General features: G+C 31.3%; 214 protein-coding genes and 1 other RNA gene (2 of these 215 cut by a window edge). 76 read left to right on the forward strand and 139 right to left on the reverse strand.

What is annotated here, in order from left to right:
* Positions 1–667, forward strand: the 3' portion of a protein-coding gene (locus D1816_RS04345; RefSeq protein WP_118501325.1) for a M48 family metallopeptidase. Its footprint begins 206 nt before the window's first position; the window shows 667 of its 873 coding nt (coding positions 207–873); the start codon falls outside the window, past its left edge; the stop codon is at positions 665–667.
* Between the two features lie 51 nt (positions 668–718).
* Here the strand turns inward: D1816_RS04345 and D1816_RS04350 are convergent, their stop codons facing one another.
* Both D1816_RS04350 and D1816_RS04355 read right to left on the reverse strand, forming a co-directional pair.
* The gene (locus D1816_RS04350; RefSeq protein ID WP_118501326.1) at positions 719–1,429 is read right to left on the reverse strand and encodes a LytTR family DNA-binding domain-containing protein; all 711 of its coding nucleotides are present in this window, start codon (positions 1,427–1,429) and stop codon (positions 719–721) included.
* Entirely contained in the window at positions 1,426–2,439 is a 1,014-nt protein-coding gene (locus tag D1816_RS04355; protein WP_118501327.1) for a sensor histidine kinase, read from the reverse strand. Before D1816_RS04355 ends, D1816_RS04350 begins: the two co-directional genes overlap by 4 nt.
* A gap of 203 nt (positions 2,440–2,642) precedes the next feature.
* Between D1816_RS04355 and D1816_RS04360 the strand changes: the two genes are divergently transcribed.
* A complete protein-coding gene (locus tag D1816_RS04360) occupies positions 2,643–3,497 on the forward strand; it encodes a DUF5694 domain-containing protein (RefSeq protein WP_118501328.1) in 855 nt (284 codons plus the stop codon).
* Between the two features lie 70 nt (positions 3,498–3,567).
* Here the strand turns inward: D1816_RS04360 and D1816_RS04365 are convergent, their stop codons facing one another.
* The 7 genes from D1816_RS04365 to D1816_RS04390 form a co-directional block, all read right to left on the reverse strand.
* The gene (locus D1816_RS04365) at positions 3,568–3,942 is read right to left on the reverse strand and encodes a DoxX family protein (RefSeq protein WP_066310034.1); all 375 of its coding nucleotides are present in this window, start codon (positions 3,940–3,942) and stop codon (positions 3,568–3,570) included.
* A 38-nt stretch (positions 3,943–3,980) separates the two neighbouring features.
* Positions 3,981–4,373 carry a hypothetical protein gene (locus tag D1816_RS04370; RefSeq protein ID WP_118501329.1) on the reverse strand — a complete coding sequence of 131 codons (393 nt, stop codon included), beginning with the start codon at positions 4,371–4,373 and terminating at the stop codon, positions 3,981–3,983.
* A gap of 9 nt (positions 4,374–4,382) precedes the next feature.
* On the reverse strand, positions 4,383–5,036 hold the full coding sequence (locus tag D1816_RS04375; RefSeq protein WP_118501330.1) for a peroxiredoxin-like family protein: 654 nt from the start codon (positions 5,034–5,036) through the stop codon (positions 4,383–4,385).
* A 98-nt stretch (positions 5,037–5,134) separates the two neighbouring features.
* Positions 5,135–5,998: an AraC family transcriptional regulator gene (locus D1816_RS04380; RefSeq protein WP_066310028.1), complete on the reverse strand. Its 864-nt coding sequence runs from the start codon at positions 5,996–5,998 to the stop codon at positions 5,135–5,137.
* 63 nt (positions 5,999–6,061) lie between these two features.
* Positions 6,062–6,883 carry a GNAT family N-acetyltransferase gene (locus tag D1816_RS04385; protein ID WP_118501331.1) on the reverse strand — a complete coding sequence of 274 codons (822 nt, stop codon included), beginning with the start codon at positions 6,881–6,883 and terminating at the stop codon, positions 6,062–6,064.
* A 12-nt stretch (positions 6,884–6,895) separates the two neighbouring features.
* Complete coding sequence (locus tag D1816_RS25575; RefSeq protein ID WP_158597775.1) at positions 6,896–7,069, reverse strand: hypothetical protein; 174 nt, start codon at positions 7,067–7,069, stop codon at positions 6,896–6,898.
* Positions 7,070–7,080: 11 nt separating this feature from the next.
* The gene (locus tag D1816_RS04390) at positions 7,081–7,791 is read right to left on the reverse strand and encodes an aspartate/glutamate racemase family protein (RefSeq protein WP_118501332.1); all 711 of its coding nucleotides are present in this window, start codon (positions 7,789–7,791) and stop codon (positions 7,081–7,083) included.
* A gap of 168 nt (positions 7,792–7,959) precedes the next feature.
* On the opposite strand from D1816_RS04390, the gene D1816_RS04395 reads away from it, so the two are divergent.
* Complete coding sequence (locus D1816_RS04395) at positions 7,960–8,844, forward strand: LysR family transcriptional regulator (RefSeq protein WP_118501333.1); 885 nt, start codon at positions 7,960–7,962, stop codon at positions 8,842–8,844.
* A gap of 42 nt (positions 8,845–8,886) precedes the next feature.
* On the opposite strand, the gene D1816_RS04400 is transcribed toward D1816_RS04395, so the two are convergent.
* The 13 genes from D1816_RS04400 to D1816_RS04460 all read right to left on the reverse strand — a co-directional run bounded on the left by D1816_RS04400 (position 8,887) and on the right by D1816_RS04460 (position 19,121).
* Positions 8,887–9,225, reverse strand: coding sequence for a hypothetical protein (locus D1816_RS04400; protein ID WP_118501334.1), 339 nt, complete (start codon positions 9,223–9,225; stop codon positions 8,887–8,889).
* A complete protein-coding gene (locus D1816_RS04405; RefSeq protein ID WP_118501335.1) occupies positions 9,222–9,788 on the reverse strand; it encodes an RNA polymerase sigma factor in 567 nt (188 codons plus the stop codon). The genes D1816_RS04400 and D1816_RS04405 overlap by 4 nt, the downstream gene beginning before the upstream one ends.
* Positions 9,781–10,107 carry a DUF6249 domain-containing protein gene (locus D1816_RS04410; RefSeq protein ID WP_066310005.1) on the reverse strand — a complete coding sequence of 109 codons (327 nt, stop codon included), beginning with the start codon at positions 10,105–10,107 and terminating at the stop codon, positions 9,781–9,783. The genes D1816_RS04405 and D1816_RS04410 overlap by 8 nt, the downstream gene beginning before the upstream one ends.
* A gap of 10 nt (positions 10,108–10,117) precedes the next feature.
* The gene (locus tag D1816_RS04415) at positions 10,118–11,233 is read right to left on the reverse strand and encodes a serine hydrolase (RefSeq protein WP_118501336.1); all 1,116 of its coding nucleotides are present in this window, start codon (positions 11,231–11,233) and stop codon (positions 10,118–10,120) included.
* A 133-nt stretch (positions 11,234–11,366) separates the two neighbouring features.
* The gene (locus tag D1816_RS04420; RefSeq protein ID WP_233565299.1) at positions 11,367–12,473 is read right to left on the reverse strand and encodes an alanine racemase; all 1,107 of its coding nucleotides are present in this window, start codon (positions 12,471–12,473) and stop codon (positions 11,367–11,369) included.
* Positions 12,474–12,550: 77 nt separating this feature from the next.
* Positions 12,551–13,000, reverse strand: coding sequence for a DUF4440 domain-containing protein (locus tag D1816_RS04425; RefSeq protein WP_118501338.1), 450 nt, complete (start codon positions 12,998–13,000; stop codon positions 12,551–12,553).
* 28 nt (positions 13,001–13,028) lie between these two features.
* Entirely contained in the window at positions 13,029–13,445 is a 417-nt protein-coding gene (locus D1816_RS04430) for a nuclear transport factor 2 family protein (protein WP_118501339.1), read from the reverse strand.
* Between the two features lie 19 nt (positions 13,446–13,464).
* Positions 13,465–14,229: a type 1 glutamine amidotransferase domain-containing protein gene (locus D1816_RS04435; RefSeq protein ID WP_118501340.1), complete on the reverse strand. Its 765-nt coding sequence runs from the start codon at positions 14,227–14,229 to the stop codon at positions 13,465–13,467.
* A gap of 101 nt (positions 14,230–14,330) precedes the next feature.
* Positions 14,331–15,377: an AraC family transcriptional regulator gene (locus D1816_RS04440; protein WP_118501341.1), complete on the reverse strand. Its 1,047-nt coding sequence runs from the start codon at positions 15,375–15,377 to the stop codon at positions 14,331–14,333.
* A 94-nt stretch (positions 15,378–15,471) separates the two neighbouring features.
* Entirely contained in the window at positions 15,472–16,872 is a 1,401-nt protein-coding gene (locus tag D1816_RS04445; RefSeq protein ID WP_118501342.1) for a S9 family peptidase, read from the reverse strand.
* Between the two features lie 93 nt (positions 16,873–16,965).
* Entirely contained in the window at positions 16,966–17,580 is a 615-nt protein-coding gene (locus D1816_RS04450) for a hypothetical protein (protein WP_118501343.1), read from the reverse strand.
* Between the two features lie 4 nt (positions 17,581–17,584).
* The gene (locus D1816_RS04455; protein ID WP_118501344.1) at positions 17,585–18,070 is read right to left on the reverse strand and encodes an RNA polymerase sigma factor; all 486 of its coding nucleotides are present in this window, start codon (positions 18,068–18,070) and stop codon (positions 17,585–17,587) included.
* 229 nt (positions 18,071–18,299) lie between these two features.
* On the reverse strand, positions 18,300–19,121 hold the full coding sequence (locus D1816_RS04460; protein ID WP_118501345.1) for a universal stress protein: 822 nt from the start codon (positions 19,119–19,121) through the stop codon (positions 18,300–18,302).
* A gap of 259 nt (positions 19,122–19,380) precedes the next feature.
* On the opposite strand from D1816_RS04460, the gene D1816_RS04465 reads away from it, so the two are divergent.
* Complete coding sequence (locus D1816_RS04465; RefSeq protein WP_118501346.1) at positions 19,381–19,827, forward strand: hypothetical protein; 447 nt, start codon at positions 19,381–19,383, stop codon at positions 19,825–19,827.
* A 2-nt stretch (positions 19,828–19,829) separates the two neighbouring features.
* Positions 19,830–20,264 carry a hypothetical protein gene (locus D1816_RS04470; RefSeq protein ID WP_118501347.1) on the forward strand — a complete coding sequence of 145 codons (435 nt, stop codon included), beginning with the start codon at positions 19,830–19,832 and terminating at the stop codon, positions 20,262–20,264.
* Positions 20,265–20,311: 47 nt separating this feature from the next.
* Here the strand turns inward: D1816_RS04470 and D1816_RS04475 are convergent, their stop codons facing one another.
* Positions 20,312–20,656, reverse strand: coding sequence for a hypothetical protein (locus tag D1816_RS04475; protein ID WP_066309970.1), 345 nt, complete (start codon positions 20,654–20,656; stop codon positions 20,312–20,314).
* A gap of 374 nt (positions 20,657–21,030) precedes the next feature.
* Here D1816_RS04475 and D1816_RS04480 point away from each other — a divergent pair, with 374 nt between their 5' ends.
* Entirely contained in the window at positions 21,031–22,119 is a 1,089-nt protein-coding gene (locus tag D1816_RS04480) for a M57 family metalloprotease (protein WP_118501348.1), read from the forward strand.
* A gap of 59 nt (positions 22,120–22,178) precedes the next feature.
* On the opposite strand, the gene D1816_RS04485 is transcribed toward D1816_RS04480, so the two are convergent.
* Positions 22,179–25,805: a M1 family aminopeptidase gene (locus tag D1816_RS04485; RefSeq protein WP_118501349.1), complete on the reverse strand. Its 3,627-nt coding sequence runs from the start codon at positions 25,803–25,805 to the stop codon at positions 22,179–22,181.
* Between the two features lie 64 nt (positions 25,806–25,869).
* Complete coding sequence (locus D1816_RS04490) at positions 25,870–26,748, reverse strand: ABC transporter ATP-binding protein (protein WP_066309962.1); 879 nt, start codon at positions 26,746–26,748, stop codon at positions 25,870–25,872.
* Positions 26,749–26,954: 206 nt separating this feature from the next.
* Here D1816_RS04490 and D1816_RS04495 point away from each other — a divergent pair, with 206 nt between their 5' ends.
* The 12 genes from D1816_RS04495 (at position 26,955) to D1816_RS04550 (ending at position 42,469) form a co-directional block, all read left to right on the forward strand.
* A complete protein-coding gene (locus D1816_RS04495; protein ID WP_233565278.1) occupies positions 26,955–28,157 on the forward strand; it encodes a sensor histidine kinase in 1,203 nt (400 codons plus the stop codon).
* The gene (locus D1816_RS04500; RefSeq protein ID WP_118501350.1) at positions 28,154–28,858 is read left to right on the forward strand and encodes a LytTR family DNA-binding domain-containing protein; all 705 of its coding nucleotides are present in this window, start codon (positions 28,154–28,156) and stop codon (positions 28,856–28,858) included. Before D1816_RS04495 ends, D1816_RS04500 begins: the two co-directional genes overlap by 4 nt.
* A 300-nt stretch (positions 28,859–29,158) precedes the next feature.
* On the forward strand, positions 29,159–29,722 hold the full coding sequence (locus D1816_RS04505) for an RNA polymerase sigma factor (protein ID WP_118501351.1): 564 nt from the start codon (positions 29,159–29,161) through the stop codon (positions 29,720–29,722).
* Positions 29,719–30,405: a tol-pal system YbgF family protein gene (locus D1816_RS04510; RefSeq protein ID WP_118501352.1), complete on the forward strand. Its 687-nt coding sequence runs from the start codon at positions 29,719–29,721 to the stop codon at positions 30,403–30,405. The genes D1816_RS04505 and D1816_RS04510 overlap by 4 nt, the downstream gene beginning before the upstream one ends.
* Before the next feature lie 63 nt (positions 30,406–30,468).
* Complete coding sequence (locus tag D1816_RS04515) at positions 30,469–32,085, forward strand: S8 family peptidase (protein ID WP_147405077.1); 1,617 nt, start codon at positions 30,469–30,471, stop codon at positions 32,083–32,085.
* A 166-nt stretch (positions 32,086–32,251) separates the two neighbouring features.
* A complete protein-coding gene (locus D1816_RS04520) occupies positions 32,252–35,101 on the forward strand; it encodes a CHAT domain-containing protein (RefSeq protein ID WP_118501354.1) in 2,850 nt (949 codons plus the stop codon).
* Positions 35,102–35,243: 142 nt separating this feature from the next.
* Positions 35,244–36,071 carry a DUF2490 domain-containing protein gene (locus D1816_RS04525; protein ID WP_158597753.1) on the forward strand — a complete coding sequence of 276 codons (828 nt, stop codon included), beginning with the start codon at positions 35,244–35,246 and terminating at the stop codon, positions 36,069–36,071.
* Positions 36,072–36,129: 58 nt separating this feature from the next.
* A complete protein-coding gene (locus D1816_RS04530) occupies positions 36,130–37,173 on the forward strand; it encodes a hypothetical protein (RefSeq protein WP_118501356.1) in 1,044 nt (347 codons plus the stop codon).
* A 3-nt stretch (positions 37,174–37,176) separates the two neighbouring features.
* Complete coding sequence (locus D1816_RS04535) at positions 37,177–37,638, forward strand: hypothetical protein (RefSeq protein WP_118501357.1); 462 nt, start codon at positions 37,177–37,179, stop codon at positions 37,636–37,638.
* Positions 37,635–38,972 (forward strand): DCC1-like thiol-disulfide oxidoreductase family protein, encoded by a 1,338-nt coding sequence (locus D1816_RS26015; protein WP_233565280.1) that lies wholly within the window; start codon positions 37,635–37,637, stop codon positions 38,970–38,972. Before D1816_RS04535 ends, D1816_RS26015 begins: the two co-directional genes overlap by 4 nt.
* A 118-nt stretch (positions 38,973–39,090) precedes the next feature.
* Positions 39,091–40,764: an ABC transporter ATP-binding protein gene (locus tag D1816_RS04545; protein ID WP_118501358.1), complete on the forward strand. Its 1,674-nt coding sequence runs from the start codon at positions 39,091–39,093 to the stop codon at positions 40,762–40,764.
* Positions 40,765–40,900: 136 nt separating this feature from the next.
* Positions 40,901–42,469: a M28 family peptidase gene (locus D1816_RS04550; RefSeq protein WP_118501359.1), complete on the forward strand. Its 1,569-nt coding sequence runs from the start codon at positions 40,901–40,903 to the stop codon at positions 42,467–42,469.
* 65 nt (positions 42,470–42,534) lie between these two features.
* Here D1816_RS04550 and D1816_RS04555 read toward each other — a convergent pair whose 3' ends face one another.
* Together D1816_RS04555 and D1816_RS04560 are read right to left on the reverse strand one after the other, a co-directional pair.
* A complete protein-coding gene (locus D1816_RS04555; protein WP_118501360.1) occupies positions 42,535–43,272 on the reverse strand; it encodes a LytTR family DNA-binding domain-containing protein in 738 nt (245 codons plus the stop codon).
* A complete protein-coding gene (locus D1816_RS04560; RefSeq protein WP_118501361.1) occupies positions 43,269–44,405 on the reverse strand; it encodes a sensor histidine kinase in 1,137 nt (378 codons plus the stop codon). Before D1816_RS04560 ends, D1816_RS04555 begins: the two co-directional genes overlap by 4 nt.
* A 254-nt stretch (positions 44,406–44,659) precedes the next feature.
* Between D1816_RS04560 and D1816_RS04565 the strand changes: the two genes are divergently transcribed.
* Together D1816_RS04565 and rlmF are read left to right on the forward strand one after the other, a co-directional pair.
* A complete protein-coding gene (locus D1816_RS04565) occupies positions 44,660–47,098 on the forward strand; it encodes an outer membrane beta-barrel family protein (RefSeq protein WP_118501362.1) in 2,439 nt (812 codons plus the stop codon).
* An 88-nt stretch (positions 47,099–47,186) separates the two neighbouring features.
* Positions 47,187–48,044 (forward strand): 23S rRNA (adenine(1618)-N(6))-methyltransferase RlmF, encoded by an 858-nt coding sequence (rlmF, locus tag D1816_RS04570; protein ID WP_118501363.1) that lies wholly within the window; start codon positions 47,187–47,189, stop codon positions 48,042–48,044.
* 1 nt (position 48,045) lies between these two features.
* On the opposite strand, the gene D1816_RS04575 is transcribed toward rlmF, so the two are convergent.
* The 10 genes from D1816_RS04575 to D1816_RS04620 all read right to left on the reverse strand — a co-directional run bounded on the left by D1816_RS04575 (position 48,046) and on the right by D1816_RS04620 (position 58,421).
* Entirely contained in the window at positions 48,046–49,599 is a 1,554-nt protein-coding gene (locus D1816_RS04575; protein WP_066309937.1) for a DEAD/DEAH box helicase, read from the reverse strand.
* 133 nt (positions 49,600–49,732) lie between these two features.
* The gene (locus D1816_RS04580; RefSeq protein ID WP_118501364.1) at positions 49,733–50,305 is read right to left on the reverse strand and encodes a uracil-DNA glycosylase family protein; all 573 of its coding nucleotides are present in this window, start codon (positions 50,303–50,305) and stop codon (positions 49,733–49,735) included.
* A 155-nt stretch (positions 50,306–50,460) separates the two neighbouring features.
* Positions 50,461–51,513, reverse strand: coding sequence for an AraC family transcriptional regulator (locus tag D1816_RS04585; protein WP_066309934.1), 1,053 nt, complete (start codon positions 51,511–51,513; stop codon positions 50,461–50,463).
* Positions 51,514–51,642: 129 nt separating this feature from the next.
* On the reverse strand, positions 51,643–53,829 hold the full coding sequence (locus D1816_RS04590; protein WP_118501365.1) for a TonB-dependent receptor: 2,187 nt from the start codon (positions 53,827–53,829) through the stop codon (positions 51,643–51,645).
* Positions 53,830–53,887: 58 nt separating this feature from the next.
* Positions 53,888–54,205 (reverse strand): DUF6660 family protein, encoded by a 318-nt coding sequence (locus D1816_RS04595; protein ID WP_118501366.1) that lies wholly within the window; start codon positions 54,203–54,205, stop codon positions 53,888–53,890.
* Positions 54,206–54,294: 89 nt separating this feature from the next.
* A complete protein-coding gene (locus D1816_RS04600) occupies positions 54,295–54,486 on the reverse strand; it encodes a cold-shock protein (RefSeq protein ID WP_066309925.1) in 192 nt (63 codons plus the stop codon).
* A 95-nt stretch (positions 54,487–54,581) separates the two neighbouring features.
* The gene (locus tag D1816_RS04605) at positions 54,582–55,892 is read right to left on the reverse strand and encodes a DEAD/DEAH box helicase (protein WP_118501367.1); all 1,311 of its coding nucleotides are present in this window, start codon (positions 55,890–55,892) and stop codon (positions 54,582–54,584) included.
* 23 nt (positions 55,893–55,915) lie between these two features.
* Positions 55,916–57,229 carry a DEAD/DEAH box helicase gene (locus D1816_RS04610; protein ID WP_118501368.1) on the reverse strand — a complete coding sequence of 438 codons (1,314 nt, stop codon included), beginning with the start codon at positions 57,227–57,229 and terminating at the stop codon, positions 55,916–55,918.
* A 54-nt stretch (positions 57,230–57,283) separates the two neighbouring features.
* Positions 57,284–57,808, reverse strand: a complete 525-nt coding sequence (locus tag D1816_RS04615; protein ID WP_066309917.1) for a GNAT family N-acetyltransferase — start codon at positions 57,806–57,808, stop codon at positions 57,284–57,286.
* 76 nt (positions 57,809–57,884) lie between these two features.
* Positions 57,885–58,421, reverse strand: a complete 537-nt coding sequence (locus D1816_RS04620; RefSeq protein ID WP_066309915.1) for a Crp/Fnr family transcriptional regulator — start codon at positions 58,419–58,421, stop codon at positions 57,885–57,887.
* 611 nt (positions 58,422–59,032) lie between these two features.
* Between D1816_RS04620 and D1816_RS25580 the strand changes: the two genes are divergently transcribed.
* The gene (locus tag D1816_RS25580) at positions 59,033–59,290 is read left to right on the forward strand and encodes a hypothetical protein (protein ID WP_147405078.1); all 258 of its coding nucleotides are present in this window, start codon (positions 59,033–59,035) and stop codon (positions 59,288–59,290) included.
* Positions 59,291–59,313: 23 nt separating this feature from the next.
* On the opposite strand, the gene D1816_RS04625 is transcribed toward D1816_RS25580, so the two are convergent.
* Positions 59,314–60,054 carry a toll/interleukin-1 receptor domain-containing protein gene (locus D1816_RS04625; protein WP_118501369.1) on the reverse strand — a complete coding sequence of 247 codons (741 nt, stop codon included), beginning with the start codon at positions 60,052–60,054 and terminating at the stop codon, positions 59,314–59,316.
* Between the two features lie 161 nt (positions 60,055–60,215).
* Between D1816_RS04625 and D1816_RS04630 the strand changes: the two genes are divergently transcribed.
* Together D1816_RS04630 and D1816_RS04635 are read left to right on the forward strand one after the other, a co-directional pair.
* Positions 60,216–60,641, forward strand: a complete 426-nt coding sequence (locus D1816_RS04630; protein WP_066309909.1) for a DUF4231 domain-containing protein — start codon at positions 60,216–60,218, stop codon at positions 60,639–60,641.
* Positions 60,642–60,894: 253 nt separating this feature from the next.
* The gene (locus tag D1816_RS04635; protein ID WP_118501370.1) at positions 60,895–61,665 is read left to right on the forward strand and encodes an N-acetylmuramoyl-L-alanine amidase; all 771 of its coding nucleotides are present in this window, start codon (positions 60,895–60,897) and stop codon (positions 61,663–61,665) included.
* 63 nt (positions 61,666–61,728) lie between these two features.
* On the opposite strand, the gene D1816_RS04640 is transcribed toward D1816_RS04635, so the two are convergent.
* The 3 genes from D1816_RS04640 to D1816_RS04650 form a co-directional block, all read right to left on the reverse strand.
* Positions 61,729–63,180 carry a metallophosphoesterase gene (locus D1816_RS04640; RefSeq protein WP_118501371.1) on the reverse strand — a complete coding sequence of 484 codons (1,452 nt, stop codon included), beginning with the start codon at positions 63,178–63,180 and terminating at the stop codon, positions 61,729–61,731.
* 91 nt (positions 63,181–63,271) lie between these two features.
* A complete protein-coding gene (locus D1816_RS04645) occupies positions 63,272–64,882 on the reverse strand; it encodes a D-arabinono-1,4-lactone oxidase (RefSeq protein ID WP_118501372.1) in 1,611 nt (536 codons plus the stop codon).
* Between the two features lie 6 nt (positions 64,883–64,888).
* A complete protein-coding gene (locus D1816_RS04650) occupies positions 64,889–65,272 on the reverse strand; it encodes a hypothetical protein (protein ID WP_147405079.1) in 384 nt (127 codons plus the stop codon).
* A 556-nt stretch (positions 65,273–65,828) separates the two neighbouring features.
* Between D1816_RS04650 and D1816_RS04655 the strand changes: the two genes are divergently transcribed.
* Positions 65,829–67,382, forward strand: a complete 1,554-nt coding sequence (locus D1816_RS04655; protein ID WP_118501374.1) for a DUF5018 domain-containing protein — start codon at positions 65,829–65,831, stop codon at positions 67,380–67,382.
* A 376-nt stretch (positions 67,383–67,758) separates the two neighbouring features.
* On the opposite strand, the gene D1816_RS04660 is transcribed toward D1816_RS04655, so the two are convergent.
* Complete coding sequence (locus D1816_RS04660) at positions 67,759–68,115, reverse strand: hypothetical protein (RefSeq protein WP_066309892.1); 357 nt, start codon at positions 68,113–68,115, stop codon at positions 67,759–67,761.
* A gap of 112 nt (positions 68,116–68,227) precedes the next feature.
* Here D1816_RS04660 and D1816_RS04665 point away from each other — a divergent pair, with 112 nt between their 5' ends.
* Positions 68,228–68,437, forward strand: coding sequence for a hypothetical protein (locus tag D1816_RS04665; RefSeq protein WP_066309890.1), 210 nt, complete (start codon positions 68,228–68,230; stop codon positions 68,435–68,437).
* A gap of 97 nt (positions 68,438–68,534) precedes the next feature.
* Here D1816_RS04665 and D1816_RS04670 read toward each other — a convergent pair whose 3' ends face one another.
* On the reverse strand, positions 68,535–69,836 hold the full coding sequence (locus D1816_RS04670; RefSeq protein ID WP_158597754.1) for a S41 family peptidase: 1,302 nt from the start codon (positions 69,834–69,836) through the stop codon (positions 68,535–68,537).
* Between the two features lie 139 nt (positions 69,837–69,975).
* A complete protein-coding gene (locus D1816_RS04675; protein ID WP_118501376.1) occupies positions 69,976–70,764 on the reverse strand; it encodes a helix-turn-helix transcriptional regulator in 789 nt (262 codons plus the stop codon).
* A gap of 169 nt (positions 70,765–70,933) precedes the next feature.
* Here D1816_RS04675 and D1816_RS04680 point away from each other — a divergent pair, with 169 nt between their 5' ends.
* Positions 70,934–72,043 (forward strand): hypothetical protein, encoded by a 1,110-nt coding sequence (locus D1816_RS04680; RefSeq protein WP_118501377.1) that lies wholly within the window; start codon positions 70,934–70,936, stop codon positions 72,041–72,043.
* A gap of 30 nt (positions 72,044–72,073) precedes the next feature.
* Positions 72,074–73,132, forward strand: a complete 1,059-nt coding sequence (locus D1816_RS04685; RefSeq protein ID WP_118501378.1) for an Ig-like domain-containing protein — start codon at positions 72,074–72,076, stop codon at positions 73,130–73,132.
* Between the two features lie 160 nt (positions 73,133–73,292).
* Here the strand turns inward: D1816_RS04685 and D1816_RS04690 are convergent, their stop codons facing one another.
* Positions 73,293–76,514, reverse strand: a complete 3,222-nt coding sequence (locus D1816_RS04690; protein ID WP_118501379.1) for a M14 family zinc carboxypeptidase — start codon at positions 76,512–76,514, stop codon at positions 73,293–73,295.
* A gap of 132 nt (positions 76,515–76,646) precedes the next feature.
* On the reverse strand, positions 76,647–77,537 hold the full coding sequence (locus D1816_RS04695) for a CPBP family intramembrane glutamic endopeptidase (RefSeq protein WP_118501380.1): 891 nt from the start codon (positions 77,535–77,537) through the stop codon (positions 76,647–76,649).
* Positions 77,538–77,826: 289 nt separating this feature from the next.
* Here D1816_RS04695 and D1816_RS04700 point away from each other — a divergent pair, with 289 nt between their 5' ends.
* Together D1816_RS04700 and D1816_RS04705 are read left to right on the forward strand one after the other, a co-directional pair.
* Positions 77,827–78,789 (forward strand): sensor histidine kinase, encoded by a 963-nt coding sequence (locus D1816_RS04700; RefSeq protein WP_158597755.1) that lies wholly within the window; start codon positions 77,827–77,829, stop codon positions 78,787–78,789.
* A complete protein-coding gene (locus D1816_RS04705) occupies positions 78,786–79,511 on the forward strand; it encodes a LytTR family DNA-binding domain-containing protein (RefSeq protein WP_233565281.1) in 726 nt (241 codons plus the stop codon). The genes D1816_RS04700 and D1816_RS04705 overlap by 4 nt, the downstream gene beginning before the upstream one ends.
* A 20-nt stretch (positions 79,512–79,531) precedes the next feature.
* On the opposite strand, the gene D1816_RS04710 is transcribed toward D1816_RS04705, so the two are convergent.
* Complete coding sequence (locus D1816_RS04710; RefSeq protein WP_232517335.1) at positions 79,532–80,296, reverse strand: SDR family NAD(P)-dependent oxidoreductase; 765 nt, start codon at positions 80,294–80,296, stop codon at positions 79,532–79,534.
* Positions 80,297–80,473: 177 nt separating this feature from the next.
* On the opposite strand from D1816_RS04710, the gene D1816_RS04715 reads away from it, so the two are divergent.
* Together D1816_RS04715 and D1816_RS04720 are read left to right on the forward strand one after the other, a co-directional pair.
* Positions 80,474–81,997: an aldehyde dehydrogenase family protein gene (locus tag D1816_RS04715; protein ID WP_118501383.1), complete on the forward strand. Its 1,524-nt coding sequence runs from the start codon at positions 80,474–80,476 to the stop codon at positions 81,995–81,997.
* Positions 81,998–82,009: 12 nt separating this feature from the next.
* Positions 82,010–82,387, forward strand: coding sequence for a DUF779 domain-containing protein (locus D1816_RS04720; protein ID WP_118501384.1), 378 nt, complete (start codon positions 82,010–82,012; stop codon positions 82,385–82,387).
* Between the two features lie 63 nt (positions 82,388–82,450).
* Here D1816_RS04720 and D1816_RS04725 read toward each other — a convergent pair whose 3' ends face one another.
* Positions 82,451–82,882: a lipocalin family protein gene (locus tag D1816_RS04725; protein WP_066309862.1), complete on the reverse strand. Its 432-nt coding sequence runs from the start codon at positions 82,880–82,882 to the stop codon at positions 82,451–82,453.
* Positions 82,883–83,957: 1,075 nt separating this feature from the next.
* Between D1816_RS04725 and D1816_RS04730 the strand changes: the two genes are divergently transcribed.
* Together D1816_RS04730 and D1816_RS04735 are read left to right on the forward strand one after the other, a co-directional pair.
* Positions 83,958–84,383, forward strand: a complete 426-nt coding sequence (locus D1816_RS04730; protein ID WP_118501385.1) for an SRPBCC domain-containing protein — start codon at positions 83,958–83,960, stop codon at positions 84,381–84,383.
* Entirely contained in the window at positions 84,373–84,696 is a 324-nt protein-coding gene (locus tag D1816_RS04735; protein ID WP_066309855.1) for a helix-turn-helix transcriptional regulator, read from the forward strand. Before D1816_RS04730 ends, D1816_RS04735 begins: the two co-directional genes overlap by 11 nt.
* Positions 84,697–84,704: 8 nt before the next feature.
* Here the strand turns inward: D1816_RS04735 and D1816_RS04740 are convergent, their stop codons facing one another.
* The 24 genes from D1816_RS04740 to D1816_RS04855 all read right to left on the reverse strand — a co-directional run bounded on the left by D1816_RS04740 (position 84,705) and on the right by D1816_RS04855 (position 106,454).
* On the reverse strand, positions 84,705–85,109 hold the full coding sequence (locus D1816_RS04740; RefSeq protein WP_066309850.1) for a hypothetical protein: 405 nt from the start codon (positions 85,107–85,109) through the stop codon (positions 84,705–84,707).
* A gap of 156 nt (positions 85,110–85,265) precedes the next feature.
* Entirely contained in the window at positions 85,266–86,015 is a 750-nt protein-coding gene (locus tag D1816_RS04745) for a hypothetical protein (protein ID WP_118501386.1), read from the reverse strand.
* A 43-nt stretch (positions 86,016–86,058) separates the two neighbouring features.
* A complete protein-coding gene (locus tag D1816_RS04750; protein ID WP_118501387.1) occupies positions 86,059–86,514 on the reverse strand; it encodes a hypothetical protein in 456 nt (151 codons plus the stop codon).
* A 2-nt stretch (positions 86,515–86,516) separates the two neighbouring features.
* Entirely contained in the window at positions 86,517–88,424 is a 1,908-nt protein-coding gene (locus D1816_RS04755; RefSeq protein WP_118501388.1) for a hypothetical protein, read from the reverse strand.
* Between the two features lie 15 nt (positions 88,425–88,439).
* A complete protein-coding gene (locus D1816_RS04760; RefSeq protein ID WP_066309838.1) occupies positions 88,440–88,847 on the reverse strand; it encodes a hypothetical protein in 408 nt (135 codons plus the stop codon).
* Between the two features lie 32 nt (positions 88,848–88,879).
* Positions 88,880–91,357 (reverse strand): hypothetical protein, encoded by a 2,478-nt coding sequence (locus D1816_RS04765; RefSeq protein WP_118501389.1) that lies wholly within the window; start codon positions 91,355–91,357, stop codon positions 88,880–88,882.
* On the reverse strand, positions 91,357–92,091 hold the full coding sequence (locus tag D1816_RS04770) for a hypothetical protein (RefSeq protein ID WP_118501390.1): 735 nt from the start codon (positions 92,089–92,091) through the stop codon (positions 91,357–91,359). The genes D1816_RS04765 and D1816_RS04770 overlap by 1 nt, the downstream gene beginning before the upstream one ends.
* A gap of 5 nt (positions 92,092–92,096) precedes the next feature.
* Complete coding sequence (locus D1816_RS04775; RefSeq protein ID WP_118501391.1) at positions 92,097–93,173, reverse strand: hypothetical protein; 1,077 nt, start codon at positions 93,171–93,173, stop codon at positions 92,097–92,099.
* 12 nt (positions 93,174–93,185) lie between these two features.
* Positions 93,186–93,884 carry a hypothetical protein gene (locus tag D1816_RS25955; protein ID WP_199729957.1) on the reverse strand — a complete coding sequence of 233 codons (699 nt, stop codon included), beginning with the start codon at positions 93,882–93,884 and terminating at the stop codon, positions 93,186–93,188.
* Positions 93,871–94,164: a hypothetical protein gene (locus D1816_RS04785; RefSeq protein ID WP_066309821.1), complete on the reverse strand. Its 294-nt coding sequence runs from the start codon at positions 94,162–94,164 to the stop codon at positions 93,871–93,873. The genes D1816_RS25955 and D1816_RS04785 overlap by 14 nt, the downstream gene beginning before the upstream one ends.
* 1 nt (position 94,165) lies before the next feature.
* A complete protein-coding gene (locus D1816_RS04790) occupies positions 94,166–94,414 on the reverse strand; it encodes a hypothetical protein (protein ID WP_066309819.1) in 249 nt (82 codons plus the stop codon).
* 2 nt (positions 94,415–94,416) lie between these two features.
* Positions 94,417–95,148, reverse strand: coding sequence for a hypothetical protein (locus D1816_RS04795; protein WP_118501392.1), 732 nt, complete (start codon positions 95,146–95,148; stop codon positions 94,417–94,419).
* A gap of 12 nt (positions 95,149–95,160) precedes the next feature.
* The gene (locus D1816_RS04800; protein WP_118501393.1) at positions 95,161–96,477 is read right to left on the reverse strand and encodes a hypothetical protein; all 1,317 of its coding nucleotides are present in this window, start codon (positions 96,475–96,477) and stop codon (positions 95,161–95,163) included.
* Entirely contained in the window at positions 96,470–97,045 is a 576-nt protein-coding gene (locus tag D1816_RS04805; RefSeq protein WP_233565282.1) for a DUF6046 domain-containing protein, read from the reverse strand. Before D1816_RS04805 ends, D1816_RS04800 begins: the two co-directional genes overlap by 8 nt.
* 27 nt (positions 97,046–97,072) lie before the next feature.
* Positions 97,073–97,552, reverse strand: a complete 480-nt coding sequence (locus D1816_RS04810; protein WP_066309809.1) for a hypothetical protein — start codon at positions 97,550–97,552, stop codon at positions 97,073–97,075.
* 3 nt (positions 97,553–97,555) lie between these two features.
* Positions 97,556–97,780 (reverse strand): hypothetical protein, encoded by a 225-nt coding sequence (locus D1816_RS04815; protein WP_118501394.1) that lies wholly within the window; start codon positions 97,778–97,780, stop codon positions 97,556–97,558.
* A 304-nt stretch (positions 97,781–98,084) separates the two neighbouring features.
* Entirely contained in the window at positions 98,085–98,438 is a 354-nt protein-coding gene (locus D1816_RS04820) for a hypothetical protein (protein ID WP_118501395.1), read from the reverse strand.
* Between the two features lie 112 nt (positions 98,439–98,550).
* Positions 98,551–99,258, reverse strand: a complete 708-nt coding sequence (locus D1816_RS04825) for a hypothetical protein (RefSeq protein ID WP_118501396.1) — start codon at positions 99,256–99,258, stop codon at positions 98,551–98,553.
* A complete protein-coding gene (locus D1816_RS04830) occupies positions 99,258–103,181 on the reverse strand; it encodes a hypothetical protein (protein WP_118501397.1) in 3,924 nt (1,307 codons plus the stop codon). Before D1816_RS04830 ends, D1816_RS04825 begins: the two co-directional genes overlap by 1 nt.
* 82 nt (positions 103,182–103,263) lie before the next feature.
* A complete protein-coding gene (locus D1816_RS04835; RefSeq protein ID WP_118501398.1) occupies positions 103,264–103,611 on the reverse strand; it encodes a hypothetical protein in 348 nt (115 codons plus the stop codon).
* Positions 103,612–103,700: 89 nt separating this feature from the next.
* A complete protein-coding gene (locus D1816_RS04840) occupies positions 103,701–104,126 on the reverse strand; it encodes a hypothetical protein (protein WP_118501399.1) in 426 nt (141 codons plus the stop codon).
* 25 nt (positions 104,127–104,151) lie between these two features.
* Positions 104,152–105,420 (reverse strand): DUF2586 family protein, encoded by a 1,269-nt coding sequence (locus tag D1816_RS04845; RefSeq protein WP_118501400.1) that lies wholly within the window; start codon positions 105,418–105,420, stop codon positions 104,152–104,154.
* A 112-nt stretch (positions 105,421–105,532) separates the two neighbouring features.
* Positions 105,533–105,712: a hypothetical protein gene (locus tag D1816_RS04850; RefSeq protein WP_118501401.1), complete on the reverse strand. Its 180-nt coding sequence runs from the start codon at positions 105,710–105,712 to the stop codon at positions 105,533–105,535.
* Positions 105,713–105,755: 43 nt separating this feature from the next.
* Complete coding sequence (locus tag D1816_RS04855) at positions 105,756–106,454, reverse strand: hypothetical protein (RefSeq protein WP_118501402.1); 699 nt, start codon at positions 106,452–106,454, stop codon at positions 105,756–105,758.
* A gap of 168 nt (positions 106,455–106,622) precedes the next feature.
* Between D1816_RS04855 and D1816_RS04860 the strand changes: the two genes are divergently transcribed.
* Positions 106,623–106,988 carry a helix-turn-helix transcriptional regulator gene (locus D1816_RS04860; protein WP_066309778.1) on the forward strand — a complete coding sequence of 122 codons (366 nt, stop codon included), beginning with the start codon at positions 106,623–106,625 and terminating at the stop codon, positions 106,986–106,988.
* 134 nt (positions 106,989–107,122) lie between these two features.
* Positions 107,123–107,551, forward strand: a complete 429-nt coding sequence (locus tag D1816_RS04865; RefSeq protein WP_118501403.1) for a hypothetical protein — start codon at positions 107,123–107,125, stop codon at positions 107,549–107,551.
* A 47-nt stretch (positions 107,552–107,598) separates the two neighbouring features.
* Here D1816_RS04865 and D1816_RS04870 read toward each other — a convergent pair whose 3' ends face one another.
* The gene (locus tag D1816_RS04870) at positions 107,599–108,198 is read right to left on the reverse strand and encodes a hypothetical protein (RefSeq protein ID WP_082832306.1); all 600 of its coding nucleotides are present in this window, start codon (positions 108,196–108,198) and stop codon (positions 107,599–107,601) included.
* A 205-nt stretch (positions 108,199–108,403) separates the two neighbouring features.
* On the opposite strand from D1816_RS04870, the gene D1816_RS04875 reads away from it, so the two are divergent.
* The gene (locus D1816_RS04875) at positions 108,404–109,666 is read left to right on the forward strand and encodes a response regulator (RefSeq protein WP_118501404.1); all 1,263 of its coding nucleotides are present in this window, start codon (positions 108,404–108,406) and stop codon (positions 109,664–109,666) included.
* Positions 109,667–109,673: 7 nt separating this feature from the next.
* Here the strand turns inward: D1816_RS04875 and D1816_RS04880 are convergent, their stop codons facing one another.
* A complete protein-coding gene (locus D1816_RS04880) occupies positions 109,674–110,621 on the reverse strand; it encodes a peptidoglycan DD-metalloendopeptidase family protein (protein ID WP_198403792.1) in 948 nt (315 codons plus the stop codon).
* A 326-nt stretch (positions 110,622–110,947) separates the two neighbouring features.
* Here D1816_RS04880 and D1816_RS04885 point away from each other — a divergent pair, with 326 nt between their 5' ends.
* A complete protein-coding gene (locus D1816_RS04885; RefSeq protein WP_066309768.1) occupies positions 110,948–111,781 on the forward strand; it encodes an OmpA family protein in 834 nt (277 codons plus the stop codon).
* A gap of 121 nt (positions 111,782–111,902) precedes the next feature.
* Positions 111,903–112,313, forward strand: coding sequence for a DUF2541 family protein (locus D1816_RS04890; RefSeq protein WP_118501405.1), 411 nt, complete (start codon positions 111,903–111,905; stop codon positions 112,311–112,313).
* A gap of 68 nt (positions 112,314–112,381) precedes the next feature.
* Here D1816_RS04890 and D1816_RS04895 read toward each other — a convergent pair whose 3' ends face one another.
* Positions 112,382–113,599 carry a class I SAM-dependent rRNA methyltransferase gene (locus D1816_RS04895; RefSeq protein WP_066309763.1) on the reverse strand — a complete coding sequence of 406 codons (1,218 nt, stop codon included), beginning with the start codon at positions 113,597–113,599 and terminating at the stop codon, positions 112,382–112,384.
* A gap of 291 nt (positions 113,600–113,890) precedes the next feature.
* On the opposite strand from D1816_RS04895, the gene D1816_RS04900 reads away from it, so the two are divergent.
* Positions 113,891–114,202: a helix-turn-helix transcriptional regulator gene (locus D1816_RS04900; protein ID WP_118501406.1), complete on the forward strand. Its 312-nt coding sequence runs from the start codon at positions 113,891–113,893 to the stop codon at positions 114,200–114,202.
* Positions 114,203–114,239: 37 nt separating this feature from the next.
* Positions 114,240–115,025 carry a PhzF family phenazine biosynthesis protein gene (locus D1816_RS04905; RefSeq protein WP_118501407.1) on the forward strand — a complete coding sequence of 262 codons (786 nt, stop codon included), beginning with the start codon at positions 114,240–114,242 and terminating at the stop codon, positions 115,023–115,025.
* A 17-nt stretch (positions 115,026–115,042) separates the two neighbouring features.
* On the opposite strand, the gene D1816_RS04910 is transcribed toward D1816_RS04905, so the two are convergent.
* On the reverse strand, positions 115,043–116,557 hold the full coding sequence (locus D1816_RS04910) for a DEAD/DEAH box helicase (RefSeq protein WP_082832304.1): 1,515 nt from the start codon (positions 116,555–116,557) through the stop codon (positions 115,043–115,045).
* 169 nt (positions 116,558–116,726) lie between these two features.
* Between D1816_RS04910 and D1816_RS04915 the strand changes: the two genes are divergently transcribed.
* The 5 genes from D1816_RS04915 to lpdA all read left to right on the forward strand — a co-directional run bounded on the left by D1816_RS04915 (position 116,727) and on the right by lpdA (position 120,630).
* Complete coding sequence (locus D1816_RS04915) at positions 116,727–117,596, forward strand: alpha/beta hydrolase (RefSeq protein ID WP_118501408.1); 870 nt, start codon at positions 116,727–116,729, stop codon at positions 117,594–117,596.
* A 71-nt stretch (positions 117,597–117,667) separates the two neighbouring features.
* Positions 117,668–118,162 carry a peptide-methionine (R)-S-oxide reductase MsrB gene (gene msrB / locus D1816_RS04920; protein ID WP_066309754.1) on the forward strand — a complete coding sequence of 165 codons (495 nt, stop codon included), beginning with the start codon at positions 117,668–117,670 and terminating at the stop codon, positions 118,160–118,162.
* Positions 118,155–118,550, forward strand: coding sequence for a peptide-methionine (R)-S-oxide reductase MsrB (msrB, locus tag D1816_RS04925; RefSeq protein WP_066309751.1), 396 nt, complete (start codon positions 118,155–118,157; stop codon positions 118,548–118,550). The genes msrB (D1816_RS04920) and msrB (D1816_RS04925) overlap by 8 nt, the downstream gene beginning before the upstream one ends.
* Positions 118,551–118,577: 27 nt before the next feature.
* Positions 118,578–119,078 carry a hypothetical protein gene (locus tag D1816_RS04930; protein ID WP_066309748.1) on the forward strand — a complete coding sequence of 167 codons (501 nt, stop codon included), beginning with the start codon at positions 118,578–118,580 and terminating at the stop codon, positions 119,076–119,078.
* 160 nt (positions 119,079–119,238) lie between these two features.
* Positions 119,239–120,630: a dihydrolipoyl dehydrogenase gene (gene lpdA, locus D1816_RS04935; RefSeq protein WP_118501409.1), complete on the forward strand. Its 1,392-nt coding sequence runs from the start codon at positions 119,239–119,241 to the stop codon at positions 120,628–120,630.
* 82 nt (positions 120,631–120,712) lie between these two features.
* Here the strand turns inward: lpdA and aroQ are convergent, their stop codons facing one another.
* The 3 genes from aroQ to D1816_RS04950 all read right to left on the reverse strand — a co-directional run bounded on the left by aroQ (position 120,713) and on the right by D1816_RS04950 (position 122,470).
* On the reverse strand, positions 120,713–121,135 hold the full coding sequence (aroQ, locus tag D1816_RS04940) for a type II 3-dehydroquinate dehydratase (protein ID WP_066309745.1): 423 nt from the start codon (positions 121,133–121,135) through the stop codon (positions 120,713–120,715).
* A complete protein-coding gene (locus tag D1816_RS04945) occupies positions 121,132–121,758 on the reverse strand; it encodes a porin family protein (protein ID WP_118501410.1) in 627 nt (208 codons plus the stop codon). Before D1816_RS04945 ends, aroQ begins: the two co-directional genes overlap by 4 nt.
* A 121-nt stretch (positions 121,759–121,879) precedes the next feature.
* A complete protein-coding gene (locus tag D1816_RS04950; RefSeq protein ID WP_066309740.1) occupies positions 121,880–122,470 on the reverse strand; it encodes a porin family protein in 591 nt (196 codons plus the stop codon).
* 296 nt (positions 122,471–122,766) lie between these two features.
* Between D1816_RS04950 and D1816_RS04955 the strand changes: the two genes are divergently transcribed.
* The 4 genes from D1816_RS04955 (at position 122,767) to D1816_RS04970 (ending at position 126,233) form a co-directional block, all read left to right on the forward strand.
* Positions 122,767–123,348, forward strand: a complete 582-nt coding sequence (locus tag D1816_RS04955; protein WP_118501411.1) for a porin family protein — start codon at positions 122,767–122,769, stop codon at positions 123,346–123,348.
* Between the two features lie 99 nt (positions 123,349–123,447).
* Complete coding sequence (xerD, locus tag D1816_RS04960; RefSeq protein WP_118501412.1) at positions 123,448–124,344, forward strand: site-specific tyrosine recombinase XerD; 897 nt, start codon at positions 123,448–123,450, stop codon at positions 124,342–124,344.
* Positions 124,322–125,299, forward strand: a complete 978-nt coding sequence (locus D1816_RS04965; protein ID WP_147405104.1) for a hypothetical protein — start codon at positions 124,322–124,324, stop codon at positions 125,297–125,299. Before xerD ends, D1816_RS04965 begins: the two co-directional genes overlap by 23 nt.
* The gene (locus tag D1816_RS04970; RefSeq protein ID WP_118501414.1) at positions 125,292–126,233 is read left to right on the forward strand and encodes a leucine-rich repeat domain-containing protein; all 942 of its coding nucleotides are present in this window, start codon (positions 125,292–125,294) and stop codon (positions 126,231–126,233) included. The genes D1816_RS04965 and D1816_RS04970 overlap by 8 nt, the downstream gene beginning before the upstream one ends.
* A 65-nt stretch (positions 126,234–126,298) precedes the next feature.
* Here D1816_RS04970 and D1816_RS04975 read toward each other — a convergent pair whose 3' ends face one another.
* Both D1816_RS04975 and D1816_RS04980 read right to left on the reverse strand, forming a co-directional pair.
* Entirely contained in the window at positions 126,299–127,171 is an 873-nt protein-coding gene (locus tag D1816_RS04975) for an anti-sigma factor (protein ID WP_118501415.1), read from the reverse strand.
* 112 nt (positions 127,172–127,283) lie between these two features.
* Positions 127,284–128,819, reverse strand: coding sequence for an NAD(P)H-hydrate dehydratase (locus D1816_RS04980; RefSeq protein ID WP_118501416.1), 1,536 nt, complete (start codon positions 128,817–128,819; stop codon positions 127,284–127,286).
* Between the two features lie 339 nt (positions 128,820–129,158).
* On the opposite strand from D1816_RS04980, the gene thrA reads away from it, so the two are divergent.
* The 4 genes from thrA to thrC are packed head-to-tail and all read left to right on the forward strand — an operon-like array spanning position 129,159 to position 134,217.
* Entirely contained in the window at positions 129,159–131,603 is a 2,445-nt protein-coding gene (gene thrA, locus D1816_RS04985) for a bifunctional aspartate kinase/homoserine dehydrogenase I (RefSeq protein WP_118501417.1), read from the forward strand.
* A gap of 7 nt (positions 131,604–131,610) precedes the next feature.
* Complete coding sequence (locus D1816_RS04990) at positions 131,611–132,540, forward strand: homoserine kinase (protein WP_118506211.1); 930 nt, start codon at positions 131,611–131,613, stop codon at positions 132,538–132,540.
* Between the two features lies 1 nt (position 132,541).
* Positions 132,542–132,904 carry a RidA family protein gene (locus tag D1816_RS04995; RefSeq protein WP_118501418.1) on the forward strand — a complete coding sequence of 121 codons (363 nt, stop codon included), beginning with the start codon at positions 132,542–132,544 and terminating at the stop codon, positions 132,902–132,904.
* A gap of 23 nt (positions 132,905–132,927) precedes the next feature.
* Entirely contained in the window at positions 132,928–134,217 is a 1,290-nt protein-coding gene (thrC, locus tag D1816_RS05000) for a threonine synthase (protein ID WP_118501419.1), read from the forward strand.
* Positions 134,218–134,265: 48 nt separating this feature from the next.
* Here the strand turns inward: thrC and D1816_RS05005 are convergent, their stop codons facing one another.
* On the reverse strand, positions 134,266–135,150 hold the full coding sequence (locus tag D1816_RS05005; protein ID WP_066309711.1) for a M28 family metallopeptidase: 885 nt from the start codon (positions 135,148–135,150) through the stop codon (positions 134,266–134,268).
* A 96-nt stretch (positions 135,151–135,246) separates the two neighbouring features.
* Between D1816_RS05005 and D1816_RS05010 the strand changes: the two genes are divergently transcribed.
* The 4 genes from D1816_RS05010 (at position 135,247) to D1816_RS05025 (ending at position 139,003) form a co-directional block, all read left to right on the forward strand.
* Positions 135,247–135,834 (forward strand): hypothetical protein, encoded by a 588-nt coding sequence (locus D1816_RS05010; RefSeq protein WP_118501420.1) that lies wholly within the window; start codon positions 135,247–135,249, stop codon positions 135,832–135,834.
* A gap of 90 nt (positions 135,835–135,924) precedes the next feature.
* A complete protein-coding gene (gene gshB, locus D1816_RS05015) occupies positions 135,925–136,956 on the forward strand; it encodes a glutathione synthase (protein WP_082832301.1) in 1,032 nt (343 codons plus the stop codon).
* The gene (locus tag D1816_RS05020) at positions 136,949–137,779 is read left to right on the forward strand and encodes an N-formylglutamate amidohydrolase (RefSeq protein WP_118501421.1); all 831 of its coding nucleotides are present in this window, start codon (positions 136,949–136,951) and stop codon (positions 137,777–137,779) included. Before gshB ends, D1816_RS05020 begins: the two co-directional genes overlap by 8 nt.
* 66 nt (positions 137,780–137,845) lie before the next feature.
* Positions 137,846–139,003, forward strand: coding sequence for a flavohemoglobin expression-modulating QEGLA motif protein (locus tag D1816_RS05025; protein WP_066309694.1), 1,158 nt, complete (start codon positions 137,846–137,848; stop codon positions 139,001–139,003).
* 7 nt (positions 139,004–139,010) lie between these two features.
* Here the strand turns inward: D1816_RS05025 and D1816_RS05030 are convergent, their stop codons facing one another.
* The 9 genes from D1816_RS05030 to D1816_RS05070 all read right to left on the reverse strand — a co-directional run bounded on the left by D1816_RS05030 (position 139,011) and on the right by D1816_RS05070 (position 152,676).
* On the reverse strand, positions 139,011–139,589 hold the full coding sequence (locus D1816_RS05030; protein ID WP_066309692.1) for an NUDIX hydrolase: 579 nt from the start codon (positions 139,587–139,589) through the stop codon (positions 139,011–139,013).
* Positions 139,590–139,724: 135 nt separating this feature from the next.
* Positions 139,725–141,026: a M20/M25/M40 family metallo-hydrolase gene (locus tag D1816_RS05035; RefSeq protein WP_118501422.1), complete on the reverse strand. Its 1,302-nt coding sequence runs from the start codon at positions 141,024–141,026 to the stop codon at positions 139,725–139,727.
* Between the two features lie 63 nt (positions 141,027–141,089).
* Positions 141,090–143,882, reverse strand: a complete 2,793-nt coding sequence (locus D1816_RS05040; protein ID WP_118501423.1) for a S9 family peptidase — start codon at positions 143,880–143,882, stop codon at positions 141,090–141,092.
* A 192-nt stretch (positions 143,883–144,074) separates the two neighbouring features.
* On the reverse strand, positions 144,075–145,304 hold the full coding sequence (locus D1816_RS05045) for an IPT/TIG domain-containing protein (protein ID WP_118501424.1): 1,230 nt from the start codon (positions 145,302–145,304) through the stop codon (positions 144,075–144,077).
* A gap of 51 nt (positions 145,305–145,355) precedes the next feature.
* On the reverse strand, positions 145,356–146,840 hold the full coding sequence (locus D1816_RS05050) for a RagB/SusD family nutrient uptake outer membrane protein (protein ID WP_118501425.1): 1,485 nt from the start codon (positions 146,838–146,840) through the stop codon (positions 145,356–145,358).
* Positions 146,841–146,850: 10 nt separating this feature from the next.
* On the reverse strand, positions 146,851–150,372 hold the full coding sequence (locus D1816_RS05055; protein ID WP_082832299.1) for a SusC/RagA family TonB-linked outer membrane protein: 3,522 nt from the start codon (positions 150,370–150,372) through the stop codon (positions 146,851–146,853).
* A gap of 86 nt (positions 150,373–150,458) precedes the next feature.
* Positions 150,459–151,436 (reverse strand): FecR family protein, encoded by a 978-nt coding sequence (locus D1816_RS05060; RefSeq protein ID WP_118501426.1) that lies wholly within the window; start codon positions 151,434–151,436, stop codon positions 150,459–150,461.
* Positions 151,437–151,511: 75 nt separating this feature from the next.
* On the reverse strand, positions 151,512–152,084 hold the full coding sequence (locus tag D1816_RS05065; protein ID WP_205504653.1) for an RNA polymerase sigma-70 factor: 573 nt from the start codon (positions 152,082–152,084) through the stop codon (positions 151,512–151,514).
* Positions 152,085–152,241: 157 nt separating this feature from the next.
* Positions 152,242–152,676: a DUF3052 domain-containing protein gene (locus D1816_RS05070; RefSeq protein WP_232517333.1), complete on the reverse strand. Its 435-nt coding sequence runs from the start codon at positions 152,674–152,676 to the stop codon at positions 152,242–152,244.
* 221 nt (positions 152,677–152,897) lie between these two features.
* Here D1816_RS05070 and gcvT point away from each other — a divergent pair, with 221 nt between their 5' ends.
* The 3 genes from gcvT to D1816_RS05085 all read left to right on the forward strand — a co-directional run bounded on the left by gcvT (position 152,898) and on the right by D1816_RS05085 (position 155,348).
* Complete coding sequence (gene gcvT, locus D1816_RS05075) at positions 152,898–153,980, forward strand: glycine cleavage system aminomethyltransferase GcvT (protein ID WP_118501428.1); 1,083 nt, start codon at positions 152,898–152,900, stop codon at positions 153,978–153,980.
* 75 nt (positions 153,981–154,055) lie between these two features.
* Positions 154,056–154,871 (forward strand): sugar nucleotide-binding protein, encoded by an 816-nt coding sequence (locus D1816_RS05080; RefSeq protein ID WP_118501429.1) that lies wholly within the window; start codon positions 154,056–154,058, stop codon positions 154,869–154,871.
* Between the two features lie 63 nt (positions 154,872–154,934).
* Positions 154,935–155,348 carry a thiol-disulfide oxidoreductase DCC family protein gene (locus D1816_RS05085; RefSeq protein ID WP_118501430.1) on the forward strand — a complete coding sequence of 138 codons (414 nt, stop codon included), beginning with the start codon at positions 154,935–154,937 and terminating at the stop codon, positions 155,346–155,348.
* A gap of 21 nt (positions 155,349–155,369) precedes the next feature.
* On the opposite strand, the gene D1816_RS25585 is transcribed toward D1816_RS05085, so the two are convergent.
* Together D1816_RS25585 and D1816_RS05090 are read right to left on the reverse strand one after the other, a co-directional pair.
* Entirely contained in the window at positions 155,370–155,510 is a 141-nt protein-coding gene (locus D1816_RS25585; protein ID WP_158597785.1) for a hypothetical protein, read from the reverse strand.
* Between the two features lie 318 nt (positions 155,511–155,828).
* Positions 155,829–156,017 (reverse strand): hypothetical protein, encoded by a 189-nt coding sequence (locus D1816_RS05090; RefSeq protein ID WP_118501431.1) that lies wholly within the window; start codon positions 156,015–156,017, stop codon positions 155,829–155,831.
* A gap of 289 nt (positions 156,018–156,306) precedes the next feature.
* Between D1816_RS05090 and D1816_RS05095 the strand changes: the two genes are divergently transcribed.
* On the forward strand, positions 156,307–158,181 hold the full coding sequence (locus D1816_RS05095) for a DUF4139 domain-containing protein (protein ID WP_118501432.1): 1,875 nt from the start codon (positions 156,307–156,309) through the stop codon (positions 158,179–158,181).
* Here the strand turns inward: D1816_RS05095 and D1816_RS05100 are convergent.
* Both D1816_RS05100 and D1816_RS05105 read right to left on the reverse strand, forming a co-directional pair.
* Entirely contained in the window at positions 158,178–158,582 is a 405-nt protein-coding gene (locus tag D1816_RS05100) for a hypothetical protein (protein WP_120702431.1), read from the reverse strand. The genes D1816_RS05095 and D1816_RS05100 overlap by 4 nt on opposite strands.
* Positions 158,583–158,701: 119 nt before the next feature.
* Positions 158,702–160,147: an aminotransferase class I/II-fold pyridoxal phosphate-dependent enzyme gene (locus D1816_RS05105; protein WP_066309659.1), complete on the reverse strand. Its 1,446-nt coding sequence runs from the start codon at positions 160,145–160,147 to the stop codon at positions 158,702–158,704.
* 93 nt (positions 160,148–160,240) lie between these two features.
* Between D1816_RS05105 and D1816_RS05110 the strand changes: the two genes are divergently transcribed.
* On the forward strand, positions 160,241–161,122 hold the full coding sequence (locus D1816_RS05110) for a LysR substrate-binding domain-containing protein (RefSeq protein WP_118501434.1): 882 nt from the start codon (positions 160,241–160,243) through the stop codon (positions 161,120–161,122).
* On the opposite strand, the gene D1816_RS05115 is transcribed toward D1816_RS05110, so the two are convergent.
* The 6 genes from D1816_RS05115 to D1816_RS05140 all read right to left on the reverse strand — a co-directional run bounded on the left by D1816_RS05115 (position 161,123) and on the right by D1816_RS05140 (position 172,649).
* On the reverse strand, positions 161,123–162,451 hold the full coding sequence (locus D1816_RS05115; RefSeq protein WP_066309655.1) for a dicarboxylate/amino acid:cation symporter: 1,329 nt from the start codon (positions 162,449–162,451) through the stop codon (positions 161,123–161,125).
* A gap of 110 nt (positions 162,452–162,561) precedes the next feature.
* The gene (aroC, locus tag D1816_RS05120) at positions 162,562–163,626 is read right to left on the reverse strand and encodes a chorismate synthase (protein ID WP_066309650.1); all 1,065 of its coding nucleotides are present in this window, start codon (positions 163,624–163,626) and stop codon (positions 162,562–162,564) included.
* Between the two features lie 189 nt (positions 163,627–163,815).
* Positions 163,816–165,162, reverse strand: coding sequence for a GntP family permease (locus tag D1816_RS05125; protein ID WP_066309648.1), 1,347 nt, complete (start codon positions 165,160–165,162; stop codon positions 163,816–163,818).
* A 6-nt stretch (positions 165,163–165,168) separates the two neighbouring features.
* Positions 165,169–167,085, reverse strand: a complete 1,917-nt coding sequence (gndA, locus tag D1816_RS05130) for an NADP-dependent phosphogluconate dehydrogenase (protein WP_118501435.1) — start codon at positions 167,083–167,085, stop codon at positions 165,169–165,171.
* 5 nt (positions 167,086–167,090) lie between these two features.
* Entirely contained in the window at positions 167,091–169,379 is a 2,289-nt protein-coding gene (gene bglX / locus D1816_RS05135; protein ID WP_233565275.1) for a beta-glucosidase BglX, read from the reverse strand.
* A gap of 396 nt (positions 169,380–169,775) precedes the next feature.
* Positions 169,776–172,649, reverse strand: coding sequence for a T9SS type A sorting domain-containing protein (locus tag D1816_RS05140; RefSeq protein ID WP_118501437.1), 2,874 nt, complete (start codon positions 172,647–172,649; stop codon positions 169,776–169,778).
* 430 nt (positions 172,650–173,079) lie between these two features.
* Between D1816_RS05140 and D1816_RS05145 the strand changes: the two genes are divergently transcribed.
* The 3 genes from D1816_RS05145 (at position 173,080) to D1816_RS05155 (ending at position 175,983) form a co-directional block, all read left to right on the forward strand.
* A complete protein-coding gene (locus D1816_RS05145) occupies positions 173,080–173,934 on the forward strand; it encodes a UDP-2,3-diacylglucosamine diphosphatase (RefSeq protein WP_118501438.1) in 855 nt (284 codons plus the stop codon).
* A 47-nt stretch (positions 173,935–173,981) separates the two neighbouring features.
* On the forward strand, positions 173,982–175,280 hold the full coding sequence (locus D1816_RS05150; protein ID WP_118501439.1) for an esterase-like activity of phytase family protein: 1,299 nt from the start codon (positions 173,982–173,984) through the stop codon (positions 175,278–175,280).
* Between the two features lie 115 nt (positions 175,281–175,395).
* Positions 175,396–175,983, forward strand: a complete 588-nt coding sequence (locus D1816_RS05155; protein WP_066309633.1) for a tRNA-(ms[2]io[6]A)-hydroxylase — start codon at positions 175,396–175,398, stop codon at positions 175,981–175,983.
* On the opposite strand, the gene D1816_RS05160 is transcribed toward D1816_RS05155, so the two are convergent.
* Together D1816_RS05160 and D1816_RS05165 are read right to left on the reverse strand one after the other, a co-directional pair.
* The gene (locus tag D1816_RS05160; protein ID WP_118501440.1) at positions 175,984–178,914 is read right to left on the reverse strand and encodes an FAD-binding and (Fe-S)-binding domain-containing protein; all 2,931 of its coding nucleotides are present in this window, start codon (positions 178,912–178,914) and stop codon (positions 175,984–175,986) included. It lies immediately after the preceding gene.
* On the reverse strand, positions 178,904–179,389 hold the full coding sequence (locus D1816_RS05165; RefSeq protein ID WP_066309628.1) for an Lrp/AsnC family transcriptional regulator: 486 nt from the start codon (positions 179,387–179,389) through the stop codon (positions 178,904–178,906). The genes D1816_RS05160 and D1816_RS05165 overlap by 11 nt, the downstream gene beginning before the upstream one ends.
* A gap of 161 nt (positions 179,390–179,550) precedes the next feature.
* Here D1816_RS05165 and D1816_RS05170 point away from each other — a divergent pair, with 161 nt between their 5' ends.
* Together D1816_RS05170 and D1816_RS05175 are read left to right on the forward strand one after the other, a co-directional pair.
* The gene (locus D1816_RS05170; protein WP_118506212.1) at positions 179,551–180,363 is read left to right on the forward strand and encodes a DUF1338 domain-containing protein; all 813 of its coding nucleotides are present in this window, start codon (positions 179,551–179,553) and stop codon (positions 180,361–180,363) included.
* A 94-nt stretch (positions 180,364–180,457) separates the two neighbouring features.
* The gene (locus D1816_RS05175) at positions 180,458–180,946 is read left to right on the forward strand and encodes a hypothetical protein (protein ID WP_066309627.1); all 489 of its coding nucleotides are present in this window, start codon (positions 180,458–180,460) and stop codon (positions 180,944–180,946) included.
* 39 nt (positions 180,947–180,985) lie between these two features.
* On the opposite strand, the gene bshA is transcribed toward D1816_RS05175, so the two are convergent.
* Positions 180,986–182,113 carry an N-acetyl-alpha-D-glucosaminyl L-malate synthase BshA gene (gene bshA / locus D1816_RS05180; RefSeq protein WP_066309625.1) on the reverse strand — a complete coding sequence of 376 codons (1,128 nt, stop codon included), beginning with the start codon at positions 182,111–182,113 and terminating at the stop codon, positions 180,986–180,988.
* A gap of 296 nt (positions 182,114–182,409) precedes the next feature.
* An RNA gene (rnpB, locus tag D1816_RS05185) (RNase P RNA component class A) lies at positions 182,410–182,726 on the reverse strand.
* 113 nt (positions 182,727–182,839) lie between these two features.
* Here rnpB and D1816_RS05190 point away from each other — a divergent pair.
* The 4 genes from D1816_RS05190 (at position 182,840) to D1816_RS05205 (ending at position 186,502) form a co-directional block, all read left to right on the forward strand.
* Positions 182,840–184,627, forward strand: coding sequence for a DNA polymerase III subunit gamma/tau (locus D1816_RS05190; RefSeq protein WP_118501441.1), 1,788 nt, complete (start codon positions 182,840–182,842; stop codon positions 184,625–184,627).
* 221 nt (positions 184,628–184,848) lie between these two features.
* Positions 184,849–185,061, forward strand: a complete 213-nt coding sequence (locus D1816_RS05195; protein ID WP_118501442.1) for a hypothetical protein — start codon at positions 184,849–184,851, stop codon at positions 185,059–185,061.
* 10 nt (positions 185,062–185,071) lie between these two features.
* Positions 185,072–185,761: a hypothetical protein gene (locus D1816_RS05200; RefSeq protein ID WP_118501443.1), complete on the forward strand. Its 690-nt coding sequence runs from the start codon at positions 185,072–185,074 to the stop codon at positions 185,759–185,761.
* Between the two features lie 159 nt (positions 185,762–185,920).
* Positions 185,921–186,502: a tRNA-(ms[2]io[6]A)-hydroxylase gene (locus tag D1816_RS05205; protein WP_066309616.1), complete on the forward strand. Its 582-nt coding sequence runs from the start codon at positions 185,921–185,923 to the stop codon at positions 186,500–186,502.
* A 51-nt stretch (positions 186,503–186,553) separates the two neighbouring features.
* Here the strand turns inward: D1816_RS05205 and D1816_RS05210 are convergent, their stop codons facing one another.
* The 6 genes from D1816_RS05210 to D1816_RS05230 form a co-directional block, all read right to left on the reverse strand.
* Positions 186,554–187,279 (reverse strand): DUF6733 family protein, encoded by a 726-nt coding sequence (locus D1816_RS05210; protein WP_066309614.1) that lies wholly within the window; start codon positions 187,277–187,279, stop codon positions 186,554–186,556.
* Between the two features lie 2 nt (positions 187,280–187,281).
* Positions 187,282–188,160: an alpha/beta fold hydrolase gene (locus D1816_RS05215; protein WP_066309612.1), complete on the reverse strand. Its 879-nt coding sequence runs from the start codon at positions 188,158–188,160 to the stop codon at positions 187,282–187,284.
* Between the two features lie 2 nt (positions 188,161–188,162).
* Positions 188,163–189,749 carry a class I adenylate-forming enzyme family protein gene (locus tag D1816_RS05220; protein WP_118501444.1) on the reverse strand — a complete coding sequence of 529 codons (1,587 nt, stop codon included), beginning with the start codon at positions 189,747–189,749 and terminating at the stop codon, positions 188,163–188,165.
* Between the two features lie 150 nt (positions 189,750–189,899).
* Positions 189,900–190,178 (reverse strand): phosphopantetheine-binding protein, encoded by a 279-nt coding sequence (locus D1816_RS25960; RefSeq protein ID WP_066309599.1) that lies wholly within the window; start codon positions 190,176–190,178, stop codon positions 189,900–189,902.
* Between the two features lie 7 nt (positions 190,179–190,185).
* Positions 190,186–191,463: a hypothetical protein gene (locus D1816_RS05225; protein WP_199729956.1), complete on the reverse strand. Its 1,278-nt coding sequence runs from the start codon at positions 191,461–191,463 to the stop codon at positions 190,186–190,188.
* A 146-nt stretch (positions 191,464–191,609) separates the two neighbouring features.
* Positions 191,610–192,155: a DUF4440 domain-containing protein gene (locus D1816_RS05230; protein WP_118501445.1), complete on the reverse strand. Its 546-nt coding sequence runs from the start codon at positions 192,153–192,155 to the stop codon at positions 191,610–191,612.
* 254 nt (positions 192,156–192,409) lie between these two features.
* On the opposite strand from D1816_RS05230, the gene D1816_RS05235 reads away from it, so the two are divergent.
* The gene (locus D1816_RS05235) at positions 192,410–193,054 is read left to right on the forward strand and encodes a Crp/Fnr family transcriptional regulator (protein ID WP_118501446.1); all 645 of its coding nucleotides are present in this window, start codon (positions 192,410–192,412) and stop codon (positions 193,052–193,054) included.
* A 25-nt stretch (positions 193,055–193,079) separates the two neighbouring features.
* On the opposite strand, the gene D1816_RS05240 is transcribed toward D1816_RS05235, so the two are convergent.
* The 4 genes from D1816_RS05240 to D1816_RS05255 all read right to left on the reverse strand — a co-directional run bounded on the left by D1816_RS05240 (position 193,080) and on the right by D1816_RS05255 (position 197,226).
* Positions 193,080–193,643 (reverse strand): porin family protein, encoded by a 564-nt coding sequence (locus tag D1816_RS05240; RefSeq protein ID WP_066309584.1) that lies wholly within the window; start codon positions 193,641–193,643, stop codon positions 193,080–193,082.
* An 87-nt stretch (positions 193,644–193,730) separates the two neighbouring features.
* A complete protein-coding gene (locus D1816_RS05245) occupies positions 193,731–194,630 on the reverse strand; it encodes a Ppx/GppA phosphatase family protein (protein ID WP_118501447.1) in 900 nt (299 codons plus the stop codon).
* A 5-nt stretch (positions 194,631–194,635) separates the two neighbouring features.
* A complete protein-coding gene (ppk1, locus tag D1816_RS05250; RefSeq protein WP_066309573.1) occupies positions 194,636–196,741 on the reverse strand; it encodes a polyphosphate kinase 1 in 2,106 nt (701 codons plus the stop codon).
* Positions 196,741–197,226 carry a histidine phosphatase family protein gene (locus tag D1816_RS05255; protein WP_118501448.1) on the reverse strand — a complete coding sequence of 162 codons (486 nt, stop codon included), beginning with the start codon at positions 197,224–197,226 and terminating at the stop codon, positions 196,741–196,743. Before D1816_RS05255 ends, ppk1 begins: the two co-directional genes overlap by 1 nt.
* 384 nt (positions 197,227–197,610) lie before the next feature.
* Here D1816_RS05255 and D1816_RS05265 point away from each other — a divergent pair, with 384 nt between their 5' ends.
* Positions 197,611–199,812, forward strand: coding sequence for an OmpA family protein (locus D1816_RS05265; protein WP_147405076.1), 2,202 nt, complete (start codon positions 197,611–197,613; stop codon positions 199,810–199,812).
* Between the two features lie 45 nt (positions 199,813–199,857).
* Here D1816_RS05265 and pdxH read toward each other — a convergent pair whose 3' ends face one another.
* The 7 genes from pdxH to rpsA form a co-directional block, all read right to left on the reverse strand.
* On the reverse strand, positions 199,858–200,505 hold the full coding sequence (gene pdxH, locus D1816_RS05270) for a pyridoxamine 5'-phosphate oxidase (RefSeq protein WP_118501451.1): 648 nt from the start codon (positions 200,503–200,505) through the stop codon (positions 199,858–199,860).
* 46 nt (positions 200,506–200,551) lie between these two features.
* Positions 200,552–201,457, reverse strand: a complete 906-nt coding sequence (locus D1816_RS05275; RefSeq protein ID WP_118506213.1) for a ribonuclease Z — start codon at positions 201,455–201,457, stop codon at positions 200,552–200,554.
* 61 nt (positions 201,458–201,518) lie between these two features.
* Complete coding sequence (locus D1816_RS05280; RefSeq protein ID WP_118501452.1) at positions 201,519–201,983, reverse strand: thioredoxin family protein; 465 nt, start codon at positions 201,981–201,983, stop codon at positions 201,519–201,521.
* A 45-nt stretch (positions 201,984–202,028) separates the two neighbouring features.
* Positions 202,029–202,361 (reverse strand): ribonuclease Z, encoded by a 333-nt coding sequence (locus tag D1816_RS05285; protein ID WP_066309546.1) that lies wholly within the window; start codon positions 202,359–202,361, stop codon positions 202,029–202,031.
* A gap of 4 nt (positions 202,362–202,365) precedes the next feature.
* Positions 202,366–203,295: an aspartate carbamoyltransferase catalytic subunit gene (locus D1816_RS05290; RefSeq protein WP_066309543.1), complete on the reverse strand. Its 930-nt coding sequence runs from the start codon at positions 203,293–203,295 to the stop codon at positions 202,366–202,368.
* A 37-nt stretch (positions 203,296–203,332) separates the two neighbouring features.
* Positions 203,333–203,872, reverse strand: a complete 540-nt coding sequence (gene pyrR, locus D1816_RS05295; RefSeq protein ID WP_066309538.1) for a bifunctional pyr operon transcriptional regulator/uracil phosphoribosyltransferase PyrR — start codon at positions 203,870–203,872, stop codon at positions 203,333–203,335.
* Positions 203,873–204,071: 199 nt separating this feature from the next.
* Positions 204,072–205,895: a 30S ribosomal protein S1 gene (gene rpsA / locus D1816_RS05300; RefSeq protein ID WP_066309536.1), complete on the reverse strand. Its 1,824-nt coding sequence runs from the start codon at positions 205,893–205,895 to the stop codon at positions 204,072–204,074.
* Between the two features lie 440 nt (positions 205,896–206,335).
* Here rpsA and D1816_RS05305 point away from each other — a divergent pair, with 440 nt between their 5' ends.
* A complete protein-coding gene (locus D1816_RS05305; RefSeq protein WP_233565276.1) occupies positions 206,336–207,514 on the forward strand; it encodes an HYR domain-containing protein in 1,179 nt (392 codons plus the stop codon).
* A gap of 122 nt (positions 207,515–207,636) precedes the next feature.
* Here D1816_RS05305 and D1816_RS05310 read toward each other — a convergent pair whose 3' ends face one another.
* From D1816_RS05310 to hisG, 13 genes are all read right to left on the reverse strand, one after another.
* Entirely contained in the window at positions 207,637–209,736 is a 2,100-nt protein-coding gene (locus D1816_RS05310) for an OmpA family protein (protein ID WP_118501454.1), read from the reverse strand.
* Positions 209,737–210,654 (reverse strand): type IX secretion system membrane protein PorP/SprF, encoded by a 918-nt coding sequence (locus tag D1816_RS05315; RefSeq protein WP_118501455.1) that lies wholly within the window; start codon positions 210,652–210,654, stop codon positions 209,737–209,739.
* A 3-nt stretch (positions 210,655–210,657) separates the two neighbouring features.
* Positions 210,658–213,465: a gliding motility-associated C-terminal domain-containing protein gene (locus D1816_RS05320; protein WP_233565277.1), complete on the reverse strand. Its 2,808-nt coding sequence runs from the start codon at positions 213,463–213,465 to the stop codon at positions 210,658–210,660.
* A gap of 70 nt (positions 213,466–213,535) precedes the next feature.
* Positions 213,536–214,132 (reverse strand): bifunctional phosphoribosyl-AMP cyclohydrolase/phosphoribosyl-ATP diphosphatase HisIE, encoded by a 597-nt coding sequence (gene hisIE, locus D1816_RS05325; RefSeq protein ID WP_118501457.1) that lies wholly within the window; start codon positions 214,130–214,132, stop codon positions 213,536–213,538.
* An 84-nt stretch (positions 214,133–214,216) separates the two neighbouring features.
* A complete protein-coding gene (gene hisF, locus D1816_RS05330; protein ID WP_118501458.1) occupies positions 214,217–214,972 on the reverse strand; it encodes an imidazole glycerol phosphate synthase subunit HisF in 756 nt (251 codons plus the stop codon).
* Positions 214,972–215,490 (reverse strand): DinB family protein, encoded by a 519-nt coding sequence (locus D1816_RS05335; protein WP_118501459.1) that lies wholly within the window; start codon positions 215,488–215,490, stop codon positions 214,972–214,974. The genes hisF and D1816_RS05335 overlap by 1 nt, the downstream gene beginning before the upstream one ends.
* 2 nt (positions 215,491–215,492) lie before the next feature.
* Entirely contained in the window at positions 215,493–216,221 is a 729-nt protein-coding gene (gene hisA / locus D1816_RS05340; protein ID WP_066309519.1) for a 1-(5-phosphoribosyl)-5-[(5-phosphoribosylamino)methylideneamino]imidazole-4-carboxamide isomerase, read from the reverse strand.
* Positions 216,218–216,799, reverse strand: a complete 582-nt coding sequence (gene hisH / locus D1816_RS05345; RefSeq protein WP_118501460.1) for an imidazole glycerol phosphate synthase subunit HisH — start codon at positions 216,797–216,799, stop codon at positions 216,218–216,220. Before hisH ends, hisA begins: the two co-directional genes overlap by 4 nt.
* Positions 216,800–216,891: 92 nt before the next feature.
* A complete protein-coding gene (gene hisB / locus D1816_RS05350; protein WP_066310948.1) occupies positions 216,892–218,028 on the reverse strand; it encodes a bifunctional histidinol-phosphatase/imidazoleglycerol-phosphate dehydratase HisB in 1,137 nt (378 codons plus the stop codon).
* A 43-nt stretch (positions 218,029–218,071) separates the two neighbouring features.
* Positions 218,072–219,121 carry a histidinol-phosphate transaminase gene (hisC, locus tag D1816_RS05355; protein WP_118501461.1) on the reverse strand — a complete coding sequence of 350 codons (1,050 nt, stop codon included), beginning with the start codon at positions 219,119–219,121 and terminating at the stop codon, positions 218,072–218,074.
* 37 nt (positions 219,122–219,158) lie between these two features.
* Positions 219,159–220,448, reverse strand: coding sequence for a histidinol dehydrogenase (hisD, locus tag D1816_RS05360; RefSeq protein WP_118501462.1), 1,290 nt, complete (start codon positions 220,446–220,448; stop codon positions 219,159–219,161).
* 64 nt (positions 220,449–220,512) lie between these two features.
* A complete protein-coding gene (locus D1816_RS05365; protein ID WP_066310946.1) occupies positions 220,513–220,932 on the reverse strand; it encodes a GNAT family N-acetyltransferase in 420 nt (139 codons plus the stop codon).
* An 11-nt stretch (positions 220,933–220,943) separates the two neighbouring features.
* Complete coding sequence (gene hisG / locus D1816_RS05370) at positions 220,944–221,801, reverse strand: ATP phosphoribosyltransferase (protein WP_066309510.1); 858 nt, start codon at positions 221,799–221,801, stop codon at positions 220,944–220,946.
* A 349-nt stretch (positions 221,802–222,150) separates the two neighbouring features.
* Between hisG and D1816_RS05375 the strand changes: the two genes are divergently transcribed.
* The gene (locus D1816_RS05375) at positions 222,151–223,071 is read left to right on the forward strand and encodes an OmpA family protein (RefSeq protein ID WP_118501463.1); all 921 of its coding nucleotides are present in this window, start codon (positions 222,151–222,153) and stop codon (positions 223,069–223,071) included.
* A gap of 13 nt (positions 223,072–223,084) precedes the next feature.
* Complete coding sequence (locus D1816_RS05380; RefSeq protein WP_066309506.1) at positions 223,085–223,630, forward strand: hypothetical protein; 546 nt, start codon at positions 223,085–223,087, stop codon at positions 223,628–223,630.
* Positions 223,631–223,710: 80 nt separating this feature from the next.
* On the opposite strand, the gene D1816_RS05385 is transcribed toward D1816_RS05380, so the two are convergent.
* From D1816_RS05385 to fabG, 4 genes are all read right to left on the reverse strand, one after another.
* Positions 223,711–227,532 (reverse strand): T9SS type A sorting domain-containing protein, encoded by a 3,822-nt coding sequence (locus D1816_RS05385; protein ID WP_118501464.1) that lies wholly within the window; start codon positions 227,530–227,532, stop codon positions 223,711–223,713.
* Between the two features lie 197 nt (positions 227,533–227,729).
* A complete protein-coding gene (locus tag D1816_RS05390; protein ID WP_066309496.1) occupies positions 227,730–228,548 on the reverse strand; it encodes a prohibitin family protein in 819 nt (272 codons plus the stop codon).
* 19 nt (positions 228,549–228,567) lie between these two features.
* Positions 228,568–230,598: a VWA domain-containing protein gene (locus D1816_RS05395; protein ID WP_118501465.1), complete on the reverse strand. Its 2,031-nt coding sequence runs from the start codon at positions 230,596–230,598 to the stop codon at positions 228,568–228,570.
* A gap of 8 nt (positions 230,599–230,606) precedes the next feature.
* Positions 230,607–230,686, reverse strand: the 3' end of a protein-coding gene (gene fabG, locus D1816_RS05400) for a 3-oxoacyl-[acyl-carrier-protein] reductase (protein WP_066309490.1). The gene runs 667 nt beyond the window's last position; the window shows 80 of its 747 coding nt (coding positions 668–747); its start codon lies off the right edge, out of view — the gene reads right to left on this strand; the stop codon is at positions 230,607–230,609.

Here is a 230,686-nt window from a genome sequence, read left to right on the forward strand (position 1 = left end):
TTTCTATGGAGATAAAAAAGAATTCGAAAAAAAAGCAGAAAGAATAATAGAATTAGATCCCAATTATCCCAGTGGTATTTTGATGAAATCATTTTATGTAACTGATACTACAGAATACAAAAATATGGTTACCAAAGCGTATTTATTATCGAAAAAATCAACATTGAAATCAGAACAATATATATTACAAGCAGAATATTCTCTATTAGTTGAAGACGATTATAAAAAAGCACAAAAGTATTTTCAGAAAGTAGTGGATTTATATCCAAAAAGTCCTGCCGCAATATGGTCATTAGGTATGGCATATTATTATAATAAAGAATATGATAAAGCTTTAGAATGTTATCGAAAAAGTACAGAGTTTATTCCTCACCTACCTAAAGGATATGAGTTTATGGCAGCAGTTTATTATCGTAAGAAAAACTATCGTAAAGCTATCGAATATATAGAAAAGGCTAAAAAATATGGAGCAAAACCTCAAAACGACATCTATTTTGCAGAGTTTGAAAGTTTTATTTATTACCGAAATAAGCAATTCAAAAAAGCTATGCAATATGTAGAAAAAGTTCGTGAATACGGAGATATCTTTAAAAACAGTAAGGATTTAGATAGAGCTTATAACTTATCCAAAGCCAAATTAGATTCTATCAAATTATCAAAATCTTAAACAATTAAGTGATGACTAGTTATAGAATCTGAATACTGTAACTAGTTATCACTATAATATATTCATATCAATTTTTTTAAAAAAATCAGTTTTATAGGTATTTCCCAAGGGTAACTCGTTTCCATATATCTGTACAGTAGTAGAACTTGTTTTATCGATATGCGCTATAGAAACTACATATGACTTGTGAATTTGAATAAATTTGTGATTGGGTAACGTTTCATATATGTGCTTTAAGGTATTATATGTAATTATTTGCTTATTTGTTAAATGAATCGCTACATAATTTTTTAAACCTTCTATATATAAAATATCATCTACATATACTTTTTCAAGATTGTTTTTACCATCTGTTTTTATAAATACATAATTTGTTGCGGAGGATTCTTTATGTTTAACCTCCGTATGAGGTTTCAATTTTGACACAGCTTTATAAAACCGTTCAAAATCAAAAGGTTTTAATAAGTAGTCTATTGCATTTAAATCATAACTCTCTAAAGCAAATTGGGGGTAAGCTGTAGTAAATATTACTTTGATTTTAGAATCTATAATTTTTGATAATTGAATGCCTGTTAAATTTGGCATTTGAATGTCTAGAAACAACAGATCTACATTTTGCTTTTCCAAAATTTCTAAGACAGCTAAAGAATTTGTAGTTGTAGTGATCAATTCCAAAAAGGAAACTTTAGCTATATGTTTTTCTAAAAGCCTAATTGCAGGTGGTTCATCATCTACTATGATACATTTAATTTTTTCAATCATAAAGGAATTTTAAGATATGTACTAAAATATGGATGATTCGTAGTATAGTTCAAGCTGTAATTACCGTTGAATAATGTCGTAAGTCTTTTTTGAATATTTTTAGTGCCAATTCCCGATTCCATATGCTTATCCGAAGATGTCATTTTATTTTTTGTGGTCAATTCTAGGCTTTTTTTCGTGATATTAATTTCAATTTGTGCTGGAGCTTCTTTATCATTTATAACACCATGTTTAAAAAGGTTTTCTACAAAATGTATTAAAATCAGCGAAGGTATTTGTTGACCTGTAACCTCCCCTTTTATACTAAAACTGACCGACAATTCATCCTCATAACGTTTCTCAAAAAAGTGAATATAATCTTTTAAAAAGATAATTTCATTTTCTAAGGAAACAAAATCTTGTTGAGATTCATAGGTAACATAACGTAAGAGTTCTGATAATCTGTGGATATCTTTGGCTGTATTAGGTTTATCTTCTATCAATTCTACATAAAAGGCATTTAATGTATTAAATAAAAAGTGAGGGCTTATTTGCGATTTTAATAAATCAAGTTCAGCCCTACTATGATCCTTTTCTTCGATAAACTTAATAGTCAAATATATTAATGTACTATAAAGAATAGTTGATATTGCATAATATGAATTATCAAAAACATAATAACTTAATTTTCGAGAATCTTCATAATAATTATGCATTCCTGTAAATTGAAATAAAACAATTTCTTGAAGAAAGTATCGTACTCCGGCAAAAAGTAATATAAGTATTAAAAGAGCTATCCCAAATTGGAGAATACTCTCCTTTTTTAGATATTTAGGACAAGTAATTCTAAAATTAAGAAAATAGATTACTATTGAAGATATATAAAAAGTAACATTTAAAGCTAAATATATTGGTTCAAAGTTTTTTAAAAAACGTTCTTTTCCTCCTAAAACAAAATCTTCAAAATACCCCATTAACAAAAGCACCAAAGCAATTGCTATATGATATAACCATTCTTTTTTTAATTTCATATAGCTAAGTTATTTTTAAAAAATGAATTGAATATGTTTTAAGGACAAACATATTACTATACATGACAAAACCATAATGACACACAACATAAATATTCGTTTTGTTTACGTCACCTTTTATAGAGTACGTTATATCGTTGGTATTAAAAGTATATAGTCTGTCTATTTACCAAGTAGTTTTGAGGTAAACAATACTATATATTATGAAATACTTATTCTTCTACATCACTTTACTATTAGTTTCTTGTCACCCCAATAAAATCGAAGAAAAATCGGATATTCTTCAAGAATCAAATAAAGATAAGCTACAAGTATTGCTTATTGGTTCAAGCCATTGGAACAATTATCAAAGTGAAGGTCTAGACGTGGTACAAACCAATGAAGTAGATATACTATCTAAACAATACCAAAATGATTTAGAGCTAATAGTTAGTAAAATAAAAGCTTTCAATCCAGATAAAATTTTCGTGGAAAGAACAATTAATTATCAACCTAAACTAGATTCTTTATACAATTTGTACAAGACAACAAATTGGGGTGACAGAAGGCGAAATGAAATATATCAATTAGGTTTTAGGACAGCCAAAATACTGGGACATCAAAGAGTATACGGAGTTGACCATAGAAATACGTCGTTTCCTTATGATAGTTTGATAAAAACAATGAAAAAGGCGGGGCAAACAAAACTTATTACAGCTTTTAATGAAGATATCGAACAATATGAAAAAACATTTAATACATTTATTTCTGAGAAGAAATCATTACAAGAAATACTCTATTTCCTTAATGATAAACAACAACGTAAATCCAATTTTGATTGGTATCTAAGTGGTGCAAATAAAGGAGGGGGTATAAATGAAAATGTAGGTTCTTTTCTTACAGCAGAATGGGTGAAAAGAAATATCTATATTTATGGATCAATTCAAAAATATACCGAACCAAAAGATCAACGGATAATGGTTCTCATGGGGGCTGGTCACATAGCAGTTCTCGAAAGTCTAATGTCTCAAAGTAATTCAGTTCAAATAATTGAACTAAAAGATCTTATGAGTGATTAGTTAATTTATTAGTTTAAATATAATTTATATCCTCATCTACTTAAGTTTTAAATAGATGAGGATAAAAAACCTAGTTAGTTTTTGCTCTGTTTACAAAAACTTTACGTTCATAAATTCTAGAAATTAGTATAGTAACGATTGCAATTATTGAAGGCATCCACTCCCCGTCTCCAATCATTTGATGAGCAAAAAATGCCAAAACAGCATCGAAAAAGAAACCTGCATAAGCCCATTCTTTTAAAAGCGTAACTTTTCTACTTAGAATAGCTATTAATCCTAAAATCTTTGCAATAGCCAAAGGATAAATTAACCATGTAGGAAACCCAAGGTTTTCAAAAAAACCAGAAGCCCTTTCATAATTAAACAAATACATCCCTGCAGAGAAAGAAAATACTAGAGTCATTAACCCTGTAGCAATCCAATATATTATTTTGTTCGTTTTCATTATATTCTATATTTAATTCAAATCTTATTATTCTATTTTTAGTCAATTGCCTGCGAAAAAATCACTTCTCGTGTCACTTGCCAACGATCATCTTGCCAAATAAGATCAATACTAAGTACCAATTTTCGTTCTTCTTCTGTAAGTTTAACTTTTCTTGTAATCAAACAATGAGCAGATGTTTCATTAGCTTCAATATAATTAAATTGAGCCCAAGTATTTAGGGCATCTTCATTATTATCACGTTTTGTTTGAAATAGGCTTTTAAATGCATTTTTATCTGCCATCATTAGTTCTCCTTGTTCATCGATCATAATAACCTGAAGATCTTTATGATAAATCACCTCTAGTTGATCTACATCAAAGCTTGTTCCTGCTTTGATTAAGTTTTCTATAGTTTCTTTTACTGCAATTGTATGTTTATTCTCGTTCATTTTGTTCTTTTATTTGTTTCTATTATTTTTTATAAACTCTATTAGTTCTTTGGGTTCTAATCTTGTCATATGGTTTTCTTCGAAGTATCTAAATACAATTTCAAAATCTTTGTTTATTACATAAATTGCTGGTACCGGAAGCTCGAAATTGTAATTATTGTGTCTGGTAGTTAGGTCAATACCAAAGTTGACATATTCTTTTTTTAACGCATCATTTAATGTAAATGCGATTCCCATCGCCTTCATCATAGTAGCATTAATGTCACTTAAAACGGGAAAGGATATAGAGTTTTTAATAGAAGTATCTAATGCAATTTCAGGCTTTTCTGGGCTAATAGCTATAATATCCGCTCCAGCAGATATGAAATCTTGTCTTAAATTTTGATACGCTCTTAATTCTAAATTACAATATGGGCACCAACCGCCACGATAAAAATTTAGAATCAAAAAATCATGATGCATAAACTCACTAAGACTTCTTAAATTGTTATTATTATCTAAGAGCTTAAGGTTTGGAACAATATCCCCTTCTTTAAGGCCTTTTTGCTTGAGTTTACTAGATTTTATCTCTTCGATACCATCCAATAGAACCCGTGCAATTGCTTTAGGTATTTTCTCAAAACCAGTATCGCTTATTTGTGTCAATTGTTGTTTTAATGTCATCTCTTTTTTTTTGATGACGCAAAACTAACCCACAAATAAGGGTCAAGCGTAACCTATCTTAGTTTTAAAATAGTCAATCTATAACCGCAAATATAATTTTAGATTTGTTTTTCGAATCTATTTGGTGTAGTGCCTGTAAATTTTTTAAAGAAACGAATAAAATTAGATGGTTCACGAAAACCCATTCTAAATGCTATTTCTTGAGTAGTATATTTTTTCTCAGAAAGATTACGTTTTATTTCGAGCAGTAACCAATTGTCGATAAAAGCTTTTGCTGTTTTGTTTCCTAATTCTTTGCAAATGTCATTAAGATACTTATAAGATACCCCCATATGCATAGCGTATTCCTTTGCATTATGGTTTTCTTGATAATGCTTGCTTATTAATACTTTAAATTGAATAAAGTCTTTAAATCGCTTACTTTCAAAAGTCTCATGTTGATATACTGTTAGCCTTTTAATCTGTATAAGTAATGAAACAAAAATAGTTCTAACAAAATCCGATTTAAGATTATTATTTGTGCTTTTCTGCACTTGTAACAATAAATCGATAAAAGGAAGAAGGTAAGAAACATTCTCCTGGCCAATAAGTAAATTAGAGGTGTGATATAAATGAAGAAAATGAAAGAGATTTTTTTCACTTATATTTTCGGTCATAAAGGATTCATCAAATGAGATGATATATCCTTCAACTAAGAGTTCTTTCTTAAAGAAATGAACTTGATCTTTTACCAATGGTATCAATACTCCGGGAGATAAAATATGCTCTTTAAAATCCGCAAAGTGAACACTTCTTCCATTAGTTATGATCATCAATGCATTAAATTTAATTCTATGTGAAGCAAATAAGTCTACGGTATGATCTTGAAAGCGGTCATAAAGTTCTTTAAAAGAAAGAATCTCAAAAGGGATTGGTTGTCTGGCAACTTCTGAATATAGTATGTTTTCTATATGTTCTTCCAATTAATTTTATGAAATAAGTGACTCATTCAAATATACTGTAATGTTAAAGATATACAAGTTCATTTAAATTCTAAGGTCCATCTCAAATTGATCAATAGTATTAAGTATACCGATACTGTTGATAAAGTTTAGTTTAGAATCTAATGCTTCGTCAACATTATTTATTTTTATGCTATTGGTCATACGTTTAATAGCAGAAAATAGCCTAATCCAATTATCCTTTTGATCTATAAAAACATCAAATTGTGCCAAATATCCATTAGCTGAATTTATTACGAAATAAGCTATTTCATTTTCGTTCATGACAAGACTATAATACTCATAATCTCCTCTTTTTAATGTTTCTATGTGATTATCCCAAGAATACATCTTTTGTGGTATTGTATGCCTATCAAAAAAAGAAACATCTACTTGTTTTAGTTCAAAATCATTTAGTTGATCTTTTAAAAGTAACTCTCCATTATAGCATTTGTAGCTCTTAGTAATCTCGAAACCAATACGTTTATAAGCTTTTACAGCAATTGTGTTATCCTTAATGACTTCTAAAGAACACTTAGTAACACCATTTTTTTTAAACTTTGGGATAGCATGCTCATATAGTTTGTACACTATACCTTTTCCTCTATACTCTGGAATTACACCTGTACCCGTATTAAAAGCTATCAAATCCTTATCTCGTTTGTCTATAGCATTAATAATAAAACCAACTATTTTATCATTATCAAACATTCCAAAAGATAAATCAAAGCAAACATTAGCCATCTTCCAGCGATTTCTATAGTATTGATGATCTTCTGGCATTTTCACATAGTAATTTTCAAATGCTTTTAAAAAACAATTCATCAAAATTTTAAAATCAATAGTATTTAGACTTTTTATGATCATCAGAATAATAGATTATTTATAAAACGTACGTTTTTTATCCTTTGTATTGTTAGCATATGCACAACAATCTGCATATAATAATCCAGACATTCTAGCGATATACTCTCTTAAAAAAGCACATATTACCTTTCTAAGTTTAATAAAAATACTTGAATATTGCCATTTTGGTTCTACTATTTTCATCATTATATTTGTGATTAAGTTAAAGAAACTGCCCATTCTACTGCCTTATACGCATGGATTTTGGCGGTATCAAAAGTCGGTATACTTAATGCTTGATCAGCAATTAACATCGGTATTTCTGTACATCCTAAAATAGCCCCTTCTGCTCCTTTACTCTTCGAGTCTTCAATAACTTGGCATAAATACTTTCTAGACTTTTCTGTAAATATTCCTTTTACTAATTCATTGTAAATAATGTCATGAATAGTTTGTCTTTCCTGAGTTTCAGGAACCATTACTTCAAGACCATATTTATCTTCTAAAGCACTAGTATAGAAATCTTTTTCCATCGTATATTTAGTTCCTAAAAGCAGTACTTTTTGCAATTTCTGCTGCTGTATTTTTTCTCCAGTGGCATCTGCAATATGTAGTAAAGGAATCGCTACACTTTCTTTTATTTTATCACTAACCAAATGAATCAAATTGGTACACAATAGTATACTATCAGCTCCTGCTTTTTCTAGTTGCTTAGCACTTTTAGCCATTACAACTCCGATGCCTTCCCAATTGTTCGCAAATGTCATTTTTTTGATCTCTTCAAAATTTACAGAAACCATGATGAGTTTTGCAGAATGAGAATCACCCAAAACCTCATTCATTCGTTTATTGATTATTTCATAATACAGTTTAGATGATTCCCAGCTCATTCCACCAATTAATCCTATTGTTTTTGATTGCTTTTTCATACTAAATGGTTTTATAACAAATTATTACTATTTGATTTATTGACTTTATACAGTGTAAATTTATTGTAGCATACACGTATAAATCAGATTGATCATTGAGTACTTTTGTAGTTGTAATTGATTTTTTTTCAACTACTGCCAAATCGATTGTATTGTATCTTTGTATTTATGGAATTAAAATATTTTAGACTCATAAAAACGATTGTAGAAGAAGGTAATATAGCCAACTCTTCAGAACGTCTATTTTTAACTCAATCCGCTTTAAGTCATCAATTAAGAGAGCTAGAGGACAGATTAGAGTTTAAAGTTTTTTATCGTTCACGAAATAAATGGCAATTAACAAAAGAAGGAGAAGAACTTTATACTTTGGCAAATACTCTATTTAGTGCTATTGACAAAAGTTTTGATAGGATAAGTCACCTAAATGCAGGATCTAAGGGAAAAATAAAATTAAGTGCAGAGTGTCAATCATTTTTTCATTCTATTCCTAAGTTTATACAAAAAATGGGGATTCTTTATCCTGAAATTGATATAGAATTAAGCCTGGGCGCTACACATCAAACTATTTCGCAAATATTAGCAAATGAGATAGATATTGCTATTGTTACTACTAAACCCATATCAGAAGAATTGTCGAGTACAGAAATATTTAAAGATGAAATTTTTGTATTAATGCACAAAGAGAACCCATTAAGTACTTTACCGTATTTAGAAGCCAGCCATTTTGCTAATGTTCATTTATTAATAAATTCTTTCCCGTTAGAAGGTGTTTTTGTTTATGAAAATTTTTTAAAACCAAACCAAATCAATCCTATCAAAATTTCTGCGATTCCCTTTACTGAAACTTCATTATCTATGGTAAATGCTAATATGGGAATTATTTGCGCACCTAAATGGCAACTAAAACCTTTTAAACTATCTGATGACCTTATTTATAAGCGTATTGGAAAACATGGTTTAAAAAGAAAACATTATGTCGTTGTAAAGCAGGAACAAAGAAGTAAAAAATATATCCATGATTTTCTATCAAACTTTGAAGATGACTTTCTATAAATCCTTAAGAATCTTTATTACTGCTTCTACTTTTTAATTTTGTTATTTGTTCAATACAGTTTTCCTAGTACTCAGCTTCACTAAAGTATTAATATAGTACAGAAATACTGTGGTAATTATAAGAAAAATAGGCATTTTAGGGATATTACTGATTGATCCTAAAAATCCATTTTCTATATGAATAAGCTTAAAAAGAATAAACGTTAGAATTAATACCAATGCGGTACAAGCTATAAATACAGTTTTAAACGACCACCAGATTGAAGGTGATTTGGCAGAGTGCTTATCTTCTATAGTTTGCATTAAGTTATTAATAAAATCATCTGATGTATTAATTGTACTTTTCTTAAACAACTGTCTTAATTTTTCTTCTTCGTTCATAATAAATTTTTTAGATCATTCCCTAATATTTTTTTCAATTCAGCATGTATATTCTCTCTTCCTCTATGCAAATCGACTTTAATCTTTGAGCTCTTAAACCCTGTAATATTTTCTATCTCTTTAATACTAGATTCACATAGATAAAAAAGCCTAAGTACTAAAGCCTCATCAGGTCGTAGTTTTTCTAAAGCGAGATTAATATACATTTTTTGATCAGACTCAAGCGTTACATCTTTTCCTTGCGTATCTAAATTTATAGTAATAGCATCTATTGTTACGGTATGTTTTTGCTTTTTTAGCTCATTATAACTCGTATTAACAACAATTCTATACAACCATGTTGAAAATGATGCTTTAAACTTAAAAGTATTTAGTTTAGCATACACTTTAATAAATACCTCTTGTAGTACATCTTCGGCTATTGTTTTATCTTTCAAAATAGAACATGCAAGAGAAAGTGATACATCTTTGTACAAATAGACCAATTGTCTAAATGCAGTTGTATCACCTTCATTTATTTTACGAATTAACTCGTAATCGTATTGTTTCTTAGAATTACTCAAGTTTCTTTCTTATAAAATGAGTAATCACGGATCCTGCAGCTCCAAAAATTAGAATTGTTCCCCAAACCAATAGGTCTGTAGTATCTTCAGATAAATTGAACATCGTAAAAATCGATGATACTAATAAACCAACTCCTAAACCAAAAACAATACATCCAATATCCAAATACTTATACTTAGTATTGTTTTGTTCTAGGTTTATACCTTTATCTATCATTGCTTTTTTTATTAAATAGGTATATCGCGCTATAATAAAAACAACAAGTATGGCTGTTACAGAAAGTAATACTAATCCAAAAAATTCATTTAATTCATTCATATCTATATTTTTAAAAGTGTTTGCCTATAATTTTTTCTAAGGTTTGTAATAACGGAAATAAGTTGTCAGAGTTTGCAAACATTACAAACCCATATTTTTGTTTTGGAATAAACATACTGTAAGCTTGAAAATCATGATTATTACCTGTATGCAGGTGCATTAATCCATTGGGAGTAGGTTTTTGTGCAAATCCCAAACCCCATCCTGTTTGTCCTGTTTCTTTTAAAAGTTTACTTTCTTTTTTAAAATGATTATGTTCTTTAAGCATTTCATCTCTAGTAGATGTTTTAATGTTTTTAGGGTTCATCATTTCGATTAAAAATAAAGCATAGTCTTCTGCATCTGATTGTAAACTATAGCCTGGACCAACTTTTTTATCTCTATGAATTTCTGGATTTACTTTACCTTTCATGTGTCCTTTGGCTACATTCTTTTCAAGAACATCGTTCCATGTATAAAAACTTCTATCCATACCTATCGGATGTGCTACTTCTTTAAGAAATAGACTATCTAGTTTACTTCCCCAACCAATACCCATTTTTGTTCCAAAGGCAGCACCTAAATGTTGGTAAGCCTCGCCTGAATATGAAAAATCAGTACCTGGTTCAAAAGCAATTGTAATAGGTTTTCCTTTTACCCAATTTGGGATCCCTGTGCCATGAGATAATATGATTCTTGGTGTTAATTTTTGATATGCCTCAAAGGATTCTTTAGCAATTACTCCGTCAGGAAAAATAGCCTTAAGATAAGGATATATTGGTTTATCAAGATCCAGATCTCCATTCTCAACCATTTTCATTAAGAAATACGCAAAAAGTGGTTTAGATAAAGAAGCTCCTTCAAAAATCGTATTCTTCGTTACTTGTTCTTTTGTTTTTAAACTCGTTACTCCAAAAGTATTATGATAAACAATATTATGATCATTAATAATTGCTATGGAGAGACCTGGAACTCCAATAGAGTCCATTGCAGATTTAATATACGTATTTAGTGTAGTGATTTTTACATTATCGCCATTAGGAGTTTTTAAAGTCGAAGTAATATTTTGACCAATACATCCACCTATACTAAAGGTAAAAAACAATACAAGATATAGATATTTTGATTTTCTTTTTGATTGATTCATCTTATTAAATTTTAATGTGAGTACTATATTTTTGCGAATTCACATGTATTTGACAAGATGACTTTAAAAAAGGTTACAAAAGTTGTGAGATCTCTTAAGATTTGCTTGTTTTATAGGCTTTTGAGAAGTTAAATTAAATTGTGATTTTTCTTTTTCTAGCAGTGATATCCCAACTATCTATCTTTTTTGAGTGTACAATTACAGAGACTTCATCATATAAATTTATGGTTGGACAAATATGATAAGGAACTCCATAAAGAACATCTCCAACTTTTATGTCATTCCAATTTTGCACGCTAAGCACACCATGCTCTTCACTTTGAGATATCAATTCATAATCAAAGAGGTTTAAAAACTTAACTCTATTATCTATAGGATTTTCTGATGCTATTGCTTTATGTCCAAGATCAATAGTAATGACATTCTTTTTAGGTTTTGAGATAACTCTGGTAATTACTAGAGCTGCGTATTTGTACTCTTGTTCTGTAAGTTTTTGGTCATATCCCCAATCCCAAAGTATGCAGGTTCCTGGGCTACAAATTCTATCTTTTTCAGTTAAATGCGAAGTAAAAGAAGGTGTCCCTCCGCTTATTATCTCTATATTGGGATATTTATGTTTAAGGGTTTCAAAAAAGGTGGTAATATTTTTAAACCCTTCTTCTACCCTATCTTTGCGCTGTTTAAAGTCAGGGGTTCTTAAATGTCCATCGTACACATGAAATCCCAAAAAATTCAATGATAAGCATTTATCTATTTGCTCGATAAGATTTTCAAGACCTATACCTATTTCAATACCAGAACGATCCATACCATTATTAATATCGATATAGATATGTATATTAATTGCATGCTTTACAGCTTCATGATGTAATTTTTTAGCTGAATCAATATTATCTACTATGGTAGAAAATCGGGTATTCTTAAATGTTTTAATTAACTCTATAAAACGCATTACTTTAGGTCCTACTAGTTGATGTGCTATCAAAACATGTGTAGCACCTTCAACTGCTGCAATTTCTGCTTCGGCAATAGTTGCTGTTTTAAAACTTTTAATGCCAAGAGTGATCATTTGGCGAATCACTTTTGGCATTTTATTCGTTTTAATATGAGGCATTAACTTAGACAAATCATTATCCACCATAGTAATCATGGTGTTTAAGTTATGCTTTAAATGGTCTTCATATAATACTATAGAGGGAGAATCAATCTCATCGATATTTAAGATGTTATACCATTTCATATTGTTATGCATTTATATTTACCAAAATTGAAATATAAAAGTAGTACAATCCTTTATGATATGATACGAGTAGTTATTTAAATACCGTTCCAAATATCTAAATACATCTTCCAATCATCACCAATTTTTTTCCAAACAATCACATATTTGCCCTTCCAGGAGATTTCTTTATCATTACTTTTTTTGGTTTTACCTTCATAATATCCATAATCATAGGCTGTATCGTCTACAATGGTAATTTCACTAGGTTCAATCTTATGGTATTTAATTTGCACATCTTCTGGCAATTCCCAATATTTTACAATCGATTCTGTACCTTCAATAATTTTACTTTTGCTAGGAAATATTTTAGCGTCTTTAGTGTACGATTTCCCGATCATATCATAATCTGAAGCCATTACATACTTCGAGAAATTTTGAGCATTCTTTAAAATTATATTGATGTCATTTTTATCTCCATTGTATACCTGACTAAACCCCAGATTATACATTAACATTATGATAAATAAAGTTTGTATTGATTTCATTACTGTTCGTGATTTAAATTTGATGATATTACTTCTTTGATCTATAAAATATTTTGTTGACTATTTTCCACTCTCCATCGATCTTAAGCAAATTCATAAAATCAATAAAGGCAAAAGTATCATAATCGATTCTTAGTTTTGCCTGAGCCGAAGTACCCTCTACATCTATAGAGACCACTTTTGTTTTTCTATTCTGTTTTGGGCCCGGCTTTATTACCTTTTTAAAAAACTCTAATGCATTTACCTCTTTATACCCTGCATTAGAAATAAATTTCATGGTTGCATCTTTATGAAAAGCTTTCTTCAATGTTTCAAAATCATTGTTTGTTCCCCCTTCTAAATAATAAGATACTGTTGCTTTTACCTGATCATGCTCAGGAGTTTGAGCATAGGTTGCTATTGTACCAAAAATAAAAAGTAGTACTGTAAAAATTGTTTTTTTCATGTCTTAAGTTTTAATTGTATTAATTTTCTTGTTTTTTGAGTGTTTCTACTATTTTTTGAGCCACAACAATAGAAGCCGTTGGATCTTGTCCTGTGATTATTCTATCATCAACCTTATGATATGCATCCCAACCATGCTTAGAATAGATAAAATTACCACCGTTTTGATTTATAGTTTCTTGTATAGAAAAAGGAAACTCTTGATAGTATTTTGCGTCTTTATTCTCAAACATATCAGGAAAACCATTTATCTTTTTTCCTTTATAGACATATTCTCCGCTGGGGTCTTTTAGATTTATTATTCCTGCAGTACCATGACAAACTGCTGATATAACACCATTGTTTTCATAAATTTTCATGGTAATATCTTGTATTCTTTTATTTTCAGGAACACCAAACATTGCCGCTCCACCACCACTATAATATACGGCTTTATATGATGAAACATTAATCATATCTGGTGTAAGTGTATGTTTAAGAAGATTCATAAACTTAGCATCATAAATATACTTTTTCTGGATACTGTCAGAAGTTTTTAAGTAGCCAATAGGAATAGCCCCTCCGTTTGGGCTCACAAAATCAACTTGAAAACCTGCTTTGATAAGTACATCATAAGCCAATACTATTTCTGCAAAATGATTGGCGGTATTCATATCTGTACTACCATATGTATGTTGATTTGAAGTTACAAATAAAATTTTAGGTTTCTTTGTTGTATTATTTTGAGACATTGTACATCCTGATAATATCAAGATGATGAATACCACACTACTAATATTTCTCATGTGCTACTAATTTTAAAGCAATTTGAAATATCTAATGAAGTTATAGATTTGATGTTATAAAACCGAAGTTCGGATTTATAATTCAGTACCGAATGTCTATACTAGGGATTAGCGTTATTTTTGAATTTTGTTGGTGTAACACCCGTTATCTTTTTAAAAGTAGTAAAGAATGTAGATTTAGAATTGAATCCACATTCATACCCTATAGCCTCGGTTGTATATTTGTTATTTGGATTTAACAACAATCGTTTAGCTTCTTCGATTCTATATTCATTAATAAATACAGAAAAACTTTTGTTTAAATTATCATTTAAAAATTGAGAAAGATAATGTGGAACAATGTTTAATTGACCTGCCACATCATTTAGTTTTAAGTTTGAGTTTTTAAATAGTTCTTTTTCTACAATAATATCATCTAAACGTTTTTGAAGAGATTCCGCTTCACTATTATGAATTTTTTTATTTGCATATTTTATATGTTCTTCAAAAAACAAGAAATTCTTTTTTCGTCTAAAAACCCAAAATAAAACTAAAAGGTAAAATACAAATGAAAAGGAAAAAGCACCAACGATATATGATGTGTATGATCCTATATTATACCCAATCCAAATAATGGTAACTCCGACAAAAATACTGATCATCCAAATTTCGAGATCTTTTATTTTTACATTCTTAGAGACTAATTTCTTTAAAACATCTTTTAAGCATATCCCTGTTATTACAATATAGATCAACCATTGTAAATAGATTAACCTTACGATTGTGCCAGACCATAGACGTTTATATGACCAATATGGGTATACTAGTCCTAGTATTGTAACTATTAAAATAACAGGAATAACATGAAACATCCAGCTACCATTCATTTTATTATGCTGTACTATAGCCTTACTATATAAATATAAAAACGGACCTATCAATACGCATGCTGATAATCCTATTTGTATAAAAACTTCTGATAAATTAGGATTAAAATAAAAAAACACTGATTTAATAATACGTATACTAAGCATAAGTAAAAGAGCAGCAAGGAAATAATTGGATATAAGTTTCTTTTTTGAGAAAAACGCAAAATAAATACTTAAAAAAAATCCATTAAAAGCTCCTAACGCACTAAAAAGAAATAGTAATTGCTGTTCTAGATCCATTTAAATTGAAAAGAAGTAAATATATAAAGTATAAATTTATTATTGATATCTATACCCCCTCAATTTTAGTAAAACTATCTCTATTAGAATTATACTATTCTACATGAGTCAAAATCCAATCAGATAGTATAGCAAGAGCTTTAGGAGAGAATGTTTCTTCTATTTCTGAGTATTCATTCATATTACCTGTTTTTGCATTTTGAAACAAATGATTTAAACCTTCTAGTTCAATAATTTTAAAATCTTTATTTTTTCCTTTTATCAACGCTTGTCGCAATCCAGCTTGATTTATTTTAGCCGGAACCTGGGTATCAAGACTCCCATTTAAGGATAAAACGGGTATGTTTAATTTTTCGTATTCTACCGCAGGATTATACCCATAAAAATATCGTACCCATTTTGTAGTACGCATGGCTACAAGACTATTTAATATTCTATCTATCTCTATATCGGAAACACTTAGGTTTTTAAGTATTGGCGCAATGGTTTCTTGATAATGTTTTTTTAATTCTAATTTGATAATAGGTATTTTTTTATCCTGTTTTGCTATTTCTATAGCTCGCCTAATTGCCTGTTCATATATTTTTTCATCAGGTACAGGAAATGGTCGTAACGTTTTTGATTGCATTATAGAAAGTTCTGTTCCCGAAATACCTGTACCGGCTAACGATATGATAAAAGCTACATCTTTTGATTTATTAGCTGCTAAAGGTGCTATAATTGCGCCTTCACTATGACCAATAAGTCCTATTGCATTTTTGTCTATATCATTGCGTGATTTCAGATACTTAACAGCGCTCAAAACATCTGTTGCAAAGTCATATGTTGTTGCTTCTGAATGTATTCCTTTTGACTCTCCAAATCCACGATCATCATATCGTAATACAGCTATTCCTTTTCTTGTTAAGTAATCGGCAAGAATCAAAAATGGTTTATGCTTTGATATGGTTTCATCTCTATCTTGAGGGCCACTTCCACTTATCAAAATTACAACAGGAAATTTTTTATTTCCAAATGGTTTTGTTAACGTACCTGCTAAACGTATTTGATCTTTATTATTTTCGAAATAAACATTTTCTTCTAAATATGGATAGGGTTTGATAGGTTCTTGTGGTCTATTTAATGTATTATTAGTTTTTATTTTATCTCGCTTTAGATTTAATACAAAAGAATTTAGCCCTTCTGTAATCCTTCCTTTGATTTCACTGTAGTTGGTTTTAAAAACTCCTTTATAGAACATTCCAACATTAGAAAAGTCAATAACCAGACTATCTCTTTTATAATTTGTTGATTGTGCTTTTATTCCTTTAATTCTTTGAGTCGGAATGTCTATTATCGTGCTATAACTTTGTCCTTCTTTGGTAATTGTAAAAGTGAAATTTATGGTTTTATTTTCTCCTACATTTATCCCTCCGCTCCAGATTCCTTTAATTTCCTGGGAAAATGAAACTAATGAAAAAAATAAGAAAATGATTGTTATATATCTAGTTTTCATACTTATAATTTTAAAAATAGTGTGTAGTGTATCCTGCCAACTTTTTTGGCTATTTTTTAAACTTTATTTTTTGTAGTGATTGAGTTTCTTTTTCTAACTCAAAGTTTTGGGTTCCTGAAGCTCCTCTAGGATTTTTGTTGCAGAAGCAGTTAGTCGTTTGTATTTACCATATCCCCACTTAGAAAAGAAAATTAAAAATAGAGTCATGATAGGGATATACCAGTACAACACTTCAACATTAGTAACAAAAATATCTTCATCTTTAAAAAGTTTTATAATAACGGGAAGACTTACTATCATTAGGATAAAGTTTAGGTATATCCCTAATCGTTGCGAAAACAAAAACTGTTTTCTATTCTTTGCGTACTCTATAAGAGTCTCTTTATACGTATTAGAGATAATATTTATCCGCTTCATAGTATTAATAGATCTTAAAATATAAATCGGTAAAAATATCAAGTAAGCTATAGTAAAAATACCAGATGTTAAAAGGTACCATGTGTCTAGTTTTGACAGTTGAAATAGGATTAAAATAGCAGCTGCAAAGCATATTAATGCTCCCATACCTTCATATTTTGAAATTATTCCTATTTTATTTTTAAATCGTTCTTGCGTCATTTCCATAATAAGTTTGTTTGTTAATCTTTTTTGATTTTCAATTTGATCACTCATTTGGGACCATATTGCTTGCATTTCTTCCAATTCCATATGCTTATTTTTTAATGATGATTGTCTTTAACTTTTCCTTTATTCTTCCCATCCGGGTACCCACATTACTTACTGTTAGTCCTGTAATCTTTGAAATTTCTTCATACTTTTTTCCTTCTAGAAATAAAATGATGATTCCTTTATCTATATCTCCTAAATTTTTTATTTGAGAATACACTATTTTCAGTCGTTCTTCGAGTACAGGATCATAATTCTCTTCTTTTAGAAATACATTGTCCAGAGATATATTATATCCTCTTCTCTTTTCTTTTTTTGAATATAACAACGCCGTATTTAAAGCAATACTATACATCCATGTACTCACTTTAGCATCTCCTCTAAAAGAATCGAACCCTTTCCATAGTTGATAAACAATCTCCTGATATAGATCTTTTTGATCATTACTAGTATGGGTATATACTTTAGTAATCTTATAAATGATCCCTTCATTCTTTTTTATCAATCTAATAAATGTTTCTTCTTTATTCATTAAAAATCAGTTATACTCTATTAGTGTTTGCTAGTATTAAAAAAGCACAAAAAATTTAAATTATTTTTTCAGATCATATAAATTCGACCATTACTTAGGGTAAAACAAATACAATTTAAATCGTTTTATGTTCAAGTTAGGTATAACACAAATAAAAACACCTTGCTTATTATAAACAAGGTGCTGACAACGTAGCAATAATCCAGTATTACGTTTTACTTATTCATGATTATCTCAAAAAAAGTATTGGGATGTTTAATTTATTTATTACTCCTTTTATTGGAGTTTCTACCTTACCTAATTTTAATAAAGTACGATCATTTGTAGAATTTCTTGGTATACAAAATAATTGCGTATTTGTTTTAGAGACATAAGAAGCTATAGCATCTAAAGTATTAGCACCTTCAGAAAAAACATAGGATACAACATTTCTTTTATTGGGCAACAATTCATTTTCTGATTCTTTTTTATTACCTATATTAAAAATACGAGTTGGTTTTGTTCCTTTCTGATTTAAATCATTTATAATTTGAAAACCATGTTTTCTCAAAGTTTTACCGTATATCCCTAATGAAATATCCGAATATGAATGAAATCTATAACTTTCTCCTGCAATAAGAATATTGGATGTACTGTGTTTTAAAACAAATTTTGTAATACCGTTACTTAAAAAGTCAATGAATTTGGATTTTCTTTTACCTAAAAGAATAATATCAGGTTGTACTTTATCAATATGTTCTTTAATAGCTATTTTAATATTACCATATGCCATTTGATATTTAATCTGGATATGGTTTTTCTTTTCTGCATTAGTAATAATATTTCGTAATCTTAACATTGTATTATGATAATCTTCATGAATCTCGGTGATTGCAGAATATTGATTTTCGTATCTAACTACATCTGTAGGTGCCTTCACATGAAAAACTTCTACATTACCATTAACCACTTCTGCCAATTGTATTGCATTATCTAATGCTACAAGAGAAGCTTTTGATAAATCCATTAATACTAATAAACGATATTTAAAATATGATTGTTTAGTATGCATAGTTATATTCTTTAGGGTGAACGAGCTATTTAAAATAAACAGCACAACTACTTAACAATGAAAGTTATACAACATAAATATAACACTATTACTATCAATATATAATAGTTTAACTTTTGATTAATATAATTCTAACGTATACAGGACTATACCTACAAAACCGGCACTTAACTATTTGTTATAGTATATAAGTGATATGATCTCTTTTTCAGTACAAACCCCTGTAAATTTGTCTATTATATAAAAATAGTAACCAATTATGAAAACTAAATTCTTTACATTAATTTCATTAATAATACTTTTTTATCAAGGTATTGGGCAAGATCACAATACTATAAACTATTTTAACGCTGTACCCCCTCCAAATGATTCTATTGTAATTTTTGCAAAAGGAATTGTTTCATTAGATGACAGATGGGAAGAAAAAATATGTTTTTCACCTGATGGTAAGGAAGCATTTTTTGGAAGACATCCTGATGGAAATAATAATTATTTTAAACCTCGTACCATGTATTCCAAATTCGAAAATTCTAAATGGTCTACTCCAGATACAGCAGTATTTTCAAGAAAAGTAATAGCAGGTTATCCAATATTTAACCCTGATGGAAATATTCTATACATGGAACAACCTATAAAACCTACAAAAAAAGGAGTCACTGGACAAATCGTTTTTTCTAAAAAAAAAATAACGAATGGTCAACACTAAAAGTGATATCCCCAAATGTAACCGCTAAAGAGGGGTTTGGACTTGCACAAATAACAAAAGATAGTACGTTTTACTTTCATGACAGATTTGATCGTGTGGCATATTCTGCTAAAGTTATTAATGGTAAAATAACTGCTCCTAAACCACTCCCCTATATACTTAATCCAATTGTTGAGTTTTTTGTTTCACCAGATAACGACTACATCATATTTATGCCACTAAATTGGTCAAATCAATTTCATATAAGCTTTAAAGTTAAGCACAAATGGTCAATGCCCATTCCTTTTAGTGCATACTTCAAAAAGGAAAAAGGATGGGATATGCGTGGTTATGGTCCCTATGTATCACCTGATAGCAACTATTTCTTTTTCGGAAAAAAGGGAGATATTTATTGGATGAAAGCCGATTTTATAGAAGCGTTAAGAAAGAAAATCTAACACGTTACATTTCTAATAAAAAGACACTTAACCTATAAAAAGTGTTTTTAAATTTTTCTTTCTTTAATATCTATTAAGATAAGTCTTTTTTTAAACTGTTTTACTTCTACATCACTCTTAGATGATTTGTCATCTACTTCGATCGTATCAATCTCATAAGTAATTATAAAGGTCTTTCCAATATATTCTTTTTTATTTAGATCATACTTAGAGACTGCCTTTTTACTAACAAAAGTAATTTCCATCACTTTTTCTGTATCTGTAGTCGTAAAATAATAAGCCTTATCTGATTGACCATTAAATTTAACTTCTACTTCTTTGATTTCATTTGCACTAATAGTACTAAAACTAGAAGTTAATACTATGATTAGGGTTAAGAGAATGTTTTTCATAATTTAAAAATTGGTATTTCTAAAAAAACAAATTTAACCATTTTTTAAATAAATTCAGCTTAAGTATTCTAACATAGTTTATTCTTATTTTTTAGTAAAGCCAGTATTATTATAACAACGATTAGAATTTTAAAATATGATTTTAACTTTTTCTTCGTATTACTTTAACTATGTTATATGCTTAATTCAATATCTTTATACTTATGAAAGGGTTTTTAGTTCCTAAAAAACCTTTTTTAATCATTCCTACCCCTTTTTAGTATAACGATCGATACTAAAATTCTCATTTAAATTAAAACATACTAGTATAGGAGAATTACTTGTCCCGAACACTCCTTAAATCAAAGTAGGGCGTCATATAAATACTCTTAAAAATGAAACAAGCACTTAAAAACCTGTTTGCATTAGGTTTATTTTTTGTCATTATCCTAACAGGATGTTCAGAAGATAACTTAATAGAAGATGATAATGTAACACAAAATGAAATCCCTACAGAAAATGATTCGGTATTACAAAGTATTCGTAATTGGGGGTTTTCAGAAAATGTTATCGAAGATCTTGGAGATCGTTATTTAGTCGACGGCGATATTACTTTTTACAAAAACAAAAAATATCGTTCTCCTTCGAATACAAATACAAAACAAAGAGAACATCCCAATTCTGTAACAATAAACGACATCAATGTTTATTTAAATCCAGGTATGAATACTGCTTGGAGAAATGCTTCAATTTCTGCAATTGGTCGCTGGAATGCTATTAACTCAAGCTTAAACTTAACAGTTACTACATCTATTGCCAATGCACATATTCAAATTATGTATGATACGCATGATTCAGGGGTTAATTTAGCTAGTAATGTTTTTGGACGCGGTGAATTTCCTGCAGCCAATGGTCTACCAGGTGTTGGAATTTGGATAAATCCAGATTTTAATTCTAATTTGTTTTGTGGAGGACTTATTACTCAAAACATGAGAATTTCTAATGTTCAACATGAACTGGGACATAATTTAGGTATAACACACACTAATCAGTCTTTTGGAACTCTAATTCCCGGAACTCCAAGCACAGATTCACAATCTGTTATGAATGGTGGACAAGCATGCACCATAGATAATTTTAGTTCTGGAGACATAACTGCTATAGAATACTTATTTCCAATTGTTTGGGTTGGTTTACCAAGAGCATACACTAGATTTCCTGACCCAACTATTTGTACCAATGTTTTTGTACAATCAGATCCATATAGACTTCCGGTATCTCCAGGAGCAGACACTTATGAACTCACGTCTAATTCTCCCAATTTGTTTGTTGACACCGTCGTTTTTCCAGGACATGAAATAACAATGATTGCGAATCAACCAGGTAATTATACGATTACACTTAAGACTACAAACCAGTATGGTAGTAGTTTTGCTACAATTTATGTAACAGCAAATCAGTGTGGTGGCGGAATTGGATTTTAGATTATAACCTTAGTATATACCCTGCAGCCAATTAAAATGATTGTAGGGTATATATATCATTATTTTTCGGTTAAATGCATCACATTATCATCTACATTTTTATCTATTAGTATATGTTTAGGATCTATCCCTGCACTTACGGGTTTTTTATCCACTAAAATTTGTAATACTGTATTTCTATTTGTGATTTTATGTTTTTGTAAGTATGTAATTTCCTTATAGCCACTGTCTTCTGTATAAATACCTATATCTATCCAGTCATTAATACCAATCGGAACTTTTATCCCTAAACTATCAACTTTATATTTTTGTGCTTCGATCGTTATATTTACAGCGTATTTTTTATCCGAAACCTTCTTGAAATTGGCTTTCTTTACTCTGTTATTATATAAAGTAACAGTTTCAAAGAGATCATTTATAACATATTGCATACTATCGGGGGTTACTTCCTTAAAATATTTTAATAATTCTAAAGTAGTAGGATAGTTTTTTGTGTTCTTCTTTTTAATCCCTTCAAAACTATCCCAATCTCTTATAAAACGTTTTAAAGCGATATTAACGCTGTCTTCTGTAATATAATCTTGAAAAGCATACATGTTTAAAGCTCCCTTTCCATAATGAATATATTCTTGCCCAGACTCTACCAAATATAGTGGCATTTCTTGTCCTTTTTCTGCTGCCCTACCTTTTAGATAACGCTTTCTTTCAGTTTCTATAAATTGCCGTACTTTTTCTTCTGGATATTCTTGTTTTAGTACCATTATTGCAGCGTATTGCGCTAGTGTTTCTGAGAGCATTCCTCTTCCTTGTACATCGGCAGGATTAATTTGATGTCCCCACCATTGGTGAGCCATTTCATGAGCAGTAATATAAAAAGGCATATCTACATCTTCTTCATCGTTAATATCCATTATAAATCCAATACTTTCTGAAAAAGGAACAATATTCGGAAATGATTGTGCTCTTTTCTTGTAACTGGTAGATTCTACTATCCGCATTTGTTTGTATTGATATGGACTAAAATGTTTTGTGAAATAATCGAATGACTTTTTCATGCCATTCATCATTCTATTCAAATTATATTCATGACCTTTATGATAATATATTTCAAGGTCTACCGCTGCATCTGTATTTAATGAATTCCATTGATCTTTTTTGACTTGATATTCTGCAGAAAGTATCGAATAAAAATTTGACATGGGTTTATCCATTTTATAGTGGTAATATTTGCGATTACCATCTATCCATTCTTTTTGCAGGTATCCCGGCGCAACACCAATTTGATTACTTTCGGTACCAATGATAATTTCAAAATTAATTTCTTCGCCATCACCTCCAGACCTACCTTGAAGCAACGCTCTGGAGTCGTTTATTTTTGCTCTTCTAATTTTTGGCTTCAGATTATGTTTTTCTCGCTCCTCATCATCATCTAATTCTATGTTATCATTATACCCTATTGTCGGAAAATAAAAATTATTAAAAAAAGTACCATTATAAACAATGTCCGTATTAGATTTCTCTGTGAAACCTTGGTTAACATAATCTTGTTTAAATTTCATTTTAATAGAATCCCCAGGCTTTAAGGGTTTATGAAGTTCGTAAATATGATAACCATATGTTTCATATTTAGTATTAAGATTATACCCACCTTCAAAATCTACATACGTTAAGTTTATTTGTTCTTGAGGTTTTTTTTGAACATGAATTTCATTGATTAAATGATCATGTGTATTGACTAATATAAAATACCCTTTGGCCTCGAAACTTCTTTTACTTGGATATAAGTCAATTACTAAATTAATGTCGACAATTTTAGGTTGTTTTAAATATACATATTTTTTTAAGTTTTTTTCGTACTCAGCTCTGTGAATATTCTCTGTAGCTGTAGTTGAATATGTATTTAAAATATTAGTATTGTAGAATATATACGCTCCAGAGATGCCAAAAACAAGTACACAAATTATAGCTAATATTTTTAGCCGTTTGCTTAATCTTATTTTAACAACCTTACATCTGGATATTATATTTGTTTCAGCTCCACGTATCGAAATTAGTGCTGCAAAAATAAAGAGTACTAAAGAAAATGAAATCCAATATATTTTAAACCAAATAAAAGGTTCAATAAAATGGCCATAACCATTCATATCTGAATATGCACCTAAATCAGAACCTCCAAAAGAATACAACCCATGATCGTAACCTAAAATATTGAGTAAAATTGTCGAAACGAATATAAATATCACAACTATTATATGTGCCAAAAACTTATGGTTCAAGAGAGCTTGAATTAAGAAACATATAATACTCAGTAGAAAAAGGAAAGGGAAAACTTCGACAAAAAAACCTATAAAATAAAGGTCAAGTTGATAATTATAATATCCTTTTGCAGTTTGAAAAATAATACCAGAGCTTATAATAACAAATATCAATATAGTCGTAGCCGATAAAAGTGCAATAAGCTTAGCCGATAAATTGACAAAGTCTGATATAGGTAAAGTATCTGATATACCATTTATATTATTATCTCTATCCTTCCAAACTAGTTCTCCTGAATAAAATATAATGATGAGCAAAAAAAACAGTACTGTATTTTCTATCAATTCACCAATCACAATATAGGTAGTAGGATAACTATCAACTCCAAAAGAAGTTCCTAAATCAAAAGAACTTAAGAGAATTATCCCCAAAGCACAAAGCACAATTGTCCAAAAAGGAAGGCCTTTAATAATAGATTTAAAGTTAAATAGGGCTTGTGTTAGTAGTTGTGTAGTTTTAAACTTTATACCTTCTGTTGAATTCATAGTTAAAGAAGGAAGTCTAACATTATTATAGTGATCTACTATCTCCTTAGTAACATCTAAAGTGATCAAAGCTTGTTGTTTTTTAATTTTATCACTTATCACTGTAAATTTAAACTTATAATACCCAATAATTAATGATATAATCCCGATAGTTATCCAAAACAAACGATTATACATTAAAATCCCTTCAAATGGTATTACTAATGAATTACGCTCAGCAACACTCCAAAATTGAGTTGTTATACTAATGTTTTGAAAAGTGAATGGGTCAATAAATGCGGTAAATAGATTATAATCTGAATCTTTAGCCAAATTAATAGTAAGCAGATATATCATTAAAAAAAAGATACCTTGGGTATAGACAACAATTAATTTGCGACTTAAAGCCCCGGTTACAAAAAATATAGCTCCTCCAAAAAAAAGTGTAGGTACTACTAAACAAATAAAAGGTTGAAAGTAATGCCAGAAATTAAATGGTAAAATAGTATTTTGATCTACCCATGGCATAATATCTCCTAAGATCATACCGCCAAGTAATCCACTAAAAATGAAGAGTAAAATTACAAAAGAGCCTAAAAATCTACCTAACAAATAATCCTTTTTATTAATTGGGTTAATGAAAATTAAAGACGCTATACGATGATCAAAATCTCTTAAAGCCGCTACCCCCATAATCATCGAAGTAATCATCATAAAAAGAGCAGAGATAATACCCATAGTTCTTGCAATTACAATAGGTGCATTTCTCTGAATGGGATCCAAATTACCTTCAAAAAGGAAATCTACAGCAATGATTGCATACAAGAAAACAATACCAAAGTATATATAAGTATCTGGTCGTTTAGCTCTATATTTAAGTTCAAATTTGAATATTTCGTACCACATAAAACTGATTTGTATTTATTAGAAAAGAGGTATTAAAAAAATAGTTTAGAATGCCATTATAAGATTACTCAGTTTTGGCAAAGATTTGTGAGAAATACACGTCGCTTAATTCTGCTTTTATGGGGACAAAGTCATCCTTGGGATCAGTATCACTTAAAATATGTATGATAGGTTTTCCAGATAACAATTTTTCTGCAATAACATTATACTCCTCTTTATACTGTTTAATTTGTTGTTTTTCTATTGTTTTAGCATATACTTTATCTTGAATATCAGCAATAGTTTTTGACGGACTGCCCTGTAAGAGAACCTTACCCCTATTAATTATTGCCATGTTAGGGCATAACTCTTTGACATCATCTACAATATGTGTAGATAAAATTACGATAGTGTTTTCACCAAGTTCACTTAATAAGTTATAGAAACGATTTCGCTCTGCCGGATCAAGTCCTGCTGTTGGTTCATCTACAATAATCAGTTTTGGATTAGCTAATAATGCTTGCGCAATACCAAAACGTCGCTTCATACCTCCAGAAAATCCTCCTAAATTCTTGTTTCTATCTGTATAAAGATTTGTTTTATACAATAGTGCCTCTACAATTTCTTTTCGTTCTTTTCTGTTAGAAATACCTTTAAGTACGGCTAGATGTTCTAATAAACTTTTGGCAGACACCCTTGGATACAAGCCAAATTCTTGTGGTAAGTATCCTAAAATTTTACGAACTTCATTTTTTTGAGTTAGTACATTTAATTCTCCAAGGGTGATTAAACCTTGATCTGGTTCTTGTAATGTAGCGATAGTTCTCATTAATGTAGATTTACCAGCACCATTAGGTCCTAATAATCCAAACATGCCCACCGGAATAGTTAAGGATACCTTGTCTAATGCTTTGACTCCATTGGCATATGTTTTTGATAGGTTAGAAATTAGCAGACTGTTCATATTTTAATTGATTTTTGTTTTGATCAAACTTATATCTATAATGAATACTGTCTAAATAATTGTGATTAACTATTTACTAATTAGGATATAAAACAATCTAATGACGAGTAAGTGATTTCATGCCATTTTTATGAACGTTTATACCTAGATATCGTTTGTTTATCAACTTGTTTGGAAGTACCATTTTTATCAAGTAATATTGAACTATGGCCTTACTAAAAGAAAATTATAATCGCGTTTTTATTACTGTTTTTCTCTTCTTGTTTTTTCTAATAACAGGAGCATTTGCAATCAAATTAAATATAAAATTTGCAGGAACATTGATGATGATGATGGCTATTAGTTTAATTGGTTATTTATTGATATTTTGGTTTTTAACCTATAAAAATTATATCAAAGACTTTGAAAAACTTACTGGTAAGGAAACTAAGTGGCTTTCAATTTTAATGGGCATACTCTATCTAATTGGAATTCTTGAAGCCGATCCTACACATGCTCTTATAAGCATATTATTCACTTTAGCACTATTGTCAATAATTGCATTCCTATTTATGTACCATAGAAGTATCAAAAAAGGAAAAAACATCATAAGCTCATGGAGTATTTCTAAATTTTCTTTCTGGTCTTTAATAATCCACATAAGCACAGTTTTAGTATTTATTATCTCATATACATTTGAGACAAAGGCCACTTCTGAAGGTAATTTAGTACTCCTGGAAAATGATGAGTTGGTAATGGACCTACTATTTCCTATGATATTCTTTGTGATTATTGTGTTTTTTATAAGTTGGTTAATTAGACAAATTAAATCGATAATCGACTTAAAAAATGAAAAGAAAAAAACCGAGTTGTTACATTTAAAAAGTCAAGTAAATCCTCATTTCTTTTTTAATACCTTGAATAATTTATATGGATTGGTTGAAGAAGACAAACAAAAAGCTCAAAAATTGATTCTAAAATTGTCTGACATGATGCGCTATAGTATTTATGAAGGACAACGTGATTTTGTTACACTAGAACAAGAAATAGAGTACCTAAAGAACTATATAGAATTGCATAAAATGCGCTATCATAAACAGACAAAAGTAAATTTTGATTATAATGTAAAAGATAAAACATCTGTTATTATGCCTTTATTATTTATAATACTTTTAGAAAATGCATTTAAACATGGTATTGAAAATCTAAGAAAAGAAGCTTATATCAATATTCAAATCAGTAGCACTTCAAATCAGATAGATTTTAGTATAGAAAATAACTTTGATCCCGCAGAAGTTGCTTCTGAAAAAGGAATTGGATTACAAAACTTAAAACGAAGACTTGAACTCGTATATCCCCATAAACATTCCTTATCTTTTACTGTGATTGAAAATTTATACAAAGCACAATTAACGTTACAATTAAAATGATCAGATACATAATTATAGATGATGAACACATAGCACATGGTATTATTAAACGTTATTGCGATCTTTTGCCTAACATGAAATTAATGAAGAATTGCTATGATGCTCTTGAAGCTTTTGAATATTTAAGTAAAAATGAAGTAGAATTAATTTTTTTAGATCTTAATATGCCAAAACTAAAAGGTTTCGATTTTCTAAGAACGCTTCCCCACCCTCCAAAAGTTATTGTGACCACAGCATATAGTGAATTTGCTTTAGAAGGATACGAACTTAATATTATAGACTATTTACTTAAGCCCTTTAGTTTTGAACGCTTCTTAAAAGCCATGAATAAGACCATAGGTACTTCTCCAAAAGAAAAAAACTTTGTCACTGCTACAAATACTACAAACTCTACGAGTAAAAGTGTTTTTCTTCGACAGAATAAAAAATACATTCAGATTAGTGTAGATGATATTCAATATATTGAGGCAGCAGGTAATTATGCCAAAGTTATCACAATAGCCGAAACAATAACCATACGTGAAAAAATCTCAGAAATTTTGGTTTTGCTATCAGATGATGATTTTTTACAAGTGCATAAATCCTTTGCTGTTGCTAGAAAACATATTAAAAGTATAGAAGGAAATCGGATTTCTATTGGTGATGCTATTGTGCCTATCGGTAAAATGTATAAAATCAAAGTTATCGAACTACTAAAATAACTATTAGTAGTTCGATACACTTTCTCTCCTTCTTTGATATTTCATCTCATAAAGTGGCATAATTTTTCTTTTCTTAAGTAGGGTATTTCCATTCGAAGCTGTTAATAAATAAATCAATTAATTAAGCGAGGAATGACTTTGAAAAAACGATAGAAAAAAACTTAACAATTTTTAACTAAAATTTGTCACGTTTTAGGATTACAGCCCTTATATCCATAAATAAACCAGCAATTAAACCGTTTTTTTCTTAGTAAATTTAATCATACTATTCTATACCCAACGTAGGTTAAACCAACAAGAATGAAACACAAAAATTTTGGACTAAGTGAAGCATCGTTTGAAAAATTAATAACTGATCTAAAAAGAAATGATACACAATTTTTTGAACAGGTATTCTTAAAACAATTCAAAGAAACAATGAAATATTTGAGCAGAGAATATAAAGCATCACATGAAGATGCTTATGATGCTACAATGGATGCATTAATAGAATTTAGAGCGCGATTTGTAGCCAGCAAATTGAAATATGGAAATCTACGCTTTCTATTTACTAAAATGGCTTCACAGATGTTTCTAAGAAACTTAAACAAAGTAAATACAAGTATCGAAGATCATATGTATAAAATTGAAGAAATAGATGAATCGCCAACAGAGTCTGAAGAATTAAATCATCTCAAAAATGCATGGAAATCACTGGGAGATGCATGTAAACAATTATTAACATGGCATTTTTATGGTAAAATGAAACTCATAGAAATAGCTAGTGAGACAAATAAAAGCCCTTCGACAATTAGAAAGCAAAAAGAAAGATGTATTCAAAAACTTAAAGACCAATTTGCTATAACAAAAACAATGAAGTCATGAGAAATAAAATAAAAAAACTTCGAGATCCAAATATTTCTAAAAACGAAGAAGATCAAATTTTAGATGAATTTATAAAAAATGAATACGATCAAATATTAAAAAATAAATGGAAGAATGTATTAAATAAAGAGTATAAGGTTACAAGAAAAAGATCTAGCCTTAAAAAGAAATTAATAACACTACACCCCATAAAAATTATAGTTGCATCAGCAGCTTGCATTAGTTTAGTAATTCTTTTACAACTCTTTAACTTTAGTAGTTTAAATTCTTATGAATTAGCTCAACACTATTTAACAACTCAAGAAATACTTCATCCAGGAGCTCCGAAAGGTACATTTGACGAAAGTCAAGACAGGATCTTAGCTATCCAAGCCTTTAACAATAAAAATTATGAACTATCGCATTCATATTATCAAAAAATTGAATCGTTAACTGCAGAAGATCTCTATTATCATGGCTTAGCACTATTGTTAAATGATCAATATCAAGAAGCTATTCGAAAATTTGAAGAACAAACTAAAAAGCATAATAGTTTCAAACAAGAAATAAATTGGTATTTATCATTAGCCTATATCCTTAATAGAGAAAATGAAAAAGCGACTTCATTATTAAAACAAATTAATACAAGTGATTGGAATCATCAAGAAGCACAAAAATTATTAAGTCAACTAAATAAGGAGTAAATACTTAGAAACACAATCATACAAAAAAATCAAAACCCTTAACAATCCTTAAAACATAAAACTATGAAATATATTTTCATGCTAATTTTCCTTTGGCTATTTCAATTACCAATGGCAAGTCAAAAACTTAATTATAAAATAAATCCTGAGGCTACTTCTATAGAACAATTTAAAGACGATGATGACGATGATGACGATGATGATGATGATGATGATGATGATGACGATGATGAAACAATTATAAAACACCCATCATTATATTTTGTCAAATTAAACCCAAATATTAGTCAGAATGAATTAGAAGCACTACAACAAGATTTAAATTCTGAAGAAGTTTGGTATAGAGAAGAAATCAATCTCAGATTGTGGAACACGATACAATTTCCCTATATATCCGCTCAAGGTGAAAATGTAACCAACATAGATGGACAAGTAACAAGTGCGCAAGGTAAAACAGATATTGATAATGCCACTTTTAATATTGGCCATATTGTTCCAGTCCCTCCTATCGATATACAAAACTTTTGCTTTGATGACATACTTCCTCAATATCCATTGGGGAATAACCCTGTAAAGATTTCTATTTTTGATACTGGTTATTTACCACAAACAGATGATAATTTTCCTGGGTATTCATTTAATGTTACAAATTATACGGGTTATGATTATATTAATCAAGATGATACTGTTATAGATGATGAAAATGGTCATGGAACTCATATTACTGGTATTATTCATCACATTTTAAACAATCAAGGATCGACTTCTTCTATTTCATTTGATATTCGAAAAACACATGATCATCTTGGAAGAGGATTTGTGTCAAACCTTATTCCAGCTATTCTTGATGCCGTAAATGAAGGTTCACATATTCTAAATTTTAGTTTTAGTTATCAAAATATTAATGTTAACACATCAGGAAAACCTTTAAGACAAGCAGTTGATTATGCAGAGCAAATGGGTGCAATGATTATCGCCGCTGCAGGCAATACTAATGAAAACAACGATACAGATACTATTATATCATTTCCCGCTTCTTATCCTAATACTAATATTTTATCCGTAGCCTCTGCAGATTGTGAAAATAAATTAAGTCAATTTAGTAGTTATGGACAATATGCTGTCGATGTAGTATTCCTAGGAGAAAACATACCTGGACCTGGGTTAAATACAAGCTTAGTTCATCAATCTGGTACTTCGTTTGCCACAGCAAACGTTACTGCACTTGCTGCTATACTCGCTACGCATCAAATAAATTTTGATTATGATCATATTAAATGCACCTTAATTAACACATCCAGAACTTCATCTGATCTTTTTGAAAAAGTAGTCGCCAATGGTGTAATTGATTTTAATGAAGCATTCAATCAACTTAATACTAATTGTAGTAGACAAAAACAAGGTACTACTACAATACCAGAATCCAAATCAAATGAAGTTATATTATATCCAAACCCTTTTGATAACGAACTACGATTAAATATCAATTCAATTAAATCTTCTTTCCATATTTCTATCTATGATAAAAATGGTCTTTTGATGTCTAAAAATCAGTACAAAATGCAAAAAGGTAAAAATCAAATTAGTTTGAAAAATACTAACATACTACTACCTGGTATTTATTTTATAAAAATAGATATAGCAAATACTTCAAAAACACAGATTATAGTTAAAAAATAAATCCAATTTTTGATAAAAAGGATATATGTTTTAAAAGCATGTATCCTTTTTTTATGGTTAACAAGTATTTTTTTACGGATTTCCGTAATTATTTAGCGTTTTACTATCTTAGTATTTCAATTCAAAGTTCACAATTACAACGTCAATTTACTCCTAAAACTTAACTATGGTTTTGAAATCCCCTCTCGTCATTACCTTTTACCTTATATTTCTTATTTCTACATCCTGGGCTTCTGATACAGATGAAATTTTTTTTCATAAACACTATGAACTTATTAATCAAAATATTTCAAAAGGAAAATATGAAGCCAATCTTATATTAATTGATCAACTAATAAAACAAAATGAATACAAAGATTTAGACTGTTATTATCAAGGCAAGATTCTTCATAAAGTTGGTGTATCATACTATAAACTCAATAAAGAATCAGAAGCAATTTCTTATTTTAAAAATAAAGTTCTTAGTGTTTGGAAAGATTGTTCGCAAGTACCTCCATCAGAAAAAGCGAATACGATATATAATATTGGAATATCGTATCAATTTTCAAATAACTTGGAAGCCGCTAAATTATATATTGATAAGGCCCTTTATATATTCGAAAATGATCCACAATATCCAACTCTTAAATTAGCAAGTAAATATCATGGTATAGGAAGGTTTTATCAAAGTGTTAATGACTCTTTCAGGGCAAGTTTATATTTTAGAAATGCTATAAATTTATATAAAGAAGAAAAAGACTCTAAAGCAAAAGAATTCGAAGTTTTTAATGATCTAATTGCTATGAGTATGGAGTTTAAAGAATATAAGAAAGCTAAAAGTTATGTTAAACAGGCTTTAAAAATCCAAAGTGATTTTCCTGAAATGATTCCAACACTTAATCTAGCATGGGTATATCTAAATGCTGGAAGCACATATTTAGGGCTTCAAGAATATGAAATGGCACACAAAATGGCTATGAAGTCATTAAACCTTCTAGATGAGAAGACAGATGCTTTCTATTACTCTATTGGTTTAGAATTGATAGCCATGATTATGGCAGACCAAAGTAAATTCATCCTTGCCGAAAATAATATGAATGAAGTTATTTTAATACGCAAAAAACTTTATCAAGAAGGAGAAAATCAAGACGCGATGGCCAGAGCTTACGAAAACCTTAGCGATATTCTAATTCGTAAAAACCAGTTAAAAAATGCAGATTTATATGTAAACAAAGCTTTTAATATCTTATTTCCATACGCAAATTTTGATACTAACCATTTACCCATTATCAAAACATCAAAATCATTAGATGACAGGCATTTAATTCGATTAATCGAATTAAAAATTAGAATTTTCGAAGCAAAATACAAGGATACCAAAAACTTATCATTTCTTAAGAAAGCACTACATACACAACATAAAATAGATTCGGTAATTAATCGTAGTCTAGTTTCATTTCAATTTGAACAATCTAAACTAGATTTTCTAAATCTAAAATTTGAACATTATGGTAAGGCTGTTGAAGACGCTCTACAATTACATCAAATAACAAAAGATCAGTTTTATTTGGAAGAAGCCTATTATTTCTCTTCAAAAACCAAAGCAATTGTACTTCAATATGAGTTAAATCAATCAGATGCCTTTAAATCTAATGTGTCAAAAGAAATATTAAACAAAGAAAAAGTCCTACGTGAATCTATGCAGATGGAACAAACAAGACTCATACAAACGCATAGTACTAATAGAGATTCACTTTTAAAAACATATACCAAAGCACAATATGAATTAGATACTTTTTTAAAAAAAATTGAAAAACAAGAACCTTCATATTTTAAAGAAAAGTATGCTTTTATCAAACCCCCCAATGTAAAAGATATACAAAGAAACTTACCCAAAGATATGGTTGTAATCGAATATTTTCTTTCAGAGAACACCATCTTCAGTTTTTGGATTACTCGAAAAAAATTGATCCCGATCATGATTCCCTATGATCAAACTATTAAAAAAGCTCTAGATAATTTTATTGCGCAATGCCATGATCCCGGAAAAAAAATATCAAAAGAATTATCTAATTTGATAGTTGAGAAATGTCTAAAAAAAGGGCTCAAAATTATTAACAATAACATTAAACGAATATGTATTATTCCTGATGGTCAATTACATCAATTATCTTTTGAGGCATTGCCAACTATTAAAAAGAACTCTGGAGAATATCTGATCGAGGAATATGCCATCTCATATTCATATTCTATTTCACAATTATTTCGAAAAAAGCGTAGCACTTCACTTAAAAAATATATTGGATTTGGGTCTAAGTATAGTCATACTTTTAATGAAAAACTGAGAGTGCGCAAGCAATTTTTCGGAGATATAAACCTTATGCAACTCACATTATCACAAAAAGAAATTAAAAGAGGCTCTGCTATTTTTGATGGTGAAGTATTTCTAGATAGTGAAGCTAGTTTAAACAACTTTTTAAAACATAGTCCAGACGCAGATATTATACATCTTTCTTTACATGGTCTTGTGGATATAAATGACCCGGCAAGATCTTGCATCCTATTTGATGACCATCATAATGAATTTATACTTTCTACCCAGAATTTATATCTAAATAGACTGCAAGCAGACATAGTGCTTTTAAGCGCATGCCATTCTGCGAGCGGAAAAATATATAGCGGAGAGGGTGTTCAAGGAATGAGTAAATCTTTCTTATTAAGTGGAGCCCACAACATTTTATCAAGCTTATGGAACGCAACCGAAGCCAGTTCAATGGTTATAACCACTTTGTTTTTAGAGAACGTACATGCTGGACAACCAAATGATTTGGCATTACATCAATCTAAACTCGATTATCTCTCAAACATTGAACCCAATAAAAAACACCCATACTATTGGGCAAACTTTATCTTATTAGGTGAAATAGATCAATCAAAAGAATCTACAAATTTAACTATTTATGTACTAGCTCCTATATTACTGTTAGTACTATCTTTTGTGCTCTATAAGTATCGTAAACCAGGAAACAAAAGTTAGATTACAAAATTAAACTTCTTCTTTCCCACTTCTCTTTATTTTTTTAAAAAAAAGTCGATCATAGTTTGTCACGCTATCACTTTTTCTTCCTTATAACTGTAATAAAGTTAAAAGATAAAGAAATTAACTAATCTATAGCATTGTGACAAAATCAAGAAATATAATCTTAATTACACTACTACTCTTAACTAATAATATTCTCATCTCCCAAGAAAATCTTAAGTTATGGACTGGCCACAGAGCACAAGCCAAATTAAATAAAGAATGGAGACTTAGTGTAGGTCAATTACTACTGTTTAGTCAAGAGCCTTTTGAATTATCTTCTTTACAAAATAATGCCAGTATTAGATACAGATTCAACAGAAAAATAAGTATTGGTTTAGGATATATTAGATCATCAGATCCTTCTGACCCAGACCAAGAAGCAAGAAATCGTATTAATGGAAGGTTTAGATTAAACCTTAGGTTAGGTAAATTACGTATCGCTAATAGTCTTAGAGGTGAATGGCATTTTCCTGAAAGGAGCAAATTTGAATATCGCTTGCGATATGGGTTTCAAATACACAGAGGAAACTGGGGATTACCCTTAAAATTCACACCATTTATTACAAACGAATTTCATTATTATCTCTCAGGGAAACCATTACAATATAGAGATGATAATGGTGAAAAAGTAGTAAAGCAATCTCCTAACGGTTTACATGCCCATAGAATTACTCTTGGAGTACGTTTCAAACCTTTTAAAAGAGCTAATGCCAGTATAAGTTATATGAAACAAACAGAATTTAATATTGGCAATAAATATCGTGACATTAATGTAGTCGACCCTAGAAATGGCAGAGTTCGTAGATCATTCAGTAATTTTTCTGTAGTCATGTTCCGCTTCTCCTATCTACTCAATTTCAAACGAAAATCTTATAAATCCAGAGCTATTGGAAATAATTTTAATAAGACTGGACAACATATGTAGATAACCTCTACATAAGAATTTAACGCACACACATAATTTTAACCAATACATATATACTATGAAAACAATAAAAAAATCAAACATCTGTAAAAACATAAATAGCTATCAAATTGATAAAACAATTGTAAAAACTCATAAACCTGGTGTTGGTGATGTTGCCATATTTGAAGTTGTTAGTATAGGTTCTTTAAATGCAATACAAGATTTTGAAGGACGGAATAGCCATATTTTTGAAGGTGATAAAGTAATGTTATCCTTTGGTAATCGTTATGCCAGTAATCAATTTGAAGGATATATACCTGAAACATATTTAGAAGAATATGATTTAATAGGTAAAGGTGGTGTAGTAGGAAAAGTTGTATCAATGCATTATAAATTAGAACTTAAAGGGCCTACAAAACTAAAAATAGTCGGATATGCTGCGAATAGTCAAGGAAGAGTAATCAATACCATATATCATCATAAAGAGGCTATAAAATTTGACATCAAAAAAAATCGAAACTTCAAAACCATTTTATCTGTAGGGTCTAGTATGGATAGTGGAAAAACAACTACCGCAGCGTACTTATGTAGAGGACTAAAAACGTCTGGTTGTCAAGTAGCATATATTAAGCTTACGGGTACTGTTTTTAATAAAGACAAAATGCTAGCGTATGATTGTGGTGCTGACGTTGTAAGTGACTTTTCAGAATTGGGTTTTCCGTCTACCTATTTATGTCCTACAGATACTATAATGGATATATATGAAGGTCTTTTATCCGATGTTACTATTGCTAACCCTGATTATGTAGTGATAGAAATTGCCGATGGACTTTATCAACAAGAAACACAAGCATTATTAAATCATCCTTTGTTTACAGAAACAATTGATCATGTGATATTATCTTGTTGTGATAGCCTAGCCGTAAACACAGGCATCCAGTTACTATCTCCAATTTTTGATACTCGTTTGTTTGCACTTGCTGGTTTATTTACAGGAAGTCCTTTGTTAGTCTCAGAAGTAAAAGATCAATGTACTATACCGATCCTTACATTACCTAAATTGATAGCACAAGACCTAGTAAGAAATTTGCTATCCAAGAATGTAAATATAGCTGTATAAATTATGAAATATTCAAAACAACAAGTCGTCTGGATTAGTACAATTGCCATTGTATTAGTTCTATCACCAATTATTGAAAACTGGGCTGATAAACCAAAAGATAGCTTTCCTTTGTCTTATTATCCAATGTTTTCTAAAAAAAGAAATGCTACGTACCCTATATATCATTTTGTTGGATATGACTCGGATCAAAAACGTTACATAATCCCATATACTTTTGCAGGAACGGGTGGTTTTAATCAAGTTAGAAGACAGATTAAAAAAGCTGCAAAATCAGAGAATGCCTATCAATTCACACAAAAAGTAGCTGAACGAATTTCTAACAAGAAGGGACATCCCTACTCTGCACTAGAAAGAATCGAATTAATCAAAGGATACTATCATTTAGAAAACTATTTTTTAAAAAAAGATACGTTACCTGTCCACGAAAGAAAAATAGCAATCTATAAGATTCAACGACTATGAATACTTTTCTAACAAAAATTAAAAACTATTGGTTTATCAAAGTATCCCCTACTAGATTGGCTATACTGCGTATTGCCACAGGATTATTTAGTTTGTGGTATTTAATTTCTCGCTTTGATATGATACAAAGAATGACAAGAAATATAGACTCCTTTGACCCTATTGGTTTACTAAAATGGATGACTTATCCATTATCATCAGAAATTTTTTGGTGGATATCTATAGGCATAGTTATTTTAAACATCTTTTATATAATCGGTTGGAAATTTAAGTTTACAGGGCCTGCGTTTGCTATAGCCGCATTATTATTTTTTACCTATCGTAATTCTTGGTCTATGATATATCATAATCGCAATGCGCTCATATTACACATTGTCATACTTGGGTTCGTAGCATCAGCCGATGCTTTATCTTGGGACTCTTGGAAAAGAATCAAAAAAAGTAAATCTCCAAGCTTAAAAGCGCATTGGCAATATGGATGGCCTATACAATTAATTTGTGCAGCCACTGTTGGTTCTTACCTATTAGCAGGAATTGCAAAACTTTCAGGAGGTATGGCTTGGGAATGGGCAAATGGAACTGCTATGCGTGCGCAAATCGCAGTAGACGCTATTCGTAAAGAAATGCTCGGTTCAGAAACGGCTCCACTATTCGATTTTTTATTTGAGCATATCTGGCTTTTTCTAGCAATGGGTATTTTAACTTTTGTATTAGAACTAGGAGCACCATTAGCCTTAGTAAAAAAACGTTGGGGTATCGTATGGGCAATACTCACATGGACAATGCATTGGGGAATATTCTTTATTATGGGAATAAGTTTTAGATATCAAATGACTGGGCTACTATTTTTATCATTCTTTGATATAGAAAAATTATGGACTCCCAACAAAAAAGTACAATCAACCATATATACAACTGACCTGATTATTGAAAAAAACCATAAACCCATTATATTTTTTGATGGAATATGTAACTTATGTAATACATGGATCCAGTTTATACTAAAAAAAGAAAAATATCCATATTTTAAATTCGCTTCATTACAATCAGAAATGGCTAAAGTAATACTAAAAGATCATAAAATTTCTAAGGATATTACAACTATTGTTCTCATTAAAGATGAGAAAATATACCATAAGAGTGATGCTATCTTACATATCTGTAAACACCTTAATTATCCATGGTATTTAGGAAAATGGTTCCTAATTGTTCCTAAATCTTTACGAGATTTTGTATACAACATAATAGCAAAAAACAGATATAAATGGTTTGGTAAACAAAAACAATGTGCCTTAATGACTTCAGATCAAAAGCTTAGGTTCTTAGACTTATAAAACTGTTTCAATATGTTATGTTAGGTTTCAGAATACTTTAAAAGGAAAAAACACTTTGTTTATCATTATTAATTTCAAACGCTTAATCTCAAAAAAATATCATTTTTAAATTTTAATTATGCTAATACATAAAGAAGTACTAATTAGAAAATTTGCAAAACAAAATAAAGTACCGATCGTTATTACTTTCATTACTGGTTTTTGTTACAATATCCTTACTATTATGATTCCCATAAGCATTGGTAAGTTTTATGAGCTAAGTTTCGGGTTTTCTTCTCATCGTTTAAAGGCTTTTAAATTTATTCCATATATGGATGCTGTAAATTTTCAAGATTTCCTTGCATTTTTCTTTGCACTCGTCATTTTACGATTACTATTTGAATACCTAAATAGATATGGGGTTGCTTTAATAGGTGAACGTTTTACCAAAGGACTTAGAGAAATACTTTTTGCTAACCAATTACAAATTACCATGCCTATCTATGATAATAAAGGTATAGGCAAATACTTATTGCGTTATAGTGGTGACTTAAAGAGTATACAGAATTACATGAAAAACGGATTAATACGTTTTGCACAAGATACATTTTTATTGATTATTGTAGTGGTTGTAATAGGGTGTTTTGATTTGTACTTAGGGATCATAATTGCAGGATGTATTCTAATCTCAGCCCTATTACTTTGGAAAATTAATAGGGTATTGTATACTATATCACTCGACCGACGTAATAAACGTTCTGCAATGCTCAGTTTTGTGAATACACGCTTACGAAGCATTTTAGCTCTAAAAGCTTTTAATAAATACCGACCAGAAGAAAATAGATTTCAAAAACGATCCAAAAACTTATATACTGTTGGCAAACAATATGCTAGAATTGTTGCTCTATTGCAAGCATTAATTCCAGCAATTACATATGGTATGTTGGGTATTATTATGTTATATATTTTTAATTCCTCTAAAAATCAAAATTCTACACTTGAAGGTGCTTCACTATTAGTGCTTATATTATTAATCATTTCTATACTACCAGTGTTAAGACGTAGTTTAAGAGTTAGCATTATATGGAAATTAGGAAATATTTCCTTTACTAAACTTGCCGATATTCTTAATTTACCAAAAGAAAACCTACTACCATTCAAAAATGTAAAATTTCACAATGAAAATATAATATTTAAGAATGTAGATTTTTTACATCCAAACACTAAAAAGCTAGTTTTTAAAGATGTAAACCTTTTAATACATCCAAATAAGACAATACTCATTCAAGGAAAATCAGGTTCTGGAAAATCTACATTAATACGGTTATTATTAAAACTAATCTCCCCCTCTAGCGGCTCTATTACTTTTGGAAATCATGATAGTGATGATTTATCTGAGAAGACCATTAGAAAAAATATTACCATTGTATCTAAGGATTTTCCATTATACGGTAGAGATGTTTATGAAGCTATTGTTTACAATAGAAAAGAGGCAAATAAAAATAAAGCAACACTATTGTTAGAACATTTACAACAACATGAAGATAAAAAGAATAGATTATATTTAGACACTAAAATTGGAGAACTGGCTTGTAACTTAACTTCAGGACAACAAAAATTAATTATGTATTGTAGAGCCTTACTAACTCAAAAGCCAATACTAATTTTAGAAGAACCATTAAAAGAACTAAATAATAAGACACAAGAATTATTACTTAATTTATTAAAAACCTTACAGTCCGAAAAAACATTTATTTTACTAGACGATCATCATATTAAAGGGTTTAACATTAATACAATTCATTATTTATAGTTTACAAAAAAGTGTTTCTAAACGTATTTATTCCAAAATACGTTTAGAAACACTTTTTGCAATCGATTAACACAAAGCCATTTATTTTCTTGTATTTTTACGACCATACACATTTATTATTTACACATTTTTTATTATGAGAAAATTACTTTCAGGTATTGTAATAGCACTATTTATTGTGGCTTGTGGTACTGCAAAGAAAACAACAAGTCAGGCATCTAAAGAAACGCCAAAAAAAGCAAATGATCCTAAAATTTATGCTAATACAATAACTGCAGAAGATTTAAAAACTGCATTATATACGTATGCTTCTGATGAATTTCAAGGAAGAGAAACAGGAAAACCTGGACAAAAATTAGCAATTAATTTCTTAAAAGATCATTACATTAAATACGGAATCCCGGCAGCAAAAGCAGATGGAAATTACTTTCAAGAAGTTCCTCTTGATATCATAAACACTCCAGATGTAACTTTGACTGTAAATGGTAAAGAATTTAAATATGTTGAAGATTTAGTTTCTGTGGCAACAGCTGGAACGGGGAAGATTACTACAAAAGAAATTGTTTATGCAGGTTTTGGTATCGATGACCCAAAGTATTCTAATTATACTGATATCGATGTAAAAGATAAGGTAGTACTTATAAAATCAGGAGAACCAAAAAACGAGGATGGTACATATGCAATTTCTGGTTCTACAGAGGCCTCTAAATGGTCTAATATGAGACAACAGTTTGCAAACAAAAGAGATATTGCAAAAGATAAAGGAGCTAAAGCCGTTTTATTTTATTACCCAGAAGTATATGATATGGTTGCCAGTCGTTTTGGAAATGCTTCTGGAATCATGTCCCTACCAGGTAAAGTAGAAACTTCATATTTTTTTGTTGTAGGTACTAATCTTGCCAAAAGTTTAGTCAATGATATTGATACAAATGGTAAGAGTAGTATCGTTGCAACCGATATGAGTCTTAACTATAAAAATAATTCTGATAAAATTTCTTCAGAAAATGTAGCTGCATTTATTAAAGGATCAGAAAAGCCTGATGAAATTATTGTTATATCTGCGCACTTAGATCATGAAGGTGTTAAAGATGGAGAAGTATACAATGGTGCCGATGATGATGGTTCCGGTACGGTTGCAGTTGTAGAAATTGCAGAAGCTTTTGCTAAAGCGGTTAAGGATGGTAATGGTCCTAAACGTTCTATCTTATTTTTAAATGTAACAGGAGAAGAAAAAGGATTATTAGGATCACGTCACTATACAGATATTGATCCAATATTTCCTTTAGAAAACACTGTAGCTGATCTAAATATTGATATGATCGGTAGAATTGATCCAGAACGTAAAAGCGAAAATAGAAACTACGTATATTTAATTGGAAGTGATAAGCTTAGTACAGAACTGCATACAATTTCTGAAGAAATGAATGCGAAATACATGAATATCGAATTGGATTACACTTATAATGATGAAAATGATCCTAACCGTTTTTACTATCGTTCAGATCATTATAATTTTGCCAAAAATAATATTCCAATTATATTTTATTTTAATGGAACACATGCTGACTATCATAAACCAACCGATACTCCGGATAAAATCCAGTATGATTTATTAGAAAACCGAACAAGATTGGTATTTTATACTGCTTGGGAAATAGCAAATCGTGAAAAACGTATTGTTGCAGATAAAGCTGAAGTCAAATAGCAAACAAATTTTATATTTATATACAAAAGAGTTGTGATACTAAAGCAACTCTTTTTTGTTGTTATTTATATTGTATTTGTTCCCCCACTCCATAACTTATTTCCCAAAATTTTGGGAAATACCGTTTTCTTATAATTACGACTTACCGGTATTTTAAAAGTTTTAATTTGTATTTCATGATTTTCTATAGTATCTATTTTTGAAAGAGCAACTATGTAGGATTTATGAACTCTAATAAAATCTGTCGAATTTAATTTTTCTTCGACATTCTTAAGAAACAAAAGGCTTACATATTTCCTTCTATTAGTTTGAATAATAACATAATTCTGCATTGCTTTTACAAACAAAATATCATTTAAATATATTTTTTCATATTTGCCATCACATTTTATAAAAAAACAATCCTCTTCTTCTTTTGTTAATTTTTGAGTATTACTATTCTCTGTAAGTTGATGTTGTTTTTTAGCCTTAGTCACTGCAGTAAAAAACCGATTAAAAGTAATTGGCTTTAATAAATAATCTAAAACATCAAGATCAAATCCATCTAACGCATAATTTGGGTATGCTGTAGTTAGAATTGTCATAGGTGTTTTTGATGTCATTTTTAAGAATTCTAGTCCATTCATAATAGGCATTTGTATATCTAAAAAAAGTAAATCGACATCTTCTTGATCTAATACCGTATTAATTTCTAGTGCATTTGTGCAACTTCCTACGCAAGTAAGAAAATCAACTTGATTGATATAATTTATGATACACTCTCTTCCCAAGGGTTCGTCATCTACTACAAGACATTTAATCATGCTGTAATTCTTTTTAGTTGTACATCAGGCTTTACTTGTAAATTTAGTTTTAATTGAACAGCGTAGGCATCTTCATCTTTAGAAATTAATAATGTAAAATTATCCGGATATAAAATATCTAAACGGCGTTGTACATTTTTTAATCCTAAACCACCATACATTTTTTCATTTAATTGATAATCACGAACATCATAATTTGCGCTGTTCGTGAGATTAAAAATCAATTCATTACCTAATACGCTAATAGTTAATCTAATCCATTTTTTTAGTTTTTTGTCTTCAGAAAGGTGTTTGAAAGCATTTTCAATAAATGGTATTAAGATGAAAGGCGCGATTACTAAATCTTTATCAAGTGTTTGAGGAAATACCGTTTCCAGATTAAAATTTTCATTTTGCCGTAAACTTTCAAGCTCCATAAAACTTGCTATATAAGAAAGTTCTTTTTCTAAAGAAATAGTACTTGTATTACATTCATATAGCTGATACCGCAGTAAACCAGAAAATTTAACTAATGATTCTGATGCCATTTCTGTGTTTTTATCTATCAATACAAAAATTGAATTAATAGTATTAAACAAAAAATGAGGGTTAAATTGTGATTTTAAAAACTTAAGTTCTGTTTCTAATTTCTCTTTTTCTAATATCTGTTGGCGTTTTTGAGATTCTTGCCAGTTTTTGGCAAGTTTAATACTCATTCCTAGTGTCATAGCAGCCACAGAAGAAGGAAACGCATTTTGTTTAAAAATTGTAACAAATGAAGCTGGATGTATATTAAAAAGTTCATATGTTGATTTTCCTGCAATCCATCCACTTATATAATAGTTCGTACTTATACAAATTGATGTAACAATTATTGTTAAGGTTAATAACCCCACAAATATCAAATATTGGCGTTTTTCTAGATAACGTGGTATCAGAACGTACAAACAAAAATAAACTGCAAAAGCCTGAAATATAACGTATCCAAGATATTTCACAATACTATAAGGTTGTTCAAACGTTTCTAAAACTCCCCAAATACTTCCGGTATAAATAGACCACCAAGCAAAATGATATATAGCCCAAAAAGCAATATGATGACCTTTATATTTAGTTATAGTTTTGATTAGGGTTTTTCCTATAAAATCAGACATAGCTCTTTATTGTTATCTACAAAGTACAAATCTTACTACATTCTCTTATAGTTTTTGTGATTAAACTTGATAAGTGGTTGTATTTTATTGACAAAAGGTTAGAATAGCCAAATATCCTATTTTTATTACTGAAATTATTAACTCTAGACCCTATAATGTTTACTTAAAACCCGTTATCAATAATACGATACCTCTAAGCATATTGATTTTTTGATGCATATTTTTTTAAAGTAATTGCCTACAAAACAATTCATATGTGCAAAATTTTCTTTACGCTAATTATTTTATTATTTACTTTTTCAAGTCATGGTCAAGTATCAGGCCGTATTCTCAATCAGTCAGAAATGCCAATTCCTTTTGCAAATACTATGTTATTTGCTTCTAACTCCAACACCTTATATAAAGGTACTATTACAAATGATGATGGTAAATTTAAAATTGACGACATTAAACCAGGAACTTACGTACTACAAGTAAGTCTACTCTCCTATCAAACATGGATATCCAAACCATTCACAGTATCGGATATAGAAAACATAAAACAATTTCCCACAATAACACTTTTAGAAGAAGCTACTAGTTTAAGTGAAGTGTCTATCGTTGCTAAAAAAAAATTAATTGATCAAACTAAAGAAGGAAATATAATTAACGTACAACAGAGTGTACTAACCAAAGGAAGTAACGCATTACAAGTACTAGAGCGATCTCCGGGAGTGATATTAGATCAAAGAAATAACAATTTTTCTTTGAACGGAAAATCAGGTACGACTATAATGATTAATGGAAAACCAATGCGAATGCCTACTGCAGATCTTATTACTATGCTTAGCGGTATGAATGCCGATAACATAAAATCAATTGAATTGCTCACAAATCCATCTGCTCGGTATGATGTAGATGGTACAGCAGGAATAATAAATATTGTTCTTATAAAAAATGAAACACTAGGCACCCGAGGTACTATTAATACAACTAGCGGTTATGGTATAGGTCCTAAGCAAACTACTAGTTTTTCTTTACATCATGGTCGCAAAAAGTTTAATACATATGCAACGTATTCTTTTTCTTATGATGATACTTTTAGTCAATGGTCCGGTATTGGTTCTACAGAAAATCCAACTTTTGGAGGAACTACTTTTATTTCTTTCTCTAGTAAAACCGAACAATTAAATCGTAGTCATAATGCCACAGCTGGTATTGAATATATTGTTAATGAAAATACATACTTTGGAGCAAACATCTTAGTAAACCATGCAAACCCAACAATAATTACAAATAATCAGGGGTTTTACGATTTTGAAACAGATCCGTATTTAGAAGCTCAAATTTTGTTGCGTGGACAAGGTAAATGGAATAATTTTACAAATTCAGTATTTTTTGAGACTAAGAAAAAAACATCAACCATAGGGTTATCTGCAGATTATATAAGCTATAATAACAAAACACCAAATCTGGTAAAAAGTACATACTTAGATGAAAACGGAGAAGAATTTATCCCTGACAATGATATCTATAATACTGAAAATCGTGGTATCAATGAAACCGATATTAAAATTGGAGTTTTAAAAGCTGATTTTAAAAAGACAATCAATAATAATTTTGATTTAGAAATGGGTATAAAAGGATCCTTATCAAAAACTAAAAATCAAGCCAGAATTGAAATTTTAGAAAATAATGAGTTTATTATCGATGATAGATTTATTAGCAATCGTCAAATTGATGAAACAATAGCTGCAACGTATGGTATTTTAAATCACAAAATCAATACAACAATAACCGCACAATTTGGTATGCGTTATGAATATTGGAAACGTTCTTTTGATGACACTTCTCTGGATCGCAATTTCGGAAAACTATTTCCTTCAGTTTTCCTGACAAAAACCATATCTGATACTCAAAATATTAATTTGGTTTATACAAAACGCATTACACGTCCAAATTATTCTGATTTAGCATCGTATCTAAGTTACAACTCTCCTACTTCGGTTTTTAGTGGGAATCCTCAATTACTTCCTGCAATATCAAACACGGTAAGCTTAAGTTACACATATAAGTCTACTAATTATTCTATTGCATTTACAAATGAAGATAACCCTATTGCTCGTTTTCAAGTAGAAGAAGATCCTATTAGCGATTTAGCAGTTATCGCACCTCAAAATCTGCAATATCAAAATAGTCTTGATTTTCAAATAAATAAACCCTTTAAATTTAATAATTGGTTTAATCTAAATTTAAACGGTACAATAGGTCTACGAGAATTTAAAATTTTGCATACTCCTCAACCTTTTACACATGATTACATTCATTTTAATCTAAACGGAAATCAAACTATCAATTTCCCTAAACAACTTTCTTTTGAACTATCAGGGTGGTATACATCAAATCACTTTAACGGAAGCTCTAAAGTTTTTGGCTTTGGTTCATTAAATATGGGAGTAAAAAAAGAATTTAAAAATGGTAGCACTCTGCAGTTCTCAATTACAGATGTTTTAGAAAGTATTACAATTAAATCAAAAATAGGTACTTTAACAACAGAAGCCTATAATAATATATTTGATGTTGAATATTCACCAGAATCAACAAATTCAAGAATTTTTAGACTGAGCTATTCTTATACTTTTGGTAATAAAAAAGTGAGGTCCACTAAACAAAATACGAATGCCAACGAAGAAAAATCACGAATACAAGAATAATCTATAAAGTTATAAAGTAAAACATTGATACTTCAGATTCAATTATAATCACATCTATAACTAGTATCTTTGACTTAAATTTCTAGCTGTGCATCCAAAAAACATCCACAATACACCTTATGACTTTTTAGCATTAATTAAATCTTTGGATACCTTAGAAAAATTTGTTTTTACTAATACATTCGGGAACTTGACTTTAGATTTTTCTAATCCCGAAGCTGTTCTTGAGCTCAACAAAGCTATTTTAAAGTATTATTATGCAGTTCATAATTGGGATATACCAAAAGGGTATTTATGCCCTCCTATCCCAGGAAGAGTAGATTATATTCATCATATTAATGATCTTTTAGAAACTAATGCGTCCAAAAGCATTAAAGGTTTAGATATTGGCACAGGAGCTAATTGTATTTATCCTATTCTAGCTGCAAAAGTATATAATTGGACTATGGTAGGATCAGACATTAACAAAACTGCTATTGCGGCTGCCAGACAAAATATAGAAACCGATTCTGAATTATCAAAAAAAATCGAAATAAGGTTTCAAGAAAGTAATGCCAATATATTTGATGGTATTATAAAACCTGATGAATATTTTGATTTTACGATTTGTAATCCTCCTTTTCATAAATCAAAAGAAGAGGCACAAAAAGGAACCCTTAAAAAATTACAAAATTTAAAAGGGACCAGTGATTTACAACTTAATTTCGGAGGCCAATCCAACGAACTTTGGTGCAATGGTGGTGAAGCACTCTTTATAAAACGTATGATAAAACAAAGTATAAGCTTTGCAAATCAAGTTGGAGTTTTTACTTGTCTTGTTTCAAAAAAAGAAAATCTACCCAAGATCGAAAAACAATTAAATAAAATAAAGGCAGATCATACAATCATTGAAATGTCACAAGGAAATAAAAAAAGTAGATGCATCACCTGGAAGTTTAAAACCTAGATTAATCTTCTGGCGGTCTACCATGAATTTCTTCAAACAAAGTGTCAAAATCCTCTCTTAAGTAAGCATTAAGTTTTTTTCTGTAATCATCTTTTAACCATGATAAGAAATTGTGGGTACTTTTACTTATACACTTAGCATATTCTTTTATACGATGATCAATGTCTTCTCCCAGCATTTTGGCTAAAGCCAATGCATCATATAAATCTTCGCTATTTTCTACACAAATTTTTGCATGCTGCGCAATAGAACGCTCTAATACAACTTTAGATGATTCTCCCTTTTTAACAGAATCTATATACGTATCCTTAATATCAAAATATACCTCTTCAGAATTAGCAAATTCTGCTCTTAATTCTGCCGGCATTTCATGTTTAAATTTCCCCTCTATCTCCTCATCATTAAGGAGTTTATCCATATAATAGTTTGGCGAATTAAATATCTTTTGCCAATCCAAATCGGCTCCCCAAGGTCCAAAACGATAGAGATTATTTCCTAAATCAATAACAGAAAATTTAGATTTGTTCTTTAAAATTCGGGAACCACGACCAATCATTTGATAATAAAGGGTTAGCGATTTTGTGGCTCTATTCAAAATTATAGTATCTACTGTAGGCTCATCAAATCCTGTCGTTAATATACTCACAGAGGTTAAAATGGCATCTGGAGTTTCTTTAAACCATGTTAAGATTTGTTTTCTTTGTTTCTTAGTAGCAGTATTATCTAAGTGTGCTATAGGAAAACCTGCTGCTCTAAATGTATCAAAAACATGTAATGATGTATTAATTCCATTATTAAAAATCAACGTCTTTTTTCCTAAAGAGTGTTTTTTGTAGGCATCTAATAACTTGCCTAGCATATCACTATTAGTATATAAATCTTCTGATGATTTTACGGTGTAGTCCCCATTAGAACCAACTTCTAACGAAGTTAATCCCATATTATATGCAAAAACTTCTGCTCTAGCCAGAAACTCGTTTTCTATTAAAGATTCAATAGTTTCTCCTGTAATAAGTTCATTGTAATTATCCTTCATGGGTAATTTCATATTAGAACTTAAAGGGGTCGCGGTTACTCCTAAAATAAAGGATTTTTCAAAAAACTTAAACAACTTGGTAAAAGAATTATAGTGAGCCTCATCAATTATTACTAGCCCAATATCAGATATATCCAGTTTGTTTTCGTTTAATCTATTGTTTAAAGTTTCAACCATAGCCACAAAACAACTATAGTCTTCTTGATCATCAAGATTTGCCTTACTATCTACAACCTTATTAATTACACCAAATCCCGTAAGCATACTAGAAGTTTGCTTACACAATTCTATACGGTGCGTCATTACCAGGACTTTCTTGTTATGATGCTTAAGATATTGTCGAACAATTTCAGAGAAAATAACTGTCTTACCACCACCTGTAGGTAATTGATATAATAAGTGATAATCTTCTGGAGCATCTTCAAAACTTTTAAAAATTTTGTTTATAGCGCCTTTTTGATAACTATAAAGCTCTTTACCTGTTTTCTTCTCTTGTGGTTCTGTAATTGTCTCCGACATATCCTTTTTCTTTTTTAGGGTTGTAAAATTAAGGCTTTAAAGGCTTTTTAAAAGATTTTTAACGCTAAAAATGCAAATATTTTAATCTTTCTTCCTGTAAAACTCTCTATTTACCCTTTAAAAATGCGGTATATCATAAATTTAGGCTATTAATTTTTTCTTTTAAAACAGGTAATACTTCCTTTCCAAACCATTCATTTTTAGCTTGCCATATATTATTTCTTGGAGACGGATGCGGTAATACAAAATGATCTGGTAGGTATTCTTCAAAATTTTTAACGGTTTCTGTTAGTGTTCTTTTAGATTTCTCTTTGAGATAATAATCTTGAGCATATTTTCCTACCAGTATTGTCAGTTTTACCTCTTTCATCTGATTTAATAGTAAATCATGCCATAATGGAGCACATTCTTTTCTTGGCGGCAAATCTCCTGATTTCCCTCTACCTGGGTAACAAAATCCCATAGGTACCAACCCAACTTTGTCTGCATCATAAAATGTTGTAGTATCTATACCGAGCCAGTTCCTCAAATTTTCTCCACTTTTATCATCCCAAGGCACACCTGTTCTATGTACTACCGTTCCTGGTGCTTGACCGATAATTACAATACTACTCTTTTTGCTTCCCGAAACAATGGGCCTAGGCCCTAATGGCAGATGCTCACTACATACTGTGCATTTATAAATATCATCTAGTAATTTCTTCATAAAACTAAGGTAAAAAACTAAAGCATATCAATCAATTACATATCAATATGCTTTAGCAACTATCAAATTAACTATTCTGTATTTATTTTATTAATTCTAATAAATACATTACAAATATGATAATGAATTCATATTTTAAGGCTATAAAAAAGTCTCTATAAATTGTACTTTTCTTTTTTATAGGAAGAAGGTGGTGTACCTACATAATTTGTAAAGAAAGATGTAAAATGATTAGCCTCTTCAAAACCAAGGGTATGTGCTATGTTTTTTACACTTTCATCCTTTTCTAGCATTGTTTTTGCCGACAATATAATTTGTAACCGAATTAATTGTCCTAAAGAAACATTCATTTTTTGCTTTACTTTTTTTGACAAGGCCTTTACACTAAGATTCATCTCATTTGCATAAAAACCTAGAGCGTGTTCTTCTTTGTGAAACAATTGAATAAGCTCTACTAAATCTTGAGAAAAGGTATCACGATTTTTATAATCAAAACTATCTCTAAATTGCTTAGGCGTTTGCCCTATTCTATTTTTGAAATCTCTATTAAAATATGCAGGATCTTTATAACCTTGTTCATAGGCTATTTCTTGAATACTTTTATCTGTAAAAGCTATATCTTTTTGACTTTCTGTAAGTCGCTTATTATTTATTAATTTACTTATAGATATGCCTATCTTATTCTTTACTAGATGCTGTACATTATACTGGGTGTTTACTAAATGATCTACTAAAGATTTTGAATTTATTTGATTTGTAAATTCTGAATCAATAAAATCCTTAACATCAAAAATTACTTGATATTCTTCTTTATTTGCCTGAAAGGGATTTTGCCAATACCATTGTTCTGTAGAAACATCTATTAGATTCGTTAGTTTATCATTAAAAACAGTATTATTTAAGAACGTTTTACAATCTTCACATTCGTTAAAATTGATATACCCCAATGAGATTAGGTGTTTAAATAAAATTCGCACATCTTTTGACTTAAACAATATTTCATCAGGAAAGTCAATAAATCTCACTACAAAATCATCAGACATAAATTTGATATACTGTCCTTTTTCCAGGTAAATTGCCTTATCCTGCCAATCATAGTAATTCTTGAAATCTACTTGAATATTTCCAGTACCCTCTAGAATATGAATTAAAGTGTATTTATTAATAAAATAAACCTTATTGATTTCGGCATTGATCTTATTTACCATTTGAAAAAATTCTTTATACCTATTTTACAAATATAATTATTATGGATAATTATATTAAACTTAGAATCACAATAAGGCCATTTGTTTGACGACCTTATCGTGAAGAACTTACTATTTATCAAAATTTAATTAGTGACCTTTGTTACCAAATGGTTTTAATATTACACCTAAACTGACTATAAATCCATCGGTTGGAGCATAAATTTCTGTAAATGTAGGGTTATCATTAGGTGGTAATACCAGAGGAGAATATCTACTTTGCCTCCTATCTGTAAAGTTTTCAAAATTAGCAAAAGCGCTACCCCATTTAAAGTTTTTCATAGCTAAAAAACCCATTGTTATAAAATCTGTAGTCTTATCGCTATTAGATAAAATCTGTTTACCAGTATAATATGTTTCAAAACCAAATCTCCACACTGGGGATTCATACATAATAACGCTACCTGCATTATGTCGAGCAGTAAGTGGTTTTTGGGGGTTACCATCTAAATAATTTAATCTAGTATCTATAAATGCATAATTAAGAAACCATCTAAAATCTTTATATGTAAATTTTATATTGGTCTCTGCTCCTTTGCTTAAAATTTTGCCATCTGCATTTTCAAATGCAAAAAAACCTGTTCCTTCTGTATTTAATATCAGTCCATTGTCTATCATTGTTGTATAAAACAATTGGTTTATAGAAAAACCAAGTTCTTCAGTTAATTGAGCTTGATAATTAAAATCCAAATTGATTCCATAAGAGCGTTCTGCTTTTAAAGCATCTTTATCAATGGCCAATACATTATTAAAACTAATAAATTCGGCCTCTTCTGTAAAAATATCTGGTATCTTATATCCTAATCCTCCACCGATTCTACTGGAGAAATTAGTTTCTGATTTATATAGTAAAGAAACTCTTGGTAAAGGAAAAAATCCCCAATCAACAGCATAATCTGTTCTTAATCCCGCTTCTATAATCCAGTTTGTAGAAAGATCATAAGTTGTATTGGTAAATACTCCTAAAGTAACATCATCTTGATCTCTTTGTAAAGTGCTATTATCATCTTCATTAAAATTAACAGTATATAAATTTGCACCAAAAATCCAATCTAAGGCTCTTTTTTGTGTTCGGTAGGTAGCTTCTGTAAAGGTATTTATTTGTTTACCACTAAAATTTAGATCTGGAATGGTTAAATCTCTATCAAAAAAAGAAATACTGTTTTTTATATTTATTGATTTTGTATCATCAATGTTTGAAGTATAGACTGCTTGACTACTTAAACGTTTTGAAATGTTTTCTTCGGTATAACGATTGATTCCGTCTCTTCCATCTTCAATTCTTACAATATCTCCTCCTGTCCTATCATCATAGGTACCATTAAGTCCGAACCAAAAAGTAGTATTCTCAGACGGATAGTAAAATAATTTAGGATTTACAGTAACGGATTTTGTTAATGGTAAATTACTGAAACCATCATCTTCTGGATCGTATGCTTTTTGATAGTTACCGGAACTATACATTGTAAGACCAAATTTTTCATTGCGCTTACTATAAAAAATACTGGCAGTACTTCCAAGTGCTTGTGTTTGGTTTAACATAATGTCTAAGTCCGCTTCATAGTCTGGAGTTTTAGATATTATATTTACTAAACCCGCAATTGCACCTCCACCATAAAGTGTAGATGAACTTCCTTTGATAATTTCAAATTGTTTTAAATCTACCGGAGGGATTTGAAGTATACTTAAACCACTTGAAAAGCCTCCGTACAAGGGAAAACCATCTCTGAGTAATTGGGTATAACGACCATCTAAGCCTTGAATACGAATATTACTATTACCACTACTTAAGGATGTTTGCTGCATTTGTATTCCTGTACTTTCACGCAACACCATAGAGATGTTAGTTGGGTTCATCATAATTTTTTCTCCTAGTTCTTCTCCACCTATATATTCTATTCTGGTAGGTATTCTCTTAATGGTTCTTGTACTTCTAGTTGATTGTAAAACAACTTCATCTAGTTCATTACCCTCTGATTTAAGAAAATAAACAAGGTCATCTGTACTTGGTACTTCTATCTTGGTATGTATAGTTGTATATCCTAAAAATGAAATTGTAATAGTATATGTTCCGTGTTCAACATCTTCGAATCTGGCTATACCATCAGCATCAGTAATTACACCCTTATCAATCTTTTTAATATATACCGTTGCTCCTATTAGAGGTTGTTTTTCGTTTTCTGAGTATACTTTTAAACTAACAGTTTCTACCGTTTGCGCATATATTGATATGCATGACAGTATCATGAGCATAATGCTCAAAAATATTTTATTCATTTGTATGTATTAATCTAGTTAAACTAAAATTTGAAGTTTTGGCACATGCCAAAATACGTTAGCTTAACATTTGTGGCGGTTGCCATATATTGGATAGATAAGCAAATGTATATTTAGAGACATATACATTACTAATTTCTGTAGAAATATTAGAAGAAGGTTCTATGTCATAATATTTCGGAGCATCAAAAGTAATTGTAACTCCACAGCAATAACAAATACACATAGATGCACAAGAATCATCTGTATCTTTTGAATGATCATGATTTTTTTCTATAGCTATATCATCCAAATGTTCTTCATTATCTCCATCAGAACATGGTTTCAATGCCAACACTAGCATAAGAATAGACAATATGAATGTAGTTGCTTTCATGTATACTTCAAATATACAATAATACAAAGTTTTGAAAACAAAAAAGCCTATCAAATATTGATAGGCTTTACCAAAGAAATAAGTATATATTAGATAACTTTTACGTTTACTGCGTTTAATCCTTTCTTACCTTCCTTTAGATCAAATTCAACTTCATCACCTTCACGAACTTCATCTATTAATCCAGAAATGTGCACAAAATGCTCTTTGTTTGAACCTTCTTCTGTTATAAAACCAAAACCTTTGGCATCATTGAAGAATTTTACTGTTCCTTTACTCATTGTTATAAATTTAATTTTTAATAATTACTTTAACTATGTCAAATATGATGCCATAAAACTAAAAGCAACAAAATGTCATATTTCACCAAATCCAATTATACAATAGCTATTCTTACTTTTTTCTTCTTTAACCTACTGTTATTTAAATTCTTCACCAACTCATCTGCGATTTCTATAGGAACTGCGACGAATGTACAATCTTGCTTTAATTCTATAATTCCTAATTGATCTTTATTGATTTTACCCTGCTTAAAAAACAATCCCGCAATATCACCTTTAGATATTTTATCTTTTCTACCTCCAGAGATAAATAATGTCTGCCAACATTGTGGACTTCTAACCGATTGTCTAGTAACTTTAATTTCTTCAGTATTTTTAATAAATTCTGGTAATCGTTCATCTTGAGCTTTTAATACATATGCTGTTCCTTCTGCATTTACTCTAGCGGTTCTACCGTTTCTATGTGTAAATTCTTCGACCTTTAATGGTAATTGATAGTGAATAATAAACTTTATCTCTGGAATATCAATTCCCCTAGCTGCCAAATCCGTTGCTACTATTATTTGATGAGTACCATTTCTAAATTTTATAAGTGAACGCTCTCTATCTTTTTGCTCCATACCACCATAAAAGCAGCCATGGTTGATCTTATTTTTGAACAAAAAATCGCTTACTACTTTAATAGTGTCTTTTAAATTGCAAAAAACAATTCCTGGTTGATCTCCTAATTCAGATAGTAAGTCTACTAAAGTATTAAGTTTATTTCTTGAAGGAGATACTACAGTTTTTACTTCTAAATTAGAAACCCCTTGATCCAGATAATTGATAACTTCTAGGTGTTCTAATTTTACAAAATCAGGAATATCTATTTCTTGAGTCGCTGATGTCAATATTCTTTTATGAACATTGGGCAATTCATTGATAATACCTCTCATTTCATATTCGAAACCGGTTTCTAAAGACTTATCAAATTCATCTAAAACCAAGGTTTTTATATTTTCTTTAGAAAAACGTTCTCGTCCAAAATGATCTGCTATTCTACCCGGAGTACCGATAAGAATTGCTGGTGCATGCTTTAGTTCTACTTTATCCTTAGACATAGAACGTCCACCATAAACTGCATTGACCTTAAACCCAGAGCCCATCTCACGTACTACTTGTTCTATTTGAATCGCTAATTCTCTTGAAGGTACCAAAATTAAAGCCTGTATGTCCTGACAATCCGGATCTAAATCACTTATAACTGGTAATAAAAAGGCCAAAGTTTTACCAGTACCTGTAGGCGACAGTATTATTGTATTTTCATTGTTTTTAATAGTAGCTAATGCTTCTTCTTGCATTGGATTTAGATTGTCAATATTCAGTTTATTTAGAATACTATCTTGCCCTTTTATTTGGTTAGCCATTTCTATTGGTGGTATTATTTGATTTAGTTCTTTTTGTCACTAGTATTTTGTTGTGACCAATGGTTCGACAACATTTTCTCTATCAATTCATCTTTAGTAAGGTGATGAAATATTGTTTTTATCTTTTCTTTATACGCACTAGAAAGTTCGCGATTAGGTTTTGTCTTAAATATTCTCTTTGCCCACAAAAGACCATTGTTTTCATCTATACTTTGTTGATCAGCTTTTTTAAAGCTTTTAAAATCAATTCCTAATACATCAGAAAACTCTGCAATATCAACTTCTTCTTCTTCTTGAATCACAGTTAAAGAAATACCCTTAGCTCCTGCCCTAGCAGTTCTTCCACTTCTATGTACATAAGTATCATAAACATCTGGTAAATGATAGTTTACTACATAAGACACCTCTTTAACATCAATTCCTCTTGCAGCTAAATCTGTAGCAATTAGTATATTAATATGTCCTTCTCTAAATTGCTCCATAATTCTGTCTCGGATGGGTTGAGATAAACTTCCGTGAAGTGCACCTGATGAAAATTTATGTATCGCAAGATTCTTTGCCAGTTTATTTACTGCAGCTTTAGTTTTGCAAAATATTATTCCACGTTCTCCTTCTTTTGTGTTTAGAAAATGCATTAAAACCTGTAGTTTCTCTATTGGTTTTACAATAACGTATTGATGATCTATATCTTGATGCCCCAATGTTTCCATATTAACACTTACCTGTGTTACATGCTTAGACATATAGTTTTGGACCATTTGCTTAATTGTTCCAGGCATTGTTGCAGTAAACAAAAATGTTCTTCGGTTTTTAGGCAATACCTTAACTATTTCATCTAATCCATCATTTAAAACGCTTATCATTTCATCTGCTTCATCAAGAACCAGATATTTAGTATTATCTAATTGTATGACCTGTCTTTTAATTAAATCGATTAAGCGGCCTGGTGTTGCTACGACAATATGTGTCGTATTAGTTAATCTTTCTATTTGTGGTTTAATAGGTATTCCTCCGCAAATACTTGCTATAGAAATATCTTCAAGATGTGTGGAAAAGGAAAGTAAATTCTCATATATCTGATGACCCAACTCTCTAGTAGGAACTAAAACGACGGCCTGTATTTTAGGATTGGTGATATCGACAAGTTGTAAGAGCGGCAGTCCAAAAGCAGCTGTTTTACCAGTACCTGTTTTTGCAAGTCCTACAAAATCATTTTTCTCATTTAATAAAACCGAAATTGTTTTTTCTTGTATTTCTGTTGGTGTAGTAAAGTTTAAATCTGCTAAACCTTTTTGTAATAGTGTTGAAATTCCTAGATCGGAAAACTTCTTTGACATAAAATCTTTTATGCAAAGATAGTTCTATAAAACGAAAATATGATTTGATTATGGTTACTTAAAAATTTTTCCATAATAATTTAGATCAACGATCTCTCCTTTGGTAGTTTTATAATCATATCTTATTGTTCCTTCGAGTTCGAAACCACTTTTTAGAGCAACATTTATACTTCTACTATTTCTATTAGATATTCTACACAATAATTTCTTAAACCCATGTTCTTTTACAATTTCATCGATTAAACCTGAAACTGAATTGAAAACAATTCCTTTACCTTCAAAATTACTATCAATAAATGCCCCTAATTCTGCTTTTGGAATACTCCAATCTATATTTTTTACATCTATAAGTCCTATAAACATTTTAGTCTTTTGATCTATAATCATATAAGGAAAGTAGGTTTTTTCTTTTATTTTGGTTTCTATCTCTGCACAATATTCTTTAGTATCTTCTAACGTCAAAGTTCGTGCTACGGTGCCAGCAAAAAAATCCTCCAGTCGATTTCTATTGGTATCAATAAGGTGAAAAAACAAATCGCTATTACTCTTAGTTAGTAATTCTACTTTAAAGTCTTGCATCTTTTTCTTTTGATTTATATATACTATGTTAAGGACAAAAATAATGACATCCTTAACATAAAAAGATTGACTGAAATCAAGATTTTTTAATTCTCGATAATGTCTCTGGAGCCATACGTAGGTATGAGGCAATGTATTTATGCGGAATTTCTTGAAACAACTCAGGCCTTCTATCTAAAATTCTTTGGTATCGTTCTAAAGGAGATTTAATATGAAGATCTATTTCTCTTTCTATTTGTAACTGAATAAGTTCTTCTAAAATCTCATGCCATAATTGTAAATTTTCTGGATTCTTACTCATATATGTCATGAAATCAATTTTGGAAATATAGATTACTCTGGTTTTTTTTATGGCTTGAATTTGTAATATTGAAGACTTAGCAGAAAAAAATGAATCCAATGCAGTAATCAAAGACTTTTTGTATCCGAAGTATAAAATATGCTCTTCATACTCATTCATGAAAAAGACTCTTAAACTACCCTGCAAAACAAAATATAAATTTGTATTAATTGTATTTTCCTTTTTTAAAAATTGGTCACGCTCGATCATAATAGTTTTTGAGAGAATACCATCTTCTTCTAAAATGTTTTTTAATCTTTGAATTGCTGTCATGCTATTTTCTTGATGCTTTAGAGCCAAATAAATGTAATGTTTTTAACAAACATCTCTTTTAATTCACAACTATATTTCTACTATAAAGATTATTATAGAGGCTTTATAAGTAGATCAATCTACAGTATTCTAACTAGAATAAAAAGGGGATATTTCCCTCAATTTTACGGTTTTACCTCATTGTATATATGAAAAATAAAAAGTAAATTTGCATTGTAACAAATTATAAGAATTATGAACGATTCATTTCTTTACTTTTTTGTTCAATTCTCAATATAGGGACATAGTTTGGTTTCCCTGTCTCGGGAAATTGCTCAAAAATTATGTTTTTCAAGTTTTCTAATCTATAGATTCTATGATTAGAATACCCCGCTAAAAAACATATATATTTAAATATAAAAAATGAGTAGCTTTTATTAAGTAAGGCTCATAATTTTAGGATGTTTACTTGCTAATTCTTGATGAAATTCAAGGAAAGAGATGCATATTGAAAATACTTTTTATTTATAACTTTTTGCTACTAAAAGTTATTTATCTAAAAGTCAGTTTATGGCATAAATTTTGGAGTAAAAAATTTAAGTTTATTATATTAATTTATTAATTATTTAATCATGTTCAAACCAAACATACATTTACGACTGAGCACCCCTACTGGTCCGTTGGCAGTAAATCAATCTTTGATTGAACTTTTTCTAAAAACTGTTTATTGGATCACCAGAGATGACGAATCGTATGGAGGAATAACAATAAGAGTTATAAACAATGTAAGAGAAAGTTTAAGAAGTATTGGTTGCCAATTGAGTTCGTATTTGAGTTGGTTTGCTTTATTCCGTCTCGCTCAGGACGTAAAACATGAGTATATAAGGTAAACCAACCAAGTATTTAAATCGAACTATAATAGTGCATGCTCAGAAATAAAATTGTGCCCTAAAGATGTTAGTTTATAATAGGTTATATTACCTTTCTTGCTCTTATCTAATATTTCTAATGCTTCTAATTCGTGTATTACACGAATAACTTCTTTGCGTTTATCTATATTAGACAAGGTATAGATTTCTTTTATTGATAATCCATCTATATTTTCAGTTTTACTAAAAAGAATATTCATAACCTTTACCCTTATGAAAGATGCTTTTAAAACATCTATAGATGTTGGAATATTATGGTTATGTGGCGTTACGGTATCCGAAGATAAAACTCGCTTTACTTCTCTTGTGACTTTAACAAAAAGAGCATCAATCTGTCCCTCATCCATTACAGTTAATGGTTTTGTGGGTGGGTTAATGGTTTGAAACTTAGAGATGGCTTCTATATCTGAAAACATACAATGGCTCACAATGATCGGAAAAATATAAGCTCCTTCTTCTTTAGCCGCAGCCAAAAGGGCTGGCAGCTCTTCATTATTTATAAATTCTGACGATAGAAAATTAGCACTAACCATTAAAATGGCAACTTTAGTAGCACTTATAGCTTTGTTTATTTCTGTACGCCACTCTGCTCCTACTTCTATCTTTGAATCTTCCCAAATAGTAAGCTTATACTCACGTTCTAAAAAGCTTAGATGTACTCTTAAATAGTCTAACCATTTAACATCTTTTTTACTATAACTAATAAAAACTCCGTCTCTCTTCATATCGGTTTTAAGGGTTGAAATACAATGAAGGTTAATATTAAGCGAATTAAATAAAAATTACACATAAGTATATACTCTTTATTAAAAAATGTATGTTGAATTTATACTATAACAATTAAGATTACTAAATTTAACTTCAATTTTGACAAAAATAAAAATAGATGCACGAAGATGAATATTTAAAGGAAAGAGTTGAAGTCCAAATACGGTGGTATGACAAAAAAAGTGCAAAAAATAAAAAGCTGCATTTTACAATACAGGGTTGCGTAATAGTTTTTTCTTCTCTTATTCCATTCTTTTCTGGTTTCTCAAAAAATGGGCCCGATTACATAAATTATGTTATTGGTTCTCTTGGTATGTTAGTTGCTATACTTGCAGGAATTTCTGCATTAGTCAAATATCATGAGAAATGGGTTAAGTATCGTACAACATCTGAATCATTAAAACATGAAAAATTCATGTATCTTACCCGCTCTGGACACTATAAAGATGAAAAAAACTACTTTAATGTATTTGTAGGACGTGTTGAAGCTTTAATTAGTTCTGAAAATTCTACATGGAGTGATATCATGAAAGAAGATGTTTAAATACCTGTCTTTTCATTTTTTTTAATAAAAATTTCATACAATAATTTCAGCGGTAACGCTATATTAGCACTAGTATTTTTAGTATATTTATTTAGTAAATTTTTTAAGCCGTGTTCTTTCGAACAAAAAACTCCCCACTATTACTATTTAGATTAGATTTTTTACCTAGTAAACATCTAATAAATTAAAAATCAAAGCTTATTTTCTTAAGTAGCTCTTGATACGTAATTATATAACATTAAATAAAAAGTAAATGAAAGCATCAAGTATTCCAGCGCATGAAAAATCATTTTTAAAAAATGGTAGGGACTCTTTAGAAAAGCAATTTATATTAACTCCCGAATCCATAGCAACTGGTGATGGAGGCACAATGGATTATTTGGATTGCGTGCGAGAAAATAATGATGATTCTTTTTATTATAAAGAGACCGTCACTAAAAATAAAATTGTCTTGCATTTTACTGCTGGTTATCTAAAAGGAGATATGGCCCAACTTACAATGCCTTCTAACCATGTTTCTACTCCTTTTGTAATTGCTCGTGACGGAACCATATTAAAATTATGGTCTTCTGGATTTTGGTCATATCATTTAGGAAGAGGTGCTGTTGGAGGCAATACTATTATGAGTAAGCAAACCATAGGTATAGAGCTTTCTAATATTGGTTTTTTAAGAGAAAACGGTCCAAATCTGGTGTCTTCATATTCAGATTCTGATGTGTATTGCAGTAAACAAGATACGCGTTTTTATACTAAACTTAATACTCCTTTTAGAGGTGAGCAATATTTTGCAACATTCACACAAAATCAATATAAGAGCTTGGCAATATTATTAAAATATCTAACCAATACGTATAATATTCCGCGTGAATTTTTACCACCAAATAGAAGATATGAAACTTTAGGCAAAAGTGAAATTGAGAATTTTAATGGTATTGTATCCCACGTAAATTTTAGAAAATCAGGTAAATGGGATATAGGAGAAGCTTTTGATTGGGACAAACTTATTGATGCCGTAAATAACTAAAAAAACACCTATACTTTTTAGTTATATTAAGTATAGGCGTTTAAAATTTAATAGTTTAACATACTATATATTTACTGCATCTGGTACAGACGACCATTTTTTTATTGGTGTTCTGCTAGTATTTGATACTTCATAAAAGGTTTCAAAAAGTTCTTTATTATTAATCTCTAGGATTGCGAAACCGTTTAAAACTCTTAATTTTTGAGTTGGATCAGGATTTGGGGCATTCATAGGGGTATGCGCATAGTATAAAACATTGTCTATTACTTTTCCATCTACATTTAAACCAGAAGCATTACCAAAGGGTATAGCTGCATGGCCACAACAACGAAGTTTGGAAGGATTACCACCTATTGTTTTATAACTATTAGTAATATCAAGATCTTCTTTATAAACAATTCCATTATGAATATGTCCCCAATACCATACATCTGGAGCTGCACCTCCTAGTGCGCCAATAACCTGATCCCATAACGGGTTATTAAGTTCACTGGCATCATATGTGATACCATTGTGATGGGTCATTAGGATCAATTGTTTTTGTTTATTGGCCATTTCGGTCAAAAACTTTATTTGAGAGTTATTCTGTACTTTAGAATTAGTCAACGCCCCTTTTAGGTACAAATTACTCTCATCATAATATGCAGAATCTAAGGCAACAATTATCCAATCATTTGTCTCTATGGCAAAATAACTAGTTTCTGATTGTTGTGTTAAAAAAGATGAGCTCAAGGCTTCATTAAAATATCCATTAGCACCATTATACATCTCATGGTTACTATTTAATGTAAATACCTTATTCTTATACTCATCTGGCAACATATTTACAAAGTTTTTTAATTCTTCATTTTCTGTACCAGCATAATAAACATCGCCCAAGTGAATAATGATATCTGGCTGCTTTTCTAAATTTTTAAGGCCATCAATTACCAACTGAGCAGGACAGTACTTTTCATTCCCATCTTCCCAAACGCCGGTTCCCCAATCACCTATAACCGCAATAGAAATGTTTGTAGGTAATGGTTCAGAATGAGCCGGTATAATAATATTCGCTTCTTTAAAATCATGAACTCCTTTTGGATCCAAATATTTATACCATAAATAATCCAGAAGTGAAATAAACCACCCTGGATCCAATGCTGCATATTTAGAAATAGCATACAAACTTCCATCTCCACTTAACCAACCTTCATCTTCTATATCTTTGATCAGTTTATCAAAATCAAGACTACTATCTGGCATTTTATACATCCTTTTCAATAAATTTGTTAGAGAAGAAGGAATTTCATGATTAAGCAAATACAGAGCAAATCCATACTCTTTATCATATCTATCTTTTTCTAAAGGAAAATGACGATCAATTAGAGACTTTTCACAACCAATTAGAAATTCCCAAAATTGAGGAATCTTAGAAATAATATCTTTTGATAAATTCTGATCAAAATGTGAAGATAATTTCTTCTCTATTTCTTTTAAAAACTCTTGCTGGTCTTGGCTAAACTTGATTTGATTCATAATTAAAAGGATTTAAAAGTCTGTTATATATAAAATGAATTATTATACTACTGTACGCTTAATTTCCTATTAAAATTACACCTAACCTTTTTTATGTTATCGATGCAATTAGTTCTTCATCTACGACATTGGTGTTTGAGGCATCATATAGCTTTATTGTTTTCAAAAAATCATTAGAAAACACGTTTAACATCTCTTTAGACAACAGGTTTTCTCTATAATTCTTCCATTCATCAGCTTTGGCGCCATACATGTCTTTTACTAAATTAGGGAATCCCCAATCCGAATTTTTTCCCCAATGTATTGTAAAATCAATACTATTTTGTTGTAATACCTGAATCATTCTGCGCGAGAATTCTTTTAAACTCATTAATTGATTACTTTTTTTCCATAATACGCCATCAATTTCTATCATACAGGTAATCGGGAATTTTGTGAATCCCAGTGTAGCTTCTGTTTTTTTGACAAATCTCATTGCATAAATACCAGGAATGGGACCTTCATTGTTTGTTAAATCAACTAATAATTGCAATGCTTTCTTTGAATCTTTATGATCAACTCCAAAAGAACATGCAAAAGCTGGTCCTTGGTATGGTGCATCCCAAAAGGTTTCATAAAGTGTTCCTAATGATTCTTCATCTACATCGGGTAAAATTTGTTTTTGTAATCGTTTTATAAACCAAGGTATTTTTTTTGGAAATCGTTCGCTTATTTTTATCAAAAGATGTATTAGATCCTTATAAACTGATTTTTCAATTGTAGTAAAAGGATCAGGATAATTATTTGTGTACGTTTTTTTATATATAGCCTCAATAACATATGTATCCTCTGACGTATAAGGATTAATAAAAACTTTGTAATGATATGGTCTTTTTCCTCTTCCGTTTGCATCAACTTCGTTATCAATTTTAAAATCTGAGTTTGCAAAATCCATTGTTGTAGCAAGTCTCAAAGCTATATTCTTATCTATTTTTCTTACATATCTTTTTAATAAAAATTGATCTTCTGCTTCAATGGTTACGCCATGTATAAATCCGAATGAGCCCAATCCTACCAATGCCGCATTAAACAATCCATCATTACGAATAACTCTTGCTTTAATTTTATGTGCAAAGGCATCATTTAAAGCTGGTTTGGTATGTCTTTCTATATATACAATATCTTCAGGCTTAGGCCCTAAAATTAAATTAAGACCAATAACATAGTCCTGAACTGATCCGACATCAAGAGCAGATCCATGAACACCGGTACCAATACAACCCGCAATGGTTTGCCCATTACTTGCACCACTAGTTTTTAAGGATTTGCCATGCGCTCCTAGCGCCTGAGAAATTTCTTTTATAGTATTACCACATTCAAAAAAGAATATATTAGATTGTTCATAAACCGTTTGATGATGAAGATCTCTTGAAGAGATTTGTAAATCTAAATTCATAAAAACATTATAGTGCATTCTATCTTTTTGATGTGCTATACTAGACATCGACCAACGCGCTCCATATGCCCTAAAACCCTCATTGTTATCCAATGCATCTTGTAAAAGATGACGAATTTCAGCGGCAGCATCATTATACCTATCAATTTCAGAAGGCATATTAGCTTTTCCTTCTAATTTTGTTTTTTGTAATAGCTTTAATGGAAAAGGGCCATTATTATGTAGTGTATCCCAGTGTGATGTGTGATGAGAAGTAGTATTTGCCATAATTTATTAATTTTCTGGTTTCATACAGACGTATTTTATTTTTACTTTTCGCTTGCTTCCAAAGGTTGCGATATATAAAAGAGACCCTCCCAGAGTATTTTTATACTCTACAGAAAATATTTTTCCACTCTCACACCCCAATCTTTGTATTCGCATCGTTGCGTCATCAACAGCCGCTCCGGTTTTTATAACCGTATCAATAACGATGACTCTTTTATCTCTGTAGTAATTCCCCAATCCTTCAGGGCATTCAACATCTACCCCGGTTTGACATGGCATTGGCGCACCATTGGTACTAACAAGTCTTACAGAGTAACATGAATTAAATAACAAAATAATACCACAGATTAATAGTATTTTGTGTACTATATTTTTAGAAAATATTGTCATAACAAATATTTTAAACAACTTCATGTTTTTACACATTAAAGCTATTGGTAATCAGATTAATAAAGCTATGAGGGCATTATGACAATTAGAGGAGTTTAAATTTAATTATTATTATTCGAAAATAGAAATAGAATTTTTTAAAATTGACCTAATTAAGCTTAGCTTATTTTTTTTATTTCTTGTTAGATGTAATAAAAACAAGGGGCTAGAGAAGTTATAAATGAAATTTAACATACGTATAGTTAAATTAATCACCAAAATAATTGGGGTATATAACTTTTAAAAATTAGGGGTTTTCACCCTTACATTACAATTTTAATCTAATTCCAATTCAACATAATGTTAATCAAACCTAAAATTTGATCATTTAAAAGTAGAAGAATATATTTTTTTATTAACAATTCATATATTTTCTTGATTTTTATATTGCAAAAAATCACGATTAATTATTTCATATCTACCGAAAAATTAAGGGGTTTCGTAATATTGATAGTCTTAAAAATTGCATTTTAACAAAATTTAACTATTTTTGCCTCAACTTAACCTAATTTTTATTATGAGGAGACTTGAATTGGAATCAAGAGATATATTCTCTAAGTCAGCTTTCATACTATTATTTTTATCTGTATTGCTTACATCTTGTAGTAGTGGCGGAGATGATACTAGTGGAGAAGAATTAAAAAGTAGTGATAAAAGGATAACGAGCTTTTTATTAGCTACGGCGAACAATGCCACCTTGAGTCAAAATATTACGGGAACAATAAATGAAGATAATAAGACTATTGATCTGGTAGTTCCATTTGGAATTAGTTTAACGTCTTTAGCTCCTAGTATTACGATATCTGATAAAGCTCAGATTTCTCCAGATAGTGGTATGCCAAGGAATTTTGCTTCTCCAGTTACGTTTACAGTAACCGCAGAAGACGGAACCGAAGCAACGTATACTGTTACAATAACGAATGCACAAAATTCTGAAAAAAGAATTACAGCGTTCTCATTTACAGTAGACATGAATCCTTCTGTTAAAGAAGATATAGATGGTACGATAGATGAAAGTAATAAAACTATAACTTTAAATGTGCCATTCGGTGCTGCGATAACGGCACTTATTCCAACAATCGAATTATCAGACGGTGCATCCTCTACTCCATCATCAAATACGGCAATAGATTTTTCGTCTGCAGTAAACTTTGAAGTTAGTGCTCAGGATAATAGTACAACAAGTTATACAGTTACTGTTACGAGAAACGAATCAGATTATGCAACGTTAAGGGCTATATATGATGCTAATCCTGGTAATACATTAAGTTGGGATTTTAATAATTTAGACATTAGCACCTATGAAGGCGTAAATTCTGAAAATGATAGAGTTACTGCATTGACACTTACTGCTAAAGGACTTACTGTTCTTCCTTCGCAAATAGGAGATTTATCAATGTTAAGTTTATTGTATTTGCAAAATAACGGTATAGAGTCCATTCCTGCAGAAATTAGTAATTTATCGCAAACATTAACTCAATTCCTTCTAAGTAATAACCCTTTAAAATCTATACCAACTCAGATAGGAACACTAACCAATCTAGAATTTTTAGATTTATTTAATACGGATATTACTACGATACCTTCAACTATTGGTAATCTAAATAATCTTATTAGTTTAAATTTAAGTCAGAATTTTGATCTTACAGGTTTACCATCTGAAATAGGTAACTTAGATAATCTTACACGATTAAGTTTAATAGGAGCTAATTATCCTATACCAACAGAAATTGGTAATTTAAGTAATCTTACGTTCTTAAATCTATCCAATGCAGACTTAAGTTCTTTTCCAACACAAGTACTAGGGCTTACAGATCTTACAGAGCTGTATTTGTCTGGAAATACCATTGCAACGGTACCAACTGGAATTGGAAACCTAACGAACTTATCAAAACTATTCTTAGATAGTAATTCATTGACTTCTTTACCTACGCAGATTGCTAACTTATCAAATCTTACAGAACTAAATATTACAAATAATACATCTTTAATAAGTATACCGCAAGTTATTTGTGATTTAGCAGACGCTGATACCACTATCAATAAAGATGCAGCAACCAGTTGTATGTAATAATTTATAGAACAGAAAAATTTAAAACCTCTAGTAAAGAATACTAGAGGTTTTTTTTATAGTTATGTAGAATGTCTCTTTTCTAAATCAGATTGTTAACGCATACTACTCTACAATCCTTAATAACAACAAGCATTTTTTTTAAGGCCTATTTAAACTATCTATGATTTCAAAGGTTAAATGTTTGTATAAATACAAAAATACTGTAATTAACTATCAGAAAAATACCCCATCTCGATGATCCATTTCTGCTTTCTGTTATTATAAACGCATGTATAAGTTTACTTTTTTACGATCAAAAAAAAAGAAAGGTCATAAATTAGATTTATGACCTTTCTTAATAACATAGGTTAGTTCAGGGTATTGATAATACTTTTTAGTCTCCCGCTAGAAGAACATAATCATTTGTAACAGGTGATATACTGTAATTTTTCACATTATTCTTTCTTTTTAAATACTTATCAGCTTCTTTAAACGCTGTTTCTAAAGCACTTAATTCTGAATTCTTAGCAACTATTATTGTTTTAGAAATCACACTTCCATTAGTGTATTCAACAGTCATTCTCCATTTCTTAACAGAATGCATGTTTTTATTCTTAGATGATCTGTCATCAGATTTCTTCTTTTTGTCATTCTTTTCATTCTTCTCCTTAATAATACTGTCTCCTGTAAAAGAAGGAGCTGCGTTTCCTAAAGTTGCGCATAAAGCCAAAGTTGCCAATAAAAGTTTCATAGTCGATGATTTGAATTAGTATTTCACGAATATACATATAATGTTTGAATAATCAAATATTTTTTTAATAAAAATTTATTTGTATATTTGATTCCTTTTTACATATTTTACTATGGTTAACAGAAAACTAAAAAAACTCCTTAAAAAAAGTAAAGGAGCAAAAACGGTGTATGGAATTTCAAAAGTTCTTGGCGTTAGTCCGCAAGCGGGAGATTATGTCGTTAAGAAAAAAGACTTGTTAAAAGATTTTGAACGACTACAAAAAATTGCCGATTATATGGATGTGGATATAAAAGATATTATTGATTATAAAGAAAAATAGGCCACACAGGTTGTATACCTATGTGGCCTATTTTTTAAAGCACACTTAAAATGAATAAGTCTCTCGACTTATTTTAAAAAAAAAGCTATAACAGTAATTATTTTATACTCTTCAACATTCTTTTGGCATTACTACCAGTATCACCTTCGGGATCCATCTTAATTGCCTTATTATAATATTTAATTGCCTTTTCTTTATTATTTAATTCTAAATAGCTTTCTGCTAAACTATCCCATGTATTTGCAGAGTCAGGAAACAATATTGTATTTACTTTAAAAATAGTCGAGGCGACTGTAGTCTTTTTTTGTTGAATATAGGCATATCCTAAACTATTTATGCCTCCTTCATCTAGCATATTACTTTTGACTAATACTTCAAATTGTTTTGTTATCTTATCTTCTTTTTCCTTTGTGATTTTTTCTTTTTCTAAAGTCAATAATGCTTTTTCTAAAGGTTTAAACATTGAATCTTTGTATTCCTTAGATTTTATCAAAGCCAATTCTTTGGCTTTTTCCATAGAATTCTTTGCAGGCATTTTTATATCTGGTTGCACCCCAACACCTTCCCAATTCGTTTTGGTTACAGGATTAATCGTTCTTGCAAATGGGATACCAATAGTATAACCTTTATCAAGTGGAAAACCGCGGGTGGGGTGTGCTCCACCTCCAGTTATCTCACCTATAACCGTAGCTCTACCTCTACTTTGCATGGTATATGAAAAGTCTTCGGCTCCAGAAAAAGTTGATTGGCTAGTTAAAATATATACTGGAACCTTTGGTCTCTTTACCCCTTTTACATCTGTAACCCACATTTCTTCTGAGTGATCGTTTGCTCTAGAATATATAGTGTTTAATAATAATTTTTCGCTAAAAAAATAACTAGACAAGTAATTAACTGTAGTCGGACTACCTCCCGTATTTCTTCTCATATCAATAATGATTGCATCTGCAGCTTCCATAGCTTTCATAGCCACGTCTATCTTAGCCAAGTGTATTTCGGCTCCACCAAAAAAAGCAAGATCAATATAACCAATGTTTGAATCCATTAATTGAAACCCTCTTAGCATCGGTGCTCTATAACGAGATAAATAATTTGTAAATGAGTTCTCTTTGTTTTTAGAGGTTCTATCTCTATTCGGAGCGAAAAATCTAAGATGTTTATCCTTCGTTATTTTTCTTAACTCTTTGGTAAGTGAAGTGGCAAAATCTACAGGTTCTTTATTCTCAAAATACCCTTTTTTGATAAGCTGGTTTAAATGTGCGTTAGTTTCTTTGGCTTTATCTAAGAAAATATAATTCTCTTCTAATAAACCCTGAACTTGTTTGACTATGTCATTATTAGACTGCGCAAAAAATAATGTTGTTGTGAAAAGAAATGCGATTACTATTATACTTTTCAAATTGACTGTTTGTTTCATGAATTATGATGAATGATTACTAATATCCTGATATTGAAATCTATTACTTTTATTTGAATTGTAAATTAATAAAGAAAATCAATCAAAAAATAGGATGAAATTAGCGTATCACAAAAAACTTCTATAAATGTTTAAATTCATTAGGTTTAAATCCCGTGTTTTGTTTAAATATTTTTGAAAAATGGCTTTGATCAGAAAAACCACATAGAAAAGTAATTTCGGTTAAAGATTTATCAGTATGCTTTAAATACAAAATGGCCTTTTCTATTTTAATTCTTCGCATATACTCACCAAAAGAACACTTAAAATATTTTGAAAAGTATTTTGAAATCGTAACCGGGTGCACATTAAGCTCATTAGAGAGTTCATTAAGCGTAATGAATTCATCCCAGCGATCGCATAGTATTTCTCTAATTTTATCCACCCAAGGTGGTCTTTGATTTAAAACGGAATTATAATCAGAAAATAGCGTAAGTAAGGATGTATGTATTGATGCTGCCGAGGAAACATCATTTATATGTAACTCTTTATATATCTTTAATAGTCCAAATTGAACTTCTGCATTTTTAACAATCGAATTTTGAAAATCTGAAGTAGAGAGCTCATTTTTTACAAAGAAATCATCATCAATTTCTATGTTTAAATTTTTTGAAGGAAATGCTGTATGTCTATTACGATGTACAATTTCCTTATCATAAAGTACAATACTACCGGGTAGAATTTGAATATCTTGACCTTTTCGTGATTCTAAATTACCGCCTTGTAACACCAAAGAAAGATGATATTTTTCATGAGAATGCCAATCCTCTGATACTGGTTGAAGGTAGTTTACCATAGAAATATCATATTCTCCAAAAGAAAACTGTTCTGTTGTTTTACCTAAAAACTCTTTTGTTTTTAATGCAATCATGTTGATACTTTTCTGGATAGTAATTATAAAACTACTACTATTTTTCAACAAATATAATGCCAGTACTAAGTCTTTGTAAAACCTAACTCATATTGGCATTTTTTTAACTGTGCTCATACTACTTTTTAATTACATTTAGAGCCAATGATCATTCTATAAATCACACATCATGAAAACATTAGTCACTTTAGCGCTTTCTTTGACCCTTTCCTTTTGTATAAATGCAAATGAAAAAAACAGCTCCTTAAAGGCGAATTTTGAAATTGGAAATCCTGAAATCACATCTATAAATGTAATGACATTTGGACCAGAAAACATACTGTTTATTGGAGATAGTAAATCTGCACAAATAATAGCAATTGATGTTAGCAAAGATCCAAAAACCGACAACAGTAAGGTTAAAATTGATCTTCTGGATAAACTCATCGCAGATATGCTAGGCGCAGGAACAGACGAAGTTCAAATTACAGATATGGCTGTAAATCCAGAAAATAATAATATTTATATCTCTGTTCATCATAGTTCAGGTAAAGCAGTATTATTTAGAGTCGAAAATAATACTCTAAAAAAAATGTCGTTAGAGACTATTTCACATAGTAAATTATCATTAACCGATCCCGTTGCTATTGATGCTAAAGATAAAAGAGGTCGAGAACTTCGCAAATGGGCGGTCGCAGAGATGAAGTATAATTCGGGTAGAATCTTTTTATCAGGTTTAAGCAATAAAGAATTTGCTTCAACCTTTAGAGCTATTGATTTTCCTTTTAATAACAAACAAAATCAGACATCCTTAGAAATATATCATGCAGCTCATGGCCAATATGAAACCCATGCTCCTATTAAAACATTTATCCCAACAACTGTTAAAGGTAGTAAAGCTATTATTGCTGGGTATACTTGTACCCCATTAGTGGTTTTCCCAATGGATAAGATTAAACCTGGAACCCATAATAAGGGAAAAACAATTGCTGAATTGGGAAATGGAAATACTCCTGTCGACATTATAGAGGTCAAAAATGAAGACAAACGTTATCTTTTGATAGCAAATACCAACAGACCTCTTATGAAATTAGATTTTACTGATCTAGAATCTTACAATGAAGAACTGACTACTCCTGTCACTAAAAAAGGAGCTTCTGCCGGTGTAACGTATGTAAATCTTCCATATGTAAATGTGCAACAATTAGATACTTTAAAAGATATAGGTTTTTTAATGATTCAAAGAGAATCGAGTGGAAATCTTGCTCTAAAAGTGGGTAGCAATTGGTGGTTCAAGTAGTATTGCCGAAGAGATCAATATTGAGGTATTATGAAGAAAAGTATTATTGTTGTAGTAGTTTGGCTCTTTTCTATACACATAGGAAATAGCCAAACTGGTACTGACTTTACTTTTAACAGATATAGTGTTACCGTTAAGCGAAATTTAAATGAATCAAATACATTTAATTTATATCGTGGTCAAATTAGTGTCGAAGAAACTGAGAATGCCAATGCTATACTTGGTGAGGTCATAACTAATGATACCATATTACGCTTTATACCTCTTGTGCCTTTGGGGTTACATCAAGATTATACTGTTATCTACAATAATCATATTACACATTTTTCTTTAGATCTTCCTAAATCTTATGAACTTCAAACAATAACTGATATTTACCCTTCTTCAAAAAAGTTACCTTCAAATGTATTAAAATGGTATATAAAGTTTGCTAATCCCATAAATGAAACTAATGTATACAATCATATACGTATACTAAATCAAGATGGAGATACACTTTCACGCACTTTTCTGAACATAGAAAATGCCCTTGTAAATACCGATGGAAGACTTTTAACCTTGTGGATAGAACCTGGTCGGCAAAAACGTGGGTTAATACCAAATCAACAATTAGGTTCCGTTTTTCAGCCAGGAAAATCATACAAATTAATCGTCCTAAAAACACTAAAAGACAAACAAGGTGTTTCTATGTCTAACGATTTTATACATTCTTTTCAAATTACCGAAGATGATCGCAAAAAACCTGATATTAATTTATGGGAAATAGTATCTCCCGAAACATCTACTAATGATCTTATCATGCATAGTAATGAACCTTTGGATTATGGAAGTGTTTTGGGGAGTATTATCATCTTAGACGCTGATAATAAGGAGGTTTTTGGTAATTGGAAATTTACAAACAATGAAAAAACATTAATTTTTAAGCCTACAGATATTTGGAGTAAAGGAAAGTATCGCATCTTTTTTAATACACGTATAGAAGATCTTGCCGGGAATAATTTAAAACAATTGTTTGATAACAAAATTGATGATAAAGATCATTTAGTTCATAAAAATACAGAGTACATTTTAGAATTTAATATACATTAAAATCAAAAAGAAGTTGGCCAAAAAGTATCAAGAAATTCGAATTATCAATCTAAGCCTGTCGAAGACATTTTGAAAATCCTAGTTTTAAAAACTTCGACAGGCACAGTTTGACATAGATACATTATTTTTTGGACAACTTCATTTACTAAATAGATTTCTATTACTTAGTAATAATAAATCCTTTTGTTATGCTTTCTTGTTCGGTATTAATTTCTAAAATATACATTCCCAAAGCTAATCCACTTACATCAATCCTATCTTCTAGTAAGTTACGATTCATCACAGTTTGACCTGTATAACTTATAATTTTATAAGATATATTTTTAGATGACAATCCACTAATAAATAAGAATCCTTCCTTTACTGGATTTGGATATAAAATTACCTTATTTAAGGTATTTATATCGTTACTTTTTGCCACTGCTGGAGCGCCTATATTTAGAGTATAGTCTTCAACTTCTCCATATGCAAAAGTTTCGCAAGGAGTTGACGCTGCATTATATTTCATAGCGACTCTCATTCTTGTGTTTCCGGATAATGCAGTAGTAGGAACAGTAAAATTATAATCTAGATTTGCATCATTTTGAGTAGAAGCAGATACAATTAGTTCTGTACTTTCAAAAACTCCATTCTGATTATAATCTATCCAAACATTCCAGAATTCATTATAAGTCGTATTGGCAAAACCTACACTAAGTGTTATCGTATTTTCTCCATATGGCAAGTTACCAACTTGGCTAGTAAAATCGGCATATCCAGAATTTGCACCAGTAGTATTAGTTATTCCACCTAAACCTACATAATCTATATATTCAAAGTTTGAATTGTTCCCCTTACTATCACAATATGATATCGTTTGGTCTAATGTTGTTATAGTAACTGTATTACTAGCAGTAGAACTATTTCCGGCCGCATCTTTGGCAACTACAGAAAAAGTATATGATGTATTTGGTGCTAATCCTGTTACAACACTATTCAAATTAACTTCTGTAGTTAATAAAGTTGTTCCTTGGTATATTTCATATCCAGATACTCCCACATTATCTGTAGACGCATTCCATGATAAACTAACTCCAGTTGCGGTTACAGATGATGATACAAGGTTTGTAGGTGCAGTAGGAGCTTCTGTATCTGGAGTTGAAGAAAATATTTTGATATTATCTATAGCCATATCACTTCTAAAACTTGTTCCCGTAGTACCTTTAAACTGTAATTTAATTACAGATCCTGCATATGCTGTAAGATCAATAATGGCTTGATTCCAGGTATTGCCTAGATCTCCACTCTTAGTCCATACCGATGTATATGAAGCACCATCCGTAGTACTTAATAACACCTCCATAGTTCCCATATTTGCACCGTACATATGATAACCAAACTCTAAGGAAACTGAACTAAGTCCGGATAAATCAACACAAGGACTGTTGAGCAATGCTATTTTATTTGGACTTGCATTACCAGAGGCTTCTGTAAATAAATAAAAAGCACCGTCTTGACCATTAGTAGGTCCTGTTGAAGTTGAAGGAGTTCCTCCTGAATCTCTAGTCCAGTTTATATCATCATCTGTGGCATTACTCCATTCACCTAGACCCGATTCGAAACTTTCGGTATAAGGAAAGTTACTAATTCCCGCACAAGCAGGGGTTTGAGTAGTTGTAAAGTTAATAGAATCACTATATGGCGAACTTGTGCCTCCTGCACAATTACTTCTTACCTGCGCTTCATAATTGGTTAACGCAACTAACCCACTAACTACTAACGTATTTGTAGTAGCCGCAACAGTTGTCCAACTAGCTGTACCTATTACTCTATATCGCACATCATATGTCGCTCCTGAAGTTCCTTGCCATGAAAGCAAAGCAGATGTTGATTCTATATTAGAAGCTGCAAGTGATGTTGGTGCACCTCCTCCTATTGGTGTTAATTGAACATTTTTAACAACACTACTATAATCAGAGATTGTCACTCCTGTAAGGGTAACCGATTGATAACATTCTGCTTCATACAAAATATCATATATTCCTGCTTTTACTGGTCTATAATAATCACCTTCTGGCAATTCTGTTGGCACCCAGGATTCATACCCTTCTTTACCAACAATAGTAACCTTAGCTTCTATAGGTTGATTGCTTATGGCATCTGTAACTACTCCTGTAAGGCCATAGTTTACTTGCTTTAAAAATGCAATGAGTGCATCTTTGTTATAATTCCAAAAATTTACCAGTTGATTAGCAGGAGGTGTTTTAGCATTAGACAATTCAACCGTTAACTCTCTTCCTTTATGATTATAGATTTGATAATCTTGCCTTCCTCCTTGTACTTCATACCAAGCATAACCATTGGTAATACCATTATTTAAATCATCAAAGTACCCATTAGGACTATTTGATTGACATAGGTCTCTGTATTCTTCTGAAACATGTACAAAATAATCTTCATCTGGATGTGCTCCGGCATATGTATCCCATGGGTAATTAATAAGCTCTATTCCGCCATGAAAATTAGCAGACAATACAAAATGTTTTGAAGCTGCAAAATTCATAAACGCTAATGTTTCTGTTTGGTACGCATTACCATCTGGATTTGCCCCATCATCTGGATCTGGGTAATTTCTATTTAGATCTACATTATTCGCATTACCACGGGTAGCATTTGCAACCGATGTATTATTAGCACTATTTCTAAACGTTCCATCGGGGTTGGCTAAAGGATTAATCCAGACTTCGCTAGTGTCTAAAAGCGTCTTTATCTCAGCATGTCTAGGATGACTTGTATCTTTATATGCAGTTAATAAATAATCAATCAAATCCAACATCATAGGATAACCTGCTATTTCATCACCGTGCATAGAAGATGTATACATAACTCGTGGTTCTTGCTCATCACTTCCTACATTATCAGAGAGTTTCACAAAAAGTAATGCTTTATCACCTTCTGTTGTAGCGCCTATATTTTCTACTTTACACAAAGTAGGATTGTTAGCAGCAAACTCATTCATCATGGTCACATAATCTGCATAGGTTGGATATGCTGTTAAAGGAAATGTAGCTGCTTTATTACCTAGATCAGACGTCATTAACCTTTCACCAGTAACATTATCTTTTACAGTAACATTAAAAGGGATTTTTTTCTGTAAAAACGTATTAAATTGTGACTGGGTTGCCATTGCTTTAACCGTTTTGGTATCTTCATCATAGTGAACTATAGATACTTCTTTTGTTATTGTACTAAGTGCTGAGTGATTATCTATTACAAAAGAAAAAATTACTTCCCCTTTTGAATTTAGATACTTATTTGCAAGTTCTACATCATTTTGTTGTGCAAAGAGAGGAATGCTAATGGTAAATGTTACCAAAAGCATTAACAATAAACTATTTTTCATGGTTTTAAGAGTGGTTTAAATTGAGTTAATATTAGGTTTAGATTTATGTGTAATAAATAGTTAAATCTAAAGATAATATAAAATGATGAACATTTCAATTTAGGTACAATTAAAACGCATAAAACCAATGTATTAATCCTCCAAAACTTTTCCTTCTACATTCCTATAAGATACTAAGTGCTTTTTTTTCTTTGATTTCAAATAGAAAACGATAAAAAGAACAATCAAAGTTATTAATGAGAATATAGAATCTTCTATTCCCATAGCCGAACCTGTTACTATTTCAGATCCACTAAACTCTGCCTTAAACAACACACCAAATTGATCTAGCCCCGTTAGATTACTGCCAAAGATTGGTTGTGCCAAATTCCATCCCAAATGAAATGAAAATGGTAACCATATTCGTTTAGTATAGGTAAACATTATCCCCATTAACAATCCAAATACAATACCACCAATAGATCCTATAACGGCCACATTGGGATTTAGTAAATGTGGAAGTTCAAAAAGTACTCCAGAAACAATTAGAGCGACGGTAGTTCCTTTCCATTGTTCTAAAATTCTATACAAAATCCCTCTAAAAACAAGTTCTTCTAGCATTGCTGCCCCAATTAAAAAAGTAAAGGGAGCTGTTAAAAGATCGAACCCTTCGAAATCTAGAATTTTGTAATTGCCAATACAAAAAAGAAGAAAGAATTCTAGTGCAATTACCCCTAAACCTAACCAAAATCCACCAAATAGCTCTAGAAAGGATGACTTAAAGGATAATTCGGTTACTTCTCTTTTTTCATAATATTTAGTAAAAAAATAATAGGTCAATGTCATTACCAAAGTACCTAATAATGCCACGAATACCTTAATTACAGTCTCTGATTGAATAATTGAACTAAAAAAAGGTTTTGTTATATAACTTTTGATTAATCCTGTTGCTGATACAACTATAACCATACCCAAGATAATTCTAAAAATTGGATGATAAATTAGTTTCATTATCATACTGTCTCTATGTTCTAAATGTTCCATAATGTTTGTTATTTTGAAACGAAGAAAAAGAGGTTTGAGACTAGTTCCTACTTTATTTAACCAACCCTATGATTTTAATCCGTAATCAAGAATATATTGATTATAAACTATGTTCATTTAGACAAAATCTATGTTTATGGATGAAAATAACATGTTCATTAAATGAATTGTATTTGTATACTTGCTTTTATTATTTTAGATTAGAAATATCACAATGAAGCAAAAAAAGATTAACACTATATCTAAAAAAATTATAGTTCATATTTTAGTTATCCTGACTATTGTACTTATGATTTCAATAATTTATTTCTTAAGTGGCTTAGGTACAGAAAAAGAACTATCCTTTCATATATATTTTTTACAAGCATTAACAGGAATCATTTTGTTTATTTTACCACCAATATATTTTAATATTTACATCTGTATTCCTAAACTATTAATAAAACATAAATATGTTCTTTATGTATTAGCCCTTATTATGGTTATTCTGATTTGGGGATTCATTATTGGTTATATTGAACCTTGGATTGATACATATTGGTTCGATCAGCCTTCTGAAAAAGCTACATTGCAAAGCGGAATACTAGTAATGGTATTCATTATTGGAATATCAACATTGTTACATTTATCTTTTAGATGGTTTGTGCAACTTTCAAAAGTAAAACAAATAGAAAATGATCGTTTAACTTATGAGTTATCGATGCTTAAAAATCAAATAAAACCCCATTTCTTTTTTAACACCCTAAATAACTTATATGCATTGGCTTTAGAAAAGGCAGAAGAAACTCCCTTTGTTATTTTAAAACTGTCCGAAATGCTACGATATACTATTTATGATTGCAAAGCTGCAAAAGTTTCTCTAGCCAAAGAGGTTTTGTATATTGAAAACTATATAGCTTTACAAACTATAAGACATTACAACAGAGGTAAGATCGTTTTTAATAAATCGATATCTAATCCTTCTATAAAGATAGCTCCAATGATTTTAATTGTATTCATAGAAAATGCGTTTAAACATGGTTATGAAAAAATGGATCAGAATGCTTTTTTAGATGTAACACTAACCACTAGTGAAACTGAGGTTTCATTAATCGTTAAAAACAATTATGACCCCGCTCAACATCAATCTAACGACGGATTAGGTCTTAATAATGTTAAAAGGAGATTATCATTATTATATCCTAATCAAAATGAATTAAGTCTATCAAACAAAAATAACCAGTATACAGCGGCCTTAAAGATAAATTTATGATGAATTGTATTATTATCGATGATGAACCACTTGCCCATAAGGTGATAAAAAACTATAGCGAGAATCTTTCTTTTCTAAATATTGTGGCAACATTTCATACTGCTGTTGATGCTATCGGTTTTTTGAATGATAATACAATTGATCTGATTTTTCTGGATATTAATATGCCCAAATTAAAAGGATTAGATTTTTTAAGGATACTAGATAACCCTCCTATTATAATTATCACTACCGCGTATCAAGAATTCGCATTAGAAGGATATGAATTAGACGTTTTAGATTACCTATTGAAACCATTTAGTTTTGAACGTTTTGTAAAATCCACAAATAAAGCTCTTCAGCGATATAAAGTTATGAATGCTGCACAAAAATCTCACAATGATAGTTCAGAAAATACAGTTACAAACAAAAGTAGTCCGGAAACTATCTTTATAAAATCAGACAAAAAAACACATCAAATTAGACTTGATAAAATTCTATATTTTGAGAGTTATGGTAGTTACGTAAAGATTCATCTCGAAAATGAGGTTATCGTTACATTAGACCGCTTAAAAAACTTCGAAACATCTCTCCCTAAAGCATACTTTCTAAGAATTCATAAATCATATATAGTGTCAATTGCTAATATTCAAACTATTGAAGGAAATAGACTATTGATTTCTCAAACGTATATTCCAATAGGAAGTGTTTATAAACACAATATAAATCGAATTATAAAATAGTTTAATGTAGGATTATATACTCAACGTATATGGCTTCCTGCATTTACATCAATAGTCGCACCAGTAGCATGATCCATCAATCCGCTACACATCATACCTATTAACGGAGATATATCTTTGGGCGTCGTAAGCGTATTTAGAGCGATTTCATCTAATACCTTTTGTTCACCATGATCTGCTATAAATTGTTCTGCCATTTGAGTACGTGTAAATCCTGGGGAAACAATGAAAGATTTGATATTACGTTTACCAAAAGAACGAGCTACACTTCTTGCCAAAGAAACAATCCCACCTTTGGATGCTGCATAAGCTAAATATTCCTCTGTCTCTCCTCTAAAAACTGCCCTACTGCCAATATAAATAAATCTACCTTCTCCATTTTCAAGAAAATGATCTAAACCCAATTTTGTTAATAACCCTACAGAATTTAAATTTACATCCATTGTTCTTCTCCAGGTAGAAAACCATTCGCATGTATCTTCACTGGTAGGATGAGACAAAAACACGCCCGCATTTAGTATAATAACATCTATCTTACCAAAGGATTTTTTTACTTCATTAAATAGGTCACAAACTTCTTGCTCATTTGACAAGTCTGCTTTAAAAGCCTTAGACGCTGTCGTTACATAGGTAGCTACCAAAGCACCTGCAGAAGTTGTATTAGAATTATAGTGTACAGCCACCTTTGCTCCCATTTGCATCAAAAAATCTGCTGTTTCTTTTCCTATTCCATCTGATGCTCCAGTGAGAAGCACAGTTTTATTTTTAAGATCTATATCTATCATCAAAATGCCGTTTATCTATATAAAAATAAGAGAATTTATGCAGAATATTAACATGGTCTTAGTTAAGAAATTTACAAAAATGCACTACCTTAGAGGAAGACCTTTTCTTGTCAACATTTCACTTTTTGACAAAACGTACACACTTCATTTCATAACAAACTTTTAATACTAATTCTTATGAGTATCTCACAAGCATCTCCTAAAAGCAAATTGGAAAAACCAAGTTTTAAGGACAAATACGATAATTATATAGGTGGTAAATGGACATTACCCGTAAAAGGACAATATTTTGACAATATTTCTCCAGTAGACGGAACCAGTTTTACAAAGATTGCTCGTTCTACAAAAGAAGATATTAATTTGGCTATTGATTCTGCATGGAAAGCCGCGCCAGAATGGAATAATTCTTCAGCCACTTTTAGAAGCAATTGTTTATTAAAAATTGCAAATATTATAGAAGAAAACCTAGATGCATTAGCTCGTGCTGAAACATGGGATAATGGAAAAGCATTACGCGAAACTTTAGCTGCAGATTTACCCCTAGCGGTTGATCATTTTAGATATTTTGCTGGAGTTATTCGAGCAGAAGAAGGATCTGTTAGTGAACTTGATTCAAATACAGTATCATTAAATATGCAAGAACCTTTAGGAGTTGTTGGCCAAATTATTCCATGGAATTTCCCTTTATTAATGGCTACATGGAAAATTGCTCCAGCTCTTGCTGCCGGAAATTGCGTTGTATTAAAACCAGCAGAACAAACACCTGTGGGTATAATGATTTTAATGGAATTGATTGAAGGAATACTTCCTGACGGAGTATTAAATGTTGTAAATGGTTTTGGTGTTGAAGCTGGTAAACCATTGGCATCGCATCCAAGAATTAATAAAGTAGCATTTACTGGTGAGACAACTACGGGGCAATTAATAATGCAATACGCTTCTAAAAACATTACCCCAGTAACTCTAGAGCTTGGTGGTAAATCTCCTAATATATTCTTTGAAAGTATTATGACTGCAGATGATGAATATTTTGACAAAGCTATAGAAGGAGCAGTAATGTTTGCTTTAAACCAAGGAGAAGTATGCACTTGTCCTTCTCGAATTTTAATTCAAGAAAATATATACGATGAGTTTATCCAAAGAGTAATTGAAAGAACTGAAGCTATAAAACTAGGACACCCTCTTGATCCGGAAACAATGATGGGAGCTCAAGCATCTAATGATCAGTTTGAAAAAGTACTAAATTATATCAATATTGGTAAAGACGAAGGTTGTGAAGTGCTAACTGGCGGTGAAGAAGCATATATCGAAGGGCTTGAAAATGGATACTACGTGAAACCAACATTGTTAAAAGGAAATAATAAAATGCGTGTTTTTCAAGAAGAAATTTTTGGACCAGTAGCCTGTGTTACCACATTTAAAGATGAAGCAGAAGCTATAGAAATTGCCAATGATACTCTTTATGGATTAGGCGCTGGAGTATGGACTAGAGATATGCATCAAGCGTACCAAGTATCTAGAGCTGTTAAAGCAGGTCGTGTATGGGTAAATTGTTATCATAATTATCCTGCACATGCACCGTTTGGCGGATATAAAAAGTCAGGAATTGGTAGAGAGAATCATAAAATGATGCTTAATCATTATAGACAAACTAAAAATATGTTGATATCATACGACAAAAAATCTCTTGGATTTTTTTAAGGACCATTACCTATGATTAAACGAGTAAAGGTAACACAGGCCGCAAAAGCCGTAATAAATACCCTAAAAAAAGAACACGGAGAGTTGATGTTTCATCAAAGTGGAGGATGCTGTGATGGTTCCTCCCCAATGTGTTTTGAAAAAGGAGAACTTATGATCAATGAAAATGACATTTGGTTAGGAACCATCAACAATTGTGATTTTTATATGTCAAGTGATCAATTTGAGTATTGGAAACATACACAATTAACTGTCGATGTAGTTAAAGGTCGTGGAGCAAGCTTTTCGCTTGAAATTCCTATGGGAATACGATTTATTATTAAATCAAGACTATATACAACAGATGAGATGACAGCCTTAAGTCCGATTCATATCGGAGAGGGGTTTTAAATTGAATGAATAACTTATAAAACTTAAGTAATCTCTATTTATAGAGATTACTTAAGTTAAAATCTATAATCTAGTATAATACGTTTTAATAGATAAAATTTCGTCATCCCTGGACATTCTATTATTATTTTCAAAGACATACGTATACTGAACTGTGGTTCCACTTGAAGGGCCATCTGTAAAAGTTATATCATATACCCCATCACTTATTTTAGTCCATGTTGCATTTCTTACTAAAGCTACTTCACAATTGTTAGTGGACGTACTTATGTCCATAAGAGTGGAAATAAATCTATTATCTGATGTAAACTCTATAGTGGTCGTCTTAAAGCAATCTGAAAGACTCTCTTCCACTCCATCATTAAAACGTTGGTCGATTTGCCATTTACCAATAATAGTATCATTATTAGCTTCACCCGAATCATCATCACTAGAGCTACATGACGCTAGAAGGGTTATTAAACAAATAACAAAGTAATACTTAATATTTTTCATAATTAATAAGGTTAAAAGAGAAATACAAATTTAATCTATTTTTAAGAATAGTAGAATCTAAAATCCTATTCATATTGGTTAAATATGTTAAGAGATCTACTCTTTTCATGGTTTAAAATGTTAATAATTGTTAAAATAGTACCTTTTTATACATAGTACTGTAACGAAATAGATTTATGGGCGTCTAGTAGATATAATAACATAAATAAATAGAAATAATGAGAACACTAAACAACAATCAAATCACTGCAAAAGTAACAACAACAAAAGGATTTATCTGGAACACTAAAAGAAGATACAGATAATTCTAAAACAACAATAACTAACTTTAAAATAGAATTTATGAGAACTTTAGACAACAATCAAATAACTAAAAAAGCAACAACAACAAAAGGATTTATCTGGAACGCTAAAAGAAGATACAGATAATCTTACTACAACAATAAACTAACTTTAAACCAGAAATTATGAGAACTTTAAACAACAATCAAATAACTAAAAAAGTAGCAACAACAAAAGGATTTATTTGGAATTCTAAAAGAAGATATAAGTAAAATTCAAATACGATTAAATATTAAAAATGAAATTATGAGAACTTTAGATAACAATCAAATTACGGCAAAAGTAACAACAACAAAAGGATATATCTGGAACACCAAAAGGCGTTATAGGTAGTTATAAGTTAAACCATCAAAAAATAAAATCATGAAAGCTTTAAAAAATATTAAAAAGAGATTTAATGTTGCAAAACTCAACCAAAATATACTTTTGGATAGCACATTCACCATCTATAATCATGAACACAAGATTCATAAAAGAATAAAATGTTATGCTTATTAATAAAACAAATGTATGAAAGCCGGGTTCAAATTTAAACTCGGCTTTTTTCTTACCTCTCCTACTCCCATTTTCTAAAGAATTTTTACTCTTCAATTATATTTGTTTTATAAAACGAATATATTACGCAACTAAAAAGTTGCATTTTTTGATTTTCTTCTTATATTTGCAACCATATAGTTGCATATCGATATTCAAATACTATATATTTAATGTTTAACTCATAAATATATCAACAATGAAAGATGTAATTCGAAAAGAACAAATATTTAATCATTCTATTGAAAGTGTATGGAATGCCATTACAAAACAAGAAGAAATATCTTCATGGTTTATAAAAGCAGATTTTAGAGCCGAAAAAGGATATCAATACACCTTCAATTCTGATGGGGAAAATTGTTCCCCGATAAAAGGTGAAATTAAAGAAGCTAGTCCTTACACGTTAGTTTATACTTGGATAGTTACAGAAAATCCTGTAGAAACTACCGTTAAATGGGTCTTAGAAGAAGTTGAAACTGGAACAAAGTTATCTCTAGAGCATTCTGGAATATCCCAATATAAGGGCGAAACCGCTATTACAATGTTTGATAGTTTTAATGGTGGTTGGAATAATTGTGTTTCGAGTCTTATCACATATCTAAAACAAGCTGTACATGCAGGATAAAATAACAACCATATTAAAAGCAATAGCAGATCCTACCAGACGTGAAATTTTTCATGCTCTGGTAGTAGCCGCTACTGCCTTACCTATTACTCAGATTTCTAATCAATTTGAAATTAGTCGTCAAGGAATTACAAAGCATTTAAAAACTCTTGAAGATGCTGGTTTGGTGGAGATTAACACAAAAGGTAGAGAACGATTTTGTTATGCTAATACAAAACCATTAGCCGAAATAAATAATTGGCTGGCCTTTTACGAAAAATTCTGGGATACTAAGATCAATAGTTTAGAACAACATTTAAATAAAAAAGGGTAACATGATACCTAAGATAATTGTTTCATTACCCATGTTTTTGCCTTTTCAAGATTTTCAAAAGTAAGTATGCCGTCTTGATAAAACATATTTTCTATTCTTACACTTGTTTCTTGAAATCTATTATAGATAACAACGGTAAACACCTTAAGATTAGGAAATACTTCTTTAATTCGAAGGTAATCTGTTGGTTCTGTTGAATACGAATTAACTCTATGCGAGATATATCCAAAAGGACGATCTTCAAAATGCAAATTGGTTAATTTAGAAAGTTTTTCAGCTTTATCATAATCAAAACATATACCTTCAGCCACTTCAATAACAAGAAAGTTCTTATAAAAAATGACCTTTCCCATCTCAAGATCATAGGTCTTGATTATATCTTCTCCATCGGTAGTCTTTGGTAATCTAAACATGTAGGGGTTATGAACAGTTGAGTTCTACCAAATATAAGGTTAAATTTTTTTAAATAACAACAATATGTTGAAAAAAACCACAGTATGTACGTACTAAAAATATGGTTTTACCGTTGTTACTAACCATAATTTATTGATATTCAAATATTTTTAACACTAAAATGTTCCCTTTACTACTCCAGACATTACCGGTTGGATTGAGATATCAAAAACACTTAAATCAGTAATTATAGCACTACTTGCATTAACAATACCAGATCTATATGCCTCGGTAACAAATAATGTAGAGAATGCTCTATTAGTTGTTCCATCATTACCTACATATATCCTAAAATCTGATGCAGCCCCATTATCTGTTAATGTAACGGTTTGAATATTATTACCACTCTGACTGGTTTTTGTAACAAATGTTTGCACCCACCCATTAGGGTTATTTAAATATCCTGAAACATGATATTCATCCATACCACTAGCATGTGTGTATATTTTAAATTTAATTGAGAAATTTGTTCCTCCAAAAGGGATTTTTATTTCATAATACCCTACTAAACTTTGTTTTAATACCAAACCACTTGAGATTGGAGGGACTTTTTTAATGCCTCCAGAACTATCAACTACTAGATTTTGATCCGAAGAAGAACCATTTGGTATTGATCTCACCCGTAAATTACCACTAATATCTAATGTCGATGACGGTAAATTAGTACCAATACCTACTCTACCATTTGTATATATTGCATCATTAATTGATGATGGTTTTGTACCGTTTACATTTAACCAATCAGAATCAGAACTTTCAGATATACTATCCTTGTGATTTGGGTAAATATCATTTTTTGTGATTTGTGTCTTACCTAAACCGTAAGTTCCTTTGCCTGTTTTTAAGAAATAACTTTGTAATGCCATAAATACAGCTTTCTTTTTAAGTGTTTTTTCAGAAAATTAAATTTCAACTTCGAATATCTTCATCGGTCAACATAATAGGTTCATTCTCGTTTAGAATTTCGTCAGAAATATCTATTGCTGTTATTGTTTGCAAATCAAATTCGAATATAATCTGTTCATTATCAAAAACTACCAAAGGGGGGTCTAGTTTATTAATAGCATCAACAATTGCATCTTCTTCTGTCGGTAAAAGTCTAGACCTTGAATATCGTATAACTCCAAGATTAACCACTCTTATCGTATTGTTTTGGTCGGTATGATCTGATGGTTTAGGAATTGTAAATGAAGAGCCATTTGATAAAGAAATCACCTGATTCCCTAGACGATCGACAACTACATTTGTAACAATAATACCACTATCTACATGATGATAACTATCTATAAAATCACTAAACTGTTGTTCTGTAGGTTTATCTCCTGTCTCAAAATAGGTCTTTAGTACTTCTTTTGGTTGTTTCATAGTTATCTTAGTCTTTCTATAAATGTAGTGACATTATCTCTTCGCAATGAAACATTATTATTATCATTATTATCATTGTTAGCATCAGCATAAGTTTTTATGATCCTAACCATGACGGAAATATTTGCATCAGAAGCATTTAATATTTGCGTATTGTCTATACTTCTTAAAACATAATTGATTGATGTTTTTGTTTCAACTCCTGCTATCTTTTCGATTCTAACAAAACCAAAAACCTGTCCCGCTGGAAATAATTGAGTTTCAATAAATGTCGATTCATCAATTATTCCATTAATAGTTAAATCTTCATTAGCAATTACAAGAACAGAATCTACGGGATTATCTCCCGCAGTTGAAGAAGTAAAAAGTCCATTATTAATTCTAAACCTATACTCATAACGTACCGAAGTTGGGTTTTGTGTACCTGTAGTCGCGTGAAAAAATGTACTATATTTACCGGCAACTGTTAATCTATTGGCTCCTGCATTTGAAAAAGCTCCTACGATTCCATTACCTCCGTTATATGATGTTTCTTGGGATATTAATGCTGCCAAATTTAATTGAGGATTAACGTTATAGCTGTATACTTTTATATTTACAAAATTTTGTAATACTAATTTTTCGACTTCATTATTTGAATTTATTGTTAGAACACTATCATTAAAACTACCATTTGAAAGCCCTGTTAATCTTATTTTTACAAAAGTTACTATTTTAGAAACAAGATTACCTAGTATAGTATCACCTATATTTAAAAGGTTATTAATATTAAAACCACCTATATCAACATTTGCTCCTAAAACTATGTTATTACTTCCGCTACCATCACCTTGTACAGAATTACCGCCGATAATTACATTATTATCACCTTGTACTCTATCTGTTGCAGTTTTAGAACCTATTACAACATTATTGTCTGATCCATTATTTCCATTTGTTCCTAAACCACTAAAAGCTTGAGAACCTAAAATAACATTATCATTACCAACACCATCAAGTATTGAACCTTTGCCTACAACGACATTACGCTCTCCTCTTGTTTCTCCTATAGAATCAGGTGTTTCTCTTGTTCCCAAAAGTATGTTTGTAGTATCGGATTGGGCATCTGTTAAATCATTTAATCCTAGTACAGGAGTATTTCCATTTATAAATGATGAAAAATCAACTGTAAAAGTAGAGTTATCATCCCTAGTAAATGTTGCAATTCCTGTATCTGAGTCTACCACACCACTTGTTAGTCTAGATAAGTTTGTATCATCTATATATAATGATAAATCTTCAGAGTTAATCTCCACACCATCTTTTAATAGTTTGAGTGCGTTGGATTGAATATTGATAGTATATTCTGGTAGTACAGGTAATACATCTACGTCTTCTCTTTGATATGCTAAGAACCACGTAGTATTATTGGGCATAAAAGATCCTAAGTTATCATAAGCATATGCATTTGCTGGCACATAATCACATCGATACCATACATAATTACCATAAGCTACTTGTGAATCACCTGTTACTTTAAACCTCCTATTTCTTGTTGTAATGGATGAAGATTCTGCTGAATCTTTAATAAATACCGTTGTATTCTTGAAATCTACTGAAATTTTTGAAGTATCAACAAGTAAACGACCGATACCATTAGCTTGATTATAGTACATAGGAAAAGTGCTATAAGAAGCACTATTAGAAAAATCTTCTAATAAGTCATATGTAATCACAACTCTATTATAAAATACTGCTTGTTGTAAATTTTCTACTTTCCTTCTTAAACGTTGATTATCTGTAACCAATTCTTCTAAAAAAGAAAGATCAGGAGTACGATGATTTACATATACATCATCTACATTAATTTGATTATTTCCAAGACCATACGTTCCTTTTCCTGGTTTTAAAAAATAGCTATATGCTTTCATAAACTAAAATGCTTTTTAGGTAAATATTGGTCCATCTCCTTCTCCATCTCCTTCTCCAAAACGTCTGACATCAAATTCGAAAATTATATTTTCATCATCAGCCACTACCAATGGGGGATTTAATCTATTAACTGCATTTACTAAGCTGGCTTCGATACTTAATTCTGCTGCGGTAATAGTACCTAAATCAACAATCCTTATTTTATTATTTTGAGAAATATGATCTGTTGGCTTTGTAATTGTTACTACTGTACCATCAGAAAAATTTAAATTTTGATTTCCTTGTGCATCACTTACTACCGAAGTAACAATTGTCCCGCTATCTAAATGATGATAACTATCGATAAGATCACAGAACTGCTGTTCTGTAGGTTTATCACCTGTCTCAAAATACGTTTTAAGGATTTCTTTTGGTTGTTTCATATATCATTACTGTATAATTATTAGAAACTAATTTATTTGATTACATCTATTGGTGCCGCTGTAATAGCATCTCTTTGTATTTCTGCATTATGTACTATAAATCCTTGAATCATATAATTATCTATATTTTCTACGTCTAGTACACCTATTTCAAGTGATTTATTAATCGTCTTTTTAGAATCGATTTCTTGTGGTTTACCATCTTTATCAATCAAAAACAATCCACTTCTAAGGTCGGATGGTTTAATCCATGATACTTCTTTTTCATCTTTACTTACTAGTAATGGATGATCTTTAGTAACATTTAGTATCGTGCCATCTACCATGGTTAGTCTAACATAACTTTCTACAGTCTTAACTAACATGTCCTTTACTTCGACTTCTACTACTTTAGCTTCCTTGAGCATTCCTGACCATTCAGTATATGTATCACTATTCGCATCAATACGATTTGGAAAATTATATCCTCTTAACTTATCTCCCACTTTAATATTGGCCAGTTTTTTACTTCTACCATTAGCCATAACTACCTTAGACTCTAGATCGAAACAACTACTACTATCAATACGGGCAGCTATTTGTTGCGGACCATTACCTATTTGTTCCCAAGGTAAACCTGCCGTATCTCTACCATCTGCGGTTTCAAAAACAACTTCCCCAATTCTTGGTTGATTTGTAGGGCCTACTGTTAAAGCAACTTGAGTAGTACCACTATTACTTGATGAAGGAGGGCTTACATTAACGTTTCCTAAATTTTGTTTTACTCTCCATCCTCCACCTTGTGAAGTAATATCAATAAACTGAATACCCGCTAAACCAGAATCTGTAAATGAAACAAAAGATTGAAATATACTTACTGAAGATGTTGGAACAATAACTTGTCTAGTAAGCGTATACTGCAGGACGTTAGAGTACTCGCTCGTAGCTCCACTATTATCAATAACTCTATTTCTAAAAAAGTGTTTTCCTACTCTATCACCTAAGCCCGAAGAAAATATGTTAGTAGGACCTGGAACCGTATTTACTACTCTCCAATCCTCACTAACTGTATCATTTTCAAAACATTGTTCCCATACAAATTGTGCTATTGTACCGTCAGAATCAGTGGCTACACTTCTTAAGTTAGCACTAATATTACCACCTTGTACAACAGAACTTGTTTTTATTGCTGTTGTACCATCACTAAATTGTATTCTTGTGGTTGGTGTTATATTGTTCCCTGCACTACCAACATAAATAATAAAAGCTAGTGTATAGTATGGAGGTCTATTTTCATGTGCTGCATTACCTCCAATTTGTTTTTCTGTCATTTCATTTCTAATGGCACTAGAAGCTAGTCTAGCTACCGCTAGCTCATCAGTTGGTGCTCCAGCATCAATAGAGCCTGGCGTACTATCGTTTCTATAATCAGAAGCTATACTAGAAAACTTATTAAACCTACTACTAGAACCATGTCTATGTCTTGGCATTTGATTAACAGTAAGAGTTACATTTTTCGCTCCACCAACATCTCCTATCGAATTATAATCTCCATCAGATGGATTATACCCTACGACAAACCTCCCTCTTAAATCTGGAACAGTTACACCATTAATTACTCTACTTGAATTACATAATTCCCATCCGGCAGGAGGCGTTGTACCGCTCCACATCATAATCATCCCTTTTTCAAATCCACTTGTATCGAGTACCCCTCTGCTTAGGTTACCTACCTGATCCACCACAAGAGGTACGTCTGAACCTCCCTGACTCTGTTGAAGGTTTGCTAAATTTACATCACCAAATATTTTTGTTTTCTCCCAGTCCTTTGCATAATTCAAATTTAAAGTATCTCCACCATCTACTAAAGCTCTTCCAATCGGTCTATCTGGATATATCTGTCCTCTTCTTCCTGAATATCCTAAATTAAAATCTGCAGATCTTACTATTGCACTAAAAGATTCATTTGTATCAAGTTTACTAATTTGGTTAGCCCCCAAATTTAAATCACCTGTCATCGGTTTGGACCCATCACGAGGTAAATAATCTTCTTTTATTGAATTAATATCAGTATTGATATTTGTTACATCTGTAGTTAGTGAAATAACTGTTTTTAACCTAATAAATGATGTGCTCTCAAGGCCCGTACTTCCATATTGTGCTGCCCATTCTTCATATACACGTTTAGCAACTCCATCTGCATATTCAAGACTCCCTGTATCACTTCGTAAATCTATAAAAGCAATTCGGTTTCCTCCTCCATTATATTTTAATCGTACTAATTCTGGTTTTGTAACTGGGAAAGGGTTTCCGTCGACTGCATCAATCTCTTCTCTTGTAATAGTAGTAACAACCCAACCATCGTCATCGTCACTTGTTGCATCTTTGATTATATAGTTTTTGGTAGGATCGATACCCCATTGCGCAAGTAATGCTCCTAACATATCATCGGCAAATGCTCTCTGCAAATGAATTAATGTTTCTTGTTCTAGAGGAAAACCTCCTTTATGTCCAAAATTGACTCTTTTCATTATAATTTTGCTTTTACTGAAGGTTCTTCACTATTCGTATATGCATATTGTCTAGTTTCATAACTCTTAGCAACCAACTTATAGAAATTAACTACTTTATGAAATCTTGGTGTTTGTATTTTAACAGCATCTGGATGGCTCGTAAATGGGTGACCTAATTCAAAAATTAACTTATCACTCATAGATTCTAACAATAACTGCTTTTTGTGTATTGGATAACTGACTTTATCCATAGAGGTTACTTCATTAAGATATGTCTTTGTTGCTTCTAATATTGATGACGGTAGATTAATTCTAAAATTGAAATATTCAGTACTACTGAAATCTAAATCACTAGAGAGATATAAAAAATATCGAAATTCTCTTTTTGGTTCATTATTTCTGGTATATGTGATTATTGCAGGTTCTCCATTTTGAATTTCTTCATTTGTAAATAAATATTGAACTCTTGGTCGATCTGCATCTTCTAAGAAAATAAGACCATTATCAGCTTTTTCCTGTGTTGTTTCATAGTACTTATACTCCTTGCTTTTATTAAAAATTTCGTTTAGCACTTTTTCAAGATATATAACTTGACCATTATGCTGCATCTTGTATAAAGTATCTTCATATACACTTGATAATGGTTTAAGTAAAACTTGGAGCCATAAGGCATGTCTATTTTTCCGTAATACTGGAGGCATTAACATAATTAATGTTCTTTGCCAATCTATTTGTGTGTATTTTCTTAGCATTATAATTACAGATTAAAGCTTGGATCAGTTTGTAGGTTGTATGGGAAATATGAAACATAAATTCCTTCATCAACTATAGTATCAGAATCATCATTACTTTGATTATTTGAAAAATCTGTATTAAAATACCCCGATGTTGGAACAAAAAATGCAGTTTCTTTTACGCTATCTGTATCGTCATATACATCTACTGAAAAATCAGAATTTATGTCTCTGTTGTAAGGTGCAATCTTAATTTTACGTAAAATCGGTAATCTAACTCCTTCTTGTTTCTGTACTTGATCTATTAAAAAGATAGGTACAAAAGCTCCGTTAAATTCTAATGTTTCTATATATGCTTTAATTGTCTCTTCTACTGGTTTCCTAGATAAATCCTTAATTAGTCTACCTTTGTTCTCTCCTTCTGTATACATTACTAGTGGATCTACATATACTTCAAATTGAATTTGAATTTTATCTCCTGTTGTCGATACAACACGAATTTGGGTTCCTGCATCTTTGATTTGGTTCATATATGCCTGAAAAACCCTTCTTTCTTCTGTATTCAATGGTTTTGGAAGATCATCAACACGTTTAGCTACTTTCATAGTAACAATTCCTACTTGATTATAATAATACTCTCTAATAAGAGATTCTACGTTTTGTGTTGGATTTGCATCAATTCCATTTTGTTCTCCGTCATTAGGAAAAACATCACTAAATAAACGTTCTGAAATTGCGCAATGTTTTATAATTTTTGCTTCTTCAATACTTGGAATTTGTGTGGTGTCAAACTGAAAAAAACCATCTTTCCAAACTAATGGAGCCCCCTTTATATAATCAAAAGCCTGCTCTCTGTACCACGATAAAGTATGTGGTCTAGATAGTAATGCATTACGCTCTACAATTTTTTCGTGCATCCATATAGCCGTAGCAACAATATAAACCCATAGCCTCCATATTGAAGTTTTTGATGTACTCGTTAGTTCACTTTCTAAGGTTTGTTTCTCATTTGGTGTGAGTATCTGTAAAGCATCAAATTGTTGTTCTTTTGCTTTTTGATCTAGTATCTCTTGTTGTATTTCAGCAATGGTACGCGCCATGAATTGTAATTTTTAAGATTCTTGTAGTGCTACAAAAAATTTAACATTAAAGTTTTTTCCTTCTGAAAGTGCTTTGAGAACTTGTGATGAACTAAATACATTAATACTTTCTCTTGTCTTATCAATGGGTATAGAAACCGCTACTTTAATAGGAGTTTTTTGGCTTGCAGCCAAGATTTCATATGTAGCATTTGCTTCAACAAAAATCGAAAACTCGAGATTATAAGGAGTTATATTATCTCCTTCAAACCTTGAAAAAGTTATTATCTTAGGTACCGCATCACTACCAACTTTTCTGTAACCTATATTATTTTGCAATAGTTTAAGGCTAATTCCTTCTCCCGAAATCCCCCCAAATCCTTTTATTTCTTGTAATTCTAACTCTTCTTCATCGGGAGGGCAAACAATAAAATCATCTGCAATGATCATGCAACCTATTCCTTCACAATCCTTATCAGGATCTTCTAGCAATGTAAATTCTGCATTGGTACCATCGGTTGCCGGCTTAATATTTCTTGCGATATAAAATTCTTGAATTTCTCTTCTGGTAGGTGAACTTATGATTTGCAAATCTTGATATACCGATAAAGACATATCTACTTGATCAATAGTATTATCATCAAGAAGATCAAATAATCCTTCGATACTACCATACTCTTGGAGTGCCATATCAAAAATACTCTGATTCTCTTGTGGTTTAATAGTTTCCATCGATATGTATATTTTCTAAATTATTTACGTCCAAATCTTTAATAAAGAAATTATCGTATTCTAATTGATTACTAATCTCATTTTCTAGTCGTAAACGAGAAATAATCTCAGGGCTTTTAAGATAATCTGTTATACCAACACCAAGAATCGGATGTTCTTTAAAACTACCTTTATGACTAAGTAATAATAGTTCGATATTCTGCTGATCTGTATCGCCTATAGCAAAATCTCCATTTTTAATTACCAAATCTCTATTATTATCAAGTTTAAAATCTTTCATGCTAACTAATTACTGTTGAGTTTGATGTAACGGGAGCTCCGTTATTTCCTAATCCGCTTGATGTTACTTTTAAATTATTTTTAATATGACTTACTACTGCTGTTGCAATTGCACTAGCCATATCATCAATATAGCTGTCAATTTTTGATTGTGCATCACTATTACTAGTTGGAGCACTACCTCCTATATCCACATTGTTTTTTAAAGCAGTTTTTATATCATTTGCTAATAAAGTTGCATTTAAAGGCATAATTATTCCATTATTTCGTTAATTTTTGCGTTGATATCAGCAAGCGCCCCTACATCTGGGCTTACTCCTTGTGCTACTACGATTTTTGATATTTCTGTTATCAAGTCATTAAGTTGATCTTTTAAGTTATTCTCGCCTACCTCTACTTTAAACTTATCTCCCATTGCAAAGTTCAAACCTTTGGCTTCATGATTAAATACAATTGATTCATCTTGTATTACAGCTTGATAACCTTGACCTTCTGAAAAATCAATTTTAACTTCATCTGATGAATACCCTATACTTGATATATCTTTAAACAGCGGAGGTGTATTTGTAATAGGGTTACCCTCAGATTCTAATCTTTTAAACGACAATCTCGATTCATTTCCTCCTGTTTGCATCTGAAAATAGGTATCATCATCATTGCGTATACGTAAAAATATTTTATCTATTTCAGAATATTGAGAAATAAAGGCACGGGTTTCTGTAGTTTCAATAATTGATGCCAAGACCCAACTACCAACTTTAGGAATACATATAATCCCTTGCTCCTTATCCTGTAAAGATGCTTTTAATCTTACATGTGAGATCTCTGCACCATCTGCTCTCATAACATCTACTGAGTATGCATCTTCATCCTCTGGATGTAATGCATTTTCATCTCTATTTACTCTAATTACTTTGGCGGGATACGTGTGTATTTTTTGCCCTTCAGTAGCTATTTTCTTTATTATGTTTGCGATTTCTGCCATAAATTATTCTTTCTAATCTTCTACTCGTCTACCCACGCTAATTATCTGTCTGTAACCACTAGTACCATAACTTCTCTTTACTTTTTTTACCTGAAAAACCCCATTTTTTTCTTCATCCTCTGCATCTTCAAGTATTATTCTATCTGTTGGTCTCATAAATGGTTCTCCAAAAGTTTCAAAACTACCAGTAAGCCCTGTTTGTTTTTCTTTAGCTAATCGAAAACCAAGAAATGTATTTAATTCTGCCTTTACTCGTTGTTCTTCTTGTTGAAAAAGAGCATCTTGAGTAGGTAGTTCATTTTCATTATCATGTAGCGTGTATGTTTCTATTAATTCTCCATCTCCAGGATCCCCTAATTCAACAAAAATTGGAGTATTAGAGTTTATAAAATATTTTTCTGCACGCATTCTAATGGCAGTAACTTGTTCCCGATTAACCTTAAGTTCATCACGAATAATATTATAAAAGAACCTAAATCTTCCTATTCCTATAAACCCGTCATCACGACTAAAAAAATCTAGAACATCTCGAATTCCTAAAATTGATATTGCTTTATTAAGTAATGCTTGAGGTATCGGTATTTCATCTGATGGGGTATTTTTATAAAGCTCTGTGAAATTCTGTATTTCTTCAATTTTAAAAACATCAGGATTATTAGTAACATGCAACTTACTACAATCATTTTCTAACTTAAAAAATGAATAGATTTTATATTGATCTTTTAAGCATTTTAAATAATTAGCTACAGATGATTTCCTATCGATTATTAATGCACTTAAATTATCTTCAATTTTAAGTTCTTCATAAACAACTCCTAACTCTTGAAGTTTAGTTTCTAAAATCGGTTTGATTTGACTGGGCATTATTGTTTGTGACGGGTTTTGTGAAATCCTATTTTGAGGGTCTTCATTATCCGAAGTACCATCAATAACCATTTTGGTTTTTTTAAGCAGATACATCATATCCTGACATGTAATACATACCGGAGCATCACCTTTTACCTCTGTTATATACCCTCTAAACGCCGGTTTAAAATCACCATTATACCCAAGAAATATTTCTATATAATTATCTTGCTTTAAGTATTCATAAATACTCTGAATTTTTGGACCAATAGGCAACTGTTTTAATACTTCAAACCCAAGTGTACTATTTAATTGATTTACTATTATTTTTTTAGGAATCTTTATAACTGCTGTATCTGTAAAATTATCATATGATGATTCTATCTGAATATCATAAGCATACCCGAACTCATACACCCGATCTGTGGGTTGTAATTGGTCATTGGTCTCAAAGACCTTTATTTTACAATTTAGGTTAAGCATTATCCCGAATGATTAGTTCTAAAGGTTCATCTGATATTGCTTGAGCTGAAAATTTCTGAATATTTTTAACCCCTTCTATGGATGGGATACTGTATGATTGTATGACAATCTCATGTACCCCAAGTCTATTTAGGATTGCATGAGTAATACGCAAAGAATACGGAGCATTAAGAAATTGTTTTAATAAAAACAGCTTCCCTTTTGGGTAATCTTTTGAAAACTCATCATCTGCAATAAGTCCATCTATATTTATTGAAAAATCACCATTAGAAATATGTTCTTTTATAGTATGATTGCGCCCTTCTATTGCAGTAGTTTGAATGTTTTTTGATCTATTAACAGAAATAGTGACTGCATCGATTCTCATAAAAGGAAGTACTAAGTCTCTTTTTATCAGAGGTTCAAAAACCAATGGCGCAAAAACAGGAAGATTAAACTCACCACCTTTTTTATCTATAATAAAATCTTTAAACTCTGTAAACCCTAGATTTGCTGCTTCATCAACCGCAAAATCTATAAGTCCATCGTATTGATCTAATGCATTTTTTAAATTAATATTAAAACCCATAATATCTTTCTTATCGCTATCTTTTTACTATTGCATCGTATTACCAAATGTTTTTACTAATACATTGGCAATTGCAAATTCTAGTTGTTTGTTTTTGTGATCTTGAAGCCATAATGCTTCTGAAAGTAATTTATAAAACTCATCTACTCCTAAATCATAAGGGTCTACATTAAAATAATGTCGTACTAAAGCTGCTGATTTTTTTATTTCATCTTTTCCAGTTTCACTATTGATAGAGATACTTTTATCTGTGATAACTTTTTGTACCAACGATTTACCTGCTGACAACAAAAACTCATCTTCATACTCATTATTTTCTAAAACACAAGCATTAAACAAGAATTCTAGTGCTTTATACACATCATTCTCTTTCATATCGTTATACGTATCCAGCACCGATAATGTAGGAGTTTTAAAATACGCTACTTCGTCATCATCAGATTGTATCTTTATGATTTGTTTATATTCTTTTTTCCAAAGCAATATTTGATCACTATCTTTTTTCATGAACTACCCTGTTATTGACGTATCTTTTCTGGCTTTAAGTAATTTATCCTCTATAGATTCCTGATCGCTTGCATTTGTAGTACTACCCACTATAAAATTGCCTATAGTAATAGTAGGTGCTGTTGTATTTCCGCCTAAAGCATTAAGAATACCAGATGTATCCGGTATTTTAGGGTTTTCATTAAGGTTTAGGCCACCTCCTAAGTTTTTATTTCCTGAATCATTCATAATCAAAAAATTACAATAACTCTATTTTTATAGCACATGATTATGCAATAAACTAGTTACAATACTTCTTAAAAATAGGAAACGCAAATGCTTTACCATGTAAAGAGTATGCATGGTTTTCTGTGTTTGCAGTAAATTTTCTGTAAATAAAAAAAGCTCAGTCTTTTAGGACTAAGCTTTATGCTCATATTTTATATACATATCGTTAACTTGTTCGTAGAAAACCTAACTTATCAAATTAAAAACATACAAGAGATACATAGTTTACTCAGGGCTCAGACGGACATCTAATAATAGTATGAACCTATGGCAATCCAGGGAAACTACCTACAGTTTGTATTTTGATATCTGGAAAACTTTCCGTGATATATACTTTTAAATCGGCTTGATTGGCAAACTCTACAACCTGCCATTCGCCGCATTTATCGGGAAAACTCTCTACAAATTGCACCTTAAGATCAGGAAAACTATTTACAATCTGTACTTTGATATCGGCTTGGTTGGCAAACTCTACAAATTGTATTTTGCCATATAGTTTTTTACCATTAAAGTCGCAAGTATCTAGTTTTTGAGTATTATTTACTATAAGGTGATTATCTTTTTCCATAGTAAAAGATAACGACATGAATACTACAAATAATATTGTAACAGATTTCATAGTAGATGTTTTGAAGTAGTTATATCAATTACCTTGCCTTAATTTTTTTAATCATAGTCTTCATCCGTTACCGTTTACAATTATATTATCAAACTTTGCTTACGCAAATATCCTAAAAATACTCAAACTCAACAGGAAAAGGTGTAATTTCAAAACCTGTTAAAGCTGGCTTTGCAGCTTCTAAGGCATTTTTTAAACGTTTACTGATTAATATTCCGTGTGGATACGGCATAACAAAACAATCATTATTTTTAAACTCAGGTTTCATTACAGCCTTCTCAAAACCAAAATGTCTCCAGTTTTTATCAAAAGAAATATCGCTTAATTCTTCCTCATTTTTAGCCATGATAACCTCATTTCCTATCTTTTCAAAATATTTCCACTCACAAAATGTACTGTTATCAAAATCGACATATTTATCAAAACCATCTAAGAATAATTGCCAAACAAAATAATCATAAAATTTTTCTTCAAACAGGACTTTAGCGGTATAAAACTTATTTGGATATAGATTAAATTGGTCTAATACTATTTTCATCTGTTTTGAAATTGGGTAACTAAATATTTCATCTGGTTCCTCAACAATCCAATGATGAAAATCACAAAGAAAACTCACCTTCATTAAATCGTCAACATATTCAGGGACTAAATAATCAAATAGTACTTTATTACCTTCTGCCATTGTCAAACAACCATCATCACTTCGAATGAAACTATTTTTATCTTTTACATTTTCAGCATTTATACTTGGTGTTATTTCATTACTACTACCCATAGGTGTGGTAATAGCTCTTTTAAACGTATATCTTATTTCTCCCATTATTTTATTTTATCTAAATGCCCGTTCTGTATTTGAATTACCTGTTTGATTATCTTATCTGTTTCATCACTAATTATCCCCTTTAAATCATTAAATGCTTGTTTGTATTTTTTATCATTTTTTCCTTTTGTTAGCTGTTCTAATTCTGAAATTTTCGAATTAATAGATTCTGTTCCTTTTTTTAACACTAACTCAATATCGTTAATCATTGATTGCATAACTTCAGTTCGTATGTTATGGTAACCGTGCTGTTCTTTATGCAAAATAATAATATTTCTTTTAAAATCATTAAATCCAATATCCAAAGGCGGCTTTCTACTTAATGCCCATTCCATTATTTTTTGGAAAGTATTGTTTTTTTGCATCACACTTACCATAATTTGATGATGCCTTTCATACCCTTTCATTACTTCTTTAAGTGCTGTTGCTTTTACTTTTTTAGTAGTTTTTGCTGTTTTTCTTAATTTTTCAAGTCCTTCTCCCAATTGCCTATAATATGGCATAAAAGGGCTACTTGCTTTACCGTCTACTCTAAAAATGTTTAGATACTCATTAAATTTATCATCAGTCGCGTCCAAAATAAATTTTCTCATCCCCTTATCATGATGAGTTTGATAATTTCTTGTTCTTTTTGCTAATCTAGCTAAATGGTCATATCCTTTTTCTTTAAGAATATTAATTGTTTTCTTAATTCTATCAACTTTTATTTCATCAGGAGTCATCCAACGTTTAGCATCTTTATTATATACTTTTCCTTTCTTAAAATTCTCGGCAGCTTTTTTAGGTTTAATGGTTACATTAGGAGTGTCTTTACCGTGTTTTATGAGTTGATCAAGTAATTTTTTATCTGTAATCTCAAGTTCATCTAATGCCTCAAAATATTTTTGTTGTTTTATGGTGAGATGATCAATATTAAACTTTTTCTTTAATGCTGCTTCTTTAGCAATTTTAGCTGCACCCATTTGAGAACCAGGACTGCGAGATTCGAAATTGATTCTTCTTCCTTTATGAGAACTACTACCAATTTCTGCAAATGCTAATTGAAACTCTGGACCATTGGCTCCAATAACTTGATCCAAAAACCCATTAAGATCTTTTTCTAATTTTAAAAGATGATTTTTGAGGTTTTCTGGAATCTCTTTACCTTCTCGCAATAATTGTTGTACAACTTCATCTGCCTCATACATATATTGCTTAAGCTTTTGATAGTTTTGTACAACACCTTTATCAAAACCTCTTTTGACATTACCTTCTAACCCTTTTAGGTTTATATTTTTAAGGCTTCTTAGACTACTTCCTAAATATATAAGGTCTCCTGTAGTATCTAATATTCGCCAGGTTTTTAATAGTTTTTCATGACCATTATCAAGCATCCATTGATTAAGGTCTTCGTTTCTTATTGCAAAACTACTCGTCTCTTTAGCAATATTTGCAAAGGCAAGAGCTTGCTTGGCTAGCTGCCTTTTGGTCAATTTTTTTCCTGCCTGCTTTAATGCTGTAGTTAAAATCACTCTTGCAGAACCGTATATCGAAGCAACACTTACTACATCTAAAGCGATCTCAAACCAATCCCATAAATTTTGATTATCAACCTTATTATAAAGATAAAATGCAGGAACTGTTAATGCTTCTGTTTCTATACCATTAACAACTGTTTTAAAAGAAACAAGTTCCAATGGATGAAAATAATACCCTTCTAGATTGAGTGCTTCTTTTTTACCATGTCTAATATAAAAAGTAGTATTTTGGCTATAGTTATCAAAATAAATTTTGTTTTGTCCGTTCCAATCACTTGTTTTTACATGAATATCTCTTTCTGAATAAGAGTTATTACTAAACCAAATTGTTCTATTAAGATCCGTTTCGTCAAAAACATCAACTACCCTACTCAAATACTGCACGAAACGTTTATATTCACTGCCATCTACCGCATCAAATATCTTATACAGAACATCTGTATTTTTATATAGATAGTTATACATTTCTTTAGGGTCCATAGCTATCAAAATATTGATCAATGCCACTTCTTCATTTGCCCCACTAAATCCTGCATCTAAAATGAACCATTGTTTTAGAATAGTATCTAAATCCTCCTCTAGTTCTTTCTGACTAAATTTATTAACACGAAGACCACTATCATTTTTATACGTGCTACTTGGTAAAGAGGCATAATACCTACTTAGTTTATGAGAATCTTTTTTTGCTTCTGTTATACCTTCTATATAAATATCAGATAATGTATTCAAGAATTTCGAACCTAAAATAAGTCCCATTCTCTTTACAATCATTTCAAATGCCGCATAATCTGCTGTATAAATATAATTTTTATCAGTATTTCCTTCTTCATCAGAAAAGTAAATATAATAGGCATATGGACCATTTTTGGTACGTCGTCTAGCTACGGGTCTAATTTGTTCTTTACGAAGATCTATTTTTATATCTAGATCTTTTGACAAAAACCCATGAATAGTAAATTTTAAATTATTGATCACTACATTAAAACCGCCCTGACGCAACAATCGATTATCTTTTGTATAGGCAACGGCTTCTCTAAAAGATAACACTTCACCCACATTACGGGTTAAAAATTGAAATATATGTTTTGGCTTAACTACATAATGCCTTATTCCTCCCCAAATTGTAGTTTTTGCCTCTAAACGAATAACCTGTGCTGTTACGACTACTTCATCTAGTATATATGACTTAACAGTACCGTCTTTATTAAGAACAACTTTGGTAGTAGGACCACTAAAGTAAATAGTTTTAGAACTAAGATTTGGATACCAAGAACTAAGTGTAAACTCTGTAAATGTCCAACTTAAATCAGGGTATACTTTTTCATCACTAAACACTGTTATGTCAACATCTATAACATCTAAAAACAAAAATAATTCTTGGTACTCTTTAATAATTTCTGTCAAAGAGACAGAAAAATCTTTTAACCTTTTAAGTAACTTTTTATTTCTGGCTATTCTTCCTTCTATTCGTTTTTTAGCAATGCCATTTTTTGAAGTATCCTTTTTATACGTTTCTGTAACTTTTGATATAAGTGCCGCTCGATACTTCTCTATATTTGTTTTTTCTTGAGGAATACTTTTGTTAACATTTTCAATATAATCCCGAAGTTCTTTATAATTAGGATCAAGTAAAATTAAATTCACTCTTAATTTATCATTTCGAATTTTATTTATGAGTGTTTCCCAAAATGTATTTACTTGAGGAATATAATTTGGGTTTGCTAAATACCTATTATAAATTAATGAAATTAGATTTTCTTTAGTCACAACTACTCCTGATAGCGTTGTATAGCCATCATCTATGGTATTACCCAAAGAATCCCAAAGATACCTATGCGTTTGATACTCCTTATACTTGGTATTTATAAAATTTACCAACTTCCTATATCTAAAATTATTAACTACACTATAAGCATCTGTTTCACCTCTTGCTAATAGCACCATCAAATCATCCAGAAATTTAGATTTCATTTTGATAAGGTGCTTGTTCTCGCCTATGATTTGTATTAATAAAGGAGTATTTAGAATCTTAGAATTACTTGTATTACTCTTATTTTGTTTGTTGTTTGCGTTTGTAGATTCAAATTTCAGAAAAGACGTTTTATTTGCTCTTTCCTTTGCAACAATAGTCATTTCTTCTAAGACTAATCGTTTAGATTCTTCAGAAGTATATCTTCCTTCTTCTATTAACAAATTTAAATCTATCTTGGGAGGAGTTGAATCTGGATAATTATTTGCAGTTATTCCAGCTGCTTGTAATTCTTTTTTTACATGACTTTCTTGTCTTTTATTTTGATAATATTGAATATCGCATTTATCCCATATCAAATGAAACTGCCTTCTGAATTCAGCTCTTGAATTACTATCTGTATTTTTTATTTTTACCGTATATAATTTATTTTCCATTATTTGGAAGAGAAGGTGTTAAATACAAGAGCATTGATTTGGTCTATCATTGTAAAAGCTATAGATCTAACCGTATTAAGTCTTATAGTACTTCAATTTTTACAGGTTTAGGTTTTATAAAGTCAGAAAATGAGGTAGTGATATTAAGTCGTAAATCATCATCATCAACAATATCTGTATCTCCACCTAAATAACAGTTTTTAAATAATACCTCTAGTGCTTTAAACTCATCCATTTTTGACGCTTGCAATACTGCCGAACGAATAGCTATTGTTGGTTTTCTGAAATATGCAAAAAATGTATAACCGTCATCATCTTCTACAGATAATTTAACCACCTTTTTATATTGATATTTCCAACGCTTTAATTGCGCATCGGTGATATTACCGTCTAATAATGCAACTTGAGCTGTAGTGTCTGTATTTTCCATAGCTTATATAAAGATTATATATCAAAAACAAACCCCAAAACAATTAGTACCGTCTGGGGTTCTTATATTTTATATTCTAAAATTTCTTTCTAGTTCCACTCAATATGTGAAACGATAAGATCTAAGGATACTTCAATTTTTGTATCACCCTGACTCATGTTTCGGTTATTAGATTTAAATTCACAATTACGAATAACATGTGTAATTATAGCATTACTTTCATCTAAAAAACTAACTTTTACATCAAAAGGTGGTGAGTCCATTAATCGTTGTCCTCTTGGCAAGGCTGCTTGTATTGCTTCAACTTCGTAGTTATACAATGTCATCGACGCATTAGCTTCATACTTTCCTCTGCCTCTATGTACTGGCATATTACCTGCACCATAATGGTTTTCTTTCATTTCTGTATCGTCATAACTAATAGACGTAATCCCGGTAACGATGCGATCTAAAAGATTTACTTCTATAGAGGACCAACTATGTCGTTGGCCGTTTATTAATGGTAAATGTGACATATTTCTTATTTTATACTATTATTATTTATGATGCCGCCGCAGCGTTAATTTGAAATGGGTTCTTAAATCCTAGATCAACTACAATTTTACGTGCCGTTCCTAAAGGCACAATTGCAATCTTTATATTTAACTGAGAATTTGCTAGGATATCCTGATTAGGATCTACAAAAACATCTATATCTGAAGCTTCCTCATTACTTATCATGCGCTCTAATGCCGATCTACAAAGAGTTTCATAACCTTTTACTACAGAAGGAGGTAGTTTACCTGTTTCTGGATCAACCAATACTGGTGAATTAAGTTTTGGAAGTAGTGCTGTACGTGAAATTCTGGCAGCTTTATTAATTGTTCGATTAGCTTCTATAAAAGCAAAATCGTCTGTTTCTAAAGTGCATGTATGACTGTCATTAAAATAAACTCCAGGAATACCAATATGTTTACGACTAAAAATATATCCAAGATTATTTAAGGTTCCTTGATCACCTTCTGTAGGTAAATCTAAACCTCCGACATAACCTACTGATCTAAAGCCTTCTCCGGTAAGATTAAATTTCTCTATCCAAGCTATATTTTCAGATACTTTTGCTCTTGACACTGCTCCTAACAAAACACCTACCGCTGCCGTATTTTTAAAATTACCACCGGTTTCGTTAGCTTTTTCAGGATCTATAGCAATAGTTACTGATACGTTAGGAGCATTAAGTCCTCTTAAGTTTTCTGCAGTTGCGACACCAGGACCACCATCTACTATTAACTCCCCAAAACCTTTACCTTCTAAAAGGATTTCTAATGGTCTATAATCTGTTTCAAAAGCTTTTCTAGTTATTGTTGCTGCTACACCCACAGCACCAGTAGTTTCTGCAAATGTTGTAGTTAATTTACCAAATGAAACAGCAAGTTGTCTAATTTCTCCGTTTGCTTTTGTTAATAAATTGTCAGTTTGTGCAACTAAATTCTGATAGGTATCCTCAGTGTTATCACCAATAGCAACAGAATTATCAACTCCCATTACTAATAAATCTCCAGAAGGATTAATTCTGAAAAACTGTGCTATTTGATAATAAACAGAACAGCCATTTTTATCTATAGAACTTACAAATCCTGAACCCTCTGCATCTTCTAATGACGCAAATCTATATAAACGTCCTACTTCTATATTTGGGTTTTCACTTTTCTTTGTTCCTGAAGGAGATAAATCAAATAATAGTCCAGAAACCATATCCCTATCAGGAGTCCTACGGCCTAAACCACCAGACAATTTGTTGATAACAACGTCATTTAATAAATTACCCATTATGTATGAATTTAATTTAAGTTTATACTTTATAGTGTTTAACACCTAAAGATAAAATAGCAAACTAAAAAAAATGAAAAACACGTATTACAAAAACAGTAGTTTCAGTAATTTATGCAACTTCAACCAAAATAGGGCTCTGATTTAGTATGTTATATATTGTGCGCTCTGATAAAAACAATCGTTCAGAAAGTTCTGCAACAATAAGCTTCATTTGTTTATCCTGATTTTCAAGTACGTAATTTTGCACATACCTTCTTCTTTTCTCTAATAAGCCATTTTTTCTTTTCATTTTATTCTAATTTTTACAGCAATTATTAAATCTTCTAACTGTTCTAACCTTTTAAGGTTACTTTTTTATCCTTATTAATCGTAAGCTTCTCTTTCACATTTTTTAAGACCAGTAATTGTTTACCATTATACTCTACATTATTATAGTCATCAAGATCATACCCAAGTTTTCTTAAATTAACGCGTACTTGCTCTTCTTTTTGCTCTAATTCTCTCCTATTAAATGCTCCATTAGAAATCATTGTATACCTTTTCTTATATTCTTTTTCGATAAGAGTTGTTTTATAGGTAATCTTCCAGATATAAAAGTTATTCTTTTTCCAATGATCCTCTTCTACAGTGTATTGACACTCTTTGACTTTTAACGCCGAGTTTTTAATAAGTTCTATTTCTGTTTCACCGTCTGCAATGGCTTCATTATTTATTATGATTTCTGATCGATTAGGGTGAAGAAGAATTGCCTCATCTACTTGTCTTGCTATTTCAAAACTTTCTATGTAATCTCTTTCAAACTTATCGTTTAAAACTATATAGACACTAAAATCAACATCGGCTTTATATTCTTTCTCTGACGAAGTATTCCAAACAACATCATTGTATTTAAACATTATTACTGGTTCATCTTCATCTTCTTCATCAAACACCCTATCGCTATAAAGTCCTATCCTTACTCTATTACTCTCGGCATTAACAATGCTATCAATTTTTTCTTTTTTTTGTTCGTAATATTGTTGAAGTATCATAGGTATAATTAAATTAAATTCCTTTCTTTTCAGTTCTTTGTTTCTAAGAAGAACCTATAATTGATTTATTTTCTATACATTTAATGTGTAGATAATTACCCCTTAAATATACCAACATATTACCGAATACAAAAACATTTTACAGAATATTGCTGTTAAATAATTATTATGGATTCAATGGATATTCATAAAAGAGTTAAGGAAATAATTGAGGAATTAGACTTGTCGAACAATTCTTTTGCTGCCAAAATTGGCGTTACCAGTACTACTATTGATAGTATTACAGGAGGGCGTTTACAACCAGATGGAAGCAGAAAAAGAACAAAACCTGGATATGATATTTTAAAAAATATCATTGAAATTTTTGATGTAAACCCTTATTATTTATTTGACATGAGCCAACAAATGTTTCGAGACAAAGAATTAGAAAAAATTGATTTATCAGCACTTACAAGTGATCTAGATTTAATAAAAAAGCGTTTAGAAAAACTTGAAAGTACAAAAACTACTAACGGTTCTAGTTTAAAAACTTAATTACAATCTTATTCCTAATTCTGCAGTAGTAAGGTCTAATTATTGTGTGAAATTTTATTCATAAAACAGGCGATTTGTATTTTATGAGGTTTCTGGGTATCTTGTTATGACAAACAATTAAATAACAACTTATCATGAAAATCGCCAACAAACCTCCTATTTGGTTCTGGATTATTGCAATTCTTGCCTTACTTTGGAATATAATGGGTGTTCTTGCCTATTTGGCTCAAGCATATATTACAGATGAAGCTATAGCTTCTTTACCAGAAGCAGAACAAAGTTTCTATAATAACATGCCTGCGTGGGTAACTGCTGCCTTTGCTATTGCTGTATTTGCAGGTGCTCTAGGGTGTATTTTATTACTTTTAAGAAAAAAAATAGCATCAATTCTATTTATACTTTCTTTGATCGGTATAGTTATGCAAACAACCTACAATTTCTTTTTACAAGATTTTATTGTTCTGTCAGGAAGTAGAATGGTAATGCCTATACTTGTGTTGCTTGTTGCAATCTTTTTAATCTGGTTTTCAAAAAGAGCCACAGTAAAAGCTTGGATTTCATAATTTGCAAAACTATTTAAGAAATACAGGAGTATGAGTGATCTTGATAATTATTCTTTTACAACAATCATAGTTGCTTTTACTCCTGTAGTAAGATTCCACTCATTTCCCGTTATAAGGACACCTTGATCATCATAAAGCTGAAATTCTGCAGTATTGGGACCTGATTCTCCTTGATTTAAAGCCTGGATATCTATTTTATTAAATCCTTTGGTCAAATTGATTTTAATACCTTGAAAAGCACTAGATAGATAAATTTTAGATCTAATCACATCATCATTTATAAAAATGCGTACCTGATCTCCATCTACATGCTCATGATCTCTGTATACAAGATGAACAAATTTGCCTGAACTTTTGAAATCTCCTAGATACTGATCACTTTTAAACTCATCTTTGATAGCTTTATCTTTTTTAAACCACTTAGGCGTAATTTCTGTATTTGGTTTAAAAAAACCATCATCGCCATTCATATTAAAGGGTCTCTTAGGTCTTCCATATTCAGATAATTCTTTCGGAAGGCTATATAGCGTAATTTTACTATCCGATTTAGGTGTTTCTAAACCAGTTGATAAATCAAATTTACTAGCTTTAAGATCACTTTCTCTATCTATTTTAATTGACGAACCCGTTTCTACTTGCCCATTCACAAATGAACAAATACAAATCGAAAAACATAAACAAAACAGTGATCTCATACTCATAAAAACATCAACTAATGTGCCATAAAGATAAATAATATACTATATTATGGCTGTTAATAATATAAAAAAACTTTTTCGGATTTCAATATTTTGGGGAAATCCTCACTACTTACTTATTAGATATACATTATCTTTGTCGTAAAAAGGTTCTATGACTTACTATATCATCGGAGGAATACTTCTATCTATAATTCTCTTTTTGTTGATACAATATTATGGTCTTAAAAAATCACTAAAGAATAAGGATAGAGAGTTAAAGTCTTTACAAAGGGAAACAAAAAAACAAATACATAGACAACAAGACTACATTACTGTCCTTAGTCAAGAATTAAGAACTCCATTATACGGCATTATGGGATTAACAAATCTTATTGCCGAAGAATATCCAGAACTTAAAGATGATAAAAAACTAAAATCTCTGAAATTTTCTGGAGATTATTTATTAAATCTTATTAATAATGTACTTCATATAAATTATTTAGATGTTGAAGGTATTAAGTCCCAAAACAATTTGTTTAACCTTCAGGAAGTGACTCAAAACCTTGTAAATTCATTTAGTTACGCAACAGATAATAGTGATAATACATTGCATTATGATTTCGATCCCGAAATTAATCCAATGGTCATTGGCGATGCTTCTATTCTATCACAAATTTTGATGAATCTTATTAGTAATGCCTTACGATTTACAAAAAATGGAGACGTATATTTTTCTGTACATTTAATTAAAAGTAAACATAACAGTAATAATATCTCTTTTAAGGTTAAACATAATGGGGATGATATTTCTTCAGAAGATCAAAAATCTATATACCAAGAATTTATTAACATTGAAAGTGCAAAGAAATCTTATTTAGGTACTGGTATTAACTCAAGAATAGTTAAAGGCTTAGTAAATGTGATCAATGGTGATATTATCATTCAAAAAAATGCGCAAGAAGGTTCTGAATATGCTCTTGTTTTAGACTTACAGGTACAGGACGATAAAAACGATAATATCGAAGACCATAATGATAGCAATGAGGCTAATACAAATACCAAACGAAAAGCTCTTATAGTAGATGACAATAAACTAAATTTATTAGTAGCCGATAAAATTCTTTCTAAAGAGCATTTTGAGTGTACAACGATCGATAATGGTTTTGATGCTATAGAATTGGTGAGAGAGAATCGATATGATGTTATCCTTATGGATATTAACATGCCTAAATTAAATGGAATTGGTACTACTAAAAGAATAAGAGAATTTAATCTTAAAACTCCTGTTATAGCATTAACAGCTGTTGATATTACTCAATTAAACAGGCAAATTATTCACGCAGGTTTAAATGATTATATTCTTAAGCCCTACACCAAAAATCATTTATTAGAAATAATCAATAAACATCTTGAAAATCCAATACTGAATCAATAGTTATTTTTTAATTCACGATAATTTGCTGCCCTATTTTTAAAACGGCATTATATTTTATCGAATTTTTCTTACAAATTTCTGATACAGCTAACCCATGTCTATTAGCTATTCTATGTAGTGTATCTCCCTTTTTAACGATGTACGTCTTTTGTTTTTGCTCTTCTTGTATTGTTATATCATCAATAGTTTTATGAACAACAACATTACTTTTACGAGTAGATCTGTGATATCTGGGATTCATCCACTTACGAGTTACATAAAGTATATCTGATCGGATTTTAGCTTCCTTTGTAAATTCAAATAAATATTCGGGATTTACACTTTTTCCGTGATATCTTACTTCTAAATGGAGATGACTCCCTCTAGAGTTACCTGTTATTCCTCCTTTTCCTATAGCCTGCCCTTTTTTGACTTCTTCGTTTTCTTTTACAAGATACTTTGATAAATGTGCATAAACAGTTTCTAATCCATTACGGTGTCTTACAATAACAGTTTTTCCATGTCCCCCATGATAACCAACATAGCGTACTTTACCATCTAATACAGATTTTACACTATCGCCGATATGCAGGTCTATATCTATCCCTTGATGTGGTCTTCCTCTTCTTAATCCATAACGTGAGGTAACCACCATTTTACGATCTACTGGAGAAGAAAAATTTGTAGACTCAAATGCTAATTGAAACGGGTACGTTATCTTTTCTCCGCGATAAGGGTTAAAATTTTGATTATCCCACTTTGCAATAAATTCCTTATTAGAAGGATTTGGAATAACGTATTTTGGTAAGAACTGTTTTTTGTTTTTGTATATCGGAAGATATACAAAAGAACCGTTAATAATTAACTCTTTATATTCCTTTACATCAAGTTTTTTTTGTTGACTAAATAAAACTTGTATTGGTATTAAAAAAAATAAAATAATGACAATTAAAGATATTTGCCTCTTACAATTCAAAAACATATTATTAAAAATTTAAGTAGATCTGGGCTGATATCTCTTTTTTACAATATGACCATAAAAATAATACGTTGTTACAATAAAACAATAATTAATTTAAAAAAAAATCTTCGACACAAGTATACCAAAAATCTATACTTTTGATTTACAGTAAATTAGCAAATATATTATATGCAGTACTAACGTAATTATATTGTGGGATATCTATTAAAGTTAAATTTATTAACATTTTTTAAGAAATTGATGTGAAAAAATTAATAGATAGACAAGCAATAAAAAAAATATGCAATAGTTAAAAGAGCATAATAATTAATTGAATAACCATGAAAAAATCATTTGCATTTATTGCACTGTCGGGGGTCATTTTAATGACATCATGTGTATCTAAGAAAAAATATGTAGCTCTAGAACAGCAACTACAGGATACTCAAAGTACACTACAAAGAACAGCTGTAGAAAAAGAAGAGCTAGAAGGTAAATTTGCGAAGATTGAAGCAAGAGTAGCCGATTATAACTCTAAAATTAATTCTTTAAAAGATTCTAATAATGAAAAAATGGTAATGGTAGATGGTATCGCTGCCATTTCTAACAACACCAAAGCTAAAATGGGAGAAACTTTATCAAAAGTTGATCCTCAAAAATTGCAAGGAGCAAAAACTCTTAAGGATTCAATGAATTTAGCGGTATCTCATAATTTAAAAAGTTCATTATCTGATAACCTTAAAGAAGATGAGGATATTTCTATTAATATAGATAATACCGTTGTTATGATTTCTATATCAGATAAAATGTTATTTAACAGTGGAAGCTTTAGAGTTAGTAATAAAGCAGACGACATCTTAAAAAAATTAGCCGATGTAATTAATTCTGAACCAAGTTTAGAAGTAATGGTCGAAGGACATACTGATCCTAGAACTATTAGTACTGCTGTAGTACAAGACAACTGGGACCTTAGTGTTAAAAGAGCAACGTCTATTATAAGAAAATTACAAAATTCTTATAATGTAGATCCTGCTAAATTAATAGCATCTGGTAGAAGTAGTTATAAACCTCTTGTAGAAAATGATACACAAGAAAATATGGCTATAAATAGACGAACAAGAATTGTTTTATTACCAAATATGGACAAATTTTTTGCTATGCTTTCTTCTAACTAGAAGTCACATTTCAAATTATTTTAAAAAAAAGGAAACAAGATTTGTTTCCTTTTTTTTGTTTCTACATTAAACCTTTTACCGCGTTCATAGTCAAAATAGTAAATCAATAAATTTAAAAACTATGAAAGCAATAACATTACAACGAGTATCGGTTACCTCAATTCTATTAGCTTTATTTCTTATTACAAGTAGTTTTAGTTTTACCAAAATTGAATGGGATCACTTAGGTTCTAGAACTGTAAACTATAGATTAGATAAAGATGTAATACATGTAACAGCCAAAAAAGGAGGATTTAAGAAATTAAAGATCAAAGTCACCAACGGGGCTATTAACATGCATAAAATGGTCATTGAATATGGTAATGGCAAAAAAGATATTATACAGCTTAGACATAACTTTTCACGTAGAAGCACCTCTAAAACAATAGATTTAAAGGGAAATAAAAGAATTATTAAAGATATTACATTCTTTTATGACACAAAGAACCTATCTCGAAAAAGAGCAAAAGTTCATGTTTTTGGAAAACATTAATATAATAAACAGGAAAAGCGAGAACCCCTTAAATAATTCTCGCTTTTTTCATTTTATGATAATATACATCACTTCATTTTATAATATCCACATTTAAGATAAGCTCCCTCCAGAAAACTAATAGGGTGATCAATATCATGAAATGTTTTTTCCAACACATCAAATGCCATCCCCAACTCCAACATACTCGTTTCTGAAATTTCAAAAAAATCATCTGCTGTTACTCTTGATGAACATGATGCTAGTACAAGTGTGCCATTTTTAGATACTAATTTTGATCCTAATTTTGCTAATCTAGCATAACTGTTTTTAGCACCCATAATTTCATTCTCTCGCTTAGCGAAAGATGGTGGATCAATAATTACAATATCAAACTTTTCTTTTCTATTAATCAGATTTTGTAACCCTTCAAATGCATCTGCTACTAAAATCTCATGCTTTCCCTTAGGGTTGTTTAATAAAGCATTTTCTTTTGCCATTTCTAAAGCTTGTTTGCTTATATCTAAACTTACAACTCTTGTAGCTCCTCCTGCAAGTGCATGAACAGAAAAACCTCCTGCATACGAAAAAACATCTAATACATGCTTATCTTTTGAAAGCTCTCCTACTCGTTTTCTATTATGCCTATGATCCAAAAAATATCCCGTTTTATGACCTTTAATAACATTCGCAGAGAATAATATTCCGTGTTCTCTAAAAACAACCACTTCGTTTTCTAATTCACCATAAATCACAGAGCCATCTTTTAATCCATAAGATTGATTCTTAGATTGAAGTAAACGACTTAATCTAAGTACGACAGTTTCACAACCAGTAACTTCAATTAAATTAGAAATAATACTATTCAAGTAAGGAAACCAAATATGTGAATATAACTTAACAACTAAAATGGTATCATATATATCCGCAATGCAACCTGGTAAATTATCATTTTCTCCAAAAAGTAATCTATAACTATTGGTATCAGTTTTAAAAAGAGGAATTCTTATGCTATAAGCTTCCTTAATCCTTTGTTTAAACCATTCGTCATTAATTTGAGCGGTCTTTTTGAATTGAATAAGTTTAATACGTATAGGAGAATAGGGATCATATAATCCGCAAGCCAAAAAATTATTCTTCCTTACATCGTAAATAATAGCCAAATCTCCTGCTTTTCCCTCAGCACTCTGTTTTGCAATGCTATCTTCAAAAATCCAAGGATGCCCTCTTTTCACCATTTTTTCTGCTACGGGCTTTAGTTTAATGGCTATTCTTTTGGTTTGTATATCGGGAATAATATTAATCATGTGCAAGAATAGTAATAATTTTTCTTCTCTTAAAGCTATATGATTTTAATATTTTATAAGAAACAAAGAGTAGGATTAATCTTAAAGTTAAAAGCACCTATCTCAAGAAGTATCAAGATAGGCGCTCTTATTGTATCGTTAAAACTAAGTCTTGTATTAATCAATTACAATTTTTTACTTAGCTCTTTATATACTAGACGTTTATGTTTTAAATTTGTTACAATAAATCTTAATTATTTTTAAAATTAAATTTTTAACATATTTACATAATTAAATATGTATATTTATTATATGATAAATAAAAGAATACTGGATATTAATAAAGCTCTCTCTAATGCTACTAGAATCAATATATTAAAGTGGTTAAAGGATCCCGAAGGTAATTTTCCCCCTCACAAAGATTTAGGGCACTTTAATGATGGGGTTTGTGGGCAAAACATTCAAATAAAATCAGGATTATCTCAACCTACAATTTCCCACTATTTATCTGGTATGCACAGAGCTGGTTTATTAATTAGTACCAGGCACGGAAAGTGGACTTATTTTAAAAGAAACGAAAAAGTAATTAAAGAATATTTAAGCACTTTACATCAAGAATTATAAATGACAATAGTTATAACGTTCTGCCACTCTTTATACTATGAAAATACCCATATATCAAATTGACACTTTTACAAAAAAACTTTTTGGCGGTAATCCTGCAGCTATATGTCACCTACCCTATTGGCTTGATGATGAATTATTACAAAATATAGCTATAGAAAACAACTTGGCTGAAACAGGTTTTTTTGTAGAAAAAGAAGAATATTATGAAATAAGATGGTTTATGCCGCATGCAGAAATAGATTTATGTGGGCATGCCACATTAGCATCTGCATATGTTATATTTGAATACATAAATCCAAAACTTAAAAAGATTTTATTTTCATCCCAAAGTGGTGTTTTAAAAGCTAAAAAAGAAGAAAACGGGTCTATTACCCTTGATTTTCCTTCACGACCACCTGTACCTGTAACTATACCTGAAGAAATTCATAATGCATTAAGCGCTGAACCTATAGAAGCCTTTGCTGCTAGAGATTTGATAATTACCTTATCTTCTGAAGAAGAAGTAATACTTGAAAAACCCAATTTAAAGCTGCTAAAAAAATTACCCTATTTATGTATTATTATTACCTCAAAAGGAAATAAAGCAGATTTTGTTTCAAGAGTTTTTGATGCTAATGCAGATATTCTTCCAGAAGATCCTGTAACCGGATCTGCCCATTCCTCTTTAGTTCCTTTATGGGCCGCAAAGCTTAACAAGACACAATTGAAAGCTTTTCAATTATCAAAAAGAGGTGGCGAACTGGATTGTAAAATAGAAGGTGACCGCGTGTTTATGAGTGGATATGCAGTACCTTATCTCATTGGTCAAATTGATATTTAAGTCAGCATCATTTTCTATTAATTATCCATAAATAAATGGTTAATCTTGGTTCTCAATTTTCGTTTATAATCTTCTTCTAACCAATCTCGGTAATTTTTAGTGCTTTTACTAATACAATAAGAGTACCGTCTAACTCTAAATTCTATATCTCTATCTAACAATTTACTAAGAATACGGGCATCAAATACATCTTCACTATTTTCGACACACATTACCGCATGCTGTTCTATAGATTTTTCTAAAACAGTAAGGCTTCTTAAATTAAACCTCTTGGTTTTAGTGTACTCTTCTTCTATATCAAACGTTACATCTTCAGATTTTGCGAATTCTTTACGAATATCTTCTGGCATCACATATTTGAAATTTCTTTCAATCTCTTCATCTCCAACCAAATTATCATAATAAAAATCTGGGGATCTAAATATTGATTGCCAATCTACTTCTGTGTTCCACAATCCAAATCTAGCCGTATTATTACCCATATCGATAATAAAAAACTCTTTCTTAATAGGTAAAATTCTAGATCCTCTTCCGATCATCTGAAAATAAAGAGTTAACGATTTTGTAGCCCTGTTAAGTATGATACTTTCTACAGTAGGTTCATCAAAACCTGTTGTCAAAATACTTACCGAAGTTAAAATAGCATCTTTTGTATGCTTAAACCAATTAAGAATATCTTCTCGTTCTTGTTTACTATTTGTATTATCTAAATGTCTTATGGGGTAGCCAGCCTTCTTAAACGTTTCGTATACATAGACCGATGTATTTATTCCATTATTAAAAATAAGTGTTTTTTTACCCTTTGATCGTTCTTCATAGGCATGTAAAAGTTTATCCTGCATCAACATATTAGTATATAACTCTTCAGATGATTTTACTGTATAATCACCATTCATACCAATTTTTAAAGAAGACAAACCTACATCATAAGTAAATGTTACTGGTTTTGCCAAGAAACCACTTTTTATCAAAGAATTTATAGTATCCCCAACAATTAGTTCATTATAATTATCCTTCATAGGTAATTTCATATTAGAACTAAGCGGGGTTGCAGTAACACCAAGAATAAAGCAATTTTTAAAAAATCTAAACAGTTTTCGAAAAGAATTATAATGGGCTTCATCTATAATTACCATTCCGATATTATGCAACTCTAACTGATCATCATTAAGCCTATTATTCAATGTTTCGACCATAGCCACAAAACACGTATACTCGTCTTGGTCATTAAGTTCTTTAACAGAACTATTTATGATTTTATTCTTGACCTGAAACTCTGTAAGCATTTTAGAAGTCTGATTGCAGAGCTCTATGCGATGGGTAAGAACGATTACCTTTTTTTTAGTAGTTTCTATATAGCGTCTTACAATCTCTGAAAAAATAACTGTCTTACCTCCTCCTGTTGGAAGTTGATACAACAAATTATAGTTCTTCGGAAACTCCTCAACACGACCAAAAATTTTATCAATATCCCGTTTCTGGTAATCATATAGAACTTTTTGTTCTTTCTTTTCTATTTCTGTGGATGACAATATCGAGGGTTTATAAAAATAAGCTACAAAATTAAACACTTTACAAGGTTATATAAAACAAATGATGGAATATATTTTTTTAATTTTGGGCTTTAAATGTTAATTATTCTTAATTCCTAGAGTAAAAGTTTCTCTTACTTTAGTTTTGAAAATATCTTAACCACTATAAATGAATAAAAAGGATAAAGATTTAATTCCGGTTCAAGCCTTACTTATACCGAAATCTATAATATATACAGGAAAAATACTTAATTGGATCTCGCCATTTTTAGCTTCAAGATTTGCAGCAAGATTGTTTTTGACACCTTTTGGTTATAAAATGCCCGAAAGAGAAAAAAAAATGTTTGCAGAAGCTCATAAAGAAAAAGTATATATTGATAAAATAAGGAGGAGTGTTGTTGTTTATACTTATGGTACTGCAGAAAAAAAAATACTCCTTAGTCACGGTTGGTCAGGAAGCGGAACCCAACTATCAAAAATAGCAGAACAATTATTAGAAAGAGGATATACTACAGTTAGTTTTGATGCTCCTGCACATGGAAAATCCCCTGGTAAGAGGACTATCATGCCCCATTTTATTGAAACTATTCATCATTTAGAAAAATCACACGGACCTTTTGAAGCCGCTATAGGGCATTCATTAGGCGGAATGTCTCTTCTTAGAGCAACCAAAAATGGATTATCTATCAAAAAATTAGTGATTATAGGCACAGCAAACAGTATAACTGCAATAACTAAAAACTTTGCAAAAAATCTTCAATTAAACAATAAAGTTGGTCAATTGTTAAAATCATATTTTGACAAAAGATTTGGTGAAAATCTGGATAATTACTCTGGGGCTACATCTGCAAAAGAAGTAAAAATACCAACATTGGTAATACATGATAAAAATGATGTAGATGTGCACTACAGTGCAGCTCATGAAATAATAAAAGAATTAGAGAACGGACAGTTAATCCTTACAGAACAACTAGGCCATCGCAAAATTTTAGGAGACAAAAAAGTACTAGTTCAAATCCTCAATTTTATTTTGGAATAGTTATTGCAATGTTATACTCAAGGGATTAATACGACTATTAGAAAAACTTTATTAAATTTAATTAAAAAACTATGAAACGTTTTATTCTATTATTTATAGGAGTTCTTGTAATAAGTTGTACAGGTAACGCACAGAAAAAAGAAAAAAAAGAGGAAAAATCCTATGCTGTTTCTAAAACAAACGCAGAATGGAAAAAAATCCTTACCTCAGAGCAGTATTATATTTTGAGACAGGCTGGAACAGAAAGACCTTTTTCTAGTGTCTTAAATAAGCTATATGCCCCAGGTACATTTCATTGTGCAGCGTGTAATACCCCTTTATATCAGAGTGAACATAAATTTGATAGCGGCACAGGATGGCCAAGTTTTGATAGAGCTGTAAAAAATAATGTTGATAAGGATGTTGACTATAAATTAGGATATGCCAGATCAGAATTATTATGCAGTACATGTGGAGGACATTTAGGTCATGTATTTAATGATGGACCAAGAGAAACAACAGGTATGAGACATTGTATTAATGGAGATGCCTTAGTATTTGTTCCAAAAAAAACAACTAATGAGTAACTATCCAATTAAAAAAACTGAGGCTGAATGGAAAAATCAGCTCACAGAAGAAGAATACAGAGTGCTTAGACAAAAAGGTACAGAAAGACCTTTTACAGGCAAATATAATATACATGCAGAAGAAGGAACATACAAATGTATGGGATGTAACACAGCCCTTTTTGAAAGTACTTCTAAATTTGACTCTGGTTGTGGTTGGCCTAGTTTTGATGAATCTATAGAAGGAACTGTAGAATACATCAGGGATACAACACATGGTATGATAAGAACTGAAATATTATGTGCCAATTGTGGAAGCCACTTAGGTCATGTTTTTGATGACGGACCTACAAAGACTGGACAACGATATTGCGTAAACTCTGTAAGTATAGATTTTGACGAAAAATAAATTACTATTAATAAATTATTTACACTTATGAAAAAGATACTCACCCTATTTTGTTTAACTGCATTACTATTAACTTCTTGTAATAATGATGACGATTTTGATAATGACACATTTGCAAGAACATTTGAAGTCACACGGACTTTTAATGCCGCTAATAATTTTGCTGATGAAGCTGTTGTTCCCAATAACGTAGAAGTATTTGATGCTGATGTTGCATTAGTTTTTATTTTAGACCCTATAAGATCTGCCGCAGAAGGAGGTGATGTATGGGAACCTTTACCTAAAACTTTTAATTTTGCACCAGGAGAATTTGCTAGATTCAGTTTCAATTTCATCTTTGATGAACGAACAAATAAGGCTAGTATAGAGTTTGTACTTGAAAGTGATGATTTAACTAGCTTAAATTCAGACATAACTGATAATCAGGTTTTTAGAGTAGTTATAGTACCTTCATCTTTTGCCAGTGATTCAAAAGTAGATTTAAATGATTTAAATGCTGTTAAATCTGCACTGAATTTAGAATTTTAAAAACATTAATTACGCATATACATGCTGTTTAAAAAACGCTATCGAACTGATAGCGTTTTTTTTATTCTATTGCCAAAAATCTAATTGTTAGGGAATATCTAATTCCTTTTTTGGTTCATGAATTATCCTTAAATTCGTGACTTCAAAAAAATCGACATTTATGAGCACATATGATATTATCGTTTTAGGAAGTGGTCCTGGGGGATATGTAACTGCAATTAGAGCATCGCAATTAGGTTTTAAGACTGCAATTGTAGAAAAAGAAAGCTTAGGAGGCGTATGTTTAAATTGGGGGTGCATACCTACAAAAGCATTGTTAAAAAGTGCACAGGTATTCGAATATTTAAAACATGCATCTGATTATGGATTAACTATAGAAAAATTTGATAAAGATTTTGATGCTGTAGTACAAAGAAGTCGCGGAGTAGCAGATGGAATGAGCAAAGGAGTTCAATTCCTAATGAAAAAAAATAAAATAGATGTAATTGAAGGTTTTGGTAAGTTAAAAGCTAGTAACAAAATAGAAGTTACAGATGCAGACGGAAAATCTTCAGTTTATGAAGCTAAACACATAATTATAGCAACAGGTGCGAGGTCTAGAGAACTTCCTAATTTACCTCAAGATGGTAAAAAAGTTATCGGATACCGTGAAGCCATGACCTTAAAATCACAACCTAAAAAGATGATTGTGGTTGGTTCTGGTGCTATTGGAGTAGAGTTTGCTCATTTTTATAATGCAATGGGTACAGAAGTAACTATTGTAGAATTTTTACCTAATCTAGTACCTCTTGAAGATGAAGAAGTATCAAAACAATTTGGTAGAAATTTCAAGAAAGCAGGTATCAAAGTAATGACTAATTCTTCAGTAGAAAGTGTTGATGTGAGTGGTGATGGTGTAAAAGCTACTGTTAAAACCAAAAAAGGAGAAGAAATCCTTGAAGCTGATATTGTTCTTTCTGCAGTTGGAATCAAAACAAATATTGAAAACATAGGTTTAGAAGAATTAGGAATTGCTACGGATAGAGATAAAATCATTGTTAATGATTGGTATCAAACCAATATTCCAGGTATTTATGCTATAGGAGATGTAGTACCTGGCCCAGCATTAGCTCATGTTGCATCTGCAGAAGGTATTACATGTGTTGAAAAAATTGCTGGTATGCATGTTGAAGCAATAGACTATGGTAATATCCCAGGATGTACCTATGCTTCTCCAGAAATTGCAAGTGTAGGAATGACAGAAAAACAAGCTAAAGAAGCAGGATATGAGCTTAAAATAGGTAAATTTCCTTTTTCAGCGTCTGGTAAAGCAAGTGCTGCTGGTACCAAAGATGGTTTTGTTAAAGTTATTTTTGACGCAAAATATGGAGAATGGCTAGGATGCCATATGATCGGAGCTGGAGTTACTGATATGATTGCAGAGGCCGTACTAGGTCGAAAATTAGAAACAACTGGCCATGAAGTATTAAAAGCTATCCACCCTCACCCAACGATGAGTGAAGCCGTTATGGAAGCTGTTGCCGATGCCTATGACGAAGTAATACATTTATAATAGTATAAGTGTATTTTAAATAAAAAATCACCCCAAAATTCAGAGAATTTTGGGGTGATTTTATTTTTATGTTGAAAAAATACTATGATTTATTCAGAAAACTATGAATTGCTAATTCATAACTCTGTAAACCAAAACCTAATATTACACCATGTGCATTCGGTGAAATATAAGATTGGTGTCTAAACTCTTCTCTACCAAATGTATTAGAAATATGTACCTCAATTACTGGTGTAGTTACTGCTTTAATAGCATCCCCAATACCAATAGACGTATGCGTATACGCTCCCGCATTTAGAATTACCCCATCAAAATCATCATCTGCTTCTTGAATTTTTGTAATTAATTCTCCCTCAATGTTAGATTGAAAATAGGTTAATGAAATATCAGAGAATTTTGCTTGTAATGTTTTAAAAAAATCTTCAAAAGTCTGGTTTCCATATATACCAGGCTCTCTTTTTCCCAACATATTTAAATTTGGGCCATTTAGTATTAATATTTTCATTGTGATATTGGTTCCTGTCTTCTGTTATTCTTTGTTTTAAATAAATAGCCAATAGATAATTGTAGCAATGAATTAGTATTATTAATACCATCTATATTAGATACATTACTAAGCCCTAGCCCATAGTTTAATTGAAAAAACATACCGCTTTCTGCTTTGTACCCTGCTCCTATCATCCAACTAAAATCAACATCATTAAAAGCTTCAAAAAACTCATCTTCGGTATCTTCATCACCTATAGATCTTGAACTACTTGCCAATGTTGATAATCTCGGTCCTGTTTCAAAACTAAACTTTGGTGTGAAATAAAATTTTGTTAATACAGGTAAACTTAAATAATTAAGACTAATTTTATTTTCCTCTCCATTTTCATCAATCGTAAATCCTTGTGCAGAATACAATACTTCTGTTTGAATATAAAATCGTTGAGAGATAGGGAACTCTATTACTGCTCCTAAATGAATTCGTGTTCTTGCATCTGCATTATCAATGTCTCCAGTTAGATTACTATAATTAAGTCCCAGTTTAAAACCTGCTCTAGTATATAATGGATCTTCATCTTGTCCCTGTACATTGAACACAATCATGAATACTGCAAAAAATAGATATATGTATTTTTTCATAATGATAATATATAACTAACCAAAAGTAGTTTTATTTTTTAAAATACTAGAAAATATAGTGTACAAAAAAAGCGTCCGATAAAATGAACGCTTTTTAATATATCTGTACTACTAAAATACATTAAAACTTATATCCTACAGATAATTGGATTACAGAGTTTTTAATCTCTTCACTAACCCCATCAATATCATTAATATCTGATAAACCAAGATTATAACGACCTTCAAAAAATATTCCTGCCGCTAATTGATACCCAAGACCAAAGTTAAGTCCAAAATCTATTCCTTTAATAAACTCATCTGCATCTATTTCCACTTCTACACCGTCTCCTTCTGTTTTAGACTTAGCAGAAGCTAAAAAACCAATTTGAGGACCTGCTTGTAAACTTAACCCTTGAGCAATATAATACTTCGCCATTAATGGAATATTAATATAATTCAAGTTAAGCTTAGAGTCAATACCGCCATCCTCTTCAGAAGAACCCTGAGAAGAATAGAGTATTTCTGGTTGAAAAGCAAATTTTTCAGAAATAGGAATTTCAACAATAGCTCCTAAATGAAAACCCGTTTTACCATCTACATCATCTGTACCATCTCCTGTAATTGTTGCAAAGTTAACCCCTGCCTTGGCTCCAAATCTTATACCCTCTTCTTGGGCAGTAGTTACTAAACTAAAAGAAGCTAATACAGCTACTAATAAAATTTTTTTCATAATGATTGATTTAAAATGAATGTTTATTTGTTTGTAATTCATCGATAAAATTATACTTTTTAACGACATAAACATGTTTTTTATATATTATTTTTGTTATGAGTCTAGATACAAATTGATTACCCATTGTAATACAATACTTTAAAGTTTTAAAAGAAGTCAAAACCTTAATCTAAAGCATAAAAAAACTAATCTGTTACTAAAAAGAATACTAAAAACACTTAAAATTGAGAGTATTTTAACTTTTTATACAAGTATATTCTATAGTTTAGTCCCAACTTTAAACAACAATTATTATGAAAAAACTGATTTTAACTGCAATAGCAGTATTGGCTTTTAGTGCTGTACAAGCACAGGACGAAACTACAGAAGGATTTACAAAAGGAGATGTATTTATTTCAGGCTCTTTTGGTTTTAATTCTTCATCTACAGGTGATGACAAGACTTCGTCATTCTCTGTATCTCCAAGAGTAGGATATTTCGTTTCTGAAAATATTACCGTAGGAGCTAGGATTTCGTATCAAACAATATCTCAAGAAAACGGTGCTATTGACACAGATACAAATACTATTACTGCAGGAGCTTTTGGGAGGTATTATTTTACTCCAGCAAGTAAATTTTCAATCTTTGGTGAATTTGGCATTGATTATCAATCAATTAATTTTGATAACGGCACCACTGATTCTACTACAGATGGGTTCGCACTAACATTGCGTCCAGGAGTAAGTTATTTTTTAAATAACAATTTTGCACTAGAAGCTGCTTGGGGAGCTTTATCCTATGCAACAGCTAATCCCGATCAAGGTGAGTCTAGCGATAATTTTTCGATTGGCCTAAACTTAGACAATATTAACCTAGGATTAGTCTATAAATTTTAACTTAGTATCAAATCAGTAATAAAAGCCACCTCAAGAGATCGAGGTGGCTTACTTTTTATATCTTAGTACTAATAATTCTGAAAATCTATTGAAAAGCAGATGAAATGGGAACATGCTATTAAAGATTATATTCACTATTTAAGAATTGAAAGAGGTCTTTCTGAAAATTCTATAATTAATTATCATCTAGATCTTAAACGTTTACTAGGATTTCTTGAAGCTGGTGAGATAGATACTTCTCCTTTACAAATAGAAAAGGAAATATTACAACAGTTCATTTTTGAAACAGCAAAATTAGTAAACGCCCGTTCGCAATCAAGAATTATTTCTGGTTTAAAAAGTTTTTTTAATTACTTAGTTTTTGAAGATTATCGAGAAACAAACCCTATGGAGTTAATAGAATCTCCTAAAATTGGCAGAAAATTACCTGATACTTTATCTGTCGAAGAAATCGATCATATTATTGCGCAAATTGATCTTAGCAAACCAGAAGGTGAACGTAACCGAGCAATTATAGAAACTTTATACGGTTGTGGATTAAGAGTTACAGAACTTATTGAATTAAAATTATCTAATCTATTTTTTGAAGAAGGTTATATAAGTGTTACAGGAAAAGGAGATAAACAAAGGTTTGTTCCTATTGGAGAAACTACACAAAAGTTTATTACCATTTATACTCAGGAAATACGTAACCATATCGACATTAAGAAAGGTTTTGAAGATACCCTATTTCTAAATCGCAGAGGCAGACAACTCACACGAGCCATGATATTTACTATTGTAAAACGACTAGTCGAAAAAGCAGGTATTCATAAACAAGTAAGTCCGCACACCTTTAGACACTCTTTTGCTACCCATCTATTAGAAAACGGTGCGGATTTAAGAGCCATACAACTTATGTTAGGTCACGAAAGTATTACGACTACAGAAATATATATGCATATTGACCGTAGTCATTTAACTCAAGTTATGAATGAATTCCATCCACGAAGATAATATGAAGCACTCATTTGGCATCATAGTAATCTTTCTTATTTTTTTTAATGCCCCTCGACTGTTAGCGCAAAAGTTTAAGGCTAATGGCGGTGTCTTAGTCAAAGCTGAAATTACATTAGGAAATCAAAATCAATGGCTTAAAGTTGGGGTATCTGGTTTAGGAACTTTAAGCTATGGCGATATTGCTTTAGAAAGCGGATTATCTTTAGCTTCTTATGCATTCTTAAAAAGACATACTTTAAAAACAGAGGGATTTGCTTATTCCTACGAATTCTTTGGTCTAGCTGGGGTTGGAAAAAACAGTAATTTACTTGGAGCTACTGTATTTAATACAAATACAGCACTTTTATTTAACCCTTTAGGGAAAGGGGGATTTAACGGATTAGGATTTGGGGTTAGCAAAGATGTATTACCAAATAATTTAAAATCATATGGACTTAAAAGAGGTGCTTTACTAATGAGATTCAGCAATGCAAATCACAATTTCCATTTTGCATTTAGAAATGACTTAAAAATTGGTTTATTCAGTGGAGCAGGAACCGATTATGGTGTTACAGGATCTCTAGATCTTGGATTTACTAAAATAAAAGGACCCGAAACTATTTATCAGTTAGGGTTTGGTATAGATCTATTTACCCCCAGACCTGATTATAGTAGATCTCCAAGAAATCCTATAAATTCAGATAATGGTCGCAAAAATGTTTGGTACACCTTACCCCCTATTGTAGATCTCTTTTATGGAAATGTATATGTATATGGTACATACCAAGAAGAATATATATCAGTACACTCTAAAATAGGATTAAATAGTCAAAAAACGGGAGCTTATATCCAAAATACCTTACATGATGGTTTGGGGCTAAATCCCCGTTTTCCTTGGCAAGTGGAAACAAAAAATAAATTGTACATTGAAATTAGTGGTAATGTATTGAAAAAAGAAGTTTCTAATGAGTAGGAGAAGTTATACATATATTCTAATAGTTACCTTGGCAATCTTTAGTAATAGTTGTTCTACATATACTAATTTTTATAGCCCAACATTCTCTAAAATTGAACAAAACAATATTTCAAAAATACATCGATTAGATTTAAGTAATCAAAATCTAAAATCACTTCCAGAATCCATTAAGAAAATAAAAGATCTTCGAATGCTCGATATAAGTTCTAATCCTGAATTAGATCTACAACAAGTATTCGAACAATTAGCACAATATAATACTATTGAAATTTTAATACTTGATAGTCTAAGTATCGAAAAATTACCAGAATCTATTAAACAGTTATCAAAACTAAAACAATTATCACTGGCATACAATCCAAAAATTGATCTAGAATATAATTTTGACCTTATTGCCGAATTGCCCATAGAATTTCTTAACCTTAAAGGAAACGAACTTTCTAAGCTCCCTGAAAACATCAAAACTATACCCACCATCAAAGATTTAAATTTATCTTTTAACACGATAAAAACTGCCAGAAACTTTGAATTACTAGGGATGCTTCCTAATTTATATTCTTTATGGTTGGATCACAATCAACTTGATAAGTTACCGCCCGAAATTAGCAAAGTTAATCAGGTTAGATTTCTATATATCGATCATAATCGGTTACAAAAATTACCTAAAGAAATGTCTAAAATGAAAACTTGGGTAATCCATGCAGGGTATAATGAATTCACTCAATTACCAAAAGTATTCACTACTATGAAATCCCTTTTTATGGTCCACATAAATAATAATAAAATTAATACAATCCCAACAGTATATGAAGCCGAAAAGTACTCATTAGCTGGATTAATTTTAGACAATAATCCAATTACAGAAAAAGAAAAAATTAAAGCAAAGAAGTTATTTAAGGGGTTTTTCTTACTTTCTTTTGAACAAAAATAAGGTAAAAAAAACGGCCTCTCAAAATTCTTATATGAGAGGCCGTTTGTATATATTCTATTGTTTATTTATCTAACAACTCTACCAAAAGGCACATTATTGTTAGCTGTAAGAGTGTTTATTGCAGGTGCAACATTTTGCTGTGCTGTTCCTGTAAGAGGTTTTATAAAAAAGGGAGTCGCTTGATCATAATCTGGAGATGGCTCTACAGAAATTACTACCATTTTACCTCTCACATCACCATCCTCAGGAAATGTTAACCCTTGTGGTGCACTATTAATAAAATCTTCACCTGGGTAATCAGGAGCATTGCCATTGCCACTATATGGTGAAGCATCATCAAATGTTGTTTCATCACTAAATGTACCAGTAGAAACAGGAAATGATGTTCCATTTTTTGTTAACACAACCCAACCTTCATATTTCCATCCATCGGCAAGTGGTGGTAGGTCTAAACCTGGAGCTACCTGAATCCCACTTGGATCTTCAAACCAAATTCCAAATTCATCATTATCCGATACATTATCTGTTGGTGTTGCCATTACAAATTTTCCTGAAACAGAAGAAAAATCGGCCATTACAGTCGTTGAAACTACTTGTGCAACGCTTCCAGTAAAAGTACCTGTTAAAATTCTTGTTTTAGACGGTTTTGGATCAGCATCATTTGGTGCTTCTATCGATAAGAAAAACTCTGTTGCACTCTCTAATGTTGTTGTTACTACTGGAAAAACTGTAGTAGTTCCAACACTAGAAAATTTATTAATCGATACCGGTTCTCCGTCTACCACAAGCCAAGCTTCATAAGACGCTCCCCCTGTTAATGGTTCTAATCCGATTAGTTCAAGAGTCAAATTAGATGTAGGCGGTCCATCATCGCTAGAACATGAGGTTATCAATAGCGATACAATACTCAGGGCTACTACTAAAATTCTTTTTGTCATCATTTTGTTTTTTCAAGTTATCAATTAAGAGTATCAAGGTTACAATAATTAACTCTAAAACAAAGACAAAATTGTATGTTAAAACCACATTCTTTTTACATATAATCTACGTTTAAGAGTGTTTTTGAACATTCTGATCAGGGGATCTAAATAGTTCTAGAAAAGCATTTCCAATATTTGAGAGAATATCACTTGCTATTACTGCCTCAAAACCAGATTTTTGGGCAGCCAAATCCCCAGAACTTCCATGAAGATAAACTGCAAAAACAGTAGCATGTAATGGATTATATCCTTGAGATAATAATCCTGTAATCATTCCTGTAAGTACATCTCCGCTCCCTGCAGTAGCCATACCTGGGTTACCTGTACTATTTACATACATAATATCTTGATTAATAGTGATTGTATTGGCTCCTTTTATAACAATTATACAATGATATTTCTTCGAAAACGCTTTCGTCTTTCTTAATTTATCAAAATCATCGTCCCATTTACCAATCAAACGTTCTAACTCTTTAGGATGCGGAGTTAAAATTGTTTGTTTAGGAAGGTGTTCCAAAAATTCTTGATGTTTCGCCAGTATATTTATCCCATCTGCATCGATAACAAGAGGAAAAGTAACATTCTTCAAAAACTCTTCAAAAGCTTTTACGGTCTTTGTGCTAGTTCCAAGCCCGGTTCCAATTCCAACCGCTGCTGGTGTGATATCAAGATTAATTTCTGCTAACTCATCATCATCGTCTGTTATAACCATAGCTTCAGGCACAGCCGTTTGTAAAACTTCATAACCACATTCCGGGATATATGCTGTTGCTAAACCTGCTCCTACTTTTAAGGCAGATTTTGTAGCCAACGTAACGCTTCCCATTTTTCCATAGCTACCTCCGATTAAAACACAATGCCCATATGTACCTTTATGACCAAACTTATGTCTGGGACGATATAATGGTAATATTTCATTTTTAGTTATTAATTCTGCTATTCCGGCAGTATTCATAATAAAATTTCTATCAAGGCCAATATCTATTACTTCTACATCATTAGAATAGATTCCTGTTTCTGGTAAAAAGAAAACTAGTTTTGGTAACTGAAATGCTACCGTTACATCGGCAAAAATAACTCCATTCTTATCTTCAGGCCCTTTGTCAGAATATAGACCAGACGGAATATCAATAGACAACTTAAAAGCTCTTGTTTTATTAATATGTTTTATTAAAGAAACTACCCAAGGCACCATAGGTCTATTAAGACCAATCCCAAAGATCGCATCTATAACCATATCTTCATTTTTTATCTTTGGGAAATCATCTTCAGATTTAAGTTGTGTTGGCCATGTTGTAACAATTTCCTTAAGACGATCATAGTTTATCAAAAAATCCTTGGATCGATTATCGCTAAAATTAACAATATACGTTTGTACTGTATACCCATGCTGCACCAATAATCTAGAAATTACTAATCCATCTCCCCCATTATTACCAAGACCACAAAAAACATGAATAACAATAGGTGATCCTTGTAATTTCTGATGTATTAAATTAAAAGTTTGTGTGGCAGCTTTTTCCATTAGGTCTAGAGAACTAATCTTCTCTGAAGTAATAGTAGCTTCATCTGCCATTCGCATTTGTTGTGCAGAAAATATTTTCATTTGATTTAATTAGGAATTATATAATGAAATATGAGATAAATTATTGAATTAACAAAAGTTTATACATTGTATTGATTTAATTTTCTTTAAAAATAAAAAATTATACATTTGATCTCAAATCAAGATAAACTAATGTTTAGTACCGTTTTCATCTCGGCTATATTAATCTCTTTAGGAACAGCTATTGTGTCTGGGATTACTTCTATTACGCGTACTACAATTATTATTACCCTTAGGGGTTAATTATTTATATATCACCAAAGAAAGTACGTAGTTTATTAGAATTATAAGCTACCGAAGACAAGTTTATCCATTAATTTATTACTTAAAAAATATATTATGAACGTTCTAAAATTTGGAGGTTCTTCTGTAGCTAATGCTACTACCATAGAGAATGTAATAGAAATTATTAAAGAACAATCTCGGGAAAAAGCACTATTTGTAGTTGTCTCTGCAATGGGTGGTATAACCGACTTGTTATTAAAAGCTGGTGAGGAAGCTTCTACAAATAATGAGAACTATAAAAATACATTAGCAGAAATAGAGAAAAGACATTTAGATACAGTTAAGGCTCTAATTCCGGTGATTAATCAAAGTGCTATAATTAGCAAAGTAAAAGCACAGCTTAATACTTTAGAATCACTTTGTGAAGGCGTGTATTTATTAAGTGAGTTATCTGATAAAACTGCTGCTGTAATAGCCAGTTTTGGTGAAATGCTTTCATCATATATTATAACCGAAGCCGCGAAAGTAAAAGAATTAGATATTACTTTTAAAGATTCTCGTGACGTTATTGTAAAAACGGATAGTACTAAAATTGCTATTGATTATAAGGAAACAAATACTAAAATTCTCTCCTTTCATAAGGAAAACACACATAGAATATGTCTTTTTCCTGGTTTTGTAGCCAAAACTCAAGATGGCGAGCCTACAACACTAGGAAGAGGTGGGTCTGATTTTACCGCAGCCATTTTGGCAGCAGCAATTGATGCTGAACAGTTACAAATTTGGACAGATGTAAGTGGTATGTATACTGCTAATCCTAAATTAGTGAAACAGGCTAAACCTGTATCACATATCTCTTATCAAGAAGCGATGGAATTATCTCATTTTGGAGCTAAAGTAATTTACCCTCCTACAATACATCCAGTATTAGATAAAGATATTCCAATAGTTATTAAAAATACCTTTAAACCATTAGACAAAGGTACAGCTATAACTAGAAAAGTAGACCAGAGACAAAAACCTGTAACCGGAATTACGCATATAGACAATATAGCTATTATTTCTCTTGAAGGTAGTGGTATGGTAGGAATTCCTGGATTTTCTAAACGATTATTCGAAGCTTTATTTCTTGATAATATTAATGTAATTCTGATTACTCAAGCCTCTTCAGAGCATTCTATTTGTTTAGCGATAGAATCTGTTGATGCAGAAAAAGCTAAAAGCATTCTAGATCGTACTTTCGAATTTGAAATTTCTAAAAAGAAGCTAAATCCCGTAAAAATTGAAAATGAGGTAGCTATTATTGCCCTTGTTGGTGATAACATGTATCATCATCAAGGATTAAGCGGTAAGATGTTTAGTACTTTGGGAAAAAACAATGTCAACATTAGAGCTATTGCACAAGGTGCTTCAGAAAAAAACATATCTGTAGTCATTGAAGAAAAGGATATTAAAAAGGCGCTCAACATATTACATGAACGTTTCTTTGAAGTTAAAACAAAACAACTAAACCTTTTTATTACAGGAGTAGGAAATGTTGGAAGCAAGTTATTAAGTCAATTAGAGCAACAAAATAAATATTTAAAAGAAAAACTTCGATTAAAAATTAGAGTTGTTGGACTCTCTAATTCAAGAAAAATGGCTTTTGATGAAAAAGGAATCGATCTTAATTCTTGGGAAAAATTTCTAGTAGATGGAGAGCCTGCAAATGCTGAGCATTTTTTTAAAATAGCACAAGAAATGAATTTGCGTAATTCTATTTTTGTTGATAATACTGCCAATCCTGATATTGCTAAAATTTATAAACATTATTTAGCAGAAAGCATGGCGGTAGTTACATGCAACAAAATTGCTTGTGCCGATGAATATACAAATTATGAAGAACTACAAAGTTTGTCTAGAAAATTTAGTGCTTCATTTTTGTATGAGACGAATGTGGGAGCAGGTTTGCCTATAATTGATACCCTTAATAATCTAATAGCTTCTGGAGATAATGTACATAAAATACAAGCGGTACTTTCTGGAAGTCTTAATTTTGTATTTAACAATTATAAAAAAGGGGTTACTTTCCATGAAATTGTAAAACAAGCTCAACAAGAAGGTTATACAGAGCCTGATCCTAAAATAGACCTTAGTGGTATCGATGTAGCCCGTAAAATTCTTATTCTAGCGAGAGAGAGTGGTAAAGTAATGGAGCTTGAAGATATAGAGAACGATTCTTTCCTTCCGCAAGATTGTCTTGATACCTCTACAGTTGAAGATTTTTTAAATTCTGTGAAAGAATATGAAAATCATTTTGGTAAAATTTTAGAAGATGCGGAGCAAAAACAATGTCGATTAAAATATGTCGCCCAATACGAAAATGGTAATGCAAAAGTAGGATTACAACATATTCCCGTTGATCACCCATTCTACAACCTAGAAGGAAGCGATAATATTGTTTTATTTTACACTGATAGATATCCAAAACAACCACTAATTGTAAAAGGTGCCGGTGCAGGTGCCGATGTCACTGCTTCAGGTATTTTTGCAGATATCATTAGAATTGGAAAAAAATAGCATACCAATGAATAAAAGTATTAAAATATTTGCTCCTGCTACGGTAGCTAATCTATCTTGTGGATTTGATGTACTTGGATGCTGTTTAGATACAGTTGGAGATGAAATGGTTATTTCATTAACATCTAATCCAGAAGTAAAAATCACAAAAATAGATGGGGCTAACCTTCCGTTAGAAACACACAAAAATGTTGCGGGTGTGGCCGTTGAAGCTTTACTTAAAGCTTATAAAAAGGAAATTGGTGTTACCATAGAAATCTATAAAAAAATTAAAGCAGGAAGCGGTATTGGAAGTAGTGCCGCTAGTAGCGCCGGCGCCGTTTGGGCAGTAAATTATTTATTAGATTCTCCTTTTTCATCACAAGAATTAATTGCCTTTGCCATGGAAGGAGAAAAACTCGCGAGTGGAAATGCCCATGCAGATAATGTTGCTCCTGCCCTACTTGGTGGATTTACATTAGTTCGTAGTTATAAGCCTTTAGATGTTATTAAATTAAATACACCAAAAGATTTAATGATTACTGTTATTCATCCACAAATCGAAGTAAAAACTTCTGATTCAAGATCTGTTATCAAACACAACGTATCCCTACAACAAGCTATACAACAATGGGGAAATGTAGGAGGTTTGGTTGCAGGATTATTTACAGAAGATTATGAACTTATAGGTAGAAGTCTTGAAGATGTCATCATTGAACCTTTACGATCTATATTAATTCCCGAATTTACTGCTGTAAAAGAAGCTGCTCTTTCAAGTGGAGCCTTAGGCTGTGGAATTTCTGGATCTGGTCCTTCTATTTTTGCATTAAGCAAAGGAGATAAAACTGCTACCCTTGTTGCAGACGCTATACGTAATGTTTACAGTAAAACGGGTCTCAAATTTGATATTCATATATCTAAAATTAATAATGACGGTATTAAAATAATTGAAGTTTAATATGAAAGAAATTAAAAAAATAGCGACAGGTTCTCCATGGGAAGGTATTGTTGGATACTCCAGAGCTATCAAAATTGGCAATACCATAGAAATTTCGGGCACTACAGCTTCAGGAAAAGATGAGTATGAACAAACCATAGAAATCATAAAGATTGCCGAAAAGGCTCTTAATGATCTTGGTGCCGACCTGTCTAATGTCATAAGAACTAGAATTTACTGTACCGATATTTCTAAATGGGAAAATATTGGTAAAGCACATGGAGCGTATTTTGGAGCTATAAAACCCGCTACGACAATGGTCGAAGTATCCAAATTAATTTCGCCAGAAATTTTAGTTGAAATTGAATTCTCTGCAATAGTATAAACATATAATTCGAATAATTCATAATGCAATATTATAGTTTAAATAATGAAGCCCCTAATGTCTCTTTTTCTGAGGCGGTTATTAAAGGGCTTGCTCCTGATCGAGGATTATATTTTCCTGAACATATTACTCCACTACCAAAATCTTTTTTTGAAAACATCGAAAACCTAGATAATGTAGAAATAGCTTATCAAGCAATTCAGCAATTTGTAGGAGATGAAATCCCAGAAATAGAACTACGGGATATTTTAGAAGATGTTCTTAGCTTTGATTTTCCTGTAATATCCGTTGAGGAAAATATTGGAACTTTAGAGCTTTTTCACGGCCCCACTATGGCATTCAAAGATGTAGGAGCCCGTTTCATGGCACGATGTCTTGGATATTTTAATAAAAACAATGAAAACCATGTTACTGTTTTAGTAGCCACATCTGGTGATACCGGAGGTGCAGTAGCCAATGGATTTTTAGGAGTAAAAGGTGTTGATGTAGTTATCCTATATCCAACCGGTAAAGTCAGTGAGATACAAGAAAAACAACTAACAACATTAGGCCAGAATATTACAGCGCTTGAAGTAGATGGTGTTTTTGACGATTGTCAAGAAATGGTAAAATCGGCATTTCTAGATACTAGTATTACGGATCACAAACAGTTAACATCGGCAAACTCAATCAATGTAGCTAGATGGTTACCACAATTATTTTATTTCTTGTTTGCATACAAACAGATTAAAAACAAAAACAAGAACATTACTTTTTCGGTACCGAGTGGAAATTTTGGTAATATTTGTGCCGGAATTGTTGCCAATAAATTGGGATTACCCGTAAAACATTTTGTAGCAGCAACAAATATTAATGATACCGTTGTTCGATATTTAGAAAGCTCTACATATGAGCCTAAACCTTCTAAAGCTACAATTTCTAACGCTATGGACGTTGGTAACCCTAGTAACTTTATACGTATTCAAAATCTCTTCAATAATGATTTTTCTTCATTAAAAAATAGTTTTTCTGCATATAGCTTTAATGATCAAGAAACTAAAGAAGCAATGAAAGTGATATTTAATGAATCTGGTTATGTTGCAGATCCACATGGTGCTGTAGGATATCTAGGATTAAAAAAACAATCTTTAGGAGAAGATGATTATGGTATTTTTCTGGAAACTGCCCATCCTGTAAAATTTTTAGATGTTGTAGAAGAAACTTTAACCACTCAAATAGAAATTCCAGAACGAATTCAAAAAGTAATTGATAAAGAAAAGAAAAGTATTTCTATAGATAGTTATAAAAAACTAAAGGAGTTCTTATTACGATAAGAACTCCTTTTGATATATTATATATAATACTACTAGTAAACCTGATTTTTATTGCGATGCTAAAGCCTTCATTACTTTGTAGGTAATATCGGTTGTAGATGCTAAGTATTTAAAATTTACTGTAGTGTATTTATCTTCACTTTGACGAACAAATGGTGAATTATCAGCATTTTTAAGCTCTGCCGTTAATGTTACTGTTTCATAACCAAAGTTAGAAAAGAATCTACTTTCTGGAGTAGCAACAGTTCTTTTATAAATTGGTACTGGAGATTCTATACGATACAAAGATTCTAAACTTAAATTAGAGGCTAATAATTCAATCGCTCTATCTTCATCATTATCCCATCCCATATAATCAGCTCTGTGCATTGAATGTATATTAACGCCATCTTTTTGAAGCTTTTTGGTAAACATTCGCGTACCTATCATATTGCTTTTCCAATGGTCAAAGAAAACAACCATGAAATTTTTATTACGATTTTCTAATTCTGCAATTTTTTTTGCCACATAAAATGCTATAGCTACACCTGTTGCGTTATGGACTGCTCCTGGGCTATTTTCGACAGTATCATAATGTGCGCAAATAATAACATATTCATCACTACCATTGGTAGCAGGTATATTTGCAAAGATGTTTGTACCGGCAAATTGATTTCCTTTTTTATCTTGCACATTGTATGAATCTCTCTCTGGTTTTAACCCAGAATCTTTTAATTCATTAAATAAAAAATCTGCTGTAGCTTTTCGTTCTGATTTAGTCGATCTACTCGCTAATTTTTTCTTTCCTTTAATAGGTTCATGTCCTGTTAATTTTGCCACAATATTTCTTTGGACATTAATAATCTCGGCTTCTATTCGATCTTGTTCAGATTGAGCTGGGGCTAACTGAACTATAAAAACGAATGCTAGTAAAATTGTTCTATAATACTTCATTTTGTAGGTTTTGTATTCCGTTTACAGTTGTCAAATTTAGGAAATTTTTATTATATTCTAATTTAGTACTTTTATTTCTAAAATAATACTTCAAAAATGAAATTTGCAAAAACCATACCCTTTTTTATATTCATATTATTATTTTGTCAATGTAGTAATGAGAAATCTTCAAAGAATCGACTAATTGTACCTGAAAATTGGAGAACAGAAGTTCTTGATTTCCCTATAGAATTTGCTCCAAAACTTGATTATACTGGTTTTGAAAATGTTTGTTTTGCACCGGGTTGGGGAACTAAAGGAAGCCCTGAATATTTTTCATGTGCTTTTTTATGGGTTGTAGATGAAAATCCTAAGTTATCAGCAAAAAAATTAGAACTCGAAATAGAAACTTACTTTGACGGCTTAATGCAAGTGGTTTCTTCATCAGATCAAAATACACCTATACAAATTCCTAAATCAAAAGCATTTTTTGAAAAAGTAAAAGATAACTATTATGTAGGTAAGTTGTTAACCTATGATGCATTTACTACCAAAAAAGAGCTAAAACTCAATTTTATAGTAAATACTAATTATTGCGGTGAAGAAAAAAAACATCATGTGTTTTTTAAAATATCTCCACAAGATACTGAGCATCCTATTTGGAAAAAGATGAATACCATAAAAAATAACATTGTTTGCAAATAAACATATAGTCTCATTATAATTTTATTTTGAAGTTTTTTCTTGATTTTCTGATAAAAAACGTAAATTTTTACTCTCTAAAAATAATTTATAATGAATGTATGCTTCTTAATGTACCCTTGGGAAGAAATTAATCCTGAAAAAGACACTTCTTTAACTTTGATTCATGAATTTGCTAAACGAGGTCATGGAGTGGCTATTGCTACTCCTTCCAATTTAACTATTCGAGATAGCGTTACCTATTCTTTTTGTAAAGTAATTAATAGAGTAGAAAAAGTCTCATCTTCAATGAAGTCATTTCATATGAAAACTACATTTAGAGACGAAATGCTACCCTTGGCTGGATTTGATGTGATTATCTTACGAAGTAATCCCCCATTAGATATGATCATGCTTAATTTTTTGGACTCTGTTAAAGATGATGTATTTATTATGAATGATATTGATGGAATCCGTAGATCCAATAACAAACTTTATACTGCGGCTTTTGACGATATTGAAACTCACTTCATTCCAAGCACTCACGTTACTAAAAACAAGGACTATTTAATTAAAATGATTAAAGAATCACCTTCTGATAAAATGATTTTGAAACCTTTGAATGGTTTTGGTGGTTCTGGAGTAATTCTAATTGAAAAAAGAGCTATGACGAGTATTCGTTCTTTACTTGATTTTTATATTGATAATAAAGATGGTACTACAAATTATGTTATTCTTCAAGACTATATAGAAGGTGCGGATCAAGGTGATGTTCGTATTCTTATTCTTAACGGAAAACCAATAGGTGCCATGCGTCGTATTCCAGGAGAAGATGATCATAGATCTAATGTTACCGCAGGAGGCTCTGTGGTAAAACACTCTTTAACAAAACAAGAAAAAGAATTATGTCGAAAAATTGGTCCTAAATTAATAAAAGATGGACTCTATTTTGTTGGTATAGATGTTATTAATGGAATGTTAGTTGAAGTAAACGTTATGAGCCCCGGAGGAATTACGTATATCAATAAAAAATACAAAATTAAACTTCAAGAAAAAGTCATTGATTTTATTGAAGACAAAGTAGTACAACGTGTAAGTAGGTTTGACAGAAAGGCCAAACTTAGAAAAACAGTAGACGATGCTTAAGTTATCTATAGACCAGATTGTATCAAAAATAAATAACGAAGAAACATTTCATGCCGTTTCAAACGACTACTCTTTTACTATAAAAATAGACGCATATACTTACTACGTCTGCGCAGCGGTTCATGATGGTCATCAATTTCGTAAAGAATTATGGAGTAACTGTTTACATTCTGAATATGAACGGTGGTATGAAGAAGATCCGTCTACCAAACAAATGATTCAAAATCATCCTATAGTTATTGCTGGATGTGATTCGCGTTTCGAATATGATCTTAATAGAGCTCCAGAAAGTGCTATTTACGAAGATGCTTGGGGTAAAAAACTATGGAGCAAACCTTTGACATCAAGTGTCAAGAGTATTTCTCTTCAAAAACATGACAACTTTTATAAAGTAGTTCATGCCCTAATTTCTAAAATAGAATCTAAACATGGTGCCGCTATTGTTTATGATATACATTCTTATAATTGGAAAAGATGGGATCGTGAAGTACCCGTGATCAATATTGGTACTACCAATATTGATCAAACCAAATATGCTTCATTCGCAAAGTCATGGTGCTCTATGTTATCTCAAATTTGGTTTTCTGATAAAATTAAGACTACATCTGCGGTTAATGATACTTTTAAAGGTAATGGGTATTTTCTAAAATACATATCCAAATGTTTTACCAACACCTTAGTGCTAGCAACAGAATTTTCTAAGGTATACTGTGATGAATTAGAATATGTAGTATTTCCTGAGGTTGTATCTGCTATAGAGCGAGGGTTGTTTCAAAAAATTCCAGAACATGCAAAAACATTTTATAGTAAATTTATTGGCTAATTCCTCTTTTTTGGAGTTAGTTTGTATTATTTATCATTAAAGTGATTATAAAACCAACACACTAACATGTACGAAGATGTAGTAGAGATCTATAGTGATCTTTTTGAAATAGATCAAAATCTAAATAGATTGGTTAAGAATATAGAACTTCTTAACTATCTAAATCCATTAAACATAGAGCAAGAAAAAAAGAACTTTTTTGCTTGTAAATACAGAAAGAACCCAACTTTTAAGTACCGTAAAATTAAATTTAACCCTTATAAATTACAACGATTAATATTTAATCAACGTCTAGAACGAATAAAAGATGATAGCATTCGAAAATTGTATCAAGATATTATATATGAGTATTCTGGGTTAATACAATGCATTGAAACCATCGGAGAGGGTAAGAATTTTTATTATAATTCTCTAAAAGTATTTGGTACTCCTAAAGAACGTGATGTAGAAAATGCCAAATTTATTCTTCATTTTAAAGATGATAAAGAGGGTGATACAATTGGAGAACAATATACCGCATCTGATGCTGAGTCTTACTTTAGAGAATTTAGTGAACGGTATACTTTTAATTTTAAGATTAAAAAGTCTACAAATATTTCTGCTGCTGCTATGGTTCTTAATGCTTCAGAAACATTAGTATTAAAAAAAAATCATACGTTTAGTAGTAATGATTTAATGGTATTGGCAAATCATGAAATTGGAGTACACATGGTAACTACATTTAATGGTAAAAGTCAACCATTAAAAATATTCTCGAATGGATATGTAAACAATACAGAAACTCAGGAAGGTCTTGCGGTATTTAGTGAGTATATGTCTGGTTGCCTTACTCTTAAACGAATGAAAGAATTGGCATATAGAGTAATTGCTGCAGATAGCTTAATTAAAGGATATGATTTTAAGGACACATTTGATCTCTTATACAGTCAGTACAAATTAGATCGTAATACGGCATGGCAAATTACCTTACGTGTACATAGAGGCGGTGGATTTACAAAAGATTATTTGTACTTAACAGGACTTAAAAAGATATATGATTACTATTATTCTAAACAGGATATGAATATACTGTTAACAGGAAAAGTAACTCTTGAAGATAAAGCAAGCATTCTTAGACTTCAAGATTTAGGACTAGCCCACAAAAGTTTACATATAAGTGACTCTTTTGATCAAAATTTAAACACCAACACTAAACTAGATTTTATATTAAGAAATTTGAAATAGTATCATTTTACTTTTGTTTCAAATTATTAAGTTTAAACCATTGTAAAGCAATAATTGTTTTAGAATCTACAATTTCAGTACAAAGTAATCGATCTATTTCTGAGGTTGGATATTTACATAGTTGAATATCTTCTCCTTCGTCTTGAAGTCCTCCTCCTTTTGTAACTTGATCGTTTTCAGAAACCTCTGCATAATATAATAACATACGTTCAGTTGATCCTCCGGGAGTAGAATAACATGTTGTAATGTGTTTTAAGTCAGATGATATTTTATAACCTGTTTCTTCTTCTACTTCTCTAATTGCACATTCAACAGGATCTTCTCCTTCTTCTATTCCGCCAGCGGGAATTTCTAAAATCCACCCATCTCCATATTTTACAGTAGGATATCGAAATTGCTTAATAAACAGTAATTGATCTGTATCTCTTTCGTAGATCAAAACTGCTGCAAAATCACCTTTATCAACTAATTCTCGTTCACATTCTAAGGGTTTGTCATTACTAAAACGATCATGGCTAATTATAGCTTTTCTAATCTTAAGAAATCCATCGTGTAGTAATTCTTCATTAAGTACTTCGTATTCCATAAAAATAAAAATAGAGATTATTTTGAGTAATTTTTCAAAACAATCCCTAAAGTTTTGTAAACTTATTTTATTATCATAAAAATATAATGAAATGATATAATCGTTACACAATTCACAAATTAAATATCGATATTTTTAATTTACTATACCAGATTCTGCAAGTGTAATTAACAATGCCATTTTTATATTTTTTGTAGCATCAGGAGTATTCGTCCACGTCTCGTCTAATGCATGTGCTCTTCCGCCCTTTCCTCCTCTACTAATGGTAATTGCAGGTATATTCTTAGCAATGGGAATATTACTATTGGTAGATCCTGTTCTTAATTTAGGTGAAATCCCCAAATATGAAGCAACAGCTATAGAACGTTGTATTAAAGGTAACTTATCTGATAATGTTCCTGAAGGACGATCTCCTATTGGTACCAATTCTAATGTTACTTTATCTTTTATGCCAGAAGCATTATAAGTTACTTCTGCTTTTCTCATACTCGCTTTAAAAATGCTATCAATTTCTAGTAATCGTTCTGGACTTAAAGAACGCATATCAACCTCAGCCCAAGATTCAAAAGGTATTGAATTTACAGATGTCCCACCACCGATGCGACCAATATTAAACGAAGTTTTAGATCCTTTTTGTGCTACGTACTTTGACGCTTCTTCTACGAAAAGTGTTATCCCTTTTCCTAAAGCATGGTGAGGATTTGCTAATCCAAAAGCTCCCCATGAATGTCCTCCCTTTCCTTTAAAAACAGCCTTATATCGTTTAGAACCTAATCCACCATTAATAATACGCGAAGGACCTCCCCCATCAATAGAGATCCAAGAATCAATTTTAATACTTGATTTTTTACTAAACAGATGCTTAACTCCTCTTAAATCTCCTAACCCTTCTTCTCCAACTGTACCCACAAAAACAATATCCGCATCTGTACTAATTTTTGCTTTGTTCATTCCTTTTAGTACAGCTATCAGCATAGCCATTCCTCTTGTATTATCACCAATACCTGGAGCGGCGTATGTTGATCCTTCTATTTTTACAGTTACATCTGTTTCTTCGGGAAATACAGTATCAATATGTGCATCTAGAACTACTGTTCTTTTTCTCTTTTTTCCTTTTCTTAGTGCCAATACATTACCAACAGCATCTATCCAAACACTATCAATTCCTGTTTGAGAAAACAATTCTACAAACCTCTTTGCCCTTTTAGTTTCTTTAAAAGGTGGTGCGGGAATTTCTGTTAGTTCTATCATATTCTTGATAGTTTCTGAATCAGATATATCTATCTCATTCATAGCGATTTGCACAGATTTGTCTGTTGTTAGTTTTTTTATTTCTTTAGTGAATTCTTTCGTTGCTATTACTCCATCTTGAGCAAAAGTAGAACCACCCAAGAGCAAAGAAACTCCTAGGATACATCGTAATAAATTTGTGTGCATTTTACTTACTATTAGTGTTTGAGTGAATCAATTATTTTTTTTTTAGAAGTATTAGGAGAATAATTACCCCTTATCAAGTCCATAACCAAAGTCTTTACCTTTTTGAATTCTAGGAACCCCTTTATTCATCCATTCTGGTGCAGGCTGATCCTTTAGGTAATGATCAAAAAATTGCATCATTCTAATCGACAAGTCCTTTTTATTCTTCACTTTTCTAAGATTATGAGCTTCATCATTATATACTAATAACCAAACTGGTTTTTGTAATCTTCGCATTCCCATAAACATTTCTATACCTTGATAATATGGTACTGCTCCATCTTTATCATTATGCATCATAAGCAATGGTGTCTCAATCTTAGGGATACCAAATAAAGGTGAGTTTTCTATATATAAATCAAAACCTTCCCATAAATTCTTACCTATACGACTTTGTGTTTTTTCATACTGAAAAGCTCTACTAAGTCCTGATTGCCATCGAATCCCACCGTAAGCCGAGGTCATATTACTCACAGGTGCACCGGCCATTGCTGTTTTAAATTTATTAGTAACCGTTATCAAATATGCCACTTGATATCCTCCCCAACTTTGGCCTTGAATAGCCAAATTATTGCTATCAACATAGCCCAATTCTTCTACTGCCTCTACTCCAGAAACAATACAATTATATGCACTTGGACCAGGCTTTCCCTCTTTATAAACGATATCAGGAACGAACATAATATAATCATTACTTACCAAATATGCTGCATTTACCGTTGATGCACTGGGTTGTGGAGCATGATGTTTATGATAGGTATCCGATCTTTTTTCATAAAAATAAGTGATCATAGGATATTTTTTTGAAGGATCAAAATCTTGTGGTTTATAAATGATTCCTTCTAATAGTGTTCCATCATAAGCTTTCCAAGAAAAAAGTTCTGCTGTACCCCATTTGAAATTTTCTTGATGTGGATTTATCTGCGTTATCTTTTTAACAGTAGTAAAATCATTTTTAGAAACATGTAAATCCGGATATGTTTTAAAGTTTTCTTTTCTATATGTAAAAACATCAGCATTCTTAGCTTTCTTAAAACTACTTATTAGAAAATCACTTGCTTTTATTTTTTCTACAAGCTTATCTTTTTCTAAAACAAAAACACCTGAGGCCTTAGTGCTCTTATCAAAACTTGTAACCACTAATTTTTTATTGCTATAAGATGCATTATTCTTATTTTCTGAATCTAATCTTTCTGTTCTGTATTCTACATTATTTTTTCTTCCGTTCTTAGTAATATTAATTGGCTTTTCTTTTCCGTTTAACGCTATTTTCCAGATATCATATTTATCAAAAACCAAAGCATATCCTTTGCTGTCAAAACCACCAAAACCATATGGCCTTGGTAACATAGGACGATCATTTTCTTCATCATAAAAAGCTACTGGTATTTCTTTGGTAAGATTGGTTTTTGTTAAGGTTTTTAAATCAAGAGAAAACCAATGGCCTGTATTTATGTCAAAATGCAATCCATATTTATAATCAGGTGATAAAAAAGGTTTTAAAGCAGTATTTTTTAATAAAAGACGTTTCTTTCCGGTTTTAGAATCAATTACAAAAAAATCTTTCCATGTAATATCCCAAGAGCGTTGTACATCATAAGGAGAACTTGTGGCCCCAAAAATATAAGGTTGTTCTTTTTTCTTATCAAAAATGAGATCATCGGTATCTTTATCTTGTAAGTGAACATAAGCATTTCTTTCAATATCAAAATATGATATGAAGGCTTTTTTATTTAGCTCTTTAAATTTTGATTTTTGTTCTGGTTGGATCATTTTATCTTTCCAATGCCAGACGTCTACTTGAGGAATTTCTTCTTCTAAAAGAGTCGTATCTTTTCTATATTGCTTCATAGGTCTGGAATAAAAATATAACCTATTACCACTTTCTGAAAAGAAAGGTGTTTGTTGACCACTTAACTCCCAATGGTCATTGAGGTGTTTTACGGAACTGTCTACTATTTTTTTAAGTTGATTATCTTTAAAATAGTATAATTCGTATTTAAGGTATTCTATATTTACAGAATCTTTTATTGCGATAAAAGAAAGTTCAGTACCTGTATCATTCGTAGCTAATTTTTTATAAATGTATTTGCCCTCGTCTATCGTTTGGCTAATTCCCGAAGTCAAATTATATTTATAGATTCCGTTATCTCTAGGAAGTGCTACATTATCTTTTTTAGGTTGTTCTTTACTACTAGTGGTATAATAAAGTTGTTTTCCTTTATTTGATAACACAAAATCTTTTATTTGATATATAGTATCTTTTTTCTTTGTATTTAAAGTATAAACTAAAGCATAGTTTTGCTTAGAAGCCTTTGATTTTATTTTAATCAGTGTATCCTTTTTCTTACTCTTATATTTTTCTATAACTACCCATCCTGAATATTCTTTAGGTAACTTGTATTTTTTTACATTTAGAATAGAGTCATAGATCTTATTGTTTTTTACATCGTAAATAAATAATGCATCCTTAGTTCGATTTGCTTCTTTGAGTTTTTTCTTTTTTTCTTTTCTAGTCTTTTGATAAGCCGGTTTTCTTTTAAAAACTACATATTTTTCGTCGTGGGATATTGAAGTTTCATATCCATTAAAAAAAGTAAATTTCTTTCCACTTATTGTGTTGTAAATCTCAACATATCCATCTCCCATTTTTGTAGAAGTTTTTATAGTTGAAACGACTAATTTGCCTTGTTTAGATATTTTGACATCACTCATGCTTTTCCACAAGTCATAATCATCATGTGTGATCACTTTTTTTTGAGCAAAAGATAGTGTTACACTAAAAAAGAATAGAAAAGTGATTGCTCTATGTATCATTATTAGATTTTTTGGAAAGGAAATTTATAAAATTTCACTTATTAAATTTTCTTTAAAGTTACAAAAGAAAAGAGTACGTAGTTAAATACGTCCAATGTAATGTTGTTTAGTAATTAAGGTTCTTAAAAATCAATCCGGTACCGTATTAAAACTACCGGATTGATTTTGATCTATAGCTGATTCAAATTTATGCTATTTTAGGAAAGTGATAATTAATTCTGGTGCTGCATCACCATCAAAAGTCTCTGCTTCCCTTCCGGCAGATGTAGAAGTAACATTAAGTGATGCACCTGAAGGTTTCATAATAATATTCAAACTATTTCCACTTGTCCAATCACTCCTATTTACAATCTCCTGTATAATCGAAGATATATCCACCGTTTTTTGTGCTTCGGACTTATCTCCTTCGGTTACCCACTCAGGAATATTCCAAACTGCATTTGCCATTGTTAATGTTCTTGCAGATAGATTACCATTAGTATCTGTATATGTGGGTGCATTACCAATATTTTCTCCAAAAATTGTCATCTCCACTGGATCTGATCCATCATTATCGGCAGTAAACTGAATGCTAGCTGAAGATATAACAGCACCGTTAGGTATAGCTATTTCATTAAATCGTAGCCCAATATTTGGTAATCCAAAATCCGGGGTACCTGCCCCATCTATTTCACCAATTTCAAGATCCCCACTTCCTAATGACATTTCACCAACTTCATCTCCAATTAAAGCCTCCTCAACATCATCTGAGGATTCATTTATAGGTACTGTTACTGTGACAGCTTCAAGAAGTGTGAAATCAGGGCCTATTACTTCTACTCCCTGAACAGATACTATAATAGGAGCTGTTCCTACTGGTGTTCCAGAAGGAATTGTAAATGTAATCGATGTTGTTGTGGCGGTACTAACAGAAATGTTTTCAGATCCATTAATTTTAACTTTATTCTCACTTGCTAAAGGACTAAAATTTGTTCCCATAACAACAATTACAGCACCTTCTACTGCACTAGTTTCTGAAACACTTGTTATTGTTGGTGCTGGATAGGTAACGGTAAAATCTGCTCCAGAGGTTTCTTCGCGATTAGTTGTTACCGTAACTACTCCTGTAATTGCTCTACTAGGCACCGTAGTCGTAATTGAATTAGAAGACGAAACAGTAACTACTCCATTAACGACTCCATTAAGCCCTGTAAAAGCTACTACATTATCTTTTGGTGTAGTACTAAAATTGGTTCCTCTGATGGTAATTGTCGATCCAACAAGAGCACTACTGGGCTCAATATTGGTAATAGTAAGAGGATTCACTCTTATCGATGGATCAAATGATGCATCATCATTATCATCACATGACCATAATAAAACACAAACAACTAAACCTATACACATGGTTGATTTTGTGATAGTCATTATTATATTTTTCATTCTATATATTTTATATTAAAAGATATCTTTTATGCATTGCAATCATTCGACCTAATCATTTTGCTTTAATAATGGATTAGCGTTTATTGCATCTTGGGGTATTAACCATTGCCAACGATCATCTCCTGCAGGTATATCAAGTTCAACAGCTAATGAAGGGATATGATTAGCACCATTTCTGTTAAGAGGTAAGTCCATACGTTTTAAATCGTACCATCTAAAACCTTCTCCCCATAACTCCCATCGTCTTTGTAATAAAATCTCATCTACTAATGCTGTACCAGTATTCGTAGACAACATGTAAGAAGGGTCTCGTACTATTGCATAATTAAACAATACATTAGCAGCCAAAGCATCACCCATTCTGGCTTTAGCCTCTGCTTCGATAAGATACATTTCTGATACTCTCATATAGGGTACATCCATTCTAGAATCATCTGTACCTTCTGCAATAAATTTTTGACTCGTATAAGGTTTAAGAACTCCACCTGGAGGTAATGTTACACCTGCAGGTAAGTTTAAATGTTCTCCTGTTGGATCAAATAATAACTTCCGAATATCTGTATCTGGTATGGCATCATACAAAGTACTATTGATAGCTTTAGGATTTCGTCTTATGTTATTAGAACTAAAATTTCTGGAAATATGGGACCCATAAGAAGAAAAGAATGTAGTTTGATCTTCTTGTATATGACTACCCCACATCCATTCATCACTAGTAAAATCAGAAAAGTTATTAAAATAATCATCTCTAGACATTAATGCATATCCAACTCTTGCTATTTCTGCAAACTGAGCTGCAGTAGCATAATTACCCTGTACAAGCGCTATTCTTGCTTTAAGACCTTGGGCAATACTTTTATCTAAATGTGATTTATTTGGTCTAGTATATCCTTCAAGCGCAATAATTGCATCATCTAAATCCTTATTAACTTGAGCATATACAGCCTCTACTGTTGGGCGTTCTGCTGGTTCCTGATCTACAGTTAAACTAATAGGAATACCCAGTTGAGAATTCGTCTCCCCAGGAACATATCTTTTAGCATATAACTGAACCATTTGAAAATGAGCCCAAGCTCTATAAATTAATGCTTGACCAACTGCTGCATTTCTTTGTTCTATAGGACCAACTGCTTGATCTGCACCATTAATTATAGTATTAGCATTTCTAATTATTCTATAATATACTCTATACGGAAATAAATTATCAGAATCAGAAGCATCCCGATTATCAATCCATTTATAAAAATTAATAAATCTATTATTTCCACGATCAGTCATTACGTAATCCTCTCCTAAAGCTTCGACCTGCATCATAAAAGCTCCGACACCTCCTCTTCTATTACTACCATAAGTAATATATAGTGACCTGTGAATACCATTAACTACCAGAAATAAGTTTTCTGTAGTTTCTGTAGCTGTTTCAGAAGCGATATCCTCAGTAGGTACTTCCTCTAAAAAATCTTTTTCACAAGAATTAAAAAAAACACTTGTGAACACTAAAATTAATAGAATTAATCTGTTATTCGTTTTCATCGTTTTCTTTTTAAAATGTTGCGTTAAATCCTAATGTTACAATTCTGGCAGGTGTAAACCTGTTTGAGGTAGTACCTGCAAACCTTTGTGCAGGTTCTAATCCTTTTCGAGCATTTAATACAAATAAATTTTCTCCACTCATATATATTCTTGCGCTACTCAATCCTAATCGTTCGGTTAATGTTCGATTAAAATTGTAAGCCAAATTAGCTTGTCTTAAAGCAAGAAAATCTGATTTAACCAACCATCTATCAGAACTGGCTCCAAAATTGCTTAATTGCTCTACATCTAACCTAGGCACATCAGTAATGTCGCCAGGGTTTTGCCAACGATCTCTAATATCTATATGAAATGAATCTCCGAAATCTCCAGAATGTAATAAACTTCGATATGCGCTATCAAAGGTCTCACCCCCTAGTTGGTATGTACATGTAATCCCTAATTCAAAATTTTTATATTTAAAGCTATTGGTAAAAGATCCAAAAAGATCAGGAGTTGCAGTACCTACAATATCAAAGAGTGCGTCATTCTGATTTGTTGTAACAATCGTACCGTCTGCGGTAGTTCGTACATCGCTATCCCCTACTGCACCTTTATCAGGATCTAAAATATAAAGAGCAGATCCATCTGCTGGATCTACACCATACCAATCTCTTAGGAAAAACGAAAAAATATCACCGCCTACAAATAGTTTCTTTGTACCATTAATAATTTCTTCTTGCGGTAATTCTGTAATTTCGTTTTTTAAGGTAGATGCATTTACATTTAAGTCCCAGCTAAAATTAGTAGTTTTAATAATTCCTATATTCAAATCTAATTCTAATCCACTATTTACTAAACTTCCTATATTGTCGGGTCTATCGTCTAAACCATTTTCAAGCTCTAAGGGAACTTCAAAAAGTAAATCTTTAGACTCTCTATTGTAATATTCTAATGTTCCAAAAACTCTATTATTAAACAGACCAAATTCAATTGCAACATCAGATTGTATATTTGTTTCCCAAGTTAAATCAGGATTTCCGGATGCTGAAGCTAGTATTCCTCCTTCAGGTCCGTTATTATTATTTAAACCAAACAATGCTTGACTTATATAAAAACTACCTAATCGGTCATTCCCAACTTCACCATAAGACGCTCTAAGTTTAAGGTTATTAATCCATTCTATAGAATTCATAAACTCTTCTTGATTTAATCTCCATGAGCCCCCAACAGAAAAGAAATCCCCCCATCTATTATTCAGAAATCGCGAAGAAGCGTCTCTTCTATAAGATCCAGAGATGTAATACTTATCATTAAAGTCATATGTAATATTACTAAAATACCCTTCTCTTGTTAATCTTCCTGTATCAGAATTTAAATCTGTCGTTGTCGTAAAGTTAACAAGCTCATCAATTCCTTCTGCAATTACTCCAGTTCTTTGTCCCTCAAAGAAATTATTTTCTTGTTCAAAACTTTCATGCCCTAATAACACGCCTAGAGTGTGTTTGCCAATATCTTTACTATATCTAAGTAATTGATTATAATTTATTGCACTACGAATAGATGTTTGCTTGGTAAGCCTTCCTGCTCCTTGTGCATCTCCAACAATAGGGTTTTCGAATTCTACACCTTCTCTGAAACGTTTATCAAGTGCAGCATTTATAGTAAAAGTAAAATCTTGCAGAAATTTAAATTCTGCGTACACTCTACTATTTAAAGAAAAGATCTCATCTACATCTCTATTCAATAATGTTTCTTGTATTACATTTCTACCTCCTGCACCTGCTCTTGGACTGGTAAAATCGTATTGTCTATTTCCTTGAGAATCTAATAAAAACGCTCCGGTAGTTTGATTATGCAAAAAAACGGGATAAATAGGAGCAATAGATCTTGATACGTTAAATGGGTTTACACTACCAGTACTAGTACCATCTGAAGCATTATTTGCTGTTGTGGTAGATACAGACAAATTAAGTCCTGTTTTAAACCATTTTTTTAATTGACTATTAACATTTATACGACCTGTGATTCTCTCAAAATCAGTCTTAATAAGGTAACCATCTTCTTTTAAATACCCTATAGAAGCAAAATAGTCTGTTTTTTCTGAAGCTCCGCTATAAGAAAAATTCAGATTGGATCTAAACCCAGTTCTTATTAAAAAATCTTGCCAGTCTAAATCGTCTGTATATAATAATTCTGCTGCAGGATTAAGGCTACCATCGGTCAAAACGATTTGATCATTAGGAACATTAAAAGGGTTGATTCCTAAATTTCCGAAAATTTCATCACTAGCCCTTTGATTAGCTTCGTCAAGAGGAATATTATCTGAAATAGAAAAACTGTTTCGTAATGCTTCCCACATTAATGGATAATACTCTCTGGTACTTACTCTTTCATATTCCTGAATACCTCTAGTGCTAACTCCCTGGCTAACATCGAGTGTAAAAGTATCTTTTCTGCCTTTTTTACCTTTTTTTGTGGTAATTAAAATTACTCCATTTGCAGCTCTACTACCATATAAAGAAGTAGAAGCAGCATCTTTTAATATGGATAAACTTGCAATATCATTTGGGTTTAAATTTGAAAAATCACCTGTAAACTGTACTCCGTCAACTACAATTAAAGGGTCACTTGAAGCATTTACAGAACCGATCCCCCTAACTCTAATAGTTGGACTAGAACCTGGTTGTCCATTTGCAGGAGTTAATCGAACTCCCGCTGCGGCGCCATCTAATGCCGTAAGAACATTTGTTACTGGTCGTTCTGTTATTTCTGTAGCCGTAATTTGGGTCACTGACCCTGTATAGGTTGATTTGCGTGCAACACCATATGCTACCACTACTACTTCATCAAGAGTTGATGCATCCTCTTGTAAGGTAATATTTATTGTAGTACTTGTACCAATAATAACTTCTTTAGTAATGAGTCCTATATAAGAAAAAACTAAAACATCTCCTTGGTTAGCTTCCAACTTGTAATTACCATCAAAATCGGTTTGAGTACCATTATTAGTGCCTTTGATAACAACATTAACTCCTGGTAAAGGCACATTATCTTGAGCAGTAACTACCCCACTAACCATATTTTGTAATGCAGCTATATTTTTTTTCTTTTTAGGCTTTTTTAAGTTCGATACCTTTTTTGATTCTTTTTCATCTATAGAATTCAATAACTTCTTTAATACCTGTTCTGACGTTTTTGTGTTTTTTGGAAACAAAACCACTTGATTCTTATAAATTTTGAAATCTATATTAGTTTTAATCAATAGTTTACCAAGTACTTTTTTCAGTTTTTCATTAGTTGCTTTTAATGAAACCTTTTTTGAAATATCTATCAGGTTATTATTATAAAAGAAGCGATATTCACTTTTTTCTTCTATTTCATTGATTGCAATCTGTAAGGTAACTTCTTCTAATGAAACTGAAATATTTTGTGAGTATGTATTAAACGAAAATAGCTTCGAAATAGTAATACATATAAGCAACGAATATATTTTCATAATTCTTATTAGATGTTTTCTGGATAAGAAAACTTCCGAAAAGTTTTTTTTCATAATTTTGTGTGATTTTAATTATTCTTATTCTGAGTCTAATTAAATTGTTTTAAGAAGAGAGTGTTGCAGCACTCTCTTCTTTAGTTTTATTCTGGGTCAAGCATAATTTTATTTTCTTCATATTTATAATTTATAGGTGAGGATATTTTTAATAGCTCTAATACTTCTTCTAATTTCAGGTTATCAAATTCTCCTGTATATTTATACTGAAGGAGAGAATCTGATTGAATAACAAACTCAACATCATACTTTCTATTTAAATCCAGTACTACTTGTTTTAAAGGAGTATTATCAAAAATCAATTTACCATCTTGCCAAGCGACAATACGATTAGAATCTACTTTATCAACTTTAATATTACTCTTTTTCTTATCAAAAACAGCTCTTTCTGAAGGCTCTAAAACTATTGGATTTTGTTCAATATTTTGTTTGTGAACCTCTACTTTACCAGTAACTAATGTAGTTTCTATTTTCTCGTCTTTAGGATAAGACTTCACATTAAAAGAGGTTCCTAGCACTTTAATCTTAAGGTTTTCTGCTTCGACTATAAAGGGCATATTTATATTTCTTTTGATATCAAAAAAAGCTTCTCCTATCAATGTAACTTTTCTTAAACTATCGGTAAACTCTTTAGGGTAAGAAATAGAGCTATTTGCATTAAGAACAATGGTAGATCCATCTGGCAAAACAACAGTCTTAAATCCACCGTGTTCTGTTGATACTGTTCGTGTACCAAACTTTAAATAATTTGTGGTGTTTACAATTAAATCATTGTTAGAAAACGATGAATAAAAATACAGCAGTAAAAATGGCATCATTACTGATGCTACTATAGCTGTATAGTAATACGTTTTCTTCTTCGTTTTCTTAGACGAAAAACGTTGATAAGACTCATTAACATCGGTTGTATTTAATGAATCTAAGGTGGCAGCAACATATTGTGCTTTTAGTAAATTAAATTGTTTTTGATGTTTTTTATCTTTTCGAATCCATTCTATGATGGATTTTTTCTCTTCAGGACTTGCATCTCCTTTAATATATTTCTTAAGGTCTTTGTCTTGCATTAAATATAGTCTTATATATATAAAGACGTATAAAAATGTAACACCCCCTAGTTACTTTTAATTTTTTTTAAAATATTAAAATAATGATAAGAATTCTTTGAGATGAAATCGCATATGCCTAATAGCTTTTGACATATGATTTTCTACAGTTTTAATAGAAATATCTAACTCATTAGATATTTCTTTATTCTTTAGACCTTCTATTCTACTTTTTACAAATACTTCTTGGCATTTTTCTGGAAGTAATGAGATACTTTCCTGAATTCTTAGCTCCAATTCCTTTTCTAAAATTGTAGATGTATCTTTATCCGACAAAGCATTATGATTTAAAAATGCCTCAAGTTGAACCATATTATTGGTTCTACTAAGTTTATGTTTTTTGGATCTTAAATAATCCAGACAAGAGTTTTTCGTGATCTTAAATAAGTATCCGTTTATATTAGAAGTAATTTTCTTTCTTTTTTTCCATGCTTTTAAAAACACATCCTGAATAATCTCTTCTGCATCTTCTCTATTTGATATATAACTTTGGGCTAAGTACAATAATTTACTGTAGTATAATTCAAAGACAATTTTAAAGGCCTCTTCGTTACCTTCATTTATTTTTTTGATTAAAAATTCATCTGTTATATGTGATTCCCTCTTCATCATTATTGTAATTCCACAACCAAATATAAATGATTTTTATTTAACTTCATGACAACAAATAATTAACATTAAAACTTTAATTATTATAAAAAAATCGTTTTAATTCTAATTATCTTCTAAGAATTGCTAAAATATAGAGAAGATATATTATTGTACATCATCTATCTTTTGTTCTGTATACAAACTTTAAACCACTCCAATCATCATCGATTGCAGCCACTTTTACATCTACCAATCCAATGTGGATTAAATATTCTCGTATCATATCCCTTTTAAGGTCTGTTACAATTTTTGAACTCCCTTTTGGCCAACTCACCCATAACATACCATGCTTTTTTATGGCAGGTTTGTACTTTGTGACTATACCACTAAGTTCTATAAATGTGGTACAAAAAAGATGCGCAAAATCTACAGTCTCTTTTCCTAATACATCAGTATTTATAACATTTTCAGGTAAATCTGAAAAAAGATCAAAATAATAATCGGGTTGATTATATAAGGCTATAGTATACCCCTCTTTAATTCCTAATTTTTTTGATAAAGCCGTTCCTGAATATCCTGCTGCCATTACTACTACTATTAATATGTACACAAAGGTTCCTTATAAAATTAACAAAACTTATACATATATCTACTTTTCAAATTGTGTGAAATAGTAAAATAAACAATGTAAATTATGAATTTGATAATTTTAGCAGAAATTGATTTTATAAAACTGACATTTTATTAAGATTATAACAAAAAACCATTGTTTACCAACACAAAGTTTTTTACTTTCGGCCTCACTAAATCACAATATTAAATCATCTAATTATGCAAAATACAGCTTTAACAGAAACTCATATTTCACTTGGCGCAAAAATGGTTCCTTTTGCGGGTTTTAACATGCCTGTTTCATATGAAGGTGTAACTGTAGAACATGAGACGGTACGTAAGGCTGTTGGAGTTTTTGACGTTTCTCATATGGGTGAGTTTTTGATAACAGGTCCTAATGCATTAGACCTTATACAAAAAGTATCGACTAATGATGCGTCTAAATTAACAGAAGGAAAAGCACAATATAGTTGTCTACCAAACGACAAAGGAGGAATCGTAGATGACTTGATTGTATATAAAATAGCGGATGAAAAGTACTTATTGGTCGTAAATGCTTCGAATATAAAGAAAGATTGGGATTGGATTAGTAGTCATAATACTATGAATGCAGAAATGCGTGATCTTTCTGACGATTATTCTTTATTGGCAATTCAAGGGCCTCTAGCAGCTAAAGCTATGCAATCGTTAACTTCTGTAGATCTTGAAGGAATGAAGTTCTATACATTCGAAATAGCTGATTTTGCGGGTATTGAACACGTAATTATTTCTGCAACGGGATATACAGGAAGTGGTGGTTTTGAAATCTATTGTAAGAATTCTGAAGTACAACAAATCTGGGATAAGGTATTTGAAGCGGGAGCTGATTTTGGTATAAAACCTATCGGACTTGCAGCTCGAGATACGTTAAGATTAGAAATGGGGTATTGTCTTTATGGAAACGATATTAATGATACAACTTCTCCTATAGAAGCTGGATTAAGTTGGATTACTAAATTTTCTAAAGATTTTATTAATGCCAAGGCATTGGCGGAAGAAAAAGAAAAAGGAGCCAATAGAAAATTAGTGGGTTTTGAACTCGACGAGCGCGGTATTCCCCGTCATGATTATGATATCGTTGATAATCAAGGAAATGCAATAGGAATAGTTACTTCTGGAACAATGTCTCCATCTCTTGGAAAAGGAATCGGATTGGGATACGTTCCTACTGATTTAGCAAAACCAGGTACTAAAATTAATATTCAAGTTCGTAAAAAAGCAATTCCTGCAACAATCGTTAAATTACCCTTTTATAAAGGTTAATTTTTATAATAAAAATAATAATGTTAAGTTTCAAATAGGTTTATTATTTGAAACTTAATTTTTTATAAAACAGTTTTGAAAAAAATTCTAATCATAGGAGCTAGTGGTTTTATAGGAAATGCACTCTATAAAGAGTTAAATTCTTATTTTGATACCTATGGCACCTATAGAACAGATAATAAACTACTAGAAAAAAATCAAAAATTCTTTCAGTATGATATGGAACTAGAAGATATTTCTATTCTTCTAGATAATCTGAAACCTACGATAATCATTTCAACGATTCGTGGTAATTTTAATTCTCAATTAGATGTTCATCAACGTATTATTAATTGGATAAAGGTTCATAAATGCAAACTCGTATTTGTTTCAAGTGCAAATGTATTTGACTCTTTTAGTAATTATCCATCTTATGAATATGATAAAACATTAAGTGATAGCGTTTATGGCCGGTTTAAGATAAAAATCGAAAACGCCCTTATGCGATTACCTACCAATAAATATGTAATTGCAAGAGTACCTATGATTTTCGGAGCAACTACTCCAAGAGTGCAAGAACTTAAAACCTTGCACGATCTTAAAGCTCCAATAGAAGTATTTCCTAATGTCATTATTAACGTAACTTCTATTGCTAAATTTACACAGCAAATACATTATATCATAAATCGCAATAAAAAAGGAGTATTTCATTTGGGGAGTACAGATCTTATTTATCATTTAGATCTAATTAAAGAAATTTGTGATACACTACAATTAGATGACCCTATATACAAACAAGTCTATGACTCTAATAGTGATCGATATCTTGCGGTATTACCTAAAGACAATAAGCTTCCTAAAAATTTACAGATTACTACTCAAGAAGTAATTGATTCTGTAGTAGTAAATTAACTCATAAGGTTAACAAATTCCTAAATCCTAAACCTAAAAAATTATTCGTTGTATCTTTGTAGTATGATTAACGAAGGCGAAAAAATTATCCTGTTTGATGGTGTTTGTAATTTATGTAATAGTGCTATAAATTTTATCATTAAGCGAGACAAAAAGGGTATCTTTAGATATGCCTCTTTACAAAGTGAAATAGGTGAAAAATTGATAGCAGATAGAAATATCGATATTTCTAAAATAGATTCTATCTTATTAATTGATCCTAAGATTGCCTACTATCATAAATCAACTGCTGCTTTGCATATTGCCAAGGAATTGTCTGGATTATACCCTATACTTTCTGTTTTTCTAATACTACCAAAATTCTTTAGAGATTGGATTTATGATATCGTAGCCAAAAACAGATATAAGTGGTTTGGTAAGAAAGAAAGCTGTATGATTCCGACTGCCGAACTCAAAGCTCTTTTTATAGATCAATAATCAATGTGTCTATTTGTTTTCTTAAATAGCTATATTGTTATCCTTTACCTCTTCTTCTACAACGGCTCTTTTTTCAAGTTTATCCATATTATCCATATGTACATAACTTAAGCAGAATATTGTAAAACATATAAGAATTAAAGGTAATAAAAACTGTTTCATATTATTTTATTTTGGGATTAAAACAAATCAGTATTACAAACCGTAATTAATTTACGGTTTAAATGTAATCTTATAAAAGAGTTTATATAGTAGTCCATTTAGAATTCGTTGACATCCAATTAGAATTCGTTATCCCAATTTAGAATATGTAGTAAAAAATCAATTTAATTTATAACCGCTTTTTAATGTAAAGACGACGTTTTTAAATAATAACAGCTACTCTACATATTGTAAAGCAGCTGTTTGGCATTATATCCCTTACTTTCAGTTTTCCCTATATTATACAATTTCTTTAAAGACGGAATCTCTTTTAAATTTTCATTTTGTTTTTGGTAAATCAGATGTCGTATTTACATCTATACGATTTTGTACATTAAGTTCTGTTTGTTGTTTTTTTCTAAGCTCTTTTGATTGAGCATCTAACTTATTTACGTTGTCAACATGTACTATACTAAGACAAACTACTGCAAACGCAATAAGAACTGTGGGTAATAAAAGCCTTTTCATAATCTTGGTATTTTAGTGTGTGATACTAGTGAATACCAAAGGTAGATATAAGCTTAATGTTATATAAGGGGAGTTTAACTGAAAATGAATAGGGGGAAAATCCCCTACTCTAAATATGGTATTTACATATTAAAGTAAATAATCTGTAAAAATAGTTTACTCAATGAAAAGAGTACTTCACTCAATTGACATTGTTTCAAATTAGATACAAACTTATTTTTAGAAAGATTAACCATCCATGCATATTGCAGTATTTATGTGTTTAACGTGGATATAAAACTATTTTGATATGAGAATTTATACATTATTTTTTTTACTATTACTATCATCACTAGTATGCGCAAACACTGGTAAAAAAACCAAATCATCCGTTAAAGAAGTAACAGTTTATCTTACAGGGGCCCAAATAAAAAGAATTGCTCCAATATCTGTAAAACCTGGAATTAATGAGATTTTATTCGTCGATTTATCTCCAGATATAAAAGAAAATAGCGTTCAAATATCTGGATTAAAAAATACTACAATTCTTTCTACTAATTATAGTATTGATTATCTAACGCATAAAAAAGACTCTGAAGAATTAGAAGCATTAAAAAATAAATTAGATGATTTGTTATTTAAAAAGAATAAAATAGAAAATCTGTTATCCGGATTTTCTCAAGAAAAAAAGATCATTGATAATAATCAAAGGTTAAGCAATGATACAACCCCAATATCTTTATCAAAAATTCAGGAAATATCAACATATTATAGAGAAAGATCTATAATTATACAAAATGAAACATATGCCCTTATTCTAAAAAAAGATAAAATCAATGATCATATACATGACGTACAAAATGAAATTCAAAAGCTCGATGATAATAAACAAAAAAGAGGTCAAATAAAATTAAAACTTGATGCTCCTGTAAATACCAATTTAACCTTAGAAATACGATACACGGTTGATAGTGCAGGATGGTTTCCTATTTACGACATCAAATCAAAAAGTATTGAAGAACCTTTACAAATAGCATATAAAGCTAATGTTTATCAACAAACAGGAACAAATTGGGAAAACATTAATATAACTCTCTCTACAGGAGATCCTAATACTAATAATATCAAACCGGACTTAACTTCTAAATTTTTAAACTTCACATATGGTGGTTATAAAAGAAGAAATAGTACAAATAGATATACCTATAAATACAACCCAACCGTTAAAAATGTTACTGGTATTGTTAGTGATTCTAATGGACAACCATTACCCGGCGTTAATGTTCTTGAAAAAGGCACTTCTAATGGGACACAAACAGATTTTGACGGAAGATACAGTCTTACTATTCAAGGCGGCCGAGAACTTTCATTTTCTTATGTCGGTTTTTCAAACGAGATTATTCCGATACATTCTTCTTTAATACATACAAAACTAGAAGGAAGCACTGCAGAATTAGAAGAAGTAATTATTGCAGGATATGGTACTTCTTCAAGATCAAATAGAAATTCCTACAAAACTAATAGAGAAAAAAAGAAAAAACAAGAATACAATCAAATTGTAGAACAAAAAGAAGAAGGGATCACAAATACAAGGTTTAAAATTAAAAAAAAGTATAATATCCCTTCTAATGCAGATATCACAACATTAACTATAGATAATTTTGTTATAAAAGTTGATTATCAGTATTATGTTGCTCCTGAGCTTAATGAAAATGTATTTTTAACTGCAAAACTAAAAGATTGGGGATATCATAGTCTATTAGCAGGAGAAGCAAATATTTATTTTGAAGGTAATTATGCAGGTAAAACTAATATCGATCCTTCTTCGACTGCCGATAGTTTAACCGTATCTCTAGGTATCGATCAAAATATTATTGTAGAAAGAAAACAACTTAACAATTTTAAAAGTAAATCATTTATCAGCACTAATAGTATATCCAATTACACTTACAATATTAGTGTCAAAAATAATAAGCAAAATAATATAAAAATTATTGTAGAAGATAGAATTCCTGTTTCTCAAAATAAAGAAATAAAACTAAACAACGAGATTACTCAAGACGCAGCTTACAATTCTAAAACAGGAATTTTAACCTGGAAATTAAATCTAATCCCAAATACAAAACAAGAAAAACAATTCTCTTATCAAGTCAAATATCCAAAAGGCAGGAGGATAAACCTTTAACGTCTAAAAACCACTCTAAAACCATCTCTAAATTGTTCGTTAATGATAAATTCATCATTGGTCATTTCAAAAGTACCTCGATTAATATCATTGACGATCAATTCTTTAATACTTTCTTTATCAACTATTGAATACGAATAAGTCCCTGAAGGTAATATATCACTAATGGTAGTATCGGTGTTATTATTAGTAACAGTGACCATGTTATTTGTTTCATTAAAATCCCATACTATTGTACCAATGGCAAAATCATGATCTATTCCTGTAAAACCACCAGATATATTTACCAAATTCCATTTTCCATTTAAACCCGAAGCAATTGCGTCGTTAGAATCGTCATCATTACTACAACTAATCATTGATAGTATTAATACCACATAAACACTAAATAAAGGTTTCATATTATTGAATTATTGGTTGATACATTATATAACTACAGATGGCATACCTTTAGTGTTCGTTGCGTGAATAAAGTGTTAAAAAAACCAAATAATAAGTTATTTATGTGGTTTATTAGATTCTAGATTGACGCTCCTACGTGCTCTATTTCTTCTAAAAGAGCATCAAAGTCCATTTTTGTTGTTAATGGGTTCATAATTGTACATCTTAGATAAAGGTCTCCTTTTATTCGTGTTTGAACAATATAAAACTTACCAGAAGAAATTAGGCTTTCTCTAATTTTAGCGTTAAGAATATTTAAATCGATAGCACTGTTTGTTTCTGGGTTATATCTGAAGTTCACAATATTAGCTTGTGGTTGCATTGCCAACTCAAAATATGAACGTTTCTCGATCATTTTAGCAAACTCATTGGCCATGTCGTATAATCGATCAATATTGTTTTCGAATATTTCCTCTCCATGAGCTTTTAATATGGTATATACTTTAATCGACATCATGAACTTGGTACATTCAAAAGTTCTTTTACCAGAATTATACCATTCTCTTGTTTCTTGAGAATCCCATAAATACTGAGCCTTTTGTTGAAAAGTTTGATATGAATCATTTGCATTTTTAAAGATTAAACCTGTAGTTAATGCCGGTGTCATTAACATTTTATGAAAATCCAATACAACAGAATCCGCTCGTGAAATGCCATTTACCAAATGTTTATAGCGTTTTGAAAATACAACTCCGGCTCCATGTGCCCCATCAACGTGAAACCAAATATTATTTTTTTCTGCAAAATCCGCAAGATTTTCTAGGTTGTCATACGATCCAGTTGCGGTAGAACAAGCAGAACCGATTACAGCTATTACATGAAAACCATTTTTAGTAGCAGTATCAAAAGCTTGATTAAGTAAAGTTGTATCTATCTTAAAATTACTGTCGACGGGTATTTTGATTATTCCATCATTACCAAAACCAAGAATACGAGCTGCTCTATCAACACAGTAATGTGCTTCTTCTGAAACCATAACCGCTAACCTTTCAACATGACCATCTTCCCAAACAGCAGAAGGTGATTTTGCTTTTCTAGCTGCCAATAATGCCGTTAGATTGGCTAGAGTACCTCCAGAAGTTAAAAAGCCAGAAGCCTCACTAGTGTATCCGATTTTGTTTGCAACAAGATCAGTAATTATCTTTTCAATAGCATTAGATGCCATTCCCATTTCATATACACCTGTTCCATTACTAAGCAAATCCGACATAAGGCCTCCGAGTCCAGAAACCAATGCAGGGACAGATACTTGATGACCAATACATCTAGGATGATGTACGCTTATAGAATGTTCTAGAATATTCTTAAAAACGTCGCTAACCTCTGAATCTGAAGATAAATCTTGTTTCCAATACTCTAATTCATCTTCAGGATCTCTATAGGATAATACAGGCTCATTTTTATCATTCTGTACTTTTTCTAGATGATCTGCCAGCAAATCAATCACTTGATGTCCTAGTGTTCTAAAATCATTAGGGTCATACGCTTTTTCTAGTGCATCTTTAGTAGGTATTACGTCTTTCATATTCCAAAAAATTAAGTGATACCTCAAAATTAGTCATCTTTATTAATAATAAAAAATACTTAATTTTGATGAATTAATAACAAAAATGAATTAATGACAATTCAACAGCTAAAAAATGTAATTGTACTGTCCGAGAAATTGAACTTTACTCGTGCTGCCGAAGAGCTAAATATTGTACAACCTGCATTAAGCAGACAAATTAAACAATTAGAAGAGGAAATTGGCATTGTTATCTTTAAAAGAGATAAACGTAATGTAGAGCATACTACAGCCGGCATTTATTTTATAAAAGAAATTAAAAAACTACTTTCTCAATTCGACAGAATTAACGCGCAAAGTGTTCAAATACATAATGGAAAAGCTGGCGAAATACGAATTGGCTTTACGCATTCTATCATGCAAACTATTCTTCCTGAAATTTTAAAAACAATTAATAAAAAAACTCCTGACATAAAGGCTGTATTAAAAGAAATGAATAATCGCGATCAATATCTCGCTTTACAACAAAATGAATTAGATATTGGTTTTGCCACAAATCCTATGGTTCCATTTAACTTAAAAAGTAAAATTTTACACATTGACAACTTTGTTGTTTTGCTACCTGATCACCATCCTGTTAATGAAAATAATTACATTGACTTTTCTGTTTTTGCGAAAGAAGAGTTCATATTTCCTACTGTATCTGATGGTCCAAATTACGTACACATCTTAGAATCTATTTGTGTCGATGCAGGCTTTACGCCAAAGGTCGTTCATGAAACAGATTCTGCAAGTACAAGTTTTAGACTAATTGAAGCTGGCTTAGGTATAACACTAGAGCCTATTTCTTCATTACACGGACATGAGTTTCCTATAAAGAGTATCGAGTTAAAAAATATTAAACAAAAAGCGAAACTTACTATGATGTGGAATCCCGAAAGGGAATCTGAATACCCAGAACTCTTTGAGCTACTTAAAAATTGGAAAGTAAACTAATTACTTTACAGCATCATAATGATCATCCCATTCTTTAACCTTAGGCTCTCCTAGCTTTCCAACGGATTTTGCAACGATCATAGATACTGTAGCATCACCTGTAACGTTAATAGTAGTACGAAGCATATCCAAAGGTCTATCCACAGCAAAGATTAATGCTAGACCAATAGGTAATTTATCTGAGGGAAAACCTATCGCTTCCAGTACAATAACCAACATTACCATACCTGCTCCAGGTACAGCTGCTGAACCAATCGAAGCCAATAAAGCTGTTAAAACAATAGTTATCTGATTACTAAATGTAAGTCCTTCTGGCCATAAAACCTGCATAATAAATACCGAAGCTACAGCTTGATACAAACTTGTCCCATCCATATTTATGGTCGCTCCTACAGGTAACACAAAACTGGATACTTCTTTATCAACCCCAATATGTTCTTCTACTCTTTCCATCGTTACTGGCAGGGTAGCCGCACTAGAACTTGTCGAAAATGCTAATAATTGTGCTGGACTAATTTGTTTTAAAAACCAAAACGGAGATTTTTTCGTGATTACAGAAACAAGAATACAATAAAATATAATCATCAATGACAATCCAAATACTACAACACCTGCATATCGTAACAGTGCCAATAATATATCTGGGTCATCAGAAGTTACTACCACGTTAGCCAATAATGCAAAAACAGCATAAGGTGCTGATAACATTATCAAATCTACCATTTTTAGTACTACATCGTTAAGGCTATCAAAGAATTTTTTAAGAGGTTCTGATTGTTCAGGTTTTATCAAAAGCATACTTATTCCAAGGAAAATAGCAAAAAAGATAACTTGTAACATCATTTTATTATCGCTCATTGCTTTAATAGCGTTTTGCGGTACCATATCCACTACAAATTGTAAAGGGCCACTTTGTTTTTGTCTACCCGCCTCGGCAATACGTTCTGAAATTTTAGAATTACCAGCATATTCAGTAGTTAACTTTTCAATAGTTTCTGGAGTGATACCATTACCTGGCTTTAAAGCATTAACTAACAATAAACCAATAGTTATTGCAATTACTGTTGTTAGTATGTAAATTACAATAGTTCGACCACCAATTTTTTTAAATTTTGAAATATCTTTTAAATCAGATATACCTTTTATTAGAGATGCCAATATTAAAGGTACTGCTATTAGCTTAAGAAGGTTTACAAAAATAGTACCTAATGGTGCTATCCAATCACCTGTAAACCCCTTACCCCATGAGATTGTTGTCATAATAAATCCAAATACTATACCTAATAGCATTCCGATCATGATTTGCCAATGCAATGCGATTTTTTTCATGTGAATATTTTAAAATTTAAGCCAAACAGCGTCGAAGATATAAATTAAAAACAAAAAAACGGTAACCTATATAAGATTACCATAAAATATTAACTTGTGTTCTTCTTTTTCTATTTCTTAATCGTTCGATTCATCAACCAATAATCAACAAGTACTAGTGCAGCCATAGCTTCAACAATGGGTACCGCTCTTGGCACAACACAAGGGTCGTGTCTACCTTTTCCTTGCATATTTACAATATTACCATCCTTATCTATAGTTTCTTGATCCTGCATTATCGTAGCCACTGGTTTAAAAGCCACATTAAAATAAATATCCATTCCGTTAGAAATACCACCTTGAATTCCTCCAGAAAGATTTGTTTTAGTCGTGCCATCAGAATTAAACAAATCATTATGTTCACTACCTTTTAATGCTGCCCCTTCAAAACCACTACCGTATTCAAAACCTTTTACCGCATTGATTGAAAGCATTGCTTTTCCTAATTCTGCATGTAGTTTATCGAAGACAGGTTCTCCTAATCCTATGGGTACTCCTGAAATAGCACAACTTACTACACCTCCCACAGTATCTCCTTCTTTACGGATCTGTTTGATATAAGTTTCCATCTCGTTTGCCTTTTCTGTATCAGGGCAACGTACTATATTACTTTCTGTTAAAGAAAAATCTAACTCTGTATGTGCTTTGTTTAGCTTGATAGCTCCAACACCACTCACATAAGCATTAAAACTAATTTCAGATAACACTTGTTTGGCAACTGCACCTGCTACAACTCTACTGGCTGTTTCTCTTGCAGAAGAACGACCTCCTCCTCTATAATCTCTTACTCCATATTTTTGATCATAAGTATAATCTGCATGCGAAGGCCTATATGAGTCTTTTATATGCGAGTAATCTTTAGATTTTTGATTTGCATTTTTTATCACGAAGCCAATAGGCGTTCCTGTAGTAACTCCTTCAAAAATTCCAGAATAAAACTCTACTGTGTCAGGTTCTTTACGTTGTGTTACAATAGCAGACTGCCCAGGTTTACGACGATCCAGTTCAGTCTGAATAGCCTCTAAATCTAAAGCTACTCCAGACGGGCAACCGTCAATTATACCTCCAATAGCTACTCCATGAGATTCTCCAAAAGTGGTTACTTTAAATAAGTTACCAAATGTATTTCCTGCCATTAAACCTTACTTAATAAATTAAAATAATTTTACGCTAAAATAATTTTTAATCTTCAAAAACAAGGTAGTAATATGATATAAAAAGTAAAGTTTCCTGAATAAAAATTTAAGATTCAGTTAGAAAAACTATTATTTTTTCAGTTTTTACCAGTTCTCCGTTTTGTTTAAAATGTAAGTCTCAAAATATTCTTAAAAAAAATACCATAAAATTAAAGACATTATTACCCCGGTAATTCCAATTAAAGAGGTCATTATTGTCCAGGAACGAAATGTTTGTTTTTCTGTCAATCCTAAATATTGACCTACCAACCAAAAGCCACTATCATTTACATGTGATAAAACTGTGGCTCCAGATGCTATAGAAATTACAAAAAGTGCTATTTGTGCAGCACTAAAATCACCTGCTAGAATTATAGGAGATGCTATACCAGCAGCTGCAATCATAGCTGTAGTTGCAGATCCTTGTAAAACTCTAATCAAAGCCGCTACAATAAAAGCGAATAACAATGGGTGTAAGTAGGCATCTTGTAAAGAAGATGCTAATAATTCACCTGCCTTAGTATCTACCAATATTTGTTTAAAGGCTCCCCCTGCTCCAGTAAGTAAAATTATGGCTCCTGCTGGTTGAAATGATTTTGTTGAAATTTTTAATAATTCATCCCGTGTTGTTCCTCGTTTAATACCTAGCACATACCAGGCTATAAGATTGGCAATGATCAAGGCTGTAAACGGGTGTCCTAATAATGAAATTGCATATACTAAAGACCGCGGAAACATTTCTTTTTCAAACCAATCTCCTAATAATACTGTTTTTAAAACGATTAATAAAATAGGTAACCCTATGATTGTAATTATAGTAATTGGATTAGGGTATGATTCTATTGTTGACGACTTTACTGTTGTTGCTTCGGGTAAAGCAATATTGATTTTATTCGATATATATTTAGCAAATAATGGTCCGCTAACTATTGCAGCAGGTATTCCAGTTATGAAACCTAAAATAATTACCCATCCAAGGTTTGCACCAATAATATCAGCTACTGCTACTGGTCCTGGAGTTGGCGGTATAAAACTATGAGTAATTGCCAAACCAGCTAATAGCGGTATAGCATATAACAAAACTGATTTTTTAGTCTTTCTTGCAATGGCATAAACCACAGGTACTAATATGATAAAAGCTACATCAAAGAATACCGGAATAGCAATAATAAAACCTGTTATAACCATTGCCCAAGAAGCATTTTTTTCTCCTGCCAATTTTAAAATATATGCTGCCAGTCCCTGTGCTCCACCAGAATGTTCTAGTAAACCCCCGAATAATGCTCCCAATCCTACAACTGTAGCCACAAAACCAAGAGTCCCTCCCATACCGTTCTTAATACTATCCAGAATCATTTCTGGTGATAAACCAGCAACAATTCCAACTAGAATACAGACAATAAGTAGTGCTATAAATGCCTGGATCTTTAATTTTAAAATCATAAAGAGCAAAGCAAAGATGCCTACTCCTACAGCACTTAATAATTGATAATCCATAAAATATTAGCTTTTCCAGTTTGTATGAAAGTATTCATCTATAGGTTTGTCTACCCTTTGATATGTATGTGCTCCAAAGTAATCTCTTTGTGCCTGTATAATATTAGCAGAAGATTGCGAAGATGTGTATGTTAAAAAATAATTAGTAGCAGAAGATAAAACGGGTAATGAACATCCAGCACTAAATCCTTTTGAAACAGTATCTGTAAGTCCGTCTACTGCGCCTTTCATTACTGTAATAATATCAGGTGACATCAATACTGAAGTGTCATTGTTTCCTAAAAACGAAATACTAATTTTCTCCATCAAATTACTGCGAATAATACAACCGTTAGTCCAAATTCTAGCAATCTCTGACAAATTAAGATTCCAATTATACTCTAGAGATGCTTGATGCAATAAATCAAATCCTATAGAGTGATTAATAATACTTGCCGCTTGAAAAGCATTTTTTAAATTTTCTAAAAACACATTCGTATCGTCTATCGTACTCGTAGTAGTCATTTGGTATGCCTCTGCAACTTTTATTCTTTGTGATTTCATGCCAGAAAGATTTCTAGCCATTACAGACTCTGAAATCGTTGATAACGGAACTCCTACATCTAGAGCAGCAATAGTAGACCAACCACCGGTACCTTTCTGTCCAGCTTTATCTAAAATTTTATCGATTAAAAATACATCACCTTCTTTTTTGTAAAGAATATCCTCAGTAATCTCTAGCAAATAACTATCTAAGCCATCTTTTCTCCACGATTCAAAAATAGCAGCTATTTGATCAGGTGTTTTTTTTACAAAAAATCGTAATAAATGATAAGTTTCAGCCAACAATTGCATTTCTGCGTATTCTATCCCATTATGCACCATCTTTACATAATGACCAGCTCCTTCTGGGCCAATATAGGTGCAGCATGCCTTATCATTTTTATCTTTAGCAGCTATTGCTTCTAAAAATTTTCCTGATTGCTCATATCCCTCTTTTGACCCACCTGGCATTATAGACGGTCCTTTTAATGCTCCTTCTTCTCCTCCAGAGATACCAGTACCTAAAAAGCATATTCCTTTTTCTGATAATTCCTTTTCTCTTCTTAATGTGTCTTTATAATGTGAATTGCCTCCATCTATAAGGCAATCTCCATCATTTAAAAAGGGTATGATTGCATCAATTACCATGTCGATAGGTTTCCCTGCATTTACCATCATAATAATGGTTCGCGGTTCTGTTAAAGACGAAACAAATTCATTCATATCATCAAAACCCAATACCTCGTGATGTGAAGACTCTTCTTTTACAAAATTCTGCGCAACATCAATCTCTTTGTTTGCAACCTGCCTATTATACACAGATAAACTAAAATTTTTTGATAATAAGTTTTTAGCTAAACTTTTTCCCATTACGCCCAAACCTATTAATCCTAGTTCTGTTTTTTGATTATTCACTTTTGATTTTATTTTCATTATAATTTCTGAAACGCTTTGATTTATATCCACAGTAATTCCTGATTGTGGTTTTTGTAAAGCTTCAAATTGAGACACTAACATTTCTTTCTTAAAAAAATGATCTTTTCTTGCTGCCATTCGATTTGAGATTAAATCATAACTACCATCAAGAAAAATCCACTCTATAAATTGAGGGCTTATAGACTGAAGCTTGTCTCTATACTTCTGCTTTAATGCAGAGCATGCTAGTACTGCCCCCTTTAAATTATGCCAATTTCTAATTTCATTTGCTATTTTTTCAAGCCAAGGGTCTCTATCATCATCATTAAGAGGGAATCCTTTAGACATTTTTTTAATATTCTTTTCCGGATGAAAATCATCTGCATCATAAAACGGAATATCAAAATCTTTAGCTAAATGTTGGCCTATAGTTGATTTTCCACAACCTGATACACCAAATACAATATATACTTTACCCGTACTCAATATGTTTATTCTAAAGTGAATTCAATTTCGTTTGTTTCATCATGAGCATGTTTAGCGACCCATACTTTAAAATCTCCTGATTCTGTAATCCATTTTTTGTCGGGACCATAAAATGATAAATCTTCTGTAGAAAACTGGAAATCTATTGTTTTTGATTCTCCTCCCGCTAATTCTATTTTTTCAAAACGTAATAATTCTTTAATGGGTCTTGTTAAACTTCCTACCATATCTCTAAAATATAGTTGTACTGTTTCTTTAGCTTTTATCTCTCCATTGTTTATCACTTTTATACTTACAGTAATTGTATCACCCATTTTTGGGGTTTTTGAAGAAATATTTATATCAGAATATGTAAAGTTAGTATAACTTAGGCCGTATCCAAAAGGATATTGAGGCAAATAGCCCGCATCAAGATAATGTGATGTATTACCTAAAGAACTTTGCCATGCTGCAATCGGAATGGAATCCATATGAACAAATTCTTCTGGAATTACTGGACGCCCTGTATTTTTATGATTATAATGCATGGGTATCTGTCCTACTTCTTTTGGCCATGTTACTGGTAATTTGCCCGATGGAGTAACTACACCTGTTATGATATCTTTTAAAGCTGGACCACCCATAGTACCAGGATGCCATGCCATAACAACAGCATCTACTTTGTCTAAAATATTTCCTAAAGTAATCGGTCTTCCTGCCATTATAACCAAAACTATTGGTTTACCTGTTTTTTGAAGCTCATTAATAAGTTCTTCTTGAGCTCCTGGTAAGTTAAGATTAGCTCTACTATGCGCCTCTCCTGATAAAATTGCTTCCTCTCCTGCAAAAAACAAAACTACATCTGATGATCTTGCTATTTGTATTGCTTCTGCAAATTTCTTATTTGATTTATCTCTACTATATGATAATCCATCACTATATAAGATTTTATATGATTCATCTTTCTTAAAGGCATCTAATGGTGTAACGGTATGTTCTTTTTCTCCATCAAAAGTCCACGTTCCTAATTGTTCATGTGGAGCATTGGCTAATGGTCCAATAATAGCTATTTTTTTAGATTTTGATATCGGAAGTATATTGTTGTTATTTTTTAATAATACTGTACTTTCTAAAGCAGCTTCTTTTGCTTTGGATAAATGATGCGCACTATATAATATATCATCTTTAGGATCGAAATACGGATTGTCAAATAATCCTAATCTAAATTTGATTCTAAGAATGTTCTTGACCATTACATCTAATTCGTTTTCAGAAAACTTCTTTTCTTCGATCAGTGTTTTCATATGATCCTGATAAGAGGTACTTGTCATCTCCATATCTAACATTGCATTTGCTGCTTTCTTTGCTGCTTCTTTTTGATCTTTTGCAAAACCATGATTCACCATTTCTATAATTGAGTTCCAATCACTAACGACAAAACCATCAAACCCCCACTTATCTCTTAATATATCTTTTAATATATACTTATTTGCCGAAGCTGGCACACCATTGAGATCATTAAAGCTTGTCATAAAAGTAGCAGAACCAGCGTCAACAGCTGCTTTAAAAGGCTTTAAATATGTATTATGTAATGAATTTTCATTGATATTAGCAGTATTATAATCTCTACCTCCTTCTGCTGCGCCATATCCTATAAAATGTTTAGCACAAGCAGCTATACTTGTTGGGGAAGATAAATCATCTCCCTGAAAACCATTAATATAAGCTTTTGCCATTATACTAGTTAAATAGGGATCTTCTCCAGCAGATTCTGCGATTCTTCCCCATCTTGGATCTCTCGAAATATCTAACATTGGAGCAAATGTCCAACGTATTCCACTTGTGCTTGCTTCTGTAGCTGCAATCCTAGAGCCTTCTTTTACAATTTGTGGATTGAAAGATGCTGCCTGCCCTAAAGGTATTGGAAAAATTGTCTTAAAACCATGAATTACATCTCTTGCAAATATCAAAGGAATCTTACTTGGACTTTCTTCTACGGCAATGCGTTGTAATTCCTTAGCATCATTTTTATCCATGATATTAAGAAAAGATCCTATTTCACCTTTTCTAACTGCTTCTTTAAGCTCTGATGGTAATTCTTTAACCCTACTAGATTTGCCCCTTTGTGCTGTTTGACCTATTTTTTCTTCTAAAGACATTGAAGCGACAATACTGTCTATTTTTAATTCTAATACGTCTTTCTTTTCAGAACTATTTCTAGGCGTCTTAGTTGAACAACTTGCTATTAAATATGGTACTATAAACACTAAGTATAACCAATTATAACTCTTTCTTTTTTTCAAATTTGTATCCAAAATAGTATGATTAAAGTATTGTTTCTTTACTTTTAAGTAAGAAACTTGTTAAGATTTAAGAGGTGAATTTAGTCATACTTAGGCACAAGTAAAAAACAAAACAATGTCATAAAGTTATTGTTAAGAAAGAATATAGAACTGAAACTTTTAATTGTTTAGTTATACTTTCTCTTTTTTAACGTTCTGTCATATTTTAATTGTGAGCAAATTTTATGGCTTTTACTCCAATATATCAAGACAATAACTTCTATGCTCTATTATAGTATATATGCAAAAAAGCTTCGAAAAACGATTTCGAAGCTTTTTATTTTTAAACATAGTTGTGACAAACACAAATTATTTAGACTAAATGGGACGTGATAAGTATTTTATCTACTATCCCAAAGAATCTATCATTTATTTTTTTGAAAATCTTAATACATTTTTATTCTGATTTTCTAAAATAGTAACAAAATAAATTCCGGATGTAAGGCTTGAAACATCTATCATCCTCTCTGAAGTATCTACAGATTTTGTTTTGAAATTAACTATTTTACCCGAAATATCTAATATAGATATACGTGCTAGTTTAGAAACACCTGTCAACTTCATCACATCCTTAACCGGATTAGGATATAATATTGCACTAGTATTAAAAACTGCATCGTCATTACTTAATTTTTCAGGCTGATAGGTAATCACCAATTGCGGAACAGTAGCTGCGTTATTTTCTTTTGATGCTAATGCAAAATCATTTCCTCCTGTAGTATTAAGCACAAGAGATATAGTGTTTCCTGAAATAGCATTTGCTTGAAGAGTTACAGTTTCGGTAGCACCAATGTTATATGATTTATTTAATGATCCTAACAAAGTTCCCAATGCAGGTTTATTAGCATTAGACAAGTTATTTTCATTCCAATTATTAGAAGTTCCTAAATTAACATTTAGGTTTCCACTTCCTGCATCACCTGCTATTGTAAATTTTAATCTCGCATCTGTAATAGCACCTTTAATACCCGAAATATCAAACATAAGATACCCTACTCTTTTACCATTTTCGATTCTTACAATATTACTATTATAATTAGTAGCACCTTGCAGATATGCATCTTGTACAGGAGATAAAACAGTTGTTTCAGGATTTACTGTTCCTCCTGAAGTTGTACCTGTAATTGTTACCAATTCGGTAGAACCTGGCGATGATCCGCTACAAAGTGCTCGAAATACTAGATCGTAAGATGTATTAGCTTGTAAATTGCTCATTGTAATTTCTGTACTACCTGCTGGTGCTGCAGCAAAACCAAGACCACCAGTGTTGATATCCCCATTAAACCCTCCTTTAGGAAAAGCTCTTAGTTCAAAAGTTCTAGTATCATTAGCCGCATTATCAAAAGATAGTTTTACTGTAGTATTCGTAACATTAGATACCACTAAACCTGAAGGGGCTACACTACAATCTGCTGTTGATGTATCTTCTACAAGAGATAACAAAATTTTAAATCGATAGTTTCTAGTAAGTGTGGTTATGGTATTTAGACCACCTGTTGGAGCAGTTTCTTCAGAAATATTACCAGAATTACTTGAATCCGGACCACCAGAATACCAAATCTGATCGGCTGGTGCATTACTATCAAAAGGAATAACAGACCCTATGTTTCCACCAGCACCATTAGCATTAGCATCAAGAAAACCAGATGCAATGGTTTCTCCGTTAGCAAGTGTTATTTCTTTCGTAGTTCCTGTGGTAAATGCAAATGAATTTTCTCCTGTATTATATGCATTCGAAGTACGAGCTGTTCCTGCTGCAAGCACAGTAAAATTGTTATCACCATTTACTTTGACAACAAAAGGAGTAACAGGATCACCTTTTCTTCCGGCATGAAATACAAATTTTTCAATTTTTAAAGTTTGTGATGCTCCTGTAGTATTGGTATATGTATCCGTTTCATTAATCACCATATTAGATTTCCAACCATCCAAAGTAGCATTCGTATTAGTAGGGTTACCAATAACAATATCTCCATCCGGTCCAGGAGGTGTAACAACATTTCCATCAGTTTTAGCAATAATTTGTGTATCTGAACCTCCAATTGGACGGATATCTGCTACTACCGAATAGTTCCCAGCGGGAAGAGATTGATCTATTGTAGCCACATACTTATTTTTACCAAATCCTTCTAAAGCATTTATTTTTTTTCTAAATACTTCTCTACCATTAGCATCATTTAAATGGATAACTAAGTCACGATCAAGATTAGCCTTATATTCATATACAATAGTAATTTTTTTAGTTGCTACATTTACAGAAGGATTTCCTACCCATTTTATATCTTCTTTAAAGATGGCAGGTTTTGTAGGTCTATTTGAACCATTTTGAAATTCAGGTTCAAAAATTGGAATTAATCTATAAGATCGAATCCAATCATAGTAAGATGTATTAATAGCATTATTGGCCAATTGCGCATCATTAGGGTATGGTTTTGCCCAATTGTAAGTCTCTGTCACCATATTTATTCCCATTTGTTCTGTAAAAGGAGAATCTACTACATCTCTTCTGATATTAACTGAACCGGCAAAATTATCATCAACATAAAAATCTACTTCTTTATCATTTTTCCAATAGCAACCATAAGTATGAAAATCTTCCCAAGATTCACTGCCGACAAGGTCAGCGTTTGCTTGTTGCCCATTTCCTTCTACCGCATTATTACCTGCAGAGTAAAATTTTTCAGGATCTCCATTACAATTCACATAACGATAATGAGTATTAAAATTCATCTGAGTTCTAAATTTAGAACCTCCATTAAATCTACCACCTATGCTTTCACAAATATCTAACTCCTGGCTCCATTTATCTTTGGCACAATCACCGCTGAGTTTAGTAGGTCCAATAATATTTTTTTTGGGATTTGACATCCAAAAAGTAGTCGACATTGATATTCGAGACGCTTTAAATTTACATTCATAATAACCAAAGTATGCTGTTTTTTCTAGTGATTGCACAGCTCCTCCGCCAATAGTATAAGGCCCATCGCGTCTGGGTAACTTTTTATTTCTTATTTGCATGTTTCCATTTCTTAATGAAATGGTAGAAGGGTCAAATTTTGCAGGAGCACGACCTTTCCAACCCTTAAAAGAGTCTCTCCATTTAGAACGATCAAGTTCGGTACCATTAAATTCATCAGAATATTGATCCCATAATACCCAACGGAAACCTTCTTTAGGTGTGGGAGGTTGTGCAAATGACATAGCCGTCATAAACAAAAATAAAAATGCGATTAAGTTTTTCATAGTGTTAGTGTAAGTTTAAGAGTTAGTGTGTTAAAAATTAAAAAACAATGTGCTTGTCAAACATTATTTAATAGGGTGAAGTTCTGTTTATTGTATACTTATTAGGGTACTATTTATTTCGAAGAAATAATTATAAAGTATGCAGAGAATACTAAATCTTCAATAGTACAACAACCTCACTATCATATTTCCTTTAGAAATTACCACTTTTTTCATTAAAAAAATTAACGTACTGATAATAAATGCGTTAAATTTTTTAAAGAAATAGAATTCTTTATTAATCTTATATCTATCATTTTTTATTCATAACCTCTTTTTAACATTAAAGTAATAGATAAAAGAAATAATTAAGGACAGGTAACAATAACCTGACAATAAGTTAATTATGGATTAAAACATCATATATTAAATTTGTAGGATAAGCTATTCTATGAAAAAGCGTACTGTAGAACTTGTTGTTATTTCAGATGTCCATCTGGGAACATATGGCTGCCAAGCCAAAGAACTTCTAAATTATCTAAATAGTATTAAACCCAAAACATTAATTTTAAATGGTGATATTATTGATATTTGGCAATTTCGAAAACGATATTTTCCAAAATCACATTTAAAAATTATAAAAAAAATTATCGCATTTGCATCAAAAGGAACTGAAGTTATTTATATAACTGGTAATCATGATGAGATGTTACGCAAGTTTAGCGATACTCAAATAGGAGATTTTAAACTAGTAGATAAACTTGTGATAGAATTAGATGGTAAAAAAGCATGGTTTTTTCATGGTGACATATTTGATGCGTCAATTCAAAATGCAAAATGGCTTGCAAAACTTGGCGGTTGGGGCTATGATCTCCTTATTATGCTTAATCAATTGATCAATTGGTTTTTAATACGACTGGGTAAAGAAAAGTTTTCACTTTCAAAAAAAATCAAGAATAGCGTTAAAAAAGCAGTCAAATATATTAATGATTTTGAAGATGTCACGGCTGAGTTAGCGGTTCAAAACAAATACAGTTATGTTGTTTGTGGGCACATCCATCAACCGCAAATGAGAGAATATACCAATAAAAATGGTTCTTGTCTTTATTTAAACTCTGGTGATTGGATAGAAAACCTTACTGCTTTAGAGTATGATGAGGAAGAGTGGAAATTAGTACACTATGAGAATAAACAAATGGAAGCTTTTGCTGAACAAAATGAGGAATTCGAAATGAATATTGATCTGGAAGGGCTACAAACTTCTTTTATGACAAATCAACTATTAAAACCTTTAAAAAGATCATAACTAAACACAAATACTTCACACCTTAATTTAACCAAAATACCATTAACATGCGAATCACAAATAAAGTACTGATCTTTATATCACTGATCTTACTATTTTCTTGTCAATATATTGACGATCACACAGGAAATCCTATTTCTGTACCTCCACAATTGGTACTAGAAGAAAACATACAATACCAATTACCTTTTACTATACTATCCGCTATTGAAAATGATATTGAGATCAGAAATGGAGGTTATGGTTCGGCTGCTACGGCACATCCAAGAAATAAAGGAGAGTTTTATGCGATAACTGATAGAGGGCCAAATACAGACTTTTTAGATGGCAAAAAGTTTCCAGTATCCAGCTATACTCCTAGAATTGGTTTATTCTCTATAACTGCAAAAGCAGAAATCATATTGAAAAAAGAAATCCTTCTAAAAGATCCGGTAGGCACCCCAATTTCTGGTATTCCTAATCCTGAAGGAAAAGGTGCCACCGGTGAAATTCCTTATGATATTAATGGTAATCAATTACCTTTTGATGATTTTGGTCTTGATTCTGAAGGTTTAGTTACCTTGCGTGACGGAACATTTTGGGTATCCGATGAGTATGGACCTCATATCGTTCACTATTCTGCAGAAGGCATTGAATTAGAGCGTATTTCTCCAATTGGTGTAAATGAAGGAAACGGCGGAAGAAAACTTCCTGCTGTTTTTGCAAAAAGAAGACCAAACCGTGGTATGGAAGGTCTTGCTATTACTCCAAATGAAAAAACACTAGTTGGGATAATGCAATCTACACTGTATAATCCTACACGAATACGAACCGATCTTACTCGTATCATAACTTTTGACCTAGAAACCGGTGAAACTAAACAATATCTATATCGACAAGAAAAAAGCAACCTTTCAAATTCAGAAATTGTGGCGCTATCGAGTTCTGAGTTTTTGGTAGTTGAACGTGATGGCAAGTTTTCTGGAGAAGGACCAGTACAAAAGCATATTTATAAAATCAATATTTCTAATGCAACAGATGTAACCGGAAATGATATTAATGCTGAGTTTGGTTTACTTATCAATACTAAAACACTAGAAGAATCTACTTGGGCCGAAATAGGAAACACTGGTATTAGGCCTGTAACAAAGACTTTAGTTGCAGATCTTGTAGAAAAAACAGGATATCCTCATGATAAACTTGAGGGTATTTGGTTGATTGATGAACATACATTAGGTTGTATTAATGATGACGATTTTTCTGTTACCGACGTAAATAATGACGGTATTATAGAACAAAAGATACTACCAAATACAGATCAAAAAATTGATGCAGGTTCATTATACATGATTAAAGCGAATTTTTAGTTCGACAATTTCTTTACACCACATATCAAAATGGGATATAACGCTATATGTTATATCCCATTACTTTTGAATCGTAATATGTATCTTTGAAACCAATACAAAAAAACTTAATAACATGCTCGGTTTAAAATTAGCAACAGACCCTCGTTGGGCAAAAATTGCAGAATCAAATATTGAAGAAATATTAACTGACCATGCATGGTGCGAACAAAAAGCGGCTACAAATGCAATTACTATAATTACTATGAATTCTGAGCATACAGATTTGGTAACTGATCTTATTGTTTTGGCACAAGAAGAATTACAACATTTTCAAATGGTTCATAATATCATTAAAGAAAGAGGGTATACACTGGGTCGAGAACGAAAGGACAGCTATGTAAATGAGCTTTTTAAATATAAGGTAAGCGGTGGTGATGGTAGCCGTGTTCAAGGTTTGGTGAGACGCTTATTATTCTCTGCTATGATCGAAGCAAGAAGTTGTGAGCGATTCAAACTTCTTTCTGAAAAAATAAAAGATCCCGAATTATCCAAGTTTTATCATGAACTTATGATTAGTGAAGCTGGACATTACACTACATTTATTGGTTTTGCCCGCAAATACGGAAAAGATGTAGATGTCGATAAACAATGGGAAGATTTACTGCAGTTTGAAGGTGAACTCATACAAAGATATGGCACCTCTGAAACCATTCATGGATAATTAAGACTGCTCTTTTAAAGCTTTTCTTAAAATACTAACAGGATGTAGTGCCTCTCTTTTTGTACCATCTTTTATTTGATGTCTACAACTTGTACCCACTGCTGCAATAACAATATCCTTTGCCGTTTTTCGAATTGTCGGAAATAAGGTCTGCTCCCCTATTTGCATACTTATGTCATAATGTTCTTTTTCGTATCCAAAAGAACCTGCCATACCACAACATCCCGATGGAATAATAGTAACTGTAAAATTCTTTGGAAGATTTAGATATGCAAATGTTGTTTGAATATTTGATAGTGCTTTTTGGTGACAATGCCCATGTAATTTTATTCGTATAGTATCTTCTATAAATTGATCTGCATTTATATTTCTATTTGCAATTTCAGTATTCAAAAATTCGTCAATTAAAAATGTATGATCACTTAACTCTTTGGCAAACTCTATATTATCCGCTAACCTAGGATACTCATCTCTTAATGTCAAAATTGCAGAAGGTTCAAGACCGATCAATGGTGTTTCCTTGGATAAAAGACCATTAAACGCTTTTATATTTTTGTTGGCAATTTTTTTAGCTTGACTTAATAATCCTTTAGAAATAAAAGCTCGACCACTTTCATCATGATTAATGAGCTTCACTTCATAATTTAGTTTGGTTAGTAGTTCTATTGCATCAATACCTATTGAAGCATCAAGATGATTGGTAAACTCATCAATAAAAAAATAAACCTTTTTGATAGGGTTTTTAGGTGTTATTTTTTTAAGATTAGTTTTACACCAAAAGCGAAGTGATTGTTTACTAAGCAATGGTAAATCACGTTCTTTAGCAATACCTAAAGATGATTTTATAACGCCCGAAGTTACTTTGTTTTTAAAAATAAAATTAGTCAACCCTGGAGTTAATCTCCCCAAATGATTTAATTTATTATTGTACGCAAAGAGCTTAGTTCGTAGAGAAATACCATTTTCTTTTTGGTACTGATATTCAAATTCTGCTTTGAGCGTTGCAATATCAACATTTGATGGGCATTCACTAGAACAACCTTTACAACTTAGGCATAAATCAAATACTTCTTTGAGCTCTTTACTATTAAATTTATTGGTTTCATTTCCATTGGTTAAAAACTCGCGTAATGCGTTTGCTCTTCCTCTGGTTGTATCTTTTTCGTTTTTTGTTGCTCTATAACTTGGACACATTGTTCCTCCAGCTTCCACAGATTTACGACAATCACCACTGCCATTACATTTTTCTGCAGCCCGTAAAATCCCTAACGAGTCTGTGAAATCTAGAATTGTATTAATCTCTGGTTCTTCTCTATCAATATCATATCTAAGTTTTTGATCCATAGCATAGGCATCTACAATCTTACCTGGATTAAATATATAATTGGGATCAAAAACTTTCTTTATTGTTTCGATGATCTTATAATTCTTATCCCCAATCATAAACGGAATGTATCCGGCTCTTACAATACCATCCCCATGTTCACCACTCATAGAGCCATCATACTTTTTAACTAAAGTAGCTACATCATCGGTTATCTTCTTGAACAAAACCACGTCTTCGCTTTTTTTCAAATCTAAGATTGGTCGTAAATGTAATTCGCCTGCTCCTGCATGCGCATAATAAACGGCTTCTTGATCATGCTTTTTCATTACATCGGTAAATTCTGAAATGTAATTTGCTAAATCTGGTATTGCAACCGCAGTATCCTCTATACAAGCAACAGCCTTTTTATCGCCAACAATATTTCCTAAAAGCCCCAACCCAGCTTTACGTAACTCTAGTGCCTTATTAATTTCTGATCCTCTCAAAATAGCGTTAGCATAGCTTAATCCTGAATCTTTTAATGTATCTAACAGTGCATTTTTTTTATGCTCTAAGTTATGTTCATCATTTGCCTTTAATTCTAACATTAAAATGGCTTCTGGATCATCAACAATAAAAAATCTATTTTTTAGCTGTTCAATATTATTCTTAGTGCAATCAAGAATAGTTTTATCCATCATTTCACAAGTAAATAACTCATGTTGCATGACTGGTTCAACTGTTTTCAGACAATCGTTAATACTATTAAAATGAGCAGCTATCATTAGAGTTCGTTCAGGAGGCAATTCATCTAGTTGTAACGTAATTTTGGTTGTAAAAGCCAATGTACCTTCACTTCCTGATAGAAGTTTACACATATTAAACTTTGTATTTTCTTCAGAAAAAACTTCAGAATTAATAAGCTCATCTATTGCATACCCCGTATTTCGACGATGAATCTCTGGTTTGGGAAAATTGGTCTTTATCTGTTCTTGTACTTCTTTTGCAGATAGTTCTGTATATAGTTTATCGTAAATTTTTCCCTCTAAAGTTTCTAATTTGGTTTTTTGTTCAAATTCTTTTTTGGTGATTTCAGAAAAAACAACATCATTACCATCAGACAATATAGTGTGCATTTCTAATACCTTATCCCGAGTTACACCATATTGAATAGAAGTAGTACCACTACTATTATTACCCACCATTCCTCCTATCATACAACGATTAGAAGTAGAAGTATTTGGTCCAAAAAACAATCCGTGGACTTTTAAAGCCCTATTAAGGTCATCACGTATTACTCCAGGCTCTACGGTTACAGTTTTTTTCTCTGAATCTATAGCTAATATATTAGTGAAATGCTTAGAAACATCAACCACTATACCATCTCCAACACATTGACCTGCTAATGAAGTCCCAGCAGTTCTGGGTATCAATCCTATTTTGTTTTGGTTGGCAAAGGCAATTAAAGTTTTTATATCGTTAGTAGATCTAGGAAATGCCACCGCCATGGGTGTTCTACGATAAACAGACGCATCGGTAGCGTACAATGCCTTCGATAAATTGTCAAATTTAATTTCGCCTACTAAATCATCACTCAATGACTTAAGTGCATTGCTATCTATCATATTTCTCTTTCTTTAACATAGTATCTAACGACACTGGTCTTTTAAAATTAGTATCAAAACATATAAAACTATCAGTTCCTGCCACACCGTCAATTTGATGAACCTGCTCATATAAAATCTCTCGTAAATGTTGATTGTCATATGCAAAAATAAGGATGAAAATTGCATAATTACCCGATACATAATTACATTCTAAAATTTCAGGAATTTCATTTAACCCTTGAACAACTTGTTCTGCATATCTAGCTTCTCTAAGACGAATACCAACATAAGATTTGGTTCTAAAACCAATTTTCTTTTCATTAACTACAAATTCAGCTTGCTCAATAACTCCGCGTTGCCTTAGTTTTTTAATTCTTTGATGTACTAAAGAATTAGAAATTTTAAGTTCTTCTGCAATTTGTGAAAACGGTTTTCTTGCATCTTTGCGTATTTGTAATAATATCTGTTGGTCTATATAATCAAAGTGATCCATAAGTATTGAGAATTTTGTGTATCAATCCTAATATTTATTTTTTAAACTAAAAATAAAACTAAATTGACATTAATTTGGGTATTTATAAATTAAATAACAATTTAATTTTAGTAATTATAGTCAAAACTAATAATTTTGTTTTAAATAAAAACACAACTAAAATGAATTCTACTATTTTTTTTGAAGAATTATGGAAACAATACACTTCAAAAACTCCGTCTGCTAAAAAAGTAAAATCATTATTTGAAGCAAATGGTAATACTATTGTTAATGATCATATTGCTATTCGTACATTTAATGACCCAAGAGTATCAATAGATGTTTTAGCCAAACCTTTTATTGCTATGGGCTATGTATCTAAAGGTGAATATCACTTTGAAGCTAAAAAACTGTATGCACAACATTTTGAACATACAACAGATACTAATGCTCCTAAGATTTTTATAAGTCAATTACTGCTGGAAGAATTCTCTGATCAGTTACAAAATACAGTTCAAACTATTTTAGATACAGTAGATAAAGATATATTCTTACAAGAAGATCTTATTTTAAAAGGCAAAGTCTGGTCTCAGCTTTCTTTTTCTACATATAAGAAGTTATTACAAGAATCAGAATATGCTGCATGGATGTATGTTAATGGATTTTGTTCGAATCATTTTACTGTAGATGTAAATAAACTAGAGACTTTTAATACTCTTATTGAAGTTAATGATTTTCTGAAAGAAAATGGTTTTAAAATGAATTCTTCTGGAGGAGAAATAAAAGGAGACGCCACAGTATTCTTAGAGCAATCTAGTATTTTAGCTGATGTTATTAAGGTAGAATTTAACGAAGGAATTCAAGAAATAACCTCTTGTTATTATGAGTTTGCATTTCGTCATAAACAGCTTAACGGAGAACTATTTACTGGGTTTATAGCGGGGTCTGCTGACAAAATTTTTGAAAGCACAGATATGGAACTTCAAGGGAAGTAGTTAATCGAAATTAACAAAAGTTTAAGATTACTACTTACAGAATAGAAGAATTGTGACGTTATATTCGAAAACTGAATATAAAAACCTATTTACAATGACGAAACGTTTTTTAATTATTGCGGCTTTTTTATTAGGTGCAATACCAACAATCCAGTCTCAAGAAATATCAAAAAATGCCCTAGGACTTAGACTTGGAGATAATGATGGATTTGGAGCTGAAGTTTCCTATCAAAGAGGACTAAGTGGAAATAATAGATTAGAGTTTGATTTGGGATGGAGAGATTTTGATTTTGCAAATGCTATAAAATTTACAGGACTTTACCATTGGGTTTTTAATCTAGATAAAGGATTTAACTGGTACGTTGGTCCAGGTGGTGGAGTTGGAATAGTAGATTATGATAATGATTTTCCTGGAGATGATAGTAGTGACAGTTTCTTTTTCATTGCCGGAGATATTGGTATAGAATATAATTTTGATATCCCATTACTGCTTTCTCTTGATCTACGACCAGAAATTGGTTTTGGAGACTTTAATGATGATTTAGATTTGGATATTGCCCTAGGTATTCGTTACCAATTTTAAGTATCAAAATACAAACACATAATATTTTAGAAATCGTTCCTAAGATATTGCTAATGCGCTTTCGTATAATGCAATATATTTAGGAACGATTTCATTTACATCAAACTTTTGCGCTTCTGCATACGCTCTTTGTTTAAATTGTTCCAATACTACATCATCTTTTAGGATTTTTATTGCATTTTTAGACATGTCCTGTATATCTCCAACATTACTTAAATACCCCGAAACCCCATGATTATTAACCTCAGGAATTCCACCAGCATTACTTGATATTACAGGTACTTTATTTACCATAGCTTCTAGAGCCGCTAACCCGAAACTCTCTCTTTCTGATGGTAATAAAAACAAATCAGAAAAACATAATATTTTATCTATTTCATTACTATTACCTAAAAAGATCACTTTGTCTTTAATCCCTAATTCTTTACATTTTTGCTCTGCAGGTTTACGCTCAGGACCATCTCCTACCATTAGCAACTTAGCAGGCATTTCTTTTTGTATATTATAAAATACATCTACAATATCTGTAATACGCTTTACTGCTCTAAAGTTACTTATATGGGTTACGATTCTTTCTTCTGGTAAAGCCATTACATCTCTTTGACAATCTGTAAAGCTTGTTTTTTGATGTGTTAAATCTATAAAATTGGGGACTACTTTAATTTCATTAGTAATATCAAACAAACGTAAAGTATCATCTTTTAGATTCTGAGAAACAGATGTTACTATGTCACTATTATTTATACTAAAAGTTACCGCAGTTTTATAAAATGGATGATTACCTACTAAAGTGATATCTGTACCATGTAGCGTTGTCACCATAGGAACATATATACCTTCTTCTTCTAACATTTTTTTTGCCATATATCCGGCATATGCATGCGGAATTGCATAATGCACATGAAGAACATCTATTTCGTATTTTTTAATAGTATCAACTAACTTACTAGACAAAGCTAATTCATAAGGTTGATAATGAAAAAGTGGATAGGTAGGTACATTAACCTCATGAAAATGAATATTAGGGTTTAATAATTCTAACCGAACGGGTTGCTTATATGTTATAAAATGAACTTCATGGTTTAATTTGGCAAGGGCAATTCCTAATTCGGTGGCCACAACTCCACTACCTCCAAAAGTAGGATAACAAACTATAGCAATTTTCATGTATTATCTTTGATTTTTTCCTTTTAGTTAGACGAAACTCATTAGCAAACATTTCTTAATTTATGCTCAATTAATACTTTTAAGAGTTTCTTTCACTACATTTTCTTTTGGGACAAGGTACAAGAAAAATAGTATAGCATTTTGTTAAAGTAGTTGTAAAAAAGTACTTTGTTTTAGAATAGTATTTTGAGAATAAACAATAAAGATTAAAAACACATAAAAGATAAAAGCAATTTTCATTTTCATAATGATTAGTTTATGAAAAACCGCATCAAACAACATCCCAAAATCTAAATAAAAAAAGCAGATCATAAGCCGGATTCTGTTTCCTCGTCGAAACGAATATCCTTATCATTTATCTAGACTAACAATTACTTATTAGCTCAAACCGTCTACCCTCCAACGTTGGGCGCGCAACCCTTAAAGCTGGTTTACATGACGTTGCACCGCATAGAGTTTACCTGGTTTCACTACAGCATTACCTGTACATACTTTCTGCTGCACTTGTCCTATCTCGAGTAATCAAGATGACGGGAGTTACCCGCTATGCTACGCTATGGTGTCCGGACTTTCCTCTTTATATTTAACATAAAGCGATAAGGTGATCTGCTTTTTGCAAAAGTATTACAATTCTAAATTTAGAACTATTTTTTTGCTGTTAATAACTAAATATAAAAAGCGAATACTATAATTTATTATTTCTCTGCAATTTTTAACTTTGCAGTAATGGAGCATTTCATAGTATCAGCACGTAAATACAGACCTCAAACATTTAAAGATGTTGTGGGGCAACAAGCTATTACAAATACATTGCTGAATGCTATTGAAAATAATCACCTAGCACAGGCGCTTCTTTTTACTGGACCACGTGGAGTTGGAAAAACATCTTGTGCCAGAATATTGGCAAAAACCATTAATCAAGATGGAAACGAAGATCCTGATGAGGATTTTGCTTTTAATATTTTTGAATTGGATGCTGCGTCTAACAATTCTGTTGATGATATAAGAAGTCTAATTGATCAGGTACGTATTCCTCCTCAGGTAGGAAAATATAAAGTATATATTATTGATGAGGTGCATATGCTATCACAAGCAGCTTTTAATGCTTTTTTAAAAACATTAGAAGAACCGCCTAAACATGCAATCTTTATATTAGCAACAACCGAGAAGCATAAAATAATACCAACCATCTTATCACGCTGTCAAATATTTGATTTTAAACGAATAACTGTTACAGACGCTAAAAATCATTTAATCGAGGTCGCCAAACAAGAAGGAATAACTGCAGATGAGGATGCTCTTCAAATTATTGCTCAGAAAGCTGATGGTGCCATGAGAGACGCTTTATCTATTTTTGATAGAGTAGTGAGCTTTAGTGGAAAAAACTTAACGCGACAAGCTGTAACTGAAAACCTAAATGTATTAGATTATGAAACTTATTTCAAAACTACTGATCTAATACTACAAAACAACATTCCTCAATTACTTATTGAGTTTAACGAAATTTTGTCTCTAGGTTTTGATGGACATCATTTTATCGCAGGACTAGCATCACACTTTAGAGATTTATTAGTTTGTAAAAATCCTGCTACCGTTACACTCTTAGAAGTTGGAGAACAAACAAAAGCAAAGTATCTAACGCAATCTCAAAATGCATCACATCAATTTCTGGTGCAAGGTATAACATTGGCAAATGATTGTGATTTAAAGTATAAAACCAGTCGCAACCAACGACTGCTTGTTGAGCTTTGCCTTATGCAGCTTGCCTCTATCCTACTTCCGGATGGAGAAAAAAAAAATGACAAACCTTACATAATTCCTCCTTCATATTTTAAAGAAAAAGGAATAACTGCTGTCAAAATTTCTTCTGAAGTAAAAGAAAAAGCATTAGAAAAGAAAAAAGAAGTCATACAAGAACAACATATTGTTCAAGAAAGTAATGTTGATACACCGACAGCCCCCTCGTCAACAAATCAAGAAGTAATAACAGCCACAAATACTGAAGTCAAAAAACCGGAGACGATAGCAAAAAAAGTTAATATCCTTCAACGTGAGCGCAAGACTTCTGGATTGTCACTAAGCAGTATCAAAAGAAAAAAAGAGCATCAAGAAAATAAAGAAGAAAAAGTAATTGATCCCACAAACCTTCCTAAAGAAGGGTTTACTGAAGAAAAAATGCAAGAAGGATGGGCAGAATATGGTAAAATGCAAGACAAAAAAGGAGAACGTATTATTGGTTCTATGTTTGCCATGAATATTCCAACATTAAACGGAATGGAAATTTGTTTAGAATTACCAAACCAATCTATGAAAGTTGATTTGGAAGCTGCACAATCCGGATTGCTTCAGTATCTATATAAAAAACTAAATAATTATAGCATTACTTTAAAAATTACAGTGAACGAAGAAGCTTCTAAGAAATATGCTTTTACACCACAAGATAAGTATGAAAAGTTAAGAGAGAAAAACCCTCTTATAGATAAACTGCGTAGCGATTTTGATTTAGACATCTAAATTACAGTTTCTCATATTATCATTATTCACTTACTATTTTATTATAGATATACTACTTATAAATGCCAAAATTGCGTTTATTTAAAATTAACTGACTGTTATGGTAAAAACACACAAACGTTACCAACACTACCGTAACTCATTAAAACAAAACACTTTACGTAAAATTTTAATCAAAAATTAAGTATCTTAGAATAATAATAACCTATACCACTATTATTATGAAAAAAATATTTTTAATCCTCATGGGAGTAAGTTTTTTTTCTTTGGCTTGCGTCGATAAAAAAGCTGAAGAGGAAAAGAAAAAGGCAGCTGAAGCAGAATTAAATAAACAAGTAGAAGCTGTTGAACAAGAAATTGATAAAGATTTTGAATCCCTTGAAAAAGAAGCGAAAGAAATCGATGATGCTTTAAATGAACTAGACAATCTATAAAATCAAAATCATGAAAATCTTAAAGTATTTATATATAGCCGTGTTGATGATAGGCTTTATCGGGACTGCCCATGCACAAAAACCAAAAGAAGTTGCCAAGCAACGTAAAGAGACCATCAAGCAACAGAAAAAAGAAATGAAGGTCAAGCGTACCGAAATGAAGGAGAAGAAAGAACAAATAAAAGCTAAAAAAACTGAAATAAAAGAAGCCAAAAAAGAGCTTAAAGCAGAAAAGAATGCCATTTTAGGAGAGCACAAAGAAAAAATGAAAGGGATGACTCCCGAAGAAAAAAAGGCTTATCTAAAGGAAAACCCAGATCTAAAACAAAAATTAAGTGCTTTTAAAGAATCAGCAAAAGAAAAAAGAGAAGAGATTAAAGCAAAAAGAATTGAATTCAAAAATGAAAAAGTCAATGCGGTTCAAAATAGAATAGAAAACAAAAAAGAAAGGTTAACCTTTCTAGAAGAGCGAAATAGCAAAGGAACAGATAAAATCGAAAAAACAAAAAACCGATTACTATCACAAAAGGAAGCCGGAGAAATTACAGAAGAAGAATACTCAGAAAAAATGGCCAAATTGACAAAAATTGAAGAAAAACTAAAAAAACACGAGAACAGGGTTAGCAAAGTAAAATCTGGTATTACCAAAGGAGAAGAAAAATTATTAAAGCTCGATTCTAAAAAAGAAAATAATAATTGATTTACTTATTTAGTAGCATAAGTTATCTATAACTTACCAAGCGAATTTATTGATACTATCTTTTTTATATTTTAACTGGGTACATTTATTTAACAGTACTTATATCGAGAGTTAACATTAGTTTTAGTTAATTTTACATTGTAATTCAAATAGTAAAAAATGCTCGGTTTAAAACTTCCTACAGACCCACGATGGGTGAATATCGTCGAAAAGAACATTGAAGAAATACTAACCGACCACGCCTATTGTGAGCAAAAGGCAACGTCGACAGCAATATCACTAATTGTAAGCTTTCCAGAATACACCGAATTGGTACAAGAAATGACTAAGCTCGTAAAAGAAGAGATTAGTCATTTTAAAATGGTACATGATAAAATCATCGATCGCGGTTGGATACTTGGGCGAGATCGAAAAGATGAATATGTTTTACAATTGGTTACTTTTTTCCCGAAGGGAGGAAGTAGAACTACGCAACTCGTGCATCGATTACTTTATGCTGCTCTTATTGAAGCAAGAAGCTGTGAGCGCTTTAAGTTATTGTCTGAAGAGTTAGAAGATAAAGAACTTGCCGATTTTTACCGAAGTTTAATGGTTAGTGAAGCCAATCATTATACTATGTTTTTAAACTTTGCCAGACAATATGGTGAACGTCAAGAAGTAGATAAAAAGTGGGAAGAACTACTGGTTTATGAAGCAGAAATCATGAAAGGGTTAAGTAAAAATGAAACCATACATGGATAAGAAAAACACCAAATTATGTACATAATTTGGTGTTTTTAGTTTTACTATAATTTATAGCGGAATAAAAGCTGAAACCTTATAGAATTCATCTGACGTACCTGCGTCAGTATTGAGAGTGGCTCCTGCAGAAATTCTAAATGCAATTCCTTTATCAAATTTTAATTTAACAGAGCCTCCTAACCATTGATATACTAACAAGGGATCTGCATCTTCTTGCCGTGTAATTCCAAATGATTCATAAAAAGCTCCCAAAACAATTCGCTTGTTTACATTTATTCCCGGAGCCATCCAATTCAGTAAATAATCTTTGGTAATGATATCATCATCTTCTCTAATTGACTTGTAATAGGCAATGTAACCTTCAAAGTCTAGTAATCCTTTCTGATAATTAATATAGAGACTCGGCACAACACCTTCTGCTATTTTAGTTCCTGTACTATTTGAAGAAAATTTACCACTCGTAATACCAAAAGATGGATTTACATATAATGAATTATTTAAGAATTTAAACCCTAAACCTACTGAAGTTTCTAATAACAAATCACTCCCTGACTGTAAGTTTCCAAAAGCTGGGTTTGTCCAAAAAATAGTATAAAATGTTATATCATAGTTTTTATTGGTTTCAAAATTACCAAAGAAAATTGGATAAAACCCTGCAACACTATTATGGATAATTTTTGTTGCAAAAGTTGCTTTATTTTCTTCTTCGGTTTCTTGTGCATTTAAGCTACATAGCGTAAGTATGCTTATTAAAATTAGTATTATATACTTTTTCATAATTAAAATTCTATTTGTAAAAATTGTTTGATTAACGTGACTATTTCATTGTGTTTATCTTCTAAATGAAGATGATGACCTCCATCAATCCAATGTACTTCACGATGCTTAAACTCATTGAGTCTTTCATTGAACATTCCATCGGAAAAGAGTCCTTGATTTCCCAAAATTATTAATGTTTCACATGTGATTTCTCGAATAAACAGTTGTGCTTGTACCTCTGTCATTCTATAACATTCTGGCAGTACAATTCGTGGATCATAACGCCAACGATATCCTTTAGGTGTCTTATATAAAGACCGTTCTGTAAGGCACGATGACGACTCATATGAAATTGCTCCTATACTTGTACTCATTCTATCATGTACCGCTTCTTCTTTTGTAGTAAACTGGTGTTCATTAGAAGAAGAAAAACCATATAACTTGGTTTTTTTTGCCATTTTTAACTGCTTTATAGACCTTTTAAAGTTTGAAACAATATTCTCTTGTTCTACTACAAAAGGAGCTCCTAACCCGTCAATAAAAATTAGTTTATCTATTAGGTTAGGCATCGATCCTGCAACTATAGAAGCGATACCTGTCCCCATAGAATGTGCCAGAATGGTAAACTTTTTCCATCCAAGTATTTCGGTTATATTAATAATATCTCGAGCGTAATCCCACAAATAATATGCGCTGTTCACAGATCTATGATCAGATAAGCCATGGCCCGCTAAATCAATGGCAACCAAATACAAATCAGAAGAAAGTAATGGCCCCAATTTATCAAAGGTGTTAGCATTATCTAACCAACCATGAATTGCTAATACTGGAGTGCCACTAATATCCCCCCAGGTTTTAGCTTTTAGTCTAAGACCCTCTATATCAAATATTAACTCCATGATTATGTATGTGCTATTTGTGTATTATTAGTAGCAACAGTTTTTAATGCTTGGTCTTTTAGTGCAATAACATTAAATTTACCATTAGGTGTCTTTGGAATTGTTTGGATAATATTCACATACTCTGGAACCTTATACACTTCTAAGTTCTTTGCACATGCAGTTATAATATCGTTTTCTGATATAGATTGTCCTTCATTTAGCACTACGAATGCAAACAATGCTTCTCCATAATCTAAATGTGGAACTCCAGTGACCACAACTGCATTAACTTCTGGTATATTTCCGATATAATCCTCTACTTCTTTAGGGCTTACTTTAATACCTTTTGAGTTAATCATATGATCCATTCTACCCTTAAAATAAAGGTATCCATCAATATCAAATGAGCAAAAATCCCCAGTATACAATACTTTTTCATTTGGATATACTCCTTGCTTAAGTTTTTCAGCGGTTTTTTCGGGTTTATTCCAATATCCTTGCATAACTGTTGCACCACGTATAACTAGCTGTCCTATCGTATTGGGCGTAACTATCTTATCGTTGTTTTCATCGACCAACCATAATTCAGTATTTGGTATTGCAATACCAATACTATCTGGTTTTAGATCAATATCTTCTGGAGGTAAGTACGTACACCTTTTGCATTCTGTAAGACCATACATCGAGAATATCTGTGCTTTCAGAAAAGAAGTTTTTATCATTTCTATATTACTTCTTGTAAGAGCTGCTCCCGTATTTGTAACCAATCTAATACTTGATAAATCTAATTGGTATTTTTTGTTTTGCTCATGCAATAACATTACCATTGTTGGTACTGCTGGCAGTATTGTAATCTTCTCTTTTACTATTTTCTTTAAGAGAAATATAGGCCATGTTGATTCTGTTTCTAGTACCAATGTAGCTCCTCTAGAAATGCTCATTATCATTTGATATAGACCATAGTCAAATGACAAAGGCAATGCACACAATACTTTATCCTCTTTTTGATATCCCAAATACGCATTTAGTGAATTTGTAGCCGTAATCATATTTTGATGTGATAACATAACTCCCTTAGGTTCTCCCGTCGAACCAGAAGTATAAATAATTGCAGCTAAGTCAATACTTATCAAGTTCGATTTTCTTAAAGTTTGACCATTTGTTTTTAACACATCATAATAATCCTCAAACAATGCTTCTATAAGTTCGTTTGATTTGTGTGGAACAACAACTTTTTTAAGTCCTGATGAGAGAAATATCTTTTTATTTTTAAGTGAAATCTCGTTATTTGTTACTAATACACTTGCTCCAGAATCTTTTAAAATATATTCTATCTTATTTGATTTAAGCTCTACTCCTACAGGAATTACAATTGCTCCTACTTTTAAAATTGCCCAAAACGATATTATTGTTTCAATTGTATTTCCTAATAGTACTACTACCCTATCTCCTCTACTAATCTCTAAATTTTGTAAATAGGTTGCTAATTCATTAGATCGATGTTCTATGTCAGAAAATGTATATGTTTCTCCCGCAGTTTGAACAGCTATACTTTTAGGGTATAGACGTACTGTCTCTGCCAAGAAATTTTGCATTTTTGGTATCATTTTTTAATATTTTTAAATTGATTATTTAACCTCTATGTATATCTCAATAGTTATCGTCAAAATGATGATAACTATTGAGACCATATGTATGAAGAATAAAAGCTTCTAAGATCATTATCTGTTTGTTGTACAGATAAAAAACAGAAGTTATTATGTATTTAATACTGGGATTTTAATGTTCATTTCAGAAAGTACGTACTCAAAAATGGTTTGTAATGTATTAAAATGCCTAGCTTCTATGGTATCGGCATTTACCTCAAAACCAACGATATTATCTTCTAAGTATGTTAGAAAAAACATTGATGAAAGTGAATCTATTCCTAAATCATTTTTAAGATGCGCATCTAATAAGATTTGTTCTTTTGTAATATTTGGAATACTATCTAGTAATCCTTCTTTTATAATATCTAAAATTTTATTTGTATCCATTTTGTAATTAGTTAAGGATTAATTCATTTTTTTTAAAATCAACCATTATTTGTTTATTAATGATATCGTCTGTAGAGTCTTTTGATCTAATCAAATAGGATTCTCCTTGATATAATAATATTTCTGCAGGGTACCCATGACTATGAAAAAGCCCTGGTGAAGATGTAGGTCCATACGCCCCAGATAATTTAACTAATAAGATATCTAATACATTAATTTCTTTAAGTTGGATATTTCGACCAATTATATCATCAGGACTACAAAGAGGTCCAGATACTTGGTACTTATGTTCTTGTGCAGTAGGTAGTGCTGATATGTTTTCCATAGGAAAATTTCTTTTGACCACTCTTCCTGAACCAGCCGCGGCAGAATGACAATTTGTTCCGCCATCGGTTACGGCAAAAATTTTGCCATGATTTGTCTTCATATTATTCACCTGAACAGCCATACATCCTGATGTTCCTATGATGAACCTTCCAGATTCCATAATAATCCTTGTTTCTGGATATTTCTTATTAAAATTTGTAAAAAGAGGTACCATAAGGTTTCTAAATTCTTGAGTATCTAATTCTTCCTGATTTTGGAAATATGGTACTCCCATTCCTCCTCCTACATCAACCATCGTAAATTTGCAATTATATTTTCGAACTATAGTCTCATATAACTCTAAAATATACTTAGTGTTTTCATACACTGATTTCGCTTCAAGAATGTTTGTACCATTGTATACATGAATTCCTCTTACATTAATATTTGGTGTGTCTAAATACACCTGAAAATTTTCTATCGCATGTTGTTCTTCAATACCAAAATGAGTAGGTCGTCCTCCCATTTTCCAAGGCGAACCTTCTGCAGAAAAGTCTGGATTGATTCGTATCGCTACATTAGCTATAACATCCATTTCTTTTGCAAATGCTGATACTCTCTTTAATTCTATCTCAGATTCAATTACAATAGCAAAAATATTGAGTTCGATTGCTTTTTTAAGTTCATAATCTTTTTTACATGGTCCTAGATATACTATATCTTCTGGTGTAGAGCCAGCCTTAAGAGCAATTTCCATTTCTGTTATAGAACATACTTCGGTACAAGCTCCATTCGACCTTAACAATTTTACTAAAGATACATTTGGGTTTACTTTTAAAGCATAAAATACATCAACACATTCAGGTAAAGCATTGACTAAGTTCTTATAATTTTGTACTAGTTTCTCTCCATCATAAATATAAGATGGTGTGCCAAATTTTTGTACAGCAGATAATATCTCTGAATTATTTTTATTCATTTTTATTAATAATTATTTGCAACCAAATCATTTTTGGGTGCATAAGGGAAGTGCTTTATTACATTATATAAATAAGCACATCTCTGGGGTTATAGGTTTTAATTTAATTTGTCTGTGGTTTTCTTGTTTGAAAAGAAATATGAATTCTATTTATCAGAATTAAACATATCATACTCAATTAACCAGGCTCCATTTTCTTTTTTCCAAAGAATAACATAAGAACCTTCAAAAATTGGTGATTTGTTTGTATTCACGTATCCCAACATATGACACCTTTGAAATGCTACATCCATTTCGCCAAAAAATTGCAGTTCATCTTGAAAGAATTCTACACGATCAACTGATTTTACGCTTAAAGAAAATTCTTTCTCAATCTCTGCTCTACCAAGTCTAGGCTTGGTTCCTGGTTTCATAAATACAGCTCCTGTAGTAGTGTATTCTTCAGAAATTCCTTTGGGATCTTTGTTTACCCATTTAGATTCAAAACGACGATCTGCAATGTCAATCAATTTTGCTTCTTTTAAAAGATCTTTATCAGTTATAGACTTATTACCATAGTAGCTTACTACAGAGTCCTTATAACTAATTTGCGGGTTTTTAGAGTTATTACTTGTGACAAATGACAATAGCAAACATGCTATTGCACAAACAACGAGTAATGGTACTACTTTTTTTAAACTAATTGCCTTCATTTCTTGTGTGAGTTATGAGTTAATAATAATTATTTGTGAAACTCGAAATTATAGTAGGCACCTAATTTTTGATATAAATTTTCTAACATAAAGTCTAGTTTATTTTAATTAAGAAAACAATAGAACGACATAATTACCATAAAAAAAATATGTGTAACTAATAATCAAACGTCAAATTTTATGTTAACATCATATTATTTTAACATTTCAAATGAAATATTACAAAAAACTTAAGAGTAAGATCGTTGTTTTCTATGAGCCTTGAATTATTTAATATTCTTATAAAATCTAAGGAATATAGACGCAGCTATTATTGTGAAAAAGAAATCATTACAGCCTCTGAATACTATGATAAAAAAATCTACCTCATAGAAAATGGGATCGTAAAAATTAGTCGACTCACAGAACAAGGTGAAGAAATGATACTTGTTATATTAACCTCTGGACAAGTTTTCGGCGCCAATCTTATTTTAGAAGAGTTTCACCCTAATTATATTTGCGAATCTTTAAACTCGGAAACGGTATTATGTGAATTTGATATTGAATGTGTAAAAAGAGTTATAGAAAAAGATCAACACACGGAGTTTGATCTATTGTCAATTATAGGAAAACAGTTCTCTGAAATGGAAAGAAGAATAAAAGTTCTTTGTAATAATTCGGCAGAACAAAGACTAGTCGATGTATTAAAAGAATTTAAAGATAAGTTTGATCATTTATCTGATAATGAAGAAAACATTATTATAGATATGCCCTTAAATCAAGATGAGATATCAAATTATATTCGAACCACCAGAGTTACAACCAATAAATTAATCAATAAGTTAAAAAACAATTTATTGATTGAATACCAGCAAAAAAATATAATGCTTAAAAAAGATTTTTTTAAGCATTATAAGTAATTATAAAAAATCTCTTAAAAGGTTCTTATAGTTTATACCCAAAAGAGAGTTGTATATTTCTTGTATTTCCATCTAAACTAATAGGAAGATCTTCATCATCAAAAACATTTGATAATCCAAAGCCATATCGTAAATCAGCGAAAAAGTTTTCTGTTAGGTTCACACCTACACCAGCAACAGCGCTAAAATTAAATGTATTAAAATTAGCTTCACTACCATTATTATCTTCCCACTCCCATATTTTTAACCCAATTTGTGGCCCAATATGTATATTAAATCTAGAACCGAAATTGTATTTTACGAATACAGGTAATTGCAAATAATCTACACGTAATGTTTCATCGTCATTTCCCAAAGAAGAGAATTGAAATTCTGGTTGAATACTAATTTTTTCTGTTATTGGATATTCTGCCAAAAAACCTGCAACTATTCCAAAACGGCTATCTTCTAAAGAATCAGGAATATCATCAGAACTAATAGAACTCAGGTTTGCTCCAAGTCGAATTCCATAACTGGCTTCTTTTTGAGCTTGTAATGTTAAAATTCCAAAAATTAATAAAATCGAAAGACAATGTAATTTTTTATTCATAGCATAAAAATATAGGTTATTGAGTACAATTTAACACAAATTAATGACTTAAAAAATAAAGGAGACATTACGAAGTAGAAATATTTTTTAACGATTATTAAGTTTGTCATTGTAAAGAGACTTAATAATCCCATCCGACAACCCTATTTTTGGAACATAAATTTCTCTTGCTCTACTCCATTTCATAGCAGAAAGATATATTCTAGTGGCGGGAACAATTACATCGGCTCTATCTTGATTCAAATTTAATTGCCAAATTCTGTCTTCATATGTTAATGAATTCAACAATTTATAATAAGAACTTAAATACAAGAAAGAAAGTGGTTTACCGTTACTTTTTCCACTGTTTTTAAAGATATTATTAATATTACCACCAGATCCTATAAGAGATATTCGAGAATAGTTTGATGTATTTTCATGAATCCATGACTCTACTTCGTTCCAAACATTTTCTGAAACCAATCCATTAAGCAATCTTACAGTTCCCAATTTAAAAGATCTAGATGTTATACTTTTTCCATTATGATATAAAGTAAACTCGGTACTTCCTCCTCCAACATCAACATACAAATAGGTTTCATTTCTATTAATAAGCTCATGAAGATCGGTCATAGCAATAATTGCGGCTTCATCTTTACCATCAATAATATCAATTTGTATTCCTGTCTTTTCTTTGATTAAGGCTACCAGTTCTTTCCCATTTTCTGCTTCTCGCATAGCAGAAGTAGCACAAGCTTTATAGCTTATCACATTATGAGTTTTCATTAAAAGTTGGTATGCTTGCATTGCATCAATCATTCTGGCAATGTTTGCTTCTGATACTTTATTTGATTTAAAAACATCTGCACCTAAACGTATAGGTACGCGAACAAGGCTTGTTTTTTTAAATCTTGTAGTCTGTCCTTCTTCTTCATGGATACTACTAATTAATAATCTTACGGCATTAGAACCAATATCAATGGCTCCATATTTTTCTATAGTCAACAAAATAGTTAGTTTGCAAGTTTTTTTAAATAATAATCATAAGTGGCTATTTGTGATCTAACCTTATCCTTATCGTTTCGAATGTACGCATTATCTTGATCTTTAGAAAGCCTTCTTCCTTTTACATTGTCATTCCAACAAATGTCAAAAGTATCCATAAGTTCTTCCTTAATATCCTTGTCATAAATAGGGCAAGAAATTTCAACTCTTCTATCTAAATTTCTTGTCATCCAATCGGCTGATGAAATATAAACCTTAACGTCACCAGCATTCGTAAAAATAAATAACCTAGGATGTTCTAGAAATTTGTCTACCACGCTTATTGCTCTGATATTTTCACTCATTCCAGGTATTCCCGGAATCAAGCAACAAATTCCTCGTATAATCAAATCTATCTTAACACCCGCTCTACTTGCTTCGTAGAGCTTATCAATCATATCATAATCACTTAAACTATTTAATTTTAGCCTAATACCTGCTGGTTTACCTTCATTTACATTTTTTATTTCTTTATCAATTAATTTGATTAATGAAGATCTAGTATAATGTGGAGAAACTAATAGATGTTTGTATCTGTTTATCTTATAATTGATTTCAAAAAATTTAAAAACCTTATTCGTTTCTTTTAGTATTGATTCATTTGTAGTAAACAATGTATAATCGGTATATATTCTGGCCGTAGATTCATTAAAGTTTCCTGTACTTATAAAACCATATCTTTTTAGTTTACCTTTTTCTTCTCGTTCTATAACACAAGCTTTGCAATGTACTTTTAGTCCTGTAACTCCAAAAATCAAATTAACTCCTTCTCTCTGCATTTTTTCTGCATATCGAATATTTGCAGCTTCATCAAAACGTGCTTGCAGTTCTATTTGAACTGTAACTCTCTTGCTGTTTTTTGCAGCATTGATGAGTGAGCTGGCTATATGGGATATAGAGGCTAATCGATAAATTGTTATTTTAATGCTCTTCACTTTCGGATCAATGGCGGCTTCTCTTAAAAACTTAACTGTATACGAAAAAGTATGATATGGTGTATATTGCAAAAAGTCTTTTTTTGCGATTTTATCTAAAAGACTACCTTGTAGTGCCAATCCAGGGATAGCTAATGGAGTAATAGGATGGTATATTAAATCCCTATTCCCTAAATCCGGAAAGCTCATATAATCTCGACGGTTATGGTATTTTCCTCCGGGAATTATACTATCTGTATTATCAACTCCCATTTTTTTCATTAAAAAATCAAGAGTATCTTTTTCTATATGCTTATCATAAACAAACCGCACTGGTTCTCCGTCTCTTCTAGACTTTACACTACTAGAAATTTTTTGAATAAAACTTTTACTTAAATCATTATCAAAATCAAGTTGCGCATCTCTCGTAATTTTAATCATATGAGCAGATGCACTTACATAATCAAAAATACTGAAATTGATATGCATACAATATCGTATTAAATCATCGAGGATAATAATGTATTGTTTTCCATCTTTTTTAGGAAGCACAACAAAACGATCTGTATTTTTTGGTATTTCTATTAATGCATAAATTCGTTCCTTTGCTGTTTGTTGTAGAATTTTTGAAATTCTACCTTCTTTAGGAACTTTTTGTTTTAAAACAAGTTTGACCGCTAAATAGGCTACACTATCTTTAAGATGTGGAAATTTATCAAGATCATTTAAAATATAAGTAACCAATGCCGGGCTAACCTTACTAACAAAATAATTACGAATAAATGCGTCTTGATCTTGTGTTACCTGATTTTCATTTATAATAAAAATATCATGTTGCTCTAATTTGTCTTTAATTGTATTAATAGTCTTGAGACTCTCTGCTTGTTGTTTAATAACAATGTTTGTTATTTTTTCCAGTAAATTACTAGCTGTAGTTCCTTTTAGTACATTTTTTCCATCTTTTCCAGCTAAATCAATCCTTTTAATAGTAGCATAACGTACTTTGAAAAATTCATCCAAATTATTCGAGAAAATACCAATAAACCGCAACCTTTCTACTAATGGAACAGTATCATCGGCAGCTTCCTGAAGTACCCTAGCATTAAATTGTAACCAACTTAATTCTCTATTAATATATTGATTAGTACGAGTTTCTGACATTATTTTAAGGATTTTGGGGTAATAATTAATACGGTTTTTCCTACATTTACATTTTTCCAGCTATTTGTATCAAATTCAATACAAACAACACCAGTAGTAGGTAGATTATCAATAACTTCACTACCAAAAAGATTTGCTATTGATGTAAATGCATGATTATGTCCAAAAATCATTAAAGTATCTATTGTATCGTTACAATTTTTTATAACCTCAATCACTTGTCTTCCGTCAAAATCATAAAGATCAGATTCTAAAACCAATATCTCTTTAGGCAAATCGAGATGACTAAGAACTATTTTTGCTGTAGTATGTGCTCTTTCTGCTGGACTGCACAACACCAAACCTACTGGCTTTACCTGTTTTTTCAGGGCTTCTCCTACCAAATCCGCATCCTTTAAGCCTCTTTGATTAAGTGGTCTTTTATCATCTAACACGTCAAATTCCCAAGAAGATTTTGCATGCCTAATCATATATAAAGTTTTCATGAGCTTACTACAATTATTTACTATAAATACGTTATTAATTACAAGTTTAAGAATTCGATTTTACAATTCTTAAATATTAGAATATAAATATGGATTTTATTTATTTTATATACAAAAAAGCACTTAGTGTACGTGTACAATTAAAGTATATGTCGAAATGTTAAAGTAATCTAAAAAAATGCTAAATCAATGAAAATGAACATCATATAGATATGTTTTTAATCGGAAAAAAAAGAGATTATGTCGAAAAACTCTTTTTTTTCTTAAAAAATCAAATGTTAAAATCTAACTTTACATACGGTTTTCCCTCAATTAAAAATGTTTTCCCGGAACATTATGTACACAAATTTATCATAATATTATTAGGGTTAAAAAAAATAAGAAGTGGAAAAAGACATGATTATGAAAGGAAATCTTAGACGATTTCAATACAGAAACCTACTTATCTTGTTATGCGTATTTTGTTCTTCAATGATGCATAGCCAAGTAGAGGTACCCCTAAAGAAACGTACAGAGTTTACTTTTAAAGGGGATTTTAAGTTTGTTTCAAACACTATATTAGGAAAAGTAAGTAACGATGATGGAACTGGTATATTTAATCCTAATAAAAGTTATAACGACGGTGGTTTGAACAATCAATTCCAGATGGGGTTTATTGATATAGATAACGATCCTTCTACATTTAATTCTAGTAGTGCTGATTTAGTAATAGATGCCGAATGTAATGCCATTAAACATGTTGGCTTGTATTGGACCGCAGCTTATGCTGATGAGAATAGAGCACATGATATTACCTCAGTAAAAATAAAATACCCTGGTCAAAAATCATATACAACTATAACAGAAGGACAAATCATTCATGATTATTACAATGATGCTGATGCCTTATTTAAGCAATACTCATGTTATAAAGATATTACAAGCGAAGTCTTAAAATTAGATAACCCTCTAGGAACATATACTTTAGCAAATATACCAGCTACGACTTCTGCTGTTAACAATGATCAAACGCTAGGAAATGGTTTAACGGGTGGTTGGACTATGGTCGTTATTTATGAAGACGATACGAAACCAAGAAAAAGATTTTATGTCTATGATGGTTTTGTAAATATTGATTCTAAAGCTAAACCTGTTGCATTTTCATTTGATAATTTCCAAACAATACCTAACGGAAGCGTTCACGGGAGAATTGGTGTAATTGCTTTTGAAGGAGACAAAGGAATTAGAGGAGATCGTTTTCAGGTAATGTCTAATGAGACTAATAAATATAAGAGTCTTGCAGATGGTACTAATCCAATGAATAACTTTTTTAATGCCAATATTACTGAGAATGGTAGAAATGTTAAAACAAGGGTTCCAGCAAGTCAGAATACTTTAGGATATGATGCTGATCTTTTTGATATCAAAAACATAAGAAATAGTATTATTGGAAACAATCAAACTGAAGCTAAATTTAGACTCTCTACGGACAATGATGGATATTCTGTTATGGCTGTAGCCTTTAGTGTAGATATATATGAACCTGCTATACATGTTTTGAAACGATCAAAATATACAGACAATGGCAATTTCATTCATCCTAACGATATTCTAGCTCCTGATCAGGAAATAACATACAAACTTACCGTATATAACGATGGTAATGACAATGCTAAGAATACTATCATTAAAGATATCTTACCTAAAAATGTTATCTTTTCAAGAAAATCCTTAGTACTACCTTCTAAAAAAATTAAGGTAAAATTTGATGAATCTTCAAGAATGCTAACACTATCTATACCTAACAAAATGGTAAAAATTGATAGTGAACCATTCGATATTAGTTACAATGTAATAGTAGATACTACTTGTGAGTCTATTGAATCTATTGATGATATTTTAGTAGTAGATCAACCTGTTACAGCAGAGTTTAATGGTTCACTAAATGAAACTATAAAATACTCTAAAGGTTACAATCACATTAACAAGTGTGATTTACCAGATTATTATCAATTTAAACTAGCAATAGATGTTAGTAATCTCAATTGTCCTTTTGCTAACCGTTTAGTTGAGTTACCTAAAAAGAAGCTCGAAGGTCAAGTTGCACAAGTGCAACCTGGTGATTACGACAATACAAAAAGATCAAATAATTCTGACAGTGGAGGTATTAAACCAAATGATATATTAAAATCCAACAAACCTCCAAAATCATCATTAAATTCTGATATAAAACTTAGTAAAACTATTAATGATCTTATTAATCTGAATGAAATTTATTTTGATTTTGATAAATGGGATATTACTGCTAAAGGATCTAAAGAATTAGACAGAGTTGTGAGTATTATGACCGAGAATTATCCTGAAATGGTTATTAAAATAGAAACACATTCTGATAGTCGTGGTGGTGAGAATTATAATTTAACATTATCTCAAAAACGAGCAGAATCTATTTATAACTATTTAATTGGTAAAAACATTTCTAAGAACAGAATCTTATCATATAGAGGTTTTGGAGAAAGTAGACCTGTTAATGATTGTAAAGATGGACAGGATTGTTCTGAAGACGAATATCAAAAGAATAGACGTTCTAGTTTCGTTATCATGTAATTTGCACTTAAAAATAAAAATTTAAGTATAATCTTACTTTTTTTATCAAGGTGATAATCTAAAGGATTCCCAGATATTAGCATTTTTTACCGAATAAAGAATACGATCATGTAATCTATTTGGTCTCCCCTGCCAAAATTCGAATGATATTGGCTTAATACAATACCCGCCCCAAAAAGATGGCTTGGGGATTACTTTATCTGTGTATTTTTGATCAAGTTCTTTTAATTTTTCTTCTAAAACCTCTCTAGACTCAATAACTTTACTCTGATCAGAAGTCCAAGCTCCTAATTGACTACCTCTAGGTCTTGAATGAAAATACGTAGTACTCGCCTCTTCCGAAGTTTTGCTTACTACACCTTTAATGATTACTTGTCTTTCTAAATTAGGCCAAAAAAAGGATATACACACATGGTTATTATAAGCCATTGCCTTTCCTTTTTCAGAATTATAATTTGTATAAAAAACAAAACCATTTTTATCAAAATGTTTAAGTAATACAATTCTAGCTTTAGGAAAACCATCTTCGGCAATAGTTGTTAGTGTCATAGCATTTGCTTCATCAACTCCTTCTGATTTATCAGCAGCTTCAAACCAATTATTAAAAAGTGTCAAAGGTGAGTCTGGAAGAATAGATTCTTCTAAAAAATCCTTTTCATATGACTTTCGGTAATTTGTAAGATCCCTATTCATATTAACAAAATAAAACGCAATTTACTTATTTGTTGGAAAGTATTCATTAAAATTCGAAAACTTTACCATCATCTGCCACTTCGGTATTTTCGAAAACTGTTTTGGCTTCTTCTTTAAACAATTCAATATTACCATATCGCGTAGAATAATGCCCTAAAATTAATTTTCCAACTGAAGCTTTTTTTGCTATCGTCGCTGCTTCTATTGCAGAACTATGGCCTGTTACTTCACATAAATGTTTGTGGCTTTCTAAAAAAGTGGATTCATGATATAAAACTGTGGTATCCTTTATGATTTCAATTTTTTCTTCATTATATCTTGTATCACTGCAATATGCATAACTTTGTATTGGGTTTGGATCGCCTGTTAAATCCTTATTAGGCAGCACTGTCCCATCATCTAAAATGACATCTTTCCCCTTTTTTATAGACTTGTAATAAGCTTTATCGATTTGGTATTTACCAACTTGACTCATTAACAATTTTCGATCACCTAATTTTTCCTGAAATAAAAAGCCATTACAATATATTCTATGCTGTAATGGTATTGTCTTAACAATAACTTTTTCATCTTCAAAAACCACTTCGGATTCTGTACTCGTTAATTCATGAAAATGCAAGGGATAATCTGTCCAAGAATTAGATAATTTAAGTTGTAGTGTTATAGCTTCTTTGATTCCTTTTGGACCATAAATATGAAGCGGTGTATCTCTATTTAACATTCTAAATGTAGAAACTAATCCTACTAGACCAAAAAAATGGTCTCCATGCAAATGCGAAATAAAAACATGTTTTATTCTTGCAAATTTAATTTTATTTCGTCTTAACTCTACTTGTGTACCTTCTCCACAATCAATTAGAAAAATATGGTTATTGATTTCTAAAACTTGAGCACTAGGATTCGTAAATGTTCGTGGCGTTGCAGAATAGCAACCTAAAATTGTAAGTTTCAAATTATTTTTACTCTTAAATATATTTGTGATCAATATAGTTTAATCCATTATATAAATCAATCTATTCTCCAAAAGAATCAAAGGATGTTAATAAAGAAATATACCCGTGCACATCTAAATCATTTCTATACCCGGTAGCTCCTAAAACCATACCTTCTTTATTTAAAATTAGAATTGCAGGAAAAAGTTTACGCTTATTGTATTGTTTTGCTAGCGCTGCATTTTTTCTTTTCTGATCACTTGAAATAGAAGATTTATTCTTTCTACGTCGAGGAAAATCGGCTTTTAGCCATACATATTTTTGTTTGGCAAATTCTTCAAATTCTTTACTAGAAAGAACATTTCGTTCTAACTTAATACAAGGAGGACACCAGTCGGACCCTGTAAAAAACAAAACAATTTTTTGGTCTTTTTCCTTAGCCAAATCCTTGGCTTCTTCTAAGTCATATTTCCAATCTTGCGCTGCACTATTGTAAGTAAAAAACAAAGAAAGAAATATGAATAATAATGGGGCTAGTCTATTCATAGTACTTATGACGTAAAGTATTATTAAAAATTACAAAAAAAACAGTTAAAAACCGAGATCTCTTTCTATTTCTTCCATTTCAACTAAATCATAAGCCTCTTGTAATGTGGGTACTATTGTAATATCACCAGGAACATCATCATATGTTATCTTATTTGTGACGATAACAAAAGAGTGTTTAGATGTTTTATGTTGATTAGAAATTCTCAAAAATTCATTGATATCATCTACTGATATATGATCCAATGAGAACAAGTTGATAATAATATTATCATTTTTTAGGGTGTCATATCTATCTTCAACACCTTTAACAAATTCAACAATAGTAGTTTTTTCTTGTGTAATGATAGTTGTAGCGCCTTCTTTGTTAAAAATCATAGATTTATTGTTTAATTTTTGAAGCTAAAAGATATATTACGGCCATACGCACTGCTACCCCATTTTGTACCTGATCCAAAATAATGGCCTGGTCAGAATCAGCAACATCACTCGTGATTTCAACTCCACGATTGATTGGTCCTGGGTGCATTATTACAATCTCTTTATCTAAACTATTTAATATTTCTTTATTTACACCAAATTGTTGGGTATATTCTCGAGTAGAAGGAAAATAACTAATTTCCATTCTTTCATTTTGTACTCGCAACATATTAGCAATATCACACCAATTTAATGCTTTTTTCAGATTTGTTTCTACTTGAACTCCTAGTTTTTCTATATATTTTGGAATTAAAGTCTTTGGTCCACAGACTTTTACTTCTGCTCCTTGTAGTTTAAGAGCAAAAATATTCGAAAGTGCAACCCTAGAGTGTAAGATATCTCCAACAATTACAACTTTTTTTCCTTTTACCTCTCCTAATCGTTCGCGTATCGAATATGAATCTAACAAAGCTTGTGTGGGATGTTCATGTGCTCCATCACCAGCATTAACTATACTTGCGTTTACATGCTTTGACAAAAAAACACCTGCTCCTGGGTTCGGATGTCTCATTACTACCATATCCACCTTCATAGAAAGAATGTTGTTAACAGTATCTATAAGGGTTTCTCCTTTTTTAACGGAAGAAGATGCAGCAGAAAAATTAATCACATCTGCTGAAAGTCTTTTCTCTGCTAATTCAAAAGACAATCTTGTTCTCGTACTATTTTCAAAAAAAAGGTTAGCAATAGTTATATCTCTAAGCGATGGAACTTTTTTGATAGGCCTATTAATTACTTCTTTGAAATGATCTGCTGTTTCAAAAATAAGATTAATATCCTGTTCTTTTAGATACTTAATTCCTAGTAAGTGGTTTACACTTAATTCGCTCATTTTTATACTTAAGTTTACAATGTACTGCCGTACAGGTTTATTTATTAATCAAATACACAGCATCTTCACCTTCATTCTCGTCCCAATGTACTTTTACTTTTTCTTGATTTATTGCATCAACCTGTCGACCTCTATAATTTGGTTGTATTGGCAAATGCCTACTAAATCTTCTATCTATTAATGTTAACAGCTCTATCTCTTGCGGTCTCCCAAAAGATTGCATCGCAGTTAAAGCGGCTCTAATACTTCTTCCTGTATACAAAACATCATCGATAAAGACAATACGCTTATCTTCTACAATAAAATCAATATGTGTTTTATTAGCTTCTAAAATTTTTTCTCCACGTCTAAAATCATCTCTATAAAATGTAATATCAAGATATCCTAATTTCACATCTTTAATTTGATAATCATCTACTAAGATCTCTTTAATTCTATTCGCTAAAAAAATCCCTCTTGGTTGGATACCTATAAGTACTGTATCCTTAAAATGGGTATGACTTTCTATTAATTGACAAGCCAAACGGTGCAGAATAATATCTATTTCTTTTGCACTAAGTAGTAATTTTTGACTCATAATCTCCAAATAGACATTTGGTGTACAAAAGTAATGAAAATTTGTAATTATACCATTTATGATCTGAAATTACTGGAAATAATTATATACATTTTAAACTAATTCGAATGTTATCTCTCATTACTAGAAATTTATACAGCAAAAAAAAGACCGCTCATATAGAGCGGCCTTTACTTATTATCAAAAAGGAAATTAAAATCTACTCTCCTTTTTCCATTTTAGCTTTAAGATCTGCTAATGCATCAATATCACCAAGCGTTGTTTTCTCTGCAGAACTAGTTGCAGCTTTCTTCGCAGCTTGTTTTACAATCTTAGCTTCTTCTTCTTTGAACATAGCTGTATGAGAAGCAACCACTCTTTTGAATTCTTTACTAAATTCAATGATTTGGAATTCTGCTTCATCACCTTTCTTAAGTTTGCTTCCATCCTCTTTTTCAAGATGACGAGAAGGTACAAAAGCAACGATATCTTCGTTAAATTCGATAGTAGCACCTTTATCAACGATCTCAGCAATTGTTGCTGTATGTTTAGTACCTAAACCGAATTCAGCTTCATACTTATCCCAAGGGTTATCTTCTGTTTGCTTATGACCAAGACTAAGTTTACGTCCTTCTACATCAAGCTCAAGAACAACAACATCTAAGGTATCACCAACATTAGTAAAGTCAGACGGGTGTTTAATTTTCTTAGTCCAAGAAAGGTCAGAGATATAAATTAATCCATCAATACCTTCTTCTAATTCTACGAATACACCAAAGTTTGTAAAGTTACGTACGATACCACTGTGTTTAGAACCTACAGGATATTTAGTTGTAATATCTGTCCAAGGATCTGGAGTTAATTGCTTAATACCTAGAGACATTTTACGCTCTTCTCTATCTAAAGTAAGGATTACTGCTTCTACCTCATCACCAACTTTTACGAAATCCTGTGCAGAACGTAAATGCGTAGACCAAGACATTTCAGAAACGTGAATCAATCCTTCAACACCTTCTTCTACTTCAATAAATGCACCGTAATCTGCGATTACAACTACTTTACCTTTAACTTTGTCACCTACTTTAAGCTCGTTATTAAGCGCTTCCCATGGGTGAGGTTTTAATTGTTTAAGACCTAATTGAATACGTGTCTTAGCTTCATCAAAGTCTAAGATTACAACATTCAATTTCTGATCAAGCTCAACAATCTCATTTGGATGATTAATTCTTGACCAAGAAAGATCTGTAATATGAACAAGTCCATCAACTCCTCCAAGATCAACGAATACACCATAAGAAGTAACATTCTTAACAGTACCTTCTAATACTTGACCTTTTTCTAATTGACCAATAATTTCTTTTTTCTGCTCTTCGATATCTGCTTCGATAAGCGCTTTGTGAGAAACTACAACGTTTTTGAATTCGTGGTTGATTTTTACAACTTTAAATTCCATTGTTTTTCCTACATATGCATCATAATCACGGATAGGTTTAACATCGATTTGAGAACCTGGCAAGAAAGCTTCTATACCAAATACATCTACGATCATACCTCCTTTTGTTCTACATTTTACGAAACCATTTACGATTTCACCTGTATCATGCGCACCATTTACTCTATCCCATGCTTTGATTACACGAGCTTTACGGTGAGATAAGATTAATTGACCTGTAGCATCTTCACGCACATCAATCAATACTTCTACCTTATCACTTACTTTTAGATCAGGGTTGTAACGAAATTCGTTTAATGAAATAACACCTTCACTCTTTGCGTTGATGTCGATGATAGCATCACGATCAGTAATATTAATTACTGTTCCCATTACTACTTCATCATTTAGAGTATCTACAAAGTTTTCTGCAACTAACTTTTCGAATTCTTCTAATTTAGAATCTTCGATAGGATCAATTCCTTCTTCGTAATTGTGCCAGTTAAAATCTTTTAAGAATTGCTCTGGATTTTCTTGTTGAGGAGATACGGCAGGAGCTGCTTTTGTAGCTTCCACTTCTTTAACCTCAGTGTTTTTTGTTTCTTCAGACATTGAAGATAAAATTTGTATCCTGTATCTTATTGAGAATCAAAACGAAATGATACAGAAGCGTTAAATTAAATTATTTTTAATCCTTTTCAAATTCTCTTACTCGTTAAAAAGGAGTGCAAAATTACGATTTAATTCACTAGAAAACAAAGATTGACAAGATATTTTCATATGCCCTACAAGCGTATTTAAATTATTAAAATTGACATAAACCTTGTGCTCTTTCTTTTCAAAATTTACAACGTTTGTATTGAAAACCATAAACCAAGATAAATTGATCTATTTAAATTATTAGCAAACAAGGAAATTATAAGCAATTAGCCAATGTATTTATGATATTGTATCTACTTAAATAGCGCAATAAAGAACATATGTCATCCGTTAAAAAACATATGTTCTTAAAAACAAACCTTATGCTTTGTAATTTTACACAAAACACCCAGATGAAAAAGAAACCTTCAATAAAATTACTGCTTTTATTACTGATCACTCTAAACACATCAGCAACTAGTTGTAGTAATGACAATAACCCAGAAACAGAAGAAGCTGTAGATACCATAAATCCTACTATAGAATGTATTTCAAATATTAATGAAACTGTAGATGCCTCTTCAAATGGTAAAGAAGTAACCTATACCGCCCCTGTAGGTACAGATAACAAACCAGGAGCAATAACTACACAAACAGCGGGGTTAGCTTCTGGAGCAATGTTCCCTGTTGGGACTACCACAAATACCTATGAGGTAAAAGATGTTGCTGGTAATACTACATCTTGTAGTTTTGAAGTTATCATAACAAGAAACCAACCCCCATCTAATAATGCTCCATATTTTACAGGGGAAGACCCAGCTCCTTCTGGTAAGTCGTGGAGTAAGGTAGAAAACTTATCTGATGAGTTTAATGATGGTACTTTTGATGAAACTAAATGGTTAAACACAGACCCAAAAAGGTGGATTGGTAGAGCTCCAGGAATTTTTAAACAAAACACGGTAACAGAAACCGATAATAACCTTAAACTAACCGCTTATAAATTAGATACTCCAGAGGTAGTAAATGGCAATACATTTACACATGCAGGCTCTTATATTGGTTCAAAAGTAGCCGCACAAGTTGGATATTATTTCGAATGTAAAATGAAAGCTAACAAAACTTTTATGTCTTCTACCTTTTGGTTAATTAATCATAAAAATGAAGGTACTGGTTGTGATAGAAGAGTTACAGAGTTAGATATTCAGGAATGTGTAGGCCAAGTAACAGCAACTGCCGATTGGGCTCTTAAGTTTGATGAAACTATACACTCCAATACACACAGCAGACAAGCAGATTGTACAGATACGCCAACTGGATCTGTTGGAGGCAATACAGAATTAGGTGGAAAAGCCTGGGCTGATTATCATATCTATGGTGCTTGGTGGAAAAGTCCTACCGAAATAGAATTTTATCTGGATGGCGAAAAAGTATATACCGCTACTCCCAAAGCAAATTTTGATTTACCAATGTATTTAAGAATGGTGGTCGAGACCTATGATTGGAATTCTGTTCCTGCTGATGGAGGTATGACAGGAACTGAAGAACAAAGAACAACTTCTTATGATTGGGTAAGAACTTGGGAGCTAAAATAGAAAGAGCGCCGAAATAGTAATCAATATAAAGGTTTTGCCTTTTTGTACTCATAATATTGTATTTAAAATACAAAAAGGCAAAATTATTTTTTTAGCAAACCTTCAATACTTTTATCAATAATTTAATATTGAATAATCTCAAACTCACTTCTTCTGTTAGTTTGATGTTCTTCTTCGGTGCAGATTTTATCGTCACAGTCTATAATAGGTTGAGATTCTCCAAATCCAATAAATTGCATTCTACGAGCATTAACATATCCTTCTAGAGCTAAATAGTTTCGAGTTGACTCTGCCCTTTTTTCTGACAAAACTTGATTATAAGAATCAGTACCCCTACTATCTGTATGTGAAATAATTTTAATATAAACCGTCTTATACTTCTCTAGCTTACTCGCCAGTTTATCTAAGACTTTTTTAGAATCTGATCTGATATTCCATTTATCATAATCAAAATGTATGGGAGGCATTTTAAAATATAATTTTCCATTTTTCTCGATTACAGGCGGTCCATCTTTATCAGCAAGAAGCATTTCTCTCAGTCTGGTTTTTGAAATTTCTTCTTTATTTCTAGTACTATTCGTTTCTGTTCGAATATCTGTTACATTTATTTTTTCTTTAAAAGATGTACTATCTTTTACTGTTGTATTATTTTCATTTGTGACAGTACTTTCGTCTTGTTTTATTTTCTTTCTATCTAGATAAATCACATACGTAGCCTCATCTTTTTCTTTTATACTAATAGGTTTAGTTTTTGTTCTATACCTTGTTGCTGATGCTTTAAAGTTATATCTCCCAGGAAAAACTCTAATATCAAAACCTGCAATACTGTCTAATTGACTTTCATAAACAATTTTGTTGTAATCGTCATAAAGCACAACGTCTGAATCTTTTATGTATTGATCAGATCCATAATCTCTTACTTCAAACCTAACTTTATATTCTCTTGGAAAGATTTCTCCAATTTGTGAAAAAGTATAGATATCATCTCCTACATCTTTACGGTTAGATGCAAAAAATCCATCAGTTTCATTATAGTAGGTCAATGAAAAATCATCAAAACTAGAATTTATAGGTGCTCCTAAGTTTAAAGGTCTAGTTAATCTTCCTTCTTTTAATTCTGATACAAAAATATCCATCATACCCAGTCCTAAATGACCATTTGAAGAAAAGAACAAATTACCTTCATTACTTACATAGGGAAACTGTTCTCTATTTTCTGTATTTATTTCTTCTCCAAGATTAATTGGTTTACTATATGTTCCATCAAGATCGACATCTACATAGTACAAGTCAAAATCACCATAGCCTCCCGGCATATTTGATGAAAAATAAAGCTTAGTACCGTCTGCATTTAAAGATGGATGTTCTATAGAAAAATGTACATCGTTAAAGGGTAATTTTTCTGGTTCACCCCATTCTCCATCAACATTTATCGATTTATATAAGTATATCGCATTTGTATTAATACTATCAAATTTCTTTTTTCCTTTTTCAGAATTACTTTTTGAAAGATAAATGGTTTTACCATCATTTGTAAAACAAAAATTACCTTCATGAAGCTTAGAGTTTATTTCTTTTGAAATTTCTTCAATTTCAGATATTGGATTATTGTCTTTATCCACTACAACTTTATAAATATCTAAAAAAGGTCTATGTGTCCATTTATATTTTTTATCTAATAAACTATGTGGATATCTGTCTGTCGTAAAATAAACTAGACTATCTTTTCTTATCGCACCAAACTCTGAAGCTTTAGAATTAAAGCTAACTGGTTTTATTGTATAATCATCATCTTTCAATTTAAAGTCTTCTATTGTAGTGATAGCAGTCGTGCTATCAAATTCTTCTTCAGAATTGAACGATTTGTATTTTTCTAAAAAATTTAAGGACTTTTCGTATTGCCCCAAAGCCGATAGCACTTGATACATCATAAAATTATATTGATTATCATATGATTTATCACGCTCATAAAATTTACCCGAAGTCAAATACTTAAGATATCGATATGCTTCTCTAAACTGAAAAGTGTTATAATATGAAGACGTTATGTTTTCTAAAATATGCTTGGTATATCCTTCTTTATTTAACTCTTCTTCATACTGTAGAGCGGCATTTATATAATCTCCTTGTTCAAAAAAGCGATCTGCTCTGCTTTTGTTCTGAGCAAAGGTAATTTGTGTAAGTAAAAGTATTACTGTTAATATTATCTGTATCTTATTCATCTAGAAAAATCTTGGAGAAGTATGTTTATTACCAAATTTTAAAAGGTCGAAGTTGTATAACAATACAACTTCATGACTTCCATTATTATACCCACTTAAATCACTAACACTAAAGTCATAAGAATATCCTATTTTTAGATTTTGCGTAATATTAAACCCTGCTAGTGCGATAAAAGCATCTGTATAGCGATAAGAAACGCCTAACTCAAATTTATCATAAATCAATGAGTTAAGAGAAAGATCAAAAGTCAAGGGAGAGTCTATCACTTGTTTTACAACGAATGAAGGTTTTAATTTTACTTCACTTACAAAATCAAATACATATCCCGCGACTCCATAAATGTGGGTTTTGGTCTCTGCAACTCCTATACCATCTATATCGACATCGCTAGGTAATAAATTTGGTGAGGATACCCCTGCATAAAAATTGCTCGTGAACAAATACAATCCTGCTCCTATATTTAACTGAGTTGTCGCCGAATTATCAGAAAAAGCAGGATCATCTGCTACGTCAGATCTTGAAGGATCAATTTTAAAACTATTGATACCAGCTTTTAATCCATAAGATAATTTTATACGATCGGATATTCTTGTAATATATGCAAAATCCATATTTACATAATCATTATTTACAGGAATTGCATCTCCTATCCTATCATTTACATAATTTACACTTAATTCGATTTTTTCGCTTAATGGTATATTTCCAAAAACATTTGCGGTTTGTGGTCCTCCTTCTATCCCTGTCCATTGTCTGCGATACAAAAGTCCGGTAGAAATCAATCCTCTTTGTCCTGATGCATATGCTGGATTAACAGTACTCATATTATACATGTATTGAGAATACTGAGGTTCCTGCTGTCCATAAATTGCCGAGCAGAAAACTATTGTTATTATAAAAATTAATTTTATTTTCATCGGTTATCTGCTTAGGTATATACTACCTTGTATTGGTAAGTTATTTTCAAAATTTGGTGTAAAAATATAGAAGTATGTTCCTGACGGAAGGTCATCTCCTAATCGTACGGAAGTATTACTCTCTCCTCTAAACTCTTGTGTATCTCGTCGACCTTCATAAACTAGGCTACCGTATCTATTGAATATCTTTAAATCAAAATCAGGAAATGCTTCGGGTAGATTATACACTTCATCAATTCTTAAATCAAAGGTATCGTTTTGGTTATCGCCATTTGGTGATACCCCATCTTGAAAATCAAGGGTGCATAACTCTCCTGTAGATGATCGCTCTCCTGTATTTAAAATAGTAATAGTGACTCTAAGACGTTCTGACTCACAATTATCTGCATCAACATTAGCAATATAATATACTTGATTGTCCAACAATATAGGATTGTCTACAATAGGAATTTCACTTTCTAATGTATCATACCAATTAAAGTTAAGTACATCTACCTCTACGTCGTCTAATCGTTTAGCATCTAGAATACAAAACTCTGGATCTGGAACTACTGGAATTGGTAAATCCACAATTTGAACAGAAACAATTAGTGATGATTGGTCACAAGGTAATGTATTAGTAACTACATATCTAAAATTATAAATCCCGTTAGTTAAGGTTTCAAACTCTAAAACACCATCAGCACTAAGAGCTTCAGTATTATCTGTATCTTCAAACGTTCCCGTACGCGTTGTATCTCTATCCAGAAGCGAAAACAAATTAACACGGCCATCTAGTTTACAAAAAGTTTCGCTTCGATCCGTACCTATTTCTTCGGGTGTAACTAAAGTAATATTTACTGTGGCTTCATCTGCATCCGGACACCCTGTATTTGCAGGAACTGTATATGTATATATTCCAGGTCCTAAAATAGGTAACATATCATCACTAGCATCAAAAACACCTAAATGATCGGTTGAAATATACCCAAAAGGTCCTGTCCAAATACCTGTTGTATCAGGTTCTCCTTCAAGCAGATCAAAAAGAGTAATCGTTAACTCATCAGAGCATACTGCTGCATCGCTACCCTCTCCTGCATCTGGTAATTTGTCAATTGTAAAATCTAATTTAGAACTCTCTATACATCCTTCGCTTGTAGTTGTTGTATACGTAAAGCTAAAGTCTTGAGAAGTCGTTATCGTTGGAAAAACAAAATTATTATCAATCACATCACCTACAGAATTGGTCCAAACTCCTGTATCAACGATAGGATCTATTCCATTTGTTTCTAATAAGCTTCTAAGGTCTACCGATCCCAGTGATGAACATAAATTGATGTCAGATGTATCTTCTCCTGTATAATCGAAAGGCAAAATTTCTATAGTAACTCTAGCTGTAAGGACATCACACGGATTTTGAGAAAATGTTGGATCTCCTGGTGGTGCATATGGATCGCAAATCTGATTTGGCGAAGGGCAATTTATATCTGGTGTGACACCGTATTCAAAAGTATAAATCCCTGCAGGAGCAAATGATAGGTTTATAGTTCCCAAATAATAATCAATACTAGGGTTAAAATCTTCTAACCTATCCGGTTGTGGTATAAGTCCCAAATTCGAAGGTCCTGATACTAAACGCCAGTTTACATAAAAACTATCATCATAAACAAAATTAGTAGTACCAGTTGTTGTAAAGTCTAACTGATCAAATAAGTTTAATGTCCCTGCAGCATTTCTGCATACTCTTGGTGTAGGATTTGGTTGACTAAACGGTCTAAGCTGTTCATAAATTGTAAAGCTTACAGTAGTGGTTTGATCCATACAAACTGCAGATCGATCTTCTACAGAATATACAAAATCATACGTTTCACAACCAAACCTTAAGTTATTACCACTATCAATCAAATCATTATATATCGTTCTAAGGTTGATTCTTGAGTCTATTTCATTCTCTATTTCTCCTGTTGGATCTAAATCAGTAAGCCATATCCCCTCTTCATCTTCTTCTCTTAAGTATTGATCATCTCTCAAATCAATCTCTACATCATAAACTCCAGCCAAAATATCATCCTCGCATATTTCCGTAGGTTCCGAAATACCAGATTCTACTTGCCTTACCATTGCTATTCTAACTGTTGTTTGTTCTGTTCCAGAACAACCTAAAGTACCTGAAACTGTATATGTAAGTTCAAAAACTTCTTGATCCACTAAATCTACAGGATCGTTTGGTATCTCTACAAATAATCTAGACCCCACAACTCCAACAAAATTAGGACTTGTACCATTATAGCTCCATACACCATTAAGATGTGGTGAAGGTATCTCACTATTTAAAGCAAACACAGTAAACAGATCAAAACCAAAGATATCTCCATCACATCCCTGTCCATTTACATCTAATGGTGGGCCTGATGAGGGTAATGCTACTCCAGAATATGGTCCAAGAATTAACCTTGCTGTTCTAAATGGTTCATCACCACAGGTAGCATTTTTTAATTCGAAAAAATAATCATTTTCGGTACCCATTACTGTAGAATTTTTTAAATCCCACATAGATAGATTACCCGTGGTAGCATCAAACGCTGTATCAAATTTAGGATCTATCATCCAGATCCCGTCTGACGTAGTAGTACCTGTTTCTGTATATAAATTTATAATACCGTCTGGTGCACCATCGGTATTAAAATCAACATTTTCCATATCGCATTGTTCTATGGTAATCAACCCTAGATTACATTGCGAGTATATTTGATTGTAAGACAGCAAAAATGCTATGCATACAATGACTAAAGAATTCCCCAAAATCCCTAGTCGTTTACACTTTGTTTTCAATATATGATGGTTTAGTTATACTAAAAAAATTACTCAATTACATTCTCCAATACACTAATAAAATAACTACTTAAGCTCTAGATTTTAAAACATTAACAATATCATTAAGTTTATATCCTTTTGCTTGTAATAATATTAAATAGTGAAATAATAAATCTGCGCTTTCATTCAAAAAAAGTTCTTCATTATCATCTTTTGCTTCAATTACTACCTCTACTGCTTCTTCACCTACCTTTTGTGCTACTTTATTAATTCCTTTTCGAAACAAAGAAGCTACATAAGATTTCGAATCTTCTTGATTCTCTTTTCTATCTTCTATAACATCCTCTAATTCAGACAAAAAGCCAAAAGATTGATTATTATCTTCATTCCAACATGTATCTGTTCCTGTATGACAAGTTGGACCTTCTGGATTTACAAAAATCAATAGCGTATCATCATCGCAGTCATTCTTAATGTCGACAAGGTTCAATATGTTACCACTTTCTTCCCCTTTTGTCCATAATCTTTTTTTTGACCTGCTATAAAAAGTCACCTTTTTGGTTGTAATTGTCTTATTATATGCCTCTTCATTCATATATCCTAGCATTAGCACATTTTTTGTTGATGCATCTTGAATAATTGCAGGCACTAGTCCATCATTATTTTTATTGAAATCTATTTTCATCTATTTTTTATTTATCATATTACTTAAGTACTGTATCATTCCTCACTTAACATACATGTACAATACTCTACGGTTTAAAGGGTATTATAATCGTACTGGAATATTTTTATCTTGTAACTCTTTTTTTAAGTCTTGAATTTCAATTTCTTTAAAATGAAAAACACTTGCTGCCAATGCTGCATCTGCTTTTCCTTGTACAAAGGTATCTACAAAATGTTTACTATTTCCTGCTCCACCAGAAGCTATTATAGGAATATTGAGTTCTGATGATAATCTAGCTAGTGCTCTATTGGCAAAACCATCTTTTGTACCATCGTTATCCATAGAAGTAAAAAGAATTTCTCCTGCCCCACGTTGTTCTACTTCTTTTGCCCAATCAAATAAATTGAGTTGTGTTGGAACCTTACCTCCTACTAAATGTACAATCCATTCGCCATCTATTTGTTTAGCATCAATGGCAACTGTTATACATTGACTACCAAATTTTGCAGCTAAATCATTAATTAACTGAGGGTTTTTAACTGCCGAAGAATTTACTGACACTTTATCCGCTCCATTTTGTAATAAAATATCAACATCTTCTACAGACGAAATCCCACCTCCAACGGTAAAGGGGATATTAACTTTTTCTGCCACTCGAAGCACAAGATTCGCCAATGTTTTACGTCTTTCTTCGGTTGCAGAAATATCTAGAAACACTAGCTCATCTGCTCCTGCTTTTGAATATATATCTGCTAGCTCTACCGGGTCACCAGCATCTCGTAAATCAACAAAGTTCACTCCTTTTACCGTACGACCATTTTTGATATCTAAACACGGTATTATTCTTTTTGTTAGCATTAGCTTTTTTTATTTTTAATACTTAGGTCTATTCCATCGTAAAACCCTAAACTTTTTTTGTCCTTTAATTGCTTTATCCAAAATGCAATTTGCCCGGTATGGTATGAATAATGCTCTGTGACATGTATTAAGATACCTATACCAGAAAATGTAAACCCTTGCACTTCTCTTTTTCTTAATAGCTCTTCTTCTGAAATATTCTGAATAATTTCTTTTGCTCTATATAAAGTAGACTTTAACTTTTCTAAAAGTTGCTTCTTTGAATGTGTTTTCTCTTCGGTGAATTCCTTATCCCGCTCTCTATTATCTTCTAAACCTCCTAAAGAGGCAATAACATATTGAGTTATGTTTCCGCATAAATGAACTATTAGGTGCCCTATACTATTAGAATTAGTATTTGGACGTTTCCAGATATCTTCTTCTGGTAATTGATCAAAACAAAGTGATATCATTCTTGTACTTTCGTTTAAACGATATATAATTTGTTCTTTAAATTCTTTGTTTACCAATTCGCTCATGATTACGCCTTAGATAGAATATAATCTTCTAATTGTTTTAGGCTAATTCTATTCTCGTAAATAGCTTTGCCTATAATTGTTCCTTCACACCCTAGATCTTCCAATTTAGGTAATTCATCAAAGGTAGAAATACCTCCTGAGGCTATCAATTTTAAATCTTTGGTTTCTTTTAGTATCCTTGCATATAGATCAAATGAAGGGCCTTGTAACATTCCATCTTTACTAATATCTGTACAAATCACATACGACACTCCTTCTTTCTGATATTCTTGAATAAATGGGATTAATTCTTTGTCACTTTCTTCTTGCCAACCACTTACGGCAATCTTTTCATGATGTGCGTCTGCTCCTAAAATAATTTTATCTGGCCCAAACTTTTGTATCCATGCTTTAAAAACATCAGGGTCCTTAACTGCTATACTTCCGCCAGTAATCTGAGATGCTCCACTTTCAAAAGCAATTCTAAGATCATCATCTGTCTTAAGTCCTCCTCCAAAATCAATTTTTAGAGCAGTTTTTGATGCTATTTGGTCTAAAATTTTATGATTTACTATATGCTTAGATTTAGCACCATCAAGATCTACTAAATGAAGATATGTAATCCCATGTGCTTCAAATTCTTTTGCTATTTCTAACGGGTTTTCATTATATATTTTTTTGGTGTTATAATCTCCTTTAGAGAGTCTTACACATTTTCCGTCTATAATATCAATTGCGGGTATTATTCTCATAACTCTAAAAAGTTTTTTAATATTTTTTCACCAACTACGCTACTTTTTTCTGGGTGAAACTGTGTCCCATAAAAATTATCTTTATGAAAAGCAGTACTATACGCTATCCCATAATCAGTTTTGGCAACAGTATCTTTTGTTAATGGAGCATAATAACTATGTACCAAATAGATATATTCTTTTTCATTAATTCCTTTAAACAAAGGTGAGGTGAGTGATGTTATCTGATTCCATCCTATTTGTGGAACCTTAACCGTAGTATCAAATCGTAAAACATCAACATCAAAGATTCCTAAGCCTCTAGTATCACCTTCTTCTGTATGATTACACATTAATTGCATCCCCAAACATATTCCCAAAACTGGCTGTTTTAATTTTGGAACTAGTGCATCCAATCCTGAATCTTTTAATTTTTTCATTGCGCTACTTGCTTCTCCCACTCCCGGAAATATAACCTTATCTGCAGATTCTATTTCTTTAGGATCATTACTTAAAATTGCCTCATACCCCAATCTTTGAATTGCAAACTTGATTGACTGAATGTTTCCTGCTCCGTAATTTATAATTACAATCTTCATTTTATTATACTTATTGCGTCTTAGCGCTCTACTATTTTTTACTCAATTTTAGTAACAAAAATTAAAGTTTATCAAAAACTTAAATTAATGTACTATAACATTCCCTTCGTACTTGGTAAAATCATTTTATCAGCATCCCGCTTTACAGCCACTTTAATCGCTTTAGCAAAGGCTTTAAAAATAGCTTCAATTTTATGATGCTCATTAGTACCTTCTGCCTTTACATTAAGATTAGCTTTTGCTCCATCTGTAAATGACTTAAAGAAGTGAAAAAACATTTCTGTTGGCATTTTACCGATCATTTCTCTTGTAAATTCCGCTTCCCAAACTAACCAATTTCGTCCTCCAAAATCGATAGCTACTTGGGCCAAGCAGTCATCCATAGGTAAACAAAAACCATAACGCTCTATCCCTAATTTGTTATCCAACGCTGTACTAAAAACCTCTCCAAGGGCGATAGCTGTATCTTCAATAGTATGGTGTTCATCTACTTCTAGATCTCCTTTTACTTTGATCTCTAAATCCATTTGCCCATGTCTAGAAATTTGATCTAACATATGATCAAAAAAATCAAGACCTGTACTAATATTACTTTTACCTGTACCATCTAAATTAAGTTTGATATAAATATCAGTCTCATTTGTTTTTCTAGAAATTTCGGCTACTCGGTCTTTTAATTTTAGAAACTCGTAAATTTTCTGCCAATCATTGTTTTCTAAAGCGATATATTTATCTAACTCATCTCGTTTTACTGTAATTTCTCCTGTTCCGAGGTTTGTATTATCGTTTATAAAAATCCCTTTGGCACCTAAATTTTTTGCCAACTCCATATCGGTTAATCGATCTCCTATCACAAAAGAATTCTCTAAATCATATTCTTCAGAAAAGTATGCTGTAAGCAAACCCGTTCCTGGTTTTCTTGTATCTGCATTTTCATGTGGGAATGTTCTATCCAAAAACACTTTATCAAAAACAACACCTTCGTTTTCAAAAGACTTCATTATAAAATTATGAACAGGCCAAAATGTATCTTCCGGAAAAACATCGGTTCCTAAACCATCTTGATTTGTAATCATTACTAATTCATAATCTAATTCTTGGGCGATTTTACCTAAATAAGTAAAAGCTTTGGGATAGAATATCATTTTTTCAAATGCATCAATCTGCTCGTCTACGGTTTCCTTGATCATAGTTCCATCACGATCAATGAATAATACTTTCTTTTTCATTTTTAATAATCCATTATACATTCGGGATTTTACCAAAATGTAATTATATGTTTGTTATTATTTTTATTAATCTCTTATTCTCTTCAACTGTACCCACAGTAAAACGCAATGTATTCTCACATAAAGGTTGTGTACTTCTATTTCTTACTACAATACCTTCTTCTAGTAATTGATCATATCGTTTATTAGCATCATCGACTTTGACTAAAATAAAATTAGCATCACTCTTATATACTTTTATCACAAAAGATAATGCAGACAACGTTTTCTCAAGATAAGTTCTTTGCTCTAATATTTCTGACACTTCTTGTTGCACTTGCTCTTGATTTAGAACACGCTCCAAAGCTCTTTGTTGTGTTAACTCATTTACATTATAAGGAGGCTTTATTTTATTCAAAACGGCAATAACATCTTCTGAGCTATAACAAACTCCTAGTCGTATCCCTGCCAATCCATAAGCTTTAGAAAGTGTTTGCGTAACAATAAGGTTTGGATATGATTTTATCTTAACAATCCAAGATTCTTTATCCGAAAAATCGATATACGCTTCATCTATTACTACTAATCCCTTAAAACTTTCTAATATTTCTATTATCGTATTTTCAGGAAAGGAGTTTCCCGTAGGATTGTTGGGAGAACACAGGAAAATAATCTTGGTATTTACCGTAACTCTATTAAGAATTTCTTCAACATTAGGTTCAAAGTTATCCGAAAGAAGTACTTCTTGTTCTTCAATATTATTAATATTTGCCAATACTTTATACATTCCGTAGGTAGGAGGCAGTGTAATAATATTATCTTTTTTTGGTTCGCAAAATGCTCTAAATAAAAGATCTAATACTTCATCACTTCCATTTCCTAGCAAAATATTTTTAACCGACACTTTTTTTTGTTCTGCTAATACAGCTTTTAGACTTCTTTGTTGAGGATCAGGGTAACGATTTACCCCATTCTCGAATGGATTTTCATTTGCATCCAAAAAAATCATATCAGATCCATCGCTAACGTACTCATCCCTAGCCGAAGAGTATGGTTTTAAACCTTTTACATTTTCACGTATTATTTGGTCTATATTAAAATCTACTTTATTCATTCTTATTTAAGCTTATGTATCTAATACAATTAGAATACTATCCTTTTTTTAAACTCTCTAATCGTAAGGTAACCGCATTTTTATGTGCTTGTAATCCTTCTGCTTCTGCCATTAGTTCGATGGCTGTTCCTATATTTTGAATTCCTTTTGCCGATATTTTCTGAAAGGTCATAGATTTCATAAAACTATCCAAATTTACTCCACTATACTGCTTTGCATATCCATTTGTTGGTAGTGTATGATTTGTCCCAGACGCATAGTCTCCAGCACTTTCTGGTGTATAATCCCCTATAAAAACTGATCCTGCATTTGCAATGTTATTTATATAAAAATCTTCGTTTTTTACACAAACAATAAAATGTTCAGGACCGTATTCATTAATAAGATCAAGGGCCAACTCATCATTCTCTACATATATTAATTTTGAATTTTCTATTGCTATTCTAGCAATATCTTTTCTTGGTAATATTTCTAGTTGTTTTTCAATTTCTTGCTCAACACCGTCTATCATTTTTTTAGATGTTGTTACCATAATCACTTGACTATCTTTACCGTGTTCAGCTTGACTTAATAAATCTGAAGCTACAAAAGCGGCATTTGCATTATCGTCTGCAACGACTAGTAGTTCACTAGGTCCTGCGGGCATATCTATAGCAACACCAAACTTTGTTGCTAACTGCTTTGCAACTGTTACGAACTGATTACCTGGTCCAAATATTTTATATACTTGAGGGATCGATTTTGTACCAAAAGTCATTCCAGCTACAGCTTGAATACCTCCAACTTTACATATTTTTGTTACACCACAAAGATTTGCGGTATATAAAATAGCGAGGTTAATCTTACCTTCTTTGTTAGGTGGAGAACATAATACGATTTCTTGACATCCCGCTAAATTTGCAGGTATAGCTAACATTAAAATCGTAGAAAATAGAGGTGCAGTTCCTCCTGGAATATATAGTCCTACTTTTTGAATAGGTCTTTTTTCCTGCCAACAGGAAACTCCATCAACAGTTTCGACTGAAATTTTACTTGTTTTTTGGGCTGCATGAAAAGTTTCAATATTAGATTTTGCAAGGCCAATTGCTTCTTTTAATTCTTCAGAAATTATATTTTTTGCCTCTTCTATTTCCTCAACTGATACTAAAATTTCGTCTAATAATACGCCATCAAACTTTTGAGTAAACTCATTAATTGCAATATCACCTTCAGATTTAACCTTGTCAAAAACATTGAGTACGGTATTTTCTATATCGGCGACAGTTTGCGTTGGTCTTTTAAGCACTTCTAACCAAGTAGTTTTATCTGGATTGTATATCTTTTTCATATCCTATTCTATACTGTTAATACCTCTTAATAATCAGAGAATAACAGCTTGTTTTATCTTTAAACTATAATTCTTTTTGAAAATGATATGCTATAATATCATACCCATGATTTTTCCAAAATTTATGCCCCGCTTTATTATCTATATAACAATTTAACTCCGAAGCTACGCACCCTTTAGATTTGGCATATTCAAAAATCCAATTGATTAAAAGTTTACCTATTCCTTTTCCTTGATATTCGGGTAAAATAAAAACATTATCAGGTTCTACATGTTTACCTACGTAATATTTAGTTAAAAACCACATCCCTGAAATCCCTATCAATACTTTATCATCATATACTCCAACACATTCATATCCCTGAATTAACATTTGATCAAGTCTATTTTTTAATGTATCCTCATCTATATTGGGATTAAGTTTTCTTAATAATGGCAAAATACTTTTTATGGCGTCTTTTGGAATAATCTTTATGGTATACATATATTCTACATTTACAGTACCATTTTTTCTATTGGGCAAACTAAAATTCCCTCTGCACCTTCTTCTTTTAATTCATCAAGAATATCCCAGAATTTATTTTTTTCTACTACAGTATGAATAGAACTCCATCCTTTTTCTGCTAATGGTAATACGGTTGGGCTTCTCATTCCAGGTAATATTTTTACAATATTTTCTATCTTATCATTAGGCGCATTAAGTAATACATATTTAGAGTTTCTAGCTTTTAAAACTGATTTTATTCTAAATTGTAATTTTTCAAGAAGTTTTCTATTTTCTTTCGAAATTTTAGGAGATATTGCCAATACGGCTTCAGAAGTAAGCATGACTTCTACTTCTTTAAGATTATTCTTAAATAAAGTACTACCACTAGATACGATATCACAAATTGCATCTGCCAAACCTATATTGGGTGCAATTTCAACTGATCCTGATATTTGGTGTAACTCGGCCGAAATTCCTTTTGTTTCTAAATATTCGTTCACTGTATTTGGATATGAGGTAGCAATCCTTTTTCCATCCAAATCTTTAATTGAATTATATTCAAAATCTTTTGGAACAGCAAGTGAAACCTTACACTTAGAAAAATTAAGTCGCTCTGCAATAGCTATATCTTTTCCTTTTTCAATAAGTACATTTTCTCCTATAATAGCTATATCTACTACTCCATCCCTTAAGTATTGAGGAATATCGCCATTTCGTAAAAACATAACTTCCATAGGAAAATTACGAGTCTCTGCTTTTAATTGATCTTTTCCATTATCAATAGAAATACCACAATCTTTAAGAATTTTTACAGAATCCTCATTAAGTCTTCCACTTTTTTGAATAGCAATTTTAATTTTTGACATTCTCTTTTTTGTTGTTGAGTTTGATCAATTTAAAACGGGATAATAACATAAAAAAACCCGCTTGAGTTGCTCAAACGGGTTATTAATATTATTATATAAATTATATACATATCATACCTACCACGCCTGAGCGAAAATATAATGGTGATGATGATGTAGAAATAAGTTTTTCATTGAATTTTTAAATACTCTGCGAATTTATAAAAAATATTTTTTTTAAAAACGTATTTCAGCTTAATTTTTTGCAATTAATCTTTTTTCTGTTATTTATTTTTAGAATTTAAAGTTCATAATAGGTTGATTATAAACATTTTTATAACTTTAAAAGACTAACACTAATCATTAACATATGAAAAACTTTATCTCACTGCTTATTTTTATACTATTTGCGTGGTTAGGAATATGGTGGTATTATTCTTGTAATTGGTGTATAAAAGATACTGGAAAAAGCACTACAGTTAACAAGCAAAAAAATGCCGAAGCTGAGGCTATTGCTAAAAAAGCATATGAAGACAGTATTGCGGCAGCTAACAAAGCTATTGGGCTTTTTGCTAAAGGTAGTGATGATCAGGATATATTTACATACCCAGAAAATCTTCAAATTAACAACACTAATGGCAATGTTTTTATCCCAAGCAACTTAGGAGGTTTTATTGATCAAGTAGCCTTTTATCTAGGAGAGCATCAAGATCAGGAGCTAGTCATTACAGGATTAGAGAATTCCATAGAAAATAAAAATGAATCAGGACTCGGGATTTCAAGAGCAACGTATATCAAAAATGTTCTGGTAAAAGCCGGAATAAACCAAGATCGCATTGTTGTTAAGACTAAATCTGAAGATTATACCTATAATAATGATGGTATTTACAATGGAGGTATTCTTTTAAATTTTGGAACGTTGGATGAATCACGTCTTGCAGTTGTTGAAAAAAGTGTAGCAAATAGAACTCTATATTCTGGATTTGGTCAAAAAACTTTCAAACCCGATGCTACGCTGGTAAATTATGCTTTAGAACTTAAAAATTACTTAAATAAATATCCTAATAAGAATATTCAAATTATCGGACATACAGATAATGTTGGTAGTAATGAAGCAAATTTATGGTATGGACAAGAAAGAGTAAATAATGTAAAGAAATATCTTATTGCTCAAGGTGTTGAAGAGAATAAGATTAAAGCTTCATCAAAAGGAGAATCTGATCCCATTGCACCAAATGATAGTGATGAAAACAAAGCAAAAAATAGAAGAATAGAAATAATAGTAAACTAAATAAAATACAACTATGTTAGAATTTTTAAACGAAGCAAACTGGTGGTGTCTATTGATATTGTTGATCCTAGCCTTTTTACTAGGTTGGTTTTTATCAAGATGGGCACTAAAGGATAAGTATAGAAAAGAGCTTGATGATTGTAAAAAAGAGAATACTAAGTTAAAAAATGTAAGCAATGCGCATGCAAAAACAACATTTTCAAATCCAACCACACCAGAAACTAGTGCTTCAAACAATGACATAAAAGCAATAAAAACTAGAGATCATGGCGGAATCCCTGTAAGTTCTCAAAAACCAAGTAGCGACAAAAAACCAGAACTTGATTTTACGAGTTTTGGAAAAGCTGATGCCTCTCAAAAAGATGATTTAAAACTAATAAGTGGTGTTGGTCCTTTTATTGAAAATAAACTAAATGGTATCGGTATTTATACTTTTGAACAGATAAGTAAATTCACAAAAAAAGATATTGATACTGTTACTGAACTTATTCAATTTTTCCCTGGACGTATAGAACGGGATAACTGGAAAGATCAAGCAAAAAAACTGATGAAGGAGTAAGCCATTGGATACATTTGGAGTATAAAAAAACCGGACAAATGTCCGGTTTTTTTTATTTTAATATAAATAAGACTGTTATATTAATTTCTCACAAACGCTTTTACGCTTTTTTCAAAATTATCTGTTGTCATTTCCATAAAGTATGTACCTCTCGATAAATCCTGTATGTTAATGCTTCCATCATTTGAAGTTCCATTTCCTACAACTTGCCCTACCATATTCATTATCTTATAAGTTATAGTAGATGACGTCTGAGCTGTAAAATATAATGTATTTCCTGTTGCAGGATTAGGATACACTATGAAGTTAAATGATAAATTTTGAATTTCATTTAAACCAGCAGTTGTAACATTAGATGTAGTTGTTGTTCCACAAGCACCAAGATTCACCCAACCTGTTGCTGTTCTTTCATATAAGTCTCCTCGAAAAGTAACTCTATCTCCAGCTACATATCCTTGACCAGTACCATTATATGGCGCTACGCCTTCACAAATATCTGTAGGAGTACTAGTTCCTCCTGTTGAAAGAGCTATTGTATCTACAGCCATATCACCTTGCCAAGAACTTCCTGAAGTTCCTACGAAACGTAGTTGTACTGAATCACCTACATAACTTGTTAAATCAACACTTGCACTGTTCCATGGTGCACCTTGATCTCCAGATCTACTCCATACTTGAGTCCATGAAGCACCATTATTACTACTTGCGTCTAATTTTAATTCTCCAACAGCATTTCCTGTCATTTGATATCTAAATGTAAAGCTAGCAGCTGTTTCACCTGCTAAGTTAAAACATGGTGAATTTAAGATTGTAGTCTTACTTGGATTATTAGGGTTTGATGTTTCTACATATACATAAAAACTACCTTGATCTGCAGATGATGGCCCTGTACTATTTGATGGGGTACCTCCAGATTGACGAATCCAATCAAAATCATCCCCCGATCCTTGAGTCCAACCTCCTAATCCGCTTTCAAATCCTTCATTATAAGGAAAAGAAGATACTCCTGCTGTACATCCAGAGGTTCCCCCTCCGCCAGCGCTTGCTGTTGTAACAGCAACACTATTACTGTTTCCAGAAGTATTACCTGCTGCATCTGTTGCTCTTACTCTAAAAGTATATGAAGTATTAGCCGTTAGTCCAGATACTGTTGTATTTGTTCCTGTAACAGAACCAAGCACTGCACCATCTTGTAGTACTTCATATCCAGATACTCCAACATTATCGGTTGAAGCCGACCAACTTAAATCTACTGTTGTTTGCGTAGTATTTGACGCTGTTAAATTTGTTGGTGCAGATGGAGCCTGCGTATCAGCAACAGAATTAGAAGTAAATGAACCTGTAAACACTCCACGACCATATGTAGAAGCTATAATTTTATTATTATTATCATCTCCATTAACAGCCCAATAATCAAATGATGTTACGCTTGCATCACTCATTCCATTATATGCTTGACTCCAGTTAGGATTAGTTGCATCAAAGTTTTTAGTAACCCATACTCCTAATTGAGTGGCTAATATAACCTCTGTTCTATCTAATGGATTTTGTAAAATATCTCTTACAGGGATATCTGGTAAATCTCCTTCTTTACTAGTCCAGCTTGTACCCCCATTAGAAGTAAGCCAAACACTGGTTACACCATAATTATGTATTGTTACCATGATATCATTTGCAGTAGCTCCTAGTCTAACAGAAGAAACTGAACCTACAAATGGTGTTGTAATTTCTGTCCAATTTGCCGAACCTACTCCTACTCCTGTAAGTCTTAAAAGACCTCCTGTTGCGGTTCCAACGTACCATGTCGCGTTTGCAAATGGAGAAGCAATAAATGCAGTTGGTTTACTTGTTAATAACGTATTAGTAATATTTGCATTACGATTATTTGCAACATCGATTGTTTTAATAGCAAAAGTACTTGTGTTATCTGCATTACGTACCGTAGCATTTGACAATAAATAGTCACGATCACTATCATATCCCATCTGATTCACAAAATCTCCAGAATTTTCTCTTAACAATGTGGTTGCTCCACCTTGACGTCTGCCTCTACCATCCCATGGTAGATTAAATCTATAAATATTGTTATTTGTAAAGGTAGCCGTCATATACTCACCATCTTTATCTACAAAAGTATAGAAACCGTCACCATCAGAAAGTTCTTCAGAACCATTAATTCCTGCGGAAGCGTTTCTAAATGCCTGTGATCCGTTATCCTGTGCTCCAGCAGAGAAAATACCTACAACATCACCAGTACCGTTAGGTCCTATTCCGGCTTTAACATATTGAGTTACATTATAGTTGTTATTTCTAGCACCAAAAACATTTGAACTTGATGCTGTAGATAAACTAGAGGCATAAAATATACCACCATCATTTCCAAAAATTGCCTGATTAGAATTTCCGGGTCTAAAAGTCATTGCATGTTGATCGGCATGAACCAAAGAAACTGGTAAACTAGCTAAACCTGAATTGTTTGACCATTTCGAGATTTGAGACCAAGAATTACCACTATTTGTAGATCTAAAAAGATCAATACCACCTACATATACTATATCATCATTATTAGGATCTGCCTCTATCATTAAATCATAAAACGCTTGTCCTCTTGTAAAATCATTATCAGGAATTCCTGCATCTGCATCATTTGGTAATGCTGTCGCTGTCACGTTTCCAAATTTATTGGTTGTTCTATAGATATGTATAGGATCTGAAACCCCTTGAGTCAGTGCATAAATTTTATTTGCATCAGTAGTAGAAGTTTCTAATTCAACTCTATTTGCATCTGCTAAAACGGTAACCTGAGTCCATGTTGCACCGTTAGTTGAGCTAAATACTCGTCCACCACCATCTCCTCCAATTCCCGGAGTTGTTATAGTACCCATCCATAATGTATTATCTGCTCCAATTTCAAAATCATTTGGAATATATGAATAGTCTGTACCTCTAAAATCAAATCTCATGTTTGTAGATTCAATTCTGTTCCAAGTACTTCCACCATCAATTGAGCGATACAATCCTGCAGTTTGAAAACCTAACCAGTTTGCTGGTCCGGCTGCATCACCATATGAGTGTGCTCCTACTCCAACGAATAATTCTGTACGATTTTGAGCTGTATTATTCCAAGCTACGATGTCATTAACATAAAAAATACCTGAAATAAAAAGGTTATTAGCGTTAAAATTAATGTTTCCGCCACCTGCAGCAGGAATGGTAAGTGCTTGCCAGCTACTACCACCATCTACAGAACGATAAACCCCATTACCTACTACATCACCTGCAGTATACTGCTCTCCGGTTCCCATGTACCAAATATTTGAATTTCGAGGATCCACGGTAAGAGAAGTAACAGATAAATTACCTGGGACATTTTGTACTCTACTCCATTGAGAAGTAGAAGAAGTAATATTATTATTAACCCATAAACCACCACTAACTCCACCAGCATACACTCGTCTATTACTGCTGTCGTTAGGATCAAAAAGGATGGCTCTAGTACGACCACCAATATCATTTGGCCCTCTTTCTATCCAAGGGTTACTTTGAGAATCACCGGGAGCGCTTTTAGCGTTTCCTCTTTTTGATTTCAATTCTTTTTGAAGGTTTTGAATATTTTCTGGTGATGTTTTACCAGTTTGTGGATTAATTGTTAACTCCCACATTTGTTCGAAATATTGTTTAGGAGGGAGTCCTTTAGCTTTTCTTTCTTTTTTAGTAAGTTTAATAGTCTCTTTAAATGGACTATTAGCTAAATGTTCTGAATGTTGCTTTCTTAAGCTAACAATGTCTTCTTGATTGCTACTTTGTTTTTCATCATTTTTATTCCGGGGAGGTAATACTAATAGAGATAAAGTAACCAAGCTTAAGCCCACTATACATGAGCCAACTAATTTTTTAGTCATATTATTAAAGTTGAGTTTGAGGTTTAAAAGTAGTATTTTTATGGTGTTTAACCTATTTTTAACACATTAATACTTAAATTTTAACATTTCAACTATCAAATTAATATTTCCAAAAACCCTCTAAAAATAAGGATTTAAATAAAAAAACTGCTTATTTAATTAAATAAGCAGTTTTGTACTAAAATTGTGTGTAAATTTTATTGATTTCCTAAAATTAGAGGCATCCCATCTTTTCCAGATCCAACAACAATAACTTTTGCATTAGGAGATTTAGACAGCTCTAATGTAGCTTCAATTCCTTTTTCTTTAAGAATTTTATCCGTTAGCGAAGCACTTAAAATTGTATTTGCAGCAGCTTTACCTTCTGCATCAATTCTTTGTCTTTCTGCTTCTTTTTTAGCTTTTTCAATTCTGAATTCATACTCTAAGGATTCTTGTTCTTGTTTTAATTTACGTTCTATCGCTTCTTTTATAGCTATTGGTAAGGTTACATCTCTTACTAAAACAGCGTTTAATTGAACATATTGACCATCTACTTTCTTTTTTGTTTCTTCAAAAATTTCATTTTGTATGGCATCTCTTTTCGTAGAATATAATTGTTCTGGTGTATATCTTCCTACTACACTTCTAGCTACCGCACGAATTTCAGGAACAATAACGATATTAAGGTAGTCTTCACCTTTAGTTTGATGTAGTAAACCTAATTTTTCCATTTTAGGTTGGTATAAAACAGATACATCTAAAGATATTTCTAATCCATTAGATGATAATACCTGCATTTTCTTTTCGAAAACTTCTTGTTGTTTAGTATTGTATACATAAACCTTATTCCACGGTGCTATGATATGAAACCCCTCTCCTAGGGCAGGTTCATCCGTTACTACACCTCCGCCAAAGGTTTTAAATAAGACTCCTGCTTCTCCATAACCTATATTAACCGAAGCTTTTGAAATAAAGACAATTAACAATACAATAATAATAAGAATAGGTAATCCTATTTTTGGTAATCTTTCCATAATAATTTTGAGTTTAATTTTAAATAAGTCCGTTATATTTTCTTGCAAACCATTCTATCGCAAGTAACAAAATAACTATTGCTAGAAGATATTTCCAATCTATTAAAGATACTACATTTTCTTTGCTTTTCTGAATCACTTGGTACCGCTGATCTTGTATCAAACTATTCATTAAATCATCTTGCTGATCTAAATAACTTATCTTTCCATTTGTATTAGTAGCAACTTGCTTAAGTTTTGTTACATCAGCATTAAGAAATTGTTGTTCTACATTATACTCTAGTACTGCAAAACTTCCTGATCTTGCTATATTTTCACCAATAGCCGTCACTGTATATTCGTAATTACCAGTAGATAAATTACTCAAATCAACTTCATATGAGTTGTTTTTAAGAATCATTGGTATTGTTTGTGTAGCTTCTGAATCTGTATTCTTAATAGTAATACGTAAATTACCTCTTCTGTCGAATTCATAGTTCTTGGTGAAGTATTCTGCCTTAATCTTAATATTTGCATTACCATAATAAAAAGATTCTGAAGTTGTATTTAATCTACTTTTTCTCTTACTGGATGCTAAATATTGTACAATTTTCCCAAAAAAATCATCAAAACTTTCAAATCCCTGAGTATCTAGATAATTTTGTGCACGCCAACGCCATATACCTTCTCCAAACAATACCCCTTCACGCACTCCGTTTTCTTCTATCGTAATTAATAAAGGTTCTTGGGTTTCTATATTACTAATTGTTCTAAACAATAATGTGTCAAAATTTACATTAACCTTTATTTCTCCGAAAGCACCAACAAGCGGAGGATAATTTTGAAAACCTATATCATCAAACAAAAATGATCCATAATTACTATTAAATTTTGGAATGTAATACTCGCTTTGTCCAGTAATTTCTTGTCTATATTTATTCTGTATTCTATTAATAAATCCCCAATCCGTTTTAGCCCCAGTTATTGTAAAATAATTCTTTTTCGAAGCTTTTAATTTATCATACAAATTTTTAAATCTAGCGTTAGGCTGATATAAAACAACTAATTGATAATCTTCTAAAGCCTGTATTTCTGAAGGTCTTTTGATAGTTAAATCACGCCTTTCATTACTTTCAATACTTTTTTTAAATGCGCCCAGATCTGGATGTGAAATATCACTCACTATCAACACATTGGTTTTTTGATCAATAACTTCTACTGCAAAAACTTTACGGTTATTGATTCTATTTTTTTCATTGGCCAAAGGAATCAGTTGCGCCGTATATTTTTGTACACCTGCATTATTAGCTGGTAAGCTAAAGTTTATTATTGTAGAATTATTTTCTTCAGAAAATGAAATATCTTGACTATACAAGACACCATTTCCTGATTTAATTTCGAATTTACTCTTTACTTCTTGATTGCCTGAATATGTAAGAATAACTTCTACCGGAAACTTATTTTTTAAATATGCGTACCGATTTACATTTAATTGTTGGATTTTAGTGTCTACGACCGTTGTTGTATCACCAATTACAATTGGGTATACTGCCTGCTTATACTTTTTACTAGTATACTGATAATCTTTGCCATAGGTTTGATTACCATCTGTTAATAATAATGTAGGGGCAATAGTGTTTTTATAAATCTGATTTAAGTCTTCTAATGTTTTTGAAATATTAGTTTGCTTTTCTAAGAAAGAAAAATTCAGACTATCATTTAATGCAGAAGAAAATGTATAATATCTAATATTAAATCTGTTGTTGAGATCTTTATGTTCTTCTAATTGTTGAACAAGTTGACTAACTTCTTGTTCTTGCTTAAGATGTTTGATAGATGCTGAGTTATCTATAGCAACAACTAATGTTGGTTTTTCTGTATAATATGTGTTTTTTTTAAAAGTTGGATTAATCAATAATACTAATAGAGAGAAAACACTTAAAAAACGTAAAAAAGCAAAGAATAGATTCTTCTTTTGTCTATTCTTTGCTTTATACCAATATTGAAACAAGGCTATTACCATTGCTATGATAAAAGCTGCTATAATCAATAAAATAGTTTGTGTTTGCATTCTTAAAATCAAGTAAGCATTCCGCCATCAACAGGAATTACTTGCCCTGTTATATATGCACTTAAATCACTAGCTAAAAATAAACAAG

It is taken from the genome of Aquimarina sp. AD10, assembly GCF_003443715.1.
Classification (GTDB): domain Bacteria; phylum Bacteroidota; class Bacteroidia; order Flavobacteriales; family Flavobacteriaceae; genus Aquimarina; species Aquimarina aggregata.

Excerpts from the sequence above, each read along its gene's own strand:
- D1816_RS04350 (WP_118501326.1), bottom strand. The coding sequence starts at position 1,429 with ATGATTGAAAAAATTAAATGTATCATAGTAGATGATGAACCACCTGCA.
- D1816_RS04355 (WP_118501327.1), bottom strand. The coding sequence starts at position 2,439 with ATGAAATTAAAAAAAGAATGGTTATATCATATAGCAATTGCTTTGGTG.
- D1816_RS04360 (WP_118501328.1), top strand. The coding sequence starts at position 2,643 with ATGAAATACTTATTCTTCTACATCACTTTACTATTAGTTTCTTGTCAC.
- D1816_RS04365 (WP_066310034.1), bottom strand. The coding sequence starts at position 3,942 with ATGAAAACGAACAAAATAATATATTGGATTGCTACAGGGTTAATGACT.
- D1816_RS04370 (WP_118501329.1), bottom strand. The coding sequence starts at position 4,373 with ATGAACGAGAATAAACATACAATTGCAGTAAAAGAAACTATAGAAAAC.
- D1816_RS04375 (WP_118501330.1), bottom strand. The coding sequence starts at position 5,036 with ATGACATTAAAACAACAATTGACACAAATAAGCGATACTGGTTTTGAG.
- D1816_RS04385 (WP_118501331.1), bottom strand. The coding sequence starts at position 6,883 with ATGATCATAAAAAGTCTAAATACTATTGATTTTAAAATTTTGATGAAT.
- D1816_RS25575 (WP_158597775.1), bottom strand. The coding sequence starts at position 7,069 with ATGATGAAAATAGTAGAACCAAAATGGCAATATTCAAGTATTTTTATT.
- D1816_RS04390 (WP_118501332.1), bottom strand. The coding sequence starts at position 7,791 with ATGAAAAAGCAATCAAAAACAATAGGATTAATTGGTGGAATGAGCTGG.
- D1816_RS04395 (WP_118501333.1), top strand. The coding sequence starts at position 7,960 with ATGGAATTAAAATATTTTAGACTCATAAAAACGATTGTAGAAGAAGGT.
- D1816_RS04400 (WP_118501334.1), bottom strand. The coding sequence starts at position 9,225 with ATGAACGAAGAAGAAAAATTAAGACAGTTGTTTAAGAAAAGTACAATT.
- D1816_RS04410 (WP_066310005.1), bottom strand. The coding sequence starts at position 10,107 with ATGAATGAATTAAATGAATTTTTTGGATTAGTATTACTTTCTGTAACA.
- D1816_RS04415 (WP_118501336.1), bottom strand. The coding sequence starts at position 11,233 with ATGAATCAATCAAAAAGAAAATCAAAATATCTATATCTTGTATTGTTT.
- D1816_RS04420 (WP_233565299.1), bottom strand. The coding sequence starts at position 12,473 with ATGAAATGGTATAACATCTTAAATATCGATGAGATTGATTCTCCCTCT.
- D1816_RS04425 (WP_118501338.1), bottom strand. The coding sequence starts at position 13,000 with ATGAAATCAATACAAACTTTATTTATCATAATGTTAATGTATAATCTG.
- D1816_RS04430 (WP_118501339.1), bottom strand. The coding sequence starts at position 13,445 with ATGAAAAAAACAATTTTTACAGTACTACTTTTTATTTTTGGTACAATA.
- D1816_RS04435 (WP_118501340.1), bottom strand. The coding sequence starts at position 14,229 with ATGAGAAATATTAGTAGTGTGGTATTCATCATCTTGATATTATCAGGA.
- D1816_RS04440 (WP_118501341.1), bottom strand. The coding sequence starts at position 15,377 with ATGGATCTAGAACAGCAATTACTATTTCTTTTTAGTGCGTTAGGAGCT.
- D1816_RS04445 (WP_118501342.1), bottom strand. The coding sequence starts at position 16,872 with ATGAAAACTAGATATATAACAATCATTTTCTTATTTTTTTCATTAGTT.
- D1816_RS04450 (WP_118501343.1), bottom strand. The coding sequence starts at position 17,580 with ATGGAATTGGAAGAAATGCAAGCAATATGGTCCCAAATGAGTGATCAA.
- D1816_RS04455 (WP_118501344.1), bottom strand. The coding sequence starts at position 18,070 with ATGAATAAAGAAGAAACATTTATTAGATTGATAAAAAAGAATGAAGGG.
- D1816_RS04460 (WP_118501345.1), bottom strand. The coding sequence starts at position 19,121 with ATGCATACTAAACAATCATATTTTAAATATCGTTTATTAGTATTAATG.
- D1816_RS04465 (WP_118501346.1), top strand. The coding sequence starts at position 19,381 with ATGAAAACTAAATTCTTTACATTAATTTCATTAATAATACTTTTTTAT.
- D1816_RS04475 (WP_066309970.1), bottom strand. The coding sequence starts at position 20,656 with ATGAAAAACATTCTCTTAACCCTAATCATAGTATTAACTTCTAGTTTT.
- D1816_RS04480 (WP_118501348.1), top strand. The coding sequence starts at position 21,031 with ATGAAACAAGCACTTAAAAACCTGTTTGCATTAGGTTTATTTTTTGTC.
- D1816_RS04485 (WP_118501349.1), bottom strand. The coding sequence starts at position 25,805 with ATGTGGTACGAAATATTCAAATTTGAACTTAAATATAGAGCTAAACGA.
- D1816_RS04490 (WP_066309962.1), bottom strand. The coding sequence starts at position 26,748 with ATGAACAGTCTGCTAATTTCTAACCTATCAAAAACATATGCCAATGGA.
- D1816_RS04495 (WP_233565278.1), top strand. The coding sequence starts at position 26,955 with ATGGCCTTACTAAAAGAAAATTATAATCGCGTTTTTATTACTGTTTTT.
- D1816_RS04500 (WP_118501350.1), top strand. The coding sequence starts at position 28,154 with ATGATCAGATACATAATTATAGATGATGAACACATAGCACATGGTATT.
- D1816_RS04505 (WP_118501351.1), top strand. The coding sequence starts at position 29,159 with ATGAAACACAAAAATTTTGGACTAAGTGAAGCATCGTTTGAAAAATTA.
- D1816_RS04510 (WP_118501352.1), top strand. The coding sequence starts at position 29,719 with ATGAGAAATAAAATAAAAAAACTTCGAGATCCAAATATTTCTAAAAAC.
- D1816_RS04515 (WP_147405077.1), top strand. The coding sequence starts at position 30,469 with ATGAAATATATTTTCATGCTAATTTTCCTTTGGCTATTTCAATTACCA.
- D1816_RS04520 (WP_118501354.1), top strand. The coding sequence starts at position 32,252 with ATGGTTTTGAAATCCCCTCTCGTCATTACCTTTTACCTTATATTTCTT.
- D1816_RS04530 (WP_118501356.1), top strand. The coding sequence starts at position 36,130 with ATGAAAACAATAAAAAAATCAAACATCTGTAAAAACATAAATAGCTAT.
- D1816_RS04535 (WP_118501357.1), top strand. The coding sequence starts at position 37,177 with ATGAAATATTCAAAACAACAAGTCGTCTGGATTAGTACAATTGCCATT.
- D1816_RS26015 (WP_233565280.1), top strand. The coding sequence starts at position 37,635 with ATGAATACTTTTCTAACAAAAATTAAAAACTATTGGTTTATCAAAGTA.
- D1816_RS04545 (WP_118501358.1), top strand. The coding sequence starts at position 39,091 with ATGCTAATACATAAAGAAGTACTAATTAGAAAATTTGCAAAACAAAAT.
- D1816_RS04550 (WP_118501359.1), top strand. The coding sequence starts at position 40,901 with ATGAGAAAATTACTTTCAGGTATTGTAATAGCACTATTTATTGTGGCT.
- D1816_RS04555 (WP_118501360.1), bottom strand. The coding sequence starts at position 43,272 with ATGATTAAATGTCTTGTAGTAGATGACGAACCCTTGGGAAGAGAGTGT.
- D1816_RS04560 (WP_118501361.1), bottom strand. The coding sequence starts at position 44,405 with ATGTCTGATTTTATAGGAAAAACCCTAATCAAAACTATAACTAAATAT.
- D1816_RS04565 (WP_118501362.1), top strand. The coding sequence starts at position 44,660 with ATGTGCAAAATTTTCTTTACGCTAATTATTTTATTATTTACTTTTTCA.
- D1816_RS04575 (WP_066309937.1), bottom strand. The coding sequence starts at position 49,599 with ATGTCGGAGACAATTACAGAACCACAAGAGAAGAAAACAGGTAAAGAG.
- D1816_RS04580 (WP_118501364.1), bottom strand. The coding sequence starts at position 50,305 with ATGAAGAAATTACTAGATGATATTTATAAATGCACAGTATGTAGTGAG.
- D1816_RS04585 (WP_066309934.1), bottom strand. The coding sequence starts at position 51,513 with ATGGTAAATAAGATCAATGCCGAAATCAATAAGGTTTATTTTATTAAT.
- D1816_RS04590 (WP_118501365.1), bottom strand. The coding sequence starts at position 53,829 with ATGAATAAAATATTTTTGAGCATTATGCTCATGATACTGTCATGCATA.
- D1816_RS04595 (WP_118501366.1), bottom strand. The coding sequence starts at position 54,205 with ATGAAAGCAACTACATTCATATTGTCTATTCTTATGCTAGTGTTGGCA.
- D1816_RS04600 (WP_066309925.1), bottom strand. The coding sequence starts at position 54,486 with ATGAGTAAAGGAACAGTAAAATTCTTCAATGATGCCAAAGGTTTTGGT.
- D1816_RS04605 (WP_118501367.1), bottom strand. The coding sequence starts at position 55,892 with ATGGCTAACCAAATAAAAGGGCAAGATAGTATTCTAAATAAACTGAAT.
- D1816_RS04610 (WP_118501368.1), bottom strand. The coding sequence starts at position 57,229 with ATGTCAAAGAAGTTTTCCGATCTAGGAATTTCAACACTATTACAAAAA.
- D1816_RS04615 (WP_066309917.1), bottom strand. The coding sequence starts at position 57,808 with ATGCAAGACTTTAAAGTAGAATTACTAACTAAGAGTAATAGCGATTTG.
- D1816_RS04620 (WP_066309915.1), bottom strand. The coding sequence starts at position 58,421 with ATGACAGCAATTCAAAGATTAAAAAACATTTTAGAAGAAGATGGTATT.
- D1816_RS25580 (WP_147405078.1), top strand. The coding sequence starts at position 59,033 with ATGTTCAAACCAAACATACATTTACGACTGAGCACCCCTACTGGTCCG.
- D1816_RS04625 (WP_118501369.1), bottom strand. The coding sequence starts at position 60,054 with ATGAAGAGAGACGGAGTTTTTATTAGTTATAGTAAAAAAGATGTTAAA.
- D1816_RS04630 (WP_066309909.1), top strand. The coding sequence starts at position 60,216 with ATGCACGAAGATGAATATTTAAAGGAAAGAGTTGAAGTCCAAATACGG.
- D1816_RS04635 (WP_118501370.1), top strand. The coding sequence starts at position 60,895 with ATGAAAGCATCAAGTATTCCAGCGCATGAAAAATCATTTTTAAAAAAT.
- D1816_RS04640 (WP_118501371.1), bottom strand. The coding sequence starts at position 63,180 with ATGAATCAAATCAAGTTTAGCCAAGACCAGCAAGAGTTTTTAAAAGAA.
- D1816_RS04645 (WP_118501372.1), bottom strand. The coding sequence starts at position 64,882 with ATGGCAAATACTACTTCTCATCACACATCACACTGGGATACACTACAT.
- D1816_RS04650 (WP_147405079.1), bottom strand. The coding sequence starts at position 65,272 with ATGACAATATTTTCTAAAAATATAGTACACAAAATACTATTAATCTGT.
- D1816_RS04655 (WP_118501374.1), top strand. The coding sequence starts at position 65,829 with ATGAGGAGACTTGAATTGGAATCAAGAGATATATTCTCTAAGTCAGCT.
- D1816_RS04660 (WP_066309892.1), bottom strand. The coding sequence starts at position 68,115 with ATGAAACTTTTATTGGCAACTTTGGCTTTATGCGCAACTTTAGGAAAC.
- D1816_RS04665 (WP_066309890.1), top strand. The coding sequence starts at position 68,228 with ATGGTTAACAGAAAACTAAAAAAACTCCTTAAAAAAAGTAAAGGAGCA.
- D1816_RS04675 (WP_118501376.1), bottom strand. The coding sequence starts at position 70,764 with ATGATTGCATTAAAAACAAAAGAGTTTTTAGGTAAAACAACAGAACAG.
- D1816_RS04680 (WP_118501377.1), top strand. The coding sequence starts at position 70,934 with ATGAAAACATTAGTCACTTTAGCGCTTTCTTTGACCCTTTCCTTTTGT.
- D1816_RS04685 (WP_118501378.1), top strand. The coding sequence starts at position 72,074 with ATGAAGAAAAGTATTATTGTTGTAGTAGTTTGGCTCTTTTCTATACAC.
- D1816_RS04690 (WP_118501379.1), bottom strand. The coding sequence starts at position 76,514 with ATGAAAAATAGTTTATTGTTAATGCTTTTGGTAACATTTACCATTAGC.
- D1816_RS04695 (WP_118501380.1), bottom strand. The coding sequence starts at position 77,537 with ATGGAACATTTAGAACATAGAGACAGTATGATAATGAAACTAATTTAT.
- D1816_RS04700 (WP_158597755.1), top strand. The coding sequence starts at position 77,827 with ATGATTTCAATAATTTATTTCTTAAGTGGCTTAGGTACAGAAAAAGAA.
- D1816_RS04705 (WP_233565281.1), top strand. The coding sequence starts at position 78,786 with ATGATGAATTGTATTATTATCGATGATGAACCACTTGCCCATAAGGTG.
- D1816_RS04710 (WP_232517335.1), bottom strand. The coding sequence starts at position 80,296 with ATGATAGATATAGATCTTAAAAATAAAACTGTGCTTCTCACTGGAGCA.
- D1816_RS04715 (WP_118501383.1), top strand. The coding sequence starts at position 80,474 with ATGAGTATCTCACAAGCATCTCCTAAAAGCAAATTGGAAAAACCAAGT.
- D1816_RS04720 (WP_118501384.1), top strand. The coding sequence starts at position 82,010 with ATGATTAAACGAGTAAAGGTAACACAGGCCGCAAAAGCCGTAATAAAT.
- D1816_RS04725 (WP_066309862.1), bottom strand. The coding sequence starts at position 82,882 with ATGAAAAATATTAAGTATTACTTTGTTATTTGTTTAATAACCCTTCTA.
- D1816_RS04730 (WP_118501385.1), top strand. The coding sequence starts at position 83,958 with ATGAAAGATGTAATTCGAAAAGAACAAATATTTAATCATTCTATTGAA.
- D1816_RS04735 (WP_066309855.1), top strand. The coding sequence starts at position 84,373 with ATGCAGGATAAAATAACAACCATATTAAAAGCAATAGCAGATCCTACC.
- D1816_RS04740 (WP_066309850.1), bottom strand. The coding sequence starts at position 85,109 with ATGTTTAGATTACCAAAGACTACCGATGGAGAAGATATAATCAAGACC.
- D1816_RS04745 (WP_118501386.1), bottom strand. The coding sequence starts at position 86,015 with ATGGCATTACAAAGTTATTTCTTAAAAACAGGCAAAGGAACTTACGGT.
- D1816_RS04750 (WP_118501387.1), bottom strand. The coding sequence starts at position 86,514 with ATGAAACAACCAAAAGAAGTACTAAAGACCTATTTTGAGACAGGAGAT.
- D1816_RS04755 (WP_118501388.1), bottom strand. The coding sequence starts at position 88,424 with ATGAAAGCATATAGCTATTTTTTAAAACCAGGAAAAGGAACGTATGGT.
- D1816_RS04760 (WP_066309838.1), bottom strand. The coding sequence starts at position 88,847 with ATGAAACAACCAAAAGAAATCCTTAAAACGTATTTTGAGACAGGTGAT.
- D1816_RS04765 (WP_118501389.1), bottom strand. The coding sequence starts at position 91,357 with ATGAAAAGAGTCAATTTTGGACATAAAGGAGGTTTTCCTCTAGAACAA.
- D1816_RS04770 (WP_118501390.1), bottom strand. The coding sequence starts at position 92,091 with ATGCTAAGAAAATACACACAAATAGATTGGCAAAGAACATTAATTATG.
- D1816_RS04775 (WP_118501391.1), bottom strand. The coding sequence starts at position 93,173 with ATGGCGCGTACCATTGCTGAAATACAACAAGAGATACTAGATCAAAAA.
- D1816_RS25955 (WP_199729957.1), bottom strand. The coding sequence starts at position 93,884 with ATGGAAACTATTAAACCACAAGAGAATCAGAGTATTTTTGATATGGCA.
- D1816_RS04785 (WP_066309821.1), bottom strand. The coding sequence starts at position 94,164 with ATGAAAGATTTTAAACTTGATAATAATAGAGATTTGGTAATTAAAAAT.
- D1816_RS04790 (WP_066309819.1), bottom strand. The coding sequence starts at position 94,414 with ATGCCTTTAAATGCAACTTTATTAGCAAATGATATAAAAACTGCTTTA.
- D1816_RS04795 (WP_118501392.1), bottom strand. The coding sequence starts at position 95,148 with ATGGCAGAAATCGCAAACATAATAAAGAAAATAGCTACTGAAGGGCAA.
- D1816_RS04800 (WP_118501393.1), bottom strand. The coding sequence starts at position 96,477 with ATGCTTAACCTAAATTGTAAAATAAAGGTCTTTGAGACCAATGACCAA.
- D1816_RS04805 (WP_233565282.1), bottom strand. The coding sequence starts at position 97,045 with ATGGGTTTTAATATTAATTTAAAAAATGCATTAGATCAATACGATGGA.
- D1816_RS04810 (WP_066309809.1), bottom strand. The coding sequence starts at position 97,552 with ATGAAAAAAGATAGTGATCAAATATTGCTTTGGAAAAAAGAATATAAA.
- D1816_RS04815 (WP_118501394.1), bottom strand. The coding sequence starts at position 97,780 with ATGAATGATTCAGGAAATAAAAACTTAGGAGGTGGCCTAAACCTTAAT.
- D1816_RS04820 (WP_118501395.1), bottom strand. The coding sequence starts at position 98,438 with ATGAAATCTGTTACAATATTATTTGTAGTATTCATGTCGTTATCTTTT.
- D1816_RS04825 (WP_118501396.1), bottom strand. The coding sequence starts at position 99,258 with ATGGGAGAAATAAGATATACGTTTAAAAGAGCTATTACCACACCTATG.
- D1816_RS04830 (WP_118501397.1), bottom strand. The coding sequence starts at position 103,181 with ATGGAAAATAAATTATATACGGTAAAAATAAAAAATACAGATAGTAAT.
- D1816_RS04835 (WP_118501398.1), bottom strand. The coding sequence starts at position 103,611 with ATGGAAAATACAGACACTACAGCTCAAGTTGCATTATTAGACGGTAAT.
- D1816_RS04840 (WP_118501399.1), bottom strand. The coding sequence starts at position 104,126 with ATGTCACATTTACCATTAATAAACGGCCAACGACATAGTTGGTCCTCT.
- D1816_RS04845 (WP_118501400.1), bottom strand. The coding sequence starts at position 105,420 with ATGGGTAATTTATTAAATGACGTTGTTATCAACAAATTGTCTGGTGGT.
- D1816_RS04850 (WP_118501401.1), bottom strand. The coding sequence starts at position 105,712 with ATGAAAAGAAAAAATGGCTTATTAGAGAAAAGAAGAAGGTATGTGCAA.
- D1816_RS04855 (WP_118501402.1), bottom strand. The coding sequence starts at position 106,454 with ATGATACTTCAACAATATTACGAACAAAAAAAAGAAAAAATTGATAGC.
- D1816_RS04860 (WP_066309778.1), top strand. The coding sequence starts at position 106,623 with ATGGATTCAATGGATATTCATAAAAGAGTTAAGGAAATAATTGAGGAA.
- D1816_RS04865 (WP_118501403.1), top strand. The coding sequence starts at position 107,123 with ATGAAAATCGCCAACAAACCTCCTATTTGGTTCTGGATTATTGCAATT.
- D1816_RS04875 (WP_118501404.1), top strand. The coding sequence starts at position 108,404 with ATGACTTACTATATCATCGGAGGAATACTTCTATCTATAATTCTCTTT.
- D1816_RS04885 (WP_066309768.1), top strand. The coding sequence starts at position 110,948 with ATGAAAAAATCATTTGCATTTATTGCACTGTCGGGGGTCATTTTAATG.
- D1816_RS04890 (WP_118501405.1), top strand. The coding sequence starts at position 111,903 with ATGAAAGCAATAACATTACAACGAGTATCGGTTACCTCAATTCTATTA.
- D1816_RS04895 (WP_066309763.1), bottom strand. The coding sequence starts at position 113,599 with ATGATTAATATTATTCCCGATATACAAACCAAAAGAATAGCCATTAAA.
- D1816_RS04900 (WP_118501406.1), top strand. The coding sequence starts at position 113,891 with ATGATAAATAAAAGAATACTGGATATTAATAAAGCTCTCTCTAATGCT.
- D1816_RS04905 (WP_118501407.1), top strand. The coding sequence starts at position 114,240 with ATGAAAATACCCATATATCAAATTGACACTTTTACAAAAAAACTTTTT.
- D1816_RS04915 (WP_118501408.1), top strand. The coding sequence starts at position 116,727 with ATGAATAAAAAGGATAAAGATTTAATTCCGGTTCAAGCCTTACTTATA.
- msrB (WP_066309754.1), top strand. The coding sequence starts at position 117,668 with ATGAAACGTTTTATTCTATTATTTATAGGAGTTCTTGTAATAAGTTGT.
- msrB (WP_066309751.1), top strand. The coding sequence starts at position 118,155 with ATGAGTAACTATCCAATTAAAAAAACTGAGGCTGAATGGAAAAATCAG.
- D1816_RS04930 (WP_066309748.1), top strand. The coding sequence starts at position 118,578 with ATGAAAAAGATACTCACCCTATTTTGTTTAACTGCATTACTATTAACT.
- lpdA (WP_118501409.1), top strand. The coding sequence starts at position 119,239 with ATGAGCACATATGATATTATCGTTTTAGGAAGTGGTCCTGGGGGATAT.
- aroQ (WP_066309745.1), bottom strand. The coding sequence starts at position 121,135 with ATGAAAATATTAATACTAAATGGCCCAAATTTAAATATGTTGGGAAAA.
- D1816_RS04945 (WP_118501410.1), bottom strand. The coding sequence starts at position 121,758 with ATGAAAAAATACATATATCTATTTTTTGCAGTATTCATGATTGTGTTC.
- D1816_RS04950 (WP_066309740.1), bottom strand. The coding sequence starts at position 122,470 with ATGAAAAAAATTTTATTAGTAGCTGTATTAGCTTCTTTTAGTTTAGTA.
- D1816_RS04955 (WP_118501411.1), top strand. The coding sequence starts at position 122,767 with ATGAAAAAACTGATTTTAACTGCAATAGCAGTATTGGCTTTTAGTGCT.
- xerD (WP_118501412.1), top strand. The coding sequence starts at position 123,448 with ATGAAATGGGAACATGCTATTAAAGATTATATTCACTATTTAAGAATT.
- D1816_RS04965 (WP_147405104.1), top strand. The coding sequence starts at position 124,322 with ATGAATTCCATCCACGAAGATAATATGAAGCACTCATTTGGCATCATA.
- D1816_RS04970 (WP_118501414.1), top strand. The coding sequence starts at position 125,292 with ATGAGTAGGAGAAGTTATACATATATTCTAATAGTTACCTTGGCAATC.
- D1816_RS04975 (WP_118501415.1), bottom strand. The coding sequence starts at position 127,171 with ATGACAAAAAGAATTTTAGTAGTAGCCCTGAGTATTGTATCGCTATTG.
- D1816_RS04980 (WP_118501416.1), bottom strand. The coding sequence starts at position 128,819 with ATGAAAATATTTTCTGCACAACAAATGCGAATGGCAGATGAAGCTACT.
- thrA (WP_118501417.1), top strand. The coding sequence starts at position 129,159 with ATGAACGTTCTAAAATTTGGAGGTTCTTCTGTAGCTAATGCTACTACC.
- D1816_RS04990 (WP_118506211.1), top strand. The coding sequence starts at position 131,611 with ATGAATAAAAGTATTAAAATATTTGCTCCTGCTACGGTAGCTAATCTA.
- D1816_RS04995 (WP_118501418.1), top strand. The coding sequence starts at position 132,542 with ATGAAAGAAATTAAAAAAATAGCGACAGGTTCTCCATGGGAAGGTATT.
- thrC (WP_118501419.1), top strand. The coding sequence starts at position 132,928 with ATGCAATATTATAGTTTAAATAATGAAGCCCCTAATGTCTCTTTTTCT.
- D1816_RS05005 (WP_066309711.1), bottom strand. The coding sequence starts at position 135,150 with ATGAAGTATTATAGAACAATTTTACTAGCATTCGTTTTTATAGTTCAG.
- D1816_RS05010 (WP_118501420.1), top strand. The coding sequence starts at position 135,247 with ATGAAATTTGCAAAAACCATACCCTTTTTTATATTCATATTATTATTT.
- gshB (WP_082832301.1), top strand. The coding sequence starts at position 135,925 with ATGAATGTATGCTTCTTAATGTACCCTTGGGAAGAAATTAATCCTGAA.
- D1816_RS05020 (WP_118501421.1), top strand. The coding sequence starts at position 136,949 with ATGCTTAAGTTATCTATAGACCAGATTGTATCAAAAATAAATAACGAA.
- D1816_RS05025 (WP_066309694.1), top strand. The coding sequence starts at position 137,846 with ATGTACGAAGATGTAGTAGAGATCTATAGTGATCTTTTTGAAATAGAT.
- D1816_RS05030 (WP_066309692.1), bottom strand. The coding sequence starts at position 139,589 with ATGGAATACGAAGTACTTAATGAAGAATTACTACACGATGGATTTCTT.
- D1816_RS05035 (WP_118501422.1), bottom strand. The coding sequence starts at position 141,026 with ATGCACACAAATTTATTACGATGTATCCTAGGAGTTTCTTTGCTCTTG.
- D1816_RS05040 (WP_118501423.1), bottom strand. The coding sequence starts at position 143,882 with ATGATACATAGAGCAATCACTTTTCTATTCTTTTTTAGTGTAACACTA.
- D1816_RS05045 (WP_118501424.1), bottom strand. The coding sequence starts at position 145,304 with ATGAAAAATATAATAATGACTATCACAAAATCAACCATGTGTATAGGT.
- D1816_RS05050 (WP_118501425.1), bottom strand. The coding sequence starts at position 146,840 with ATGAAAACGAATAACAGATTAATTCTATTAATTTTAGTGTTCACAAGT.
- D1816_RS05055 (WP_082832299.1), bottom strand. The coding sequence starts at position 150,372 with ATGAAAAAAAACTTTTCGGAAGTTTTCTTATCCAGAAAACATCTAATA.
- D1816_RS05060 (WP_118501426.1), bottom strand. The coding sequence starts at position 151,436 with ATGCAAGACAAAGACCTTAAGAAATATATTAAAGGAGATGCAAGTCCT.
- D1816_RS05065 (WP_205504653.1), bottom strand. The coding sequence starts at position 152,084 with ATGAAGAGGGAATCACATATAACAGATGAATTTTTAATCAAAAAAATA.
- gcvT (WP_118501428.1), top strand. The coding sequence starts at position 152,898 with ATGCAAAATACAGCTTTAACAGAAACTCATATTTCACTTGGCGCAAAA.
- D1816_RS05085 (WP_118501430.1), top strand. The coding sequence starts at position 154,935 with ATGATTAACGAAGGCGAAAAAATTATCCTGTTTGATGGTGTTTGTAAT.
- D1816_RS25585 (WP_158597785.1), bottom strand. The coding sequence starts at position 155,510 with ATGAAACAGTTTTTATTACCTTTAATTCTTATATGTTTTACAATATTC.
- D1816_RS05090 (WP_118501431.1), bottom strand. The coding sequence starts at position 156,017 with ATGAAAAGGCTTTTATTACCCACAGTTCTTATTGCGTTTGCAGTAGTT.
- D1816_RS05095 (WP_118501432.1), top strand. The coding sequence starts at position 156,307 with ATGAGAATTTATACATTATTTTTTTTACTATTACTATCATCACTAGTA.
- D1816_RS05100 (WP_120702431.1), bottom strand. The coding sequence starts at position 158,582 with ATGAAACCTTTATTTAGTGTTTATGTGGTATTAATACTATCAATGATT.
- D1816_RS05105 (WP_066309659.1), bottom strand. The coding sequence starts at position 160,147 with ATGAAAGACGTAATACCTACTAAAGATGCACTAGAAAAAGCGTATGAC.
- D1816_RS05110 (WP_118501434.1), top strand. The coding sequence starts at position 160,241 with ATGACAATTCAACAGCTAAAAAATGTAATTGTACTGTCCGAGAAATTG.
- D1816_RS05115 (WP_066309655.1), bottom strand. The coding sequence starts at position 162,451 with ATGAAAAAAATCGCATTGCATTGGCAAATCATGATCGGAATGCTATTA.
- aroC (WP_066309650.1), bottom strand. The coding sequence starts at position 163,626 with ATGGCAGGAAATACATTTGGTAACTTATTTAAAGTAACCACTTTTGGA.
- D1816_RS05125 (WP_066309648.1), bottom strand. The coding sequence starts at position 165,162 with ATGGATTATCAATTATTAAGTGCTGTAGGAGTAGGCATCTTTGCTTTG.
- D1816_RS05140 (WP_118501437.1), bottom strand. The coding sequence starts at position 172,649 with ATGAAAAACTTAATCGCATTTTTATTTTTGTTTATGACGGCTATGTCA.
- D1816_RS05145 (WP_118501438.1), top strand. The coding sequence starts at position 173,080 with ATGAAAAAGCGTACTGTAGAACTTGTTGTTATTTCAGATGTCCATCTG.
- D1816_RS05150 (WP_118501439.1), top strand. The coding sequence starts at position 173,982 with ATGCGAATCACAAATAAAGTACTGATCTTTATATCACTGATCTTACTA.
- D1816_RS05155 (WP_066309633.1), top strand. The coding sequence starts at position 175,396 with ATGCTCGGTTTAAAATTAGCAACAGACCCTCGTTGGGCAAAAATTGCA.
- D1816_RS05160 (WP_118501440.1), bottom strand. The coding sequence starts at position 178,914 with ATGATAGATAGCAATGCACTTAAGTCATTGAGTGATGATTTAGTAGGC.
- D1816_RS05165 (WP_066309628.1), bottom strand. The coding sequence starts at position 179,389 with ATGGATCACTTTGATTATATAGACCAACAGATATTATTACAAATACGC.
- D1816_RS05170 (WP_118506212.1), top strand. The coding sequence starts at position 179,551 with ATGAATTCTACTATTTTTTTTGAAGAATTATGGAAACAATACACTTCA.
- D1816_RS05175 (WP_066309627.1), top strand. The coding sequence starts at position 180,458 with ATGACGAAACGTTTTTTAATTATTGCGGCTTTTTTATTAGGTGCAATA.
- bshA (WP_066309625.1), bottom strand. The coding sequence starts at position 182,113 with ATGAAAATTGCTATAGTTTGTTATCCTACTTTTGGAGGTAGTGGAGTT.
- D1816_RS05190 (WP_118501441.1), top strand. The coding sequence starts at position 182,840 with ATGGAGCATTTCATAGTATCAGCACGTAAATACAGACCTCAAACATTT.
- D1816_RS05195 (WP_118501442.1), top strand. The coding sequence starts at position 184,849 with ATGAAAAAAATATTTTTAATCCTCATGGGAGTAAGTTTTTTTTCTTTG.
- D1816_RS05200 (WP_118501443.1), top strand. The coding sequence starts at position 185,072 with ATGAAAATCTTAAAGTATTTATATATAGCCGTGTTGATGATAGGCTTT.
- D1816_RS05205 (WP_066309616.1), top strand. The coding sequence starts at position 185,921 with ATGCTCGGTTTAAAACTTCCTACAGACCCACGATGGGTGAATATCGTC.
- D1816_RS05210 (WP_066309614.1), bottom strand. The coding sequence starts at position 187,279 with ATGAAAAAGTATATAATACTAATTTTAATAAGCATACTTACGCTATGT.
- D1816_RS05215 (WP_066309612.1), bottom strand. The coding sequence starts at position 188,160 with ATGGAGTTAATATTTGATATAGAGGGTCTTAGACTAAAAGCTAAAACC.
- D1816_RS05220 (WP_118501444.1), bottom strand. The coding sequence starts at position 189,749 with ATGATACCAAAAATGCAAAATTTCTTGGCAGAGACAGTACGTCTATAC.
- D1816_RS25960 (WP_066309599.1), bottom strand. The coding sequence starts at position 190,178 with ATGGATACAAATAAAATTTTAGATATTATAAAAGAAGGATTACTAGAT.
- D1816_RS05225 (WP_199729956.1), bottom strand. The coding sequence starts at position 191,463 with ATGAATAAAAATAATTCAGAGATATTATCTGCTGTACAAAAATTTGGC.
- D1816_RS05230 (WP_118501445.1), bottom strand. The coding sequence starts at position 192,155 with ATGAAGGCAATTAGTTTAAAAAAAGTAGTACCATTACTCGTTGTTTGT.
- D1816_RS05235 (WP_118501446.1), top strand. The coding sequence starts at position 192,410 with ATGAGCCTTGAATTATTTAATATTCTTATAAAATCTAAGGAATATAGA.
- D1816_RS05240 (WP_066309584.1), bottom strand. The coding sequence starts at position 193,643 with ATGAATAAAAAATTACATTGTCTTTCGATTTTATTAATTTTTGGAATT.
- ppk1 (WP_066309573.1), bottom strand. The coding sequence starts at position 196,741 with ATGTCAGAAACTCGTACTAATCAATATATTAATAGAGAATTAAGTTGG.
- D1816_RS05255 (WP_118501448.1), bottom strand. The coding sequence starts at position 197,226 with ATGAAAACTTTATATATGATTAGGCATGCAAAATCTTCTTGGGAATTT.
- pdxH (WP_118501451.1), bottom strand. The coding sequence starts at position 200,505 with ATGAATAGGGATCTTACAAATTACCGAAAGTCATATGAAAAGGATTTT.
- D1816_RS05280 (WP_118501452.1), bottom strand. The coding sequence starts at position 201,983 with ATGAATAGACTAGCCCCATTATTATTCATATTTCTTTCTTTGTTTTTT.
- D1816_RS05285 (WP_066309546.1), bottom strand. The coding sequence starts at position 202,361 with ATGATTTTTAACAAAGAAGGCGCTACAACTATCATTACACAAGAAAAA.
- D1816_RS05290 (WP_066309543.1), bottom strand. The coding sequence starts at position 203,295 with ATGAGCGAATTAAGTGTAAACCACTTACTAGGAATTAAGTATCTAAAA.
- pyrR (WP_066309538.1), bottom strand. The coding sequence starts at position 203,872 with ATGAGTCAAAAATTACTACTTAGTGCAAAAGAAATAGATATTATTCTG.
- rpsA (WP_066309536.1), bottom strand. The coding sequence starts at position 205,895 with ATGTCTGAAGAAACAAAAAACACTGAGGTTAAAGAAGTGGAAGCTACA.
- D1816_RS05305 (WP_233565276.1), top strand. The coding sequence starts at position 206,336 with ATGAAAAAGAAACCTTCAATAAAATTACTGCTTTTATTACTGATCACT.
- D1816_RS05310 (WP_118501454.1), bottom strand. The coding sequence starts at position 209,736 with ATGAATAAGATACAGATAATATTAACAGTAATACTTTTACTTACACAA.
- D1816_RS05315 (WP_118501455.1), bottom strand. The coding sequence starts at position 210,654 with ATGAAAATAAAATTAATTTTTATAATAACAATAGTTTTCTGCTCGGCA.
- hisIE (WP_118501457.1), bottom strand. The coding sequence starts at position 214,132 with ATGAAAATAGATTTCAATAAAAATAATGATGGACTAGTGCCTGCAATT.
- hisF (WP_118501458.1), bottom strand. The coding sequence starts at position 214,972 with ATGCTAACAAAAAGAATAATACCGTGTTTAGATATCAAAAATGGTCGT.
- D1816_RS05335 (WP_118501459.1), bottom strand. The coding sequence starts at position 215,490 with ATGAGCGAATTGGTAAACAAAGAATTTAAAGAACAAATTATATATCGT.
- hisA (WP_066309519.1), bottom strand. The coding sequence starts at position 216,221 with ATGAGAATAATACCCGCAATTGATATTATAGACGGAAAATGTGTAAGA.
- hisH (WP_118501460.1), bottom strand. The coding sequence starts at position 216,799 with ATGAAGATTGTAATTATAAATTACGGAGCAGGAAACATTCAGTCAATC.
- hisB (WP_066310948.1), bottom strand. The coding sequence starts at position 218,028 with ATGAAAAAGAAAGTATTATTCATTGATCGTGATGGAACTATGATCAAG.
- hisC (WP_118501461.1), bottom strand. The coding sequence starts at position 219,121 with ATGAATAAAGTAGATTTTAATATAGACCAAATAATACGTGAAAATGTA.
- hisD (WP_118501462.1), bottom strand. The coding sequence starts at position 220,448 with ATGAAAAAGATATACAATCCAGATAAAACTACTTGGTTAGAAGTGCTT.
- D1816_RS05365 (WP_066310946.1), bottom strand. The coding sequence starts at position 220,932 with ATGTATACCATAAAGATTATTCCAAAAGACGCCATAAAAAGTATTTTG.
- hisG (WP_066309510.1), bottom strand. The coding sequence starts at position 221,801 with ATGTCAAAAATTAAAATTGCTATTCAAAAAAGTGGAAGACTTAATGAG.
- D1816_RS05375 (WP_118501463.1), top strand. The coding sequence starts at position 222,151 with ATGAAAAACTTTATCTCACTGCTTATTTTTATACTATTTGCGTGGTTA.
- D1816_RS05380 (WP_066309506.1), top strand. The coding sequence starts at position 223,085 with ATGTTAGAATTTTTAAACGAAGCAAACTGGTGGTGTCTATTGATATTG.
- D1816_RS05385 (WP_118501464.1), bottom strand. The coding sequence starts at position 227,532 with ATGACTAAAAAATTAGTTGGCTCATGTATAGTGGGCTTAAGCTTGGTT.
- D1816_RS05390 (WP_066309496.1), bottom strand. The coding sequence starts at position 228,548 with ATGGAAAGATTACCAAAAATAGGATTACCTATTCTTATTATTATTGTA.
- D1816_RS05395 (WP_118501465.1), bottom strand. The coding sequence starts at position 230,598 with ATGCAAACACAAACTATTTTATTGATTATAGCAGCTTTTATCATAGCA.